General features: G+C 62.9%; 198 protein-coding genes, 21 tRNA genes and 6 pseudogenes (2 of these 225 cut by a window edge). 141 read left to right on the top strand and 84 right to left on the bottom strand.

Annotated elements, in window-relative coordinates; genetic code table 11:
- The 5 genes from FPB55_RS19190 to FPB55_RS19170 all read right to left on the bottom strand — a co-directional run.
- Positions 1-133, bottom strand: the 5' end (the start) of a protein-coding gene (locus FPB55_RS19190; protein ID WP_115294577.1) for an AcvB/VirJ family lysyl-phosphatidylglycerol hydrolase. Its footprint begins 1160 nt before the window's first position; only the first 133 of its 1293 coding nucleotides appear in the window; the start codon lies at positions 131-133; the stop codon falls past the left edge of the window.
- On the bottom strand, positions 133-2775 hold the full coding sequence (mprF, locus tag FPB55_RS19185) for a bifunctional lysylphosphatidylglycerol flippase/synthetase MprF (protein ID WP_144189044.1): 2643 nt from the start codon (positions 2773-2775) through the stop codon (positions 133-135). The genes FPB55_RS19190 and mprF overlap by 1 nt, the downstream gene beginning before the upstream one ends.
- A gap of 253 nt (positions 2776-3028) precedes the next feature.
- Positions 3029-3105 (bottom strand) — tRNA-Met (locus tag FPB55_RS19180).
- A 121-nt stretch (positions 3106-3226) separates the two neighbouring features.
- A tRNA-Met gene (locus FPB55_RS19175) sits at positions 3227-3303 on the bottom strand.
- 135 nt (positions 3304-3438) lie between these two features.
- Positions 3439-3515 (bottom strand) — tRNA-Met (locus tag FPB55_RS19170).
- Positions 3516-3736: 221 nt separating this feature from the next.
- Here FPB55_RS19170 and dinB point away from each other — a divergent pair.
- Complete coding sequence (gene dinB / locus FPB55_RS19165) at positions 3737-4795, top strand: DNA polymerase IV (RefSeq protein WP_178097542.1); 1059 nt, start codon at positions 3737-3739, stop codon at positions 4793-4795.
- A 135-nt stretch (positions 4796-4930) separates the two neighbouring features.
- On the opposite strand, the gene FPB55_RS19160 is transcribed toward dinB, so the two are convergent.
- The 3 genes from FPB55_RS19160 to FPB55_RS19150 form a co-directional block, all read right to left on the bottom strand.
- A complete protein-coding gene (locus tag FPB55_RS19160) occupies positions 4931-5884 on the bottom strand; it encodes a hypothetical protein (RefSeq protein WP_125854582.1) in 954 nt (317 codons plus the stop codon).
- Between the two features lie 20 nt (positions 5885-5904).
- On the bottom strand, positions 5905-7620 hold the full coding sequence (locus FPB55_RS19155; RefSeq protein WP_009684040.1) for a proline--tRNA ligase: 1716 nt from the start codon (positions 7618-7620) through the stop codon (positions 5905-5907).
- Between the two features lie 159 nt (positions 7621-7779).
- Positions 7780-9063 (bottom strand): OprD family porin, encoded by a 1284-nt coding sequence (locus FPB55_RS19150; RefSeq protein WP_009684041.1) that lies wholly within the window; start codon positions 9061-9063, stop codon positions 7780-7782.
- Between the two features lie 690 nt (positions 9064-9753).
- On the opposite strand from FPB55_RS19150, the gene FPB55_RS19145 reads away from it, so the two are divergent.
- Positions 9754-10173, top strand: coding sequence for an HIT domain-containing protein (locus FPB55_RS19145; RefSeq protein WP_054905825.1), 420 nt, complete (start codon positions 9754-9756; stop codon positions 10171-10173).
- Position 10174: 1 nt separating this feature from the next.
- A complete protein-coding gene (locus FPB55_RS19140) occupies positions 10175-10381 on the top strand; it encodes a SlyX family protein (protein ID WP_009684043.1) in 207 nt (68 codons plus the stop codon).
- An 88-nt stretch (positions 10382-10469) separates the two neighbouring features.
- On the opposite strand, the gene FPB55_RS26865 is transcribed toward FPB55_RS19140, so the two are convergent.
- Positions 10470-11063, bottom strand: coding sequence for a cold-shock protein (locus FPB55_RS26865; RefSeq protein WP_009684044.1), 594 nt, complete (start codon positions 11061-11063; stop codon positions 10470-10472).
- 281 nt (positions 11064-11344) lie between these two features.
- On the opposite strand from FPB55_RS26865, the gene FPB55_RS19130 reads away from it, so the two are divergent.
- From FPB55_RS19130 to FPB55_RS19040, 18 genes are all read left to right on the top strand, one after another.
- Positions 11345-11818, top strand: coding sequence for a Dps family protein (locus tag FPB55_RS19130; protein ID WP_009684045.1), 474 nt, complete (start codon positions 11345-11347; stop codon positions 11816-11818).
- A gap of 297 nt (positions 11819-12115) precedes the next feature.
- Positions 12116-12445, top strand: coding sequence for a ribbon-helix-helix domain-containing protein (locus FPB55_RS19120; RefSeq protein ID WP_009684046.1), 330 nt, complete (start codon positions 12116-12118; stop codon positions 12443-12445).
- Positions 12446-12537: 92 nt separating this feature from the next.
- On the top strand, positions 12538-12759 hold the full coding sequence (locus FPB55_RS19115; RefSeq protein WP_009684047.1) for a zinc ribbon domain-containing protein: 222 nt from the start codon (positions 12538-12540) through the stop codon (positions 12757-12759).
- Positions 12760-12852: 93 nt separating this feature from the next.
- A complete protein-coding gene (gene aspS, locus FPB55_RS19110; protein ID WP_029888030.1) occupies positions 12853-14628 on the top strand; it encodes an aspartate--tRNA ligase in 1776 nt (591 codons plus the stop codon).
- Positions 14629-14741: 113 nt separating this feature from the next.
- Positions 14742-15488, top strand: a complete 747-nt coding sequence (locus FPB55_RS19105; protein ID WP_054905829.1) for a YebC/PmpR family DNA-binding transcriptional regulator — start codon at positions 14742-14744, stop codon at positions 15486-15488.
- 188 nt (positions 15489-15676) lie between these two features.
- Complete coding sequence (gene ruvC, locus FPB55_RS19100; RefSeq protein ID WP_029888028.1) at positions 15677-16201, top strand: crossover junction endodeoxyribonuclease RuvC; 525 nt, start codon at positions 15677-15679, stop codon at positions 16199-16201.
- A 109-nt stretch (positions 16202-16310) separates the two neighbouring features.
- Complete coding sequence (gene ruvA, locus FPB55_RS19095) at positions 16311-16928, top strand: Holliday junction branch migration protein RuvA (protein WP_009684051.1); 618 nt, start codon at positions 16311-16313, stop codon at positions 16926-16928.
- A complete protein-coding gene (gene ruvB, locus FPB55_RS19090; RefSeq protein ID WP_115294572.1) occupies positions 16925-17971 on the top strand; it encodes a Holliday junction branch migration DNA helicase RuvB in 1047 nt (348 codons plus the stop codon). The genes ruvA and ruvB overlap by 4 nt, the downstream gene beginning before the upstream one ends.
- A gap of 125 nt (positions 17972-18096) precedes the next feature.
- On the top strand, positions 18097-18549 hold the full coding sequence (gene ybgC, locus FPB55_RS19085) for a tol-pal system-associated acyl-CoA thioesterase (protein WP_009684053.1): 453 nt from the start codon (positions 18097-18099) through the stop codon (positions 18547-18549).
- Positions 18550-18551: 2 nt separating this feature from the next.
- A complete protein-coding gene (gene tolQ, locus FPB55_RS19080) occupies positions 18552-19247 on the top strand; it encodes a protein TolQ (RefSeq protein WP_009684054.1) in 696 nt (231 codons plus the stop codon).
- A 14-nt stretch (positions 19248-19261) separates the two neighbouring features.
- Positions 19262-19714, top strand: coding sequence for a protein TolR (tolR, locus tag FPB55_RS19075; RefSeq protein ID WP_003254760.1), 453 nt, complete (start codon positions 19262-19264; stop codon positions 19712-19714).
- Positions 19714-20823, top strand: a complete 1110-nt coding sequence (gene tolA, locus FPB55_RS19070) for a cell envelope integrity protein TolA (RefSeq protein WP_047149754.1) — start codon at positions 19714-19716, stop codon at positions 20821-20823. The genes tolR and tolA overlap by 1 nt, the downstream gene beginning before the upstream one ends.
- On the top strand, positions 20820-22121 hold the full coding sequence (gene tolB / locus FPB55_RS19065) for a Tol-Pal system beta propeller repeat protein TolB (protein WP_009684057.1): 1302 nt from the start codon (positions 20820-20822) through the stop codon (positions 22119-22121). The genes tolA and tolB overlap by 4 nt, the downstream gene beginning before the upstream one ends.
- Positions 22122-22175: 54 nt before the next feature.
- Positions 22176-22676: a peptidoglycan-associated lipoprotein Pal gene (gene pal / locus FPB55_RS19060; protein WP_029887416.1), complete on the top strand. Its 501-nt coding sequence runs from the start codon at positions 22176-22178 to the stop codon at positions 22674-22676.
- Positions 22677-22682: 6 nt separating this feature from the next.
- A complete protein-coding gene (ybgF, locus tag FPB55_RS19055; RefSeq protein WP_029887417.1) occupies positions 22683-23486 on the top strand; it encodes a tol-pal system protein YbgF in 804 nt (267 codons plus the stop codon).
- Positions 23487-23654: 168 nt separating this feature from the next.
- Complete coding sequence (gene queE, locus FPB55_RS19050; protein WP_009684060.1) at positions 23655-24302, top strand: 7-carboxy-7-deazaguanine synthase QueE; 648 nt, start codon at positions 23655-23657, stop codon at positions 24300-24302.
- A 17-nt stretch (positions 24303-24319) separates the two neighbouring features.
- On the top strand, positions 24320-24994 hold the full coding sequence (queC, locus tag FPB55_RS19045) for a 7-cyano-7-deazaguanine synthase QueC (RefSeq protein ID WP_009684061.1): 675 nt from the start codon (positions 24320-24322) through the stop codon (positions 24992-24994).
- Between the two features lie 57 nt (positions 24995-25051).
- Positions 25052-25127: transfer RNA gene (locus FPB55_RS19040), tRNA-Lys, on the top strand.
- Between the two features lie 307 nt (positions 25128-25434).
- Here FPB55_RS19040 and FPB55_RS19035 read toward each other — a convergent pair.
- A complete protein-coding gene (locus FPB55_RS19035) occupies positions 25435-26325 on the bottom strand; it encodes a LysR substrate-binding domain-containing protein (protein WP_009684062.1) in 891 nt (296 codons plus the stop codon).
- A gap of 221 nt (positions 26326-26546) precedes the next feature.
- On the opposite strand from FPB55_RS19035, the gene FPB55_RS19030 reads away from it, so the two are divergent.
- From FPB55_RS19030 to FPB55_RS19010, 5 genes are all read left to right on the top strand, one after another.
- The gene (locus tag FPB55_RS19030; protein WP_009684063.1) at positions 26547-27665 is read left to right on the top strand and encodes an ABC transporter ATP-binding protein; all 1119 of its coding nucleotides are present in this window, start codon (positions 26547-26549) and stop codon (positions 27663-27665) included.
- A gap of 15 nt (positions 27666-27680) precedes the next feature.
- Positions 27681-28601 (top strand): ABC transporter permease, encoded by a 921-nt coding sequence (locus tag FPB55_RS19025; protein WP_009684064.1) that lies wholly within the window; start codon positions 27681-27683, stop codon positions 28599-28601.
- Positions 28601-29407: an ABC transporter permease gene (locus FPB55_RS19020; RefSeq protein ID WP_009684065.1), complete on the top strand. Its 807-nt coding sequence runs from the start codon at positions 28601-28603 to the stop codon at positions 29405-29407. The genes FPB55_RS19025 and FPB55_RS19020 overlap by 1 nt, the downstream gene beginning before the upstream one ends.
- 27 nt (positions 29408-29434) lie before the next feature.
- Positions 29435-30481 carry an extracellular solute-binding protein gene (locus tag FPB55_RS19015; RefSeq protein ID WP_009684066.1) on the top strand — a complete coding sequence of 349 codons (1047 nt, stop codon included), beginning with the start codon at positions 29435-29437 and terminating at the stop codon, positions 30479-30481.
- A gap of 61 nt (positions 30482-30542) precedes the next feature.
- A complete protein-coding gene (locus tag FPB55_RS19010) occupies positions 30543-32006 on the top strand; it encodes an amidase (RefSeq protein WP_047149755.1) in 1464 nt (487 codons plus the stop codon).
- A gap of 67 nt (positions 32007-32073) precedes the next feature.
- Here the strand turns inward: FPB55_RS19010 and FPB55_RS19005 are convergent.
- From FPB55_RS19005 to FPB55_RS18990, 4 genes and pseudogenes are all read right to left on the bottom strand, one after another.
- Positions 32074-32487: pseudogene (locus FPB55_RS19005) on the bottom strand (cytochrome c); the annotation flags it as partial.
- A 9-nt stretch (positions 32488-32496) separates the two neighbouring features.
- Positions 32497-33612, bottom strand: a complete 1116-nt coding sequence (locus FPB55_RS19000; protein WP_009684068.1) for a copper resistance protein B — start codon at positions 33610-33612, stop codon at positions 32497-32499.
- On the bottom strand, positions 33602-33862 hold the full coding sequence (locus tag FPB55_RS18995; protein WP_009684069.1) for a hypothetical protein: 261 nt from the start codon (positions 33860-33862) through the stop codon (positions 33602-33604). Before FPB55_RS18995 ends, FPB55_RS19000 begins: the two co-directional genes overlap by 11 nt.
- A gap of 14 nt (positions 33863-33876) precedes the next feature.
- On the bottom strand, positions 33877-35643 hold the full coding sequence (locus FPB55_RS18990) for a copper resistance system multicopper oxidase (protein WP_144189040.1): 1767 nt from the start codon (positions 35641-35643) through the stop codon (positions 33877-33879).
- 353 nt (positions 35644-35996) lie between these two features.
- Here FPB55_RS18990 and FPB55_RS18985 point away from each other — a divergent pair.
- A pseudogene (locus FPB55_RS18985) lies at positions 35997-36143 on the top strand (DNA-binding response regulator); the annotation flags it as partial.
- A gap of 302 nt (positions 36144-36445) precedes the next feature.
- Here FPB55_RS18985 and FPB55_RS18980 read toward each other — a convergent pair.
- The 4 genes and pseudogenes from FPB55_RS18980 to FPB55_RS18965 form a co-directional block, all read right to left on the bottom strand.
- Entirely contained in the window at positions 36446-36811 is a 366-nt protein-coding gene (locus FPB55_RS18980; protein ID WP_115294565.1) for a hypothetical protein, read from the bottom strand.
- Positions 36808-37780: pseudogene (locus tag FPB55_RS18975) on the bottom strand (hypothetical protein). Before FPB55_RS18975 ends, FPB55_RS18980 begins: the two are co-directional and overlap by 4 nt.
- Before the next feature lie 32 nt (positions 37781-37812).
- A complete protein-coding gene (locus FPB55_RS18970; protein ID WP_009684073.1) occupies positions 37813-37980 on the bottom strand; it encodes a methylated-DNA--[protein]-cysteine S-methyltransferase in 168 nt (55 codons plus the stop codon).
- 458 nt (positions 37981-38438) lie between these two features.
- Positions 38439-38855 (bottom strand): annotated as a pseudogene (locus FPB55_RS18965) (TonB-dependent receptor); the annotation flags it as partial.
- 383 nt (positions 38856-39238) lie between these two features.
- Here FPB55_RS18965 and FPB55_RS18955 point away from each other — a divergent pair.
- Complete coding sequence (locus FPB55_RS18955) at positions 39239-40516, top strand: DUF2254 domain-containing protein (RefSeq protein WP_144189038.1); 1278 nt, start codon at positions 39239-39241, stop codon at positions 40514-40516.
- Positions 40517-40569: 53 nt separating this feature from the next.
- Here the strand turns inward: FPB55_RS18955 and FPB55_RS18950 are convergent, their stop codons facing one another.
- Positions 40570-41268 carry a CatB-related O-acetyltransferase gene (locus FPB55_RS18950; RefSeq protein WP_009684076.1) on the bottom strand — a complete coding sequence of 233 codons (699 nt, stop codon included), beginning with the start codon at positions 41266-41268 and terminating at the stop codon, positions 40570-40572.
- Positions 41269-41524: 256 nt separating this feature from the next.
- Here FPB55_RS18950 and FPB55_RS18945 point away from each other — a divergent pair, with 256 nt between their 5' ends.
- Positions 41525-42538 carry an alpha/beta hydrolase gene (locus FPB55_RS18945; protein WP_178097528.1) on the top strand — a complete coding sequence of 338 codons (1014 nt, stop codon included), beginning with the start codon at positions 41525-41527 and terminating at the stop codon, positions 42536-42538.
- A gap of 65 nt (positions 42539-42603) precedes the next feature.
- Here the strand turns inward: FPB55_RS18945 and FPB55_RS18940 are convergent, their stop codons facing one another.
- Both FPB55_RS18940 and argE read right to left on the bottom strand, forming a co-directional pair.
- Complete coding sequence (locus tag FPB55_RS18940; protein ID WP_144189036.1) at positions 42604-43881, bottom strand: MFS transporter; 1278 nt, start codon at positions 43879-43881, stop codon at positions 42604-42606.
- 46 nt (positions 43882-43927) lie between these two features.
- Positions 43928-45235 carry an acetylornithine deacetylase gene (gene argE, locus FPB55_RS18935; RefSeq protein ID WP_225785996.1) on the bottom strand — a complete coding sequence of 436 codons (1308 nt, stop codon included), beginning with the start codon at positions 45233-45235 and terminating at the stop codon, positions 43928-43930.
- A 105-nt stretch (positions 45236-45340) separates the two neighbouring features.
- On the opposite strand from argE, the gene FPB55_RS18930 reads away from it, so the two are divergent.
- The 3 genes from FPB55_RS18930 to betB all read left to right on the top strand — a co-directional run bounded on the left by FPB55_RS18930 (position 45341) and on the right by betB (position 49569).
- Entirely contained in the window at positions 45341-46252 is a 912-nt protein-coding gene (locus FPB55_RS18930; RefSeq protein WP_054913438.1) for a LysR family transcriptional regulator, read from the top strand.
- Positions 46253-46330: 78 nt separating this feature from the next.
- Positions 46331-48082 carry an amidohydrolase family protein gene (locus tag FPB55_RS18925; RefSeq protein WP_054913439.1) on the top strand — a complete coding sequence of 584 codons (1752 nt, stop codon included), beginning with the start codon at positions 46331-46333 and terminating at the stop codon, positions 48080-48082.
- A gap of 17 nt (positions 48083-48099) precedes the next feature.
- Positions 48100-49569: a betaine-aldehyde dehydrogenase gene (betB, locus tag FPB55_RS18920; RefSeq protein WP_047149757.1), complete on the top strand. Its 1470-nt coding sequence runs from the start codon at positions 48100-48102 to the stop codon at positions 49567-49569.
- Here betB and FPB55_RS18915 read toward each other — a convergent pair.
- Positions 49545-50213, bottom strand: coding sequence for a TetR/AcrR family transcriptional regulator (locus FPB55_RS18915; RefSeq protein WP_115294561.1), 669 nt, complete (start codon positions 50211-50213; stop codon positions 49545-49547). The genes betB and FPB55_RS18915 overlap by 25 nt on opposite strands.
- A gap of 291 nt (positions 50214-50504) precedes the next feature.
- Here FPB55_RS18915 and FPB55_RS18910 point away from each other — a divergent pair, with 291 nt between their 5' ends.
- The gene (locus FPB55_RS18910) at positions 50505-52421 is read left to right on the top strand and encodes a DUF1302 domain-containing protein (RefSeq protein ID WP_178097527.1); all 1917 of its coding nucleotides are present in this window, start codon (positions 50505-50507) and stop codon (positions 52419-52421) included.
- Between the two features lie 32 nt (positions 52422-52453).
- Positions 52454-53836 carry a DUF1329 domain-containing protein gene (locus FPB55_RS18905; RefSeq protein WP_144189034.1) on the top strand — a complete coding sequence of 461 codons (1383 nt, stop codon included), beginning with the start codon at positions 52454-52456 and terminating at the stop codon, positions 53834-53836.
- 96 nt (positions 53837-53932) lie between these two features.
- On the opposite strand, the gene FPB55_RS18900 is transcribed toward FPB55_RS18905, so the two are convergent.
- The 3 genes from FPB55_RS18900 to FPB55_RS18890 all read right to left on the bottom strand — a co-directional run bounded on the left by FPB55_RS18900 (position 53933) and on the right by FPB55_RS18890 (position 58521).
- The gene (locus FPB55_RS18900) at positions 53933-54892 is read right to left on the bottom strand and encodes a cation transporter (protein WP_009684086.1); all 960 of its coding nucleotides are present in this window, start codon (positions 54890-54892) and stop codon (positions 53933-53935) included.
- 145 nt (positions 54893-55037) lie between these two features.
- A complete protein-coding gene (locus tag FPB55_RS18895; RefSeq protein WP_144189032.1) occupies positions 55038-57104 on the bottom strand; it encodes a methyl-accepting chemotaxis protein in 2067 nt (688 codons plus the stop codon).
- Positions 57105-57168: 64 nt separating this feature from the next.
- Positions 57169-58521 (bottom strand): APC family permease, encoded by a 1353-nt coding sequence (locus FPB55_RS18890; protein WP_009684088.1) that lies wholly within the window; start codon positions 58519-58521, stop codon positions 57169-57171.
- 446 nt (positions 58522-58967) lie between these two features.
- Here FPB55_RS18890 and FPB55_RS18885 point away from each other — a divergent pair, with 446 nt between their 5' ends.
- Complete coding sequence (locus FPB55_RS18885) at positions 58968-60476, top strand: YdgA family protein (RefSeq protein ID WP_115294557.1); 1509 nt, start codon at positions 58968-58970, stop codon at positions 60474-60476.
- A 231-nt stretch (positions 60477-60707) separates the two neighbouring features.
- Entirely contained in the window at positions 60708-61766 is a 1059-nt protein-coding gene (gene nadA, locus FPB55_RS18880) for a quinolinate synthase NadA (RefSeq protein WP_009684090.1), read from the top strand.
- 202 nt (positions 61767-61968) lie between these two features.
- Here the strand turns inward: nadA and FPB55_RS18875 are convergent, their stop codons facing one another.
- The 3 genes from FPB55_RS18875 to FPB55_RS18865 form a co-directional block, all read right to left on the bottom strand.
- Entirely contained in the window at positions 61969-62940 is a 972-nt protein-coding gene (locus tag FPB55_RS18875) for a magnesium and cobalt transport protein CorA (protein ID WP_009684091.1), read from the bottom strand.
- A 64-nt stretch (positions 62941-63004) separates the two neighbouring features.
- Positions 63005-63724, bottom strand: coding sequence for a 1-acylglycerol-3-phosphate O-acyltransferase (locus tag FPB55_RS18870; RefSeq protein WP_115294556.1), 720 nt, complete (start codon positions 63722-63724; stop codon positions 63005-63007).
- Positions 63725-63874: 150 nt separating this feature from the next.
- Positions 63875-64564, bottom strand: a complete 690-nt coding sequence (locus FPB55_RS18865; protein ID WP_144189030.1) for a crotonase/enoyl-CoA hydratase family protein — start codon at positions 64562-64564, stop codon at positions 63875-63877.
- A gap of 198 nt (positions 64565-64762) precedes the next feature.
- Here FPB55_RS18865 and FPB55_RS18860 point away from each other — a divergent pair.
- Positions 64763-64852, top strand: a tRNA-Ser gene (locus FPB55_RS18860).
- 124 nt (positions 64853-64976) lie between these two features.
- Here the strand turns inward: FPB55_RS18860 and FPB55_RS18855 are convergent.
- The 3 genes from FPB55_RS18855 to FPB55_RS18845 all read right to left on the bottom strand — a co-directional run bounded on the left by FPB55_RS18855 (position 64977) and on the right by FPB55_RS18845 (position 69348).
- Positions 64977-67109, bottom strand: a complete 2133-nt coding sequence (locus tag FPB55_RS18855) for a TonB-dependent siderophore receptor (protein ID WP_115294555.1) — start codon at positions 67107-67109, stop codon at positions 64977-64979.
- 173 nt (positions 67110-67282) lie between these two features.
- Entirely contained in the window at positions 67283-68476 is a 1194-nt protein-coding gene (locus FPB55_RS18850; RefSeq protein ID WP_009685216.1) for an MFS transporter, read from the bottom strand.
- Positions 68477-68598: 122 nt separating this feature from the next.
- Positions 68599-69348: a 3-oxoacyl-ACP reductase family protein gene (locus tag FPB55_RS18845; protein ID WP_144189028.1), complete on the bottom strand. Its 750-nt coding sequence runs from the start codon at positions 69346-69348 to the stop codon at positions 68599-68601.
- 118 nt (positions 69349-69466) lie between these two features.
- On the opposite strand from FPB55_RS18845, the gene FPB55_RS18840 reads away from it, so the two are divergent.
- Complete coding sequence (locus FPB55_RS18840) at positions 69467-70405, top strand: LysR family transcriptional regulator (RefSeq protein WP_115294553.1); 939 nt, start codon at positions 69467-69469, stop codon at positions 70403-70405.
- 15 nt (positions 70406-70420) lie between these two features.
- Here FPB55_RS18840 and FPB55_RS18835 read toward each other — a convergent pair whose 3' ends face one another.
- Positions 70421-70897, bottom strand: a complete 477-nt coding sequence (locus FPB55_RS18835) for a GreA/GreB family elongation factor (protein ID WP_144189026.1) — start codon at positions 70895-70897, stop codon at positions 70421-70423.
- On the bottom strand, positions 70894-71277 hold the full coding sequence (locus FPB55_RS18830; RefSeq protein WP_144189024.1) for a hypothetical protein: 384 nt from the start codon (positions 71275-71277) through the stop codon (positions 70894-70896). Before FPB55_RS18830 ends, FPB55_RS18835 begins: the two co-directional genes overlap by 4 nt.
- 89 nt (positions 71278-71366) lie before the next feature.
- On the opposite strand from FPB55_RS18830, the gene earP reads away from it, so the two are divergent.
- Together earP and efp are read left to right on the top strand one after the other, a co-directional pair.
- Positions 71367-72500 carry an elongation factor P maturation arginine rhamnosyltransferase EarP gene (gene earP / locus FPB55_RS18825; RefSeq protein ID WP_144189022.1) on the top strand — a complete coding sequence of 378 codons (1134 nt, stop codon included), beginning with the start codon at positions 71367-71369 and terminating at the stop codon, positions 72498-72500.
- Between the two features lie 48 nt (positions 72501-72548).
- Positions 72549-73118, top strand: coding sequence for an elongation factor P (efp, locus tag FPB55_RS18820; protein ID WP_023535349.1), 570 nt, complete (start codon positions 72549-72551; stop codon positions 73116-73118).
- Positions 73119-73555: 437 nt separating this feature from the next.
- Here efp and FPB55_RS18815 read toward each other — a convergent pair whose 3' ends face one another.
- The 3 genes from FPB55_RS18815 to FPB55_RS18805 all read right to left on the bottom strand — a co-directional run bounded on the left by FPB55_RS18815 (position 73556) and on the right by FPB55_RS18805 (position 75592).
- Positions 73556-73984, bottom strand: a complete 429-nt coding sequence (locus FPB55_RS18815) for an organic hydroperoxide resistance protein (RefSeq protein WP_009685224.1) — start codon at positions 73982-73984, stop codon at positions 73556-73558.
- A 140-nt stretch (positions 73985-74124) separates the two neighbouring features.
- A complete protein-coding gene (locus FPB55_RS18810; protein WP_009685225.1) occupies positions 74125-74580 on the bottom strand; it encodes a MarR family transcriptional regulator in 456 nt (151 codons plus the stop codon).
- 58 nt (positions 74581-74638) lie between these two features.
- Entirely contained in the window at positions 74639-75592 is a 954-nt protein-coding gene (locus tag FPB55_RS18805) for a LysR family transcriptional regulator (RefSeq protein ID WP_115294549.1), read from the bottom strand.
- A 113-nt stretch (positions 75593-75705) separates the two neighbouring features.
- Here FPB55_RS18805 and FPB55_RS18800 point away from each other — a divergent pair, with 113 nt between their 5' ends.
- Complete coding sequence (locus FPB55_RS18800) at positions 75706-76455, top strand: sulfite exporter TauE/SafE family protein (protein WP_144189020.1); 750 nt, start codon at positions 75706-75708, stop codon at positions 76453-76455.
- An 81-nt stretch (positions 76456-76536) separates the two neighbouring features.
- Here FPB55_RS18800 and FPB55_RS18795 read toward each other — a convergent pair whose 3' ends face one another.
- The gene (locus FPB55_RS18795) at positions 76537-77883 is read right to left on the bottom strand and encodes a 3-deoxy-7-phosphoheptulonate synthase class II (protein ID WP_009685228.1); all 1347 of its coding nucleotides are present in this window, start codon (positions 77881-77883) and stop codon (positions 76537-76539) included.
- A 115-nt stretch (positions 77884-77998) separates the two neighbouring features.
- On the opposite strand from FPB55_RS18795, the gene FPB55_RS18790 reads away from it, so the two are divergent.
- Together FPB55_RS18790 and FPB55_RS18785 are read left to right on the top strand one after the other, a co-directional pair.
- Positions 77999-78754, top strand: a complete 756-nt coding sequence (locus FPB55_RS18790; RefSeq protein ID WP_029885626.1) for a spermidine synthase — start codon at positions 77999-78001, stop codon at positions 78752-78754.
- A 408-nt stretch (positions 78755-79162) separates the two neighbouring features.
- Positions 79163-80876 (top strand): annotated as a pseudogene (locus FPB55_RS18785) (DEAD/DEAH box helicase).
- 87 nt (positions 80877-80963) lie between these two features.
- Here FPB55_RS18785 and FPB55_RS18780 read toward each other — a convergent pair.
- Entirely contained in the window at positions 80964-81731 is a 768-nt protein-coding gene (locus FPB55_RS18780) for a class III extradiol ring-cleavage dioxygenase (RefSeq protein WP_144189018.1), read from the bottom strand.
- Between the two features lie 101 nt (positions 81732-81832).
- On the opposite strand from FPB55_RS18780, the gene FPB55_RS18775 reads away from it, so the two are divergent.
- Positions 81833-82486, top strand: a complete 654-nt coding sequence (locus tag FPB55_RS18775; RefSeq protein ID WP_009683622.1) for a thiopurine S-methyltransferase — start codon at positions 81833-81835, stop codon at positions 82484-82486.
- A gap of 67 nt (positions 82487-82553) precedes the next feature.
- On the opposite strand, the gene htpX is transcribed toward FPB55_RS18775, so the two are convergent.
- Together htpX and FPB55_RS18765 are read right to left on the bottom strand one after the other, a co-directional pair.
- Positions 82554-83441 (bottom strand): protease HtpX, encoded by an 888-nt coding sequence (gene htpX, locus FPB55_RS18770; RefSeq protein WP_047150248.1) that lies wholly within the window; start codon positions 83439-83441, stop codon positions 82554-82556.
- A gap of 675 nt (positions 83442-84116) precedes the next feature.
- Entirely contained in the window at positions 84117-85328 is a 1212-nt protein-coding gene (locus FPB55_RS18765) for a pyridoxal phosphate-dependent aminotransferase (protein ID WP_009682838.1), read from the bottom strand.
- Positions 85329-85495: 167 nt separating this feature from the next.
- Between FPB55_RS18765 and msrB the strand changes: the two genes are divergently transcribed.
- Together msrB and FPB55_RS18755 are read left to right on the top strand one after the other, a co-directional pair.
- Positions 85496-85897 carry a peptide-methionine (R)-S-oxide reductase MsrB gene (gene msrB / locus FPB55_RS18760; protein WP_115294548.1) on the top strand — a complete coding sequence of 134 codons (402 nt, stop codon included), beginning with the start codon at positions 85496-85498 and terminating at the stop codon, positions 85895-85897.
- Between the two features lie 13 nt (positions 85898-85910).
- Positions 85911-86399: a glutathione peroxidase gene (locus FPB55_RS18755; RefSeq protein ID WP_009682840.1), complete on the top strand. Its 489-nt coding sequence runs from the start codon at positions 85911-85913 to the stop codon at positions 86397-86399.
- Here FPB55_RS18755 and FPB55_RS18750 read toward each other — a convergent pair.
- Positions 86389-88746 (bottom strand): response regulator, encoded by a 2358-nt coding sequence (locus FPB55_RS18750; protein WP_047149783.1) that lies wholly within the window; start codon positions 88744-88746, stop codon positions 86389-86391. The two genes, FPB55_RS18755 and FPB55_RS18750, sit on opposite strands and share 11 nt — an antisense overlap.
- Before the next feature lie 176 nt (positions 88747-88922).
- Between FPB55_RS18750 and FPB55_RS18745 the strand changes: the two genes are divergently transcribed.
- Positions 88923-89810, top strand: a complete 888-nt coding sequence (locus tag FPB55_RS18745) for an ATP-binding protein (protein ID WP_029887959.1) — start codon at positions 88923-88925, stop codon at positions 89808-89810.
- Entirely contained in the window at positions 89811-90293 is a 483-nt protein-coding gene (locus FPB55_RS18740) for a GAF domain-containing protein (RefSeq protein ID WP_047149784.1), read from the top strand.
- Between the two features lie 138 nt (positions 90294-90431).
- Here FPB55_RS18740 and FPB55_RS18735 read toward each other — a convergent pair whose 3' ends face one another.
- Positions 90432-91199: a hypothetical protein gene (locus FPB55_RS18735; protein WP_009683625.1), complete on the bottom strand. Its 768-nt coding sequence runs from the start codon at positions 91197-91199 to the stop codon at positions 90432-90434.
- Positions 91200-91466: 267 nt separating this feature from the next.
- Here FPB55_RS18735 and FPB55_RS18730 point away from each other — a divergent pair.
- The 5 genes from FPB55_RS18730 to FPB55_RS18710 all read left to right on the top strand — a co-directional run bounded on the left by FPB55_RS18730 (position 91467) and on the right by FPB55_RS18710 (position 91998).
- A tRNA-Glu gene (locus tag FPB55_RS18730) sits at positions 91467-91542 on the top strand.
- A gap of 4 nt (positions 91543-91546) precedes the next feature.
- Positions 91547-91622: transfer RNA gene (locus FPB55_RS18725), tRNA-Gly, on the top strand.
- A gap of 91 nt (positions 91623-91713) precedes the next feature.
- Positions 91714-91789: transfer RNA gene (locus tag FPB55_RS18720), tRNA-Glu, on the top strand.
- Positions 91790-91792: 3 nt separating this feature from the next.
- Positions 91793-91868 (top strand) — tRNA-Gly (locus tag FPB55_RS18715).
- 54 nt (positions 91869-91922) lie between these two features.
- Positions 91923-91998 (top strand) — tRNA-Gly (locus tag FPB55_RS18710).
- Positions 91999-92095: 97 nt separating this feature from the next.
- Here FPB55_RS18710 and FPB55_RS18705 read toward each other — a convergent pair.
- Entirely contained in the window at positions 92096-93175 is a 1080-nt protein-coding gene (locus tag FPB55_RS18705; protein WP_009683626.1) for a fimbrial protein, read from the bottom strand.
- A gap of 44 nt (positions 93176-93219) precedes the next feature.
- A complete protein-coding gene (locus FPB55_RS18700; protein WP_238706602.1) occupies positions 93220-94821 on the bottom strand; it encodes a fimbria/pilus outer membrane usher protein in 1602 nt (533 codons plus the stop codon).
- Positions 94822-94828: 7 nt separating this feature from the next.
- On the opposite strand from FPB55_RS18700, the gene FPB55_RS18695 reads away from it, so the two are divergent.
- On the top strand, positions 94829-95221 hold the full coding sequence (locus FPB55_RS18695) for a hypothetical protein (protein WP_178097488.1): 393 nt from the start codon (positions 94829-94831) through the stop codon (positions 95219-95221).
- Positions 95222-95843: 622 nt separating this feature from the next.
- Here FPB55_RS18695 and FPB55_RS18690 read toward each other — a convergent pair.
- From FPB55_RS18690 to FPB55_RS18680, 3 genes are all read right to left on the bottom strand, one after another.
- Entirely contained in the window at positions 95844-96383 is a 540-nt protein-coding gene (locus FPB55_RS18690) for a fimbrial protein (protein WP_144189014.1), read from the bottom strand.
- Between the two features lie 76 nt (positions 96384-96459).
- Entirely contained in the window at positions 96460-97185 is a 726-nt protein-coding gene (locus tag FPB55_RS18685; RefSeq protein ID WP_009681876.1) for a molecular chaperone, read from the bottom strand.
- A gap of 65 nt (positions 97186-97250) precedes the next feature.
- The gene (locus tag FPB55_RS18680) at positions 97251-97796 is read right to left on the bottom strand and encodes a fimbrial protein (protein ID WP_009681877.1); all 546 of its coding nucleotides are present in this window, start codon (positions 97794-97796) and stop codon (positions 97251-97253) included.
- A gap of 267 nt (positions 97797-98063) precedes the next feature.
- Between FPB55_RS18680 and FPB55_RS18675 the strand changes: the two genes are divergently transcribed.
- Together FPB55_RS18675 and FPB55_RS18670 are read left to right on the top strand one after the other, a co-directional pair.
- Positions 98064-99251, top strand: coding sequence for a hypothetical protein (locus FPB55_RS18675; protein ID WP_144189012.1), 1188 nt, complete (start codon positions 98064-98066; stop codon positions 99249-99251).
- Positions 99252-99283: 32 nt separating this feature from the next.
- Positions 99284-99598 carry a hypothetical protein gene (locus tag FPB55_RS18670; RefSeq protein WP_144189010.1) on the top strand — a complete coding sequence of 105 codons (315 nt, stop codon included), beginning with the start codon at positions 99284-99286 and terminating at the stop codon, positions 99596-99598.
- 12 nt (positions 99599-99610) lie between these two features.
- On the opposite strand, the gene FPB55_RS18665 is transcribed toward FPB55_RS18670, so the two are convergent.
- On the bottom strand, positions 99611-100021 hold the full coding sequence (locus tag FPB55_RS18665) for a PA2817 family protein (protein WP_115294539.1): 411 nt from the start codon (positions 100019-100021) through the stop codon (positions 99611-99613).
- Between the two features lie 78 nt (positions 100022-100099).
- Positions 100100-102547, bottom strand: a complete 2448-nt coding sequence (locus tag FPB55_RS18660) for an acyl-CoA dehydrogenase (protein ID WP_144189008.1) — start codon at positions 102545-102547, stop codon at positions 100100-100102.
- 286 nt (positions 102548-102833) lie between these two features.
- Between FPB55_RS18660 and FPB55_RS18650 the strand changes: the two genes are divergently transcribed.
- The 3 genes from FPB55_RS18650 to FPB55_RS18640 all read left to right on the top strand — a co-directional run bounded on the left by FPB55_RS18650 (position 102834) and on the right by FPB55_RS18640 (position 105312).
- Positions 102834-103457: a glutathione S-transferase gene (locus FPB55_RS18650; RefSeq protein ID WP_054913968.1), complete on the top strand. Its 624-nt coding sequence runs from the start codon at positions 102834-102836 to the stop codon at positions 103455-103457.
- A gap of 146 nt (positions 103458-103603) precedes the next feature.
- Complete coding sequence (locus FPB55_RS18645) at positions 103604-104536, top strand: ABC transporter ATP-binding protein (protein WP_144189004.1); 933 nt, start codon at positions 103604-103606, stop codon at positions 104534-104536.
- Entirely contained in the window at positions 104533-105312 is a 780-nt protein-coding gene (locus tag FPB55_RS18640; protein WP_009681883.1) for an ABC transporter permease, read from the top strand. The genes FPB55_RS18645 and FPB55_RS18640 overlap by 4 nt, the downstream gene beginning before the upstream one ends.
- A 3-nt stretch (positions 105313-105315) precedes the next feature.
- Here FPB55_RS18640 and FPB55_RS18635 read toward each other — a convergent pair.
- Positions 105316-105828 (bottom strand): annotated as a pseudogene (locus tag FPB55_RS18635) (DUF2062 domain-containing protein); the annotation flags it as partial.
- Positions 105829-105970: 142 nt separating this feature from the next.
- Here FPB55_RS18635 and FPB55_RS18630 point away from each other — a divergent pair.
- The 8 genes from FPB55_RS18630 (at position 105971) to murB (ending at position 112951) form a co-directional block, all read left to right on the top strand.
- Positions 105971-108184, top strand: coding sequence for a DNA internalization-related competence protein ComEC/Rec2 (locus FPB55_RS18630; RefSeq protein WP_144189000.1), 2214 nt, complete (start codon positions 105971-105973; stop codon positions 108182-108184).
- A 229-nt stretch (positions 108185-108413) separates the two neighbouring features.
- On the top strand, positions 108414-109049 hold the full coding sequence (locus tag FPB55_RS18625; RefSeq protein ID WP_009685211.1) for a MotA/TolQ/ExbB proton channel family protein: 636 nt from the start codon (positions 108414-108416) through the stop codon (positions 109047-109049).
- Positions 109046-109480: a biopolymer transporter ExbD gene (locus FPB55_RS18620; RefSeq protein WP_144188998.1), complete on the top strand. Its 435-nt coding sequence runs from the start codon at positions 109046-109048 to the stop codon at positions 109478-109480. The genes FPB55_RS18625 and FPB55_RS18620 overlap by 4 nt, the downstream gene beginning before the upstream one ends.
- Positions 109480-110481: a tetraacyldisaccharide 4'-kinase gene (gene lpxK, locus FPB55_RS18615; RefSeq protein WP_144188996.1), complete on the top strand. Its 1002-nt coding sequence runs from the start codon at positions 109480-109482 to the stop codon at positions 110479-110481. Before FPB55_RS18620 ends, lpxK begins: the two co-directional genes overlap by 1 nt.
- A 43-nt stretch (positions 110482-110524) precedes the next feature.
- Positions 110525-110710 carry a Trm112 family protein gene (locus FPB55_RS18610; RefSeq protein ID WP_003247142.1) on the top strand — a complete coding sequence of 62 codons (186 nt, stop codon included), beginning with the start codon at positions 110525-110527 and terminating at the stop codon, positions 110708-110710.
- The gene (gene kdsB / locus FPB55_RS18605) at positions 110707-111471 is read left to right on the top strand and encodes a 3-deoxy-manno-octulosonate cytidylyltransferase (protein ID WP_009685206.1); all 765 of its coding nucleotides are present in this window, start codon (positions 110707-110709) and stop codon (positions 111469-111471) included. The genes FPB55_RS18610 and kdsB overlap by 4 nt, the downstream gene beginning before the upstream one ends.
- Positions 111471-111935, top strand: a complete 465-nt coding sequence (locus FPB55_RS18600) for a low molecular weight protein-tyrosine-phosphatase (protein WP_009685205.1) — start codon at positions 111471-111473, stop codon at positions 111933-111935. The genes kdsB and FPB55_RS18600 overlap by 1 nt, the downstream gene beginning before the upstream one ends.
- A complete protein-coding gene (gene murB, locus FPB55_RS18595) occupies positions 111932-112951 on the top strand; it encodes a UDP-N-acetylmuramate dehydrogenase (RefSeq protein ID WP_009685204.1) in 1020 nt (339 codons plus the stop codon). Before FPB55_RS18600 ends, murB begins: the two co-directional genes overlap by 4 nt.
- A gap of 226 nt (positions 112952-113177) precedes the next feature.
- Here murB and rne read toward each other — a convergent pair whose 3' ends face one another.
- Positions 113178-116444: a ribonuclease E gene (gene rne, locus FPB55_RS18590; protein ID WP_178097526.1), complete on the bottom strand. Its 3267-nt coding sequence runs from the start codon at positions 116442-116444 to the stop codon at positions 113178-113180.
- A 799-nt stretch (positions 116445-117243) separates the two neighbouring features.
- Between rne and rluC the strand changes: the two genes are divergently transcribed.
- Genes rluC through FPB55_RS18570 form a run of 3 tightly spaced genes read left to right on the top strand, consistent with a single transcriptional unit; the run spans position 117244 to position 119874 of the window.
- Positions 117244-118200: a 23S rRNA pseudouridine(955/2504/2580) synthase RluC gene (gene rluC / locus FPB55_RS18580; protein WP_009685075.1), complete on the top strand. Its 957-nt coding sequence runs from the start codon at positions 117244-117246 to the stop codon at positions 118198-118200.
- A 3-nt stretch (positions 118201-118203) separates the two neighbouring features.
- Positions 118204-118878, top strand: coding sequence for an HAD family hydrolase (locus tag FPB55_RS18575; RefSeq protein WP_115294529.1), 675 nt, complete (start codon positions 118204-118206; stop codon positions 118876-118878).
- A 6-nt stretch (positions 118879-118884) separates the two neighbouring features.
- Positions 118885-119874 carry a S49 family peptidase gene (locus tag FPB55_RS18570; RefSeq protein WP_009685073.1) on the top strand — a complete coding sequence of 330 codons (990 nt, stop codon included), beginning with the start codon at positions 118885-118887 and terminating at the stop codon, positions 119872-119874.
- A 61-nt stretch (positions 119875-119935) separates the two neighbouring features.
- Here the strand turns inward: FPB55_RS18570 and FPB55_RS18565 are convergent, their stop codons facing one another.
- A complete protein-coding gene (locus FPB55_RS18565) occupies positions 119936-120514 on the bottom strand; it encodes a nucleoside triphosphate pyrophosphatase (RefSeq protein WP_009685072.1) in 579 nt (192 codons plus the stop codon).
- Positions 120515-120610: 96 nt separating this feature from the next.
- Between FPB55_RS18565 and FPB55_RS18560 the strand changes: the two genes are divergently transcribed.
- From FPB55_RS18560 to FPB55_RS18485, 16 genes are all read left to right on the top strand, one after another.
- Complete coding sequence (locus FPB55_RS18560; RefSeq protein WP_080709253.1) at positions 120611-121138, top strand: YceD family protein; 528 nt, start codon at positions 120611-120613, stop codon at positions 121136-121138.
- 13 nt (positions 121139-121151) lie between these two features.
- Positions 121152-121334 (top strand): 50S ribosomal protein L32, encoded by a 183-nt coding sequence (gene rpmF / locus FPB55_RS18555; RefSeq protein WP_029887079.1) that lies wholly within the window; start codon positions 121152-121154, stop codon positions 121332-121334.
- Positions 121335-121337: 3 nt separating this feature from the next.
- The gene (gene plsX, locus FPB55_RS18550; RefSeq protein WP_144188992.1) at positions 121338-122348 is read left to right on the top strand and encodes a phosphate acyltransferase PlsX; all 1011 of its coding nucleotides are present in this window, start codon (positions 121338-121340) and stop codon (positions 122346-122348) included.
- Positions 122349-122513: 165 nt separating this feature from the next.
- On the top strand, positions 122514-123452 hold the full coding sequence (gene fabD / locus FPB55_RS18545) for an ACP S-malonyltransferase (protein WP_029887081.1): 939 nt from the start codon (positions 122514-122516) through the stop codon (positions 123450-123452).
- A gap of 15 nt (positions 123453-123467) precedes the next feature.
- A complete protein-coding gene (fabG, locus tag FPB55_RS18540) occupies positions 123468-124208 on the top strand; it encodes a 3-oxoacyl-ACP reductase FabG (RefSeq protein ID WP_009685066.1) in 741 nt (246 codons plus the stop codon).
- 202 nt (positions 124209-124410) lie between these two features.
- Positions 124411-124647: an acyl carrier protein gene (acpP, locus tag FPB55_RS18535; RefSeq protein ID WP_009685065.1), complete on the top strand. Its 237-nt coding sequence runs from the start codon at positions 124411-124413 to the stop codon at positions 124645-124647.
- Positions 124648-124834: 187 nt separating this feature from the next.
- Positions 124835-126079, top strand: coding sequence for a beta-ketoacyl-ACP synthase II (gene fabF, locus FPB55_RS18530; protein WP_009685064.1), 1245 nt, complete (start codon positions 124835-124837; stop codon positions 126077-126079).
- Complete coding sequence (gene pabC / locus FPB55_RS18525) at positions 126079-126894, top strand: aminodeoxychorismate lyase (protein ID WP_029887082.1); 816 nt, start codon at positions 126079-126081, stop codon at positions 126892-126894. The genes fabF and pabC overlap by 1 nt, the downstream gene beginning before the upstream one ends.
- A 4-nt stretch (positions 126895-126898) precedes the next feature.
- Positions 126899-128083, top strand: a complete 1185-nt coding sequence (gene mltG, locus FPB55_RS18520; RefSeq protein ID WP_047149967.1) for an endolytic transglycosylase MltG — start codon at positions 126899-126901, stop codon at positions 128081-128083.
- Between the two features lie 9 nt (positions 128084-128092).
- Positions 128093-128725, top strand: a complete 633-nt coding sequence (gene tmk / locus FPB55_RS18515) for a dTMP kinase (RefSeq protein ID WP_009685060.1) — start codon at positions 128093-128095, stop codon at positions 128723-128725.
- Positions 128718-129704, top strand: a complete 987-nt coding sequence (locus FPB55_RS18510) for a DNA polymerase III subunit delta' (RefSeq protein ID WP_029887100.1) — start codon at positions 128718-128720, stop codon at positions 129702-129704. The genes tmk and FPB55_RS18510 overlap by 8 nt, the downstream gene beginning before the upstream one ends.
- A gap of 30 nt (positions 129705-129734) precedes the next feature.
- Positions 129735-130517, top strand: a complete 783-nt coding sequence (locus FPB55_RS18505) for a TatD family hydrolase (protein ID WP_009685057.1) — start codon at positions 129735-129737, stop codon at positions 130515-130517.
- Positions 130518-130972: 455 nt separating this feature from the next.
- Positions 130973-131608 (top strand): TetR/AcrR family transcriptional regulator, encoded by a 636-nt coding sequence (locus tag FPB55_RS18500; RefSeq protein WP_144188990.1) that lies wholly within the window; start codon positions 130973-130975, stop codon positions 131606-131608.
- A gap of 92 nt (positions 131609-131700) precedes the next feature.
- Positions 131701-132669: a radical SAM protein gene (locus tag FPB55_RS18495; RefSeq protein ID WP_144188988.1), complete on the top strand. Its 969-nt coding sequence runs from the start codon at positions 131701-131703 to the stop codon at positions 132667-132669.
- A 66-nt stretch (positions 132670-132735) separates the two neighbouring features.
- Positions 132736-133341 carry a DUF4823 domain-containing protein gene (locus FPB55_RS18490; protein ID WP_009685054.1) on the top strand — a complete coding sequence of 202 codons (606 nt, stop codon included), beginning with the start codon at positions 132736-132738 and terminating at the stop codon, positions 133339-133341.
- Positions 133342-133351: 10 nt separating this feature from the next.
- A complete protein-coding gene (locus tag FPB55_RS18485; protein WP_144188986.1) occupies positions 133352-133912 on the top strand; it encodes a DUF1285 domain-containing protein in 561 nt (186 codons plus the stop codon).
- Between the two features lie 82 nt (positions 133913-133994).
- Here FPB55_RS18485 and FPB55_RS18480 read toward each other — a convergent pair.
- Positions 133995-134070: transfer RNA gene (locus FPB55_RS18480), tRNA-Asn, on the bottom strand.
- A gap of 62 nt (positions 134071-134132) precedes the next feature.
- A complete protein-coding gene (locus tag FPB55_RS18475; RefSeq protein WP_029887102.1) occupies positions 134133-135329 on the bottom strand; it encodes an amino acid aminotransferase in 1197 nt (398 codons plus the stop codon).
- A 287-nt stretch (positions 135330-135616) separates the two neighbouring features.
- Between FPB55_RS18475 and uvrB the strand changes: the two genes are divergently transcribed.
- Entirely contained in the window at positions 135617-137632 is a 2016-nt protein-coding gene (uvrB, locus tag FPB55_RS18470) for an excinuclease ABC subunit UvrB (RefSeq protein ID WP_009685051.1), read from the top strand.
- Positions 137633-137669: 37 nt separating this feature from the next.
- Here the strand turns inward: uvrB and FPB55_RS18465 are convergent, their stop codons facing one another.
- Both FPB55_RS18465 and FPB55_RS18460 read right to left on the bottom strand, forming a co-directional pair.
- Positions 137670-139160 (bottom strand): MDR family MFS transporter, encoded by a 1491-nt coding sequence (locus tag FPB55_RS18465; RefSeq protein WP_172828417.1) that lies wholly within the window; start codon positions 139158-139160, stop codon positions 137670-137672.
- Positions 139161-139209: 49 nt separating this feature from the next.
- Entirely contained in the window at positions 139210-140265 is a 1056-nt protein-coding gene (locus tag FPB55_RS18460; RefSeq protein ID WP_009685049.1) for an HlyD family secretion protein, read from the bottom strand.
- Positions 140266-140409: 144 nt separating this feature from the next.
- Here FPB55_RS18460 and gltX point away from each other — a divergent pair, with 144 nt between their 5' ends.
- The 10 genes from gltX to FPB55_RS18410 all read left to right on the top strand — a co-directional run bounded on the left by gltX (position 140410) and on the right by FPB55_RS18410 (position 145177).
- The gene (gene gltX, locus FPB55_RS18455) at positions 140410-141891 is read left to right on the top strand and encodes a glutamate--tRNA ligase (protein ID WP_029887104.1); all 1482 of its coding nucleotides are present in this window, start codon (positions 140410-140412) and stop codon (positions 141889-141891) included.
- A 280-nt stretch (positions 141892-142171) separates the two neighbouring features.
- Positions 142172-142247: transfer RNA gene (locus tag FPB55_RS18450), tRNA-Ala, on the top strand.
- A 72-nt stretch (positions 142248-142319) separates the two neighbouring features.
- Positions 142320-142395: transfer RNA gene (locus FPB55_RS18445), tRNA-Glu, on the top strand.
- A 52-nt stretch (positions 142396-142447) separates the two neighbouring features.
- Positions 142448-142523 (top strand) — tRNA-Ala (locus tag FPB55_RS18440).
- A 42-nt stretch (positions 142524-142565) separates the two neighbouring features.
- A tRNA-Glu gene (locus FPB55_RS18435) sits at positions 142566-142641 on the top strand.
- Positions 142642-142702: 61 nt separating this feature from the next.
- Positions 142703-142778: transfer RNA gene (locus FPB55_RS18430), tRNA-Ala, on the top strand.
- 42 nt (positions 142779-142820) lie between these two features.
- A tRNA-Glu gene (locus FPB55_RS18425) sits at positions 142821-142896 on the top strand.
- A 239-nt stretch (positions 142897-143135) separates the two neighbouring features.
- Complete coding sequence (locus tag FPB55_RS18420) at positions 143136-143570, top strand: thioesterase family protein (protein ID WP_009685047.1); 435 nt, start codon at positions 143136-143138, stop codon at positions 143568-143570.
- Positions 143571-143621: 51 nt separating this feature from the next.
- A complete protein-coding gene (locus FPB55_RS18415; RefSeq protein WP_009685046.1) occupies positions 143622-144590 on the top strand; it encodes a tRNA-dihydrouridine synthase in 969 nt (322 codons plus the stop codon).
- A 143-nt stretch (positions 144591-144733) separates the two neighbouring features.
- The gene (locus FPB55_RS18410; protein ID WP_009685045.1) at positions 144734-145177 is read left to right on the top strand and encodes an Hsp20 family protein; all 444 of its coding nucleotides are present in this window, start codon (positions 144734-144736) and stop codon (positions 145175-145177) included.
- A gap of 235 nt (positions 145178-145412) precedes the next feature.
- Here FPB55_RS18410 and FPB55_RS18405 read toward each other — a convergent pair whose 3' ends face one another.
- Together FPB55_RS18405 and FPB55_RS18400 are read right to left on the bottom strand one after the other, a co-directional pair.
- Complete coding sequence (locus tag FPB55_RS18405; protein WP_125855450.1) at positions 145413-148709, bottom strand: PAS domain S-box protein; 3297 nt, start codon at positions 148707-148709, stop codon at positions 145413-145415.
- Between the two features lie 62 nt (positions 148710-148771).
- Positions 148772-149650, bottom strand: coding sequence for a LysR family transcriptional regulator (locus FPB55_RS18400; protein WP_125855449.1), 879 nt, complete (start codon positions 149648-149650; stop codon positions 148772-148774).
- A gap of 131 nt (positions 149651-149781) precedes the next feature.
- Between FPB55_RS18400 and leuC the strand changes: the two genes are divergently transcribed.
- The 21 genes from leuC (at position 149782) to FPB55_RS18295 (ending at position 170331) form a co-directional block, all read left to right on the top strand.
- Positions 149782-151215, top strand: a complete 1434-nt coding sequence (gene leuC / locus FPB55_RS18395; RefSeq protein WP_009681665.1) for a 3-isopropylmalate dehydratase large subunit — start codon at positions 149782-149784, stop codon at positions 151213-151215.
- Positions 151212-151856: a 3-isopropylmalate dehydratase small subunit gene (leuD, locus tag FPB55_RS18390; RefSeq protein ID WP_009681664.1), complete on the top strand. Its 645-nt coding sequence runs from the start codon at positions 151212-151214 to the stop codon at positions 151854-151856. Before leuC ends, leuD begins: the two co-directional genes overlap by 4 nt.
- A gap of 65 nt (positions 151857-151921) precedes the next feature.
- Entirely contained in the window at positions 151922-152686 is a 765-nt protein-coding gene (locus tag FPB55_RS18385) for a class I SAM-dependent methyltransferase (RefSeq protein WP_009681663.1), read from the top strand.
- Between the two features lie 54 nt (positions 152687-152740).
- On the top strand, positions 152741-153823 hold the full coding sequence (leuB, locus tag FPB55_RS18380) for a 3-isopropylmalate dehydrogenase (RefSeq protein WP_009681662.1): 1083 nt from the start codon (positions 152741-152743) through the stop codon (positions 153821-153823).
- 63 nt (positions 153824-153886) lie between these two features.
- The gene (gene asd / locus FPB55_RS18375; RefSeq protein WP_029887368.1) at positions 153887-154999 is read left to right on the top strand and encodes an aspartate-semialdehyde dehydrogenase; all 1113 of its coding nucleotides are present in this window, start codon (positions 153887-153889) and stop codon (positions 154997-154999) included.
- A 207-nt stretch (positions 155000-155206) separates the two neighbouring features.
- A complete protein-coding gene (locus FPB55_RS18370) occupies positions 155207-156211 on the top strand; it encodes an aspartate-semialdehyde dehydrogenase (RefSeq protein WP_009681660.1) in 1005 nt (334 codons plus the stop codon).
- 71 nt (positions 156212-156282) lie between these two features.
- Positions 156283-159057 carry a FimV/HubP family polar landmark protein gene (locus FPB55_RS18365; RefSeq protein ID WP_144188984.1) on the top strand — a complete coding sequence of 925 codons (2775 nt, stop codon included), beginning with the start codon at positions 156283-156285 and terminating at the stop codon, positions 159055-159057.
- A 109-nt stretch (positions 159058-159166) separates the two neighbouring features.
- Positions 159167-160021, top strand: a complete 855-nt coding sequence (gene truA, locus FPB55_RS18360; RefSeq protein ID WP_197879652.1) for a tRNA pseudouridine(38-40) synthase TruA — start codon at positions 159167-159169, stop codon at positions 160019-160021.
- A 61-nt stretch (positions 160022-160082) separates the two neighbouring features.
- A complete protein-coding gene (locus tag FPB55_RS18355) occupies positions 160083-160703 on the top strand; it encodes a phosphoribosylanthranilate isomerase (RefSeq protein ID WP_029887583.1) in 621 nt (206 codons plus the stop codon).
- Between the two features lie 219 nt (positions 160704-160922).
- The gene (gene accD / locus FPB55_RS18350; protein ID WP_009686024.1) at positions 160923-161816 is read left to right on the top strand and encodes an acetyl-CoA carboxylase, carboxyltransferase subunit beta; all 894 of its coding nucleotides are present in this window, start codon (positions 160923-160925) and stop codon (positions 161814-161816) included.
- On the top strand, positions 161816-163102 hold the full coding sequence (folC, locus tag FPB55_RS18345; RefSeq protein ID WP_144188982.1) for a bifunctional tetrahydrofolate synthase/dihydrofolate synthase: 1287 nt from the start codon (positions 161816-161818) through the stop codon (positions 163100-163102). The genes accD and folC overlap by 1 nt, the downstream gene beginning before the upstream one ends.
- A 4-nt stretch (positions 163103-163106) precedes the next feature.
- The gene (locus tag FPB55_RS18340; RefSeq protein ID WP_009686027.1) at positions 163107-163757 is read left to right on the top strand and encodes an SPOR domain-containing protein; all 651 of its coding nucleotides are present in this window, start codon (positions 163107-163109) and stop codon (positions 163755-163757) included.
- Positions 163758-164253: 496 nt separating this feature from the next.
- A complete protein-coding gene (locus FPB55_RS18335; protein WP_029886425.1) occupies positions 164254-164811 on the top strand; it encodes a CvpA family protein in 558 nt (185 codons plus the stop codon).
- Positions 164812-164853: 42 nt separating this feature from the next.
- On the top strand, positions 164854-166359 hold the full coding sequence (purF, locus tag FPB55_RS18330) for an amidophosphoribosyltransferase (protein WP_009683775.1): 1506 nt from the start codon (positions 164854-164856) through the stop codon (positions 166357-166359).
- Between the two features lie 16 nt (positions 166360-166375).
- The gene (locus FPB55_RS18325) at positions 166376-167587 is read left to right on the top strand and encodes an O-succinylhomoserine sulfhydrylase (RefSeq protein ID WP_009683774.1); all 1212 of its coding nucleotides are present in this window, start codon (positions 166376-166378) and stop codon (positions 167585-167587) included.
- On the top strand, positions 167587-168357 hold the full coding sequence (locus FPB55_RS18320; RefSeq protein WP_178097541.1) for an SDR family oxidoreductase: 771 nt from the start codon (positions 167587-167589) through the stop codon (positions 168355-168357). Before FPB55_RS18325 ends, FPB55_RS18320 begins: the two co-directional genes overlap by 1 nt.
- Before the next feature lie 299 nt (positions 168358-168656).
- A tRNA-Val gene (locus FPB55_RS18315) sits at positions 168657-168732 on the top strand.
- A gap of 66 nt (positions 168733-168798) precedes the next feature.
- Positions 168799-168875: transfer RNA gene (locus FPB55_RS18310), tRNA-Asp, on the top strand.
- 99 nt (positions 168876-168974) lie between these two features.
- A tRNA-Asp gene (locus FPB55_RS18305) sits at positions 168975-169051 on the top strand.
- A gap of 139 nt (positions 169052-169190) precedes the next feature.
- Positions 169191-169267, top strand: a tRNA-Asp gene (locus tag FPB55_RS18300).
- Between the two features lie 200 nt (positions 169268-169467).
- Positions 169468-170331 (top strand): DUF2242 domain-containing protein, encoded by an 864-nt coding sequence (locus FPB55_RS18295; RefSeq protein ID WP_009683772.1) that lies wholly within the window; start codon positions 169468-169470, stop codon positions 170329-170331.
- A gap of 33 nt (positions 170332-170364) precedes the next feature.
- On the opposite strand, the gene FPB55_RS18290 is transcribed toward FPB55_RS18295, so the two are convergent.
- Positions 170365-171618, bottom strand: coding sequence for an arsenic transporter (locus FPB55_RS18290; RefSeq protein ID WP_144188978.1), 1254 nt, complete (start codon positions 171616-171618; stop codon positions 170365-170367).
- A gap of 7 nt (positions 171619-171625) precedes the next feature.
- Positions 171626-172870 (bottom strand): MFS transporter, encoded by a 1245-nt coding sequence (locus FPB55_RS18285; RefSeq protein WP_144188976.1) that lies wholly within the window; start codon positions 172868-172870, stop codon positions 171626-171628.
- A gap of 232 nt (positions 172871-173102) precedes the next feature.
- Between FPB55_RS18285 and FPB55_RS18280 the strand changes: the two genes are divergently transcribed.
- The 4 genes from FPB55_RS18280 (at position 173103) to tcuB (ending at position 177655) form a co-directional block, all read left to right on the top strand.
- A complete protein-coding gene (locus FPB55_RS18280; RefSeq protein ID WP_144188974.1) occupies positions 173103-173897 on the top strand; it encodes a substrate-binding domain-containing protein in 795 nt (264 codons plus the stop codon).
- A 78-nt stretch (positions 173898-173975) separates the two neighbouring features.
- Complete coding sequence (locus FPB55_RS18275) at positions 173976-174896, top strand: LysR family transcriptional regulator (RefSeq protein WP_144188972.1); 921 nt, start codon at positions 173976-173978, stop codon at positions 174894-174896.
- 142 nt (positions 174897-175038) lie between these two features.
- Complete coding sequence (tcuA, locus tag FPB55_RS18270) at positions 175039-176493, top strand: FAD-dependent tricarballylate dehydrogenase TcuA (RefSeq protein ID WP_125854885.1); 1455 nt, start codon at positions 175039-175041, stop codon at positions 176491-176493.
- A complete protein-coding gene (tcuB, locus tag FPB55_RS18265) occupies positions 176474-177655 on the top strand; it encodes a tricarballylate utilization 4Fe-4S protein TcuB (RefSeq protein WP_009683765.1) in 1182 nt (393 codons plus the stop codon). Before tcuA ends, tcuB begins: the two co-directional genes overlap by 20 nt.
- 59 nt (positions 177656-177714) lie before the next feature.
- Here tcuB and FPB55_RS18260 read toward each other — a convergent pair whose 3' ends face one another.
- Complete coding sequence (locus FPB55_RS18260; protein ID WP_009683764.1) at positions 177715-178608, bottom strand: LysR family transcriptional regulator; 894 nt, start codon at positions 178606-178608, stop codon at positions 177715-177717.
- A gap of 147 nt (positions 178609-178755) precedes the next feature.
- On the opposite strand from FPB55_RS18260, the gene FPB55_RS18255 reads away from it, so the two are divergent.
- The 4 genes from FPB55_RS18255 to FPB55_RS18240 all read left to right on the top strand — a co-directional run bounded on the left by FPB55_RS18255 (position 178756) and on the right by FPB55_RS18240 (position 183961).
- On the top strand, positions 178756-179835 hold the full coding sequence (locus tag FPB55_RS18255) for a 4-oxalomesaconate tautomerase (RefSeq protein WP_082416152.1): 1080 nt from the start codon (positions 178756-178758) through the stop codon (positions 179833-179835).
- A gap of 72 nt (positions 179836-179907) precedes the next feature.
- Positions 179908-181221, top strand: a complete 1314-nt coding sequence (locus FPB55_RS18250; RefSeq protein WP_029886337.1) for a dicarboxylate/amino acid:cation symporter — start codon at positions 179908-179910, stop codon at positions 181219-181221.
- Positions 181222-181343: 122 nt separating this feature from the next.
- Positions 181344-182648, top strand: coding sequence for a citrate:proton symporter (locus tag FPB55_RS18245; RefSeq protein WP_125854883.1), 1305 nt, complete (start codon positions 181344-181346; stop codon positions 182646-182648).
- 59 nt (positions 182649-182707) lie between these two features.
- A complete protein-coding gene (locus FPB55_RS18240) occupies positions 182708-183961 on the top strand; it encodes an OprD family porin (protein ID WP_009683760.1) in 1254 nt (417 codons plus the stop codon).
- Between the two features lie 92 nt (positions 183962-184053).
- Here FPB55_RS18240 and FPB55_RS18235 read toward each other — a convergent pair whose 3' ends face one another.
- Entirely contained in the window at positions 184054-185154 is a 1101-nt protein-coding gene (locus FPB55_RS18235; RefSeq protein WP_144188970.1) for an SDR family oxidoreductase, read from the bottom strand.
- Positions 185155-185228: 74 nt separating this feature from the next.
- Here FPB55_RS18235 and FPB55_RS18230 point away from each other — a divergent pair, with 74 nt between their 5' ends.
- Positions 185229-185621: a MerR family transcriptional regulator gene (locus tag FPB55_RS18230; protein ID WP_125854881.1), complete on the top strand. Its 393-nt coding sequence runs from the start codon at positions 185229-185231 to the stop codon at positions 185619-185621.
- Positions 185622-185832: 211 nt separating this feature from the next.
- On the opposite strand, the gene FPB55_RS18225 is transcribed toward FPB55_RS18230, so the two are convergent.
- Together FPB55_RS18225 and FPB55_RS18220 are read right to left on the bottom strand one after the other, a co-directional pair.
- Entirely contained in the window at positions 185833-186918 is a 1086-nt protein-coding gene (locus FPB55_RS18225) for an AraC family transcriptional regulator (protein ID WP_125854880.1), read from the bottom strand.
- 4 nt (positions 186919-186922) lie between these two features.
- On the bottom strand, positions 186923-188041 hold the full coding sequence (locus tag FPB55_RS18220) for a carbon-nitrogen hydrolase family protein (protein ID WP_125854879.1): 1119 nt from the start codon (positions 188039-188041) through the stop codon (positions 186923-186925).
- 193 nt (positions 188042-188234) lie between these two features.
- Here FPB55_RS18220 and FPB55_RS18215 point away from each other — a divergent pair, with 193 nt between their 5' ends.
- Together FPB55_RS18215 and FPB55_RS18210 are read left to right on the top strand one after the other, a co-directional pair.
- Positions 188235-190271, top strand: coding sequence for an NADPH-dependent 2,4-dienoyl-CoA reductase (locus FPB55_RS18215; RefSeq protein ID WP_144189666.1), 2037 nt, complete (start codon positions 188235-188237; stop codon positions 190269-190271).
- Between the two features lie 58 nt (positions 190272-190329).
- The gene (locus FPB55_RS18210; RefSeq protein WP_125854878.1) at positions 190330-191223 is read left to right on the top strand and encodes a pyridoxal-phosphate dependent enzyme; all 894 of its coding nucleotides are present in this window, start codon (positions 190330-190332) and stop codon (positions 191221-191223) included.
- On the opposite strand, the gene FPB55_RS18205 is transcribed toward FPB55_RS18210, so the two are convergent.
- Entirely contained in the window at positions 191214-191759 is a 546-nt protein-coding gene (locus FPB55_RS18205; RefSeq protein ID WP_009683752.1) for a cytochrome b, read from the bottom strand. The two genes, FPB55_RS18210 and FPB55_RS18205, sit on opposite strands and share 10 nt — an antisense overlap.
- A 157-nt stretch (positions 191760-191916) precedes the next feature.
- Positions 191917-192939 carry a DUF1853 family protein gene (locus tag FPB55_RS18200; RefSeq protein ID WP_125854877.1) on the bottom strand — a complete coding sequence of 341 codons (1023 nt, stop codon included), beginning with the start codon at positions 192937-192939 and terminating at the stop codon, positions 191917-191919.
- On the opposite strand from FPB55_RS18200, the gene FPB55_RS18195 reads away from it, so the two are divergent.
- The 10 genes from FPB55_RS18195 to FPB55_RS18150 all read left to right on the top strand — a co-directional run bounded on the left by FPB55_RS18195 (position 192938) and on the right by FPB55_RS18150 (position 204787).
- Positions 192938-193828, top strand: coding sequence for an NAD(+) kinase (locus FPB55_RS18195; RefSeq protein WP_009683749.1), 891 nt, complete (start codon positions 192938-192940; stop codon positions 193826-193828). The genes FPB55_RS18200 and FPB55_RS18195 overlap by 2 nt on opposite strands.
- Positions 193825-194799: a metallophosphoesterase gene (locus FPB55_RS18190; protein ID WP_178097540.1), complete on the top strand. Its 975-nt coding sequence runs from the start codon at positions 193825-193827 to the stop codon at positions 194797-194799. The genes FPB55_RS18195 and FPB55_RS18190 overlap by 4 nt, the downstream gene beginning before the upstream one ends.
- Positions 194796-195674, top strand: coding sequence for a rhomboid family intramembrane serine protease (locus FPB55_RS18185; RefSeq protein ID WP_144188966.1), 879 nt, complete (start codon positions 194796-194798; stop codon positions 195672-195674). Before FPB55_RS18190 ends, FPB55_RS18185 begins: the two co-directional genes overlap by 4 nt.
- Before the next feature lie 13 nt (positions 195675-195687).
- Positions 195688-195948: a DUF1315 family protein gene (locus tag FPB55_RS18180; protein WP_003260154.1), complete on the top strand. Its 261-nt coding sequence runs from the start codon at positions 195688-195690 to the stop codon at positions 195946-195948.
- Positions 195945-196775, top strand: a complete 831-nt coding sequence (locus FPB55_RS18175; RefSeq protein WP_144188964.1) for a DUF2797 domain-containing protein — start codon at positions 195945-195947, stop codon at positions 196773-196775. Before FPB55_RS18180 ends, FPB55_RS18175 begins: the two co-directional genes overlap by 4 nt.
- 13 nt (positions 196776-196788) lie before the next feature.
- Positions 196789-199458 (top strand): aminopeptidase N, encoded by a 2670-nt coding sequence (gene pepN / locus FPB55_RS18170; RefSeq protein WP_110679557.1) that lies wholly within the window; start codon positions 196789-196791, stop codon positions 199456-199458.
- 267 nt (positions 199459-199725) lie between these two features.
- On the top strand, positions 199726-200754 hold the full coding sequence (locus tag FPB55_RS18165) for a YCF48-related protein (protein WP_144188962.1): 1029 nt from the start codon (positions 199726-199728) through the stop codon (positions 200752-200754).
- 20 nt (positions 200755-200774) lie between these two features.
- The gene (locus FPB55_RS18160; RefSeq protein ID WP_033690558.1) at positions 200775-203150 is read left to right on the top strand and encodes an RND family transporter; all 2376 of its coding nucleotides are present in this window, start codon (positions 200775-200777) and stop codon (positions 203148-203150) included.
- 253 nt (positions 203151-203403) lie between these two features.
- Positions 203404-203694: a DUF5629 family protein gene (locus FPB55_RS18155; RefSeq protein WP_054905310.1), complete on the top strand. Its 291-nt coding sequence runs from the start codon at positions 203404-203406 to the stop codon at positions 203692-203694.
- Complete coding sequence (locus tag FPB55_RS18150; RefSeq protein WP_238706601.1) at positions 203660-204787, top strand: lactonase family protein; 1128 nt, start codon at positions 203660-203662, stop codon at positions 204785-204787. The genes FPB55_RS18155 and FPB55_RS18150 overlap by 35 nt, the downstream gene beginning before the upstream one ends.
- 147 nt (positions 204788-204934) lie before the next feature.
- Here the strand turns inward: FPB55_RS18150 and FPB55_RS18145 are convergent, their stop codons facing one another.
- The 9 genes from FPB55_RS18145 to FPB55_RS18105 all read right to left on the bottom strand — a co-directional run bounded on the left by FPB55_RS18145 (position 204935) and on the right by FPB55_RS18105 (position 217462).
- Positions 204935-205528, bottom strand: a complete 594-nt coding sequence (locus FPB55_RS18145; protein ID WP_009683738.1) for a glutathione S-transferase — start codon at positions 205526-205528, stop codon at positions 204935-204937.
- Positions 205525-209169 (bottom strand): AAA family ATPase, encoded by a 3645-nt coding sequence (locus tag FPB55_RS18140; RefSeq protein WP_144188958.1) that lies wholly within the window; start codon positions 209167-209169, stop codon positions 205525-205527. The genes FPB55_RS18145 and FPB55_RS18140 overlap by 4 nt, the downstream gene beginning before the upstream one ends.
- The gene (locus FPB55_RS18135; protein WP_115294502.1) at positions 209166-210404 is read right to left on the bottom strand and encodes an exonuclease SbcCD subunit D C-terminal domain-containing protein; all 1239 of its coding nucleotides are present in this window, start codon (positions 210402-210404) and stop codon (positions 209166-209168) included. Before FPB55_RS18135 ends, FPB55_RS18140 begins: the two co-directional genes overlap by 4 nt.
- 246 nt (positions 210405-210650) lie before the next feature.
- Positions 210651-212282, bottom strand: a complete 1632-nt coding sequence (locus FPB55_RS18130) for a BatD family protein (protein ID WP_047149560.1) — start codon at positions 212280-212282, stop codon at positions 210651-210653.
- Positions 212279-213997, bottom strand: coding sequence for a VWA domain-containing protein (locus FPB55_RS18125; RefSeq protein ID WP_144188956.1), 1719 nt, complete (start codon positions 213995-213997; stop codon positions 212279-212281). Before FPB55_RS18125 ends, FPB55_RS18130 begins: the two co-directional genes overlap by 4 nt.
- Positions 213994-215070 (bottom strand): VWA domain-containing protein, encoded by a 1077-nt coding sequence (locus tag FPB55_RS18120; RefSeq protein ID WP_144188954.1) that lies wholly within the window; start codon positions 215068-215070, stop codon positions 213994-213996. Before FPB55_RS18120 ends, FPB55_RS18125 begins: the two co-directional genes overlap by 4 nt.
- Complete coding sequence (locus FPB55_RS18115) at positions 215063-215557, bottom strand: DUF4381 domain-containing protein (protein WP_009683483.1); 495 nt, start codon at positions 215555-215557, stop codon at positions 215063-215065. The genes FPB55_RS18120 and FPB55_RS18115 overlap by 8 nt, the downstream gene beginning before the upstream one ends.
- A complete protein-coding gene (locus FPB55_RS18110) occupies positions 215554-216498 on the bottom strand; it encodes a DUF58 domain-containing protein (RefSeq protein ID WP_029886675.1) in 945 nt (314 codons plus the stop codon). Before FPB55_RS18110 ends, FPB55_RS18115 begins: the two co-directional genes overlap by 4 nt.
- 4 nt (positions 216499-216502) lie before the next feature.
- On the bottom strand, positions 216503-217462 hold the full coding sequence (locus FPB55_RS18105) for a MoxR family ATPase (protein WP_009683481.1): 960 nt from the start codon (positions 217460-217462) through the stop codon (positions 216503-216505).
- A gap of 229 nt (positions 217463-217691) precedes the next feature.
- On the opposite strand from FPB55_RS18105, the gene FPB55_RS18100 reads away from it, so the two are divergent.
- Positions 217692-218990, top strand: a complete 1299-nt coding sequence (locus FPB55_RS18100) for a DUF2235 domain-containing protein (RefSeq protein WP_115294499.1) — start codon at positions 217692-217694, stop codon at positions 218988-218990.
- Positions 218991-219028: 38 nt separating this feature from the next.
- Here FPB55_RS18100 and FPB55_RS18095 read toward each other — a convergent pair whose 3' ends face one another.
- From FPB55_RS18095 to FPB55_RS18080, 4 genes are all read right to left on the bottom strand, one after another.
- The gene (locus FPB55_RS18095) at positions 219029-220237 is read right to left on the bottom strand and encodes an MFS transporter (RefSeq protein ID WP_009683479.1); all 1209 of its coding nucleotides are present in this window, start codon (positions 220235-220237) and stop codon (positions 219029-219031) included.
- 179 nt (positions 220238-220416) lie between these two features.
- Positions 220417-221304: a dihydrodipicolinate synthase family protein gene (locus tag FPB55_RS18090; protein WP_047149558.1), complete on the bottom strand. Its 888-nt coding sequence runs from the start codon at positions 221302-221304 to the stop codon at positions 220417-220419.
- 45 nt (positions 221305-221349) lie between these two features.
- Positions 221350-222132: an aldolase gene (locus tag FPB55_RS18085; protein WP_009683476.1), complete on the bottom strand. Its 783-nt coding sequence runs from the start codon at positions 222130-222132 to the stop codon at positions 221350-221352.
- A gap of 253 nt (positions 222133-222385) precedes the next feature.
- Positions 222386-224530, bottom strand: a complete 2145-nt coding sequence (locus tag FPB55_RS18080) for an HAD family hydrolase (RefSeq protein WP_115294497.1) — start codon at positions 224528-224530, stop codon at positions 222386-222388.
- Positions 224531-224927: 397 nt separating this feature from the next.
- On the opposite strand from FPB55_RS18080, the gene FPB55_RS18075 reads away from it, so the two are divergent.
- Entirely contained in the window at positions 224928-225224 is a 297-nt protein-coding gene (locus tag FPB55_RS18075) for a DUF3144 domain-containing protein (RefSeq protein WP_009683473.1), read from the top strand.
- 246 nt (positions 225225-225470) lie between these two features.
- Here FPB55_RS18075 and FPB55_RS18065 read toward each other — a convergent pair whose 3' ends face one another.
- From FPB55_RS18065 to FPB55_RS18045, 5 genes are all read right to left on the bottom strand, one after another.
- Entirely contained in the window at positions 225471-225719 is a 249-nt protein-coding gene (locus tag FPB55_RS18065; protein WP_009683472.1) for a CsbD family protein, read from the bottom strand.
- Positions 225720-225861: 142 nt separating this feature from the next.
- Positions 225862-226317 carry a redox-sensitive transcriptional activator SoxR gene (gene soxR / locus FPB55_RS18060; protein ID WP_029886682.1) on the bottom strand — a complete coding sequence of 152 codons (456 nt, stop codon included), beginning with the start codon at positions 226315-226317 and terminating at the stop codon, positions 225862-225864.
- A gap of 58 nt (positions 226318-226375) precedes the next feature.
- A complete protein-coding gene (locus tag FPB55_RS18055; RefSeq protein WP_110679937.1) occupies positions 226376-227107 on the bottom strand; it encodes a GntR family transcriptional regulator in 732 nt (243 codons plus the stop codon).
- A gap of 122 nt (positions 227108-227229) precedes the next feature.
- Complete coding sequence (locus tag FPB55_RS18050; protein WP_144188952.1) at positions 227230-228744, bottom strand: DHA2 family efflux MFS transporter permease subunit; 1515 nt, start codon at positions 228742-228744, stop codon at positions 227230-227232.
- Positions 228734-229246 carry the final stretch of an HlyD family secretion protein gene (locus FPB55_RS18045; RefSeq protein ID WP_125854863.1) on the bottom strand. Its footprint extends 633 nt past the window's final position, so the window shows 513 of its 1146 coding nt (coding positions 634-1146); its start codon lies beyond the right edge, outside the window — the gene reads right to left on this strand; the stop codon is at positions 228734-228736. The genes FPB55_RS18050 and FPB55_RS18045 overlap by 11 nt, the downstream gene beginning before the upstream one ends.

Below are 229246 nucleotides of genomic sequence, written 5' to 3'. Positions count from 1 at the left end.
GGGTGTCATTGATGCTCATTTGTTCCAGGTGCGCCTCTGGGGCAGGGCGCGTCCACAGCCAGAACGCCAGCCCGCCACCCAGGGCAGCCAGCAACAGGGGAACCAGCAGGTACAGCCAATAGCGTCGGGTCATCAACGTTTCACCAATCCAGTCAGGCCGCCAGCAATGAGGGCGGCAGTGTCGGCCAGTGCCACCAGCGGGTCGAGCCCGGCTGGCACGGCCATGTAGCGGGGTTCCCAGTCCGGTTGGAACTTGTCCTTGAAGCGCCGGAGCCCCTGGAAGTTGTAAAGCTGCTCACCACGGCGGAACACCAGTGAGCCCAGGCGCTGGGTCAATGGCGCGCCACGCCGTGGCTGCAGGCCGGAGAGCGGCACCATACCCAGGCTGAAGCGCCCGTAGTCACGGCTTTTATAGTGCAAGATCAAGCCGATCATCATGTACTCCATGGTCAGCTTGGGGGCCTCGGGGTGGGCGCGCATCAGGTCCAGGCTGGCCAGTTCGTGGCTGTGGGTTTCCAGCAGGTTGGCAAAGGCCACCGGGCGGCCCTGGAAGCGAATCAGGGCAATCCGGAAGTGCTGCAAGTAGTCCGGGCTGAAGCGCCCCAGCGAGAAGCCTTTCTCGCGTACGTTCTTGCCGCCGAGCCAGGCATCGGAGATTTCCTTCAGTTCTGCCAGTGGGGCTTGGCCAGGCTCGTGGATTTCCAGGCTCAGGCCATCGCGTCCGCCGCGGTTCCAGGTATAACGCAGGTCTTTCATTTCCTTGCCCTTGGCTTCGAGGTCGAAGCGGCGCAAGTCGACCCGCGCCTCTTCACCCAGTTTCAGCGCGGTCAGGCCAATGTCCATGTAAAACGGCAGATTTTCCGCGCGTACCTGGTAGAACACCGGCCGCGCATGGTGCAGGTCGCACAGGTCGCGGAACTGCCAGATCATCTCGGCCCGTTCCTGGGGCGGGCCGATCGGATCGTACAGTGCCACCAGGCTACGGCCGCGCCGGGCATACATGAGGAAGGCATTGTCCCGTGGGTGGAACAGCAAGGCCTTGTCGCCGGTGAGTGCCAGGCCGCCGTCAGGCTGGTCGGACGCCAGCAGAATGCGGTTGGCACGCTGCAGTTCTTCTTCGTCAGGCAGGTGGATCACCGGTGGTGCGGTGCGCAGCAGCCAGGTCAGTGCCAGGGCCGCCAACAGCAAGGCGCTGCCCATGGCCGCGCGCAGGCCGCGGGGGGCGTCGGCGTCGAGGGTGAACTGCCACCACAGCTGATGGCTGTAGGGCACATCCTGGTAGGCGAACAGCAGCAGCCACACCGAGGCCCCGACAACACAGGCACTTGCGACCAGAAATACCGGCGAGAACGGCAGCTCCATCAACCGGCTGGGGCGGTAGAACGAGCGCCGGAACACGGCGAGCAAGGTGGCAGTAAAGGTCAGCAGGCTGGCCTCTTCCCAGTCGAAGCCTTTGAGCAACGACAGCAGGGCACCGACCAGCAACAATACGATTGTCAGCATCCAGGCGGCCGACAGGCGCCGACGCAGGCCTTGGGCCAGCAGCAGGCACAGCACGCCGATCAGGCTGGCGCCGAAGTGCGATGCATCGATCAGCCGGTGTGGCACCAGAAAGCCCATGTGCTCCAGGCGCGTGTCGATTTCCGGGGTGGCGCCGGAGAACAGCAACACCACACCGGACAGGAACACCAGGATCGACAGGATAGGCGCAGCCAGGCCCGAGGCGGCCTTCATGGCCTGCTGGGCGAACAGCAGGCGCCGGGCTTCGTTCGCCAACAGCAACACGCAGGCCAGCAGCAGCGGCACCACTACGTAGATCAACCGGTACAGCAGCAATGCGGCAGCCAGCGGCGCCGCACCCAGCTGGTTGGCAAAGGCCGCCAGCAGAATCGCCTCGAACACCCCGACCCCGCCCGGTACATGGCTGAGCACACCTGCCGCCAAGGCCAGCAGATATACCAGCACGAACGCGCCGAACGGGGGCGCTTCGGGCAGCAGCAGGTACAGCACGGTAGCGGCAGCTGCCACATCCAGTGCAGTGATCAGCAGTTGCAGGGCAGTCAGGCGGGCATCCGGCAGGCGCAAGGTGCGGCGCCCCAGTTGCACCAGCAGGTTATTGGCCAGTGGCTGTTCGGCAAGGCGCCGACGGTACAGGCCGATGACCAGCAGGGCAGAGGCGACCAGCACCGCACTGGCGATGCCTGCCAGCAGGCCCTGGGCCAGGCCAAGTGCGCTGGATGCAGCCCGCAGATCGCTCAAGGTCGCCAGGGCGGCCAGGGGCGGAAGCGCGCAGCCCAGCGAAAGGCTGGCAAAAACGGTCATGCGTGCGACCTCGCCAGCGCCCAGCCCATGGCGGGCGTACAAGCGGTAGCGCACCGAGCCGCCCGAGAGCATCGACAGGCCGATGGCGTTGCCGATGGCGAACGCACTGAAACCACCCAGCACCAGGGTAGGTGCCGGCAGCTTCACCCCGGCATAGCGGCTGGCCGACCACTCATAGCCCAGCAGGATCACGAAGCCGACCACCGTCGCGACAAAAGCGCCCAGCAACGACTGCGCCGGCACACTGAGCATGGCGTCGTGCAAGGCGTAGATGTCCAGCTCGCTGAGCAAGTGGCGGCAAGCGATCAGGGCCATGGTGAACAGCAGCAGGGTTACCGCAAGGCCGATGGGCTGGCGGTAGCGGCTCAGGCGTTCGAGCAACGGCAGGCGCTGTACCGCACCTGGCAGCACCGTGGCGAGCGGTACCTGGGGTTCGGGGTTGTGCGTAGTCATGAATTGCCCCGGGCTAGCAGCGCGAGGTGGAGGAGAGGTGCGGCCAAGTGAAAGTCCCTTTGGAAAACGTATCCGGATATTACTCCGGACAACATGACTTGCAGTCGTCCGGCAGCGTTAAAGATAGTTCATCCTGAGGATGAGCCCTCAACACCGCAGGTTGGGTCGGTAGACCCGGTCATACGAGTGGCAGGAGACAAACGCAACAAACCCCGCGCTGCTGTTACACAGGCGGGGTTTGTTCTGACGAATATGGTTGCGGGAGCCGGATTTGAACCGACGACCTTCGGGTTATGAGCCCGACGAGCTACCAGGCTGCTCCATCCCGCGTCAGAGGTGCGCATTCTACAGTTTGCCGGTCTGGTGTCAAGTGTTTTCACGCTCCGGCTCCAGACCTTTTTCAAGCGCAAAGAAAAAGGCCACTGTGTTAACAGTGGCCTTATCTTGAATCTGGTTGCGGGAGCCGGATTTGAACCGACGACCTTCGGGTTATGAGCCCGACGAGCTACCAGGCTGCTCCATCCCGCGTCAGTGGGGCGAATTCTACAGTTTGCAGCGTGTGTGTCAAGCGCTACTTTTTGATTTACCGAGACTTTTTGAAAAATCGCTTTTCCATGGGCAAAGAAAAAGGCCACTGCGTGAACAGTGGCCTTTTCTCGAAACTGGTTGCGGGAGCCGGATTTGAACCGACGACCTTCGGGTTATGAGCCCGACGAGCTACCAGGCTGCTCCATCCCGCGCCTGTGAGATCGAATTCTACGGATTTGCGCGCTGGTGTCAAGCAATTGTTTTGAAAAAACCTTTTTTGTTCAAACCCTTAGCGCATCACACCTGCATGCGGCTCAGGCGCGGCGGGCCTTTCAGGCCGATTATCGCGTGGGCATGCGGGTCAGCTGTTGAACGGGCGGCGCCATGCGATACTATCTGTATGAATTTACAGTGCTGACGGTCATCCATGTCTTTGCGCAAGATCATCCACGTTGACTGCGATTGCTTCTATGCCGCGATCGAGATGCGTGACGACCCGCGTCTGGCCGGGCGGCCCATGGCAGTGGGCGGCTCGGCAGAGCGCCGTGGCGTGATCGCCACCTGTAATTATGAAGCGCGTGCCTACGGTGTGCGCTCGGCCATGGCATCGCGCCACGCGCTGAAACTGTGCCCGGACTTGTTGATCGTCAAGCCGCGTTTCGAGGCCTATCGCGAAGCCTCGCGGGAAATTCATGCCATCTTTCGAGACTACACCGAGCTGATCGAGCCCTTGTCGTTGGACGAGGCCTACCTGGATGTCAGCGACAGCCTATGGTATTCGGGTAGCGCCACCCGTATTGCCGAGGATATTCGCCGGCGAGTCGCGCGTACCCTGCATATCACCGTGTCGGCGGGGGTGGCGCCAAACAAGTTCCTGGCCAAGATCGCCAGCGACTGGCGCAAGCCCAACGGGCTGTTCGTGATTACCCCCGATGAGGTCGAGGCATTCGTTGCGGCCTTGCCAGTGGCCAGGCTGCACGGCGTGGGCAAGGTCACTGCAGACAAACTGACGCGCCTGGGTATCGAAACCTGCCTGCAACTGCGTGACTGGTCGCGCCTGGCGCTGGTGCGCGAGTTCGGTAGTTTCGGTGAGCGGTTGTGGGGGCTGGCGCGAGGTATTGACGAGCGTGCGGTGCACAACGATAGCCGGCGCCAGTCGGTCAGCGTGGAAAATACCTACGACACCGACCTGCCGGACCTGGCCAGTTGCCTGGCGCGTTTGCCGGAACTGTTGGAAAGCCTGAACGAACGCATCGCCCGCATGGACAGCAGTTACCGGCCAGAGAAACCCTTCGTCAAGGTCAAGTTCCATGACTTCAGCCAAACCACGCTGGAACAGGCCGGGGCGGGCAGGGACCTGGAAAGTTACCGGCAATTGCTGGGGCAGGCGTTCGCCCGCGGTGGCAAGCCGGTGCGTTTGTTGGGGGTAGGGGTAAGGTTGCGCGATCTGCGCGGTGCGCATGAACAGCTGGAGCTGTTTGCGCCTATATAAAGAAGCGGCCTTGCGCCGCGGTGGTCGGCGCAGCAGCCCCGGCAATTCAAGCAGCAATGCCGAATGCCTGGGGCTACTGCGCAGCCCATCGCGACGCGAGGCCGCTCCTACAGGGTAATCGCGATAGAGGCCGGGTTATTGCGCCCCCGGGTCAGCCACTAATCGCCCGGTAGCCTTGGTCAGCGACTGCAGAAACTCCTGCTGCAGCTCCGGGTCGTTGCGGGTCAGCTCGATCAGGCTCTGTTCCATTTCGCTGGCTTCTTCTTCAAGGCCCAGCTCGGACAGGCGCTTGACCCGGTGTACCCACTGGCTGACATCGTCATCTTCGAGGTCATCGAAGATCAGCTCATGGGCCTCATGCAGCTTGTTGCGCAGGGTGGCGCTGACCAGCAGGCTGGCGTCGCCACGGACCCCGTTGTCCTCGTCGAGCACTTGCAGGTGCAGGGTGCCGACGTGGTTGAGGTTCTGCTCCGAAAACGGGCTGTCCAGCAGGTTCAGGCGCAGTACGCCGCTACGGTCGGTGGTCAGCTCGTGAGTCATTTTGCCAGCCTTGACCTCGACCAAGCGTTCGCTCCACGGCATGCTGGTGGATTCTTCACGCTGGCCTTTCTGCACTTCGCTGATTCCGGCCAGGTTCTGCTGGGCGCGGCCATTGGACGCTACGTTCATGAACGGGTTGAGCCCGTCCACCCCATAGCTGAGCCAGTCGTGGGTCATGCTTTGCGGCAGGTTGCCCAAAGCGAAGACATTGACCACGTTAGCGCCAACCCCCGCCACAACGGCCACCACACCCAGCGGGATCTCGTAGATCTCCCGCCAGGGCTGGTAAGGCGTGTAGCGATCATAGCGGCGGGTGACTTCGAACTCGGTCACTTCGAAACGCTTTTCCTCATGCACGCGCACACGCCGTTGCGGCAGCTCCATCACCTTCGGCTCGCCGACATCGATCTGCAGGGTGTGGGCGAGCAGTTTGCGCTCCACGCGCTCCTCATGGTCGCTGCGCTGGGACATCTGGTTGGCGCAGCCGCTGACGAGCAGGGCGCCGCACAGTGCGGCGCCCCCCCGGGTAAAGGTACTTCGCTTGAACATGATTACTCGTGCATTGGTTATCAGCGGCGAACGCGGGCCTGCAGGAAGGTCAGCACTTCATTGAGCGGCAACGGCTGGGCGTCCTGCTCGGTGCGGTGCTTGTACTCCAGGTTGCCTTCGGCCAGGCCGCGATCGCTGACCACGATGCGGTGCGGGATGCCGATCAGCTCCATGTCGGCGAACTTGATGCCGGGGCTGGTCTTCTTGTCACGGTCGTCCAGCAGTACTTCAAAGCCGGCGGCGGTCAGTTCGGCGTACAGCTTGTCGGTTGCCTCGCGAACCGCTTCGGTTTCGTAGCGCAGCGGTACCAGGGCAATCTGGAACGGGGCCAGGGCGTCGTTCCAGATGATGCCTTTGTCGTCGTAGCTCTGCTCGATGGCGGCTGCCACCACGCGCGATACACCGATGCCGTAGCAACCCATCGACAGCACGACCGGCTTGCCGTTCTCGCCCAGCACCTGGCACTTCAGCGCTTCGCTGTACTTGGTGCCCAGCTGGAAGATATGCCCGACTTCGATGCCACGCTTGATGATCAGGGTGCCTTGGCCGTCCGGGCTCGGGTCGCCTTCAACCACATTGCGCAGGTCGGCTACCTGTGGCACTGGCAGGTCGCGCTCCCAGTTCACGCCGAAATAGTGCTTGTCGTCGATGTTGGCACCAATACCGAAATCGCTCATCAGCGCCACCGAACGGTCGATGATGCATTCCAGCGGCAGGTTCAATGGGCCCAGCGAGCCGGCGCCGGCGCCGATTGCCTCGCGCAGTTCGGCTTCGGTGGCCATTACCAGCGGGTCGGCAACCTGTTCAAGCTTGGTGGCCTTGATTTCGTTCAGCTCGTGGTCGCCACGAACGATCAGGGCCACCAGCTTGCCCTCTTCGGCGCCGCGCACGATCAGGGTCTTGACGGTTTTCTCGATCGGCAGGCCGAAGTTTTCCACCAGCTGGGCAATGGTCTTGGCGTTTGGCGTATCGACCAGGCGCAGCTCTTCGGTAGGCGCAGGGCGCACGGTTTCCCGTGGGATGGCCTCGGCCTTTTCGATGTTGGCGGCGTAGTCGGAGCTGTCGCTGAAGATCACGTCGTCTTCGCCAGACTCGGCCAGTACGTGGAACTCATGCGAGTAGCTGCCGCCGATCGAGCCGGTGTCGGCCTGCACAGGGCGAAAGTCCAGGCCCAGGCGCGTGAATATGTTGCTGTAGGCCTGGTGCATGCGGTCATAGGTTTCCTGCAAGGAAGCCTGGTCGGCATGGAACGAGTAGGCGTCTTTCATGATGAACTCGCGGCCACGCATGAGGCCGAAGCGCGGGCGGATTTCATCGCGGAATTTGGTCTGGATCTGGTACATGTTGAGCGGCAGCTGTTTATAGCTGGACAGCTCGTTACGGGCCAGGTCGGTGATCACTTCTTCGTGGGTTGGGCCGACACAGAAGTCACGCTGATGGCGGTCTTTGAGGCGCAGCAGTTCCGGGCCGTATTGTTCCCAGCGGCCGGACTCCTGCCACAGCTCGGCGGGCTGGATGCTTGGCATCAGCACTTCGAGGGCACCGGCGGCGTTCATTTCCTCACGTACCACGGCCTCGACCTTGCGCATTACCCGCAGGCCCATCGGCAGCCAGGTGTACAGGCCGGAGGCCAGTTTGCGGATCATGCCGGCACGCAGCATGAGCTGATGGCTGATGACCACTGCATCGGCAGGGGTTTCTTTCTGGGTGGCGAGCAAATATTGACTGGTGCGCATGGTTAGCCGTGTCGATTGCCTAAGACGTTGAAATAGCCCCGCATTGTACGGGGGTGAAACGAAGGCGTACAGGATGCCCCAGGGCGTGACGCTTGTCAGCCAAGAAAAAGCCCGGCGAGGTCGCCGGGCTTTTCAGGTGCGGGGCACTGCAAGCCAGGCTTACAGGATGCTCAGCGGGTACTCCACGATCAGGCGCAGTTCGTCGATCGAAGGCGAACCGTAGTAAACGCCATCGGCCGAACGGTAGGTGGCTTGACGGACGCGGAAGCTCAGGTCCTTGGCCGGGCCGCTCTGCATCACGTACTTGACGTCGATGTCGCGTTCCCATTCCTTGCCGCTGTCGGTGGTGCGGGTGGTTGCACCGGTACCACGTACATAGCGGGTCATGAAGGTCAGGCCGGGTACGCCGAATTCAGCGAAGTTCAGGTCGTAGCGAGCCTGCCAGGATTTTTCGTCTTCGGCGTTGAAGTCGGAACGGGCCACGGAGTTGGCCAGGAAGACCGTGCCGCCACCGTCTACACCGTAGGCGTAGTCGCCGTCACCGGTGACCTTCTGGTAGGCCAGGGTGAAGGTGTGGGCGCCGACGTTGTACGCGGCCGACAGGCTGGCTGCGATGTTGTCCAGTTCGTTGCTGCCGTCGGACTTGCTGACGAATGCACCGGTCAGGTTGTTGCCGATGGACTTGGTGTCATAGATGTTGAAGTCGAACACCAGGCCTTGCTTGTCGCTGATCGGCAGCGCCCAGTTGATATTGCCGTACCACTTGCGGAAGTGGTCTTCGACACGCGAGTAGTAAACGCTGGTGCTGAGGTTGTCGGAGAGGGCATAGGTGCCACCAAAGACATTGGCCTCGGTCAGCCGCAGGCTGTCGTGGTAAGTCTGGGCCTGGGCGTTCAGCGCAGTGAAGTGACCAGCGTGCAGGGTCAGGCCGTCGATTTCGTTGCTGGTGATCAGGCCACCTTCGGCAACTTCTGGCAGCAAGCGGCTGTCGTCGGTTGCGAATACTGGCAGTGCGGTGAACTGGTCGCCCCACTTCAGTACGGTGTTGGAGATGCGCATTTTCACAGCGCCGCCCGCTTCCGAGTAATCATCTTGCGAGCGACCGTCCGAGCCAGTCGGGAACAGGCCGGTGCCGGCGCGGCCGCGGCCGCTGTCCAGCTTCAGGCCGAGCATGCCGATGGCGTCGACGCCGAAGCCTACGGTGCCTTGGGTGAAGCCGGATTCGAAGGTGCCCAGGAAGCCAAGGCCGGTTTCTTCCACGCGGCTCTGGCTGCCAGGCGCGTTGTTGCGGAAGTCACGGCTGAAATACAGCATGCGGGTCTTGACGTTCAGCTTGCTGTCTTCGATGAAACCTTTGGACTCATCTTGTGCGGAGGCCATTGCCAACTGCGAGGTCCCTGCCGTAACGGCCAGGGCGATCATGCTCCACTTCATCACGCGCATCGTGATTTGCTCCTTTGGTTTTTAGGAAGAGTACCGCTGCGTCCAAGTGTTTTAGTTATATGGAGCAGCTCTTTCTTGTTATGTCGGCGAAAATGTATAGCACGCTGACTGTTCTTGGCGATATGGCGATAGAGACTCTTTACGGAACTTTTCCACCATGTCGCGCTCAGGTATTTCCATGTCGCAAATCACGCCCCAATTTAGGGCCGTATAACCCCAGCGCTGCTTCTTTAGCCGCCATGAATCGGTAACTACCGACGCCAGCTGAAGAAACTCCCTGGTAACCAATGCCGCTGTTGTTATTTGTCGCGTACACCTGCCATTGCAGATGCCGTGCCGACTTGGCGTGAAAGGAATGCAACAAGCGTGCTCAAAATTAGCAACAGTTCATGAAATTTTCACAAAACCCCCTACCGAGGGTCGGAAAGTGCCGTAAACACGGGGTCGAGCGCCGTTTAGGTATTGTTGAGTTCGAGAATCATTAAAATTTAAAGCGCGCTCATAAAAGTCAATGTGTTACCGCCATTTGTTCATCCAGAGTCGTTTTTGGGGTGGCAGGTGCGGGAGGGGTGGGTAGATGGCCTCATTTTGGTGCGAAAAGTAGCGCTGTGTTACCGGGATTGTGCAGGGTATTCTTGCCACCCATGTTTTCCGCGCCATGCGGGTCGTTTTGTCTTAAGGAGATATGCCGTGTTCGTCCTCGATTCGCGTCTGCAGCAGGATTCCCTGGTGCTGGGGGAGCTTGCGCTGTGCCAGCTGCTGCTGAGCAAGGATGCCAATTACCCGTGGTTCATCCTGGTGCCCAAGCGTGCTGAGGTGAGTGAGTTGTTCGATTTGGATGTGCACGAGCAGCAGCAACTGTGGCAGGAGACCACCCTGTTGGCAGAAGCGTTGAAGGCCAGCTACGGCGCCGACAAGATGAACGTGGCAACCTTGGGCAATGTGGTAAGCCAGTTGCACATGCATGTGATCGTGCGCCGCCGTGACGACGCTGCCTGGCCCGCCCCGGTCTGGGGCAAGTGCCCGCCAGTGGCCTATACCGATGCCCAACTGCAGGCGGTACGCCAGCGTGTGCGCGACCTGGGGCTGGCCGGTTATCAGGAGGCCTGACATGTCACTGGAAATGCGCATGATCGAACTGGAAACCCGCCAGGCGTTCCAAGATGACACCCTCCAGGCATTGAATGATGTGGTGGTAGAGCAGGCGAAGGTGATCGAGCGCCTGCAGCTGCAGGTGACCGAGCTGATAAAGCGTCATGAAGAGATGGTGGGGCAATTCGGTAGCGAAGGGGACGAGGCGCCGCCGCCGCATTATTGATGCGCTGATCACTGTTCTGATCGGGTGCAGTGGCCCCCACAGGGCGGTAGTCAGGCCTGTGGGGGCATTGGTGCTGGGGCTGGCGGTATCAGCGGCGGGTCACGGCCACCACATCCTCGGCCTGCAGGCCTTTGTCGCGGTGCATCACCGAGAATTCCACGCGCTGGCCTTCGACGAGGATGCGGTGACCCTCCCCGCGAATGGCGCGAAAGTGCACGAAGATATCATCACCCGAATCACGGGAAATGAAGCCAAAGCCTTTGGACGTATTGAACCACTTCACGGTGCCGGTATCGCGGTTACCGGTATCTGGGGCGGTGTGCTGGCTGTTGCGTGGCTTGCGCGGGCTGCGCGCAAAGCCCACGGCCAGGTGCAGGGCGACGGCCAGCGTGGCGCAGACCAGTGCTGCCAGGTTGCCCATTTCCGGGCGGGCCAGCAGTGTCAGGGTCTGTAGCACCACGGCAACTACCAGCAAGGCGCAGGCCAGGTGCTGCAGTTGCTGGCGCGCGCCTCGGTAATACAGGGGCACGACTGGCGCCAGGACCAGGTTGAGCAGGCCAAGCAGTGCCAGGTAGACCGCGTCGGGTTGCAGGAGGAAGGGGGTTGCTTCGGTTTTCAGGCTGGGTATGAGCGATAGCAGCAAAGCTGCCACGCCCGTCACCAGATGGACGATCTTGAACATGGGGTTGGCTCACAGTTGATAAGGCCGATCACAGGAAGAGCGGGCAGCACGGTGCGCATGATGTGTAGAGCGCAAACACGTGGCAGGCCAGCCTATGCACCCGGCAATAACAGTCCGCACGGGTGGCACGCTGCCTATTTAACAGTAAAGCCGCAGGCTACTCAAACCGCAGGCCGCCCGGCGGGCGATGTGTTGCGCCATGTCACATGCGACAGGCGCCAAGTATTGCTACAGTGGTCGTCGCCCGCTTGAGTCTCAAGCCTTATGCAAAGGGGAACTTCATGGCAATCGATATCGGTATCAGTGAAGAAGATCGCAAATCCATCGTTGATGGGCTGTCCCGCTTGTTGTCGGATACCTACGTGCTGTATCTGAAAACCCATAACTTTCACTGGAACGTCACAGGGCCGTCGTTCCGCACCCTGCACCTGATGTTCGAAGAGCAGTACAACGAATTGGCACTGGCGGTGGATTCCATCGCCGAGCGCATCCGGGCCCTGGGTTTCCCGGCGCCGGGGTCGTACGCATTCTATGCCCGGCACTCGTCCATCAAGGAGGAGGAAGGGGTACCCGCTGCGGAAGAGATGATCCGCCAGTTGGTGCAAGGGCAGGAGGCTGTGGTGCGCACTGCGCGCAGTATTTTCCCGGTAGTCGACAAGGTCAGTGACGAGCCGACAGCCGACCTGCTGACCCAGCGCATGCAGGTGCACGAGAAGACCGCGTGGATGCTGCGGGTTTTGCTCGACGGCAAATAATTACCCAGGCTGTCACATAACCCTGTGGGAGATAACACAGCCCTACGGGCTGCGCTGTCGCGCAGAGAACTCGATTCATAAGCACGATGCGGACCCTGTGGGAGCGGGCGTGCCCGCGAAGAATCCAGCGCGGTGGCTGGCACCGGCTACGCCGGTGTTCGCGGGCTCGCCCGCTCCCACAGGGGCCGCGTCGTGCATGACAATCAGTGTTTGTGCAGGAACACTTTGCCGCTGCTTTAACCGCGCCCATCAGCGCTTCATAGGCCACCTGGTACCTGTGACGAGGAAGTGTGGCGCATGATGCAAGCGAGCAAGCGTGTAAATGGCCAGGGGCGTTGGCCGGGGAAACCGTGCATCGATCCGTTCAAGGCGGATTTCGACATGTTGCAGATCCAGCCGGTGTCGCGCTCCGTGCGCCTCAACGGCTTTTCCACGTGCCTGCGCCTGGAGGCCGTCTACTGGCAGATCCTCGAGCGCATTGCCGCCGCCAACCGTTGCTCGGTCAGCGCGGTGCTGTCCTACGTTGACCGCGAGATCCACCTGCGCCAGGGTGGCGTGCGCAACTTCAGCGGCCTGATCCGGGTCATCTGCGTGGCGTGGCTGCAGAACCCGCCAAGTGCGCGCTGATCGCCTGGCGGGCTGCGCAGTGCTTGCTAACCATATATAATCCCGCTTTTTGCTGCCCCCGCAGCCAGCGTTTTGGTTGACGAGAGACACCCATGCCCTTGTATGACTATCAATGTGGATCCTGCGAGCACCGTATGGAAGTGCTGCAGAAGATCAGCGCCGCGCCGCTGACCGATTGCCCGGCCTGCCAGGCGCCAGCGCTGAAGAAGCTGCTGTCGGTCCCAGGCTTCCGCCTGAGCGGTAATGGTTGGTACGAAACCGACTTCAAGACCGGGGCGAAAAAGAATCTGGCAGGCGGCGACAAGGCCGACTGAGTTGAATGCTGTGACCGGGTCTTGCAGTATTAGCCCTCCGGGCGGCCAAGGCCTCCACCGAATACACGAATCACGAGAAGCGAAACCACCATCATGATGCGCAGCCATTATTGCGGCCAACTGAACGAGAGCCTGGACGGCCAGGAAGTCACCCTTTGCGGCTGGGTCCATCGGCGCCGCGACCACGGCGGGGTGATCTTCCTCGACATCCGTGACCGCGAAGGCATGGCCCAGGTCGTGTTCGACCCGGATCGCGCCGAAACTTTCGCCGCTGCCGACCGCGTGCGCAGCGAATACGTCGTGCAGCTGACCGGTAAGGTTCGCAAGCGCCCTGAGGGTGCAGTGAATGCCAACATGGCGTCCGGTGCCATCGAAATCCTCGGCTACCAGCTGACCGTGCTCAACGAAGCAGAAACGCCACCGTTCCCGCTGAACGAGTACTCCGACGTCGGCGAAGAAACCCGCCTGCGCTACCGCTTCATCGACCTGCGTCGCCCGGAAATGGCCGACAAGCTGCGCCTGCGCTCGCGCATCACCAGCAGCATCCGTCGCTTCCTTGACGAAAATGGCTTCCTCGACGTCGAAACCCCAATCCTCACCCGTGCAACCCCGGAAGGCGCGCGCGACTACCTGGTGCCTAGCCGTACCCACGCCGGTAGCTTCTTCGCCCTGCCGCAGTCGCCACAGCTGTTCAAGCAGTTGCTGATGGTGGCCGGCTTCGACCGTTACTACCAGATCGCCAAGTGCTTCCGTGACGAAGACCTGCGTGCCGACCGCCAGCCGGAATTCACCCAGATCGACATCGAGACCAGCTTCCTCGATGAAAACGAGATCATGGGCCTGACCGAAAGCATGATCCGCAAGCTGTTCAAGGAAGTGCTCGACCTGGAATTCGGCGAATTCCCGCACATGACCTTCGAAGAAGCCATGCGCCGCTACGGTTCCGACAAGCCAGACCTGCGTAACCCGCTGGAACTGGTTGACGTTGCCGACCAGCTCAAGGATGTCGACTTCAAGGTGTTCGCCGGCCCGGCCAACGATCCGAAGTGCCGTGTAACCGCCCTGCGCCTGCCAGGCGGCGCCAGCATGCCGCGCAGCAAGATCGACGAGTACACCAAGTTCGTCGGCATCTACGGTGCCAAGGGCCTGGCCTACATCAAGGTCAACGAGCGCGCCAAGGGTGTCGAAGGCCTGCAGTCGCCGATCGTCAAGAACATCCCCGAGGCCAACCTCAACACCATCCTCGATCGCGTTGGCGCCGTAGACGGCGACATCGTGTTCTTCGGTGCCGACAAGTTCAAGGTGGTCAGCGAAGCGCTGGGCGCGCTGCGTATCCGCCTGGGCCACGACTTCGAGCTGCTGACATGCGAGTGGGCACCGATGTGGGTCGTCGACTTCCCGATGTTCGAAGAGAACGAAGACGGCAGCTTCACCGCGCTGCACCACCCGTTCACCGCGCCGAAGTGCACCCCGCAAGAGCTCGAGGCCAACCCGGCTACCGCGCTGTCGCGTGCCTACGACATGGTGCTGAACGGTACCGAGCTGGGTGGCGGTTCGATCCGTATCCATCGCAAAGAGATGCAGCAGGCCGTGTTCCGCCTGCTGGGTATCGAAGCCGAAGAACAGGAAGAGAAATTCGGCTTCCTGCTCGACGCCCTGAAGTTCGGTGCACCGCCTCACGGTGGCCTGGCCTTCGGCCTGGACCGCTTGGTCATGCTGATGACTGGCGCCCAGTCGATTCGTGAAGTGATTGCCTTCCCGAAAACCCAGAGCGCCGCGTGTGTCATGACCCAGGCCCCTGGCCTGGTCGACGCCAAGGCCCTGCGCGAGCTGCACATCCGACTGCGTGAACAGACCAAGGTCGAATAAGCAGTCCCGGGCGCATCCACATGGATGCGCCTTTGCGTTTCGGCGCAGGCATTTTCCCGTCCCGCCCCGTCATGGGGCGGGGCTGTTTGTGATTCAAGGAAAACGGAGTCGTTATGGCTGGTCATTCCAAGTGGGCGAACATCAAGCACCGCAAAGAGCGCCAGGATGCCAAGAGAGGCAAGGTCTTCACCAAGTGGATCCGCGAACTGACGGTTGCTGCCAAGCAGGGCGGCCCTGATCCGGCATCCAACCCGCGCCTGCGCCTGGCGCTGGACAAGGCCCTGGGCGCCAACATGAGCCGCGACATCATCGACCGCGCCGTGGCCCGTGGTGCGGGCACCAACGAAAGCGACAACGTTGAAGAGCTCAGCTACGAAGGTTACGGCCCGGGTGGCGTGGCGATCATGGTCGAAGCCATGACCGACAACCGCAACCGTACCGCCGCCGCCGTGCGCCATGCCTTTACCAAGTGTGGCGGCAACCTCGGTACCGATGGCTCGGTGGCCTACCTGTTCGAGCGCAAGGGGCAGCTCAGCTTTGCGCCGGGCGTGGACGAAGACGCGTTGATGGAAGCGGCGATGGAGGCCGATGCCGACGACGTGGTAGCCAACGAGGACGGTTCGTTCGAGGTATTCACCTCGTTCAACAGTTTCTATGCCGTGCGTAACGCCCTCGAAGAGGCCGGCTTCAAGGCCGCTGACGCGGAAATCGTGATGCAGCCGACCACCAGTGCCGAACTTGACCACGAGGGTGCCGAGAAGGTGCTCAAGCTGATCGACATGCTCGAAGACCTGGATGACGTGCAGAACGTCTACTCCAACGCCCAGATTTCCGACGAGATCATGGAAAACCTCGGCTAAGGTCTGCAGACTCGCCGAGTCAAGGCTGCTATTGGGGCTGCTGTGCAGCCCATCGCCGGCAAGCCAGCTCCCACAGGTACCGCGCTTTTCTTGAAGCTTGTGCTGTACCTGTGGGAGCTGGCTTGCCGGCGATGGGCCGCGCAGCGGCCCCTATGGTCTTGCAACGTTAGTTTTTTACGACAGGCACTATGACTCTGATTCTAGGTATCGACCCCGGCTCGCGAATCACCGGCTACGGCGTCGTCCGCCAGACCGCCCGTGGTTGCGAGTACGTGGCGTCGGGTTGTATCCGCACCGGCAGCGGCGAGCTGCACGAGCGGCTGCAGATCGTTTTTCGTGGTGTCAGTGAAATCATCACCCAGCACGGCCCGGTAACCATGGGCATCGAGCGGGTGTTCATGGCCCGCAACGCCGACTCGGCGCTGAAGCTCGGCCAGGCGCGCGGCGCTGCTATCGTTGCCGCTGCCGAAGCCGGCCTGGAAATCGCTGAATACAGCGCCACTCAGGTCAAGCAAGCCGTGGCCGGCACCGGTGGGGCCAACAAGGAACAGGTGATGATGATGGTCATGCACCTGCTGAAACTGACGCAAAAGCCGCAGATCGATGCCTCCGATGCGCTGGCCATTGCCCTGTGCCATGCCCATACCCGTTCCAGCCTGGTGCCCCATGGCCTGGCCACCGCACGCCGACGCGGCGGGCGCTTGCGTCTTTGAGCGCTTCATGCGCAGATACAAAATTTGTCCGGGTGAAGCATTCACCCGCCGCATTTGCTGATAGGGTTGAGCGGTCGTTGACCGGCTCCCCGAGAGGAAGGATCGGAACGTGATTGGACGTTTGCGCGGCACCCTGGCGGAAAAACAGCCGCCGCACCTGATTATCGACGTCAATGGCGTGGGCTACGAGCTCGAAGTGCCCATGACCACGCTGTACCGTCTGCCCAAAGTGGGCGAAACCGTCACTGTGCATACCCATCTGGTGGTGCGCGAAGACGCCCACCTGCTCTATGGTTTTGCCGAAAAGCGCGAGCGCGAGCTGTTCCGCGAGTTGATCCGCCTGAACGGCGTAGGGCCCAAGCTGGCCCTGGCGTTGATGTCCGGGCTGGAGGTCGACGAGCTGGTACGTTGCGTGCAGGCCCAGGATACTTCGGCCCTGGTACGCGTGCCGGGGGTCGGCAAGAAAACCGCCGAACGCCTGCTGGTCGAACTCAAGGACCGCTTCAAGGCCTGGGAAACCTCGCCGGCCATGTTTACCCTGGTGTCGGATGGGCCGTTGCCGGCCGCCAGCGCATCAAGCGCCGAGGCCGATGCAATCAGTGCCCTGGTCTCGCTGGGCTACAAGCCGCAGGAAGCCAGCAAGGCGATTGCCGCGATCAAGGACAAGGCCGGCTTGAGCAGTGAAGAACTGATCCGCCGCAGCCTGAAAGGGATGATTGCCAAGTGATCGAAGCCGACCGCCTGATCGCCGCCAGTGGCCGCGACCGTGAAGAAGTCCAGGACCGTGCGATCCGGCCGCTGAGCCTGAGCGAGTACATCGGTCAGCCGGTGGTGCGCGAGCAGATGTCGTTGTTCATCCAGGCTGCTCGCGGGCGCAGCGAGTCGCTCGACCACACGCTGATCTTCGGCCCCCCAGGCTTGGGCAAGACCACCCTGGCCAACATCATCGCCCATGAAATGGGCGTTTCGGTGAAGAGCACCTCTGGGCCGATTCTGGAGCGCCCGGGCGATCTGGCGGCCATGCTGACCAACCTCGAACCGCACGACGTGCTGTTCATCGACGAGATCCACCGGTTGTCGCCGGTTGTCGAAGAGGTGCTGTACCCGGCCATGGAAGACTTCCAGCTCGACATCATGATCGGCGAAGGGCCAGCGGCCCGTTCGATCAAGCTCGACCTGCCGCCGTTCACCCTCGTCGGTGCAACTACCCGTGCCGGGATGCTCACCAACCCGCTGCGTGACCGCTTCGGCATCGTCCAGCGCCTGGAGTTCTATAGCGACAAGGACCTGGCCACCATCGTCAGCCGCTCGGCCAATATTCTTGGCCTGGCCATCGAGGACCTGGGTGCCTACGAAATTGCCCGCCGTGCCCGTGGCACGCCACGAATCGCCAACCGCCTGCTGCGCCGCGTGCGTGACTACGCCGAGGTGCGCGGCAAGGGCCAGATCACCAAGGCCGTGGCTGACATGGCGTTGAACCTGCTGGACGTCGACGAGCGCGGTTTTGATCATTCCGACCGTCGCCTGTTGCTGACCATGATCGAGAAGTTCGATGGTGGCCCGGTGGGCGTCGACAACCTGGCGGCGGCCATCAGCGAAGAGCGCCATACCATCGAAGACGTACTCGAGCCCTACCTGATTCAGCAGGGTTACATCATGCGCACGCCGCGTGGCCGCGTCGTCACACGGCATGCCTACCTGCACTTCGGCCTGAATATTCCAGGGCGCCTGGGGGAGGGCGCAAATTATTCGGAGCCGGGCGATGAATGACAGATCGAAACCGACTTTTCGTGGTCCTACCGCAGGCACGCCGAATGGTTGCTGGCAATAAGACATTAATGACGAAAAAACAGTTGCCACAGCGGATTGGCAAGCCGAGGAGTAAGCACTAGAGTATGCGCGCGCAAAATGGCCTGGAACCGTTCGTACACCGTTGTCGCGTCTATTACGAGGATACCGATGCCGGTGGCGTGGTGTATTACGTCAACTACCTGAAATTCATGGAGCGCGCGCGCACCGAACGCCTGCGGCACCTGGGGTTCTCCCAGTCGCAACTGGCCGAAGACAATCTGCTGTTCGTGGTCCATTCCAGCGAAGCGCGCTACCACGCGCCGGCGCGGCTGGACGACCAACTGCGGGTCACCGCGCAAGTACTTGAACTCAATCGCGCCAGCCTGCGTTTCGTCCAGCAGGTTTGGCGCGAAAACGATGAAACGCTGCTCTGCGAGGGGCAGTTCCTGGTGGCCGCAGTGCGTGCTGACACTTTCAAACCCCGAGCCATACCCCCCCAGCTGCGCGACGCTTTTGCGGCGGACGGCTCGGGTAATCAATCGAACGCAGGAGAATAAGCGTGGAAGCTAACGTCGTCGACCATACCTCCATGTGGAGTCTGGTCAGCAATGCCAGCGTGGTGGTTCAGCTGGTAATGCTGACCCTGGTGGCCGCCTCGGTCACCTCATGGATCATGATCTTCCAGCGCAGCGCCATGCTGCGCGCCGGTCGTCGTGCGCTGGATGCCTTCGAAGAGCGCTTCTGGTCGGGCATCGACCTGTCCAAGCTGTACCGTCAGGCAGGCAGCAACCCAGACCCGGATTCAGGCGTGGAGCAAGTATTCCGTGCCGGCTTCAAAGAGTTCTCGCGCCTGCGCCAGCAGCCGGGTGTAGACCCGGATGCGGTCATGGAAGGCGTGGGCCGTGCCATGCGCGTGGCCATCTCGCGCGAAGAAGAAAAGCTCGAGCAGAGCCTGCCGTTCCTGGCCACCGTCGGTTCCACCAGCCCGTACATCGGCCTGTTCGGTACCGTATGGGGCATCATGAACTCCTTCCGCGGCCTGGCCAGCGCCCAGCAAGCGACCCTGGCCACCGTTGCCCCGGGTATCGCCGAAGCCCTGGTGGCTACGGCCATCGGCCTGTTCGCGGCAATTCCGGCGGTCATTGCCTACAACCGTTTTGCCGCGCGCAGCGAAGTGCTGATCGGCCGTTACTACACCTTCGCCGACGAGTTCCAGGCGATCCTGCACCGTAAAGTGCACACCAGCGAAGAGTAATCAGGTAGAAGCCCATGGCCCGAGTTCGCCACAAACGCAAGCCCGTCGCCGAGATGAACGTGGTGCCCTACATCGATGTGATGCTGGTGCTGCTGGTCATCTTCATGGTGACGGCGCCCATGCTCAACCAGGGCGTGAAGGTAGACCTGCCCAAGGTTTCCAGCGAAGCCTTGCCGCAGGACAACAACGTCCAGATCCTCACCATCTCCATCAAGGCCGACAAGACCTATTACTGGAACCTCGGCAGCGAAGTCGATACCGACAAGCAGATGGACAAGGCCATGACCCTGCCGGCCATGACCGATGCCGTGACCAAGATCATTGCCGCCGGCCGTGACCAGGGCAAGCAGACCCAGGTATTCATTCGGGGTGACAAGGCGGTCGACTATGGCGCGGTCATGGGTGCCATGGGCGGGTTGCAGAAGGCCGGTGTCGGTAACGTTGGCCTGATTACCGAGGCGCCCTGATGCAACAGCGAGAGCCATCCGCCTCGGAAAGCTACTTCTGGCCCAGTGTCTGGGCCATCGGTCTGCATGTGCTGGTGTTCGGCTTGCTGTTCGTCAGTTTTGCCATGACGCCTGAGCTGCCGCCTTCCAAGCCAATCGTCCAGGCTACCCTGTACCAGCTCAAGTCCAAGAGCCAGGCGACCACCCAGACCAACCAGAAGATTGCCGGGGAAGCGAAGAAAACCGCGTCGCGTCAGACTGAAGTCGAGCAGCTGGAGCAGAAGAAGGTCGAGCAGGAGGCCATCAAGGCTGCGGAACAAAAGAAAGCCGACGCCGCTCAAAAGGCCGAAGAGGCTCGCGAAGCCGCCGAAGCGAAAAAAGCCGAGGACGCGGCCAAGGCCGCCGAAGCCGCCAAGGCCAAGCAAGCCGCCGAAGCCAAGAAGGCCGAGGAGGCGAAGAAAGCCGCCGAGAAGCAACAGGCTGACATCGCCAAGAAGAAGGCCGAGGACGAAGCGAAGAAAAAAGCCGAAGAAGAGGCCAAGAAAGCGGCCGCTGAAGAGGCGAAGAAACAAGCCGCCGAGGACGCCAAGAAAAAGGCAGCCGAAGAGGCCAAGAAGAAAGCAGCCGAGGACGCCAAGAAGAAAGCGGCGGCCGAGGACGCGAAGAAAAAGGCAGCTGAAGAGGCCAAGAAGAAGGCCGCTGCAGACGCCCAGAAGAAAAAGGCACAGGAAGCGGCTCGCAAGGCGGCAGAAGACAAGAAAGCCCAGGCCCTGGCCGAGCTGTTGTCCGATACCACCGAGCGGCAGCAGGCCCTGGCTGACGAGCAAGGTGACCAGGTGGCCGGCGATTTCGACGACCTGATCCGCATGCGCGCGGCCGAGGGTTGGGCGCGTCCGCCTTCCGCGCGTAAGGGCATGACGGTGACCCTGCAGGTAAGCATGTTGCCGGACGGTACCGTTACCAGTGTCAGCGTGGTCCGTTCCAGTGGTGACGGCCCGTTCGACAGTTCGGCGGTGGCTGCGGTCAAGAACATTGGTCGTTTGACCGAGATGCAGGGTATGAAGCCGAGCGATTTCAACCGTTATCGTTCGTTCAAGATGACATTTACACCTGAGGATCTAGCGTTGTGATTAAACGTCTGAGAGGACTGCTGGTCTTGCTCTGCTGCGTGGCAGGCTTGGCGGTGGCAGAGGAAAAGAACATCCTGGTCACCAGCGGCAGCGACCGGGCCACGCCCATTGCGGTAGTACCGTTCGGTATGCAGGGCGGTAGCGTGTTGCCTGAAGACATTGCCGACATCATCGGCAACGACCTGCGCAACTCTGGCTACTATTCACCGATTCCGCGGCAGAACATGATCAGCCAGCCGTCGCAGGCCAGCGAAGTGATTTTCCGTGACTGGAAAGCCCTGGGCGCCCAGTATGTGATGGTCGGTAGCATCGTGCCGTCGGGTGGTCGCCTGCAGGTGCAGTACGCGCTGTTCAACGTCGCCACCGAGCAGCAAGTGCTGACCGGTAGCGTGGCGGGCAGCACCGACCAGTTGCGCGACATGGCGCACTACATTGCAGACCAGTCGTTCGAGAAGCTCACCGGCATCAAGGGTGCGTTCTCGACCCGCATGCTGTACGTGACTGCCGAGCGCTTCTCCACCAACAATACCCGCTACACCCTGCAGCGCTCGGACTACGACGGTGCACGTGCGGTCACCCTGCTGCAATCGCGCGAGCCTATCCTGTCGCCGCGGTTCGCACCGGATGGCAAGCGTATTGCCTACGTATCGTTCGAACAGAAGCGCCCGCGCATCTTCGTGCAGAACATCGATACCGGCCGCCGCGAACAGGTGACCAACTTCGAGGGCCTGAACGGCGCGCCAGCCTGGTCGCCTGACGGTTCGCGCCTGGCCTTCGTGCTGTCCAAGGACGGCAACCCGGACATCTACGTGATGAACATGGCCTCTCGCCAGATCAGCCGCGTAACCGCCGGCCCTGGTATCAACACCGAGCCGTTCTGGGGTAAAGACGGCAACACCATTTACTTCACCTCCGACCGGGGCGGCAAACCGCAGATCTATAAACAGTCGGTCAGTGGGGGTGGTGCCGAGCGCGTAACCTTCGTGGGTAACTACAACGCCAACCCGAAACTTTCGGCAGACGAGAAAACCCTGGTGATGATTCATCGCCAACAGGGCTTTACCAACTTCAAAGTGGCGGCACAGGACTTGCAGCGCGGAAGTGTAAAGATTCTCTCGGAAACAAGTCTTGATGAGTCTCCCACTGTTGCGCCAAACGGCACCATGCTAATCTACGCCACCCGCCAGCAGGGCCGGGGAGTCTTGATGCTCGTGTCGCTTAATGGCCGCGTGAGGCTCCCACTTCCTACCGCTCAAGGCGAAGTCAGAGAACCGTCCTGGTCCCCTTACCTGAACTGATTGCGGCGTAATACGTTTTGCTTAACACACTGGGGTTTCATTAGGAGTTTCACGATGGAAATGCTGAAGTTTGGTAAATTTGCTGCGCTGGCTCTGGCCATGGCCGTAGCTGTAGGTTGCTCCTCGAAGGGCGGTGACAACGCAGGCGAAGGCGCTGCTGTAGATCCTAACGCTGGCTACGGTGCCAACACTGGCGCTGTCGACGGCTCCCTGAGCGAAGAAGCCGCCCTGCGCGCAATCACCACCTTCTACTTCGAATACGACAGCTCGGACCTGAAGCCAGAAGCCATGCGCGCTCTGGACGTTCACGCCAAGGACCTGAAAGCCAACGGCAACCGCGTTGTTCTGGAAGGTAACACCGACGAGCGCGGCACCCGCGAGTACAACATGGCTCTGGGTGAGCGTCGTGCGAAAGCCGTTCAGCGCTACCTGGTTCTGCAGGGTGTTTCCCCTGCTCAGCTGGAAGTGGTTTCCTACGGCGAAGAGCGTCCAGTTGCTACCGGCAACGACGAGCAGTCCTGGGCTCAGAACCGTCGCGTAGAACTGCGTAAGTAAGTTCTTATGCGTATGTGCCGCCGTGTAGTAACCGTCCTCGCACTCAGCCTGCCGCTCGCGGCCTGGGCTGAGGTCCCTGTAGTAGATGACAACGCAGGCAGTTATCCGCCCGCGGGTTATGGCACGAGCGGCGCCTATGCCGGGTCGGGGGCTTCGGCCCCTGCCTCTGCACAGGGCCAGCTGTTCATGCAGCTGCAACAGATGCAGGACCAGCTTTCCCGCCAGCAAGGCATCATCGAAGAGCTGCAAAACGATGTGTCGCGCATGAAGCAGGAAAACCTGGAGCGGTACCAGGATTTGGACCGTCGCATCAACAGTGGTGCTGCACCTGCCGCAACCCCTGACAATTCCTCCGGTGGTGCATCCAATGCCGCCTCCGGTGCAGCAGCCGGTGCTGCTGCGCAACAACCGGCCGCCAGTAGCGAGCCCGGTGATCCGGCGAAAGAGAAGCTCTACTACGATGCAGCTTTCGACCTGATCAAGCAAAAAGACTTCGACAAGGCCAGCCAGGCGTTCACCGCCTTCCTGCGCAAATACCCGAACAGCCAGTACGCCGGCAATGCCCAGTACTGGTTGGGTGAGGTGAACCTGGCCAAGGGTGACTTGCAAGGCGCCAGCCAGGCGTTTGCCCAGGTCAGCCAAAAGTACCCCAAGCACAGCAAGGTGCCAGACTCGCTTTACAAACTGGCCGACGTCGAGCGCCGCATGGGCCACACCGACAAGGTCAAGAGCATCCTGCAACAGGTCATCACCCAGTATCCCGGCACCTCTGCCGCGCAATTGGCACAGCGTGACCTGCAAAAGCTCTAAGGCCCTTTGCAGTAGCGTTTGAAATAAACCCGCGCCAGTCGCGGGTTTTTTCGTTAGAATCACGGCCCTTTTTTCGTAAACACGCTGCTGCGGATAACGCGATGTCGAGTCCGCGGCAGTGCCTGACGGAGGCGGGCAGCCTGTTTAGCTGTCACGCCCGTGGCGAGCATGCAAGACACATTACGCATCACCGAAGTCTTTTACTCTTTGCAGGGTGAAACACGAACGGCTGGGCTGCCCACGGTATTCGTGCGGCTCACCGGTTGCCCCCTGCGCTGCCAGTACTGCGACAGTGCCTACGCATTCAGTGGCGGTACCGTTCGTACCCTCGATTCGATCCTTGAGCAAGTGGCCGGCTTCAGGCCGCGCTACGTGTGTGTCACCGGTGGCGAACCGCTGGCCCAACCGAATGCGCTGCCGCTGCTGCAGCGGCTGTGCGATGCGGGCTACGAGGTGTCGCTGGAGACCAGTGGCGCGTTGGATATCGCCGGCACCGACACCCGGGTCAGTCGTGTGGTAGACCTGAAGACCCCAGGTTCCGAAGAGTCGCATCGTAACCTCTATTCGAACATCGACCAGCTGACCCGCAACGACCAGGTCAAGTTCGTCATCTGTTCCCGCGAGGATTACGACTGGGCAGTTTCCAAGCTGATCCAATACAACCTGGCCGAGCGTGCCGGTGAAGTGCTGTTTTCACCCAGCCATCATCAGGTGAGCGCCAGCGACCTGGCAGACTGGATCGTCGCCGACAACCTGCCCGTGCGCTTCCAGCTGCAGTTGCACAAGCTGCTGTGGAACGACGAACCCGGGCGTTGATTGAGGAGTAAATACACATGACAGAAAAACGCGCAGTCATCCTGTTGTCCGGTGGCCTGGACTCGGCCACGGTGGTCGCCATGGCCAAGGCCGACGGCTACAGCTGCTATACCATGAGCTTCGATTACGGCCAGCGCCATCGCGCCGAGCTGAACGCCGCCGCCCGCGTGGCCCGCGACTTGGGCGTGGTCGAGCACAAGGTCATTGGCTTGAACCTGGACGGTATTGGTGGTTCGGCCTTGACCGACAGCAGCATCGACGTGCCGGAAACCCCCGGTGAAGGTATTCCGGTGACCTATGTGCCAGCGCGCAATACCGTGTTCCTGTCGCTGGCGCTGGGTTGGGCTGAAGTGCTGGAGGCGCGTGATATCTTCATTGGCGTGAACGCCGTGGACTACTCCGGCTACCCGGATTGCCGCCCTGAGTTCGTCGAAGCGTTCGAGCGCATGGCCAACCTGGCGACCAAGGCCGGGGTCGAAGGGCAGGGCTTCAGGATCCAGGCGCCGCTGCAGAACATGAGCAAGGCGCAAATCGTGCAGGCCGGTATGGCCCGCGGCGTGGACTATAGCCTGACTGTTTCCTGCTACCAGGCCGACGATGAAGGGCGTGCCTGCGGCAAGTGCGACAGTTGCCGCCTGCGTGCCGATGGCTTCAGGGCTGCCGGTGTCGACGACCCGACGCGCTACGCTTGAACTGATCAGAGGGTATTGATTTCCCGTTAGAAATCAGTATTATACGCGCCATCCAACGGGTCGTTAGCTCAGTTGGTAGAGCAGTTGGCTTTTAACCAATTGGTCGTAGGTTCGAATCCTACACGACCCACCATATTCACAGCGGTTCGTGAGTGCTTGAGAGGGGGCTTGCCAGCCAGTTTCTAGTCTTGCAGCCGTCTGGAGCGAACCTCGAGGCGCTTCAGTGTGACATCAATGTGAATTAGCCCGCAGCCTGCACAGGTTCGCGGGCTTTTTCTTTGGTTCATTCAGCGTAAGTACCTGCCTTCACGCCTGACCAACCTGCACCCAGTGCTCAAAGAAAAATCATGTAAGACAGGCTCTTAGCGGAGGCAGATCATGGTTTTTCGCCCAGGCATATCACGTATTGCCCAAACGTACGCTCGCCAGGCTGAATTCACCTAGCTTCCAAATTCATTGTTCAGTTCCGTCTGGAGCCAGTCTATGAACCAGTTGGCGTCCTCGGAAAGCTCGCCAGATGGCGTCAGTACCCTGTAACTCTCGAGCCTCACTTCAGTATTCACCGCCTTTACCAGCCTGCCTGCATCGAGCTCGTTTCTCACCAGTACTTCGTTAGCCAGCGCAATACCCTGACCGCTTTCAGCCACGGATAAGGCATGGTCATTGTTGACGTAGAGAATATCTGAATCGAGGTGAAACTCTAAACCGTGAGCGGTAAACCAGAGATTCCACCACTCACCGTTATCGACGTGGATAAGGTTATGTTTCACAAGGTCCACTGGCGCTGAAAGAGGCCCGACACTGGCGAGGTAGGCCGGGGTGCAGATTGGGAAAACCCTCGGGCAGACCAGGGTGGCGCGGCAGTTCGCATACTCGTTCTCCATGCCATAGACAATACCAAGGTCGGTCGTTTTTTTGTCTACCTCGGTGAATGTCGAATTGGGTTCAATTGCGAACTTCAAACCCGGCCGTAACTGGCGCATGCGTTCAATACGAGGCATCAGCCAGCGCTTGGCAAACCCCGGTACCACCATGATCCGCAGCCAGCGTTCGGCCTCTTTGGGTTGCGCTTCCTTGCCGGCTTCCATGATCAACTGCAGGGCGGCAGCGATCTTGCGGTGGTACTTCTCCCCAGCCGGGGTAAGGTTGACACCGCGAGAGGTACGCTCAAACAGTTGAATGCCTAGCCAGTCTTCAAGCAACTTTACGTGTCGGCCAATCGCCGGCTGGGTCACGTGCAGAGCTTTGGAGGCCTCCACATAACTGCCCAGACGGGCGGCTGCATCAAATGCACGCACCGCATTGAGCGGCGGCAGGCGGTGGGCTGACATGTTACTGGCACCTTTGCTATTAAATTAACTAACAGCCGCCATGTTTAAATTGAAGTATCGCCCCGCGCAAGCCCTAACTGATAATCGAGCCACAGCAGAACAAAAAAACTGTTTTCACCCCGTTCGCATTTTCGATCCTGCCAAAAAAATAACATCCATGGCCCGACTGATTGCCTGATCCGCAGCGCAACCGTAGGCGATGGGGGAATCGGAGGTTACGCATGAATGCCCTGCATTCGCTGCAAACGCTGGCGGTGTCGATCCGCTCGGTCCGCAAGGTCTACGGTGATCCGAACACCGGCCCGGTGGCATTGAAAAACGTCGAGTTGGACATTCACGATAACGAATTCTTTACCCTGCTCGGCCCTTCTGGCTGCGGCAAAACCACCCTGCTGCGGATGATCGCTGGCTTCGAGTTCCCTACCGAAGGCCAGATCATGCTTTACGGCGAGAACATCGCCGATCTTCCGCCGTTCCAGCGCCCGGTCAACACAGTGTTCCAGCATTATGCACTGTTCCCGCACATGACCATCGCCGAGAACCTGGCGTTCGGCCTTGAATCACACCCCATGGGCAAAATGTTCAATAAAGCACAGGTCGCCGACCGGGTTGACGAGATGCTCGCGCTGGTGCAGATGCAACGCTTTGCCAATCGCAAGCCTGCTCAGTTGTCTGGCGGTCAGCAGCAACGTGTGGCGCTGGCCCGTGCACTGGCACCGCATCCAAAAGTTCTGCTGCTCGATGAGCCGCTGTCGGCACTCGACCTAAAGCTGCGCCAAGCCATGCGCGAAGAGCTTAAAAGCATTCAGGCCAAGACCGGTATCACCTTCATCTTCGTCACGCACGACCAAGAGGAGGCGCTGACCATGTCCGACCGTATCGCCGTATTGTCCGAAGGCGAAGTCCAGCAGGTTGGCAGACCGGAGGACATCTACGAGCGGCCGCGCAATCGCTTTGTCGCCGACTTCATTGGTGAAACCAACTTCATCGAAGGCACTGTCACCCATGCACAGGCGGGCCAGGCATGGTTTACCGGCCCAGCCGGTCATCCGTTACCGGCGCAAGCGTGCGCAGACGTAACCGTCGGGGCCCGGGTGACCCTCTCGGTGCGCCCTGAGCGGCTCCACCTGGTGCCTGCCGATACTGAAGCGGCACTGCCGTGCCGGATCGAAGCGCAGATTTATCTGGGTACCGACCTGCAATATCAGGTCAGCCTCAGCGACGGGGCGCGCCTCACCGTACGCACCCCCAACAGCGTCGACCAGAGCCTGCGCTTTGTCGTCGGCAGTCAGGCCGGTCTGCTGTTCGATCAGGGAAGCGCCAGCGTCCTGCACGATTGAGCCCGAGGAGTTGTCATGCACGCCTTACCGATTGCCAACACGCTGGAACGCCGCAAGCGTTTGCACAGTTTACTCGGGGTCAGCCCGGCACTGCTCGCCATCGGCCTGTTTCTGATCGTGCCGATTCTGATCGTCGTCGGCTATTCCCTGATGGAAGCCAACCCCTACGGCGGGGTGAACAAGGCATTCAGCGTCGATGCTTACATTTCGCTGCTGTTTGAACGGCAAATGGACGACAGCCTGGTCTTCGCCGACTCCTACCTGGTCATTGCCCTGCGCTCGGTCGGCATCGCCGGCCTGACCACGGTCATCACGCTATTGATCGGTTTTCCGGTGGCGGTGTGGCTGGCTATGCAGCCGGCCCATCGGCGTGGCCTGCTGATCTTCCTGATCACCGTACCGTTCTGGGCCAACCTGTTGATTCGCACGTATGCGTGGATTCTGCTGCTGCGCAACACCGGGGTGGTGAATAACAGTTTGATGGGAATGGGCGTTATCCATGAGCCGTTGCAGTTGCTGTACACCGACGGTGCCGTGCTGCTGGGGCTGGTCTACACCTATGCACCGTTCGTGGTGTTGCCGATCTACGCGACGCTGGAAAAGATGGATGTTCGCTTGCTCGAAGCTGCTCAAGACCTGTACGCAGGGCGCGTACGCACCCTGCGCAAAGTGGTTTTGCCAATCGCCAAACCGGGCATTCTCGCTGGGGCCATCCTTACTTTCGTGCCTTGCCTAGGTGCGATGATCGCCCCGGAACTGCTCGGCGGTGGTACGCGGATGATGCTCGGCAACTTGATATTCCGGCAATTCAGTGATGCGCGTAACTGGCCGTTTGGCGCCGCACTCTCGCTGGTGTTGATGGCTGCCGTGATGCTGGTACTGACCATCTATGCCCTGCGCGCCGAGCGCCAGCGCATCGCCAAAGGAGGTGCGTAATGCTTGCTCTGTTCAATCGCCAAGGGTTGTGCATACGAGACTTTCCCGGGTTTGGTGGCTTCAGTCTCCTGTTCTACCTGTACCTTTATGCACCGATCGTGGTGCTGGTGGTGTTCTCGTTCAACGCTAATCAGTCGGCGACTGTCTGGACCGGTTTCAGCCTTGACTGGTATCGCGCTGCTTTCGCCAACCAGGCCTTGCGCCAGGCTGCCGGCAACAGTTTGCTGATCGCCGTGTGCGCGAGCATGATCGCCACGGCGCTTGCCACCCTTGCCGCCCTTGGTACTTCACGGGGCGCCAAGTTCAAAGGGCTGCAACTGTCGATGGGCGCGATCATGCTGCCGTTGGTACTTCCGGAAATTGTCGTGGGGGTGGCAACGCTGGCGCTGTTTTCCACCATCGGCCTGTCGCTCGGCTACGGCAACTTGATCATCGCCCATACGGTGTTCTGCATTCCTTTCGCCTACCTGCCCATTCGTGCGCGGCTCAACGACATGGACCTGTCCCTGGAACAGGCTGCCGGGGACCTCTACGCCGGGCCGTGGCGAACCTTCCGCAAGGTCACCTTACCGCTGCTGATGCCGGGGATTTTCTCCGGGCTGATGCTGGCCTTCATCGTCTCGCTCGATAACTTCGTGATCTCGATGATGGTCTCGCAGGCGGGCACGACCACCTTGCCGATTTTCATCTTCGGCCTGTTGCGCATGGGCGTGACACCCGACGTCAATGCCGTGTCGACCCTGATCCTGGGGGTCTCGGTGCTGTTTGTCTGCCTCTCTTACCTGCTGGGCAAAAAGAACGTCTGAACTTTTTAGGAGCTGTGGGGAAATAGCATGAACAAGTGGATAAAAAGCGTTGGTACTTATTTGTTCGTTAGTGTGCCGCTGGTCATGGCCGGCAGTGTGCAGGCCGCGGAAAAACTCAACGTGGTCAGCTGGAGCGGTTATTTCTCGCCAGAGATTCTCGCCAAATTCCAGAAGCAGACTGGGATTGAGGTCACGGTCGATTCCTATGACTCCAACGAAACCCTGCTGGCAAAGTTGAAGCAAGGCGGTGCGGGGTATGACGTGGCGATTCCGTCGCACCAGTTCATCCCGATCCTGATCAAGGAAAACCTGCTGGAGCGCTTCGACCCGGTGAAACAGCCCTATTACGCCAGCGTAGTGGATAACCTGAAAAATCCGGGTTGGGACCCGGACGGTGCATATTCGATGCCGTTCATCTGGGGCACTACCAGCATCGTGCTGGACACCGCACGTTATAAAGGCCCTGCCGACAGCTACAAGGTTCTATATGAGCCGCCCGCCGAGTTGCAGGGGCGGATCAACATGTTCGATTCGGTCAGTGACATGGTCGACATGGCCAGCCTGTACCTGAACATTCCGTTGTGCAGCGAAGACTCGAAGCAGATGCAGCAGGTTCTGAGCTTGCTCAAGGCACAAAAGCCGTTCGTGAAGACGTACAGTTCAAAGGCGGGGTCGATTCGTGAAAACCTTGCCTCGGGTGAAATCGATATGTCGATGTTCTGGGGGGGCTCATCCATGCGTGCGCGGGAGATGAAGCCGACGCTGAAGTATCTCTACCCGAAAGAAGGCGTACTGGCATGGGTCGACAATATGGTCATCCCCGCCGGTGCCAAGCACCCGGAGAATGCCAAGGCATTCATCGCTTTCCTCAGCCAGCCGGAAAACTCGGCGATGACGCAGCGTTTCCTCAAGCACCAAAGCCCGATCAAAGGCGTTGAACCGTTTCTCGATGCGTCGCTTAAGGAAGCACCGGAATTGCACATTCCCGAGGGCACCCACGTGGTGTTCAGCAAGACCTGTGGCGAGGGCGCGATCCGTCTGGCCGATCGTCTCTGGACCAGCCTGATGCGTTGATCACTGCCGCCCCGGCACGAGGCCGGGGTGTTTCTCCAGCCGTCTGAAAGGCGCCGTAGTCATGAATTCCAATCACATCAGCGAACTGGTCCTGCTGCAGGCCCATGAGCTCGCCGAACGTATTCGCCTGCGCCAGGTGTCTTGCCGAGAAGTCATGCAGACTTACCTCGCCCATATCGAACGTTTCAACCCACTGGTGAATGCGCTGATCAGCCTGCAATCACCTGAAAGCCTGTTGGCTCAAGCCGATGCGCGCGACGCCGAACTGGCCCGTGGTGCATACCGCGGCTGGATGCATGGCCTGCCTCATGCGATCAAGGACTTGTCACTGACGCAAGGGATACGTACCACCTTCGGTTCACCGTTGTTCAAGGATTACCTGCCAGAGCGCGACGGCATCATGGTCGAGCGGATCAAGGCTGCTGGCGCGATCATAATTGGCAAAACCAACACCCCGGAGTTCGGGCTTGGTTCGCAAAGCTATAACCCGTTGTTCGGCCCTACCGCTTGCGCGTATGACCTGAGCAAAACGGCGGGAGGCAGCAGCGGCGGCGCGGCGGCAGCACTGGCGATGCATCTGGTACCCGTGGCCGATGGCAGCGATATGATGGGTTCGCTGCGTAACCCGGCGGCGTTCAATAACATCTTCGGGTTCAGACCTTCCCAGGGGCGTGTGCCGTTCGATGACAGTGCGGATCTGTTTTTCGACCAGCTTGGTTACGAAGGCCCGATGGCGCGCAGTGTGAAGGATGCGGCGTTGCTGCTATCGGTGCAGGCCGGTGGGGATGCGCGAGCACCGTTGTCGATCAGCGAATCCGGTACAGTCTTCGCCATGCCTCTAGAGCGCGAATTCAAAGGTACGCGCATTGGCTGGCTTGGCGACTTCAACGGTTACCTGCCGATGGAACGGGGCATTCTTGAGCTGTGCGAGAAAACCTTTGCTGACTTTGAAGGTTTAGGCTGCCATATCGAAGCCGTACAACCAGACTTCGCCCCCCAGAAGCTTTGGGGCAGTTGGCGCACGTTGCGCCACTGGATGGTGGCCGGCTCGTTGGGCGCGGCCTATGCCGACCCGCAAAAGCGCGCTCAGCTCAAGCCGGAAGCCTGCTGGGAGGTAGAAAATGGCCTGAAACTGTCAGCCAGTGAAGTGTTCGCCGCATCGGTAGCGCGCAGCGACTGGTATCGGTCCATCTCGCGGCTTTTCGAGCAGTACGACTACTTGCTATTACCCAGTGCCCAGGTTTTCCCGTTTGACAAAACGCTGCCATGGCCGACGGCTATCAACGACATCACCATGGACACCTATCATCGCTGGATGGAGGTCGTCATCCCTGGCACATTGTCTGGCTGCCCGGTAGCAAATGTACAAGCAGGTTTCAGTGAAAGCGGGCTTCCAATGGGCCTGCAAATTATCGGCCGGTATCAGGCCGACCTTTCGGTCCTGCAACTCGCACACGCTTATGAGCGGGCTAGCGATTGGTACAAGCGTCATCCTTCTCCATTGCTTCAGGATGTTCAGCGTTGATTCAGACCCATCGCCCTTGATGCTGGTGTTCGGAAGGTGAGTTCGCCGGACGCTGACTGCGAGCTGCCATGCTGTTGCCCCAAGCAGTCATCCTGTGGCTTCGATACCGCGCTTGATGGTCCAGAATGCAGCTGCAGGATCGCCATTTACGCCGATCTCGGTGAGGTTTGGTGGAGAGGGGTAGAGGGCTTGGCTGAGTTCTGTTTTCTGCACCCCAGGAGCGAGGTGGCATCCGATACACATGGCGTTGTTATTGCCTGCCCCTGCTTGGATATGAGTAGGGCCTTCAAGATCTGGGACGTCTATGTCGCGTGCACGGACTTCAAATGAGCGATCACGCGCCATGGCCAAAAACGCTTGTACAGCGGGGGACGCGCGGGACATCCGCACCAACGTTCACGAGACCGAAGCAAGCAGCGCCAAGCATTGCAGCGCTACCTACAGCATCCGCCGTCACCCGTGTTGTAATTGTCCTTTTCATAGTGAGTTCTCAAAACCACATCCGAATACCGGCAACAAACCGAGCTTCGTCCACATCCCCACCTTCATCCCGGATGAAGTCGGCGGTTTTGCCGTAGGAACGGCTCCAGGTGACGCCTATGTACGGTGCGAACTGGCGGACAATTTCGTACCGCAACCGTAGCCCAACTTCCGTATTTGCCAGGCCAGAACCGAAGCCGCGTTCCGGATCGTTCTTGCCATAGAAATTGGCCTCAGCGGTTGGCTGAAGGATCAAACGATTAGTCAGCAGGATGTCGTACTCACCTTCCAGGCGGGCAGCGGTTTGACCGTTCTCACCGATAAACGCCGTGACTTGCGCTTCGAAGTCATACAGCGCCATACCCTGAATACCGAACGCGGCCCAGGTCTGGGGATCTTCCGGTTTGAAGTCCTGTCGGACGCCGGTGACAACATCCCACCAAGGGCTTATGGAGCGGCCATAGAGGAGCTGTAGCTCGGCATCTTCAGTAACCCCATTGGTACGCTCGCCCTCCGAGCGAATCCAGAGCCTGTTGATGTCACCGCCCACCCAACCGGATGCGTCCCAGGCAAGCGTGCTACCGGCGTCAGCATCCTGGTATTCCAGCTGGTCAACCAAGAAAAAGCTGTTGGTACCGCTGTCATCCATTTTGTGCCCCTCAAGCGGGGGGAAGGCAGCCTGGCGGTCGGCATCAGTGAGTACCGGGATTGGCGTACGGCTGGTTGTGCTCGGTGAATCAACCTTGCCGTGTCCCATCTTGGAATGATCCATCGCGCCATGATCCATGCCTTTCATGGACCCGTGGTCCATGCCGTTCATGCTTCCATGGTCCATGTTGCCGTGAATCATCGAGGCCGCATTCGTTTTGGGCTGCGCATGGCCCATTTTGCTGTGATCAGCGGAGGCGGGCTGCGTAGGTTGCTTGCTCGCGTCCATCTGGCTGTGGTCCATGCCTGGCAGGGTATTTTGTGATGAGACGTCGTCCATCTGCATCGCACCGTGCTCCATTGCCGAGTGATCTATCCCGGAATGATCCATTTCAGCGGCGAAGCTGGGCGAAACGCCCAGCACGCCTAGCGAAGCGGCCAATACCAGCAGCGATGGTCGTGGAACGCTATTGGCCATTTTTTCCTGCCTCAGCTTTTTCGCTGCCATGCGCTTCCATCATTTTGCCGTGATCCATGCCTTCCATGGAGTCATGGTCCATGCCCTGAGCTTGCTTGCTCTTCGAACCGTGCGATTGTGTTGCGTCGGACGACTTTTGAGAGTGCTGGTCATGGTTTTCATTGGCCCAGGAAGCCGGGGCGTAGGCTGCCAGCAGGCCAACCATCGCAGTAGACAGGAAAAAGGCGCTTCGTTTCATTGGTTTGCTCATCTCGTATCTCCAGTTCATTCGTCCACGCGGACTTCTCGGAACATGCCCATCTCCATGTGGTACATGAGGTGGCAGTGATAGGCCCAGCGCCCGAGCGCATCTGCAGTAACGCGATAGCTTCGTTTCGAGCCAGGCGGCATATCGATCGTATGCTTTCGGACCATGAAGTTGCCTTCTTCATCCTCCAAGTCACTCCACATTCCGTGCAGGTGGATGGGGTGAGTCATCATGGTGTCATTCACCAAGGTAATTCGCAGACGCTCCCCATACTTGAGCCGCAGCGGTTCTGCGTCAGAGAACTTGATGCCATCGAAAGACCAAGCGAACTTCTCCATATGGCCGGTAAGGTGCAGCTCGATGGTCCGGCCCGGTTCACGGCCGTCAGGATCAATGAAGGTGCTACGCAAATCCAAATACGTGAGAACCCGACGCCCGTTATTGCGAAGCCCGATTCCCGGATCGTTCAGCTTCGGCGTTGGCGTCATGGTCTGCATATCGACCAGGGGGTTGTTTGATTCGGAGGCGGGATGGCTTTGCATCGCACCGCTAGCGGCCCTATTGGCGTGGTCCATACCAGCCATCTTGCCATGGTCCATTCCGGCCATGCTGCCGTGGTCCATGCCGCCCATGCTGCCGTGGTCCATGCCGCCCATGCTGCCATGATCCATCCCCATGTCGCCCATGGAGATCAGGGGACGTGGGTCTACCGTCGGTACCGGGGCCTGCAGGCCCTCACGGACAGCCAAAGTACCCCTTGAATAGCCGGTGCGATCCATGGACTGAGCAAAGATGGTGTAAGCCTGCTCGTTTTCAGGCTCGACAATGACATCGTAGGTTTCAGCAACGGCAATCCGGAATTCATCGATCGACACAGGCTGTACGTACTGTCCGTCCGCTGCGACAACGGTCATCTTCAAACCGGGAATTCGCACATCGAAATACGTCATCGCCGAGCCGTTGATAAAGCGAAGCCGGATTTTCTCGCCTGGTTTAAAGAGGCCCGTCCAGTTTCCGTCTGGCGCTTGGCCATTCATGAGATAGGTGTAGGTGTACCCGCTCACATCAGCGAGGTCGGTTGGGCTCATCTTCATCTCAGCCCATATCTTTCGATCGGCTAAGGTGGCAGACCAACCTTTTTCGCTCACGTCGTCGACGAAGTCGCCAACGGTACGCTTGTGAAAGTTGTAGTAATCCGACTGCTTTTTTAGCTTGGACATAACCCGTGCCGGGTCTTCGTCAGTCCAGTCACTCAGCATGACGACATAGTCACGGTCGTAGGTGAAAGGCTCGGGATCCATCGCATCGATTATGAGGGCACCGTAAACACCAACCTGCTCTTGGAAGCCCGAATGGCTGTGGTACCAGTAGGTGCCGTTCTGATGGACCTTGAACTTGTACTCGTACATGCCGTCCGGTGCGATGCCATGGAAGCTCAAGCCCGGCACGCCGTCCATGTTTGCCGGTAGAATGATGCCGTGCCAGTGGATAGACGTATCTTGCTTCAAGCGATTACGCACCCGCAGCGTGACTGTGTCGCCTTCTCGCCAACGGAGTACCGGTCCGGGTAGCGACCCGTTGATAGCCATTGCCGTTCGAGCTGCACCGGTAATGTTCACCGGGAGCTCCCCGATGTAGAGATCGAAGTCGGTGCCGGTCACTATGTTAGGCTGGCCAGGGCTAGTTACGGCCCAGACCGGCGCGCGCCACATACCTATCCCACCCAGTAGTCCGGTAGCAGCCAGGCCTTTGACGAATGAACGTCGAGTGGTTTTGCTTTGCATGCCGTTGCGTTCCAGTCAGGTAGATCGCTGATATCCAAGCTGCGAGATCCGCAACCATCTGATGAATTGAGCTCTCCCAAACTTCGCAGCTTTCGACAAAGCACCAGAATTGAGGGAGGACATACCCGCAAGCTGCCACAGTTCAGATTCCGGGGTGATTACAGTTCTGTAAGCTCAGCTCAGCAGCTCTCATGGCCGGGGTGCTTTGCGCTTTGGGCGGCAACCGGCCTTTCACAGTGCTAAAGCTAGCAACCCGGACTGTCAGCAAGCTGAGCCCGAGATTACTTTCCCGTCAGCTTCGAGTTGGGTGCCGCTTTTGCTGTAGACGAAGGGCATCCGAGGGGGCGCAACTGATGAAGTTACTCGCGGCCGAAGATAGGCCAAAAAACGGGGCATACCTGCAGCAAGGGCTGACAGAGGCAGGCTTTACAGTCCATCGTGTGGTCACTGGGAGCGATGCCTTGCAGCACGCGCTGAGCAAGGCATATGACCTGATGATCACCGCGTCCCGAACCATAGCTAACAGGAGCCTTGATTTTAGTAGTCAAGGAGCTCCAAGAAGCGCGCGGCAATTTTTGCCGGTTGTTTGTGTGGACACTAGACAGATGGGAGGGGCAGGTGAGATGGCGGCGAAGCTCAGTCCTTACCACCAGAGGTATCACGAGCGATGCCTTAAAAGTGTAGACAGCTCATCTAAAAGGAATTTTTACGCTTCTAACTAGGACTGAAAATGATTGGAGTTGGCCAGCTGGGACGAGGCCATCTATCTGGCCATCGTCCCGGTAATGCCAGTCAATTATTTTCAGCGATCTGCATAATGGGAAATGGTAAGCGCAATGACCAGCACGATTTGGATGGCTAACATGCTCACCAATAATCGTTTCATTTTGGGCGGGAAACGTTTAACTTCATTTAAGTCAATTAAGCCTCTGCGCAAAAAGATTGTCGGTATCGCCAGCACCAGAGCGATCGATCCCGTGCGCATGACTTTGCCAAGTAAGCCTGCATGCTGGAATGTTTTTTTATTGCCGGTCACGTACGTACAGTTCGGAAGAAACGACTCAAAGTACTCAGTGTGCTTATGTGCGATGTAACACAGCACGATCATAAACAGAATTATGGGTGCAAGGATAAACAGCGCAATCAATCCAGGGTCTACTGCATTCACTTCGATACCTCACGATATAAGAATTCACCTACCTTTTCGCCTCTATCGCTCCCGAAGTCACCGGCGATTTTACCGCCTACTGCACCGCCTATTACAGCACAAGCCAGCGCTCCTGGGCCGCCTGTACTAACCCCCAGAACGACTACACAAGCACCAGTTCCTACCATACCTCCCGCAGCCCCCCCCGATGCTGCCGCCTCCCAGGCCACCTATCAACGCCGAGCTTTCAACATATTTGGCGCGGCGGCACTGCTCTTCCCGGCCCATTGTGCAGGCTTTATGAATCGACAAGCCTGTGGCGGCCACATCCAGCGCAGTGCCGATGTACGTGCCTTTCTTAACTAGGTTGGAGGCTCTGGCAACGCCAGATACCTTATCGGCATAGCCGGCAATCTCACCTGTGTGGAGATAGCTGCGGGTCGAGATATTCAATGCTTGTTTGATCTTTCCCTGATTACGTAACCCTGAACCGTACGCGGCCAGGCTCCCCAAATGCTTTTCGAGCTTCATGAACAAAGCGGTGCGCTTGGCATAAAACGCGTCGCGGGCACTCAAGATGCCAGAGCCGAGGTAAACGCGATGGAGTTTTTCGATCTCCTCAAGTGTGTCCTTGATATTTTGCAGATGCCTGCTCCAGCCGTCACCGACTGCACCAACTCCCATTGAAGCGCTGGCAAGCACACTTTGCAGTAAGTCGAAGTGTTCCAGGAAGAAATCATCCGCATCCACCCCACTGGTAAGTAGTCCAGCGTGGATCTGAGCAGCCTGGGCCATCAGAGACGCTTCGTGGCTGGTACATGAGGGTGTGTTGGAATCGCCCACGATCACCAGCTCACCGCCCAGGACAGCGCTGTTGACAATGTGCGCATTCAGGATATCGAATTTGCCTAGGGTGTGCCCAGATAGCGGAGTGCTGGCTTTCAAAGACTGGTAGGACCCACGAGCGGCGCCTGCAAAATTGCCTGCTATGCTGCGGCCAGTTAGGTCTCCCGGAAAGCGCCTCAGCTAAATGCGGCCTGAAGAAGGTCCACGCGGGTATGCTCGGCTTCGAGGGGCAGCAGGTCCCGTTTCTTGTCCAAACCGCCGCTGTAGCCGCTTAGCTTTCCGTTGGCGGCGATCACGCGGTGGCAGGGCACGATGATCGAAATCGGGTTGACCGCATTGGCCATGCCGATGGCTCTGGCAGCGTCAGTTTGCCCATGCTCTTGGCCAGTTGACCGTAGCTGGTGACGGTGCCGTAGCGAACCATGGCAAGCATTGCCCATGCCTGCTCGAGAAAGTGGCTGCCACGAGGTGCCAGGTTTAGCGAGAAATCACGACGGGCCCCGCCGAGGTACTCAAGCAACTTTTGGATGATAGCTCCGAGGCCAACTTTCCAGCGTTCACGCTCGTTCGGCAGTTGATAGGTGGTCCTTCACCACGAGAGCTATTGACCAATAGCTGTCGATCGGTAGCTGCATAATCGCCCCCTCTGTCTGGATCAAACCGCCGAGAAACCATTAGTCGAGCGCCACAGAGGCGCGCTCCCGAGCCACCGATTCCCAGCAGAGCCGATTGCCCTTGGATTTGCGGGCGTCAATACTGGATTGAAACCGACAGCGCGGGATCAGCACGAAGTGCGCGAGCGTCAGACGTTGCACTTGAACCCCGTCATGATATTTCTTGGAGCGCTGTACATACCGTGGTCGCCGGCATAGCTCAGGTATTCACGGTCGAACACGTTGTTTAGATTGACTGACGCACTCAGATGCTGGTTGAAGTCGTAGCGAGCCAGGAGGTTGGTCACGGCATAGCTACTTTGGGTGAAGGTGTGCAGGTCGGCACCGGTTTTGCTCTGCCAGTTCACACCGCCGCCAACGGTGAGCTTGTCCAGAATCCCCGGCAGGCAATAGCTGGTGAAGGTCTTGAGACTGTGACGAGGCAGGTTGGTAACGATACGCTGGTTGTCAGCATCGGTGCTGACCGCATAGGCATAACCGGCAGATGCCTGCCAGCCTTCTGCCAGCTCTCCGTCCAGGGTGAACTCAGCGCCTTTGGTAGTGGTACGAGGGATTCTGTCGCGTGCGGGCGCAATTCAATGCACCGTCCCATCTGGCCATCCTGAATACGCAAGCGCTCATGGAACCGCTCGCACAGGCCAATGAACTGACATTGAAAGCAGCGGAAAATCAGTGCCGGGCCATGCTGGATCGCTATGCGCGATGAGGTGCGATATGCGCTGGCCAGGGAGTTCTTGCGCGAATATGTGCTATCGGTGGAACAGATTTCTGCCCGCCTTGGGTACATTGATCCGACCAGTTTCATCAAAGCCTTCAAGCGATGGACGGGTGAGACGCCGTTGTCGTATCGAAAGCGGCCTCGCGTGAATCGTTAGTTCGGGCACAGCATTCGGCCCGGGAAGCGTTGACCACCATAAGGATAGAAACAATGATCACTCGGTTGAGCTGGGTCCTGCGTCAAGTGACAAAACGCCTGTGGTTTCGGACAACGCTGTTTTCGCTTGCTGGCGTTGTCACGGCCTTGCTCGCCATCGCCTTGCGCGACTTCGTACCGCCATCGCTGCCTGCGAAGATCGGTGCAGACTCGGTCGACAAGATACTCGGCATCATCGCCTCCAGCATGCTGGCGGTGACCACGTTTTCCTTGAGTATCATCGTTTCTGCCTACGGTGCTGCCAGTAATGGCGTGACACCCAGGGCGACCACCTTGGTGATGGAAGATTCGACAACGCAGAATGCACTGGCCACGTTCATTGGCTCGTTTCTGTTCAGCCTGGTCGGCATCATCGCGCTGAGTACCGGTGCTTATGGGGCTCAGGGGCGGGTGGTGCTTTTTGCAGTGACCCTGTTGATGATCGTCCTGATCGTGTACACGCTGTTACGCTGGATCGGTCACCTATCCACGCTTGGAAGAGTCGGCGAGACAATTGATCGGGTCGAGGCCGCGACACTGGCTGCCCTGGAGCATCGCGCCCGCTGGCCCTATCTGGGTGGTGCCCCTTACCCCGAATCCTGCGTGCTGCCCTCTAGCGCGCTCACGATTGCCAGTACCGACACCGGCTACGTTCAGCACATCGATATCAGCGGCCTGGCGGCAGTGGCCGAGAAGCACCAGCTCAAGATCTACCTGGAAGTACTGCCAGGCACCTTTGTTCACATTGGCGCGCCCATAGCGCGGCTGCTACCCACAGCTTCGCCCCCTCCACAGGGCTCGGCGCTGGCGGCTGAAATCCTGCGCGCGGTCACGGTGGGTGTACGCCGCTCATTTGACCAGGATCCACGCTTCGGCCTTGCGGTTCTAACCGAAATCGCCTCGCGCGCCTTGTCTCCGGCGACCAATGATTCCGGGACCGTGATCGATGTGATCGGCCGTGGAGTCAGGTGTTTTTCCAAGTGGTCGATGCAATCCCCGGCCTCTGATGACGTCGATGAGAAGTGTCTGCGCGTTCATGTTCGGTGCATCGAAGTGCACGATTTATTCGATGACTTCTTTACATTGATCGCACGGGACGGGGCAGGGCTGTTGGAAATCGATATCCGGCTGATCAAGGCATTGATCAGTCTGGCTGAACTCGATCCACAGCGGTATGGCAAGCATTGCCGACACCATGCCGCTTTACTGGTCAAACGTGCGCAGACATCGTTGCACCTGGATGAAGAAAAGCAGCGGCTCCGGGATGTAGCCGCGCCGTTGCTTGGTCAGTAGCTTCGAGGCGCAAACGCAAAGGCCATCGACAAAGTTTGATAAAGCTGAACCCACTACGGCGCTTCTTGCACCCTACGCTTGGCGATGGAGAGTTTTGAGTAGTGTACTGGGGCGGCGGGTGCACCATTTTCAATCGCCTTGAGAAATGCCTCGGCGTCGTTCATGGGCAAGCGTTTGAGGTACTCGACATCCAGGTTCCACCATTGGCTTGCAAGCAGCCGCTCAATGATTTCAGGGCTATGCCGGTACTTGATGAACTTGGCTGGGTTTCCGCCAACGATCGCATAGGGGGGCACGTTTTTTGTCACTACTGCCCGTGTGGCAATGATTGCCCCCGTGCCAACCTCTACACCTTCCAAAATGGTCGCGCCATGCCCGACCCAGACATCGTGTCCCATGGTGACCCAGGAAAGCGCTGGAGAATAGGACAAGCCTCCCGTTTCATACTGGAAGGGGTGCGTGCTTACCCAATCGGTAGGGTGGGTATGCTTTTCCTGGCCCAGTGTGCAGTCGGATCCGATCGAGCAAAAACGGCCGATCGCAGAAATCACGGATAACGTGCTGCCACTCCTGATGTAGGTGTGGGCTCCGATGGTTACCGATGGCGACTCTACCCTGACGTGTCCAAGGCTTACACCTTGCTCAATGGTTGCGCAGGCACGGGCGCTGAAGGAACCAGAACCTCCGGCGACTTTGCCGCCCAGTTTTCGGAACGCTTTCTTGAATTGTTGTTCTCTGAGGATTCTGAGCATCTTTCCGATCGCACCACGACTGTTGAGCGTGGATGGTAGCAAGCACCCTCCGATCAAAAAAGGCTTCGCCCGGGGCCGACTGCCGATTTGCCCGCCGCGCTCTATTAATTAGAACGCATCTCTGCAGCCCTCTGCTTGTAGCCCTTTAGGGTGCCTCATAAGATTAGCCAGTTTCGCCTGTATTTATCGAGGCGTTGATTCTGGGAGTGGGGAATCCATGAAGAGGCCAGTCAGCCAGGTCGGCATGAAGTGGGTCGTGGAGGCGTTGGGCAGGCTGCCCCATCGCTTGCAATCTGCCATTGGCGGGTCTCGTCTCAACCAGCCGGGTCACGTGTTAAGCGCCGAAGTGGCGATGTTTCTCAGGCTGATGGGGGATCGCGAGCTTGCCCGCCCGCAGCACCAGCCCCTGGATAAAGTGCGCGAACAGACCGACCATGACGCCTGGGTGTTTGGCGGCTGTGATGCACCTGTCGACCTGGAGCGAAGCTTCACGATCGACGGGCAGGGCGGGCCTGTTCCAGTCAAGACGTTCGTAACGAACGACTGCGCGCAGGGCGTACTCATTTACTTCCACGGTGGCGCCTGGGTATCCGGAAGCCTGGCAAGCTGTGAAAGTATCTGCCGGTATCTGGCGCGCGAAGCCAGGCTGCACGTACTGTCGGTGGACTACAGGCTGGCACCCGAGCATCCATTTCCTGCCGCCATCGATGACGCACTGGCAGCCTATGAGCATGTGCTGAAGGACATGCAGGCGGCCAATACGCCTGGCGCATTCATTGCCGTGGCGGGCGACAGCGCGGGTGGCAATATTGCTGCCGCGTTGTGCTACACGCTCAGAGAGCAGAAACGGCGCTTGCCCGACTTCCAACTGCTGTTCTACCCGGTCCTGGACAACGAAAACAGGTCGACGTCCTATTCGCTGTTCGAAACAGGCTATGTGTTGACTGCGGACCAGATGAACTGGGCGCGTGAGCTGTATGTGCCCAGCCGGGCCTACAGCGACCCGGCTGTGTCGCCGTTGCTGGCCGACAGTTTTGAAGGGCTGCCACCAACGTATATTGCCACCGCCGAGTTCGACGTACTTCGCGATGAAGGTGAGGCGTATGCGCACCTGTTATCGGCCGCTGGGGTGAACGTGACCCTGCGCAGGGCGGCTGGGCTCATTCATGGGTTTGCGAACATGATGGGCGTCAGTCGCGTGGCCAGGCAGGAAATGCAGCAGGCAGTAGCAGCGCTGGTACGTAGCCGACAAGCGCACGGTGGGAAATGAGGGGTTGTCAGGCCTCTGGTGCCTGACAACCGCCAAGTGTGCATGACCCGATGCGCCCTGTTGCGTCAGGGGACACTTTTGATTTTCAGCACCAGCAGCCCGCCCATCAAGCCTGCCAGGCCTGCAAACATGTAGAGGGCAGGGTAGCCTCCGAACTGGGTCACCAGCATGGCGCACAGGGCAGGGGCGAGGATCTGTGGCCCGACGATGGCAACGTTGATGATCCCCAGGTCCTTGGCATGGTCCGCCGAACTGGGCAGCACCTGGCTGATGAGCGCTTGATCGACGGCGACGTAGGCACCATAGCCAACACCGAGTATCGCTGAGGAAACCATAGCCATCGGCCAGTTCTGCCAGAAGGCCAACAACAGCGAAGCCACTCCCATGATCATCCCCGACACCGTCACGATGGCTTTGCGCCGGCCGGTCCGATCCGATATGGCCCCGCAGGCGAAAGCGGTGACCACCACGGCAGCGGTATAGATCAGCACCAGCTTCAGCAAGCCGTCTTCGGCCCGCTCACCCGGGTAAAGCGCCTCATAGCGCAGGCCGTCGCGAAGAAAGTACAGAAAGAACAGGGTACCCGTGGCGCTGCTGAGGCCGACCAGAAAGCGCGTCGACCATGCCCAGGCAAAATCCGGATGCTTTCTGGGGCTGATCCAGAAGGCCGAAAACAACGCCTTCCAACGCCATTCACCGGTGTGCACCTGCTGCCCCAGCGGATCATCGGTAAACAACACAAATGGCATTGAAAGCACCACGAATATGGCCGCGACGACGGTGTAGCTTTGCGCTATGCCGACACCCAGCGTGGTGGTGATGACGGCGCCCAGTACAACTGCCACGGACAACATCACGCCATTCCAGGCGCTGACAATGGCCCGTTGCTCAACTGGCACGCGGTCCGGTATTGCAGCGGTGATTGCACACAACACCCCGCTGGTGCCCACTTGTACCAAGGCCCAATAAACGACGATGCCCGTCCAGGTCGTTTGCTTGCCCAGCATGTAAAGTGCCAGCGCGCCGACGACAATGCCGAGAAAGTTCCACGGGTGACGGCGGCCGAACACTGAGCGGGTTCTGTCTGACAGAAAGCCGATGACAGGCTGTGCGACCAGTGCGATGGCCGAGCCAATGCCCATCACCATGCCCAGCGCGCTTTCTTTCGAGTTGGGCGCCAATATTTCCATCTGCTGGGCAAGCAGTACTTGGATGGGGGCGAATACCGCCAGCCAGACGCCAAGCAGTGACAGTGCCATGGCTAGAATGAAACCCCTGCCTACCCGGGTGCCACGCCCGTGGTCACAGCGCTGCATTTTCAAATCCATGCGCAACTCACCCATCGTGTTTTCCTTGTTGTTATTGATCGGTCAAGGCCGCCAGCCAGTGTCAAACCTGCTGGCTGAGCACCAGCTTGTTCAGGAAGCTATTGCAAAGGTCCAGTTGCTCGAGCGACACGTATTCATTGGCCTTGTGTGCCTGCTCGATGTAGCCGGGCCCACAAACGATGGTGGGCACGCCAACTTCCTGAAATAAGCCTGCCTCGGTGGCATAGGAAACCCGGCGTACACGGGTGTCTTGCCGCAAGCCGGCAATCAGCGTGCAGATTGCTTCTTTTTCGCTGGGGCTCAACGCGGGTGCCCTGGAGATTTTTTCGAAGACGATTCCTGCGGTATGCACGCGTGACTTCATCTCCGGCTGAAGCACCTCTTCGGCGTAGCGGGTTATTTTTGCGTATATCGATTCGGGGTCGACGCCTGGCAGGTTGCGGAACTCGAACTGAAACTCGCAGTGTTCCGGGATCGTATTGATTGCTATGCCGCCACTGATCGTGCCTGTTTGCGCGGTACTGAACGGTACGTCGAAACCCTCATCGAACGGGCCGTGATGTGAAGACTGCCGTGCGAGGTCGCTGATGAAGGTAATCAGCCGCGCGGCATACTCGATGGCGTTCACCCCGGCCGGTTGCAGCGACGAGTGCGCAGCATGCCCTTTGACCTTGCAGCGGTAGGCATTGATGCCCTTGTGGGCAACGACGATGCCCATGCCGGTGGGCTCGCCAACGATGCAACCCTGCGGTGCAACGCCGCGCTTGACCAGGTCTTGCACCATTGAGGGGGCACCGGCACAGCCGATCTCTTCATCATATGACAGCGCAAAATGCAGCGGCGCTTTCAACGCGGTGCGCAGCATATTCGGCAGCTGTTCCAGAGCGACTCCAATGAAGCCCTTCATGTCGCATGCGCCACGTCCGTACAGCTTGTTGTCGCGTACGGTCGGTGAGAAAGGGTCGGACGCCCAGGCCTGGCTGGTGACCGGAACCACATCGGTATGGCCGGACAAGACCAACCCGCCGGTCGTGGACCCGTCACACGCAGGGACCGTGGCGAACAAGTTGGCCTTGCGCCCGTCACGGTCGTAGATGAGGGTGCTGTCGATACCGTAAGACTTGAAGTAGTCGCGCACCACTTCTATCAACCCCAAGTTCGACAGTGCGCTCGTTGTATCCATGCTGATGAGCCGCTCGACCCATGGGTAGGCAGTGCAAAAATTAGCAGAAGTCATCTTATGGTCTTCATTCAAAGTACATCGGCATTGGGTGGGCGCGGCGGTGGATGGCGCGAGTTTGCCGAGCACCAATGCCCACGTTTGAATCATCGCGTGCGGCCAACCGCCTGCATTATTGAAGTTCTGCAAGGCTGCAGGTACACCTGCCGGGTTGATGCTATGACGCCTAGAAAGTGACTACAATCAATGTCAGCTTGTTTTTTGTTCTGATTGTTAGATCAACGAGGGCGCGGCATGAGTCGACTGATCAACCTTTCACGCATTGCCTATTTCCACGAAGCTGCCCGTTGCGGCAGCATTCGCGCGGCTGCCGACCTGCTGAACGTCGCCCCATCGGCGGTCACCCGGCAGATCCAGCTGCTGGAGGCCGAACTGGCGACGGTATTGCTCGAGCGGCGTGGCCGGGGCGTGGCGCTGACGGAGGCGGGCAAGCAGGTCATCGAGTTTCACCGCGAACAGGAGGCGCATCTCGGTGACCTTCTGGGCCGGCTTCAGTCGCTTCGGGAGATGAAAACCGGCCACGTGAGCCTGGTTCTGGGTGAGGGGTTCGTCAACGACATCCTCAACGGTCCCTTGCCGCGGTTCTGCAAAGCCTACCCAGGCGTGAAAATCAGCCTCGACTCGGCGGGTACCAACGAGCTGATTCGCAAGGTGCTGGAAGACGACGCCGAGATCGGGCTGGTCTACAACCCGCCGACCCACCCCAAATTGGTCTCTCGCGCCTGCCGTGTGCAGCCGATGAAAGTGATCTTCAGCCCCGACTCGCCGCTGCGCAAGGGCGACGGGCCCCTGCGTGCCCGTGAGTTGCTGGACTATCCGCTGGCGGTCACCTATTCCACGCATGGCGTCAGGCAACTGGTGGATGTGCTGGAGCTGGCCGAGAAAGTCAGGTTCGACCCGGTGATGACCACCAACTCGATCGCCACGCTCACCCAGTTCGCCAAGACAGGGCTGGGTATCGCCTTCCTGCCGGCATTCGCCATAAAAGCAGAGCTGGACGCTGGGGAACTGCTGTGCCGGGATGTGGGCCATCCACTTTTCCTGACGGCCGAAGCCCACGTGGTAACGCGTGTTGGGCGCCGGTTGTCCTCGGCGGCTGCGCGTATGCTGCAAGTGCTGACAACGCAGATGCAGGCTTTCAAGTAAACGCAAGTATGGCACTTGACAGGGCAAGTCGCGTCTGTATTCTGATGACAAGCGTAGTCAAAATGTGAGAACAATAATATGCATTATGACCTGATCATCAAGAACGGCCTGGTCTTCGATGGCGTCAGCCACAATGGCGTCGCGGCGGATGTTGGCATCCAGGACGGGCGTGTTGTTGCCGTCAGTGCATCAGCACTTGACCCGGCAGTGGCGGCAGCGGTACTGGATGCGAAAGGTTGCTGGGTGATGCCCGGTTTTCTGGAAATGCACTCGCACTACGATGCGGAGATATTGAGTTCTGCTGCATTGAAAGAATCCATCCGCCACGGTGTCACCACCGTGGCGACGGGTCTTTGTTCGCTGAGCATGGTTTCAGCTTCGGCGCAGGATTGCGCGGATCTGTTCAGCCGTGTGGAGTCCATCCCGCATGACCATGTACTGGACCTGCTGACCACACATAAGCGTTGGTCATCGCCGGCCCAGTACCGCACCTTCCTCGAAGGGTTGCCGTTAGGGCCGAACGTGGCGTGCTACATCGGCCACTCCGATATCAGGGCTGCCGCCATGGGGTTGCTCGAGGCCACCACGCCGCGGCCACCGACCGAGCAGGAACTGCGCAGCATGGAGGCCCTGCTCGATGAAGCTTTGGACCAGGGGTTCCTTGGCCTGTCGGTCATGAAAACCAAGATCGACCGGGTGGCCGGCGAACGTGCATGGTCGCGCCCACTGCCCTCGACCTTTGCCAGCTGGGCCGAAATGGCCCGGCTGTTCAAACGGCTGCGCGCTCGCGGGGCGATCCTGCAGGGCGCCCCGGATGTGGCCGAGCCCTCCAGTGCGGTACGCCTGATGTTCGCTGCCTCGGGCTGGTTCCGGCCAAAGCTGAAAACCACGTTGCTCACGGCGCTGGACCTGAAGGTGAAGCCCAGCCTGCAGAAGATGGTTCGCCTGAGTGGCTGGGTTACCCAAAAGCTGCTGCGCGGCAACCTCAAATGGCAGTTTCTACCGGCGCCACTGCGGGTCTACAGCGCGGGGCTGAATTTCAACAATTTCGACGAATTTGCCGGCGGCCTGGTGCTGCGCAACCTGAAGAACGAAGAGGACCAGTACGCAGAAGCCACCAAGCCCGAGTTCCGTGAATTATTCAAACAGGGTTTGGGCAGCGTATTGAAAGTAGGGCTCTGGCAACGCGACTTTTCCGACGCTTATGTCACAGCCTGCCCGGACCCAAACCTGGTTGGCCGCAATTTCGGCGAAATCGCCAGGTCGCGCGAGCAGGACCCTATCGACTGCTTCCTCGATCTGGCGGTGCAGTACAAATCCGAGCTTGTCTGGACCACGCTTATGGGCAACAGCCGGGTCGAGGTCATGCACAAACTCATGCGCAGCCGCAGCGTCCATGTCGGCTTCGCTGATTCCGGGGCGCATATTCGTGGCCTGGCTTTCTACAATTTCCCGTTGCGCTTCCTGAAATATATCCGCGATGCCCACCTGGAAGGTAACCACTTCATGAGCGTGGGCGAGGGGGTGGCGCGTGTCACTTCCGAACTGGCCGACTGGTACGGGCTGGACGCAGGCAGGCTGAGGCCTGGCGCCCGGGCAGATATCGCCATCGTTGACCCCCAGGGCTTGAACAGTGACCTGGACGCGGTCAGCGAAGACCTCATCGAAAATACCCCGCTCAGGCGGTTGGTCAACCGCAACGACCAGGCAGTGCTGGCCACGTTGGTCAATGGGCGAGTGGCCTATGCCAGGGACGGTGGGTTCGCCAAGGACCTTGGCGTAGCGCACCACTATGGCAAATTCCTGCCGGCCCGTACTCAGCCTGCCTGAGCAAGAGGATCACCAACATGCACAGAACCATAGGGCAGTTCATCGATGGCAGGCAGGTCTACGCCAGCGGTTGCAGCACATTCGACTCGATCAACCCAGCCAACGGCCAGCTGTTGGCCACTGTCGAGCAAGCCAGCGCAGGGCAGGTCGACGACGCCGTGCTGTCGGCCAGCGCGGCGCAACGCGAGTGGGTCAAGCTTCCGGTGGCTGAGCGCACTGCGATAATGCTGGATGCAGCCAAGCTGATCTTGCTGCGCAATGACGAACTGGCGCAGCTGGAAACCCTCGATACCGGCAAGCCAATCTTCGATACCTCCAGGGTCGACATCAAAGGCGGGGTAGCGGTCATGCGCTACTTTGCCGGCTTGATGGCGGCTATCGAAGGCCGGCAGTCACCTGTGGGCGAAACAGCGTTCACCTATACCCGACGAGAACCGCTGGGTGTGGTGGCCGGGGTAGGCGCCTGGAACTACCCCCTTCAGATCGCCATGTGGAAGCTGGCGCCCGCGCTTGCGGCTGGCAATGCCATGGTGTTCAAGCCCAGCGAGTTGACACCCTTGTCCACCCTGCGCCTGGCCGAACTGCTGGTCGAGGCTGGCGTACCCGCAGGGTTGTTCAATGTGCTGCAAGGCAATCAGGCCGTGGGCAAGGCGCTCAGCGAGCACCCAGGTATCGCCAAGATTTCGTTCACCGGGAGCGTCGCGACCGGCATGAAAGTGATGACCAGCGCCGCCGGCACACTGAAGAAGGTCACCATGGAACTGGGTGGCAAATCACCGTTGATCATTCTGCCCGACGCCGATATCGAGCGAGCGGCAGATATTGCGGTAATGGCTAACTTCTTCAGCAGCGGCCAGGTGTGCACCAGTGGTACGCGGGTGTTCGTGCACCGCGCTATCCAGGCCAGGCTGCAGCGCGCAATCCTGAAACGGGTTGAAAATATTGCGATTGGCGACCCCAGTGACCCGCGCACGCGGTTCGGCCCTTTGGTCAGCCAGGCGCACCGCGAAAAAGTGCTGGCCTACATTCAAAGCGGTCGCGACGCCGGCGCGACATTGCTGTGTGGCGGGCACCTGCCGGCAGGGCAGGCGTTCGCGGCAGGCAGTTACTTGCTTCCGACTGTGTTTACGGACTGCAGCGACGACATGCAGATTGTTCAGGAAGAGATATTCGGGCCGGTGATGAGCCTGTTGACCTTCGACAGCGAGCAAGAGGTGATCGCGCGTGCCAATGCCTCGGTACTAGGCCTGGCGGGCGGCGTGGTAACCCAGAACATCTCCCAGGCGCACCGTATCGTGCACGCGCTGGAGGCGGGTATCTGCTGGGTCAATACCTGGGGCCAGGTGCCGCCTCAAATGCCCGTTTCCGGCAGCAAGCTGTCCGGTATCGGCCAGGAGAACGGCATCGAGGCACTGCTCGAGCACACGCGGACCAAATCGGTATTCATTGAACTGGGCAGCTATCAGTCCGTTTTCCCACCCTGCTGATCGTACAGGGCTGCGCCAGGCACCTTGGCGCAGCCTTCGATCAGGGCAAGCCCTGTGTCGATCAGCACGTTCACAGGGTCCCGGTATTGGCTCAAGGTCCAGTAAACGGCAATCTGGTTTATTGCCCCGAGTATGCCCATGCACATGTACAGTTCCGAGGCGACCGGCTTGAAGCCACCGTAGGTGCGGTTGATCGCGGACAACAGGAAGTTGCAGAAGCGCAAGTTGTTCTGCTGGTAGAGGTTGTCGACGCGTTGGCTTACCCCGAGCACTTCGACCAATACGATTTTCGCCACCAGCGGGTCCTGCATGGCCTCGAAAAACGTGGCGAGGAACTTGCGGCCTGCGTGCTGTTGTACCTGGTCGTGGTCCTGGTAGAGCTGGTTCAGGCGTTGTTCCAGGTCGTCCATGATCGATACGTACACCGCGCACAGCAGCTCTTCCGTGCCCTCGAAGGACTCGTAGAAGTACCGATCGGTGAGTTTCGCCTCGCTGCACAGGTCGCGCACGGTCGTGGCGCGGTAGCCCTGGGTGCCGAACAGCTGCATCCCCGCCTTCATGAAGGCCTCCCGGCGGGCCTTGATGCGCTGCTCTTGGCTGACGCCACGGTAGGAGCGCTCGGCACCCCCGGAGGTTTTGCTCATTGTGGCCACCCTTCTAATAAACTGAATTCCATTGTAGTCAAAATTTTTAAATCACGACAAGCGCGGCTCTTTCGCACAGCGCTGTGCCGTTCAGTCACGGAAAAAGGCACTGATTTAAGCAACAAAGCCGCGTACGAAACTGAATGGTCAGCGCCGCTAGACGATTGACAGCAGCCAGCCTTGGACGCATCTTGATGACATGCATCGTCAGATAATTCGAGTTTGGACCTTGCTCTGGTCGCGTCACTCCGGTGCGTAAAAAAACAAAAAGACATCCCAGGAGCAGTACTGATGAAACCTTTCCGTTTTGCTGACCCTTGTGGGTCGAAAAGCAGGGTTGCATGGCTCGGCTTTGCGTCAGCTATCACCTTCACCCAGCCCGCTGCAGCGCTCGAATTTGCCCTCGCCGATGGCGATATCACCGGCACCCTGGATAATACCGTGTCTTTCGGCCAGGTATGGCGAGTTCAAGGCCAGGCGAAAAACAACGATGCGCTCAATGGCAACGACGGCAACCGCAACTTCGATACCGGGCTTGTTTCGCAGGTGTTCAAACTGACCTCGGAGCTTGAGGCCAAGTACCAGAATTATGGGCTGTTCGTTCGTGGGTCGGCGTTCTATGACACGCAGATAATGGATAAACGCAGTGACTACTACAACAACCCGGCGGTGGTAGAGCCTAGCCAGAATTATCCAAAGGATGACAGCTTTACCCGCAGTACCCGACACCTCGCCGGCCGCTCTGCCGACATTCTGGATGCCTACGTATACGGGGCATGGGACGTGGCCGATCACCCCCTGACGGTGCGTTTCGGCAGGCAGGTGTTCAACTGGGGTGAGTCCTTGTTCTATCGAGGCGTGAGCGTTTCGAACCCCGTGGATGCGGTCAAGTACCGCTTGCCTGGCTCTCAGGTCAGGGAAGTGCTTGTGCCGGTTGAGGCGCTGAGCCTGAATTTCGGCCTGACCGACAACCTGTCCATGGACGCTTACTACCAGTTGAAATGGAAAGAAACGGCGCTTGACCCGGTTGGCAGCTACTACTCCACCACCGATATCTTCGGGCCGGGTGGCAACACTGCGTACGCCCAGGTCCCTGCATTGATTCCGGCAATGGCAGCGTACGGCATGGCCACCCAGATCCCGGGCGGCCTTGGCCAAGGCCCCTACAATGCCAGCCGCTACCTCGACCCCGCCACGGGCATCTTCAAGGTCAGCAATGTGCAGTCGGACGACAAGGCTCGGGCCAGCGGGCAATACGGTATTAGCCTGCACTATATTGCCGAGGCCTTGAATGCCACCGACTTCGGCTTCTACTTTGCCAATTACCACACCAAGGAGCCCGTACAGCAGATCGACACCGGCGCCTACCGTGGCGTCGATCTGACCACGCTTGATTCGCTAATCGGCCCCAGCGCCGCCCGGGCATTGGCAACCCTGGACCTGTCACAGAATGCCAATGTGCGCCGTGAGTATGTCGAGGACGTTCGCATGTACGGCCTCAGCTTCAATACCACGATAAACAATGCGTCGGTTTTCGGTGAAATTTCCTATCGGCCGAATCTGCCGATTGCAATCAGTGCAACCAACGACCTGGTGGGTGACCTTCTCGCGCAAGGCGTGGCGGGTACGTCGGGGCTGTACGACGCCAACCTCGGCGGCGCGCAGGCGTGTGCCTCGCTGGGCGGTAAGCCGTTCTGCCGGGGCGGGGTCTATTCCAACTACGAGCGTGTCGAGTCGATCAACGCCTCGCTGGGCACCATCTACAACTTTGGCCCGTCGTTGGGCTTCAACTCGTTGGTCGGCATTGCCGAAATCGCGACCCAGTCCTACCACGGCAGCGACTTGAGTTATACCGGGTACAACCCCACCCCGGTAAAGCGCAAGTTCGCCGGCACCCCAGACACCACCGACAACCCCATGACCCGCGAGGCGTATGGCTACACGCTCAGCATGCAGGGCACCTGGACCAACGTATACGCTGGCGTGAACCTCTCGCCGTTCTTCGTCCACACCAACAACTTCAAAGGCAACTCCGACCTGACCGGGAGTTTCATGGAAGGCCGAAAAGGCTACACCTTCGGCGTCAAGGCTGATTACCTGAGCCGCTTTGAAGCCGGCCTGCAATACACCCTGTTTACCGGTGCGGGGCAAAGCAACCTGATCCGTGACAGGGACAACGTCAGCATGGACGTGAAGTACTCGTTCTAACGAGGTATTCATTCTTTCAAGCAGGGCTAACCATGAAATACTACGTCAAGCATGCCAAGTGTCTTTCTCTCGTCGTTGGCACCGCTATGCTGTTCGCCTTCGGCGCAGCACACGCCGCTGTGTCCGAACAACAGGCAAGCCGGCTGGGTAAAGACCTTACCCCCCTGGGCGGCGAAACCGCGGGCAACGCCGATGGCAGCATCCCCGCCTGGACCGGCGGCCTGAGCAAACCCCCGGCCGGTTACGTGCCAGGCCAGCATTACGTTGATCCGTACCCGGACGACAAACCGTTGTTCACCATCACCGCGGAAAATGTCGAGCAGTACAAAAGCAAACTGAGCCCCGGGCAGATCGCCCTGCTCAAAGCCTACCCGCAAACCATGTCTTACCCGGTCTATACCACTCGCCGCAGTGCTGCCGAGCCACAGTGGGTGTACGACAACACCCGGCAAAACGCGACCACGGCGGAGCTGGCCGAAGGCGGCAACGGCTTCATCCACGCATTTGGCGGTATCCCGTTCCCGATCCCGCAAAGCGGCGTGGAGGCCCTGTGGAACCATATCGCTCGCTACCGCGGTACCTATGTGGTCCGCAAACTCTCGGAAGCCACCGTTCAAGCCAATGGGCAGTACAGCCTGGCCACTTATGACCAGGACGTCCTGTTCAAGTACTACGTCAAAGGCGGCAGTTACTCGACGCTGAACAACATCCTCTTCTATTACCTCAGTGCCGCCCGTAGCCCGGCCCGTATGGCGGGTGAGGCGTCGCTGGTATACGAAACGCTGAACCAGGTGGCGGAGCCACGCATGGCCTGGGGCTACGTGCCAGGGCTGCGGCGGGTGCGTCGCGCCCCTACCATCTCCTACGACACGCCGGACAGCGGTTCCGATGGCCTGATCACCGTTGATGACCGTGATATGTTCAACGGCTCCCCCGATCGCTATGACTGGAAGCTGGTCGGCAAGAAAGAAATCTACATTCCCTACAACAACTATCGAATCGCCAGCCCGCAGTACAAGTACGATGACATCATCAAGCCCGGCCACCTGCTCAGTGCGCCGACCCGCTTCGAGTTGCACCGGGTGTGGGTGGTAGAGGGCACGTTGCGGCCAACGGCGCGGCATATCTACTCGAAACGGGTGTTCTACCTCGACGAAGACAACTGGCAAATCGCGCTTGCCGACCGCTATGACAGCCACGGCGAACTGTGGCGGGTATCGATAGGCTACATGAGCAATTTCTACAACGTGCCCACCACCTGGACCACCGTCGACGCATTCTATGATTTGCAGGCGCGCCGCTACATGGTTCAGAAGTTGGAAAACGAGGAAAGCAAAACGCTCGACTTCAGCCAGCCAGTGCCCTCCGAAGACCGCTACAAGCCTGCAACCCTGCAGCGCATGGGCAACCGCTGACACGTGCCGCCAGGCGGCTCTGCCCGTGGCGGGCGGTGCCGCAGGGTTTCAGATGCAGGGCTGGCCGTGCCATGCCAGCCCGGCATTCTCGAAAGCTCATTCCGCCCATTCCGGGTCGCCCGTGAACACCACCGTCAACCAGCGGTTCGGCCCTTCACCGCCCACGGCTTCACCAATCTCGTTGCGCCACGCGTCCCATTCATCGATGGTCTTCGCTGCCATGGCCTTGGGTACGATGAAGTACAGCTCGATCTCGCGTGAGCGCCCGACCTTGGCAACATAGGCACGGTAGGACTGCAACCCGTGGCGGGCGACAAAGGCCTTGGCCACTTCGTCCACGTGCAGCTTGAGGTCGCCTGGGGTGACCAGGAAAATGTCCGCCAGGGCCTGGCGCACCACCGCCATCGGCAGCGGCACAATCACCAGGCACACCAGCGCCAGTACCGCCGGGTCGATGTACGGTGATACCCACTCCCATGAGGTTCCCTGAACCGCGTAACCAAAGCAGAAGGCGATCAGCAGCGCAGCGGTGATGCTGGCCGACATCACCCAGCCCTTGACGTCCATGGCCACGAAGTCCGACTTCAGCTGGCGGTTGGCGCGGGCCTCGACCAGGGCGATGGTCACGCAGCAGATCACGGTCACTACCGCGTAGACCATGGCAATGCCGAACTCCAGGTGTCGGCCGCCCTGCAGCAGGCTGCTGACGGCGTTGATCAGGGCATAGACCGCCACGCCGCTGAGCAGGATGCCATTGAGTGCCAGCACCATCGGCTCCAGGTGCCAGAAGCCCATGGTGAAACGCTCGCGCAGCTTGCGCGACATCTGCACGCTGGTGGTATGCGAGGTGATCAGCTTGACCACCACCAGCGACAGGCCGCTCATGCTGGCGTCGACCAGTGAGTAAACGCCATCGAACATGATCGAGAACGACCCGGAGGCCACGCCGAAAGCGATGCCGATGCTGGCGATGAACAGGGTGACGGCGATCGAGGTGCGCAGCAGGCCCTGTTCGCTGGCGATGTCGAAGAACGAGGATCGGGGGGCGGTTTGCATAAGGTGTGCTCGGCAAAAACGATGATGCTGTGGTGCCTGTGAGGGCCTCTTCGCGGGTGAACCCGCTCCTACAGAGGGGCATGGCTTCAAAGGCCAGTGCGGGTCCCTGTGGGGGCGGGTTTACCCGCGAAGAAGCCCTTACAGATTAGACGCGGAACTGCTCCATGAGCGCTTGTTGCTGGTTGGCCAGCCGGTTCAAGGCCTGGCTGATGCGAGCCGCCTCGTCTGCCTGGCCTGCCAGCGATTGGGTAACGTCGCGAATGCCGGCTACGTTGCGGTTCACCTCTTCGGCCACTGCGCTCTGTTCCTCCGCGGCCGAGGCAATCTGCAGGTTCATGTCGCTGATCACCGCCACCGCCTCGCCAATGCGTTGCAGTGCCGGCAGGGCCTGCTCCATGCGTGCAGCACTGGCCTGCGCCTGGCGTTGGCCCTCGTGCATGGCGCCCACGACATCCTGGGTGCCTTGCTGCAAACCTTCGATGACCTGGCGAATTTCCTCCACCGACACCTGCGTGCGCTGTGCCAGCCCGCGCACCTCGTCGGCGACTACGGCAAAGCCACGGCCGGCTTCCCCGGCACGGGCTGCTTCAATGGCCGCATTCAGTGCCAGCAGGTTGGTCTGCTCGGCGATGGTACGGATGACTTCCAGTACCGTGCCGATCTGAGTGCTGCGGCCCTCCAGGGCGCGTGCGTCGGCCATGGCCGTGTCCATGTCCAGTGCCAGCCGGTCGATGCCCTGGCGGGTGCTGTCGATCAACTGCAGGCCTTCCTGGCTGGCCTGGTCGGCGGCACGTGCCGCCTGGGCCGCCTGCGCGGCGTTATGGGCGACATCCAGCGCGGTGGCGCTCATTTCGTTGGCCGCGGTGGCCACTTGCTCGATTTCACGGTGTTGCTGCTGCATGCCGGCGCTGGTCTGGCTGGCGATGGCTGCCGACTGGTCGGCGGTGCCTCGGGCCTCCTGCAGCGAGCCTTTGACCTGGGCGATGACCGGCTGCAGTTTGTCGAGGAAGCGGTTGAACCACGCGCTGAGCTGGCCCAGTTCGTCCTGGCGGGCGTAGTCCAGGCGGCGGGTAAGGTCGCCTTCGCCGCTGGCGATGTCTTCAAGCCGGGCAGCCACCGCCAGGATCGGGCGGGTTACCCCGCGGGCCGTGAGCCACACCAGCAGCAAGCCCAGCACTGCCGCGCCCAGGCCGATCAGCAGGCTGGTCAGGTTGGCACGCTGGTTGTGCGCATCCAGGCGCTGATTGAGGGCTACCGCGGGCGCCTGCAGCACGCTTTCCGGCACTTCCAGCAATACCTGCCACGGGGCGGCGTCGGGAATGGGCGTGAAGGGGTGCGCAACCCGTAACTGGCCAGCGGCAACTGCAGGCTCAACGGGTTTGCCGAGCATGCTGGCGTCGCGGCTATTGCCTGCCAGCAGGCCGGCCGCGCTGGCGATGCTCACCTGGCCCTGACCCTCGAACAGCTCGCGGCGGCCGTTTGTGCTCAGTTGCTGCAGGTTGTCCAGGCTGATATCCAGGCCGACCACGCCCACCACTTTGCCATGTTCCAGCAAGGGCAGGGCGATGCTGGTCATCAGTACCTGGCTGCCGTTGACCTCGTCCAGATACGGTTCCAGCAGGCAGGTTTTGCCGGTCTCCAGTGGGCAGGTCAGCCAGCGGTTTTTCGCCGCGCCGTTGCTGCCGATGCTGGCGTCGCCGAGCAGCGCTTCTGGCATGGCTTCGCGCTCCAGGGTGCCCGGGCGCGGCTGCGACCAGTACAGCGAAAAGCGCCCGCTCTCGTTGCTGCCCACCGCGTCCTGGCCGCGGTACTGGCTGTCTTGCTGGTCCAGTGCATCGGGTTGGAACACCAGGTACAGGCCGATCATGTCAGGTTTGCCGGCCAGGCTGGCTCGCGCCTGGCGGGTGAGTTCGGCGCGCAGGTCGTTGCCACCTCGGGCTTGCAGCACTTGCACCAGGCGGGCAAAGCCATTGCCGTATTGATAAGCGTCCATGAAGTAGCGCTGAATGCGCAGGGCCTGGGTTTCGGCATGGGCCTCCAGGCGCTGCCGCGCGCTGCTGTCGAGCATGGCGGTGTTGGCTTGGTTGACCAGCGTGGCACTGCGCTGTGCCTGAGTCAGCGAGGTGGCCACCAGCAAGGCGACGATGGCCAGCAGGCAAAGGCCGGCCAGCAAGGTGATCTTCCATTGGATGGAGAGGCGGCGCAGCAGCATGGAGCTTTCCTTTTCGAACACTGCAACGCCCGCGGCCAGGCGCGGGCGTTGTGGGTAGCGTGGGTCATTCAGGCACGTAGTTGGGGGGCGCCGAGCGGAACGCCTTGGTCAGCCAGCCCAGGTACAGCAGGCCGAGCGCAGCCCAGATACCGCCAAAGATCAGCGAGTGGGCATTCAGGTCCAGCCACAGCGAAACGATGATGCAGAAGCCGATGGTGGGCAGTACCAGGTACTTCAGCTGGTTGGCCAGGCCCTTGCGGTTGCCCTCGCGCAGGTAGCAATGGTTGATCACCGACAGGTTGACGAAACTGAACGCCACCAGCGCGCCGAAGTTGATGATCGAGGTGGCAGTCACCAGGTCGAAGAAGATCGCCGACAGCGAAATGATGCCGACCACGGCAATGTTCAGTACCGGTGTCTTGTAGCGTGCGTGCAGGCGGGCGAAAACGCGGGCCGGGATCACGTTGTCGCGGCCCATCACGTACAGCAGGCGCGACACGCTGGTCTGCGAGGCCAGGCCCGAGGCGATGGTGTTGATCACCGTGCAGGCAATGAACACCGACTGGAACAGTTTGCCCCCGACATACAGGGCGATTTCCGGCAGGGCCGCCTCGTGGTCATGGAAACGCGCCATGGTCGGGAAGTAGGCCTGGATGAAGTACGACACGGTGATGAACACCACGCCACCGATCAGGGCGGTGAGGAAGATCGCCCGCGGGATGGTCTTGCCCGGGTCGCGGGTTTCTTCGGACAGGCAAGTGACGGCGTCAAAGCCCAGGAACGAGAAGCACAGGATGGTCGCGCCGGCGGCCAGTGCGCTGAACTGGGTCTGACCGTCGGCGAACGGGATCAGGCTCCAGGCCGTGCCAAGCCCTTCACCGTGGTGCAGGCCACGCACGCACAGGTAGATGAACACGGCGATGATCGCCACCTGCACGCCCACGAACAGCAGGTTGAAGTGCGCCACCAGGTTCACGCTGCGCATGTTGATCAGGCTGATGAGGGTCACGAAAGCGGCTACCCACACCCATGCGGGTACTTCCGGGAACATCGCCGAGAGGTACAGCTTGGCCAGCAGGGCATTGACCATTGGCAGCAGCAGGTAATCCAGTAACGACGACCAGCCGACTAGGAAACCCACGTGCGGGTTGATCGCGCGCTGGGTGTAGGTGTAGGCCGAACCCGACTGCGGGAAGCGTTTCACCAGGGTGCCATAGCTGACTGCGGTGAACAGGATGCCGGCCAGCGCCAGGATGTACGCGCTGGGCACGTGGCCGGCGGTTATCCCGCTGACGATGCCGAAGGTGTCGAATACCGTCATCGGTGTCAGGTAGGCCAGGCCAATGATGATCACGTGCCACAGGCGCAGGGTTTTGCGAAGTTGGCCGTTGCTGGCAGCGCTAGGGTCATGCTGCATGCTGGCATGGCTCCTGTTGCTGGGCGCGAACGGCGGGCACGGGGTATGGCGCATGCGGCAAGGGCGAGCGGGTGGGCTCCATGTTGTTCACCTTTTATGTTGGAGCAGCGGAAGGCGCGAGGGGGCGCGCAAAGTGGTGAAAATAAAAAACGATGGGTAGGTGGGTGTCAAGTTAAACATGACAAGACGTTACAACATTGAAATATTTATCGATATTAAGTGGATTTTATTCGGTTTTTACGCGGTTTTTTGCGGTTCTGATCAATTTGTGTGTTCGAAAAAATCAACGATTCGGTCATGTGGTCAATCGGTTTGTTAGATGCTTCCGAAAGGCAGGATTTCGGCACTTTGGCCTGCGTCCCGTGCCTGCGGGGGTGATATTCTTCGTACTCTGTGTGGCCCGTGGCCGCCTACCCAGCCCTTACGGACAGCAATCGGTTCAATTCATGAAGAAATCAGTTGGCATTCTTTCCGGCCTGGCGGTTGCCATCGCCGTCGCAACCACCGCTGGCGCCTGGTACACCGGCAAGCAGTTGCCAGCCGAGCTGGACAACGCGCTTGCCCGCAGCAACGCCGAGCTGCAAAAGGCCCTGGTCACCACCGGTGGCAGCCTGCGTATCGAGCGGGTGTCGCTGGAGCAGCACTTCTTCAGCAGTACTGCCCAGTACCGGCTCAAGGCCCGCGACATCAACGTGGGTGAAGGCGAGGTGATCAACTTCGACGTGGGCGTGACCGACCACATCGAGCACGGCCCATTCCCCTGGTCGCGGGTCAAGGCGCTGAAGCTGGTGCCGGTGATGGCCGTCAGCAACAGCACGTTGCAGAAGGACGATGCCGTCGCGCCTTGGTTCGACGCTGCTGGCGGCAAGGTGCCGCTCAGCGCGCAGACCAGCCTGGGTTACGGGGGGGATGTGGTCAGCCGGATTCAACTGGCGCCGCTCAAGCTCGACAAGGCAGACGGCAACCGCCTCGATTTTTCGGGGATGCAACTGGAGGTCAGTGGCGACAAGGACGGCAAGGCCTCCAAGTTCCACGGCCATGCCGACCGTTTGCTGATGAAGCTGGTGAACGACGACCAGCCACCGGCCACATTCGAGCTTCAGGGCCTCAAGCTTGGTGGCAACCTGGCGGCCACGCCGTACGACAATATCTACGTGGGCAACGTCGACCTGTTGTTGGCCGAGGCCAAGGTCACGCTAGGGCCAAAACAGCAGGTCCTGCTGGTCAAGGGCGTGGAGCAGTATGCCCTGCAGAGTCTTGAAACCCCCGACACCGTGGGCGGCCGCGTGGAGTACAAGGTCGGGGACATCAGTTGGGACGGCCGCGCGGTGGGCAAGGCGCAAATGGCGGTCAGCATCACCTCGGTCAATGCCCCGGCGCTGCAGGCCTTGTCGAAGTGGTACCAGTCGCACCTGCCGGAGTTCGAAGCTGCCGCTGCTGCCGGCCAGCCGGTGCCGCAAATCCAGATGGACGACGCTGAAAAGGCCCGCTTCCAGGGCGACCTGCGGCAACTGCTGGCGGCCAAGCCCAAGGTGGCGGTGGAAAACCTGTCGTTCAAGACCGCCAACGGCGAGAGCCGCTTCAACCTGGCGATGGACTTCGCCGCGCCGGCCAGCTTCGACCTGCCGCCGGACCAACTGAGCAAACAGGTCGTCACCGAGGTGAAGAGCAAGCTCTCGCTGTCCAAACCCATGATTGGCGACCTGGCGACACTGCAAGCGCTGCTCGATGGCCAAACCGATGCCCAGGCGATCGCCATGCAGTCGGGGCAGGCCGGGGAGATGGTCGGCATGATGGCCGTGCAGAGCGGCCTGGCCACCGTGCAGGGCGATGATGTGGTCAGCAGCCTGCACTATGCCGATGGCATGGTCGATTTCAATGGGCAGAAGATGACCGTGGAAGAATTCGCCATGCTGATGGCCGCGCACCTCGCAGCGCTGTCGCCGCGGGGGTGATCGTTATCCGGCGCTGGTCTCCTGGTGGCTTCACCCGCGAACAGGCCAGCGCCGGCAACACAAAAACCCCTTTAGTAATCGCTGGATTCTCTGTAGCCTTCGGCCTCCGATAATAATCCGCGCCCGCAGAGGGCCGTGGCGGCCTGCGCCGTCCGGCACCCTTAGCCGATCTGTCAGGGCCGGGTGATACACTCGATTTGATGCGCACGCGCGCCTGCAGGTCCAGCGATCATGACCCAGATTTCCGAACGCCTGTTGGTTCAGGCCCACCTCGACGCCAAGCAGCCCAACCCGCTGACAGCCGAGCAGGAGGCCGAATACCGTGCGGCCATCGCTGCCGAGCTCAAGGCCCAGAACGCTGTGCTGGTCGCCCATTATTACTGCGACCCGGTCATTCAGGCGCTGGCCGAAGAAACCGGCGGCTGCGTGTCCGACTCGCTGGAAATGGCCCGCTTTGGCAAGAACCACCCAGCCGAAACGGTGATCGTGGCCGGTGTGCGCTTCATGGGCGAAACGGCAAAAATCCTCACCCCGGAAAAGCGCGTGCTGATGCCGACCCTGGAGGCCACCTGTTCGCTCGACCTGGGCTGCCCGGTCGAAGCGTTTTCGGCGTTCTGCGACCAGCACCCGGAGCGTACCGTGGTGGTGTATGCCAATACCTCCGCTGCGGTGAAGGCCCGTGCCGACTGGGTAGTGACCTCCAGCTGCGCACTGGAAATCGTCGAGAGCCTGATGGACAACGGCGAAACCATCATCTGGGGCCCGGACCAGCACTTGGGCCGTTACATCCAGAAGCAGACCGGTGCCGACATGCTGTTGTGGGACGGTGCCTGTATCGTCCATGAAGAATTCAAGTCGCGCCAGTTGGCCGACATGAAGGCGTTGTACCCGGACGCCGCCATCCTCGTGCACCCCGAATCACCGGAAGCGGTGATCGAGTTGGCGGATGCGGTGGGGTCCACCAGCCAGTTGATCAAGGCCGCGCAGACCTTGCCGAACAAGACCTTCATCGTTGCTACCGACCGCGGCATCTTCTACAAGATGCAGCAGTTGTGCCCGGACAAGGTATTCGTCGAAGCGCCTACTGCCGGCAACGGCGCCGCCTGCCGCAGCTGCGCGCACTGCCCGTGGATGGCCATGAACACCCTCGAGCGCGTGCTGCACTGCCTGCGCAATGGGGGGGATGAGATTTTTGTCGACCCCGCGTTGGTGCCCAAGGCGATCAAGCCATTGAACCGCATGCTGGACTTCACCCAGGCGGCGCGGCTCAAGCTTTCCGGTAACGCCTGAGATTGCCGGAAGCCGCTCGGCGGCCCCAGCACAGCCACTGCGTCGCCTGCTTCTTAAAGCTCACGCTACCGATGTAGGCGCAACTGTCTTTCTGAAAAATTGAAAAGCCTGCGCGATTCATTGTGGGAGCGGGCACGCCCGCTCCCACGCCGGCAACGCCGGTGCCCGTAGCGGCATTGTGTCGCGATGGACCTCAAGCGGCTTATAGCCAGCCCGACCTCTTGAAACTGGCATACAACCCGGTACACCCCGCAGCAATCACCCCCAACACCGCAAAATAGCCGTAATGCCAGCTCAGCTCCGGCATATTCTGGAAGTTCATCCCATACACCCCGGCGATCGCCGTGGGGAACGCCAGGATCGCCGCCCACGCGGCAAACTTGCGTTGCACGATGCTTTGCCGTGACGACTCCAGGAACATGCCGATCTCGATGGTCTGGCTGGCAATGTCGCGAATGCCCGACAAGTCCTCCATCTGCCGTGTGACGTGGATTTGCACATCACGAAAATACGGGCGCATGTTCTTGTCGATAAACGGGAAGCTCAGGCGCTGCAGCTCTTCGCTGACCTCAACCATGGGCGCCACGTAGCGGCGCAGGCGCAGGATATCGCGGCGCAGGCTGTGCAGGCGGCGAATGTCGTCCTCTTGCAGTGAGCCACCCAGCACGCTCTGCTCCAGCGCTTCGATCTCGCCATGGATGGCTTCGCTGACTGGCTGGTAGTTTTCGGTGACGAAGTCGAGCAGGGCGTACAGCACGAAGTCCTCACCGTGCTCCAGCAGCAAGGGCCGAGCCTCGCAGCGCTGGCGCACCATGGCATAGGATTTGGAGTGGCCGTTGCGGCAGGTGATGATGTAGCCGTTGCCGGCGAAGATGTGGGTTTCGATGAACTCCAGCTTGCCTTCGTGACGTACCGGCGAGTATGTGACGATGAACAGCGCGTCGCCGAATGTCTCGAGCTTGGGCCGGCTGTGCTTTTCCAGGGCATCCTCAATGGCCAGTTCGTGCAGGTTGAACTGGCATTGCAGGGTGGCCAGTTCCTCGGCGTTGGGCTCTTCCAGGCCGATCCAGACAAAATGCCCAGGCTTGCGTGCCCACTCGCTGCCCTCGTCGATGCTGATGTTGGTGACCTTCCGGCCGGCGCTGTACACCGCTGACGCCACTACTCGACCCATGGTTGCCCGCTTATTCCGGTTGAACACGGTTCATAGCTTGGGCTGTAGACGGCTGAAGAGCAACCTAGCCCTTGCCCAGTTCCCCTTCCATGCGCTCGATGCACTGTTGCATCTGCACACGGCACTGCTCCATCAGTGCTGGCAGGTCCTGCTGGGTCAGGCCCGCGGTGGCAATGGGCGGCAGCGAGCGCACGATCACGGTGCGGCGGCGCCAGCTGTTCAGGCTCAGGCGCCGGGCATAGCGGCTGACGCACACTGGCACGATCGGCACGCCGGCCTCGATGGCCATGTGAAACGCGCCTTTCTTGAACGCCAGCAACTGCTCGCCGGCATTGCGTGTGCCTTCGGGGAAAATCCAGATAGAGGTGTCGTTCTGCAGCACCCGGGTGGTCTTCTGCAGGGCCTTGCGCGCCTGGTAGGCATTGTTGCGGTCGACCAACACGTTGCCGCCCAGCCAGAACAGCTGACCGAACAACGGTATCCAGCCCAGGCTTTTCTTGCCGATGGCGACCGTGCGCTGCGGCACCACCTGGCCCAGCACGAACAGATCGAAGTTGGACTGGTGGTTGGCCACGATCACGCAACCGGGCGGTTGGTCCCACAGCGGGCCGACCTCGGCCTTGACCTTGATGCGCAGCAGCCAGGTGGCCGGCCGGCTGTAAAGGCGGGCGAACAGGCGGCTGTTGTCGGGGTTGAAGGGGCGGCACAAGCCAATGGCCAGGCCCAGGACGCCAACAGCGAGAAAGTGCAGCGCCAGCAGGAGCATGCGCAATGAATAAAGCATGGTACGACTCACACCAGACAGTCGCTGGGCAGTGTACGGCTGTGCACTGGTTGGGGCAAATACCGGTATCAGCCTGTGCTGGCCACTTCGCGGGTGAGCCCGCCCCTGCGCGGGATCAGGTACGCCCGACCCGCGTAGCGGCCAGCAGGGTCAACCCATAGGCTGCTGGTCCAGTTGTATGGCGGTGTCCAAGGCCTCGAGCAGCCCTTTGCGCACCTTCAGCTTGGTGTTCTTGTGCGCCAGCATGTTCAGTTTCTTCAATTCCCGCGCCACGTTCAGCGCCGCTTCCTGCAGTTGTTCGGCGGGCACCACCTTGTCGAGGAAGCCGGCATCCACCGCCGCATGCGGGTCAAACACTTCGGCGTTGATCACCGACCGGTGGAAGGCCGAGCGGCGCAGACGGTCGCGGGCCAGTTCGATGCCAGCGTGGTGCATGGTCATGCCGATCTGCACTTCGTTCAGGCAGATCTTGTACGGCCCTTCGACGCCAATGCGGTAGTCGGCCGACAGCAGCAGGAAGGCGCCCTTGGCCACGGCATTGCCCGGGCAGGCGACCACCACCGGGAAGGGGTGAGCCAGCAGGCGGCGGGCGAGGGTGGACCCGGCGGTGACCAGGCTGACGGCTTCCTGTGGGCCGCGGGTCATCACCTTGAGGTCGTAGCCGCCCGACAGAATGCCCGGCTGCCCGGTGATGATCACCACTGCGCGGGCCTCGGCGGCGCGGTCCAGCGCGGCATTGAACGCGCTGACTACCTCCGGCGAGATGGCATTGACCTTGCCGTTGTTCAGGGTCAGGGTGGCGATGCCGTCTTCGGCGTGGTAGGTAATCAGCTCGCTCATGGCAGAGTCCTTTTGTTGGCGTGGCACCGACGTTACCCAGCGCGATGGGCAAGGTAAAGCAGCAAGGCTGACTGGTCGGTCAGCGCCCAGCCGGGCTCTGGTGCAAATACATGAAAAAACTGAAAAAAATGCTTGCCAAAGGGGAGCGCTTTCACTAAATTAGCGCACCTCGACGGGCCGCAAGGCTTGAAGAGAAACGGTGAAGTGTCCGAGTGGTCGAAGGAGCACGCCTGGAAAGTGTGTATACGAGAAATCGTATCAAGGGTTCAAATCCCTTCTTCACCGCCACATTCTACGAAAAGCCCCCGTGCTGAACAGCCCGGGGGCTTTTTGTTTCAAGGCCCACAGGGCCGGCTGCACAGCCCCTGTGGCAGCGGGCATGCCGGCGATGGGCCGCAAGCGGCCCTGAATATCAGAAACTGACCGAAGCTGACAGCCGGGCAGTGCGCGGCGCGCCCTGGAACAGGTAGTTGTCCCCCAGGTAGTCGCCCACATCACGCCAGTAACGCTTGTCGAACAGGTTGTCCACCGTCAGCCGCAGGACAGTGTCATACCCGCCGACCCGCGTGCGGTAGCGGCTGCCTACATCGAATACCGTGTACCCACCAACCGCCACATTCCCCGCCTGGCTCGCATACTTGCTGGCGCTGTAGCGTGCGCCGCCCAGCAGCGCCAAGCCTGCGACCGGCAGGGTGTATTCGGCGTGCAGGGCTGCGCGCAAGCGTGGCACGTTGATCGCCTGGTGCCCTTCATAGTCGGGCGTGCCGCTGTCCTGCACCCGCGCCCGAATGGCCGCTGCGCTGGCTTGCACCTGCAGCCTGCGGGTCAGCCAGCCGCTGGCACCCAGTTCCAGGCCGATGTTCTTCTGCTGGCCTTGCTGCACGTAAGTGAAGCTGCCGGCGCCGTCGGGGCGCGCATACTGGTAGGCCTGGCGAATCTGAAACAGCGCGGCGCTGAGGCTCAGCGCCTGCCAGTCGTGCTTGAGGCCCAGCTCCAGCTGGTGTGACGTTGTCGGCGCGAGGATTTCGGCGGCGTTGCTGGCGAACCAGGGCGCCGTCCCGCCAGCGGACAACCCCTTGGCGTAGCTGGCATACACGGTGGTCTCCGGCTGCGGCTTGTAGATGAGCGCAGCATTGGGCAGCAGCTGGTATTGGCGGGTATGGCGCCCGGCAACGCCGGTCTCGTCCCAGGTCTGTTCGTCCAGGCGTACCTCACGGGCACCCAGCACGGTTTGCCATTGGTCGTTGAAACGGATGCTGTCGTTGACGAACAGGCCGTACTGGCGGCTGTCCAGGCGGCGCTGGCTGGCGCCAAGCGGCTGGTCGGACGGCTCGAAAGCCGGGGCCCCGGTGTCGATGTTGCCGGTACCCAGCCACGCGTTGTAATACGGGCGCTGGTCCAGCGTACGCCGCTGGGCGCTGCTGCCCACGGTCAGTTCGTGGCCCACCCCCAAGCCATCGAAGCGCCCGGTGAGCAAGGCCTGGGCCTCGTCGGTGCGGCGGGTGTCGTCTGGGCTGCGGTAGTCGTAGATGTCGTAATCACCCGTGCTGCCGAAGTACGCGCCTTCACTCGAGCCCCAGGCAAACGCGCTGTAGTCATCGATCACCACCTTGCTGCGCGAAGCGCTGAGGGTGCCGGTCCAGCTGTCGTTGAAGCGGTATTCGAAGCGCCCGCCCAGGTTCAGCGAGTCGTTCTGCACCGGCTTTGCCCAGTGCTGGTAGGCCAGCCGGTCATCCGGGTCGATGCCGTGCGGCACTACGCTGCCGCCGAGCAACTGGTAACCGGGCACCGAGCGCTGTTCGCGGTGCTGGTATTCAGCGTCCAGCTGCAGGGTGGCGTCGGGGCTGATCTGCCAGTCGAAGGCCAGCGAGGCGAAGTTGCGCTGGCCATCGGCATGGTCGACGTACGAGCGCAGGTCTTCATGGGCCAGGTTGGCGCGCAGGCCGAACTGCTGTTCGCTGCCAAACCAGCCGCCAAGGTCGGTGGCCAGGTAGCGCTCGCCCTGTTCGTTGGTCGACAGCGTAAGGCTGCGCACCGCTTCAGCGCGCTTGGTCACGTAGTTGATCAAGCCGCCGGGGGCCGCTACGCCGCTCTGAAGCCCGGACAGCCCCTTGAGCAGTTCCACCTGCTGCTTGTTCTCCAGGGCCACGCTCTGTTCGCCGGCGATGGTCTGGCCGTTGATGCGGTAGCTGCTGGCCGCGTTCAGCGCAAAGCCCCGCACATTGAAGTTTTCGTAGTAACCGATGGGGGCATAGCTTTCGCCAACCGACGCGTCGCTTTGCAGCACCTGGCTGAGCATGCGCACCTGGCGGTCTTCCAGCAGTGGCTGGCTGAACACACTGATCGAAGCCGGGGTGTCGAGCAGAGGGGCGGGCTGGAAGCCACCCACTGCAGCCTCGCTGGCCTGGTAGCCGTCGTTGGCGTAGGTATCGACGACCTGCACCGGGGCCAGCAGCACGCTGCCCTGGGCGAGCACGACAGGGCACTGCAAGGCCAGGCCCAGGCCGAGCAGGCTCAGGGGCAGGCGGGGAGGACGCGGGGGCATGCGGGGGCTCCTGAAGGCGCGACAGGCCGGCAAAAAGGCGGCATCTTACCAGCCGCCTTGACCCCAAGACGATTCACGCGTTGCGCCACGCTGTCAGGCAGATGCGCCTGGCCGTTGTGCTGGCGCCAGTTGCCGTCGATTGTCGACCAGGTATCGCTGCCTGTAACAGGCGCCTAGGCCGCCCCGGCGGAGGTGCGAGCTTCGGTTTTACGCGCGGCAAGCAGCCATGCCAGCAATGCCAGGGCGCCGATGACCAACCCTGCCGCGACGATGCCCAGCCAGCCTTGGCGCTGGTACAGCTGCGTGCCTAACAAAGAGCCTAGCGCCCCGCCAATGAAGTAGCAGGTGATATACCCGGCGTTGAGCCGGGTACGCGCTTCGGGCCGCAGGGCGATCACGGCGTTCTGGTTGCTCACGTGGACCAGTTGCACCGCCAGGTCGAGCATCAGCACGCCCAGCAGCAAGGCCAGCAGTGACTGTTGGGCAAACCCCAGCGGTACCCACGACAGCAGCAGTACCACCAGGCCCACGGTGGTGCCCAACTGGCCCTTGCCCCGGTCGGCCAGGCGCCCGGCCCAGTTGGCCGACAGTGCACCGGCTGCACCCGCCAGGCCGAACAGGCCGATCACCGCATCTGAATAATGGTAAGGAGGGTTTGCCAGCAGGAATGCCAACGGTGTCCAGAACAGGGCGAACAAGCTGAATGCCAGCAGGCCCAGCAGCGAGCGCAGGCGCAGTACCGGCTCTTCCAGGAACAGGCGGAACACCGAGCCGATCAGCGCCGGGTACTTCAGCCCGGCATGGCTGTGGTGTTGCGGCAGGCTGCGGTACAGCGCCACGGCGGTGATCGCCATCAGCACGGCGGCCAGCACATAGATGCTGCGCCAGCCGCCCAGTTCGGCCATGAAGCCGGCCGCGGTGCGCGCCAGCAGAATGCCCAGCAGCAGCCCGCTCATCAGTGTGCCGACCGCACGGCCGCGCTGCTGCGGCTCGCTCAGCGAGGCAGCCATGGGCACCAGAATTTGTGCCACTACCGAGAACAGGCCGGTCAACGCCGTACCGAGGATCAGCCATGGCAGGCCAGGGGCACAGGCGCTGATGACCAGGCCGAGGGTGGCGATGACGGTCATCACGGTAATCAGCCGACGCTGCTCGAACAGGTCGCCTAGCGGTGCCAGCAGCAACAGGCCGGCGCCATAGCTGAGCTGCGCGGCAATCACAATGCTGCCGGCGCTGACGGTGCTCAGGCCGAATTGCTGGGCAATGCTGTGCAACAGCGGCTGGGCATAGTAGTTGCTGGCCACGGCCAGGCCGGTGGCGGTGGCCATCAGCAGGATCAGGGTGCGGCTGAGAGTAGGGGCGGGCATGTGTTTCTCGTAGCGGGCAGGAGCAAGAGGGGGATTATCGGCAAGCTCAGGGCACGGCACCAATGCATTTGCGGGGGCGGGTGGCGCTCGATCTACAGGGTGCCGCCACACCAACAGCGCAATCAGGCGGCAAAGCCACCGTCCACCGTCAAGCTGGCCCCCGTGATATACCCCGCTTCAGGCCCGGCCAGGTAGGCCACGAAGCTGGCAATCTCGTCCGCTTCGCCATACCGCCCGATTGCCATCAGCGGGATCAGGCTTTCGGCGAATTCGCCGCTGGCCGGGTTCATGTCGGTGTCCACCGGCCCTGGTTGCACGTTGTTCACGGTAATGCCCTGCGGCCCCAGGTCGCGCGCCATGCCGCGGGTCAGGCCGACCAGCGCCGACTTGCTCATGGCATAAGGCGCGCCGCCGGCAAATGGCATGCGCTCGGCATTGGTGCTGCCAATGTTGATGATGCGCCCGCCCTGGCCCATGTACCGCGCCGCAGCCTGGCTGGCGACAAAGACACTGCGTACGTTCACCGCCAACGTGCGGTCGAAATCGGCGAGGTCGAATTCGGTCAGCGGCGCGACCGTCAGTACCCCGGCATTGTTGACCAGGATATCCAGCCGGCCGAAGGCCTTCACGGTGTCATCCACGGCCAGCTGCACGGCAGCGGCATCGGCGCTGTCGGCGCGCAGGGCCAGGGCCTTGCCGCCGTTTTCGCCGATTTCCCGTGCCAGGTCTTGTGCCGGCCCGGCAGAGCTGACGTAGGTGAAGGCCACCTGCGCACCCTCGCGGGCCAGGCGCCGCACGATAGCCGCGCCTATACCCCGGGAACCGCCCTGTACCAGGGCCACCTTGCCTTCGAGTGTAAGTTGCTTGGACATGCTGATCTCCTGCTGGAAGCCAGGCTGGAATGCCTTGGATAGGCGCAGTATCGGCGCTTGATTACCTGCTGATAAGATGGCAATCACTATAAGCAGAGTAAACCTTTGGTTGCCAATCATGGCCATGGAATCGTTCAACGCGTTGGAATGCTTCATCCGCAGTGCCGAGGTGGGCAGCTTTGCCGAAGCGGCCAGGCGCTTGCGTATCACGCCCGCTGCCGTGGGCAAGCACGTTGCGCAGTTGGAGGCGCGCCTGGGGGTGCGGTTGTTCCAGCGTAGTACCCGCAAGCTGACCTTGACCGAAGCAGGGCAGCGTTTTCTTGGCGAGGTGAGCGACAGCTTTCGCACTATCCAGTATGCGGTGGCCAACCTGGCCAGTGCCGAAGGGCAACCGGCCGGGCTGCTGCGGGTCAGCATGGGCACGGTGTTCGGGCGTTTGTACGTGCTGCCCTTGCTGGGCGAGTTTCTGCGCCGCTACCCCGCCATTACCCCGGACTGGCATTTCGATAACCGCCAGGTCGACCTGATCGGCCAGGGCTTCGACGCGGCCATTGGCGGTGGTTTTGAACTGCCGCCGGGGGTGGTGGCGCGCAAGTTGACCCCGGCGCACCGGGTGCTGGTGGCCGCGCCGGCGTACCTGCAGCGGCATGCGCAGATTGCTGAGCCGCCCGTGTTGCAGCGCCATGACGGCATTCTTATCCGCTCGCCGCAGACCGGGCGGGTGCGCTCGTGGCCGTTGACCAGCCGCTGGCAGGCACAGCAGCCATTGCTGTTGCGCCAGGCCATGACCATGAGCGATTCGGACGCTGCCTGCGCGGTGGCCGAGCAGGGGCTGGGGATTGCGCTGGTGAGTTTGCCGTTCGCGGTGCCCTACCTGCAGGCCGGTCGGTTGCAGCGGGTGTTGCCGGACTGGTATGTGGACGATGGGCATATCAGCCTGTATTTCGCCGAGCACAAGCTGTTGCCGGGCAAGACCCGTGCATTCGTCGATTTCATCGTCGAGCAGTTCACTGAGCAGGGTCTTGCCGGGCGTTTCGATGCCCTGCACCGTTTGTAGGCGTGCGGGGCGTGTTCAGGCAACATCAACGATGAACAGTACCTGCGCCCCCAGGCTCACCTCATCATCCACCCGCTTACCCAGCAATACTTGCCCCAGCGGCGAGCGCGGCGTGATCACTGTCACCAGCCCGTCTGCTGCGGCAATCTTCAGGCCGGCAGCCTCAGGCCCCAGAAACACCCGGCGTTGTTCGCCAGTTTCATCCTCCAGGGTCACCAGGTTGCTCATCTGCACCCCGCGCGCTGGGTCGTAGTCGCGCAGCAGCAGTTGCTGGTAGATCAGCAGCGCCTGGCGGATTTGCGCACTGCGTCGGGCTTGCCCGGTGGCCAGGTACGAGGCCTCCAGGCCCAGGGTGTCGTACTTGTTCTCGGCGATGTTCTCTTCCGCCGTGGCGGCTTCATAGGCGGTTTGGGCCGCACGGGTCAGCACGTCTAGGTCATGTTCCAGGGTGGCGACGATCTGTGCCAGCAGGTGGTGCTTGCGCGTGGTCAATAACAGAACTCCAGCACGTTGGCCTGGCTTTTGTCGGTAGGTGCAGTGCGATTCTGTTGCAGCCAGAACTGGCACTTGGGGCTGTTCAGGTTGCGCGGGTTACCCTGCGCAGCCTCAGCGGCCTGTTGTTGTTCCTGTTGCTGCAGCATGTGCTTGTAGCGCTCGAACATTTCAGCTTGCGCGTCGGCCGGTTGCACCGGTGCCGGTGCTGGTGCCACGGCCGGGGCCGCGGCTTGCCGCTCGGGCGGGAGCGGCCACAGTTGATGGGCCAGCAGCAGGCTAAGGGCAATCGCCATTGCGCCAAGCCATAGGCCCAAAGCCACGCACAGTATCAACTGCAACGGCTTCAGGGTGATGGTCAGTTCACGGTGGCGGGGCATGGCAGCCTCCTTGGCAAAGTGGGCGGGGTGCATTGTCGCATGCTGTCGGGCAGAATCCGCGTTTTTACGCAAGTTAAAGGGAACGGCGCATGAAAGCCACCTGGGACATCTTCTGCAGCGTGGTCGACAACTACGGCGATATTGGCGTGACCTGGCGCCTGGCCCGGCAGTTGGTGGCCGAGCATGGCCTGGCGGTGCGCCTGTGGGTGGATGATCTCAACGCCTTCACGCCGATGTGCCCCGGCGCCGACGCCAACGCGGCGCAGCAGTGGCAGCAGGGTGTGGAGGTACGCCAGTGGCCGGCGGCCTGGTTGCCGGTAGCGCCTGCCGATGTGGTGATCGGTGCCTTCGCCTGCCAGTTGCCAGCGGCTTATGTCGAGGCCATGCGGGTCTGCCCCCGGCCACCCCTGTGGTTGAACCTTGAATACCTCAGTGCCGAGGATTGGGTAGCGGGTTGCCATGGTCTGCCGTCGCCGCAGGCAAATGGCTTGCGCAAAGTGTTCTTCTTCCCCGGCTTCACCGAAAACACCGGTGGCCTGCTGCGCGAGGCTGAGCTGCTGGCCCGGCGCGACGCGTTGCAACAGTCGGCTGCTGCCCGGCAGGCGTTCCTGCAGGGGTTGGCTGTAAGCCCAGCGCCCGGGGCTCTGCTGATCAGCCTGTTCGCCTATGAAAACCCGCAACTGGGCAACTGGCTCGAGGCCTTGGCTGCCGGTGACCAAGCCTGCCACCTGCTGGTGCCGCAAGGCCGTGTGGTCGCCGGCCTCAGCCACTGGCTCGGCGAGGCGCCGCTGCAGGTCGGGCAGGTGCGCACGCGTGGTGCGCTGACCGTGCAGGTGTTGCCGTTCGTCAGCCAGGATGATTTCGATCGGCTGCTGTGGTGCTGCGACTTCAATGCGGTGCGGGGCGAGGATTCGTTCGTGCGGGCGCAGTGGGCCGGGCAGCCCATGTTGTGGCACATCTACGTGCAGGACGAGAATGCTCACTGGGAAAAGCTCGAAGCGTTCCTGGCGCTTTATCGACGCGGCTTGTCAGCCGATGCCGGCGCCGCGTTGCTGGGCCTGTGGCGGGCCTGGAACATGGACCAGGACATGGGCCAGGCCTGGCAGGAAGCCCGCCAGTATTGGCCGGAACTGCAGCAGCACGCCCGGTGCTGGGCGGCGCAACAGGCCGCTCAGCCGGACCTTGCCACGGCGCTAGTACACTTTTATGGAAATTCGCTATGATATGCGGCCTCGATTTTTATAAATCCATCCAGATTCGGATACTTCGTAATGAAAACTGGTAAAGAACTGAAACCCGGTACCGTGCTGCGCATCGACAACGACCCGTGGCTGGTTCAAAAAGCTGAGTTCACCAAGTCGGGCCGTAACAGCGCGATCATGAAAACCAAGCTGAAGAACCTGCTGACCGGCTACAAGACCGAAACCGTATACGGTGCAGACGACAAGCTGGACGACGTCATCCTGGACCGCAAAGAAGCGACCCTGTCGTTCATCAACGGTGACGAGTACACCTTCATGGACACCAGCGACTACACCATGTACGAGCTGAACGCCGAAGACATCGAAGCTGTTCTGCCTTACATCGAAGAAGGCATGGAAGACGTCTGCGAAGCCGTGTTCTTCGAAGGCCGCCTGGTATCGGTTGAACTGCCGACCACCATCAGCCGTCAGGTTGTCTACACCGAGAACGCTGCGCGCGGCGACACCTCGGGCAAGGTCATGAAGCCTGCCAAATTGAAGAACGGTACCGAGATTTCGGTTGCCGACTTCATCCAGATCGACGAGTGGATCGACATCGACACCCGCGACAACAGCTTCAAGGGCCGTTCCAAGAAGTAATGCTTCTTGTGAAAGGCAAAAAACCCGGCTTCGGCCGGGTTTTTTTGTGTCTGCCAGTTGTGCATCACTGCACCTGCAGGGCAGGCTTAAACGGCTACGTGCAGCCGCACATCCACATTGCCGCGGGTGGCATTGGTTTCCACCAGCGCTTCGGCCGTTCCAACGAAGTAATGCTTTTTGTGAAAGGCAAAAAAAACCGGCTTCGGCCTGATGCCTGTCAGTTAAGCGTTAGTGGGGCTGCTTTGCAGCCCTTCGCGGGCACGCCCGCTCCCACACGTTTGGCGCTGAACTCAAGAGATGCGCTATCCCCCTGTGGGAGCGGGCGTGCCCGCGAAGGGTCGCAAAGCGGCCCCAAATTGCTTAACTGACTGGCATTAGGCTTCGGCCGGGTTTTTTTGTGTCTGCCAAGTGTGCATCACTGCACCTGCAGGGCAGGTTTAGACGGCTACGTGCAGCCGTACATCCACATTACCGCGGGTGGCGTTGGAGTACGGGCACACCTTGTGCGCCTTTTCCACCAGCGCTTCGGCGTCGGCCTGGGCCAGGCCGGGCAGGTTGATGTGCAGATCGATGTCCAGGCCGAAACCGCCCGGAATCTGGCCAATCCCCACCTTGGCGGTGATCGAAGCATCGGCCGGCAAAGCTTTTTTCTCTTGCCCTGCCACGAACTTCAAGGCGCCGATGAAGCACGCCGAGTAGCCGGCGGCAAACATCTGCTCAGGGTTGGTGCCGTCACCGCCAGCCCCACCCAGCTCTTTCGGGGTGCTCAGCTTGACGTCCAGCTTGCCGTCGCTGGAACGGGATTTACCGTCGCGCCCACCGGTGGAGGTAGCTTCTGCGATGTACAGCGGAGTGACCTTTTGCATCTTGAGCCTCGCTAATGCGCTGTGCGCTCCCGTTAGCGGGAGGACGCGGGTTGGTGTGGAATTTAAATTAGCGCGCAATTGGTTAGCGCGCAAGATAAATATTCACCGCTCAGCCGAATGGCCATTGCCCAGCATAGCCGCTAAAGGTTTTTCTGCAGGTTCTCGCGCAGGTCCAGCAACTCGGCCTGCAACTGCTGCAACTGCTCAAGGCTGCGACCGCTGGCCTTGAGGATGCACTGCGGCACTTCCTTTGCCCGCTGCTGCAGGGCGCGGCCTTTGTCGGTGAGTTGCACCAGTACCACCCGTTCGTCCTCGCGGCTGCGGTTGCGCTGTAACAGGCCTTCGCTTTCCAGGCGCTTGAGCAGCGGGGTCAGTGAGCCCGGGTCGGTCAGCAGGTGCTGGCTGATTTCACCCACGGTCAGGCCGTCATGCTCCCACAGCACGAGCATGGCCAGGTATTGCGGGTAGGTCAGACCCAGGGCCTGCAGCAGCGGTTTATAGACCTTGGTCATCAGCAACGAGGTGGAATGCAGGGCGAAACAGACCTGGTTGTCCAGCAGCAGCTCGTCACAGGAAGCTTGGGTGTCGGCGTTCATGCACGTCCTTGAAGGTAATCAATGGGAAATCCTGGCACGTTGAGCGTCACTGCACGCATCACTCGCGCAGTCCGCTGCGCAGGGCCAGGTCCCAGGGTGGAATCGGACTGAAGCGGCTCTTGAGAAATTCGAGCAGCAAACGGCTGCGAGAGTTCGTTTCATGTTCCAGGCGTAGCGCGTAAATGCCGCTGCTTTCAGCCTGGGGCAGGCCTGCGTCACAAAACAGTGGCACCAGTTCGCCGCGCAGCAGGTACTCGCTGATCAGCCAGGTGGGCAAATGGGCGATGCCCAGGCCCGCCAGCGCACCGAACAACAGGGTTTCGGCGTTGTTGGCGGCCATGCGCATGCGGGCCGGGCGGTAAAGGCGGGTTTGCCCGGCGACCTCGAAACGCCACGCGTACGGGGGTGCCAGGCCGTCCCAATCCAGGCCATCATGGCCGGGCAGTTCGCTGGGGCAGCTGGGCATGCCGCGGCTGGCCAGGTAGGTGGGGCTGGCGCAGGCAATGCGCACCATGTAGGCCAGTGGCGTGGCGACCAGGCGGGTATCGGCCAACGGGCCGGCACGCAACACCAGGTCCACTTCGCCCAGGTGGCTGCCATGCAGGTCGACAAAGCTGTCGATCAGGCGCAGCTGCACGTCCAGGCCCGGGTAGGCCAGCAGGAAGTCGGCAATGGCCGGGGCCAGGTGGCGGCGGCCGAACGCGGCGGGGGCGTCGATGCGGATCAGCCCTTCCGGAGCATTGCTCAGCGACACTGCCTCGGCACGGGCCAGGCGCAGTTCCTCGATGATGCGCTTGGCCCGCTCGGCAAAGGCGTGGCCCGCCGGGGTGGCGCGCACGGCATGGGTGCTGCGGGTAAACAGGCGGCTGCCCACGGCGGCTTCGAGGGCGTCAATGCGCCGCGCCACCGCAGACGGGGTCAGCGGGTAGCGGCGGGCGGCGGCAGAAAAACTGCCGCTTTGCAGCACGTCCAGGAACAGGCTTAGCTGCTCGGTGAGAGTATCGGGGCTCATGGTTGCCTTGCTTTTGCACAATACGCACAGCCATTGTGCGCTGCTGTGCGTTTCCCCGCCAGCGCACACTGGTTAGCATGCCGCTATCAACTTTGCTGGCGAACGAGGCCCTGATGATCGAGTGGTTGCTGTATATCGTGCTGGGCGCTGCCCTGGGCATCATGGGGGGCCTGTTCGGCATAGGCGGTGGGCTGATCGCGATCCCGGCGCTGGGCGTGCTGTTCGGCCTGGATCAGCAACTGGCACAGGGCACTGCACTGGTCATGGTGGTGCCGAATGTGTTGCTGGCGTTGTGGCGTTATCACCAGCGCAACCGCATCGAGTTGCGCCACGCCGTGCCGCTGTCGTTGTGCAGTTTCGTGTTCGCCTGGCTGGGTTCGATCTGGGCCGTGGGGCTGGATGCGCATTCCATGCGCCTGGGCTTTGTCGGCTTTTTGGTGGCGCTGGCGGTGTGGAACGTGGCGCGGATGTTCATGAAAGTGGCGCCAGCCAGTGCCGAACTGCGTTATGCCTGGCCTTGGCTGGGGGGGCTGGGCAGCTTTGCCGGTACCATGGGCGGGCTGTTCGGGGTGGGTGGCGCCGTGGTAGCCACACCGATCCTGACCAGTGTGTTCGGCACTACCCAGGTGGTGGCCCAAGGGCTGTCGCTGGCATTGGCGGCGCCGAGCACCCTGGTGACTCTGGTGACCTATGGCGTGCATCACAGTGTTGACTGGGGGGTAGGGTTGCCGTTGGCGGTGGGCGGCCTGCTCAGTATCAGCTGGGGGGTGAAGCTGGCCCATGCGCTGCCAGAGAAGGTGCTACGGGCGATGTTCTGCGTGTTCCTGGTGGTGTGTGCGGTGATGCTCGGGTTCGAGCTTTGAGCGTTTGACCGCGCCGGTGGGGGCGAGCGCCGCGCAGGCGGCGCTTCGCGGCACCAGGCCGAGGGGGTATGGCGCCGAGGGTCAGCGCCGCACTTGCTTCAGTGTTTCGGCAATCAGGAACGCCAGCTCCAGCGACTGGTCGGCATTCATCCGTGGGTCGCAGTGAGTGTGGTAGCGGTCTGACAGGGCATCTTCGGTGATCGGCCGTGCGCCACCGATGCACTCGGTCACATTCTGCCCGGTCATCTCGATATGAATGCCGCCGGCATGACTGCCTTCGGCCTGGTGCACCTGGAAGAACTGCTTCACCTCGTCGAGGATCTGCGCAAAATCCCGGGTCTTGTAGCCACTGCTGGCCTTGATGGTATTGCCGTGCATGGGGTCGGAGCTCCACAGCACCTTGCGCCCCTCGCGCTCTACGCAGCGGATCAGCCCTGGCAGGTGGTCGCCGACCTTGCCCGCGCCCATGCGTACGATCAGGTTCAGGCGCCCTGGGTCGTTGGCCGGGTTGAGGGTGTCGATCAGGCGGAGCAGTTCCTCGGGGTTCATGCTGGGGCCGACCTTGACCCCGATCGGGTTGTGCACCCCACGCAGGAACTCGACATGGGCGCCGTCCAGCTGGCGAGTGCGGTCGCCGATCCACAGCATGTGCGCCGAGCAGTCGTAGTAGTCGCCGGTCAGGCTGTCCTGGCGCACGAAGGCCTCTTCATAGTTCAGCAGCAGCGCTTCGTGGGCGGTGAAGAAGCTGGTTTCACGCAGCTGCGGCGCGCTGTCCAGGCCACAGGCACGCATGAACGCCAGGGTTTCGTCGATGCGGTTGGCCAACTGGTGGTACTTGTCGGCCAGCGCCGAGTTGGCGATGAAGTCCAGGTTCCACTTGTGCACCTGGTGCAGGTCGGCAAAACCGCCCTGGGCGAAGGCCCGCAGCAGGTTGAGGCTGGCGGTGGCCTGATGGTAGGCCTGCAGCAGGCGCTCCGGGTCGGGGATGCGGCTCTTGGCGTCGAAGCCGATGCCGTTGACGATGTCGCCCCGGTAAGCGGGCAGGGTGACGGTGCCGATGGTTTCATCGCCCGCCGAGCGTGGCTTGGCGAACTGCCCGGCCATGCGCCCGACCTTGACCACCGGGCAGCCCGCGGCAAATGTCATGACGATGGCCATTTGCAGCAGCACCTTGAAGGTGTCGCGGATTTTTGCCGCTGAAAACTCGGCGAAGCTCTCGGCGCAGTCGCCGCCTTGCAGCAGGAACGCGCGGCCTTCGGTCACTTCGGCAAACTGCCGGCGCAGTTCGCGCGCTTCCCCGGCGAACACCAGCGGCGGGTAGCTGGCCAGGGTCTGTTCGACCTTCAGCAGGTGCGCGGCATCGGGATAGGTCGGTTGCTGCTGGATCGGCAGGGCGCGCCAGCTGTCGGGGCTCCACGGTTGGTTCATGTCAGGCTCGGTCTGGTCGGTTGTCGGCTGGCGGCCATGGTAACAGTTGGCGCTGCGCTTGTTGCATCGGGGGCGTTGGCGGACAATGCGCGTTTTTGTGCGGGCGGGTGCAGGCATGGCGACGGAACGGCAAGAGCGGCTACTGGCGCGGGTGGAGGATGCCTTTGGCGTCATCAGCGTGTACGAAGTGGACGACTACCGCTTTCTGGAATTCGGCGATGCCATCGAGCAAAGCTGTGTGTTCACTGCCGACCCCAGCTGGTTGGAGTACGACTACACCCGCGCCATGCTGGTTGGCGCGTTGTGCCATGAACAGCCGGAAAGCGCGCTGTTCCTGGGCCTTGGCGCGGGCACGCTGACCCAGGCCTGCATGAAGTTCCTGCCACTGGACGATATCGAAGCCATCGAGCTGCGCCCGGACGTCCCGCGCCTGGCCATGCAGTACCTGGGCCTGGACGACGACCCGCGGCTGTACGTGCGCATTGGCGATGCGCTGGAGCTGCTGCCCAGCGCAGAAAAGGCCGACCTGTTGTTCGTTGACCTGTACACCGACCATGGGCCGGGGGTAGGGCACCTGGCGTGGAACTTCCTGGCGAGCTGCCAGCAGCAACTCAACCCGGGCGGCTGGCTGGTGATCAACCAGTGGGCCACCGATGATGGCAAGCCGCTGGGTGCAGCGTTGCTGCGTGGCTTGTACCACCGCCATTACTGGGAACTGCCGGTGAAGGAGGGCAATGTGATTCTGCTGGTGCCGGCGGATCTGGAGCAGACCCTGGACATGGAAGGCTTGCGGGCCCGGGCGCAGGCGCTGGCGCCACGATTGGGCTACAGCCTCGAGGGTTTGATCCGCGAGATTCGGCCGGCTACCTGAATGGCAGGTGCGGCCGTAGCCGTCGCGATCCCTGTAGGAGCGGCCTTGTGTCGCGAAAGGGGCGCGCAGCGGCCCACATTTTCAGCTTCGCAGCGGATATTGCCGGGGCCGCTGCGCGCCCCTTTCGCGACACAAGGCCGCTCCTACGGGGATCGTGGCAGCGTCAGGGATTATCGTTTCAGCCCCTGAAAATATTCCTCACCTAACCGTACATTTCAGGTATAGTACGCGCCGGTCTTTTAGCGGACCTCAAAATCAGGTGGTGCAAATCCTCCGAGTCCAGCTTCGGCTGCACGTCCGCTAGGCGGACCTTCCCAAGTTTTCTTTTTCAATCGTTTTCGCAAATCCCCGCCGCCAAAGCTGCCTGGGTGACCTGACGGTCTTTCAAGGCATGTGCAGCTTTGGAGCATGGGTCTTTGCGGATGCACCTAGAGGCAGACCCATGACCCAGGAAACCGGCGGCTTCGCCGCTCTCGATCTCAACCCGAATATCGTTGCTGCCGTAGTGGCTACCGGCTATGAAGAGCCGTCCGCCATTCAGCAGCAATCTATCCCGATCATCCTCGCCGGTCATGACATGATCGGCCAGGCGCAGACTGGCACCGGCAAGACCGCTGCCTTCGCCCTGCCGATCCTCAACAAGATCGATGTGAGCAAGCGCGAACCGCAAGCCCTGATCCTGGCGCCAACCCGTGAGTTGGCGCTGCAAGTTGCTACCGCTTTCGAAACCTACGCCAAGCAGATGCCAGGCGTGAACGTGGTTGCTGTGTACGGTGGTGCCCCAATGGGCCCACAGCTGCGCGCCATCCGCAACGGCGCGCAAATCGTCGTCGCCACCCCGGGCCGTCTGTGCGACCACCTGCGTCGCGACGAAAAAGTCCTGTCGACCGTGCAGTACCTGGTACTGGACGAAGCCGACGAGATGCTCAAGCTGGGCTTCATGGACGACCTCGAAGTGATCTTCGACGCCATCCCTGCTACCCGCCAGACCGTGCTGTTCTCCGCCACCCTGCCGTCGTCGATCCGTTCGATCGCCGAGCGCCACCTGCGCGAGCCCAAGCACGTCAAGATCCAGAGCAAGACCCAGACCGTTACCGCGATCGATCAGGCCCACCTGATGGTCCACGCCGACCAGAAGATCCCGGCTGTACTGCGTCTGCTGGAAGTGGAAGAGTTCGACGCGCTGATCGCCTTCGTGCGCACCAAGCAAGCTACCCTGGACCTGGCCGCCGCGCTGGAAGCCAAGGGCTACAAGGCTGCTGCGCTGAACGGCGACATCGCCCAGAACCAGCGTGAGCGCGTGATCGACTCGCTCAAGGATGGCCGCCTGGACATCGTTGTCGCCACCGACGTGGCGGCCCGTGGCCTGGACGTACCGCGCATCACTCACGTATTCAACGTTGACATGCCGTACGACCCGGAGTCCTACGTGCACCGTATCGGCCGTACCGGCCGTGCCGGTCGCGAAGGCCGTGCGCTGCTGCTGGTCACGCCACGTGAGCGCCGCATGCTGCAGGTAATCGAGCGTGTAACCGGGCAGAAGGTTGCCGAAGCGCGCCTGCCGAACGCCCAGGCGGTGCTCGATGCGCGCATCAAGAAGCTGACCAACAGCCTGGCGCCACTGGTTGCCGAGGCTGAAGCCACCCATGGTGACCTGTTCGACCGCCTGACCAACGACCTGGGTTGCAGCGCCCGTGCCCTGGCCTCGGCCCTGCTGCGCAAGGCCACCAACGGCCAGGCGCTGGACCTGGCGGCGGTAGAGCGTGAGCAGCCGCTGGTGCCGAGCTTCGCCCCGCGTGGTGAGCGTACCGAACGTGGTGAGCGCAGCGAGCGCCCTGACCGCGGCGACCGCGAGCGTCGTGCGCCGCTGCCGCTGGCCGAAGGCCGCGTGCGTTGCCGTACCGCCCTGGGTGCCCGTGACGGCATCGCCGCCAAGAACCTGCTGGGCGCGATCCTCAACGAGGGTGGCCTGGCGCGTGACGCGATCGGTCGTATCCAGGTGCGCGACAGCTTCAGCCTGGTCGAGCTGCCGGAAGATGGCCTCGAGAAGCTGCTGTCCAAGCTCAAGGACACCCGCGTGGCCGGCAAGCAGCTGAAGCTGCGCCGCTACCGCGAGGATTGATCCTGGCGCAATGAAAAATCCCCGGCCTTGGCTGGGGATTTTTTTGCCTGTGCCATGGTGGGGTTGCGCGGCAGCCCCCCGCAATCGTCAGTCGAACCGGTAGATGTCCATCCCCAGCGCCCCCAAGGTGAAGCCTTGGTGCACAACGCCAAACTGCCCCCCCGCCCCAAGGGCAAAAAACAGCGGCAACAAATGCTCATCGCTCGGGTGGTTGCGCACTGCAAACGGCGCCTGTTGCCGATAAGCCAGCAACCCCTCCCGGTCATCAGTCCGCAGTTTTTCCACTACCCAATCTCGAAACGCCAACGCCCACGGCTCGATCACGTCGGGCCCGGCATGCCAGTCCAGCTCGCCAAGGTTATGGGTAATGCTGCCCGAACCCACCAGCAGCACGCCCTCCTGGCGTAGCCCCGCCAGTGCCTGGCCAACCTTCACTTGCAGCGCCGGGCCCATCTGGGTGGGCAGCGAAACCTGCACCACTGGGATGCTCGCATCGGGGTACATCAACGACAACGGCACCCAGGCGCCATGGTCGAACGGCCGCTGCGGGTCGAGGCGCGCGGCCAGCCCGGCGCCCTGCAGCAGCTCGCCGACCCGGCCGGCGAGGGCAGGGTCACCGGGCGCAGGGTACTGCACCGCATACAAGGCCGGTGGGAAGCCGTAGAAGTCATGCCAGGTTTCTGGGTGTGCGCCACCGGTGATCAGCAGCTCGCGGCTTTCCCAGTGCGCCGACACCACCACAATGGCTTGCGGCCGCGGCAGTGCGTTGGCGAGCCCTGCCAGCGCCGGGCCGCTGGCGCCAGGTTGCAGGGCAAGCATGGGGGAGCCGTGGGAAATGAACAGGCTGGGCAGCATGGCGGGGTCCTGAAGGTTAAGATGCACTCATCTTCGATCAACTAAAGATCGAAATCCAAACCAACTTTTACTGGCAAACCATCTAAAAATCGGGAGTGTTCATGGAACCAGCGTTCTGGCAGCAACGGTGGGCCGACAACCAGATCGGCTTCCACCAGGCGCAGGTGAACCCGTATCTGCAGCGGTACTGGCCAACATTGCAGCAGGTGCCCGGCAGCCGCGTGCTGGTGCCACTGTGCGGCAAAAGCCTCGATCTGGCCTGGTTGGCCGGGCAGGGGCACCGGGTATTGGGCGTGGAGCTTTCGCGGCGGGCCGTGGAGGGTTTCTTCCGCGAGCATGGGCTTGAGGCCGAGGTGCGGCAGCGTGGCGACTTTGAAGTATGGCGCAGTGGCGACGTGGAGCTGTGGTGTGGGGACTTCTTTGCCCTGCAGGCAGAAGATGTCGGCGACTGCGCGGGCCTGTACGACCGCGCGGCGCTGATTGCCCTGCCGCCGCCCATGCGTGCGCGCTACGCGCAGGCCCTGTCGGCGTTGTTGCCAGCCGGGTGCCTTGGCGTGGTGGTGACGTTGGATTACGACCAGTCGCTGCTGGCCGGGCCGCCGTTTTCGGTGGCGGATCAGGAGCTGAGGCAGGGCTTTGCGGGCTGGCAGGTGGATGAACTGGAGCAGGCGCAGGTGCTCGGGGAAAGTCCGAAGTTTCTGCAGGCCGGGGCATCCAGTGTGTTGGAGCGGGTCTACCGGGTCTGCCGGCGCTAGCGCGGGTAAGCCTGCACAGGCAGGCACAAAAAAGGGCGACCGAAGTCGCCCTTGCTTGCCTGTTGGATCAACCGCGACGGCGCAGGGCCTCGATACGGTCTTCCAGCGGCGGGTGGCTCATCAGCAAGCCGGCCAGGCCATGCTTGAGGCCGCCGTTGATGCCGAAGGCCTTGAGCGTGTCCGGCATGTGCACCGGCAGGCCTTGTTCCACCCGCAGGCGCTGCAGAGCGCCGATCATCGCCGAAGTGCCGGCCAGTTGTGCACCGGCTTCGTCGGCGCGGTATTCGCGGCGGCGCGAGAACCACATGACGATCATGCTGGCCAGGATGCCCAATACCAACTCGGCAACGATGGTTGCCACGTAGTAGGCGATGCCCTGGCCTTCTTCGTTCTTGAAGATGACCTTGTCGACGAAATTACCGATGATCCGGGCGAAGAACATCACGAAGGTGTTCACCACGCCTTGAACCAGCGCCAGGGTAACCATGTCGCCGTTGGCCACGTGGCCGATTTCGTGGGCCAGTACCGCACGCACTTCGTCGGGCGAGAAACGCTCCAGCAAGCCCTGGGACACCGCTACCAGTGCGTCGTTACGGTTCCAGCCGGTGGCGAAGGCGTTTGCCTCGTAGGCCGGGAAAATGCCCACTTCAGGCATTTTGATGCCCGCTTCCCGGGACAGCTCCTCGACCGTTTGCAACAGCCACTGCTCGTGGCGGGTGCGCGGCTGGGTGATGATCTGGGTGCCGGTGGTCATCTTCGCCATCCACTTGGAGATGAACAGCGAGACGAGGGAGCCGGCGAAGCCGAACACGGCGCAGAACACCAGCAGGCTGCTGAGGTTCAGGTCGACCCCGTTGGCGGCCATGAACCCGTTGAAACCGAACAGGCTCAGGGTAATGCTTGCAACCAGCACCACCGCGAGGTTGGTGGCTACAAACAACAGAATGCGCATCATGGTTGTTACGTTCTCCTGACGGATGAATTGTCGCTTACTGCGGGGTATATAAGGGGCCTGGGGTGCCGTTTCAATCGGGGGACTATTTCAAACTGTGTACGGCGGAGTATGGCAGAGGATGACGCGTGGGCAGTGGGATAGAGCGTTGCAGGATGTAAGAAACAGGTGGCGCAGATAACCGGGCTGCTTTGCAGCCCATCGCCGGCAAGCCAGCTCCCACAGGGACCTCACAAAATTCAGGCCTGTGATAACCCTGTGGCTGGCTCCCATAAGCACTCCTCAATCCTCAGGCCTGTGGTGATCCTGTGGGAGATTCTATGGTTCCTGGCAAGGGTAGCCGGAGCATCTTCAGCGCCTGTGAGATCGAGCGCCGCCCGCGCGGCGCAATCGCGAGCTGCGCTCGCTCCTACGTTTGTTTCGGGCCAGTAACGCCTGTGACAGGCGCGCGCGGCCGCCTTGTTTGTACGGCGCGATATTGAGGCATGCACCAAGGCGTTCGCGCGCAAATCCCACAGGAATAATTGGCCCGAAACAAACGTAGGAGCGAGCGCAGCTCGCGATTGCGCCGCGCGGGCGGCGCTCGCTCTAACAGGCGCTGCCATACCTTGTGGCAAACACCTGTCAGCCCTAAGGCGATCCCTGTGGGAGCTGGCTTGCCGGCGATGAGGCCGTTACTTACTGCGAGTAAGTGCGCAGGAAATTGCCGATCCGGCCAATCGCCGCTTCCAGGTCATCGACCCGCGGCAAGGTCACCACGCGGAAGTGGTCCGGCCACGGCCAGTTGAACGCGGTACCCTGAACGATCAGCAGCTTCTCCGACAGCAGCAGGTCAAGGGCGAACTTCTCGTCATTGAGGATCGGGCACACCTTCGGGTCGATCCGCGGGAACGCATACAGCGCACCCATCGGCTTCACGCAGCTTACCCCAGGGATGTCATTCAGCAGTTCATAGGTGCGGTTGCGCTGCTCCAGCAGGCGCCCAGGTGGCAGCACCAGGTCATTGATGCTCTGGTAACCGCCCAGCGCGGTCTGGATGGCATGCTGCGCCGGCACGTTGGCACACAGGCGCATGTTGGCCAGCATGTCGATGCCTTCGATGTAGCTTTGCGCATGGTGCTTGGGCCCGGAAATGATCAGCCAGCCAGAGCGGAAGCCCGCCACCCGGTACGACTTGGACAGGCCGTTGAAGGTCAGGCACAGCAGGTCTGGCGCCAGCGAAGCGGTGCTGATGTGCACGGCTTCGTCGTACAGGATCTTGTCGTAGATCTCGTCGGAGAACACCACCAGGTTGTGCTGGCGGGCCAGCGCCAGCATGCCCAGCAGCAACTCCCTGGAATACACCGCGCCCGTCGGGTTGTTCGGGTTGATGATCACCAGGGCCTTGGTGTTCGGGGTGATCTTGGCCTTGATGTCCTCCAGGTCGGGGAACCAGTCGGCCTGCTCGTCGCACAGGTAGTGCACCGGCTTGCCGCCGGCCAGGCTCACGGCAGCGGTCCACAGTGGGTAATCGGGCGCCGGGATCAGCACCTCGTCACCGTTGTTGAGCAACGCCTGCATCGACATCACGATCAGCTCGGAGACACCGTTGCCGAGGTAGATGTCCTCGATGGTGACGCCTTCGATCTCTTTCTGCTGGCAGTACTGCATCACCGCCTTGCGTGCACTGAACAGGCCCTTGGAGTCGCTGTAGCCCTGCGCGGTGGGCAGGTTGCGGATCACATCCTGGAGAATTTCGTCGGGCGCCTCGAAGCCGAAGGGCGCTGGGTTGCCGATGTTCAGCTTGAGGATGCGGTGGCCTTCCTCTTCCAGGCGCTTGGCGTGCTTGAGCACTGGGCCGCGAATGTCATAGCAGACATTGGCGAGCTTGTTCGATTTGCTGAACTGCATGATGGGATCCCGATTGAGAATACGCGCTACGCCCCGCCGAAAGGTTTGAAAGGGCAGGAAGCGGGTGACAGACTGAACGCCTGGCACACGAAGCCACCTAATATACGTGCCGCCCGCGCCCTGGAAAAGACGGCGTGGGGTGAATTTCAGCCTGCCGAGGTTCCTGCATGAAAAAGATCGAGAAAACCCTGGAAGAATGGCGGTCGATGCTCGACCCCGAGCAGTACCAGGTTTGCCGCCTGAAGGGCACCGAACGGCCGTTCAGCGGCAAGTACAACAGCGAGCGCCGCGACGGCATTTACCATTGCATCTGCTGCAGCCTGCCGTTGTTCGACGCCCAGACCAAGTTCGATTCCGGCTGTGGCTGGCCGAGCTTCTACGCGCCGATCGAAGACAGCGCGATGATCGAGATCCGCGACACCTCCCATGGCATGATCCGTACCGAAGTCACCTGTGCCCGCTGCGATGCGCACCTGGGCCACGTGTTCCCCGACGGCCCGCCACCGACCGGCCTGCGCTACTGCATCAACTCGGTGTGCATCGACTTGCGCCCGCGCCCGCGCGACTGACCGGAGCCCGACCATGGCTGGATCGATACTGGACATCCCCTGCGTGACCCTGGGCGGCGAGCACAAGACCCTCGGCGACTACCCCGGCAAGGCGTTGCTGGTGGTCAATACCGCCAGCCAGTGCGGCTTTACCCCCCAGTACAAGGGGCTGGAGCAACTGTGGCAGGCCTACCGCGGGCGTGGCCTGGTAGTGCTGGGCTTTCCGTGCAACCAGTTCGGCCAGCAGGAGCCGGGCGAGGCGCGGGAAATTGCGCAGTTCTGCGAACGCAATTTCGGCGTGAGCTTCCCGCTGTTCCGCAAGGTGGACGTCAACGGCCCCGGCACCCACCCGTTGTATGTCGAACTGAAGCAGCGTGCCCCAGGCTTGCTTGGCTCGCAGAAGGTCAAGTGGAACTTCACCAAGTTCCTGCTCGACCCGGCCAGTGGCCAGGTCACGCGTTATGCGCCTTTCACCAAGCCGCAGGCACTGGAAGCGGACATCGAGCGCCTGCTCAGCCGCTGAGCGGCACCCAGTGGTCGACCAGCGCCAGCAGCTCTTCGCGGCGGAACGGTTTGGCCAGGTAGTCGTTCATGCCCGCGGCCCGGCAGCGCTCGCGCTCTTCGGGCATGGCGTTGGCGGTGAGGGCGACGATGGGCAGGTGCGGCCAGCGGCCGCTCTGGCGAATGCGCCGGCTGGCCTCGTAGCCGTCCATCACCGGCATGTTGCAGTCCATCAGCACCAGGTCGAAGGGTTGCCGTTCCAGCGCCGCCAGGGCCTCGGCGCCCTGGGTTGCCAGTTCGACCTGGCAACCGAGCTTGGCCAGCATCCCCTTGGCCACCAGCTGGTTCACCGGGTTGTCTTCTACCAACAAGATGCGCGCGCGGCCTTCGCCCTGGGTCACGGGCGGCGTGGCCAGCGGGTGTTCCGGCTCATGGCCTTGCAAGGTTCGGCGCAGGGTCTGGTACAAGGCGTTGCGCGCCAGCGGGCGGGCCAGCTGGTGCAGCGGTGCCAAAGCCAGCGACTGCTCTTGGGAAAGGAAGTTGCCGTAGGCGGTAACCAGCAGGATCGGCGCTTGCAGGGCCGGGCGCAGTTCGAATAGATGGTCCACGTCATCGGTTATCAACAGGTCGAACGCGGTGGCCTGCAGGGCCATGCGGCTGTCGTGCCGCTGGTAGCTCAAGCCCCAGGCGGGCAACACGCGCTGCAGGAGCTCGTGCAGCCCGCTGCCCGCCGCACTGAGGGCGGCCACGCGGCCTTGCAGGGGCTGTGGCGGGATGGCTTCAGTGTGCGCAGCCAGCGGCAGCTCGGCGGTGAAGCAGCTGCCAAAGCCCGCTTCGGAGCTTATCTGCAGGTGCCCCTGCATGGCTTTGCACAGGTTGCGGGTCAGGGCCAGGCCAAGGCCGGTGCCGCCGTACTGGCGGGTGATGCCGGCGCCGGCCTGGGTGAAGGGCTGGAAGATGCGCACCTGGGCCTCTTCAGGGATGCCGATGCCCGTGTCACGCACTTGCAGGCGCACGCCGCCGGCAATGCGCTCAAGGCGCATATCGACGCGGCCGAAGCGGGTGAACTTCAAGGCATTGGACAGCAGGTTGCTGACGATCTGCCGCACCCGCGTGGGGTCGCCCAACACGCTGCTGGGGAAGTCGCCGGCGATCAGGCAGGTCAGCTCCACGCTCTGTGCGGTGTTCTGCGACAGCAGGTTGGCGGTGTCTTCGACCATCGAGCCCATGTCGAAGGCAATGCGCTCCAGTTCCAGCTGGCCGGCGTCGAACTTGGACAGGTCGAGAATATCGTTCAGCAGTTCGACCAGTACCTTGCCCGAGTCGTGGGCAATCGCCAGCTGCTGGCGTTGCTCGCTGGGCAACGGGTTATCCAGCGCCAGGGCGATCATGCCGAGCATGCCGTTGAGCGGGGTGCGGATTTCGTGGCTCATGTTGGCAAGGAAGGCGGCGCGGGCCTGGGCCATGTCCAGCGCCCGCCGGCGGGCCTGTTCCAGCTCCTGGTTGGTCAGGCTCAGGCTGCTGTTGCTGGCCTTCAGCTCGTTGGTGCGTGCCGAGACGATGTCTTCCAGCTCGTTGAGGTACTGGGTCAGGCGGTTTTCCGCGGTGCGCCGCTGCTCGATTTCGGTGGCCATGCTGACGAACTGCTGGTTGGCCACTTTCACCAGCACGCCGATTTCATCAAGTTCGTGGCCGTGCGGGCATTCCAGGCGGGTTTGCCGGGGTTTGCGCGGGTCGCTGCCGCTGAGCGCACTGATAACGGTGACCAGTGGCTTGGTCAGCATCAGGTAGAACAGTGCCAGCAGCAGGCCTGTCAGCACCAGGCTGCGGGCAAAACCGTTGAGCAGGGTGATGCCGGCACGGTCGAGAAAGCGGCTGCCGAAGGCGAAGGTGTCGACGTCCAGGTACAGGGTGCCAAGGTATTCCTCGGGCATATGGGTAAGGTACAGGCTTTCGCTCAACTGGCGCTGTTCGCCGAACAGGAAGTCGCTCAGCGGCCGCAGACGGTCTTGCAGGCGTGGGCGCTCGACATCGGCCAGGACCGTCTGGTTGTTGTCGATCAGCCGTGCGCGGATCACCGCCGGCGACTGCAGCAGGCCGCGGGTCAGTTCCAGGGCCAGTTCCGAGTCGATGTTGTAGGCGATACGCGAGGCCGGGTTGTGGCTGATTTGCAGCAAGGCCCGCACTTCACGGTTGATGGATGCGTCTACGCTGGCATAATCGATGCCGATCTGGATGAGACTGAGCAATGTTCCCAGGATGAAGCCGACCAGGACTGTCAACCGGGCTTGCTTGTATGACAGGCGATTGGTGAACTTGATATCCATGAGTTCCGAGCTGGTTTCCCATTCCTTGCGCTGCGCAAGCATAGCCGATCATCCCCGGCTGCTGGTGGGTCTGTCTGTTCATTTCAGTTGATCGCCAAGCGGGGGCCGCTTTGCGCCCCTTCGCGGGCCCCCAGGCCTAACACAATCCCTGTAGGAGCGGGCAAGCCCGCGAAGGGGCGCGCAGCGGCCCCAAAAAACTGAAATTGCTAGGAGTCGTCATGGACGCTCGCTTGATCGCTTTCCTGGACCGCGCCGAATCGGTACTGGCGCGCCTCGAACCCCTGCTGCCGGCCCCGCGCCCGCACATCGACTGGGCCACCACCCTGGCTGCCCGCTGGCAGCGCGATGGCCGCAGCGGCTACCTGCTGCCGCTGGAAGTCAGCCTGGACATCCGCCTGACCGACCTGATTGGCGTCGACAAACAGCGTGACCAGCTGGGCCGCAACACCCACCAGTTCATCAAGGGCATGCCCGCTAACCACGCCTTGCTGTGGGGTTCGCGCGGCACCGGCAAGTCGTCGCTGGTGCGTGCGCTGCTGGCCGAGCACGCCAGCGCCGGTTTGCGCCTGATCGAAATCGAACGCGACCACCTGGCCGACCTGCCGCGCGTGGTCGAGCAACTGCAGAAGCTGCCGCAGCGTTTCATCCTGTTCTGCGACGACTTGTCGTTCGAGGCCGGTGAGGGCGACTACCGTGTGCTCAAGAGCGTGCTCGATGGCTCGCTGGAGCAGGCACCGGACAATGTCCTGCTGTACGCCACTTCCAACCGCCGCCACCTGGTGCCGGAAAAGGAGAGCGACAACGAAAACTGGAAAAGGGTCGACGGCGAGCTGCACCCCAGTGAAGCGGTGGAGGACAAGATCGCGCTGTCCGACCGCTTTGGCCTGTGGCTGTCGTTCTACCCGTTCACCCAGGCGCACTTCCTTGACGTGGTCGAGCACTGGATCGGCCAGCTGGCGGCCCCGGCCGGGCTGGCCTGGCAGCGTGACGAAGCGCTGGAAATTCTCGCCGTGCGCTGGGCTACCGGCCGCGGTAACCGTAATGGCCGTTGTGCCTATCAGTTCGCTCGCTACTGGGTCGGGCTGCAATTGCTGGAGCAAAAGTAAATGATCGACCTCAATGCCAGTGGCGTCGGCCTCGACGGCTACCACCTGCTGGCGGCGCAAGTGCAGGCGCTGTTTGCCGACGAACGTGATTTCATCGCCAATGCCGCGCAGTTTTCGGCATTTCTCTACCACCAGGTAGGCGACCTGAACTGGGCGGGCTTCTACCTCAACCGTAACGGGCAACTGGTGCTGGGCCCGTTCCAGGGCCAGGTGGCGTGCGTGCGCATTCCGTTCGGCAAAGGCGTGTGCGGCGCGGCGGCTGCCACCGGCAAGACCCAGCGGGTCGAGGACGTGCATGCGTTCCCGGGGCACATTGCCTGCGACAGTGCGTCGAACAGCGAGCTGGTGATACCGCTGGTGAAGGAGGGCAGGCTGATTGGTGTGCTGGACCTGGACAGCCCGAAGCTGGCGCGATTCAGCGAGGCGGACCAGGTGGGGCTGGAGCGCCTGGCGGCGATCTTCCTGGAGCTGACTGACTGCTGATTGTCGTGTTGCCCGGGCTGGCCCTATCGCCGGCAAGCCAGCTCCCACAAGGTAACCGCAGGCTCGAAGACCTGTGCAGTAACCTGTGGGAGCTGGCTTGCCGGCGATAGGGCCATCAAATCCACAACAAATTCCGGATCAGTCGTACATCACCTTCTTCTTCCAGGTCTCGTCCTCATCGGTCTTGAGGCCCTGGGTCAGTTCGTTGTGTTCGTCCTCGGCCGGTTCCATCTGGTCCAGCACCTGGGCGTTGGCCCGGCCCAGCAGTTTCTCCAGGTACGTCAGCTGCTCTTCATACACCTTCGGCTCCGGCTGCTTGCGCAGGTACTGCACCCCCCGTTCGAATGCCAGGCGGGCTTGGCCTGGCTGGCCTTTCTGCAGGGCCTGCTGGCCGAGGTTGTTGAAGAACTCGATATGCAGCAGCACCAGAATGTGGCGGATCTCCTTGACCCAGTGCTTGGCCTCCGGCGCAGGCAGGAAGCCCTCATGCGCGGCCCGGGTCACCTGGTTGTGCAGTGCTTCCAGCAAGAAGCGCACATCCTTGGCCTTGACCTCGGTCTGGATCGGGTTGGGCGGGTTGTTCACCGGGATCTTTTCACCCAGGGCGATCAGCCCTTCCAGTTCGGCCATGCGTGCCTTCAACTGGGCATTGTGCTTGTCCACCGCCAGCTGGCGCTGGTTGAGGTTGAGCTCCAGGCGGGTCAGCAGCAGCTTCAGCGCCGGGGTCATGAACTGGCCTGGGAAGGTCTCGGTGATTTCGCCGCAGCGGCGCAGGCGGTCGGCCAGTTCGATCTTCAGGCGGGCGCGCTCCAGCTTGCCGTTCTCGACCACATTGTTGAGGTAGCCGATCACGATCAGCAACGCGATACCCGCTACGATGAGCAGGGTGATCAGAAGTGGTGTCACCGTTAATGCCTCATTGAAGAAGAATTACAGCGTTGAGTGTAGTGAGTTTGCCTCGGAGCGAATAGCGGCACAGGCAAACCCGTTCTCTATATCGACAAGCCAGCCCGCATCTGCACCCCGACCCACCCGGAAGTCATTGATTTAAATAAATTTCTACAAAGGGGTTGACGCCTGTATCAAGCATCCATAGAATGCGCGCCACTTGCAGCGTAAAGCACACAGTGAAACGCGGCAGGGAGTGAAAGCAGGCAGCGATGCCAGCAGCGTGTCCCCTTCGTCTAGTGGCCTAGGACACCGCCCTTTCACGGCGGTAACAGGGGTTCGAGTCCCCTAGGGGACGCCAAATTGCGGGAATAGCTCAGTTGGTAGAGCACGACCTTGCCAAGGTCGGGGTCGCGAGTTCGAGTCTCGTTTCCCGCTCCAGTTTCTCCGGCAACGCTGATGGCGGGGCAGGAAAAGAAAATCCAGGCTGAATCGTGAGGTTCATGTTCTGGTGCACTGAAAAGTGTCGTGTGTCCCCTTCGTCTAGTGGCCTAGGACACCGCCCTTTCACGGCGGTAACAGGGGTTCGAGTCCCCTAGGGGACGCCATTTGCGGGAATAGCTCAGTTGGTAGAGCACGACCTTGCCAAGGTCGGGGTCGCGAGTTCGAGTCTCGTTTCCCGCTCCAGTTTCCAAAACTATGGCGTTCATGACGGTGTAGTAGGTTGTAAAAGTATCAAACGCGGGAATAGCTCAGTTGGTAGAGCACGACCTTGCCAAGGTCGGGGTCGCGAGTTCGAGTCTCGTTTCCCGCTCCAATATGAAACGCACCAAGGAATTTTAACGTTCCTTTGGTGCGTTTTTTTTTACCTGATCAAAACCCTGGCCATGGCGATCAAGCCATGGCAGGGCCGGCTAGCGATATTCGATGGTGAAGTTCAATGCGCCCTTGGCCTCGCCTGGGGTAACCGTTGCTGCGGTCTGGTAATACCGGGCGCGAAGGTCCAGGCGCGTGATGCCGGGGGTAAGGCCCACCATATCCACGTACTCTTCCAGCTTAACTGGCGTGTTGTCACTACGCAGTACTTGAATGCCAATGCCAGCGGCGGTCGAGTCGGTGGTCAGGGTGAACAGGCCCAGGTCCCGGTCCACCGGCACTGAACCGTCTACGCCGTCCAGGCGCATGAACGCGCGGGCAACGCTGCCGGCCGGGTCGTCCTCGCAGTCGCTGAGTGTGATGAAGAAATCCACTGGGTTGGTTGTGCTGCCCTGGCCTGTGAAGTCGGCGATGTCGTGAGTACCGAGTTGTACCGGATTGGCGCTGACCGCGTCAGCCTTGACCGTGCACTGGGCCAGCTGGACTTGCCCGCCCAATGTAAGCCTTACGGCATCCCCGACATCACTGACCACGCCCCTGACGACTTCCTGACTGAATGAGCTGATGCCAGCCGGGATGGGGCCTGTCTTGATCAAGGCCATGTACTTGATGATGAGATTCCTCATCACCAGCGGTGTAGGTGCCATATTTCTCTGGTTTTCACCCACATAAGGAACAGCGCCAATACCTCCGTCGTTTGCCTGGAACGTATTGCTGGCCGTGCCGTTGAGGAAACCGCCCAGTTCCAGGTACAGACCTACACCCGGGATACTGGTTTGCAGCACTTTGCCCGTCACATCCTTCCCGTCAACGGGAGGGAAGGTCCCCGGGGCTACAGGGAGTGGCGTGCCCATGTTCGCCGTCAGTGCCAAACTCCCGTCGTTGTCGCAGTTCAACGCAAAACCGGGGCCTGCTATCCCGGTGCTTGTCGCGGAGTAGATCTTGCTACCCACCGGGGCATCACGGGCCACCCACCTCATGCCAGAGATGTTGTGCGTGAACTGCATCGGGCCTGTGGTCGTTGGCCATTCGCATCCCAGGGCATGGGCCTGGCTTGGCAGTGTCAGCATCGTCGCAGCAGCGGCGATGCCAATGAACAAACGCGAAACAAGGGGCATGGTCGGTTCCTGTTGCAAGCGTGCGGCAGCGCGCACGGGCTGGATCATGGAGTGGGGCAGCGCAAAGTCTGCAGGCGATAGCCTTGCTCTTCTGGCATGGTTGCAGGGTCGATGCTGAACAAGCAGCGCTGTCCGGCGCGCTCGCCCCAGCGCGCTTCCAGGGTTTGCGCCTGGGCATCTGTTGCAATCAGCGCCTGGCCCGCCTGGCCCACTACGGCCAGGTGCTTGCCCTGCTTGTCATTGAGTTGGGTGCCGAAGGGCAACGGGCGGCCGTCGGCATGCTGCAGGGTCAGGATCAGGCGGTTTACCTGCTGCGCCTTGAATGCCGCCAGGGCGACCGCCCCTCGGCGGGGCACAACCTGCGTAACGCCGTTTTCGATTTCAACACCAGGGCCGAGCTGGTCGGTTTGCAAGGTGACTTGGTTGACCCTGTAGGGGCGCATGTGGGTGGCAAGAATGTAGCCACTGCTGTCGGTGCTGCCGCCAGGCACATTGTCGACACCTACGCCGGGCACATCGGGTACATGCACCAACGCCGTGGTCTCGCCCAGGTATTGCCCCAGCACGATGCCGCCGGCATGTGCCAGCACCGCGCCACTGGCATTGACCGAAACACTGCGGAAGTCGTCCGCTTCGGTGTAGCCGGCACCTACGTTCACCTTTTGCGTCTGGTAACCCATCGATACCGACGCCGTCTTGCGCTGCTGTTCGTCGTTGGCCAGCGATGCCAGGTAGCTCAGGCGGTTGTCCTGCGAGCCGCCGTTCAAGCTGGCGCGTTCGCTGAAGTGGCCGTTGCTTTCCTGCACGTCGAAACTGGCAGTCGTTGACGTGCTCCAGTCCAGCGGGATGGTGACCCCCAAGCCTACGATGCGGTCGCTGCCGTTGTCGTCGCTCAACGACTGCGAGGCATACAGGTTGATGCTGACCCGGCGATACTGAGTATTGAACTGGAACTGGTACTGGCGTCGCTGGCGGTTGGTGTGCCAGTAATCGTCCTGCGACAAGGTCAGGCTCAGCGAGTTGCGGTTGTTGAACGACTGGTAGATCGAGCTTTCCAGGCGGCTGCGGCGGTTGCCCTGGTAGCGGCTGGAGGCGTTGCGCTGCTGCACGGCTTCGTCGAACTCACGATAGCCTTCTGTGGAGTAGCGGTAACCGGCAAAGCGCAGGCTGGTGCCGGTCTGGAAGGCTTTACCATAGCGCACTGAATAACTCTGCCCCTGTACCTGGCCGCCTTGCTCGCCAAGATCGGTACGGGCCTGAGTCACGTCCAGCGATACTGCGCCAAAGGTACCAAAGTCGCGGGCGATGCCAAGGTTGGCAGCGTCGTAGTACTCGCTGCCCAGTAGCCCACCATACAGGGTGGTGCCCCACTGGCCGCCACGGGCCAGGGTGGCTTGCCAGAGTGCGGGGTTGTCGATGCCGTCGGCGCCGTCATAGCGCCCGGCCACCAGGTTGTAGCGCCACACGCCTTCGCGCAGCAGGTTGCTGAGGGTGGAATAGGGCTGGATGAAGCGGCGCACCTGGCCGTCGGCTTCGGTGAGGACGATTTCCAGGTCGCCGCTGCTGCCACCAATGCCCAGATCGTTGATTTCGTATGGGCCGGGGGCAACGTAAGTGGAATAGATCGGGTAGCCGTTCTGCAGCACTTCGAGCTTGGCCCGGGTCGAGGAGTATGCCTGTGACGGATTGCTTTCCCACAGCCCGAAAGACCCGGCTGGTAAAACCATTCGTCAGCAGTACTTCAATTTTGATGCGCTCGACAATATCACCTGGGTACTGACTGATTTCGAAGAAGAGGACGGTAGTAAAGACTCAAATGAGGCCACGTACCTGTTTGAAAATGACGACCCTGCCCAGCTGACGGGTGTGACTAACACGCATGCAGACTATGCCGACTTCACCCTGGAATATGATGAGGACGGCAACATGAAGGTCGATGACAGGGGCAAGGTGTTGACATATGACGCCTTGGGGCGTCTGAGCAGCTACGATGGTGGCGGTTACAGCTACGACCCTCTGGACAGGCTGTCAGGCCAGGAGGCATGAAGCAGCTGCTGTGAAGATCGGGGTGTAAAGCTAATGTCGAGCACTCAAACGCTTGAGACCCCTTTGCAGCCGATCGCCGGCAAGCCGGGCTTCCACAGGAGCAGGGCAGACCTCAGTTTTGCCCGGCCCCTGTGGGAGATTCTATGGTTTCTGGCAAGGATAGCTGCAGCATCTTCAGCGCCTGTCAGCCCTGATGCGATCCCTGTGGGAGATTCTATGGTTCCTGGCAAGGGTAGCCGGAGCATCTTCAGCGCCTGTGAGATCGAGCGCCGCCCGCGCGGCGCAATCGCGAGCTGCGCTCGCTCCTACGTTTGTTTCGGGCCAGTAACGCCTGTGACAGGCGCGCGCGGCCGCCTTGTTTGTACGGCGCGATATTGAGGCATGCACCAAGGCGTTCGCGCGCGAATCGCACAGGAATAATTGGCCCGAAACAAACGTAGGAGCGAGCGCAGCTCGCGATTGCGCCGCGCGGGCGGCGCTCGCTCTAACAGGCGCTGCCATACCTTGTGGCAAACACCTGTCAGCCCTAAGGCGATCCCTGTGGGAGCTGGCTTGCCGGCGATGGGCTGCCACCAAGGCTTAGCTGACCGGCATCGGGCCGTGAGGCCCGATTTTTCAACCCTTACGGTATGGCCACCGCGAACTGCACATCACTGTTGGCGGAACCAGCGGTTACCTGTGTATCGATCGCTTTGTAAGCCGCAGAAAACAACATGTCAGTAGGTTTGCTGTCATGCAGGGGATATTGCTTGGAGGCGATTCCATTGTCTACCGGTGTACCCACATTGTCCTTGATGATCAAGGCCAACCCCGTGGCGCCACCTGGCTCCAGGGCGTACAACGTGCCGCTGGCGCCGGCGCCGCCGTAACTTCCGGTGAAGGTTACGCTGGCATTGGCACCGGGGAGCAGTATGCAGCCGCCTCCGGGGGTAAGGCGCAAACCGAAGGCGCGGTTTGCGGCCTCATCATCTGGCTGCTTGAACTGGGCAGTGGATACTTCGCCCATGTAGATCCTGCTGGCGGGCAGGCCGGTTGAAGGGTCGATGATTTCAACTGCACAGGTCCCGCTGTAGACCTGACCAAAGAAGTTGATTGAACCCGTGTTTGCAAGCGCTTGTTGGCTGGATATTGCCAGTCCAAAGGCTACGACTAAGGGCTTCATATAAGCTGTCCTGTTACAGGTAAGTCGGAATAGCAAACGAGCCCAAAGGGCTCGATTGGAGGTGACACAAGGGGGCTCAGGGCAGGCTCGACAGTGCTTTTTGCATCGGCGTGGTGGCGACCCCGTAGTCATTGATGGTGGTAAAGGTCAGTTGCAAGCCAGTGAGCGTTTTGATTTGGGTCAGGTCATAAACCTGCAGATCAAATGGCCGCGCCATGGCCATGGCCTGGATTGCCTCTGTTTTGCCTGCACTGCTGACTTCCAGGCGGCCGAATGTGTAATGGTAGGGCGTTGGGTTGTGTACCACGAGTTCGACACGCCCAGCGCGTTGGCGCACGGACCACTCCAGCTCACCGATGCGCTCTGCGGGCCGGTCTTTCAATTCCTTGGGGCGATAGAAAAGCTTCAGGCGCGTGCGCAGTGCAATATTGAGTACGTTGACATCCCCCGGCGTTGCTTCGGGGATCTCCTGAACATTGAGGTAGAACAGCGTTTCCCGATCCTTGGGCAACTTGTTGGGCAGGCGGCTGATCTGCACCATTTGCTCCTTGCCGGGGTCCAGGCGGAACAACCCGGGCGAAGTCGCCAGAGGGACGGCTGTATCGGTGTCGTCCTTCGCGGTGTTGACCCAGGTTTGCACCGCATAGGGGCGGGGGCTGGGGTTGGCGATCACTACAGAGGTGCTGCTGTTGTCGCTGTCGAACACGATTCGCGTGGTATTGACGGTTAGCGCTGCCTGAGCGGTCTGCATCATGCTCGCGAAGCAAATACCCAAGGCAAGGCGGCGCAGGTGAATCTTCATCTGGCGATACCTTTTGAATGGTATGAAGACACCTCAGGCGACGTCAGTTCGCCTGAGGTGCTTTCTCATGGGATGTCGACAAGAAATTGCACATCGGTATTGGCGGTGCCGGCGGTGACCCCGGTGCCAATGGACTTATAGGCCGCAGAGAAAATCATCGTGGTGGGGTTCGTGTCGTCCAATGGGTAATCCTTGGAAGGCGAGCCGTTGTTTATCGGTGTACCGGCGTTGTCCTTGATGATCAAGGCTAGGTCGGCTGCCCCGCCTGGCTCCAGTGCATACAGCGCACCACCAGTACCGGCACCGCCATAGGCGGCAGTGAAGGTCACCTGGGCACTGGTGCTAGGGGTTACGACGCAGCCATTACCTGGGGTGACGCGCATGCCGAAGGCCCGCGATGCAGCTTCATCGCCTATGGCTGCGAACTGCGAAACGCTGACGTTGCCCATGTTGATACGCGATAGCGGCAGGCCGGTCGACGGGTCGATGAGTTCGATCGGACAAGTACCGGCGTGCACCTGGCCGTAGAAATTGATCGAGCCGGTATTGGCGAATGCTGCATTGCTGGCAAGGCCAAGCAAGATGGCAAGCGGGATAAGCTTCTTCTTCATGTTGTACTCCACTGTGGACCCGTTGTAGGCAGGGCATTTCGGCCTCTGGATTTCTGCCGAACAACTTGACGGCAGGGGGAGAAGAGATTAGGTCGTTTGATAATGGTCGCATGTAGGAAAATACTGATTGGCGCCTGGTAAAAGCCTAATGCGTGATTCTGCTTCAAGATTGGGTCGCTTCTTACCGCACGACAACTGGTAAAAATGCCAGTTTTCAATGCTGCGTGATTATGGGCATATCAATGCTTTGTTGATGGGAGTGGGAACATGAGCACCCAGAAAGACAAAGATGGCAATAAGCTTGTGGCAAAAGCAGCCTCGGACCCATCGGCTGCCGCAGAGCCTGCGATATTGCTCCTCTATGCCCTTAACGATGAAACGCAGCTGAACGGTTTATGGGCAAAGCGCCATACACTCATTGGTCACGATGTGGACGGGGGTGAGTTGGTGGTTTCCGAGCGCGAGATGAACAGAACGACTTGGGAGCTGACCTTGGTGCATCTGGGTTACCCAAAGTTGCAGTTCGATACGTCAAGGCGAACATTGAAACTGGACAAGAACCTGCTGACCGACCTGCGGCTATCGTTGAATACACCTATTGGCATGAATGCGCGCCAGGCTGTGAGAATCGAGCAGTCGGACGGCAGCGCGGGCAAGGTACTTGAGGTGACCCTCGGTCTCAACAGCAGCCATATCGAATACCATAAATGGAAAGGCAGTGAGGCGGTGGTGCACTGGGAGCAACCTGCCACTTACGTGATAGCAAATGACCGATTGAGCGCCGACCGGTTCAAGCAGCACTTCGAGCCCTTGAAGCGCATGAAGATCGCGTCCTTGTCAAAGCCAGTTTCTGTTGCGCTTGACGACGTATGGGTTTATTTCGAATATGGCGAGTCACCAATGCGGATCAACGTCTTCAACGGGCCGGGTCAGGTAGCCGCCCGATCAGATCCGATTCTGGTGCCAGCATCCGAAGACGTCGCTATCGCCTTTGAGGTCGGGGCATTCCCAATCACCCTGACTCAGCTGCCGCCAGTGGACAAAGACTGGGTAGTTGGCCTGTTCGCGCCCAGCTGGTCAATGAAGTGGACCATGGGAGGGTACATACCGCCGGGAAATTTTTATTTTGGCGTATACGCTCTTTCTGGCTCTGAGACGGCGCAAACCAAAGTAACTACCCAGGCGCAGGCGCTGAAATGCTCTCCGCTGATTAGTCTTTGCGACTATGGAGGCGATCTGGAAGAGATCCAGCTGATGTCAGCGGGAGCGCAGCCAGTCTGGGGCGCGGAGGGCACGCTGCATGGCGAGTTGCTCCTGCAGAACGGCAAGCACTACTACAAACCGCCGCAATCACTGCCAGCGGCGGTGCGTTTCAATACGGGGGGAGACACATTCATACCTGCCGCCTGCCGCGCGTCCTGGTTACTCCGACCGAGACAGATATCATTAAAGTAACAGACACGTGGCAGGAGGCCTATGCTACGTTTGTGATTCGTTGGGTACATCCCACGCACTTTATCCGGGTTGCCCGGCACGCCCTGGGCCTTAAACTTTCACTGTTTTACTTAAACGGACGTCAAGAGGAAAAAGCGGTTGCGGACTCGCAGGTATCGTGGCGGGTTCTTGCGGGTAATGGCTCGGTTATTGCTGGCGTTTTCAGGCCAGATGTGAGCAACCCGAGCCCTTACTCTGTCGTCATGGGGGAGGACACCTTCGCTGTGGATGAATGGCGCTGGGGGCTGACGATCATTGCGATGCCGATGCTCGATATTGACACGCTGGTCGACTACTACTCGCGTTGAGCAATGGCCCGTTCAGTGGTGGGTCGATGGAGGCGTCTGGGCGAGCAACTGCTTTTCCTGGTGCCAGTCGAACGGCTCGTCGTTGCGCTCGGCTTCGTAGCGACGCTCCTCGAGTTGCTGGTACAGGTCCAACTCTTCGTCAGGCATGAAATGCAGGCAGTCACCACCGAAGAACCACAGCAAATCGCGGGGTACCAGATGAGCGATCTGTGGGTAGCGCTGGATCACCTGACAGGTCAGGTCCTGGCCCAGATACTGGCTTTGCAGTGGGTCCTGCGGCAGTAGGGTCAGGAGTTCGTCGAAGCGCTCCAGGAACAGGGCGTGGCTTTCCTCCGATACCTGCTCGGCGTCACCCAGGGCCACCAAGATGGTGCGCAGGTGGTTCAGCAGTTGCAGGTGGTATTGCAGGTGGGGGGTGGCCATGGGCATGGTCCTCGAGGTAGGTCAAACGGGCGCGGAGTATACGCCGGTAGGGAGGGGGCCGCAAAACGGCCCCTGGTTTCAGCGTACCTTGCCGTGCTCGGGCAGCAACTGCGCTTTGTCGAACGCGTCCACATCAATCACGGTTCTGCGGGCTTTTTCAGCCTCATGCAGCTGTAGGCCTTCACCTGGCTGAAGCGCACCGGCCTGTACCGCTGCATCAATTGCCGATTGCCCAGGGGTCGGCTGTACCTTGCCACCCTTGATCGCCTGATGCAGCGCCTTGTGCAAGGGTGCAGCTTCCTCCAGCAACTCGCAGGCCCGTTGCAGCGCCGCCACTGGATCTCCATCGGTTTTGGGCCTGAAGCAACCGGAAAGCAGCTCTTCCAGCGCCGGGTCACCTTTGCTACGCCCAATCAGCGCTGCCACTTCGGCGTCCAGTTCATCGCTGGGCCCGGTGTGACGACGGCCAAAGGGGAACACAAGCACGCGCAGGGCGCAGCCAATGAAGCGGTTGGGGAAATTGTCCAGCAGCCGATCCAGGGCTGTTTCCGCCTGGCCCAGGCTTTCTTCCATGGCCCAGCGCAGCAGCGGCTGCATGTGCTTGGGTGAGCCGAGGTCGTGATAGCGCTTGAGCGCGGCGCTGGCCAAGTACAGGTAGCTCAGGACGTCGCCCAGCCGCGCGCTCAGGCGTTCGCGACGTTTGAGCGCGCCGCCCAGTAGCATCATCGACAGGTCGGCCAGCAGAGCAAAGGCTGATGCCTGGCGGTTGAGGGCGCGGAAGTAGCCTTGGCTCAAGGCATCACCGGGCACATTCTCCAATCGACCCAGCCCAAGGTTGAATACGAGTGTGCTTGCCGCGTTGCCGGCAGCGAACATGATGTGCTTCATCAGCAGGTCGTCGAATTCCTTCAGGGCCTGGTCGCGGTCTTCACGGCTTGCCAGGGCCATCTCCTTGAGCACGAACGGGTGACAGCGGATGGCGCCCTGGCCGAAGATCATCAGGTTGCGCGAGAGGATATTGGCGCCTTCGACCGTGATGAAGATCGGCGCCCCTTGCCAGTTGCGGCCCAGGTAGTTGTTCGGCCCCATGATGATGGCCTTGCCGCCGTGCACGTCCATGGCATGCTGGATGCATTCACGGCCGCGCTCGGTGAGGTGGTACTTGAGAATCGCCGACAGCACCGAGGGCTTCTCGCCCAGGTCCACGGCCTTGGCGGTGAGCAGGCGGGCGCTGTCCATCAGCCAGGCATTGCCGCCGATGCGCGCCAGGGATTCCTGGATGCCTTCGAATGCCGCCAGCGGCACGTTGAACTGTTCGCGGATATTGGCGTACTGGCCGGTGACCAGGCTGGTGTACTTGGCGGCCCCCGTGCCGACGGCGGGCAGGGAAATGGAGCGGCCCACCGACAGGCAGTTCATCAGCATCATCCAGCCTTTGCCAAGCATGTCCTGGCCACCGATCAGGAAGCTTAGCGGCACGAACACGTCCTTGCCGCTATTGGGGCCGTTCATGAAGGCAGCGCCCAGCGGCAGGTGGCGCTTGCCGATTTCGACGCCGGGGGTGTCGGTAGGGATCAGGGCCAGGCTGATGCCCAGTGCTTCCTGCTCGCCCAGCAAATGGTCCGGGTCGTAGGCCTTGAAGGCCAGGCCCAGCAGGGTCGCCACCGGGCCGAGGGTGATATAGCGCTTTTCCCAGTTCAGGCGCAGGCCGAGGACTTCTTCGCCTTGCCATTGGCCTTTGCAGATGACACCAGTGTCGGGCATGGCGCCAGCGTCGGAGCCGGCCAATGGGCCGGTCAGGGCGAAGCAGGGGATTTCCTCGCCACGGGCCAGGCGCGGCAGGTAGTGGTTGCGTTGTTCATCGGTGCCGTAGTGCAGCAGCAATTCGGCCGGCCCCAGGGAATTGGGTACCATCACCGTCGAGGCCAGGTCGCCGCTGCGGGTGGCCAGTTTCATCGCTACCTGGGAGTGGGCGTAGGCGGAGAAGCCTTTGCCGCCGTATTCCTTGGGGATGATCAGGGCAAAGAAGCCGTTTTCCTTGATGTGTGCCCAGGCTTCAGGTGGCAGGTCCAGGTCCTGGCCGATCTGCCAGTCGCTGACCATGGCGCACAGCGCTTCTGTCGGGCCATCGATGAAGGCCTGTTCTTCCTCGGTCAGCTTCGGTGCCGGGTAGGCGAGCAGGGTGCGCCAGTCGGGGCGGCCGCTGAACAGTTCGCCGTCCCACCAGACGGTGCCTGCGTCGATCGCCTCGCGCTCGGTCTGCGACATGGGCGGCAGGGTGCGCTGGAACCAGTTGAACACCCGGCCGGTGAACACCTTGCGGCGCCAGTCGGGCAGCGCCACCACGGCCACCTTGAACGCCAGCACGATCCAGATCAGCGCCAGCAGCCAGCCGGGGGCGCTGCTGAAAATGCTCATCAGCAGGACATAGGCCGCCACGCTGCCGAGAATCTGCAGGGGCGCCAGGCGCCGGTGCGTGAGGTATGCCGCGCCGATCACCAGCACTACCAACCATAACAGCCACATAATCGGTCCTCCTTGGAACCAGGGGAGCTTGAACCGTCCCAGACAGCTTAGACGTAACGCCGTGAACGGCAGGGGTCAGAACAGTGACAGGGTGTGGCGGTGGGAGTTTCAGGATATTTTCAGCCTGTGCCGGCCTCTTCGCGGGCACGCCCGCTCCCACAGGGATATCACAGGGTTCGAGACGGGTGAGACACCTGTGGGAGCGGGCGCGCCCGCGAAGAGGCCAGTACAGGCGACAAAACTCTGGAGTAGACTGTCCAACCTCCGCATTCATAAGGACGTTGCCATGCTGAAGATCTGGGGCCGCAAGAATTCGAGCAATGTGCGCAAGGCGCTGTGGATTGCCCACGAACTGGGCCTGGACTTCGAGTCCATCGACGCCGGCGGCGCTTTCGGCGTGGTCAACGAGCCGCACTACCGCGCGCGCAATCCCAATGGCCTGGTGCCCCTGCTGGAGGACGGCGACCTGGTCCTGTGGGAATCCAACGCCATCGTCCGCTACCTGTGCGCCGAGTACGGCGCCGAGCAAGGCTGGTACCTGGAAGACCCGCGCCAGCGCGCCCTGGCCGACAAGTGGATGGACTGGACCACCTCAGCCTTGGCAACCCCCTTCCGCCCACTGTTCTGGGGCCTGCTGCGTACCCCGGAAGACCAGCGCGACTGGGTGGCGATCAACGCTGCGCACAAGCGCTGTGCCGAGCTGCTGGCGATGGCCGATGCTGCCCTGGCCCAGCAGCCGTATCTTTCCGGTGACCAGATCGGCATGGGCGACATCCCACTGGGGTGCTTCGCCTACGCCTGGTTCGAGCTGCCCATCGAGCGCCCGGCCATGCAGCATCTGGAAGCCTGGTACGCACGCCTCAAGGCACGCCCGGCCTACCAGGCTGCGGTGATGACGGCGCTGACCTGAATCGAACACCACGGCTGTTTCGATAGTCACTATCAATACACATGACTGTACTTGTGCGGCCAGGCCTTGCACCATTGGCCGCACTCACTGCGCCAGTGACGTTATCTGGCGTGTCCTGCACCTTATTCTTCGGTAAGTGACCCGCTATGAGTTCTGCCCTGTCCATCCGACAGCTCACCAAAACCTACGGCAACGGCTTCCAGGCCCTCAAGGGCATCGACCTGGACGTTGCCGAAGGTGATTTCTTCGCCTTGCTCGGCCCCAACGGCGCCGGCAAGTCCACCACCATCGGCATCCTGTCCACGCTGGTGAACAAGACCAGCGGCACGGTCAACGTGTTCGGCCATGACCTGGACCGCGAGCCCGCCGCGCTCAAGCGCTGCCTGGGCGTGGTGCCGCAGGAATTCAACTTCAACCAGTTCGAGAAAACCTTCGATATCGTGGTGACCCAGGCCGGCTACTACGGTATCCCGCCCAAACTGGCCAAGGAGCGCGCCGAGCAATATCTGACCCAGCTGGGCCTGTGGGACAAGCGCGACGTGCAGTCGCGTTCGTTGTCTGGTGGCATGAAGCGCCGCCTGATGATTGCCCGCGCGCTGATTCACGAGCCGCGCCTGCTGATCCTGGACGAACCTACCGCCGGGGTGGACATCGAGCTGCGCCGGTCGATGTGGAGCTTTCTCACCGAGCTGAACCAGAAGGGCATCACCATCATCCTCACCACCCATTACCTGGAAGAGGCTGAGCAGCTGTGCCGTAACATCGGCATCATCGACCACGGCACCATCGTCGAGAACACCAGCATGCGCCAGTTGCTGGGCAAGCTGCATGTCGAAACCTTCGTCCTCGACCTCAAGCAGGACCTGGCCACGGCGCCGGTGTTGCAAGGCTACCCTTGCCGGCTGCTGACCCCGCACACGCTGGAAGTGCAGGTGGACAAGGACATCGGCATTACCGCGCTGTTCGGCCAGCTGGCCCTGCAGAGCATCGAAGTGCAAAGCCTGCGCAACAAGACCAACCGACTCGAGGAGCTGTTCGTGTCCCTGGTGGAAAAAAACCTGTCGAAGGTGGCCGTATGAGTGTGGAACTGCGTACCAACTGGGTCGCCCTGAACACCATCGTCTACCGTGAAGTGCGGCGTTTTCTGCGCATCTGGCCGCAGACCCTGCTGCCGCCCGCGATCACCATGGTCCTGTACTTCGTGATTTTCGGTAACCTGATCGGCCGGCAGATCGGTGACATGGGTGGTTTCACCTACATGCAGTACATCGTGCCCGGGCTGATCATGATGTCGGTGATCACCAACTCTTATGGCAACGTGGTGTCGAGCTTCTTCGGCAGCAAGTTCCAGCGCTCGATCGAAGAACTGATGGTGTCGCCGGTATCGCCGCACATCATTCTCGTCGGCTATGTGCTGGGCGGCGTGTTGCGTGGCCTGGCGGTGGGGGTGATCGTGACCATCCTGTCGATGTTCTTCACCGACCTGCAGGTGCACCACCTGGGCGTGACCGTGGCCGTGGTGCTGCTGACCGCGACCATCTTCTCGCTGCTGGGCTTCGTCAACGCGGTGTTCGCGCGCAACTTCGATGACATTTCGATCATCCCGACCTTCGTGCTGACGCCACTGACTTACCTGGGTGGGGTGTTCTATTCGATCAACCTGCTGCCGCCATTCTGGCAGACCGTGTCGCTGGCCAACCCGGTGCTGCACATGGTCAACTCGTTCCGCTACGGCATCCTAGGGGTGTCGGATATCAGCATTGGTACGGCCATCACCTTCATGCTGGTGGCCACCGCGGTGCTCTACCTGCTGTGTGTGCGCCTGCTGGTCAGCGGCCGCGGCATGCGCGCCTGAGGCCTTGCACCGGCATTGGCGCCGCCGCCACTGCCGGCCCACCCACCAGCGCCAGTACAGCATGGTGCCGAAGTAGCCAAGGATGCCCAGCACCACGCCGCACACCACCGAGCCGAGCAGGAAGGGTTGCCACAGCGTCGACAGCTGGTCGGTGATCCACTCGAAGGTCAGTTCGTCAGGCAATGTGCGCGGTGGTACCTGCATCAGCCAGGCGCCGGTCATATAGGTGACGAAGAACACCGGCGGCATGGTCAGTGGGTTGGTCAACCACACCAGGCTGACCGCGATCGGCAGGTTGCCGCGTACCGGAATGGCCAGCGCGGCGGCCAGCAGCATCTGCGCCGGCATCGGAATCAGCGCCGCGAACAGGCCAACGCCCATGGCCCGCGCCACCGAATGGCGGTTCAGGTGCCAGAGGTTCGGGTCGTGCAGCAACTTGCCGAAAAAGCGTAAGGACTTGTGTTCCCGAATACTGGTCGGGTCCGGCATGTAGCGTTTGAAAAGTCGGCGCGGCATGTAGGCTCCCGGAGCGTTGACCCGGGCAGTATGCCCTTAATCCCGCTCAGCCTCGTTCAGAGTTTGTGACAATTGTTGAGCAAGCCGTGCCGGCAATTGGGCTATGCCTCAGAAGGTGATTTGGCTTCTGGAGCTCTACCTCATGCGCACAGGGATGTTGGCGCTTGCGCTCGGGCTGCTGTGCCTGGGCTTTCTTCCTGCATTGCCACCGGACGGGTGGTTGTGGGTGCTGGCGGCTTGCGCTGGCGTCTGCCTGTTCAGCCGCGGGTGGCCATTGGGCTGTTTTCTGTTGGGGCTGTGCTGGGCCAGCTGGTCTGCCCAGCAGGCCCTGGATGACCGGCTGGCGGCCGCTTTGGATGGCCGCACCTTGTGGCTGGAGGGGCGGGTGGTCGGCTTGCCGGCGCGGACTGCGCACGGTGTGCGTTTCGAGCTGGAGGCCGCCCGTTCGCGCCGTGCCGAATTGCCACAACGCCTGCAAGTCAGCTGGTTCGACGGGCCGCCGGTACGGGCCGGCGAGCAGTGGCGGCTGGCGGTGACCTTGCAGCGCCCGGCCGGGTTGTTGAACCCGCATGGGCCGGACCGTGAAGCGCAGTTGCTGGCCCGGCGGGTCGGCGCTACCGGTACGGTGAAGGCGGGGCAGCTGCTGGCGCCGGCCAGCTATGGTTGGCGGGATTCGCTGCGCCAGCGCTTGCTGGCGGTCGATGCCAACGGCCGGCAGGCCGCGCTGGTGGCCCTGGTGCTCGGCGACGGGGCCGGCCTGGCGCGGGAAGATTGGCAGACGTTGCAGGCCACCGGCACGGTGCACTTGTTGGTCATTTCCGGCCAGCACATTGGCCTGGTTGCCGGTTTGCTCTACGGCCTGGTCGCCGGGTTGGCCCGCTGGGGGCTGTGGCCCGCACGGCTGCCGTGGCTGCCCTCGGCGTGCGCGCTGGCCATGGGTGCGGCACTGGCCTACGGCTGGCTGGCCGGCGCGGGGGTGCCGGTGCAGCGTGCCTGCCTGATGCTGGCCGTGGTGTTGCTCTGGCGGCTGCGTTTTCGGCACCTGGGGGCGTTCCTGCCACTGTTGCTGGCGCTGGTGGCCGTGTTGCTGGTCGAGCCGCTGGCGGTGCTGCTTCCGGGCTTCTGGCTGTCGTTCGGCGCCGTGGCCACGCTGGTGTTTTGCTTCAGTGCCCGCCTGGGGGCATGGCGGCCATGGCAGGCCTGGACGCGGGCGCAGTGGGTGATTGCCATCGGTTTGTTGCCGGTGCTGCTGGCCGTGGGCTTGCCGGTGAGCCTGAGTGCGCCGCTGGCCAACCTGGTGGCGGTGCCATGGGTGAGCCTGGCGGTACTGCCGTTGGCCTTGCTGGGCACCTTGCTGTTGCCGTTGGGTGAGGCTGGGGAGGCCTTGTTGTGGCTGGCAGGTGGCTTGCTGGACGTGCTGTTTCGGGTGTTGGCGCTGGTTGCGCAGCAACGCCCGGCATGGGTGCCGCCAGCCCTGCCGCTATGGGCCTGGCTGCTGGTCTGCCTGGGGGCTTTGCTGGTGCTGCTGCCCCGTGGTGTGCCGCTGCGAGGGTTGGGCGGGGTGATGCTGTTGGCCCTCTGGGTGCCGCGCGAGCCGGTGCCTTTCGGGCAGGTGGAGGTCTGGCAACTGGACGTCGGCCAAGGCTTGGCGGTGCTGTTGCGCACCCGGCATCACAATCTGCTGTATGACGCCGGGCCGGCGAGGGGCGACTACGACTTGGGGGAGCGGGTGGTGTTGCCGACCTTGCGCAAGTTGGGGGTGAGTCACCTGGACGTGATGCTGATCAGCCATGCCCACGCCGATCATGCCGGCGGTGCTGGGGCGATACAGCGGGGTTTGCCGGTCGAGCGGGTTATCGGTGGGGAAGCGCTGGATGATGTTCAGTTGCAACCCTGTGCCAGTGGCGAGCAATGGGAATGGGATGGTGTGCGCTTCTCGCTGTGGCGCTGGGCGCAAGGGCGCAGCAGTAATGACCGCTCCTGTGTGTTGCTGGTCGAGGCGCAGGGCGAGCGGTTGTTGCTGGCCGGCGACATGGAGGCAGGGGCGGAGCGTGCCTGGCTGGCGGCAACCGACGCGCCACGCATCGACTGGCTGCAGTCGCCGCACCATGGCAGCCGCAGTTCTTCCAGCGAGGGGTTCATGCGTGCCACGGCGCCGCGTGGGGTGCTGATATCGCGGGGGCGCAATAATAGCTTTGGGCACCCGCATGCGCAGGTGGTGGAGCGGTACCGGCGGCATGGGGTGGTGGTGCATGACACGGCGGTGCAGGGGGCTTTGCGGTTGGTGCTGGGCGGGTGGGGGGAGGTTGAGGGTATGCGGGGGCAGCGGCGGTTCTGGCGGGCTCGGGGGGAGTGAGGGGAGGGGCTTGCAGGTGCTTGCCACAAGATCTTCAGCGCGTGTGAGATCGAGCACCGAAGCGTTCGCCTCGACACATTCAGCGCTCGATCTCACAGGCGCTGGAAAACCCAAGGCATGCCCCTGTCAGCCCTGATACCCATCCAAGGCATGCTCCCTGACCTCCGGCAGATGAGCCTCCGCCGTGCCTATGGTAGAGTGGCGGCCTTTATCCGAAGGGGCGTTTACTGTGTGGGAATTGGTCAAGTCCGGTGGTTGGATGATGCTGCCGATCATTCTGAGCTCCATCGCTGCCATGGCTATCGTCATCGAGCGCCTGTGGACCCTGCGCGCCAGCCGCGTCACCCCGCCACACTTGCTCGGCCAGGTCTGGATATGGATCAAGGACAAGCAACTCACCAGTGACAAGCTCAAGGCGCTGCGCGCCGATTCGCCACTGGGTGAGATCCTCGCCGCGGGCCTGGCCAATTCGCGCCATGGCCGCGAAATCATGAAAGAGTGCATCGAAGAGGCAGCTTCGCGCGTCATTCACGAGCTGGAGCGCTACATCAGCACCCTCGGCACCATCGCCGCCATGGCCCCGCTGCTGGGCCTGCTGGGCACCGTGCTGGGCATGATCGACATCTTCAGTGCCTTCATGGGCACGCAGATGACCGCCAACGCCGCGGTACTGGCCGGTGGTATTTCCAAGGCCCTGGTCACCACGGCGGCGGGCCTGATGGTCGGTATTCCGGCGGTGTTCTTCCACCGTTTCCTGCTGCGCCGCATCGATGAACTGGTGGTGGGCATGGAGCAGGAGGCGATCAAGCTGGTGGAAGTGCTGCAGGGCGACCGCGAAGTGGAAGTGGCCGGAGGCAAGGCGTGAAGTTCCGGCGCAATCGCCAGCGGGAGAACGTCGACATCAACCTGGCGTCGCTGATCGACGTGGTATTCGTGCTGCTGCTGTTCTTCGTGGTCACCACCACCTTCACCCGTGAAACGCAGCTGCGGGTCGAGCTGCCGGAGGCCGCCAGTGCCGAGCAGGCGCCGGCCGACCAGGGCAAGCTGGTGGAAATCACCATCAGCGCCGAAGGCGTGTACTCGGTTAACAACCACCTGCTGCCCAAGAGCGACCTGGCCACCCTGAGCGAGGCCATCAAGCGTGAGTCGGGTGGTGACAACAAGCTGCCGCTGGCCATCAGTGCCGATGGCAAGACCCCGCACCAGGCTGTGGTCACTGCGATGGATGCTGCCGGCAAGCTCGGCTTCAGCCAATTGCGCATGACCACCGTCGAGGCGGCCCAGGGCACGCCCTGATGGCTATCGCCGACCGCCTGCTCGCCGCCTGGTACGCCGGGCACCCGGCGCTGGCGCTACTGCGCCCGCTGGAGGTGTTGTACCGCCGCGTGGTCACGCGCAAGCGCGCGCGCTTTCTAAAGGGTGAAAGTGCCAGCTACCGCGCACCGGTGCCGGTCATCGTGGTGGGCAATATCACCGTGGGTGGCACCGGCAAGACACCGATGATTCTCTGGCTGATCGAGCATTGCCGCCAGCAGGGGCTGAACGTCGGCGTGGTCAGCCGTGGCTATGGCGCCAAACCGCCGCAGTTGCCGTGGCGGGTGCTGGCCGACCAGTCGGCCGAACAGGCCGGGGACGAACCGCTGCTGATCGTGCAGCGCAGTGGGGTACCGCTGATGATCGACCCAGATCGCGCCAGGGCCGTGCAGGCCCTGCTGGCCAGTGAACCGTTGGACCTGATCCTGTGTGATGACGGCATGCAGCACTACCGCCTGGCACGTGACCTGGAGCTGGTCCTGATCGATGCCGCGCGTGGCCTGGGCAACGGCCGCTGCCTGCCGGCCGGCCCGCTGCGCGAGCCTGCCGAACGCCTGCAGGGCGCCGACGCGGTGCTGTTCAATGGTGCCGACGAAGACCGTGCCGGTGGCTTTGGCCTGCGCCTGCAGCCATCCGCACTGGTCAACCTGCGCAGCGGCGAGCGCCGCGCACTCGACCATTTTCCCGCCGGCCAGCGCCTGCACGCGGTGGCCGGTATCGGCAACCCGCAACGTTTCTTCAATACCCTGCTGGGGCTAAACTGGCAGCCGCTGCCGCACCCTTTTGCCGACCATGCACACTTCAGCGCCCGGAGCCTGGCCTTCAGCCCACCGCTACCGCTGGTCATGACCGAGAAAGACGCCGTGAAATGCCGCGCCTTCGCCGCCGACGACTGGTGGTACCTGGCTGTCGAAGCACAGCCCACGCCGGCATTCAGCGCCTGGTTCGACAGCCAGCTGCAGCGTTTGCTGCACAAGCCCTGAGCCCGTTTTCATTTCTGGCCATCTGGCCTAAAGGAAGCCTTCAATGGACACCAAACTGCTCGATATCCTCGCCTGCCCGATCACCAAGGGCCCGCTCAAGCTCAGCGCCGACAAGACCGAGCTGATCAGCAAGGGTGCCGGCCTGGCCTACCCGATTCGCGACGGTATCCCGGTCATGCTGGAGAGCGAGGCACGTACCCTGACCGACGACGAGCGCCTGGACAAATGAGCCTTGACTACACCGTGGTGATTCCTGCCCGCCTGCGTTCCACGCGCTTGCCAGGCAAGCCGCTGCTGGCCATCGCCGGCAAGCCGATGGTGCAACATGTATGGGAGCAGGCGCGCAAGAGCGCGGCCAGCCGCGTGGTCATTGCTACCGACGATGCCAGCATCTTCGAAGCTTGCCAGGCATTTGGCGCCGAAGTGCTGATGACCCGTGTCGACCATGAGTCGGGTACCGACCGCCTGGCTGAAGTGGCGACCCAACTGGGCCTGGCGGCCGATGCCATCGTGGTCAACGTGCAGGGTGACGAGCCGCTGATCCCGCCGGTGATCATCGACCAGGTAGCTGCCAACCTGGCTGCCCACCCGCAAGCGGCCATCGCCACCCTGGCCGAGCAGATCCATGAGCCGGAAACCGTGTTCAACCCCAATGCGGTGAAGGTGGTCAGCGACAAGCACGGCCTTGCCCTGAGCTTCAGCCGGGCGCCGCTGCCGTGGGCGCGTGACACCTTCGCCAAAGGCCAGGACCAGTTGCCAGCCGGCGTGCCTTACCGCCGCCATATCGGCATGTACGCCTACCGCGTGGGCTTCCTCCACGACTTCGTCAGCTGGGGCCCCTGCTGGCTGGAGCAGACCGAAGCCCTGGAGCAGTTGCGTGCCCTGTGGCACGGTGTGCGCATCCACGTCGAGGACGCGATCGAGGCGCCTGCCGTGGGTGTAGACACCCCAGAAGACCTGGAGCGCGTACGGCGCTTGCTGGAGGCCTGATGCGCGTACTGTTCGTGTGCCTGGGCAACATTTGCCGCTCGCCCACTGCCGAAGGCGTGCTGCGCCACCAGCTACAGGCTGCCGGGCTCGCCGACCGCGTGCAGGTGGCCTCCGCGGGTACGGGCGACTGGCACGTTGGCAAACCACCCGACAGCCGCACCTGCAAGGCGGCGCTGGCGCGTGGCTATGACTTGTCCAGGCAACGCGCGCAGCAGGTCAAGCAGCGGCACTTCGCCGAATACGATCTGGTGCTGGCCATGGACGAGAGCAACCTTCGCGACCTGCGTGCCCTGCGCCCGCCAACGGCGACGGGCGAGCTTGACCTGTTCCTGCGCCGCTATGGTGCGGCATTGGATGAAGTGCCTGACCCGTACTACGGCGGCGCCGATGGCTTTGAGCAGGTACTCGACCTGATCGAATCGGCCTGCCAGGCGCTGGTGCTGGAAATCAAGGGGCGGTTATGACCGGGCAATGGCAGGAGCAGGTATCGCTCAAGCCTTACAACACCTTCGGCATCGACGTGAAGGCGCGTTATTTCAGCCAGGCCCGCAATGACCTGCATGTGCGCCAGGCGCTGAGCCAGGCTCAGCGCCTGGCGTTGCCAGTGCTGGTGATCGGGGGCGGCAGCAACTTGCTGCTGACGCGCGATATCGATGCGCTGGTCTTGCACATGGCCAGCCAGGGCCGCCGGGTGCTCAGTGATGACGGCGAGCATGTGGTGGTCGAAGCCGAGGCCGGCGAGCCCTGGCACCCGTTCGTGCAGTGGACCCTGGCGCAGGGTTTTTGCGGCTTGGAGAACCTCAGCCTGATCCCTGGCACCGTGGGCGCTGCACCCATGCAGAACGTGGGTGCCTACGGGGTGGAGATCAAGGACGTGTTCGTCGGCCTTACGGCCCTGGACCGCGAGACGGGCGAGCTGCGCGACTTCGCGCTGGCGGACTGTGCCTTCGGTTACCGCGACAGCGTATTCAAGCGTAACCCAGGCCGGTGGTTGATCCTGCGGGTGCGGTTTGCCTTGAGCCGTACCCTGCACGCGCACCTGGACTACGGCCCGGTCCGCCAGCGCCTGGCAGAGCAGGGCGTGACCGAACCGACGGCGCAGGCGATCAGCGATGCGATCTGCAGCATTCGCCGCGAAAAGCTGCCAGACCCGGCCGAGCTGGGTAATGCCGGAAGCTTCTTCAAGAACCCGGTAGTTTCGGCCGAATGCGTGGCGCGCATCCGTGCGCAGTACCCCGGCGTGGTCGCCTATCCGCAGGCTGACGGTCAGGTAAAGCTGGCCGCAGGCTGGTTGATCGAGCAGGCAGGCTGGAAGGGCTATCGCGAGGGTGATGCCGGGGTGCATCGCTTGCAGTCGCTGGTGCTGGTCAACTATGGCCAGGCGAGCGGGGCGCAGATGCATGCGCTGGCGCGACGGATCCAGGCCGATATCCTCGAACGGTTCGGGGTTGAGCTGGAGATGGAGCCTAACCTGTACTGAATTAGAGGTCGGTGCAGAACCTGTAGGAGCGGCCTTGTGTCGCGATGGGGCGCGTAGCGGCCCCAGATTTCAGCGTCAATGCAAATATTCCTGGGGCCGCTTTGCGCCCCATCGCGACACAAGGCCGCTCCTACAAAGGGCAGCGCCGGCGCTGACATAAAGTGATAGGCCAAGAAAAAGCCCCGCCAGTTCGCACTGGCGGGGCTTTTTCATTCAGCCTTGGCTATCAACCATGATGAGGCTTTTGCTCATCGGCGGTTTCCAGGGCTGGCTCTCCGGCGGCTGCAGCAGCTTCCTGCGCGGCTTTGGCAGCAGCCTCGGCCTCACGTTTGCGGCGGCGAACTTCACGCGGGTCATTCGGCGCACGGCCGTTGGCCAGCATGACAGTGGCAGGCTCTACCACAGCTGGGGCCGCGACCGGCGCAGGCTCGACAACCACAGGTGCAGGCTCGGCCACTACTTCTGGCTGGGCTTCGGCAACCGGGGCAGGCTGTTCGGCAGCCGGCGCAGCCTCGACCACGGTCGGGGCCTGCTCGATTTCACCGGCTTCGACAGCTGGCGCTTCTACCGGGGCTTCGACAGCCACGGCCGGCTCGGCAACAGGCGCTTCTTCGACGACCGGTTGTGGCGCGACTTCGACCACTGGCTCGGCAGTTGCCTCGACCACGGCCACAGGCTCGCTGACCGGCTGCTCGACCACTGGGGCCACGGCCACTTCTTCAACCTTGGTGACAACTTCGACTTGCTCGAGCTTTTCAGCCTGCTCAACCGGCTGGGCGGCTTCGCTGTTGTCGGTTGCTGCAGCGGCAACGACGTCAGCGGTGGCGCGCTCGGCCTGCTGGTTGGCCTGGGCTTCGGCGTCGCTGCTGATGTTGCTGGTAGCAACCGCTGCAGTTACAGCCAGGCCGGCCGCCAGTTCAGCACCCAGCTCGGTGGCCTGGTGCTGCTGTGGCTGTTCGTCGCTGCCTTCTTCTTCGCCGTCGATCAGCTCGCCATTGGCATTGCGCTGACGTTCACGACGGTTGCTGCGGCGACGCTGGCCACGCGAGCGGCGGCGCGGACGCTCGCCATCGGTGCCTTCCTGCTCGTCTTGCAGTTGTTCTTCATTCGGCAGTTGCTCTTCGGCCAGCTCGGCAGCCTGTTCGGCCGCTTCTTCGGCCGCGCGTGGCTGACGCTCTTCACGGGGTGGGCGCGGGGCGCGCTCTTCACGCGGAGCACGTTCTTCACGCGGAGCACGTTCTTCACGCGGGGCGCGTTCTTCACGTGGTGCACGCTCTTCACGCGGGGCGCGTTCTTCACGTGGTGCACGCTCTTCACGAGGGGCGCGTTCTTCACGTGGGGCACGCTCTTCGCGAGGGGCCCGCTCTTCACGCGGTGCACGCTCTTCACGTGGGGCGCGTTCTTCACGGGCTACACGTTCTTCACGTGGCTGGCGCTCTTCGCGTTCGGCCGGTGGGGTAGCGTCCAGCGGCTCGCGCAGTTCGCGTACGCGCTCTTCGCCACGGTTGCCGCGGCGGTCTTCGCGTGGCTGGCGTGGTGCGCGTTCTTCCCGCGGTGCCCGCTCTTCGCGTGGGGCACGTTCTTCACGTGGTGCACGTTCTTCGCGTGGCTGGCGCTCGGCACGCTCTTCACGCGGCTTGCGCTCTTCGTCGCGGCGGCCATTGCGGTTGCGGCTTTGCTGGCGGCCGTTGCGGCGTTCTTCGTTGCGTGGGCTGCGCTCGGCGGCCGGTTTTTCGGCGGCAGGGGCGACCGGGGCAGCGGCAGGCTCGTCCTTGCCGGCGAACAGGCTGACCAGCGACTTGACCAGGCCCTTGAACAGGCTTGGCTCCGGCGCGCTCGGCGCGGCGGCGGCCGGTGCAGGCTGGTGCTCTTCGGCGGCGGCCGGTACCGGTGCATTGGCGCGGGCCGGGGCAGTTTTCACGGCCGCTTCCTGGCGAACCAGGGTACGGGTGGCAGTCGGTTGTGGTGCTTCTTCGGTTTCGCTGGCGGCGATTTCGTAGCTGGACTGGTTGTTCAGCACTTCCGGGTTGTCGTCGCGCAGGCGCTGGACTTCGAAGTGCGGGGTTTCCAGGTGATCGTTCGGCAGGATGATGATGCGCGCACGGGTGCGCAGCTCGATCTTGGTGATGGAATTACGCTTTTCGTTGAGCAGGAACGCTGCTACCGGGATTGGCACCTGGGCACGCACTTCGGCGGTGCGGTCTTTCAGGGCTTCTTCTTCGATCAGGCGCAGGATGGCCAGCGACAGCGACTCGACGTCACGGATGATGCCGGTGCCGGAGCAACGTGGGCAGACGATGCCGCTGCTTTCACCCAGCGATGGGCGCAGGCGCTGACGGGACATTTCCAGCAGGCCAAAGCGCGAGATGCGCCCAACCTGCACGCGGGCGCGGTCGGCTTCCAGGCACTCACGCACGCGCTCTTCGACGGCGCGCTGGTTCTTGGCCGGGGTCATGTCGATGAAGTCGATGACGATCAGGCCGCCGATGTCACGCAGGCGCAACTGGCGGGCGATTTCCTCGGCCGCTTCCAGGTTGGTCTGCAGGGCGGTTTCTTCGATGTCGCTGCCTTTGGTGGCGCGCGCCGAGTTGATGTCGATGGACACCAGGGCTTCGGTCGGGTCGATCACGATCGAGCCACCGGACGGCAGGTCGACCACGCGCTGGAAGGCGGTTTCGATCTGGCTTTCGATCTGGAAGCGGTTGAACAGCGGCACGCTGTCTTCGTAGAGCTTGACCTTGCTGGCGTACTGCGGCATCACCTGGCGGATGAAGGTCAGGGCTTCTTCCTGGGCGTCGATGCTGTCGATCAATACTTCGCCGATGTCCTGGCGCAGGTAGTCGCGGATGGCGCGGATGATGACGTTGCTTTCCTGGTAGATCAGGAACGGCGCGGCGCGGTCCAGGGACGCTTCCTTGATGGCGGTCCACAATTGCAGCAGGTAGTCCAGGTCCCACTGCATTTCTTCGCTGCTGCGGCCCAGGCCGGCGGTGCGCACGATCAGGCCCATGTCGCCCGGTACGGTCAGGCCGTTCAGGGCTTCGCGCAGTTCGTTGCGCTCTTCGCCTTCGATGCGGCGCGAGATGCCACCGGCGCGCGGGTTGTTGGGCATCAGTACCAGGTAGCGGCCGGCCAGGCTGATGAAGGTGGTGAGGGCGGCACCTTTGTTGCCACGCTCTTCCTTCTCGACCTGAACGATGACTTCCTGGCCTTCGCTGAGCACTTCCTTGATGTTCACCCGGCCTTCCGGGGTTTTCTTGAAGTATTCGCGGGAGATTTCTTTCAGCGGCAGGAAGCCGTGACGTTCGGAACCGAAGTCGACGAAAGCGGCTTCGAGGCTGGGTTCGATGCGGGTGATCTTGCCTTTGTAGATGTTGGCCTTTTTCTGCTCACGCGCGCCGGACTCGATGTCCAGGTCGTAGAGACGTTGGCCGTCCACCAGGGCTACACGCAACTCTTCGGGTTGAGTTGCGTTAATCAGCATTCTTTTCATGTTGTACCGTCGGTTTCCGGGCTGCCGGAAACGGCGTTCGGCACACACGACGTCTCATGGTCGGTGCCAAGGTGCGCAAAGGGTGGCCGGGCCACCCCCGTGTCGAGCAACGTTCGGCACCAGCCGGTTGCCCAGCCTGCCGTTGTCGCGACGACGCGTCCTGTTTGCTGCGGTGCCAACAAGGCCCCGGTGGCTTCGAATGGGTATCCGAATCAACCAAGCGGGCCTTGTGCACTCAGTCAGGAGGAGGAATCAACCGTCAGCCGTGGACGCCCGGGGGCATCTGTTCAGGACCTTATCCGCTCACCAGCCTTCAATCGGCTGCTGGCCGGACGCGGTGCTACACGGTCCGAGGGCTGTGCATCTCCACCCTGCACGTATCCCTGATAATTCGGGTGCTGCCGCGCGCTGAATCCGCAACGGGTTGCATTTTTCGCCAGCTTCGAATGGGAAGCTGACGCCATTACATGTCCAAGGCTGTTGTTTCCGGAGCATTCGCCTTGCGTTGCGTGGAAGCGACGGGGCGGGCAGAGCTACAACGAAAAGAATCGGGTAAGCAGGTGAACAACCACACTTGTCGTTTTTTTCGGTCTTCTCTACACAGCGCTGGTGGCGATTCCAGGCAATTCGGTAAACTGGCGAAAACCCCGTAGGACGGCCTCGCGTCCTGGAGAATTGCGTAGGTCAGCAACCGGCTCAGGGCCTGGTTTTGCTGGCCTGCCACTTTTGGCGGCGTTCGCGACTATAGCAGCAATGATTAAGTGCTTCAATTCCATAAAAAATTGTTATGATTCCCGCCATGACGACCAATACCCCTCCGACTTCCGGCGTACAGCTGATCGAAGTCGCGCCGGAGCTTGCCGGCCAACGCATCGACAATTTCCTCATCACGGCGCTCAAGGGCGTGCCCAAGACCCTGGTCTACCGCATCCTGCGCAAGGGTGAGGTGCGGGTCAACAAGGGCCGCGTGAAACCCGAGTACAAGATCCAGGCCGGCGATATCGTGCGGGTGCCGCCCGTCCGCCTGCCGGAGCGCGACGAGCCGGCACCGGTCGCCCAGGGGCTGTTGCAGCGCCTGGAGGCGGCCATCGTCTATGAAGACAAGGCGCTGATCGTGATGAACAAGCCGGCCGGCATCGCCGTGCATGGCGGTAGTGGCCTGAGCTTCGGCGTGATCGAGGCGCTGCGCCAGCTGCGCCCTGACGCCAAGGAGCTGGAGCTGGTGCACCGCCTGGACCGCGACACCTCCGGCCTGCTGATGATCGCCAAGAAGCGCAGCATGTTGCGCCACCTGCATGCGGCGCTGCGCGGTGATGGCGTGGACAAGCGCTACATGGCATTGGTGCGGGGCCACTGGCCCACGGCCAAGAAACAGGTCAACGCGCCCCTGCTCAAAAGCAACCTGCGCTCGGGCGAGCGTATGGTCGAGGTGAACGATGAGGGCAAGGAGGCGCTGACCCTGTTCCGCGTGCTGCGTCGCTTCGGCGATTTCGCCACCATTGTCGAGGCGCGGCCGATCACCGGGCGTACCCACCAGATTCGCGTGCATACCCTGCATGCCGGGCACATGATCGCCGGCGACAACAAATACGGCGACGAAGATTTCAGCCGCGAAATTCGCGAGTTGGGTGGCAAGCGCCTGTTCCTGCACGCCTACGCGCTGACCGTGCCGCTGCCGGACGGTGGCGAGCTCAAGCTTGAAGCACCGGTGGACGAAGTCTGGGCCAAGACGGTGGAGCGGCTGAGTGCGCCGTGACCTATGAAAAAAGCTTATGAACTGCTGATCTTCGACTGGGACGGCACGCTGGCCGACTCCGTAGGGCGCATCGTCGAGTCCATGAACGCGGCTGCCGTGCGTGCCGGTGAGGCGCAAAGCAGTGATGATGCGATCAAGGGCATCATCGGCCTGGCCCTGGACGAGGCCATCCATACCCTGTACCCGCACCTGGAGCCCGTTCAGGTCGAAAGCTTCCGTCAGCACTACGCTGATATCTACACCGCCCTGGATCAGCAGCCTTCGCCGCTGTTCGAGGGGGTGAGCGAGTCGCTGGACGCCTTCCGCGCCGAGGGTTACCGCCTGGCGGTGGCCACCGGCAAGGCCCGTCGCGGCCTCGATCGGGTGCTCAAGGCCAACGGCTGGCAGGCGTTTTTCGACATTACCCGCGCCGCTGATGAAACCCGTGGCAAGCCACACCCGCTGATGCTCGAGGAAATTCTCGGCCATTGTGGTGTAGAACCGCAGCGTGCGCTGATGGTCGGAGATTCGGCATTCGACCTGCAAATGGCCAGCAATGCCGGCATGCATTCGGTGGCCGTGGGCTATGGTGCCATGTCGTTACAGGCGCTGGCCGAGTTCGGCCCGCAGGTGTGCATCGAGCATTTTTCCCAGCTGCGCGAGTGGTTGGCTGGGGCCGCAATTCCACTTCCAAGGTAGGTGAGCATGGCAGACGAATGGAAAGCCCCCGAGGCCGAGCCCGGGGAGCGCGAAGAGCGCAAGAGCTGGCAACTGCTGGAAAAGACCCTGTTGGCCAGTGTGCAGGAGCAGCGCCGCTCACGGCGCTGGGGTATTTTTTTCAAGCTGCTGACCTTCGTTTACCTGTTCGGCATCCTGGCGCTGTTCTCGCCGCTGATGGATATGGACAAGGCGGCCTCGCGCGGTGCCAGCCATACCGCACTGGTCGAGGTGCGTGGCGTGATTGCCGACCAGGAGGCGGCGAGCGCAGACAATATCGTCAAGAGCCTGCGTGAGGCCTTCAAAGACAGCAAGACCAAGGCGGTGGTAATGCGCATCAACAGCCCGGGTGGCAGCCCGGTGCAGGCCGGTTACGTGTACGACGAAATCCGCCGCCTGCGTGCCGAATACCCGGCCATCAAGCTGTACGCGGTAATTGCCGACCTGGGGGCGTCCGGTGCCTACTACATTGCCAGTGCGGCAGACGAGATCTACGCCGACAAGGCCAGCCTGGTGGGGTCCATCGGGGTAACGGCGGCCGGCTATGGCTTCGTCGGCACCATGGAAAAGCTGGGTGTCGAGCGCCGCGCCTACACCTCGGGTGAGCACAAGGCGTTCCTTGACCCGTTCTCGCCGGAAAAGCCCGAGGAGACGCGGTTCTGGCAAGGGGTGCTGGACACCACGCACAACCAGTTCATCGCCATGGTCAAGCAGGGCCGCGGCGAGCGCCTGAAAGACAAGGAGCACCCGGAGCTGTTCAGTGGCCTGGTGTGGTCGGGTGAACAAGCCAAGGCGCTGGGGCTGGTGGATGGGCTGGGCAGTGCCAGCTATGTGGCGCGTGAGATCGTGGGTGAGAAGGAGTTGGTGGACTTCACCGTGCAGGAATCGCCGTTTGACCGCTTCTCCAAGCGGGTCGGGGCCAGTGTGGCTGAGCACCTGGCCATGTGGATGGGCTTCCAGGGGCCACAGCTGCGCTGATAGCCTGTTCTGGCCCCATCGCCGGCTTGCCGGCGATGGGCCGCAAAGCGGCCCCAGGCCCTCAAGGAATCACCACCCCTTCCTTGGTCAGCATGTCCACCAGCCGAATCAACGGTAGCCCGATCAGGCTGGTGGCGTCGCAGCCATGGGTGCTCTGAAACAAACTCACCCCCAACCCCTCCGCCTTGAAGCTGCCAGCGCAGTCCAGCGGCTGCTCCGCCGCGACATAGCGCTCCACCTGCTCGCGGCTCAGTTCGCGCAAGGTCACGGTAAACGGTATGCAATCGACCTGGCATTGCCCGGTGGCGCTGTTGAGCAGCGCCAGCCCGGTCAGGAAGCACACCTGCTGCCCGCTGCACGCCAGCAGTTGTTCGCAGGCGCGCTCGAAGGTCTTCGGCTTGCCCAGCACCTGTTCGCCCAGCACCGCCACCTGGTCCGAGCCGATGATCAGGTGCCCGGGGTGGTTGCCCGCCAGTGCCTCGGCCTTCTGCCTGGCCAGGCGCTGCACCAGCTCTGGCGCTGGCTCGCCGGCCTGGCGCTGCTCGTCTATGTCGGGGCTCGCCCAGGTGAAAGGCAGTTGCAGGCGGGCGAGCAGTTCGCGGCGATAGGCAGAGCTGGAAGCCAGTAACAGAGGAAGCATGGTAGACTCCTGATTCAGTTGAACAAATTCTATCACGCACGATGCCGCCTAATTTCCTTTGACAGGGGCGGGGGGCATCCCTATTATGCTGCGCCTATGTTGAATGACCCGATTCCACCTCACGTTGACCCGCGCAAATTAGCCGATCGTGGCGTAACCCTTAACGGTTCGCTGCCGCTCGCTGATTTGGAAAGACTCTGCGACCCGCTTTCCGACAATGTCGGTACGGTGCAGGCGAAGTTCGATTTTGAACGAGATGAACAGCACGTGGTGGTTATCCACAGCGAGCTGGACGTCGAAGTCAAAATGGTTTGCCAGCGTTGTCTTGAGCTGGTCACCCTGCCGATCCATAGCGAATGCACTTACGCTGTGGTGAAGGAGGGTGCGAATACCCAGTCGTTGCCGAAAGGCTATGACGTGCTGGAACTGGGCGAAGATCCTTTGGATCTGCAGGCATTGATCGAGGAGGAGCTTCTGCTCGCCCTGCCAATCGTGCCTGCTCATCATCCGGAAGAATGCCAGCAGCCGGCGGGCGCAGACGAGCCCGAATCGAGCAAGGACGAGGTATCGCGGTCCAACCCGTTCAGTGTTTTGGCGCAGTTAAAGCGTGACCCAAACGTTTAGGAGTTAATCAATTATGGCTGTTCAGCAGAACAAAAAATCCCGCTCTGCCCGTGACATGCGCCGTTCGCACGACGCTCTGTCGGAAAACGCGCTGTCGGTAGACAAGTCCACCGGTGAAGTCCACCTGCGCCACCACGTTTCGCCAGAAGGCGTATACCGTGGTCGCAAAGTGGTCGACAAGGGCGCTGACGAGTAATCCTTGTCCGCTCAGGTCATCGCGATCGACGCAATGGGCGGGGACTTCGGTCCCCGCAGCATTGTTCAGGCTAGCATTGCCTGCCTTTCCGCTACCCCCTCGTTGCACCTGACCCTCGTCGGTCAACCCTCCCTCCTGGAAGATCTTGTCAGCGGCCTTGCGGCTGCGGATCGCGCGCGCCTGCAAATCGTCGCCGCCAGTGAAGTGGTCGGCATGGACGAGCGGCCATCCCAGGTGCTGCGTGGCAAGCCGGACTCGTCCATGCGCATCGCCCTGGAACTGGTGCGTGATGGCAAGGCCCAGGCCTGCGTCAGTGCCGGCAACACCGGCGCGCTGATGGCGTTGTCACGCTTCGTGCTCAAGACCCTGCCGGGTATCGACCGCCCGGCCATGGTGGCGGCGATCCCGACCCAGGCCGGTTACTGCCAGTTGCTCGACCTGGGTGCCAATGTCGATTGCAGTGCCGAAAACCTGTACCAGTTCGCCGTGATGGGGTCGGTGGCCGCCCAGGCCCTGGGTGTTCACCGCCCGCGCGTGGCGTTGCTGAACATCGGTACCGAGGACATCAAGGGCAACCAGCAGGTCAAGCTGGCGGCAAGCCTGTTGCACAATGCCCGCGGGCTCAACTATGTGGGCTTTGTCGAAGGTGACGGGCTGTACCGTGGCGAGGCGGATGTGGTGGTGTGCGACGGCTTTGTTGGCAATATCCTGCTCAAGTCCAGCGAGGGGCTGGCCACCATGATCGGTGCGCGGATCGAGCAATTGTTCAAGGGCGGTTTGCTGGCGCGGGCTGCTGGAGCGGTGGCCATGCCCCTGCTCAAGCGTCTGCAGGCCGACCTGGCGCCGGCGCGGCACAATGGCGCGAGTTTCCTGGGTTTGCAGGGTATCGTCATCAAGAGCCATGGCTCCGCGGGCGTTCAGGGGTTCCAGAGTGCCATCCAGCGGGCGTTGATCGGGATTCAGGAGAATCTGCCGCAGCGTTTGCACGGGCGTTTGGAGGACCTGCTGCTTTAGCCTGCGACGGGGCCCGGGCAGGCAAACAAAGACCTTAGGCATATCCCCGATGAAGTGCTTAAATGTGACCGCTTGGTCTGCGTCTTCATCCAAGCTTTCAGATTCCGCGCCTGGCCCAAGGCCTGGCGTACCCTATCCGACGACAAGATCATAAGGGCTTGTTCAATGTCTGCATCTCTCGCATTCGTCTTTCCCGGTCAAGGTTCCCAGTCGCTGGGCATGCTCGCCGAGCTCGGCGCCGAGAAGCCAGTGATCATCGAAACCTTCAAGGAAGCTTCTGCAGCACTCGGTTACGACCTGTGGAAGCTGGTTCAGGAAGGTCCGGAAGAGCAACTCAACCAGACTGACAAGACGCAGCCGGCGATCCTCACCGCGTCCATCGCGTTGTGGCGTCTGTGGCTGGAAGAGGGCGGTGCCACGCCAGCTTTCGTGTCCGGTCATAGCCTGGGTGAATACAGCGCCCTGGTCGCTGCCGGCAGCATCAGCCTGAAAGACGCTGTGCGCCTGGTCGAGCGCCGTGGCCAGCTGATGCAGGAAGCGGTACCTGCCGGGCACGGGGCCATGGCCGCCATTCTCGGCCTGGACGACGCTGTGGTCGTGGAGCTCTGCGCCGAAGCGGCTGAAGATGAAGTGGTCAGTGCCGTCAACTTCAACTCGCCAGGGCAGGTGGTCATCGCCGGCAACAAGGCGGCGGTCGACCGCGCCATGGAGCTGTGCAAGGCCAAAGGCGCCAAGCGCGCCCTGCCGCTGGCCGTCAGCGTGCCTTCGCACTGCGCCCTGATGAAGCCGGCTGCCGAGCGCTTTGCCGATGCGGTCAACGCCATCGAGTGGAAGGCCCCGCAGATCCCGGTGGTGCAGAACGTCACCGCCGCCATCGCGGCCGACCTCGATGCCCTCAAGCAGGACCTGCTGGCGCAGCTGTACCAGCCGGTACGCTGGGTTGAGTGTGTGCAGGCCCTGGCGGCCAATGGTGCAGTCAATCTGGTCGAGTGCGGCCCGGGCAAAGTCCTGGCTGGCCTGAACAAGCGTTGCGCCGATGGCGTGACCACTTACAACCTCAATACCCCTGACGCCGTTGCCGCCACCCGCGCGGCACTGGCCTGAATTGGAGAAGCTTGCATGAGCCTGCAAGGTAAAGTTGCACTGGTCACTGGCGCCAGCCGTGGCATTGGCCAGGCCATCGCCCTGGAACTGGGCCGCCAGGGCGCAACCGTGATTGGTACCGCCACTTCGGCCTCCGGCGCCGAGCGTATCGCCGCCACCCTCAAAGAGCACGGTATCACCGGCACCGGCATGGAACTGAACGTGACCAGCGCCGAGTCGGTTGACGCGGTACTGGCTGCCATTGGTGAGCAGTTCGGCGCCCCGGCCATTCTGGTCAACAACGCCGGCATCACCCGGGACAACCTCATGCTGCGCATGAAAGACGACGAATGGTTCGACGTGATCGACACCAACCTGAACAGCCTCTACCGTCTGTCCAAGGGTGTGCTGCGTGGCATGACCAAGGCTCGTTGGGGTCGTATCATCAGCATCGGCTCGGTCGTCGGTGCCATGGGTAACGCTGGCCAGGCCAACTATGCGGCTGCCAAGGCCGGGCTGGAAGGCTTCAGCCGCGCCCTGGCGCGTGAAGTCGGTTCGCGTGGCATTACCGTCAACTCGGTGACCCCTGGTTTCATCGATACCGACATGACCCGCGAACTGCCTGAAGCGCAGCGCGAAGCCCTGCAAACCCAGATTCCACTGGGCCGCCTGGGGCAGGCCGACGAAATTGCCAAGGTGGTTTCGTTCCTGGCTTCGGACGGTGCAGCCTATGTAACCGGCGCAACCGTGCCGGTCAACGGCGGGATGTACATGTAACCCTGCAACTCAATGTGACGGATTTCGTAAAAAAAGAGTCATACTGCGAGCCTAAAATCCGTTATAAAGCTGCAATCAGATTCCAGACAGCGGGTGCGATGACTAGCCTGAAGGCAGGTTCAGCTTGAAAAGCGAACGTCTTTCTATAAAATTAGCCACCGGCCAGCTGCCTGCATATATCCATTAGGAGTGAAAACTAGGTATGAGCACCATCGAAGAACGCGTCAAGAAAATCGTCGCCGAGCAACTGGGCGTCAAGGAAGAAGAAGTGACTGCTGAGAAGTCCTTCGTCGATGACCTGGGTGCCGATTCGCTTGACACCGTTGAACTGGTGATGGCTCTGGAAGAGGAATTCGAGACCGAAATCCCTGACGAAGAAGCCGAGAAGATCACTACCGTTCAAGCTGCTATCGACTACGTCAAGAACCACCAGGCTTAAGACGTTACAGTCGACGCTACTTGTCGGGGAAAACCGCACTGCCTTCGCTGGCGTGCGGTTTTTTCTTTGCGAGCGCCGCGTATTGCCCGGGCCGCCTCGTTCACCGCGCACCAAGAGCCTGTTGCCATTTCATTCCAGCGCTTGAATGCAATGCCAAGAGACTCTGTTATTAGAAAAGGAGAGTACTGTGTCGCGTAGACGCGTCGTGGTCACCGGTATGGGTATGCTGTCGCCACTGGGTACCGATGTACCGAGCACCTGGCAGGGCATTCTGGCTGGCCGCAGTGGCATTGGTCCGATCGAACACACGGACCTGTCTGCCTACTCCACCCGTTTTGGCGGCTCGGTGAAAGGCTTCGAGGTGGAGCAGTACCTGTCGGCCAAAGAGGCCCGCAAGCTCGACCTGTTCATCCAGTACGGCCTGGCGGCCGGGTTCCAGGCGGTGCGTAATGCCGGCCTGGAGGTCACCGACGCCAACCGCGAGCGCATCGGCGTGGCCATGGGGTCGGGGATCGGTGGCCTGACCAACATCGAAGAAACCAGCCGCACCCTGCATGACTCGGGGCCGCGTCGCATTTCGCCATTCTTCGTGCCGGGCTCGATCATCAACATGATCTCGGGTTTCCTGTCGATCCACCTGGGCCTGCAGGGCCCCAACTACGCCATTGCCACTGCCTGCACCACGGGCACCCATTGCATCGGCATGGCCGCGCGCAATATCGCCTACGGTGAAGCCGACGTAATGATTGCCGGCGGCGCCGAAATGGCCGCGTGCGGGCTGGGCATGGGTGGCTTCGGTGCATCGCGCGCGCTGTCCACCCGCAACGACGAGCCTGCCCGCGCCAGCCGCCCTTGGGACAAAGGTCGCGACGGTTTCGTGCTGTCCGACGGTGCCGGTGCCTTGGTGCTCGAAGAACTGGAGCATGCCCAGGCCCGTGGGGCGACCATCTATGCCGAGTTGATCGGTTTTGGCATGAGCGGCGACGCCTACCACATGACCTCGCCACCAGACTCCGGTGAAGGCGCTGCGCGCTGCATGGCCAACGCCCTGCGCGATGCTGGCATCCAGCCGGAACACGTGAGCTACATCAACGCCCATGGCACTTCGACCCCCGCGGGCGACATTGCCGAGGTGGCGGCGATCAAGCGCGTATTCGGCGACCACGCCTACAAGCTGGCAGTCAGCTCGACCAAGTCGATGACCGGCCACCTGCTGGGGGCGGCTGGCGCGGTAGAAGCGATCTTCAGTGTGCTGGCGATCAACAGCCAGATGGCGCCCCCGACCATCAACCTGGACGAACCGGACGAAGGTTGCGACCTGGACTTCGTGCCGCACCAGGCGCGCAGCATGCCGATCGATGTGGTGTTGTCCAACTCGTTCGGCTTTGGTGGCACCAACGGCTCGCTGGTGTTCCGCCGGTTCGCCGGTTGATGCTCAGCTGGATCGACGGCCAGCCCGCGACTGCGCTCAATCTGCAGAACCGCGGGCTGGCTTACGGCGATGGTCTTTTCGAAACCATCGCCGTTCGGCATGGCCGGCCCAGCCTCCTGGATGGCCATCTCGCTCGCCTGGCGCTGGGTTGCCAGCGGCTGGCGATTGGCGCCGACCTGGCGCAGGTGCGTGAGGAATTGCTGCGCTACGCCAGCCAGCTCGGCGACGGGGTAGCCAAACTCATCCTCACCCGTGGCGACAGCCAGCGTGGTTACGCGCCGGTTGCCGATGCCGTGCCCCGGCGTATCCTGCAGGGCGGCCCATTACCCAGCTATCCTGTTGCCCATGCCGAGCAGGGCGTACGCTTGTTCCCCTGCCAGACACGGCTTGGGGAACAACCGTTGCTGGCCGGGCTCAAACACCTCAACCGTCTGGAGCAGGTGCTGGCCCGTGCCGAATGGCAGGACAGTGACCATGCCGAGGGCCTGATGTGTGACGGGCAAGGCCGGGTGATCGAAGGGGTATACAGCAATCTGTTCCTGGTGCGCGACGGCGTGCTTTTTACTGCCGACCTCAGCCGTTGTGGCGTGGCCGGGGTCATGCGCGGTGCCTTGCTCGAACAGGCGCGCTTGCAGGGTATTACGGCCAACGTCTGCGACCTGCCGTATGGTGCGCTGGAGCAGGCCGATGAAGTATTTGTTTGCAACAGCGTCTATGGCGTCTGGCCCGTGCGCGGCCTGGCCGCGTTAAACTGGTCGCCGGGCCCGCTTACCCGAAAACTGCAGGCCGTTGCCCGTACGTTACTGGAAACCTGAATTCGTGAGACGTAAATTCCTGCTGCTGCTGGAAATGGGTCTGATCCTCGCCGGTCTGGCGCTAGGCTGGTCGGCCTGGAAAATCAACTCGGTTCTGGAGCAGCCACTGCATGTCACGCAGGAACGCCTGCTCGACGTGCCCAATGGCACCACCCCCAATCGCATGTTCTACCGCATGCAAACCGAAGGGCTGCTCGACGACGCCGTCTGGTTGCGCCTGTACTGGCGCTTCAACATGGCCGGTACCCCGTTGCACACCGGCGAATATCGCCTCACCCCTGGCATGACCGTCGAGCAGCTGTTCGACGCCTGGCGCCGGGGCGACGTAGTTCAATACAACCTGACCCTGGTCGAGGGCTGGACCTTCCGCCAGCTGCGCGCGGCCGTGGCCAAGCATGAAAAGCTCAAGCACACCCTGGATGGCCTGTCGGACGCCGAGGTCATGGACAAACTCGGCCATACCGGTGTGTTCCCTGAGGGCAGGTTCTTCCCCGATACCTACCGCTTCGTGCGCGGCATGAGCGACGTCGAATTGCTGCAGCAGGCCTACATGCGTCTGGAAGAAGTGCTGGCCAAGGAATGGGCCGAGCGCGCCACCGACCTGCCGTACCGCGATCCCTACCAGGCGCTGATCATGGCTTCGCTGGTGGAGAAGGAAACCGGCATCCCCCAAGAGCGCGGTCAGATCGCCGGGGTGTTCGTGCGGCGTTTGCGCCTGGGCATGATGCTGCAGACCGATCCGACGGTTATCTACGGGATGGGTGAGCGCTATAACGGCAAGATCACCCGTGCCGACCTGCGTGAGCCTACGCCCTACAATACCTACACCATCACTGGCCTGCCGCCCACGCCGATTGCCATGGTCGGCCGCGAGGCGATTCACGCGGCGCTTAACCCGGCCGATGGCACCAGCCTGTACTTCGTCGCCCGTGGCGACGGCAGCCATGTGTTCTCCGACGACCTCAACGATCACAACTCGGCGGTGCGGGAGTTTCAGCTCAAGCGGCGGGCAGACTATCGCTCCAGCCCCGCGCCGCAGCAGCCGGCAAAGCCGGGCGCCGATGACGCTGCGCCAGCCGCCGGCGAAGAGCAGCCGGTACCCGATGAGCCGGCTGCGCAGCCGGCGCCGGCCGCTCCCGCCGGTGATGCCCAGGCGGCCGAGCCGGCAACGCCTGACGAACAACATTAAGGACTGCCTGTGAGCGGCTTGTTTATTACTTTGGAAGGCCCCGAAGGCGCGGGCAAAAGCACCAACCGCGACTACCTGGCGGCGCGCTTGCGCGAGCATGGCCTGGATGTGGTGCTGACCCGTGAGCCTGGTGGCACGCCGCTGGCCGAGAAGGTGCGTGAGCTGCTACTGGCCCCCAGCGATGAACCCATGGCCGCCGACACCGAACTGCTGCTGGTGTTCGCTGCCCGCGCCCAGCACCTGGCCCAGGTGATCCGCCCGGCGCTGGCCCGTGGCGCTGTGGTGTTGTGCGACCGGTTTACCGATGCCACATATGCCTACCAGGGCGGCGGCCGCGGCCTGTCGGTCGAGCGTATCGCCACCCTGGAGCAATTCGTCCAGGGCGACCTTCGCCCGCAGCTGACCCTGGTGTTCGACCTGCCGGTCGAAGTCGGTTTGGCCCGTGCCGCTGCGCGCGGCCGCCTCGACCGCTTCGAGCAGGAAGGCCAGGCGTTTTTCCAGGCTGTGCGCCAGGCCTACCTGCAGCGCGCCCAGCGCGAACCGCAGCGTTACAGCCTGCTGGATGCCGCACAGCCGCTCCCGGCCGTGCAGCGTGCTATCGATGCGCTGTTGCCGGCCATCGTGGAGCGTTGCCGTGGCTGAGGCCTACCCATGGCAGCAGGCGCTCTGGCAGCAATTGGCCGGGCGCAGTCAGCATGCCCATGCCTACCTGCTGCACGGGCCGCAGGGCATTGGCAAGCGGGCCATGGCCGAGCGCCTGATGGCCCGCCTGTTGTGCCAGCAGCCGCAAGGCCTCGATGCCTGCGGCACCTGCAAGTCCTGCCTGCTGCTGAAGGCCGGTAGCCACCCTGACAACTACATCCTTGAGCCCGAAGAGGCCGATAAGCCGATCAAGGTCGACCAGGTCCGTGAGCTGGTGGCCTTCGTGGTGCAGACGGCGCAGCTGGGTGGGCGCAAGGTGGTGTTGATCGAGCCGGTCGAAGCCATGAACGTCAATGCTTCCAACGCACTGTTGAAAAGCCTTGAGGAGCCTTCCGGCGACACCGTGTTGCTGCTGGTCACGCACCAGCCCAGCCGGCTGCTGCCGACCATCAAGAGCCGTTGTCAGCAGGTAGCCTGCCCCCAGCCAAACCTGGCCCAGAGCCAGGCCTGGTTGGCCGCGGCGTTGCCTGATATGGACGAGGCCGAGCGCGACGAATTGCTGAGTTTGGCCGCCGGCTCGCCGCTGATGGCGATCAGCCTGCAGGCGCAGGGTGTGCGCGAGCAGCGTGCGCTGGTTACTGACGGGGTGAAGAAGTTGCTCAAGCAACAGCAATCGCCCAGCCAGCTGGCCGAAGCCTGGAAGGCTGTGCCGATGTTGAGGGTATTCGACTGGTTCTGCGATTGGGCGCACCTCATTCTGCGCTACCAGTTGACCCAGGACGAGGAGGGGTTAGGCTTGGCCGATATGCGCAAGGTGGTGCAGTACCTGGCGCAGAAAAGCCGCCAGGCCAAGGTGCTGGAGGTGCAGGCGTGGATCCTCGAACAGCGCCAGAAGGTGCTGGGTAAGGCCAACCTCAATCAAACCCTGTTGCTCGAATCGCTGCTGGCTCATTGGCTGCAACTGCCGGGCGCCCGCTGATTTCCCATTTTCCATGTGTGCCGCTATCCCATGCTCGTAGACTCCCATTGCCACCTTGACCGTCTTGACCTCAGTGCCCATCAGGGCTCGCTCGATGCTGCGCTGCAGGCGGCGCGTGATCGCGGGGTGGGGCATTTCCTGTGCATCGGCGTCAGTGCCGAAAACGCCGGCGCGGTAAAGGCGTTGAGCGAGCAGTACGCGGATGTCGACTGCTCGGTCGGTGTACACCCGCTGGACCTGGCGCCGGGCGAAACCCCGGCGCTGGAATGGCTACTGCGCGAACTGGCCCACCCGCATGTGGTGGCCATTGGCGAAACCGGGCTGGATTACCACTACGAGCCGGAAGCCGCTGAATTGCAGCAGGCCTCGTTCCGCCTGCACCTGGAGGCTTCGCGGCAGACCGGCAAGCCAGTGATCGTGCATACCCGGGCGGCGCGTGCCGATACCCTGGCACTGCTGCGCGAGGCCAATCTGCCGCAGGCTGGCGTGCTGCACTGCTTTACCGAAGACTGGGACATGGCCAAGGCGGCGCTGGACCTGGGCTATTACATATCGCTGTCTGGCATCGTTACCTTCCGCAATGCCGATGCCCTGCGGGAAGTGGCGCGGCAAGTGCCGGTCGACCGCTTGTTGGTGGAAACCGATTCGCCGTACCTGGCGCCGATTCCGTATCGCGGCAAGCCGAACTTGCCGCAATATGTGCGGGAAGTGGCGGAGTATGTGGCTTCGCTGCGCGGGGCCAGTTATGGGCAATTGGCTGAGCAGACAACGGCTAACTTCAAGCGGTTGTTTCCGTTGGCGCGGGTGGGTTGATTCATTGGAGTTGAAGGTTGTGTGAGGGCCATGAGGTGCCTGCCACAACAAATTCAGCGCCTGTGAGCTCGAGCACCTTCGCCCCTCATACCATCCCCAAAACCCCACCTCCAACGCATATCCCCCGCAAACACGCAAAAAAAACCCGGGTTCTGGGGGAGGAATCCGGGTTAAGACCATTAGGAGTAAAACAAAGGTACGCGGTCCCTGAGCACCTTTATCGGCGCGCCGCTAGGGGGGATGCGCCGCGCCAACACTTCTAGTATTGGCCAGGTTTGGCGGCCTGCCAGTGGATATTGGTCGTTTTTTAAACAGATTTGGAATACGCCCGCGTCTGGTTCCTCCCGCAGCGTATGGTCGAGAGCATCCTGAAACACAGCCATGCTCGGAAGATCCGTGCAATTTCCCGCAAGTTAGGCATAATAAACCGCTTCGATTGTCATCCAGTCCTTCCCATGCAGAAAGAACCTCGTAAGGTCCGTGAGTTTCGCCGTCGCGAACAGGAAATCCTCGATACCGCGCTCAAGCTGTTTCTCGAGCAAGGTGAAGACAGCGTAACCGTCGAGATGATCGCCGACGCCGTGGGCATCGGCAAAGGCACGATCTACAAGCACTTCAAGTCCAAGGCCGAGATCTACCTGCGCCTGATGCTCGACTACGAGCGCGACCTGAACGGGTTGCTGCACTCGGCCGACGTCGACCGTGACAAAGAGGCCCTGTCGCGTGCCTATTTCGAATTCCGCATGCGTGACCCTCAGCGTTACCGGCTGTTCGACCGCCTGGAAGAGAAGGTGGTCAAGGGCAACCAGGTGCCGGAAATGGTCGAACAGTTGCACAGCATCCGTGCCTCCAACTTCGACCGCCTCACCCAGCTGATCAAGGGCCGCATCAGCGAAGGCAAGCTCGAAGACGTGCCTCCTTACTACCATTACTGCGCCGCCTGGGCACTGGTGCATGGCGCTGTTGCGCTGTACCACTCACCGTTCTGGAGCAATGTGCTGGAAGATCAGGAAGGCTTCTTCCAGTTCCTGATGGACATCGGCGTGCGCATGGGCAACAAGCGCAAGCGCGACCCGGAACCGTCCCACTGAGCTACGCCCCACCGGCTATGTGTACAGGGCTTGCAAAAACCTGATTTATGAGTCAGCTTTTGCCGGCCCCTTTACCCATGCCGGAGTCATCCATGATCGTCGATCGTCAAGGCAGGCGGTTTCGCAACCTGCGTGTCAGCCTGACGGCTGCCTGCAATTACGCCTGTACCTATTGCGTGCCAGACGGCAAGCGCCTGGTGGCGGCGCAGGATGAGCTTTCGGCAGACGCACTGGCGCGTGGCGTGGCCTACCTGATTGAAGCAGCCGGCATCGAGCGCTTGCGTATCACCGGTGGGGAACCGCTGGTCAGTCCGCGCCTGGATGCCTTTCTCGCCGCGGTGGCCAAACTCGGCCTCGAGGATATTTCGCTGACCACCAATGGTCAGCTGCTGGGCCGTAAGTTGCCGCAATTGCAGGCAGCCGGAATTCGCCGGCTGAATGTTTCGCTCGACACCCTGGACCCGTTGGCGTTTCGCCAGATCGCCCGCGGCGGCGATCTGGCCACGGTGCTGGCGGCGATGGAGCGGGCCCGCGCCATGGGCATGCAGATCAAAGTGAACATGGTGCCGATGCGCGGGCAAAACCTCGACCAGGTGCTGCCGTTGCTGGATTACTGCATGGCGCGTGGCTTTGAGTTGCGTTTCATCGAACTGATGCGCATGGGCCACCTGGCGCGTGATCACTCTGCTTTCCTGCGGCAATTTGTCAGCCTCGATGACCTGCTCACGCTGATCGGCGGTCAGCACGCCTTCGCCCGTGTCGCTGCGCCGGTGGACGCCACCGCCATGCGCTATCAGATCCCCGGCAAGGGGCACTTCGGCGTGATCGCCAATGAGAGCGTGCCGTTCTGCCGGACGTGCTCGCGGCTACGGCTGTCGTCCACAGGTTGGCTGCATGGCTGCCTGTCGTCGGGTAATCGTCATTTCGTTGGCGACCTTCTGGAGAAACCACGTCACGAAGCCTTGCCGGCGCTTCAGCGGTTACTGGTCAAGGCGCTGGCAGACAAACAGGCATTGGCGTTTTCCGGCGGCGTGACGGTGATGAAGGTAATCGGCGGCTGAAGCTGGCGCAAAAGCTGCATCCGCCGGCTATTCGCCGGTTTTTCGTCGCCGGTCACTGGAGGAAAGATGCGTAGCCTGGTCTTGCTGCTGGCGCTGATGGCGTTGGGCGGTTGCATGAATGTCAGCGATATGGGCGAGGGCGTCCGCTATCACATGAGCGACGCAGGGCTGCTGGACCATAGCGAAACCCGGCGCACGCTGTCGATTCGCCTGCAGCCCGACTCGTTCATCTTCATAGGGCAGGGCGCATTCGTGCCGCCTGGCAAGGGCCCGGTACCCCGGCAGAATGCAGTGGCCGAGCAGGCGTTCAAGAGTTTCGTCGAGTATTTCCCGCTGGTGCGCCGCGCCCAAGGCCCGCTGGGCCTGGAAGAGGCCATTGCGCAGGCCCGTTCGGTCGGTGCCGACTATGTGCTGTATACCCGCTTTGCCCGGACCGACGACCGTATCGGCAATGGTGACGAGTGGTACGACGAGCAAGCCGTCGACCGCCTGGGCTGGGACAGCGGTGTGGTGCAGATGATGCTGATCGAAACCAATACCCGCTACCTGATCGATACCGCTCGCATCAAGAGCCGTGGCGGTTTGTTGACGTTCCACGATAAAACCCCCGAGGATTTGCTTGCCGCACCGATGCGCGAGTACGCTCGTAGCCTTCTGGGCATGAGTGAGTGAGGCGAGTGTGATGAGCGACACCGGTAAGGCCAACGACCTGCTGGCGCAGATCCCCAAGGCCAAGGGCCTGCCACCGGTCCACCTGTGGAACCCCGATTTCTGCGGTGACATCGACATGCGTATCGCCCGCGATGGCACCTGGTATTACCTGGGCACGCCCATCGGCCGCAAACCGATGGTGCGGCTGTTCTCGACCATCCTGCGCCGCGATGGTGACGATTACTTCCTGATTACCCCGGTGGAAAAGGTGGGCATCCAGGTAGACGATGCGCCGTTCGTGGCAGTGGCGCTGGAGGTGCAAGGGCAGGGCGAGCAGCAGGTGCTGCGCTTTACCAGCAATGTCGAGGATCAGGTCGAGGCCGGCCCGGCCAATCCGCTACGGGTAGTCACCGATCCGGTGACGCAAGCGCCGTCGCCGTACGTGCTGATACGCAGTAATCTCGAGGCATTGATACACCGCAATGTGTTCTACCAGATGGTGGAGTTGGCGGTGCCGCGCGAGATCGATGGTGAGCAATGGCTGGGCGTTTGGAGCGGTGGCGAGTTCTACCTGATTGGACGCAGCAGTTGATTGCATTGTGCGTGCGTCGCCGGCTTCGCAGTAAACGAAAAAGCCCCCGGCTGCTTTCACAGCCGGGGGCTTTTTCAATGTTTGGCTCCGCGACCTGGACTCGAACCAGGGACCCAATGATTAACAGTCATTTGCTCTACCGACTGAGCTATCGCGGAATCTGCGCACATCATACCGATCGCCAGGGGGAAGTCAAGCCACCCCCTGGCAAATCAAGCAGTTACAACACTTGCACGATCGCCTTGGTGACGACATGGATGTTGCTCTGGTTCAGCGCCGCCACAGCGATGCGGCCAGTGTCCAGCGCATAGATGCCAAAGTCGTTCTTCAACCGGGCCACCTGCTCTACGCTCAGGCCCGAGTAGGAGAACATGCCGACCTGGCGACCGACGAAGCTGAAATCGCGGTTGGCACCGTATTCGGCCAACAGCGCGACCATCTGCTTGCGCATCCCGTGGATGCGTTCGCGCATTTCGGCCAGTTCGGTTTCCCACATCTGGCGCAGCTCGGCGCTGTTCAGCACGGTAGCGACGATGGTTGCGCCGTGGGTGGGCGGGTTGGAGTAGGTGGTGCGGATCACGCGCTTGACCTGCGACAGCACGCGGGTGCTCTCGTCTTTGGAGGCGGTAACCACCGACAGCGCACCCACGCGCTCGCCGTACAGCGAGAACGACTTGGAGAACGAGCTGGACACGAAGAACTCCAGGCCCGACTCGGCGAACAGGCGGACCGCGAAGGCGTCTTCGGCAATGCCGTCGCCAAAGCCTTGGTAGGCCATGTCGAGGAACGGCACGTGGCCTTTGGCCTTGACCACTTCCAGCACGTTTTTCCAGTCGTCCAGGCTCAGGTCAACGCCCGTCGGGTTGTGGCAGCAGGCGTGCAGCACCACGATCGAGCCAGAGGGCAGGGCGTTGAGGTCTTCGAGCATGCCGGCGCGGTTGACGTCGTTGCTCGGGGCGTCGTAGTAGCGGTAGGTCTGCACCGGGAAACCGGCCGACTCGAACAGGGCGCGGTGGTTTTCCCAGCTCGGGTCGCTGATGGCCACCACGGCGTTTGGCGAGATCCGCTTGAGGAAGTCGGCACCGATTTTCAGTGCGCCAGTACCACCGACGGCCTGCACGGTGACCACGCGGCCGGCGGCCAGCAGTGGCGATTCGGCACCGAACAGCAGCTTTTGCACGGCCTGGTCGTAGGTGGCGATACCATCGATCGGCAGGTAGCCGCGCGAGGCATGCTGGGCTGCACGCTGGGTCTCGGCTTCGATCACGGCGCGCAGCAGCGGAATGCGGCCTTCCTCATTGCAGTACACGCCAACACCCAGGTTGACCTTGTCGGTACGTGGGTCGGCATTGAATGCTTCGTTGAGGCCCAGGATAGGGTCGCGGGGTGCCAGCTCGACAGCGGAAAACAGGCTCATTGTTACTTCGGCTCTGATTGGAGAGTGATAGGGCGTACACGCTCCAGCCGAATGCACTGAAGCGGTGCACAAACGGGGAGTCAGTATAGTGATACCGACCGGTGACCGCGACACTCTGGCGCGGCTTTTCCGGGTATTTGCGCAAATATTTTTTGACCATCGGTCTGATTGCCCGGTCAACCGTAATACCTGGTTGTGGCTGTGCCTTGAAAGCCGCCCCTTGCGGGCGCATTTGGGTATAGACTACTGGCTAAATTTACAGTTGCTGCAGCACCGCGAGGTCCGTCATGTCCGAGTTCCAGCTCGTTACCCGTTTCCAGCCTGCCGGCGACCAGCCCGAGGCGATCCGCCAGATGGTCGAGGGCATCGAGGCCGGGCTGTCGCACCAGACGCTGCTGGGGGTGACCGGTTCGGGCAAGACGTTCAGCATTGCCAACGTGATTCAGCAGGTTCAGCGCCCGACCCTGGTGCTGGCGCCGAACAAGACCCTGGCCGCGCAGCTGTACGGTGAGTTCAAGGCGTTTTTCCCCAATAACGCGGTGGAGTACTTCGTCTCCTACTACGACTATTACCAGCCGGAAGCCTATGTACCGTCGTCGGACACCTTCATCGAGAAGGATGCATCGATCAACGACCATATCGAGCAGATGCGTCTCTCGGCGACCAAGGCGCTGCTGGAGCGCCGCGATGCGATCATCGTCACCACCGTGTCGTGCATCTACGGCCTCGGCAGCCCCGAGACCTACCTGAAAATGGTCCTGCACGTGGACCGCGGCGACAAGCTCGACCAGCGCGCGCTGCTGCGCCGCCTGGCCGACCTGCAGTACACCCGCAACGAGATGGACTTCGCCCGCGCCACCTTCCGTGTAAGGGGGGATGTGATCGACATTTTCCCCGCAGAATCGGACCTGGAGGCCATCCGCGTCGAGCTGTTCGACGACGAGGTGGAGAACATCGCGGCGTTCGACCCGCTGACCGGCGAGGTCTTCCGCAAGCTGCCGCGGTTCACCTTCTACCCCAAAAGCCACTACGTCACCCCGCGGGAAACCCTGCTGGACGCCGTGGAGGGCATCAAGGCAGAGCTCAAGGACCGCCTGGAGTACCTGCACAAGGCCAACAAGCTGGTCGAAGCCCAGCGCCTGGAGCAGCGCACCCGGTTCGACCTGGAGATGATCCTGGAGCTGGGCTACTGCAATGGCATCGAAAACTACTCGCGTTACTTGTCTGGCCGCCCGGCGGGTGCACCGCCGCCAACGCTGTACGACTACCTGCCGCCCGATGCGCTGCTGGTGATCGACGAATCCCATGTCAGCGTGCCGCAGGTGGGGGCCATGTACAAAGGCGACCGTTCGCGCAAGGAAACCCTGGTCGAGTATGGCTTCCGCCTGCCGTCGGCACTGGACAACCGGCCCATGCGCTTCGATGAATGGGAGAGTGTCAGCCCACAGACCATCTTCGTTTCCGCCACCCCGGGGCCTTATGAGGCCGAGCATGCCGGGCGGGTGGTGGAGCAGGTGGTGCGCCCCACCGGGCTGGTCGACCCGCAGGTCGAAATTCGCCCGGCGCTGACCCAGGTCGACGACCTGCTGTCGGAGATCCGCAAGCGGGTGGCTGCCGGCGAACGGGTGCTGGCCACCACCTTGACCAAGCGCATGGCAGAAGACCTCAGCGACTACCTGGCCGATCACGATGTGCGGGTGCGCTACCTGCACTCGGATATCGACACGGTGGAGCGGGTGGAGATCATCCGTGACTTGCGCCTGGGTACCTTTGACGTGCTGGTAGGGATCAACCTGCTGCGTGAGGGCCTGGACATGCCCGAGGTGTCCCTGGTGGCGATCCTCGATGCCGACAAGGAAGGCTTCCTGCGCTCGGAGCGCTCGCTGATCCAGACCATCGGCCGTGCGGCGCGTAACCTCAATGGCCGGGCCATCCTGTACGCCGACAACATCACCGGCTCGATGCAGCGGGCGATCGATGAAACCGAGCGCCGCCGCGAGAAGCAGATCGCCTTCAACGAAGCCAACGGCATCGTGCCCAAGGGCGTGATCAAGGACATTACCGACATCATGGAGGGCGCCACCGTCCCGGGTGCGCGCAGCAAGAAGCGCAAGGGCATGGCCAAGGCCGCGGAGGAAAGCGCCCGTTACGAGGCCGAACTGCGCACGCCTGGGGAGATCACCAAGCGTATCAAGCAGTTGGAGGAGAAAATGATGCAGTTCGCCCGCGACCTGGAGTTCGAAGCCGCGGCGCAGTTGCGTGACGAGATCACCAAGCTGCGTGAGCGGTTGATCACCAGCTGAAGGCTGGCGCCGGCCCTGTGGGTGCATCGTAACAAGCTCAATGGGCCTCGCCAGCTTTCAAGCCCTGGGGCAATTTTCGGGTCAGCAGCACCGCCACCATGCTTACCGCCAAACCAATACCGACGAAGTGGAAGGCGTCGTTGTAAGCCATGATCAGCGCCTGCTGGTGGGTGATCTCGCTCAGCTTGCCCAGCGCCGCATTGTCACTCCCCAGGCGCTCCGTCAGTTGCGCCAGGCGCTCGGCCACTTGGGGGTTGGTGGGCACCACGGCCTCACGCAGGTAATCGAAATACACCTTGGTGCGCGCGTCCAGCAGTGTAGCCAGCAAGGCAATGCCAATGGCGCCGCCGAGGTTGCGCAGGATATTGAACAGGCTCGACGCAGACCCTGCGTCCTGCGGCTGAATATAGGCGGTGGCGATCAGCGAGATGGTGACCATGATCATCGGCTGGCCCAGTGCGCGAATGATCTGCACATGGTTGAACTGCGGCCCGGCAAAGTCAGGGTTCAGTACCCCCGAGCCGAAACTGGCAGCGCCGAACAGGCAGAAGCCCAGCGCACACAGCACCTTGGGCGATACCACCTTCATCAGCTGCGGCACCAGCGGAATCAGGAACAGCTGCGGAATGCCCATCCACATGATCACTTCGCCAATCTGCAGGGCGTTGTAGCCCTGCACCTGGGTCAGGTACAGCGGCAGCAGGTAGATCGAGCCGTACAACCCGACGCCCATGCCCAGGCTGGCGATGCTCGACAGGCCGAAGTTACGGTTGCCGAGTATGCGCAGGTTGATCAGTGGGTGCGGCCTGGAAAACTGCAGGATGACGAAGGTGATGAGGCTGACCAGGGCGACGCTGCCCAGGGCCACGATCAAGTGCGATTCCAGCCAGTCCTTGCGGTGGCCTTCTTCGAGAAATACCTGCAGGCAGCCCAGGCCCAGGCCGAGTGTGAGGATGCCGGCATAGTCGGTGCTTTTCAGCAGGTCCCAGTGCGCCTCCTTTTTCTCCAGCCCGTACAGCAGGCCAGCGATCATCACCAGGCCCGGCGGGATGTTGATGTAGAAGATGTATTCCCAGCCCCAGTTCTCGGTCAGCCAGCCGCCCAGGGTGGGGCCGATCGACGGCGCGAAGGTGGCGGTCATGGCGAACATGGCCATGCCCTTGGCACGGTGGTGCTCCGGCAGTTTGGTCAAGGTCAGGGTGAATGCCAGCGGGATCAGCGCGCCGCCGGTAAAGCCTTGCAGGGCGCGGAACAGGATCATGCTTTCCAGGTTCCAGGCCATCGAGCACAGTAACGAAGACAGCAGGAACCCGGCCGAAACCCACACCGCCAGGCGCCGCGCCGACAGCAGCTGCACCAGCCAGGCCGTCAGCGGGATCATGATGATTTCCGCGACCAGGTACGAGGTGGAAATCCACGAGCCTTCTTCCAGGGTGGCCGACAGCGCGCCCTGGATGTCCTTGAGCGAAGAGTTGGTGATCTGGATGTCCAGCACCGCCATGAAGGCGCCGAGCATCACGCTCATCACGGCGATCCAGTCGCGGCGGCTGGGTTCCCCCGTTGGGCGCAGCAGTTGTTCAGCGGCCATCGTGGCCTTCGTCTTCGTTGCGCAGGTCCACGGTGGCAGTGACCGACATGCCCGGGCGAATACGCCCGTGCAGAGGGTTGTCGGCGCGGAAGGTGAGTTTTACCGGGATGCGCTGGACCACCTTGGTGAAGTTGCCGGTGGCGTTGTCCGGTGGGAGCAGGCTGAATTGCGCTCCCGAGGCTGCGAACAGGCTGTCGACCCGGCCTTCGATCGGCGTATCGGGGTAGCTGTCGAACAGCAGTTCGGCGCGCTGGCCTGGCTGCATATGGCCGATCTGGGTTTCCTTGAAGTTGGCCTGCACCCAGATGTCTTCGTCAGGCACGATCGACAGCAAGTAAGCACCGGCCTGCACCACCTGGCCATTACGGGCACTGCGCTGGCCGATGGTGCCGCTGATGGGCGCGCGGATCTCGCAGCGGGTGAGGTTCAACTCGGCCTGGGCCAGGTCGGCGCGGGCATTGGCGATCTGCGCATCGAGGCGCTTGAGCTCGGCATTCAGTGCGCTGACCTGCTGGCGCTGGCTTTGCAGGTCGGCACGGGCCTTGTCCACTTGCGACCCGGCAACATGGCTGTCGGCCGACAGCGTGGTGACCCGTTCTTCCGACACAAACCCTGGCTTGCGCAGCTTCTCGGCGCGGCTCAGGTCCAGCCGCGAGCGGTCGAACGTGGCCTGGTTGGCGGCCACCTGGGCCTGGCCGGCGGCAATCAGGCTGCTTTGCTGGGTAAGGCGGCTTTGCGCCTGGGCGTACTCGGCTTCGCGGGTGGCCAGGGCCGCACGGGCGCGCTCAAGGGCCAGCTCGAAATCAGCCGCCTCCAGGCGCACCAGCAGGTCGCCCTGGTTGACATGCTGGTTGTCTTCGACCGGCACGCTGTCGATGCGCGCGCCCAACTGGCTGGAGACACGGGTGATCTCGCCCTGTACGTAGGCGTTGTCGGTGCTTTCGTAGAAGCGCCCCTTGAAATACCAATGGGCCAGGAAAGCCAGGGCAATGATGGCCACCAGGGTGAAGAATATCGCCAGGCGGCGTTTGAGTTGGGCAGGCATGGGGGATTGTCGTTGCAGAAATGTAAATAAATTTAACAGCGGCAGATGGCCACTCGGCAAGTGACGTTCGCGCCATTGCTGGAGCCCGGTGCCCGCCACCTGCTAACATCCCGCCTTTGTTTCATCTTTCGTTCGAGACTCTCCATGACCACCGTACGCACGCGTATCGCGCCATCGCCTACCGGCGACCCTCATGTTGGCACTGCCTACATCGCCCTGTTCAACTACTGCTTCGCCAAGCAGCACGGCGGTGAGTTCATCCTGCGCATCGAAGACACCGACCAGTTGCGCTCCACGCGCGAGTCGGAGCAGCAGATCTTCGATGCCCTGCGCTGGCTCGGCATCGAATGGAACGAAGGCCCGGACGTTGGCGGCCCGCACGGCCCGTACCGGCAGAGCGAGCGTGGCGAGATCTACGCCCAGTACGCCAAGCAACTGGTCGACGCCGGCCACGCTTTCTACTGCTTCTGCACCGCCGAAGAGCTGGAACAGATGCGTGCCGAACAGCAAGCCCGCGGCGAAACCCCGCGCTATGACGGCCGTGCCTTGCTGCTGAGCGACGAGGAAGTGCAGCGCCGCCTGGCCGCTGGCGAACCGCACGTGATCCGCATGAAGGTGCCCAGCGAAGGCGTGTGCGTGGTGCCGGACATGCTGCGTGGCGATGTCGAAATCCCGTGGGATCGCATGGACATGCAGGTGCTGATGAAGAACGACGGTCTGCCCACGTACTTCCTGGCCAACGTGGTGGACGACCACCTGATGGGCATTACCCACGTGCTGCGCGGCGAAGAATGGCTGCCATCGGCACCCAAGCTGATCAAACTGTACGAGTATTTCGGCTGGGAGCAGCCCAAGCTGTGCTACATGCCGCTGCTGCGTAACCCCGACAAGTCCAAGTTGTCCAAGCGCAAGAACCCGACTTCGGTCACCTTCTACGAGCGCATGGGCTTCATGCCCGAAGCCATGCTCAACTACCTGGGCCGCATGGGCTGGTCGATGCCGGACGAGCGCGAGAAGTTCTCGCTGGCCGAGATGGTCGAGCACTTCGACCTGTCGCGCATCTCGCTGGGCGGCCCGATCTTCGATATCGAGAAGCTGTCCTGGCTCAACGGCCAGTGGCTGCGCGAGCTGCCCGTCGAGGAGTTCGCGGCGCGCCTGCAGAAGTGGGCGTTCAACAGCGATTACATGATGAAGATCGCCCCGCATGTGCAGGGCCGGGTGGAAACCTTCAGTCAGGTCGCCCCGCTGGGCGGTTTCTTCTTCGAAGGCGCGTTGAAGCTGGACGCCAAACTGTTCGAAAGCAAGAAGTTGTCGGCCGACCAGGTGCGCCAGGTCATCCAGCTGATCCTGTGGAAGCTCGAAAGCCTGCGCCAGTGGGAAAAAGAGCGTATCACCGGCTGTATCCAGGCTGTGGTCGAGGCGCTGGAGCTGAAACTGCGCGATGCCATGCCGCTGATGTTCGCGGCCATCACCGGCCAGGCCAGCTCGGTGTCGGTGCTGGACGCCATGGAAATCCTTGGCCCGGACCTGACCCGCTACCGCCTGCGCCAGGCCCTGGACCTGCTGGGTGGTGTGTCGAAGAAGGAAAACAAAGAGTGGGAAAAGCTGCTGGCTTCCATCGCCTGATTCAGTATTACACCTAACCTGTGGGAGCGGGCGCGCCCGCGAATGCGGTGTTTGATCTACGATCGCATTCGCGGGCACGCCCGCTCCCACAAGACCAGCTGAAGCCCAAAAACTGGGGCAGGGCGGTAAGTGATTGTTATCTGTGAAAAAATTTTTGGTTATTTTTGAAAATTCGTTTGACAGCCCTCCAATCCGATCTTAATATGCGCCCCGTCCACAGCGATGAACGTAAACGAAGCGCCAGGCACCCAGCCAGCGGTTCGGTTCAAAGCGACATTGTGGGGCTATAGCTCAGCTGGGAGAGCGCCTGCATGGCATGCAGGAGGTCAGCGGTTCGATCCCGCTTAGCTCCACCAAATTCCGCTTAACAGCCCAGGCTGGTAAGCAAGACCGGGTCCAGCAACCGGGTCTTGAAGGTAAGAAGGTTCGTCCCCTTCGTCTAGTGGCCTAGGACACCGCCCTTTCACGGCGGTAACAGGGGTTCGAGTCCCCTAGGGGACGCCAGTTTTGCACAAGCGATGTTGTAGATGTCGCTGGGCCGCGAGGCTAAAAATCCGGGGCTATAGCTCAGCTGGGAGAGCGCCTGCATGGCATGCAGGAGGTCAGCGGTTCGATCCCGCTTAGCTCCACCAATTCTGCCAGGGTTCACGCGAGTGAATCTTTGCGAAGGTTACGTCCCCTTCGTCTAGTGGCCTAGGACACCGCCCTTTCACGGCGGTAACAGGGGTTCGAGTCCCCTAGGGGACGCCACTTTTCCTGCGTTTTGCAGGGCTTAAAAAGGCTCGTCGATTATTGATGAGCCTTTTGTTTCGGGGCTATAGCTCAGCTGGGAGAGCGCCTGCATGGCATGCAGGAGGTCAGCGGTTCGATCCCGCTTAGCTCCACCATTTATGCCAGGGTTCATGCAAATGAATCTTTGCGAAGGTTATGTCCCCTTCGTCTAGTGGCCTAGGACACCGCCCTTTCACGGCGGTAACAGGGGTTCGAGTCCCCTAGGGGACGCCAATTTTTCTACCCGCGTTTTGCGGGACTTTGAAGGCTCATTCGATTATTGAATGAGCCTTTTGTTTTTCCCCTTCCCCCGTTTTCCCTGTCATACCTGCTCTGGAATAGGGCCATGGCTTTTGCCTGGCTAACGCATTCTGCGGGCTGCGCAGGGTGCATTGACCCTGGAGCATGGCGATGTCGCTGGACATTGTCCCGCTCGCCGCTGCTAAATCGGCTTTTGCGCCAAGGAAGCGAACATGAGTTGGGACCTGCCAACACCCTTCGTCATCGACCTGCGCGTCGGCAGCGAGGACATCGATGGCCTCGGCCACGCCAACAATGCCGTCTACGTCACCTGGCTGGAGCGCTGTGCCTGGCGTCACTCCCAGCGCCTGGGCCTGGACCTTGCCGCGTATCGCCGGCTGGACCGTGCAATGGCTGTAGTGCGCCACGAAATCGATTACCTGGCGGCCGCCTACGAAGACGACGAATTGCAACTGGCCACCTGGATCATCGACTGGGATCAGCGCCTGCGCATGACCCGGCGTTTCCAACTCCAACGCCCGCGTGACGGTGTGACCCTGCTGCGAGCGCAGACCACCTTCGCCTGCATCGAGCTTTCCAGCGGCAAGCCCAGGCGCATGCCGGCAGAATTTCTCGACGGTTACGGGCCGGCGCTGATCGGTGCCTGAAACGCCGGTTTTTTTTGTTAGACTGCCGCCTTTTTCCGCCGAGACCCCGACATGCAAATTGCTCTGGCCCCCATGGAGGGGCTGGTCGACAACATCCTGCGCGACGTGCTGACCCGTGTGGGCGGCATAGACTGGTGCGTCACCGAGTTCATTCGGGTGTGCGACCGCCTGTTGCCGCCGGCTTCGTTCCACAAGCTGGCGCCCGAGCTGCGCCAGGGGGCGCTGACGGCTGCCGGGGTGCCCATGCGTGTGCAACTGCTGGGGTCGGACCCGCTATGCCTGGCGGAAAACGCCGCACTGGCCTGTGAACTGGGCGCGCCGGTCATCGACCTGAACTTTGGCTGCCCGGCCAAGACAGTGAACAAGTCCCGCGGTGGCGCCGTGCTGCTCAAGGAGCCGGAGTTGCTCCATGCCATCGTGCATGCCGTGCGCCGCGCGGTGCCTGCGCATATCCCGGTAACCGCGAAGATGCGCCTGGGCTTCGATAGCCCGGCCGGCGCGCTGGATTGTGCCATGGCGCTGGCTGACGGTGGCTCGGCGCACCTCGTGGTGCATGCGCGGACCAAGGTCGAGGGCTACAAGCCACCCGCCCATTGGGAGTGGGTGGCGCGGGTGCAGGACGTGGTCAAGGTGCCCGTGTTTGCCAATGGCGAGATCTGGACCGTGGACGACTGGCGGCGTTGCCGTGAGGTCAGTGGTGCCGAGGACATCATGCTTGGCCGTGGGCTGGTTTCGCGCCCTGACCTTGGCCTGCAGATAGCCGCGGCGCGGGATGGGCGTGATTACCAGCCGCTGGGCTGGCAGGACCTGCAGCCGCTGCTGCGCGAGTTCTGGCGCCAGGCCCAGGCCAAGCTGTCACCGCGTTATGCGCCTGGCCGACTGAAGCAGTGGCTGGCCATGCTGACCCGTAGTTACCCGGAGGCGGTGCTGCTGTTTGCCGAGTTGCGCCGCGAGGATGATTGTGCGCGGATCAGCCGGTTGCTGGGCTGTGAGGCGGTGGCCGAGGCCTGTGTTGCCTGAACGGCCATCGGCCCGTTTCCCCCCAGCAGATTTTTTCAATTTACCCCCTTGAAAGCCTTTGTCTTGGCCCTATCTCTTGAGTACGCGATGCCGAATTCGGGTCGCGCAATGACTTACTTGCTGATACTCAGGAGTTTATGACCATGACTACCGCTTTCTCTCTTGCTCCACTGTTCCGTCATTCCGTTGGCTTCGACCGCTTCAATGACCTGTTCGAATCCGCGGCCCGTAATGAGGCTGGTAGCAGCTACCCGCCCTACAACGTGGAAAAGCATGGCGATGACCAATACCGTATCGTGGTTGCCGCAGCCGGTTTCCAGGAGCAGGACCTCGACCTGCAGGTCGAAAAGGGTGTCCTGACCGTTATCGGTGGCAAGCGTGACAATGGTGATGCTGAAGTGACCTACCTGCACCAGGGTATCGCGCAGCGCGCCTTCAAGCTGTCGTTCCGCTTGGCCGACCACATTGAAGTCAAGGCTGCCGGCCTGGCCAATGGTCTGCTCAGCATCGACCTGCTGCGCATCGTGCCTGAAGAAGCCAAGGCCAAGCGCATCCCGATCAACGGCGACAAGCCAGCGCTGAATTGATGGGATCGTTGTAAACAAGGGCATCTATGGGTTAATGCCTGCGTTACTGGGGCTGCTTTGCAGCCCTTCGCGGGCACGCCCGCTCCCACAGGTCTAGCGCTGAACTCAAGATGTGGGAGCGGGCGTGCCCGCGAAGGGTCGCAAAGCGGCCCCAAATGACTTAACTGACTGGCATTGACCTACGGGTGCCCTTTTTATGCCTGGCCCTGCGAAAGCGGCCACACCGGGGTTCCAGTCAGTAATCCGCCGGTGCTTCCAGCAGCATCTGCCGGAACTCCGCCAACGGCAACGGCCGGCTATGCAGGTAGCCCTGGTACAGGTAGCACCCCAGCTGCTCGAGAAACTCCAGCTGCTCTGTCAGTTCTACCCCTTCGGCAATCACCGCCAGGTCCAGGCTGCGGGCCATGGCGACGATGGCACGGACGATTTCCGCATCGTTCGGGTCGACCGTCGCATCGCGCACGAAGCTCTGGTCGATCTTCAGTGCATCGACCGGTAAGCGCTTCAGGTACGTCAGCGACGAGTAGCCCGTGCCGAAGTCATCCATGGCGAAACTCACCCCATAGCGCTTGAGCTCGCGCATCTTGCTGATGGTGTCCTCCAGGTTCTGGATGACGATGCCCTCGGTGATTTCCAGCTTCAGCATCTTGCGGGGCAGACGGTAGTCGTCGAGGCTGCGCAATACCCGCCCCACGAAGTCGGCCTGGCGGAACTGCCGCGGGCTGATGTTCACGCACAGGCTGAAGTCGTCGGCGTCGATCAGGCCGTCCGTCAGCATGCGCCCGCAGGCGTCGCAGGCCTCGTCCAGGATCCAGCTCCCCACTTCCAGAATTAGCCCGCTTTCCTCCAGTACCTGGATGAACTGCGCGGGTGGCTGCTGGCCAAGTTGCGGGTGGTGCCAGCGCAGCAGCACCTCGGCACCGACGATGCGGTTGTCACGGGCATCCACCTGCGGTTGGAAGTGCAACGCCAGTTCGCCGCGGGCCAGGGCCAGGCGCAGGTCGTTCTCCATGCGCAGGCGTTCGCTGGCGGCCTTTTGCATGGTGGTGTGAAACAGCTGGGTAGTGTTGCGACCGGAATCCTTGGCCCGGTACAGGGCGATATCGGCACGTTTGAGCAGGTCGGCCGGGGTGGCACCATGGTCGGGGATCAGCGCCACGCCGATGCTTGGCGTGACCTGCAGGCGCTGGCCATCCAGCGACATGGGCTCGGCCAGCAGCTCGCGTAGGGTGTCGGCCAGTTCGCGCACTTGTGCTTCCACCAATTCTCGGCTGCCTTCCAGACCACTGAGCAGCACCACGAACTCGTCGCCGCCCAGGCGCGCTACGGTGTCTTCCAGGCGCACGCTGGCTTCCAGGCGCGCGGTAATGATCTTCAGCACCGCGTCGCCCACCGGGTGGCCCAGCGAGTCGTTGATGTGCTTGAAGTGGTCAAGGTCGAGGAACAGCAGCGCGCCGCGCAGGTTGTGGCGCTTGAGCAGGGCGATCTGCTGGCTGAGGCGGTCCATCAGCAGGGCGCGGTTGGGCAGGTTGGTCAGCGGGTCGTGGTAGGCCAGGTGCCGGATCTGCGCCTGGGCGTTCTTCAGCTGGCTGACGTCGCGGGCGGTCAGCAACAGGCAGTCCACTTCATTGAGGGTGATCCGCTCGACCGACACCTCCACGGTCAGGATATCGCCGCGCTTGTTGCGCCCGAGCATCTCGCGGTGATGAACCCGGCCGCGCTCGCGTAGCTCGGCGAGCAAGGCGCCGCGTTGCTTGTCATCGGCCCAGATGCCGATTTCGTACACCGTCTGGCCCACTACTTCCGCAGCGCTATAGCCGGTCAGGCGGCAGAAGCCATCGTTGATTTCCAGGTAACGGCCACTGTTGCATTCGGTGATGGTGATGGCGTCAGGGCTGGAGTGGAAGGCCTTGGCGAACTTTTCCTCGCTGGATTTCAGGGCCGCTTCGGCGCGTTGCTGTTGGGTGATGTCGCGCAGGGTGGTCACGCTGCAGGGCTGGTCGTCGACAGTAATCAGGCGGCTGGAGATCACGCACGTCAGGGGCGCCCCACTGCGGTGGTTGACGACCACGGCGACATTGCTCAGCGCCTGTTCGCGAATTACCCGTTCGATGCGTTGCGCACGCTCGATGGATTCGGCCCACAAGCCGATCTCCTCGGCAGTGCGGCCAAGCACTTGCTCGCTGCTCCAGCCGAAGTTCTGGGTGAAGGCCGGGTTGATCTCGATGAACTGGCCAGTGTCCTGGCGGGTAACGCAGATGGGGTCGGGGCTGACCTGGAACAGGCTGGCGAACTTCTCCTCGGAGGCGCTCAGGCGCTGCTCGCGTTCGACCTGGTCGGTAATGTCGAGCAACGTGCCGGCCATGCGCAGCGGGTTGCCCTGGTCGTCCCGGTAAAGCCGGGCGCGGCTCTCGATGTAGCGCGAAACGCCGTTTTCCAGCTGCACCCGGTAGGTGATCTGGTAGTTGCCGGCAGGGCCTTCGCGCAGGCTTCGGTAGGCCTGGCGCATCGAGTTGCGCTCTTGTTCCGGTACACCCTCGAAGAAGGCGTCGAACGACTCGTGGAAAGGAATCGGCGGCAGGCCGTGCAACTGCGCGGCGCGGGCCGAGCCATAGAGCATGCCGCTGGGGATATGCCAGTCCCAGGTGCCCAGCTGCGCCGAGTCCAGGGCCAGGTCCAGGCGCTCCTGGCTGTCTTTCAGGGCCTGCTCGGCGCGCTTGCGCTCGCTGGTATCGACGAAGGTGCTGATCAGGAAGGTCACGCCTTCCAGTTCGATGCCCTGGGTGCAGAGAATGCCGTCGTGCACCTTGCCGCTGATGGCCCGGAACTGGACCTCCATGATCTGCGGGTCGCCGTTGGCACGGGTCGATTCGATCACCTGCTGACGCTGCTCGGGGTTGACCCACAGGCCCAGCTCCAGGCTGGTCTTGCCGATGACCTGGCTGCCAGGCCAGCCGAACATGTCTTCGAAATGCTGGTTGACCTCGAAGATCATGCCGTCGTGGCGGCGGGAGAGCAAAATGGCGTTGGGGCTGAGGTGGAACAGCGTGGCGAAGCGCTTCTCCGAGTTGATCAATGCCGCTTCCCGCTCGCGCTGGCGGGTGATTTCACGCACCACCCCGATCATCTGTGGCCGGCCATGCTGGTCGTGGGTCAGGCTGCCGTTGATCTCCAGCCAGTGCAGGCTGCCGTCCGGCCAGCGGATGCGGTGGCGCATGGCGCGCTCCACCGGCTCGCCGTTGAAAATCGCCTGGAACACCTGGCGGGTACGGGCGCGGTCCTCTTCGGGCAGCAGGTCGAGGTAGTCGGCATCGGCGGGCAGCGGGCGCTGGGGGTCGAAGCCGAACAGCGCCTGGGTGCCGCGTGACCAGCTGACCCGGCCGCTTTCGATATCCCATAGCCAGGCACCCAGGCGAGCGCCGTTGAGCGCGGCCAGCAGTTGTGGGGCGTTCTGCCAGGCCTGCTCGGATTCCTGCGGGTCGGCCGCAGGTATTCGCGGCAGGCGCAAAAAGCGGTTCACTGTTTTGGGCATCGGTACCAGACCTTTGGCGTAAGACGCGTCCTTGGAGTTGGAAATGCCGGGCTGACGGCCGGTCAGGCGGACCCCGCGTGGCTGTCGAGCAACGCCATGAACGCCCTGGCCGCGTTCGACAGCGTACGCTCCGTGTGCAAAATGTAGCCTAGCTGGCGCGACAGCTGTATGCCGGGCAAGGCGATGGGTGCAACCTGTTCATCGAGCATGGTGCGCGGCAGCACGCTCCAGGCCAGGCCGATCGATACCATCATCTTGATGGTTTCCAGGTAGTTGGTGCTCATGGCGATGTTCGGCGTCAGGCCCTGGCTTTCGAACAGGCGCTGGACGATATGGTGGGTAAACGTGTTGCCACCGGGGAACACCGCCGGGTGGCGGGCGACATCGGCCAGGCTCACTGCCTGGTTGTTGGCCAGCGGGTGCTCGGGCGCCGCGACGAAATCCAGGGCGTCGTCCCATACTGGTACCGCCTTGACCAGGTGGTGCGGTTCGGGCGCCAGGGTGATCACGGCAATTTCGGCGCGGCCATGCAGAATCTCGTCGTAGGCCTGTTCTGAATCCATGAACTGAATATCCAGTGCTACCGCTGGGTATTCGCGGGTGAACGCCCGTAAAAGCGGGGGCAGGCGGTGCAGACCGATATGGTGGCTGGTGGCCAGGGTCAGCCGACCACTCACTGCCCCGTTCAGGTTGGTCAGCGCCCGTCGGGTATCATCAAGGACGTTGAGGATCTGGTAAGCGCGGGGCAGCAGTGCCCGCCCGGCCTCGGTCAACGTCACTTCGCGCCCCAAACGGTCGAACAGGCGTACGTCCAGCTGCTGCTCCAGGCCCGCGATGCGCTTGCTGATGGCGGGCTGGGTCAGGAACAGGCGCTCCGCTGCCCCGGAAAAGCTGCCGCTTTCCGCAATGGCGATAAAGGCACTAAGGTTGGCCAGGTCCATGGTTTGGTATTCCTTTTGGCTATCCAAAGCATAAAAATTATGAATTTGAGTTATTCAATCTAACCCCATAGCATCGTCCATACAAGCCAAGGGGTTTTTGGCACAGAAAGACGCTGATGAGGAACAGTCTGATGGCTGGCAAAACGCTCTACGACAAACTCTGGGAAGCCCATGAGGTCAAGCGCCGTGATGACGGCTCGTCCCTGATCTACATCGATCGCCACATCATCCACGAAGTGACATCGCCCCAGGCCTTCGAAGGCCTGCGCCTGGCCAACCGCAAACCGTGGCGCATCGACGCCAACATCGCGACGCCGGATCACAACGTGCCAACCACGCCAGAGCGCAAGGGCGGCATCGAGGCCATCGTCGACCAGGTGTCGCGCCTGCAGGTGCAGACCCTCGACGAGAACTGCGACGAATACGGCATCGTCGAATTCAAGATGAACGACGAGCGCCAGGGCATCGTCCACGTCATCAGCCCGGAGCAAGGCGCCACCTTGCCGGGCATGACCGTGGTCTGCGGCGACTCGCACACCTCGACCCACGGCGCGTTCGGGGCCCTTGCCCACGGTATCGGCACCTCCGAGGTCGAGCACGTGCTCGCCACCCAGTGCCTGGTCGCCAAGAAAATGAAGAACATGCTGGTCCGGGTGGAAGGCGAGCTGCCGGCCGGCGTCACCGCCAAGGACATCGTCCTGGCCGTGATCGGCAAGATCGGCACCGCCGGTGGCAACGGCCACGCCATGGAATTCGCCGGCAGCGCCATTCGTGCGCTGTCGATGGAAGGCCGCATGACCATCTGCAACATGTCCATCGAAGCCGGTGCCCGCGTGGGCCTGGTGGCCACCGACGCCACTACCGTTGCCTACGTCGAAGGGCGCCCCTACGCGCCGAAGGGCGAGCAGTGGAAGCAGGCGGTCGAGGCGTGGAAAGACCTGGTGTCGGATGACGATGCGGTGTTCGACACCGTGGTCGAGCTGGATGCCAGCCAGATCAAGCCGCAGGTCAGCTGGGGCACTTCGCCCGAGATGGTCCTGGCCGTCGACCAGCGCGTACCGGACCCGGCCGCCGAAGCCGACCTGGTCAAGCGTGGCTCGATCGAGCGTGCCTTGAAGTACATGGGGCTGACGGCCAACCAGGCCATCACCGACATCAAGCTGGACCGCGTATTCATCGGCTCGTGCACCAACTCGCGCATCGAAGACCTGCGCGCGGCGGCGGAAATCGCCAAGGGCCGCAAGGTGGCCGCCAGCGTCAAGCAAGCCATCGTCGTGCCGGGTTCGGGCCTGGTCAAAGCGCAGGCCGAACGTGAAGGCCTGGACAAGATCTTCCTCGAAGCCGGTTTCGAATGGCGTGAACCAGGCTGCTCGATGTGCCTGGCGATGAACCCGGACCGCCTGGAGAGCGGCGAGCATTGCGCGTCCACCTCCAACCGCAACTTCGAAGGCCGTCAGGGTGCCGGTGGGCGTACCCACCTGGTCAGCCCGGCCATGGCCGCCGCTGCCGCGGTAGCCGGTCATTTCATCGATGTTCGCGAGTTGATCCAAGGGAGCGCAGCATGAAAGCCTTTACCCAGCACACTGGCCTCGTCGCGCCGTTGGACCGTGCCAACGTCGACACCGACCAGATCATCCCCAAGCAGTTCCTCAAGTCGATCAAGCGCACCGGCTTTGGTCCGAACCTGTTCGACGAGTGGCGTTACCTGGACGTGGGCCAGCCTTACCAGGACAACAGCAAGCGCCCGGTCAACCAGGAGTTCGTGCTCAACTACCCACGCTACCAGGGTGCCAGTGTGTTGCTGGCGCGGGAAAACTTCGGTTGCGGCTCCAGCCGCGAGCACGCCCCCTGGGCGCTGGACGAGTATGGCTTCCGCAGCATCATTGCGCCGAGCTTCGCTGACATCTTCTTCAACAACAGCTTCAAGAACGGCTTGCTGCCAATCATCCTCAGCGATGAGGAAGTGGACGAGTTGTTCAAGCAGGTGGAAGCCAACCCGGGCTACCAGCTGACCATCGACTTGCAGGCCCAGGCGGTGACCCGCCCAGACGGCAAGGTGCTGCACTTCGAGATCGATGCCTTCCGCAAGCACTGCCTGCTCAACGGCCTGGACGATATCGGCCTGACCCTGCAGGACAGCGATGCGATCAAGGCCTTCGAGGGCAAGCACCGTGCTGCGCAGCCTTGGCTGTTCCGGGATGCCTGAATGATGTAGCCGGGTTCGCTGGCCTCATCGCCGGCAAGCCAACCCAGAACCAAAAGGATCGAGACATGACCAGCAGCCAACACACCGACGTGGTCCAACGCCAGTTCGGCGAACAAGCCAGTGCCTACCTCAGCAGCGCCGTACACGCCCAGGGCAGTGAATTTGCCTTGCTCCAGGCCGAACTGGCAGGGCAGGGCGCCGCCCGTGTGCTGGACCTGGGCTGCGGTGCCGGGCATGTCAGCTTCCACGTTGCGCCGCTGGTCGCCGAAGTGGTCGCCTACGACCTGTCGCAGGCCATGCTCGATGTGGTCGCCAGCGCCGCTGCCGAGCGCGGCCTGGGCAATATCATCACCGAACGCGGCGCGGCCGAACGCCTGCCGTTCGCCGATGCATCGTTCGATTTCGTTTTCAGCCGCTACTCGGCCCACCACTGGAGCGACCTGGGCCTGGCCTTGCGCGAAGTGCGCCGGGTGCTCAAGCCAGGCGGCGTGGCGGCGTTCATCGATGTGATGTCACCGGGCAGCCCGCTGCTCGACACCTACCTGCAAACGGTCGAAGTGCTGCGCGACACCAGCCACGTGCGCGATTATTCCGCCGCCGAATGGCAGCGCCAGGTTAGCGAAGCCGGTTTGCACGTGCGCAGCCACACCCGCCAGCCGCTGCGCCTGGAGTTTTCCAGCTGGGTCGAGCGCATGCGTACCCCCGAGCCGATGCGCGTGGCTATCCGCCAATTGCAGCAAGCCATGGGCGAAGAAGTACGGCAGTATTATCAGATCGACAGCGATGGCTCGTTCAGCAGCGATGTACTGGTGCTGTGGGCAGAGCGATAAGTTTTTTTCGGTGGGGCCCGCTTGGCCACGCCGTGTGAATGGATAGAGGAAAGCATGAGCAAGCAGATTCTGATTCTCCCAGGTGACGGTATCGGGCCGGAAATCATGGCCGAAGCGGTCAAGGTGCTGGAGCTGGCCAACGACAAGTTCCAGCTCGGTTTCAGCCTGGCCCACGATGTGATCGGTGGCGCTGCCATCGACAAGCACGGCGTGCCCCTGGCCGACGAAACCCTGGAGCGTGCGCGCAAGGCCGACGCGGTCTTGCTGGGCGCGGTGGGCGGGCCGAAGTGGGACAAGATCGAGCGTGATATCCGCCCGGAGCGCGGCCTGCTGAAAATCCGTTCGCAACTGGGCCTGTTCGCCAACCTGCGCCCGGCCATCCTCTACCCGCAACTGGCCGACGCGTCTTCGCTCAAGCCCGAGATCGTTTCCGGCCTGGACATTCTCATCGTTCGTGAGCTGACCGGCGGTATCTACTTCGGTGCCCCACGCGGCCAGCGTGAACTGGAAGGTGGCGAGCGCCAGGCCTACGACACCCTGCCGTACAGCGAAAGCGAAGTGCGCCGCATTGCCCGTGTCGGTTTCGACATGGCCCGCGTGCGCGGCAAGAAACTGTGCTCGGTGGACAAGGCCAACGTGCTCGCTTCCAGCCAGCTGTGGCGCGAAGTGGTCGAAGACGTGGCCAAGGACTACCCGGATGTGGAACTGAGCCACATGTACGTGGACAACGCCGCCATGCAACTGGTGCGCGCCCCCAAGCAGTTCGACGTGATGGTGACCGACAACATGTTTGGTGACATTCTGTCGGACGAAGCTTCCATGCTGACCGGGTCCATCGGCATGCTGCCTTCGGCCTCGCTGGATGCCGACAACAAGGGCATGTACGAGCCTTGCCACGGCTCGGCCCCGGACATCGCCGGCCTGGGTATCGCCAACCCACTGGCGACCATTCTGTCGGTGTCGATGATGCTGCGTTACAGCTTCAATCAGTCGGCCGCCGCCGAGGCGATCGAGAAGGCCGTGAGCCTGGTTCTGGACCAGGGGCTGCGCACGGGCGACATCTTCTCGGAAGGCTGCACCAAAGTTGGTACGCAGGAAATGGGCGACGCAGTAGTCGCAGCCCTGCGGAATCTGTAATCTCTCTGGCCCGCCACCCCACATTCCTGGTGGCGGCCCACTTTTAGCAAAGGTGTAGTTGCGATGAAACGTGTAGGTCTGATCGGTTGGCGCGGTATGGTCGGTTCCGTGCTCATGCAGCGGATGCTGGAGGAGCAGGACTTCGACCTTATCGAGCCGGTGTTCTTCACCACCTCCAACGTGGGTGGCCAAGGCCCGAACGTGGGCAAGGATACAGCGCCGCTCAAGGACGCTTATTCGATTGAAGAACTCAAGACCCTCGACGTTATCCTGACCTGCCAGGGCGGCGACTACACCAACGAGGTCTTCCCCAAGCTGCGTGAAGCCGGCTGGCAGGGTTACTGGATCGACGCCGCCTCGTCCCTGCGCATGCAGGACGACGCGGTCATCATCCTCGACCCGGTCAACCGCAAGGTCATCGACCAGCAGCTGGACGCCGGTACCAAGAACTACATCGGCGGCAACTGCACTGTCAGCCTGATGCTGATGGGCCTGGGTGGCCTGTTCGAAGCTGGCCTGGTCGAGTGGATGAGCGCCATGACCTACCAGGCAGCCTCGGGCGCTGGCGCACAGAACATGCGTGAGCTGATCAAGCAGATGGGTGCTACCCACGCGGCCGTCGCCGACGACCTGGCCAACCCGGCCAGCGCCATTCTCGACATCGACCGCAAGGTCGCCGAGGCCATGCGCAGCGAAGCGTTCCCGACCGAGAACTTCGGCGTACCGCTGGCTGGCAGCCTGATCCCGTGGATCGACAAGGAACTGCCGAACGGCCAAAGCCGTGAAGAGTGGAAGGCCCAGGCCGAGACCAACAAGATCCTCGGCCGCTTCAAGAGCCCGATCCCGGTCGATGGTATCTGCGTGCGCATCGGCGCCATGCGTTGCCACAGCCAGGCGTTGACCATCAAGCTGAACAAGGATGTGCCGATTGCCGATATCGAAGGCATGATCAGCCAGCACAACCCTTGGGTGAAACTGGTGCCTAACCAGCGTGAAATCAGCATGCAGGAGTTGTCGCCGACCAAGGTCACCGGCACCCTGAACATTCCGGTTGGCCGCCTGCGCAAGCTGAACATGGGCTCGCAGTACCTGGGCGCTTTCACCGTGGGTGACCAGCTGCTGTGGGGCGCTGCCGAGCCGCTGCGCCGCATGCTGCGGATTCTGCTGGAGCGTTGATCGTTCTGGTTCGTCCGAAAACCCGTGCTGGCAACAGCACGGGTTTTTTGTTTGGCGCCAGCTGCTGCAGCCTCCGCGAACCACCGCTGGCCCCGCCAAGCAGTCTGCTACCGCAGCTGGCCCAACCAAGCTGAAGCCGTCACAGACAAAACCCTGCAATCCGAGTAAAGTGCCGCCCCCGCCGTTTTCTGCAAGAGGATCCCTACCATGACACACCCATTGGACATCGCCGTCGTCGGCGCCACCGGCAGCGTCGGTGAAGCCTTGGTACAGATCCTCGAAGAACTGGATTTCCCCGTGGCAACCCTGCACCTGCTGGCCAGCATGGAGTCGGCCGGCAGCAGCGTGATGTTCGCCGGGAAGAAACTGAAGGTTCGCGAAGTCGACAGCTTCGACTTCGGCCAGGTCAAGCTGGCGTTCTTCGCCACTGGCGCTGCGGTTAGCCGCAGCTTTGCCGGCAAGGCGCTGCAAGCCGGTTGCACGGTGATCGACCTGTCCGGTGACCTGGACGAGGCCCTGGCGCTGGTGCCCGAGGCCAACGCCGAGCGCATCGCCGGCCTGGCGCTGCCCGCGCGAATTGTCAGCCCGTGCTCGGCCGCTGTCGCCTTGGCCGTCGCCCTGGCGCCGCTCAAGGGCCTGCTGGAGATCGAGCGTATCCAGGTGATGGCCGCACTGGCCGTTTCGGCACAAGGCCGCGAGGGTGTCAGCGAACTGGCCAGGCAAACTGCCGAACTGCTCAATGCCCGGCCGCTGGAGCCACGCTTCTTCGACCGCCAGGTAGCGTTCAACCTGTTGGCCCAGGTCGGTGCCGCCGACGATCAGGGCCATACCGCGTTGGAGCGCCGCCTGGTCACTGAGCTGCGTGTGCTGCTGGGCCTGCCTGAGCTGAAGATTTCCGTGAGCTGCATTCAAGTACCGGTGTTTTTCGGCGATAGCTTCAGTGTGGCCGTGCAAAGCCGTCACCCAGTCGATCTGGCCGCGGTCAACCAGGCCCTGGAGGCTGCCGACAGTATCGAACGGGTGGAAAATGATAACTATCCAACCCCGGTTGGTGACGCAGTCGGGCAAGACGTGGTCTATGTTGGTCGTGTACGGCACGGTATTGATGAACAGCAGCAGCTCAACCTCTGGCTGACCACCGACAACGTGCGCAAAGGTGCCGCGCTCAACGCTGTGCAAGTGGCGCAATTGTTGATTAAACACAGGCTGTAAAAGATACTGGCGAGCACTTTTGTCCTGCTCCGCATGCAGGTTTCGGGACGATTCATACAAGGGAAGAGGTCATGCTTCGAATTCGCAAACTGGTTCTGGCCATGGCTGCAGCTTCAGCGCTGTCGTCTGGCATGGCGAATGCGCTGGGCCTGGGGGAGCTGACCCTGAAGTCGGCACAGAATCAGCCGCTGGACGCCGAGATCGAATTGCTCGACGTGCGCGACCTCAAGGCCGCCGAAGTGGCACCCAGCCTGGCGCCTGCGCAAGAGTTCAGCAAGGCCGGGGTGCCATTCGCGGCCTACCTCGAAGACCTCACCTTCACGCCGGTCATCAACCCCAACGGCAAAAGCGTGCTGCGGGTGACCTCCAGCCAGCCGCTGCCTGGGCCAGTGGTCAAGTTCCTGGTCCAGGTGATGTGGCCGCAGGGCCGCCTGCTGCGTGACTACAGCGTGTTGCTCGACCAGGCCCAGGCCCAGGGCGACAAACCGGCTGCTGGCAATCTCAACCCGGCCAGTACCGCTGCCAGCAGCTACACCACCCAGCGTCGCGACACGTTGTGGCAAATTGCCGCGCGCAACACCCAGGGCGGTTCGATCCAGCAGACCATGATCGCCATCCAGGCCCTGAACCCGGATGCCTTCATCGGCAATAACATCAACCAGCTGAAGGTTGGCCAGGTGCTGCGCCTGCCCGACCAGCAGCAGGTTCAGAGCATCGCCCAGGCCGAGGCCAACCGTGAGGTGGCCGAGCAGTACGCGGCCTGGCGTGAGGGCCGTCGGTTGGGTCCGCGGGCCCGTCAGCTGGACGCCACTCGCCGTGGTGCCGCCGACGCCGCCCCGGCGCGTGTTGCCCAGGGCGACAACCTGCGCCTGGTCAGCCCGGGCAACCAGGCGGGGGCCGACCAGGCCAAAGCGCTAAGCGACAAGCTGGCGGTGGCGCAGGAAAGTCTCGATACCAGCCGCCGCGACAACGACGAACTCAAGAGCCGCATGAGTGACCTGCAGAGCCAGCTGGACAAGCTGCAGCGTCTGATCGACCTGAAAAACGACCAGTTGGCGCGTCTTCAGGCGCAGGGTGCCGCCACGCCGTCCCCGGCAGGCGTCGCCCCGGCGCCCGCACCGCAAGCCGCGTCAGCGCCTGCGGCAGGTGCCGAGGCGAGCGGCGAGCCAGCCCCCACCCAGGCTGCACCTGCCAGCAAGCCGGCGGCAGAGCCTGCCCCGGCGCCGGCCAGCCAGGCGAACGGCGCGTTCGAGCAGATTCTCGGTAACCCTTGGCTGCTGTGGCTGATCGCCGGGTCTGCCATTCTTGTCCTGGCTCTGCTGTTGTGGTTGCTAGCGCGCAAGCGCAAGGCTCAACAAGAGGCGGAAAAGCACCTGCGCATGGCGCGGGCGCTGGAAGAAGAGCAGGGCACCGGTTTCGATACCGACACCGAAAGCTTCGACGGCGTCGAAGTGGCCGAGCCGAGCGTCACCTTGTCGCCTGCAGTGGTCGCCGCATCGGCCGCCGCTGCCGTGGCTGCGGAAAAAGTGGCCGAACCGGCTGCCGCAGAGCCATCGGCAGACCCTCACGCCGTGCTGCTGGCGGAGGTCGACCAGTGCCTGGACGAGGGGCGCCTGAACCGTGCCGCCGATCTGCTGGAGCCTGCCGTGGCCGCTGCCCCGGCCCGTGATGACCTGCGCCTGAAGCTGATGGACGTGTATGCGCGCCAGGGTGATCAGACGGCCTTCGCCGAACAGGAGCGCCAGCTGCAAGCCGGCGAGCACAATGGCGCCGCTGTGGCCGAGTTGAAAGAACGCTACCCAGCCATGCTGGGCCTGGCAGCTGCCGGCCTGGGCGCGGCAGCTTTGGCTGCCGAAATGGACGAGCAGTACGTGCAGGAGTTGTTGCACGACGACGCCGCGGCGCCGGTGGTTGCCGATGGGGTGCCTGAGCAGGTGCCAGCGCTTGAACCGCAGGCAGTGGCTGAGCCGGAGGTTGGCGCTGAACCTGATGCCGGGCTGGACCCTCTCGATGAGGTGCCTATCCTGGACGTCGCCGGCCTGGAGGATCAGGGGCTGGGCGAGCCGGACCTGGACCATGCCTTTGACCTTGACCTTGGCCTTGGGGAAGACCTGCCCGAGGACGATCCGCTGGCCGCGGCGATGCTCGACGAGCCCGCGGCGCAGGCGCCAGTGCCTGATGAGCTGGTGATCGCCGAACCGGTGCTGGACGAGCCGGTGCAGCCAGGTGCGCCGCCAGAAGAACAGCCGTTCGCCCTGGATGAGGACCTGCAAGCCGACGCCGATGCGGATTTCGAAGCCATGCTGGCCCAGGCCGAGCCGCAACCCGCGGTCGACCTGTCGGATTTCGACCTCGATGTCACCGAACCCGTCACCCCCGCTGCTGCGCCAGCAGCCGACACCGCCGCGGGCGATGTGGCTGCCGAGCTGGCGGCCTTCGACAGCGTGCCAGAGTTCGATCCGGTCTCCGAGTTCGATCTGCCCTCGGACTTCGACTTGTCACTGTCGCTGGAAGACGACTCGCCGGCAGACAAAAGCTTTGCCTCGGAACTCGATGACGTGAACGCCGAGCTGGACAAGCTGTCGCAGAGCCTGGAGGCGCCCTCGCTGGAACCGCACTTCACCAGCGAAGATGCAGCCGCGCAGCCAGAGCCGGAGCCGCTGGACGATCTCGACTTCGACTTCTTCTCCGGCAGTGATGAAGTGGCCACCAAGCTGGACCTGGCTCGCGCCTATATCGACATGGGCGACAGCCAGGGCGCACGCGATATCCTCGACGAGGTGGTCAAGGACGGCGACGACACTCAGCGCCAGGAAGCCAAGGACATGCTGTCCCGGTTGGTCTGACGCCGGCGAGGCAGCCATCGGTTACAGTGGACAAGCAACGGCAGCCCTACGCGGCTGCCGTTGTCGTTATAATCCCCGCCATTTCGTACACCCCACAGGTTTCATGCTCTTGGACATCATCGACACCGCCGCCACCGAATCTGCGGCCGAAGGCTACTCCCGCATCGCCCTGGGTGTGGAATACAAGGGCGCACGCTACCGCGGCTGGCAGCGCCAGGCCAGCGGCGTGCCCAGTGTCCAGCAAGCCTTGGAGCAAGCGCTGTCCAAGGTCGCCAACGAGCCGATCGCCGTGGTTTGCGCCGGCCGCACCGATGCCGGTGTTCATGGCTGTGGGCAGGTTGTGCATTTCGACACCCGTGCCGTGCGCGACGAACGTGCCTGGACCATGGGCACCAACTTCAACCTGCCGCACGACATCAGTGTGGTCTGGTCGCAGCCGATGCCGGCTGATTTCCATGCTCGCTTCAAGGCATGCGCCCGGCGCTACCGCTATGTCATCTACAACGACCCGATCCGCCCGGCGCACCTGGCCGAGGAGGTGACCTGGAACCACCGCCCGCTCGACGTCGAGCGAATGGCCCAGGCGGCACAGTCGCTGCTCGGCACGCACGATTTCAGCGCCTTCCGCGCCAGCCAGTGCCAGGCCAAGTCGCCGATCAAGCATATCTACCACCTGCGGGTTACCCGCCATGGCCAGATGATCGTGCTGGACGTGCGCGCCACCGCCTTCCTGCACCACATGGTGCGCAACATTGCCGGCGTGTTGATGGCCATCGGTAGCGGCGAACGCCCGGTGAGCTGGGCGCGTGAGGTGCTGGAAGGGCGTGACCGCCGCGAAGGCGGGGTAACCGCCCATCCCTATGGGCTGTACCTGGTGCAGGTGGAGTACCCCGACACATTCACCCTGCCCAGGCGTTACATTGGCCCACACTTTTTAAGCGGTTATGAAGGGTTGGCGGACTGACGGGCGAAAAGCCATTTGCTAACATCCGGCCTTTGACCGTTATCATCAGGGTTCGCGTTTCATGAGCTATGTTCGCAGCAAGATCTGCGGGATTACCCGCATCGAAGACGCGTTGGCTGCTGTCGAGGCCGGGGCCGATGCCATCGGTTTCGTCTTTTATGCCAAAAGCCCACGCGCAGTGGACGTGCGCCAGGCGCGGGCAATCATTGCTGAACTGCCGCCGTTCGTGACCACGGTGGGGCTGTTCGTCAATGCCTCGCGGTGCGAATTGAACGAGATCCTCGAAGTGGTTCCACTGGACCTGCTACAGTTCCACGGCGATGAAGCCCCGGAGGACTGCGAGGGCTACCACCGCCCCTGGATCAAAGCCCTGCGGGTGCGCCCGGGCGATGACCTCGAGGCAGCCTGCCAGCGCTATGCAGGCGCTCGCGGCATTCTGCTCGATACCTATGTGGCGGGTGTGCCTGGGGGAACCGGCGAGGCGTTCGACTGGTCCCTGGTACCGGCGCGGCTGAGCAAACCGATCATTCTTGCCGGTGGGCTTTCGGCGGCCAACGTCGGCCAGGCCATCGCCCAGGTACGGCCCTATGCGGTGGATGTCAGCGGTGGGGTGGAGCAGGCCAAGGGCATCAAGGACGCCGCGAAGATCGAAGCCTTCATGCAGGCGGTGAGGCAGGCGTGATGGCAGATGTGACGGCTGGCTGCGCGCCATCGTCCATAGCATTCGCAGCCCTGCCGGGCAGCCGCACCCATGGTGGCGGCAACACAACGCATTAGCGGTGGAGTGGCGCGCTGGAAGCCCCGGCGGCCGGTCCATCATCGTTTCGTAACAGATTTTGAGCTCAAGGGCAGGGCAGGCCGACGATAACGGCCGCGCCTGCCAATACTGGAGAAAAAAAGCATGAGCAACTGGTTAGTCGACAAACTGATCCCTTCGATCATGCGTTCCGAGGTGAAAAAGAGCTCGGTGCCTGAAGGCCTGTGGCACAAGTGCCCGTCCTGCGAGGCCGTGCTGTATCGCCCGGAGCTGGAAAAAACCCTCGATGTCTGCCCCAAGTGCAACCATCACATGCGCATCGGCGCACGCGCGCGCATCGACATCTTCCTCGACGCCGAAGGCCGTGCCGAACTGGGTGCCGACCTCGAGCCGGTCGACCGCCTGAAATTCCGCGATGGCAAGAAGTACAAGGACCGCCTCACCGGCGCGCAGAAGCAGACCGGCGAAAAAGACGCGCTGATCTCCATGAGCGGTACCCTGATGGGCATGCCGATCGTGGTCAGTGCCTTCGAGTTCTCGTTCATGGGCGGTTCCATGGGCGCCATCGTCGGTGAGCGCTTCGTCCGCGCTGCCAACTACGCCCTGGAGCACCGTTGCCCAATGGTCTGCTTCTCCGCTTCCGGCGGTGCGCGCATGCAAGAGGCGCTGATCTCGCTGATGCAGATGGCCAAGACCTCGGCGGTGCTGGCGCGCCTGCGCGAAGAAGGCATTCCGTTCATCTCGGTGCTGACCGACCCGGTCTACGGCGGTGTATCCGCCAGCCTGGCCATGCTCGGCGACGTCATCGTCGGCGAACCGAAGGCGCTGATCGGCTTCGCCGGCCCGCGCGTGATCGAACAGACCGTACGCGAAAAGCTGCCGGAAGGCTTCCAGCGTAGCGAGTTCCTGCTGGAGCACGGCGCCATCGACCTGATCATCTCCCGTGGCGAACTGCGCCCGCGCCTGGCTCGCCTGCTGGCGCAGATGACTGGCCAGGAAACCCCCGAGCAAGCGCGTGAGGCGGCTGCCGTCGCGTGATGAAACAACGATCCCTGGGCGAATGGCTCGCCTACCTCGAGCAGTTGCACCCCTCGGCCATCGACATGGGCCTGGAGCGGTCGCAGCAGGTACTTGCCCGGCTGACGCTGGGTAAGCTGGCGCCCCGTGTGGTGACCGTGACCGGCACCAACGGCAAGGGTTCGACCTGTGCCTTCGTGGCCTCGTTGCTGCGCGCCCAGGGGCTCAAGGTCGGCGTGTACAGCTCGCCGCACTTGTTGCGCTACAACGAGCGGGTGCTGATCGATGGCCTGGAGGCCAGCGATGAGCGCCTGTGCGAAGCCTTTGCCGCCGTGGAGGCGGCGCGGGGCGATATTTCCCTGACCTACTTCGAGATGGGCACGCTGGCTGCGTTCTGGTTGTTCTACCAGTCGCAGCTCGATGCCGTGGTGCTGGAAGTGGGTCTTGGCGGGCGCCTGGACACCGTGAACGTGGTGGATGCCGACCTGGCCCTGGTGACCAGTATCGGCGTCGACCATGTCGATTACCTGGGCGACACCCGTGAGCAGGTGGCCTTTGAAAAGGCCGGTATCTTCCGCCCGGGCAAACCGGCCCTGTGCGGCGATCTCGACCCGCCACAACCGCTGCTGGACAAAGCCGCCGAACTGGCAGCGCCATTGTTCCTGCGCGGCCGTGACTTTGACCTGGCAAGCGCGGAAAACGGCTGGAACTGGCGTGGCACTGCAGCCGATGGCGCGCCCGTTGAGCTGAACGGCCTGCCGTTGCTCGACCTGCCGATGGAAAACGCCGCGCTGGCCCTGCAGGCGTACCTGTTGATGAGCCTGCCGTGGGATGCCGCGCAGGTGCGCCAGGCGTTGCTGGATACCCGGATTACCGGGCGTCTAGACCGTCGCCAGCTGGTCTGGCAGGGCCGGCCGGTGGAGCTGCTGCTGGATGTCGGGCACAACCCGCATGCGGCGCAGTACCTGGCCCGTCGCCTGGCGAGCCGGCCGCTGAAGGGGCGCCGGCTGGCGGTATTCGGCCTGCTCGCCGACAAGGACCTGGCAGGCGTGGTCGCGCCGCTGCACGGGCTGATCGATGACTGGGCCGTGGCCCCGCTGGACACCCCGCGCAGCCGGCCGGCTGCCGAGTTGGCCGACGCCTTGGCGAACCTTGGCGCGGCGGTGAAGTCTTATGCCGGAGTCGACGCGGCCCTCGAAGGGCAATGCGCGCAGGCAACGGCAGATGACCAGATCGTGCTGTTCGGTTCGTTTTTCTGTGTCGCCCAGGCCCTGGCGTGGCTGGAGCGGCATGCCCAGGAGGGTTGAGTAGATGGCAGTGCTGGATAAAGGGATGAAACAGCGCATGGTCGGTGCGCTGGTGCTGGTGGCACTGGCGGTGATCTTCCTGCCGATGCTGTTCACCCGCGAGGACGAGATGCGCCAGGTGCGCGTCGAAGCCCCGCAGGCACCTGCCATGCCCAGCCTGCCGGAAGTGAAGGTAGACCCGGTGACCGTGCCGCAGCCGCAGGAAGTTCCTGAAGCACCGCAGTCGGCGCCGGTGGTGGTCGACGAGTCGACTGCCCCTGCCAGCACGCCCAGCCAGCCGATCACGGCCTCACCACAGACCCAGGCACAGGCTCAGCCGGCCAAGCCGCAGGCCGCCGCACCGGCGGCCAAGGTCGAAACCAAACCTGCAGCGACGCCGGCCCAGGCTGCGCCATCGAAGATCGACGTCAACGGGCTGCCGGTCAGCTGGTCGATCCAGCTGGCCAGCCTGTCCAACCGCGCCGGTGCCGAGAAGCTGCAGCAAACCTTGCGTAGCCAGGGTTACAACGCCTATATCCGTTCGGCCGGCGGCATGAACCGGGTGTATGTGGGGCCATTGATCGAGCGCGCCGAGGCCGAGCGCGTGCGCGATGCGGTCAACCGCCAGAACAGCCTGAAGGGCTTTGTGGTGCGCTTCCAGCCTGAGCGCGGCTGATATCGCCGGGGCGGCTTTGCCGCCCATCGCCGGCAAGCCACACACACAGAGATCGCATCAGGGCTGGCAGGTGTTTGTCAGAAGATATGCAGCGCCTGTGAGATCGAGCGCCGCCCGCGCGGCGCAATCGCGAGCTGCGCTCGCTCCTACGTTTGTTTCGGGCCAGTAACGCCTGTGACAGGCGCGCGCGGCCGCCTTGTTTGTACGGCGCGATATCGAGGCATGCACCAAGGCGTTCGCGCGCGAATCCCACAGGAATAATTGGCCCGAAACAAACGTAGGAGCGAGCGCAGCTCGCGATTGCGCCGCGCGGGCGGCGCTCGCTCTAACAGGCGCTGCCATACCTTGCGGCAAACACCTGTCAGCCCTAAAGGCGATCCCTGTGGGAGCTGGCTCGCTGGCGATGAAGCAAACACCAATCCACCTGACATTCCGCTTACCCAAGCCCCCACCGCTCTGGTAAAATGCGCCGCCTCAAACGTCTGCAGGCAGCACCGTGGCATTTACCCTGGTTGATTGGGCGATCATCGCGATCATCGCCGTCTCCACACTGATCAGTCTCAAGCGCGGCTTCGTCAAGGAAGCCTTGTCCTTGCTCATCTGGATCATTGCCGGTGCGGTTGCCTGGATGTTCGGCGGTTCGCTCTCGGTGTATCTTGAAAGCTACATCCAGACGCCATCGATGCGCGTCATCGCAGGCTGCGCCATTCTTTTCGTCGCCACCTTGCTGGTGGGGGCCATGGTCAACTTCCTGGTCGGCGAGCTGATCCGCGTGACCGGGCTGTCCGGCACCGATCGCTTCCTGGGCATGGCCTTCGGCGCCGCGCGCGGGGCCTTGCTGGTAGTGGTGGCCATCGGCCTGATCAGCCTGGGGCCGGTTCAACAGGACACCTGGTGGCAGGAATCGCGCCTGATACCACAATTTCTTCTGGTCGCCGACTGGTCGAAAAACCTGATTCTGGGTTTCGCCGGCCAGTGGTCGCCCGGTGGTCTGATCAGCGCTCCGGCTGATCTTCCGTTCAAGGAACAGTTGCTCGGGCCAGCTAAGCCCTGAGCGCTATTCACTCAAGTTTCATCAAAGTAGGGGTTGCGTCGCATGTGTGGCATCGTCGGTATCGTCGGTAAGTCGAACGTCAATCAGGCGCTGTATGACGCGCTTACGGTCCTCCAGCACCGCGGCCAGGACGCTGCCGGTATCGTGACCAGCCATGACGGCCGGTTGTTCCTGCGCAAGGATAATGGCCTGGTGCGCGACGTGTTCCAGCAGCGCCACATGCAGCGCCTGGTGGGCAACATCGGCATCGGCCATGTGCGCTACCCGACCGCGGGCAGCTCGACCTCGGCCGAGGCCCAGCCGTTCTACGTCAACTCCCCGTATGGCATCACCCTGGCGCATAACGGCAACCTGACCAACGTAGAACAGTTGGCCAAGGAGATCTACGAGTCCGACCTGCGCCATGTCAACACCAACTCCGACTCGGAAGTGCTGCTCAACGTGTTCGCCCACGAGCTGGCGGTGCGCGGCAAGCTGCAGCCGACCGAAGAAGACGTGTTCGCTGCCGTTTCCCATGTGCACAGCCGCTGTGTGGGTGGCTACGCCGTGGTGGCAATGATCACCGGCTACGGTATCGTCGGCTTCCGTGACCCGCACGGCATTCGCCCGGTGGTGTTCGGCCAGCGTCACACCGACGAAGGCGTGGAATACATGATCGCCTCCGAAAGCGTCGCCCTGGACGTGCTCGGTTTCACCCTGATCCGCGACCTGGCACCTGGCGAAGCGGTGTACATCACCGAAGAAGGCCAGCTGTTCACCAAGCAGTGCGCCGAAGCGCCGAAGCTGCAGCCATGCATCTTCGAGCATGTCTACCTGGCCCGCCCAGACTCGATCATCGACGGTGTGTCGGTGTACAAGGCGCGCCTGCGCATGGGTGAAAAGCTCGCCGACAAGATCATGCGCGAGCGCCCCGATCACGACATCGACGTGGTCATCCCGATTCCGGACACCAGCCGCACCGCCGCCCTGGAGCTGGCCAACCGCCTGGGTGTCAAGTTCCGCGAAGGCTTCGTCAAGAACCGTTACATCGGCCGTACCTTCATCATGCCTGGCCAGGCGGCGCGCAAGAAGTCGGTGCGCCAGAAGCTCAACGCCATCGAACTGGAATTCCGTGGCAAGAACGTGATGCTGGTGGACGATTCGATCGTGCGCGGTACCACGTGCAAGCAGATCATCCAGATGGCCCGCGAAGCCGGCGCCAAGAATGTCTACTTCTGCTCGGCAGCCCCGGCAGTGCGCTTCCCCAACGTCTACGGCATCGACATGCCGAGCGTGCACGAACTGATCGCCCACAACCGCACCACCGAACAGGTGGGTGAGTTGATTGGCGCCGACTGGCTGGTCTATCAGGACCTGCCGGACCTGATCGACTCGGTCGGCGGCGGCAAGATCAAGATCGAGCACTTCGACTGCGCGGTGTTCAACGGTGAGTATGTCACCGGCGATATCGACGAAGCCTACCTCGACCGCATCGAGCAGGCCCGTAACGACCTGGCCAAGGTCAAGAACCAGGCGGTCAGCGCGATCATCGACCTCTACAACAACTGATTCAGGGAGCGACGGCATGACGGATCAATGGGATGCCGGGCGACTGGACAGCGACCTCGAGGGTGTCGGTTTCGACACCCTGGCGGTGCGCGCTGGCCAAAGCCGTACACCGGAAGGCGAGCACAGCGAAGCGCTGTTCCTGACCTCCAGCTATGTGTTCCGCACGGCGGCAGACGCCGCTGCGCGTTTCGCCGGCGAAACGCCAGGCAACGTCTATTCGCGTTACACCAACCCGTCGGTGCGTGTCTTCGAAGAGCGGCTGGCAGCGATGGAAGGCGCCGAGCAGGCCGTGGGCACCTCCACCGGCATGGCGGCGCTGCTTGCGGTGGTCATGTCGTTGTGCAGTGGCGGTGACCATGTGCTGGTGTCGCAGAGCGTATTTGGCTCGACCATCAGCCTGTTCGAGAAGTACTTCAAGCGCTTCGGCCTGCAGGTGGACTACGTGCCGCTGGCCGACCTCGCGGGCTGGGAAAAGGCCATCAAGGCCAATACCAAGCTGCTGATCGTCGAATCGCCGTCCAACCCGCTGGCCGAACTGGTCGATATCACTGCCCTCAGTGAAATCGCCCATGCCCATGGCGCCATGCTGGTCGTCGACAACTGCTTCAGCACCCCGGCACTGCAGCAACCGTTGAAGCTGGGTGCCGATATCGTGTTCCACTCGGCGACCAAGTTCATCGACGGCCAGGGGCGTTGCATGGGCGGCGCAGTGGCCGGCCGAGCCGAGCAGATGAAAGAGGTGGTGGGCTTCCTGCGTACCGCAGGCCCGACCCTCAGCCCGTTCAATGCCTGGATCTTCACCAAGGGCCTGGAAACCTTGCGGTTGCGCATGCGTGCGCATTGCGAAAGTGCCCAGGCCCTGGCTGAGTGGCTGGAGCGACAGGACGGCGTGGAGAAGGTGCATTACGCCGGCTTGCCAAGCCACCCCCAGCACGCCCTGGCCAAGCGCCAGATGAGTGGCTTTGGTGCAGTGGTCAGCTTCGAGGTCAAGGGCGGCAAAGAGGGCGCCTGGCGCTTCATCGACGCCACTCGGGTGATTTCCATCACCACCAACCTGGGCGACAGCAAGACCACCATCGCCCACCCGGCCACCACGTCCCACGGCCGCCTGTCGCCGCAGGAGCGTGAGGCTGCAGGTATTCGCGACAGCCTGATCCGCGTTGCGGTGGGCCTGGAAGACGTGGCAGACCTGCAGGCCGACCTGGCGCGTGGGTTGGCCGCGCTGTGATGCAGATTGGCGGCAGCACCCCGGGCCACAACGGCCGGGTAGCACTGGTGACCGGTGCCGCGCGCGGCATCGGCCTGGGCATTGCCGCCTGGTTGATCTGCGAGGGTTGGCAGGTGGTGCTCAGCGACCTAGACCGGCAGCGGGGGGCCAAGGTGGCCAAGGCCCTGGGTGACAATGCCTGGTTCATCACCATGGACGTTGCCGACGAAGCCCAGGTCAGTGCCGGGGTGTCCGAGGTGCTCGGGCAATTTGGCCGCCTGGATGCACTGGTGTGCAATGCAGCGATCGCCAACCCGCACAACCAGACCCTGGAAAGCCTGAGCCTGGCGCAGTGGAACCGGGTGCTGGCGGTGAACCTGAATGGCCCGATGCTGCTGGCCAAGCATTGTGCGCCGTACCTGCGTGCGCACAACGGGGCGATCGTCAACCTCACCTCCACCCAGGCGCGGCAGTCCGAGCCTGATACCGAGGCCTACGCGGCGAGCAAGGGCGGCCTGGTGGCCTTGACCCATGCGCTGGCGATAAGTTTGGGCCCGGAGATCCGCGTCAACGCGGTGAGCCCTGGCTGGATCGATGCCCGTGACCCGGCGCAGCGCCGTGCCGAGCCATTGAGCGAAGCCGACCACGCCCAGCACCCGACGGGCAGGGTAGGGACCGTGGAGGATGTGGCTGCCATGGTTGCCTGGTTGCTGTCACGGCAGGCGGCGTTCGTCACTGGCCAGGAGTTCGTGGTCGATGGCGGCATGACCCGCAAGATGATCTACACCTGAGCTGCAAGCTTCAAGCTTCAAGCTTCAAGCTGCAAGAGGGGACCGCAAGGTTCCTTCGTCATTTGTAGGGTTCAGAAATTCATCAAGCGACCCCAAGCTTCTTCTTGCCACTTGCCACTTGCCACTTGCCACTTGCCACTTGCCACTTGCCACTTGCCACTTGCCACTTGCCACTTGCCACTTGCCACTTGCCACTTGCCACTTCTTCGAAAAAAATCCAACGGGGCTATTGACTTAGCTTCGCCACCTGCGTAAATTTCGCGGCCTCAGCGAAGCAAACGCAACAAGTAACATCGCGAGGGTGATTAGCTCAGCCGGGAGAGCATCTGCCTTACAAGCAGAGGGTCGGCGGTTCGATCCCGTCATCACCCACCACTTCCTGAGATGTTCCTGCCGCTTCAGGTTTCGCAAGAAGCCCAAAGCCAGAGAGGAACGCACTGCGCAGCGGTAGTTCAGTCGGTTAGAATACCGGCCTGTCACGCCGGGGGTCGCGGGTTCGAGTCCCGTCCGCTGCGCCATTTTTCAGTAACAGATGGGTGCCTGGCACCGGTCTGAAGCCACAAGGCCAACGCCTTGGGCTGATCCCAGTTTCAATCGGGCGCAAGCCTGAACGATACGCAGCGGTAGTTCAGTCGGTTAGAATACCGGCCTGTCACGCCGGGGGTCGCGGGTTCGAGTCCCGTCCGCTGCGCCATCTTCGTTTCAAGGTCCCTAGAACGCCTTGAAACAAACACGAGAGAAGCGATGATCCAATCGCTTTTTTTGTGCCTGCCTCGCGGCCCTCGTGCCCAAGGTCAGACCCAGTTTCAATCGGGCGCAAGCCTGAATGATACGCAGCGGTAGTTCAGTCGGTTAGAATACCGGCCTGTCACGCCGGGGGTCGCGGGTTCGAGTCCCGTCCGCTGCGCCATCTTCGCCCCAAGGCCCCGTGAACGCCTTGAGGCAACGTCAAAGCGACCTTCGGGTCGCTTTTTTCGTTCTGGTACCTGGCTGTTATTGGCCTGGGCCCACATTTACACCAACCTTACAGGTTCTTCACCGACCAGTGGGTGGTGTGCTTGCCTGCTGTGTTGCACAATAGGCACCCTCTCGACATACCCGGAATACGCAATGACCAGATCTTCCGTCTTTGGTGCGCTCGGGCTGGCCCTGGTGCTGGCGGGCGTGAGCGGTTGTTCTTCGAAAAAAGCGGCCGTCTACGAGCACGAGAACTTCGCTGACTCGGGTACGTTCTCGCGCAGTTTCCCGGTAAGCGATGCCGGCTCTTGCGAGGCGGCGCGGCGCGCCTTGCTCAGCCAGGGCTACATCATCACCAGCAGCGGTGCCAACCAGGTAGTGGGCAACAAGAGCTTCCAGCAGAACAGCGAAAACCACCTGCAGATCAGCTTCAACGTTACCTGCGCGCCAGACGCGAGTGACGACCAGCACTCGACCATGTTCGCCAACGCCCTGCAGGACCGCTACGCGCTGAAAAAATCCAACACCTCGGCCAGCCTGGGCGTGGGTGTGCTGGGGTCGGTGTCGATGCCGATTGGCTCCAGCGACGACTCGATGGTCAAGGTCGCGAGCGAGACGGTAACGGCGGCGCAATTCTACGATCGCTATTTTGCCTTGGTGGAAAGTTACCTGCCCAAGCCGAAGAAGGTCAGCAAAGCCAAGGTCGAAGCGCCAAAAGTGGAAAAGCCGGCGGTTACCCTGGGGCTGCCGGAGCAAGCGGCGGCGAACCCGCTGGCACCGACCCCGGCGGCAGCAGCGCCGGCACCCGCTGCTGAAACTACGCCCGCCGCGCAGGCCGCGCCTGTCACCGAAACGCAGCCCGCGCCAGCAGCGGCTGCCCCAGCCACGGAGGCGCCAGTGGCACCCGTGGTGGATGACAGCCAAGGTTCGCAGCCGCTGGCACCGCCGCCCGAAGCAGCGCCGATTCAGGTGCAGCAGGAAGCGCAGCCGGCCGAGGCAGCCACGGCCACGCCTTGATGCTTTAGCAGTGCTGGCCGCTGGCGGGCCCTGTCATACCCACAAGGCCAGCAGCGCGGCGGCCAACGCAGGTGGCATCACCAGCGCACCCAGGCACAGAAAACGCCATGCGCTGACATGCTCCCCCTCCCTGCGGATCGCCACCAGCCACAACAGGGTGGCCAGGGAGCCGGTAATCGACAGGTTCGGCCCCAGGTCGACGCCGATCAGCAAGGCTGCAGTGGTTTGCTGGGGCAGCGCCATCAGCGAGCCCATGGACCCGGCGATCAACCCGGTGGGCAGGTTGTTCATCAGGTTGCTGGCGATCGCTACACCCACGCCGCCGACCCAGCTGGCGGTAACCGGTGTTTGTGCGGACAGGCTGGCCAGTGCCTGGGCGAGGCGTTCGATCAGCCCGGTCTGTGCAACGGCTTCGACCAGTATGAACAGGCCTGCCACCAAGGGCAGCACGCCCCAGGCCACGTGGCGCAGCACCGGCAGTGGGCTGCGCCGCTGCCACAGGTGGATCAGTGCCGTGGTCGCCACCCCGGCACAGAATGTTGGCAGCCCCAGCGCCCGGTCCAGTGCCGAGGCGCCCAGCAGCAACGCGCCGGTGACCACGATGCCCATTGCACACAGGCGGGCGCCAGTCGTCAGGGGCGCGCCGCTCACGCTCAGCGCCAGCGGTTGGCGGATCTGCCGGCGCTGAGTCACCCGCAGCACCCCATAGGTCAGGCAGATTGCGGCCAGGGAAGGCAGGCTGAACTGGCGTAGCCAGTCCAGCAGTGGCGGCATATGGCTGCCGAATACCACCAGGTTGGCAGGGTTGGAGATAGGCAGTACGAAACTCGCGGCGTTGGCGATGAAGGCGCAGATGAACAGGTAGGGCAGTGGGTCGGCCTTGGCGGCCTTGCACGCGGCATAGACTGCCGGGGTCAGGACCACGGCCGTGGCGTCGTTGGACAGGAACACCGTAACCAGCGTGCCCACCAGGAATACCAGGTCGAACAGCCGTTGCCCGGAACCCCGCGCATGCTGCACGGCATACCGTGCCAGCCAGTCGAACAGGCCTTCCTGACGAGCGAGTTCGGCCAGTACCATCATGCCGACCAGAAACAGGTAGACGTCACCGCCTTCGGCCACCGCGGCCAGGGCCCGCCGAGGCGTCATCAGGCCAAGGCCGACCAGCAGCACCGCCCCGCCCATGGCCCAGACGTACTCCGGAACGCGCCATGGGCGCAAAATGACGCCGCAGGTCGCCAGTGCGGCGACCGCCCAGATGATCAATGCACTTTCACTGACAGGCATAAGGCGCTCAGTTTCCGACCGGGGTGGGCAGTGGCGCTGGCAGGCTGCGCGGGTGCGTTTCTGGCAGCGCCAGCACTACCAGGATGAAGGCGACCCCGGCGATACCGGCCAGGGTCAGGAACGCCGCATCGTAGCCCGCAGCCTGCACCACCAGCCCGGCGATGCCAGGGCTGAGCGCAGCGCCCAGCCCGAACACCGCGGTCAGCGCGCCAAGGCTCACATTGAATCGGCCGGTGCCTTCGGTCAGGTCCTTGACCACAATCGGGAACAGCGCACCGAAGATCCCGGCGCCGATGCCATCGAGCAGTTGCACGCCCACCAGCCAGAACGGGTTGTCAGACACCACATAGAGCGCCCCGCGAAGCGGCAGTATCAGGAAACCGATCAGCAGGAACGGCTTGCGGCCCCAGTGTTCGGCCTTGGCGCCTACCAGCAGCGCCATGGGCACCATCACCAGTTGCGCGGCAACGATGCAGGCGGAGGTCAGCGGGGTGGCCAGCTGCAGGTCGACCTGCGAGAGCTTCTGGCTGACCAGTGGCAGCATGGCCGCGTTGGCCAGGTGAAACAGCGCGCAACACGCGGCGAATACCAGCAGGGTCCGGTTGTGCAGCAGTACACGCAGCCCTGCAGGGGCGTCATCACCGCCAGGGCCATGCGCCAGGCCGCGAGCCAGTTGGTGATCGATGGCCGTGGCAGGCACGCAGCTCACCGCCACCACACTGGCCACGGTCAAGACGGCCATCAGGTAGAACACCACCACCGGGCCGAACAGGTAGGCCAGGCCGCCGGCCAGCAGCGCCGAACAGGCGTTGCCAGCATGGTTGAAGGTTTCGTTGCGGCCTACTCGGCGGGTAAAGGCCTTGGGGCCGCTGATGCCCAAGGATATGGCGGCAATCGCTGGCGCAAAGATCGAGCCCGCCAGGGCACTGATGGTCTGGGTCAGGGCTACCCCGCTGAACGAGGAAATCCACGGCAACAGCAGGCAGCTGCCAGTCACCAGCAGCGCAGCGATCACCACCACGGCACGCTTGGCTTTGGTACGGTCGATCAATGCCCCTGCCGGGGTTTGCGCCAACAGTGCAGCAATGCCTGCCAAGCTCATCACCAGGCCGATGCTTGCCGGTTGCCATTGATGCACCGCCAGCAGGTAGATGGCCAAGTATGGCCCAAGCCCGTCGCGCACATCTGCCAAAAAGAAGTTCAGCCAGTCGAGGGCGCTGTCGGGGGAAGCGGGAGAGCGTGGTTTGGCCAAGATGCAATCTCGAAATGGATCATGGGGGGAGCGCACCCGCGGTGGGCGCCGGCCGTAACGGACAGGCACACGGCTTCGCCCAGGCCATGCTCGGTGGTCGTTATTCAACTGACAACTGGGTGTAGAAAAGCGCTCCGAAAACCGTAAGTGAAACATTCTTAATGGCTGCTTCACGCCGCAGGCGCTTCCCGCTTCGCTAGCATGCCGTGCTTTTACTGCGGAGAAAACTCCAGTGTTTCGAATGTTGTCCTGTGCTGCTGTATTGGCATCTTCATTGACCTGCTCGCTCGCCCAGGCTGCGCCTGCCGAACCGCCAACCCTCACGGTCCTGAGCTCCGGTGGCATCATGGGCGCAATCCGGGAAGTGGCGCCTGCCTACGAGAAGAAATTCGGGGTCAAGCTGCAGGTGCTGGCCGCGCCTTCCATGGGCGAAACGCCACAGGCCATTCCCAACAGGCTTGCCCGTGCCGAGCCGGCGGACGTTGTGCTGATGGTGGGTGCTGCCCTGGACAAGCTGGTGGCGGGTGGCCAGGCTGACAAGAGCAGCCGGGTCGACCTGGGCCAATCATTCATCGCCATGGCCGTGCGCCAAGGCCAGCCCAAGCCGGATATCAGCACCTTGCAGGGCTTGCGCGCCGTACTGCTCAACAGCAAATCCGTGGCGTACTCCGACAGCGCCAGCGGCGTCTACCTGTCCAAGACCCTATTCCCCGGCATGCACCTGGGTGCTGGCTTCGCGGCCAAGGCCCACATGATTCCTGCCGAGCCGGTAGGCGCTGTGATCGCTCGCGGCCAGGCTGAAATCGGCTTCCAGCAGTTGAGCGAGCTCAAACCCGTCAAGGGCATCGATATCGTTGGCCTGATCCCGGCCGAAGTCCAGAAAATGACCCTGTATTCGGGCGCGGTGGTCAGCAACAGCCAGCACCATGCCGCCGCGCAGGCGCTGCTCGACTACCTGGCATCGCCACAAGCCGACGCAGCGATCGAGGACAGCGGCCTGAAGCCACTGCCCCATTCGCGCGGTTAGCGGCAGGGGGCGGCGCCATCGGGCCTGCTAAAGGCTAAGATGCGCAAGGATAGCCCCCTATCGTTGAAAGAGAGCTGTATGGAGTTACGTCAACTTCGCTATTTCCTGAGTGTCCTGGAGCACGGCAGCCTTGGCAGGGCTGCGGTCGAGCTTGGCGTCGGTGCTTCGGCACTGAGCCAGCAATTGTCAAAGCTGGAAAGCGAGGTCTGTACCCGGTTGCTGACGCGCTCGAGCACCGGCGTGTCGCCGACTGCTGCGGGCCTGGCCTTCGAGTACCACGCGCGCCTGGCCCTGCGCCAGGCAGAGCACGCTGTGTTGGCCGCGCAAAGCGGCCGCATGAGCGGCTATGTCAGCGTGGGCCTGGCGCCGACTACAGCGTCGGTGCTGGGCCTGACGCTGATCGACAAGATGCGTGAACGCTACCCCGACATCCGCCTGCACCTGGTGGAGATGCTGTCGGGCTACCTGGTGAACCAACTCAACGCCAGGCACCTTGACCTTGCGGTGTTGTTCCAGGCAGAAGCGGGGCCGCGGCTGGATGTTCGGCCGCTGCTGACCGAGCGGCTGTTTGCACTCATCCCCGCCGCGCTGGTGCGCCCCGAATGGGGTGAATCGCTTACGTTGCAGCAGATCGCCACGCTGCCCCTGGTGATGCCCAGCACACAGCACGGCTTGCGCGCGACCCTACGCGCGATCTTCGAGCGTGCCGGGCTGGAGGCCAACATTGTCATGGAAGTCGATGGCCTGTCGCTGCTGATGGATTGCGTTTGTGCGGGCCATGCCGCCACCCTGCAGCCAGGCGCCACGGTGGCCCGGGCGCACCAGGCGGGGTTGCGGGTCTATGCCATTGATGATGCCCAGGCGCAGCGCCGCAATGTGATGGTCAGCCTGGCCGACGACGAGCTGTCACCGGCTGCACTGGCGACCCGGATCGTGCTGCAGGAAGTGGCGCGGGCGCTGGTGGAGCAGGGGCGGTGGCCTGGCGCCCGGCTGCTCTGACGGTGGCCCGCTGCTTGCCCACCCTTTAGAAAAACTGAAGGCCCCCCCGGTGTCATCGCGTTTCGCCCCGCCCGGGCACTGATTAAAGTCCCTGGCCACGAGGAGCAGCCGACCATTCGGCGCTTCGTGATCTGGAGGCAAAATGATCGATGTGCTAGTCATCGGAGGGGGTAATGCCGCCCTCTGTGCCGCGCTGATGGCGCGCGAGGCCGGAGCCAGCGTGCTGCTGCTCGAAGCCGCACCCCGCGCCTGGCGTGGTGGCAATTCCCAACACACGCGCAACCTGCGCTGCATGCATGACGCCCCGCAGGATGTGCTGGTCGAAGCATACCCCGAAGAGGAGTTCTGGCAGGACCTGCTCAAGGTCACCGGGGGCCAGACCAACGAAAAGCTCGCGCGCCTGGTGATCCGTGCCTCTGCCAGTTGCCGGGGCTGGATGCGCCGGCATGGCGTGCATTTTCAGCCTTCCTTGTCCGGTGCGCTGCACACTGCCCGCACCAACGCGTTTTTCATGGGGGGTGGCAAGGCGCTGGTCAATGCCTATTTCCGCAGCGCCGAAGCGCTGGGCGTGCAGATACGCTACGACACGCCTGTGGCCGACATCGAGCTGGACAACGGCCGCTTCGTTGCCGCCCATGTGCCGGCGCGCCAGGTTCAGGGGCGCACCCTGCCGGGCGAACGTATCGAGGCGCGCAGTTGTGTGCTGGCGGCCGGTGGCTTCGAGTCCAACCGCCAGTGGTTGCGCGATGCCTGGGGGCAGAACGAGCGGGGTGAATGGCCTGCGGACAACTTCCTGATTCGTGGTACGCGGTTCAACGAAGGGGTGCTGTTGCGCCGCATGATCGAACAGGGTGCCGACACCATCGGCGACCCCACGCAAGCGCACATGGTGGCGATCGACGCCCGGGCGCCGCTTTACGACGGCGGCATCTGCACGCGTATCGACTGTGTGTCGCTGGGGGTGGTGGTCAACCGCGACGGCCAGCGCTTTTACGATGAAGGCGAGGATTTCTGGCCCAAGCGCTATGCCATCTGGGGCCGGCTGGTGGCTCAGCAGCCAGGGCAGGTGGGCTTCTCGATCATTGACCAGAAAGCCCTAGGTCGTTTCATGCCGCCAGTGTTCCCGGGCGCGCGCGCCGACACCCTGGAGGGGCTGGCGGCGTTGCTCGGTTTGCCCGTGCCGGCCTTCGTCGAGACGGTGCAGGCCTACAACCGCGCCTGCCGGGTCGGCAGCTTCGATCACACCCGCCTGGACGACTGCCACACCCAAGGCCTGCAACCGGTGAAAAGCCACTGGGCTCGGCCGCTCGACACGCCGCCTTACTACGGCTACCCGCTGCGCCCCGGCGTGACCTTCACCTACCTGGGGCTGCGCACCGATGAAACGGCGGCCGTGCATTTTGCCGGTCGGCCCAGTCCCAACCTGTTCGTCGCCGGCGAAATGATGGCGGGCAATGTGCTGGGCAAGGGCTACACGGCAGGTGTCGGCATGTCCATCGGCACTGCCTTCGGCCGCATCGCCGGCACCAGCGCCGCTGCCGCAACCGGCCACGACCATCCAGAACACGAGAACGACCATGACCGCGCAACTGCCTGAAGCACGCCAGCCCGTCGCCCAACCCGCAGCACTCGAACTGATACCTGCGCTGAACCTGGAAGAGCAGGAAGTCGACCGGCAAATGCGTATCTGCAATGCCTGCCGCTACTGCGAGGGCTTTTGTGCCGTATTCCCGGCAATGACCCGTCGGCTTGAGTTCGGCAAGGCCGACATCCACTACCTGGCCAACCTGTGCCACAACTGTGGGGCCTGCCTGCATGCCTGCCAGTACGCCGACCCCCACGAATTTGCCGTGAACGTGCCCCAGGCCATGGCCAAGGTGCGTGGCCAGACCTACGCCGAGTATGCCTGGCCGGCCCGCTTCGGCCGGCTGTATCAGCACAACGGCACCTACGTCGCCGTTGCCCTGTCGCTGGCCCTATCGCTGTTCCTGCTGCTGACCTTGTGGCTCAACGGCACGTTGTTGCCGGGGCGGCTGGCCGGAAACTTCTACGCGGTTTTCCCGCACAATACCCTGGCATTGATGTTCGGTGGGGTATTCGCGGCGGCGGGCCTGGCGCTTGGGGTGGCGGTACGTCGCTTCTGGCGTGCTGTAACGCCTGCAAACGCCCAGGCGCAACCCGCCCAAGGCGCTGTGCTGGAGGCAACCAGCGCGGTGTTGACCTTGAAGTACCTGGACGGTGGCCACGGCCAGGGCTGCAACAATGCCGATGACCGCTACACGCTGTGGCGCCGGCGCTTCCATCACATGACCTTCTACGGCTTCATGCTGTGCTTTGCCGCCACGGTCGTCGCTACCGGTTACCACTACCTGCTGGGCCAGCAGGCGCCATACCCGCTGCTCAGCGCGCCGGTGCTGCTTGGTACCTTGGGGGGTATCGGCCTGATCGTCGGCCCGCTCGGGTTGCTGGCGCTGAACCTGCGCCGGGCCCCGGAGCAGGGCGACGTCGCCCAGCGCCCCATGGACCGTGCCTTCATTCTGCTCCTGCTGCTGGTCAGCGCCAGTGGCCTTGCCTTGCTGGGCCTGCGTGATACCGCAGCAATGGCGATCGTGCTGGCGCTGCACCTGGGTACGGTCATGGCGCTGTTCATCACGTTGCCCTATGGCAAGTTCGCCCATGGGCTGTTCCGCTCGGCGGCCCTGCTCAAGTTCGCCATCGAGAAGCGCCGCCCCAACACCCTCGGCCTGGGCGGGGAATGACGATGAGTGCTGCCGCCCTGCACCCCTCGCTGCACCCAGGCCAACGAGAGGCTGACCGGTCAGCGGTTGGGCCACTTCTCCAGCAGGATCGAGACGAATTTTTCCGCCGCCGGCGACAGCGAGGCGCCACGCCGGTAGACCAGGCCCAGGGTGCGCGTGACCTCGGGTTCGGTCAGCGGCACGCTGACCAGCGTCGGGTGGTCGGCGTTGGGCATGGCCAGGCTGGGCATGGCCGACACGCCCAGCCCGGCTTCGACCATGCCCAGCGAGGTGGACAGGTGCTGCACTTCATAAAACCACTTGGGCCGCAGGTTGAGCCCGGACAGGGCGTGGTCCAGCAGCATTCGGTTGCCGCTCAGCCGGCCCACGCCAATCAGGCGGTAGTCGGCCAGTTCCGTCCAGGTCACGCATTCCCGGTTTGCCAGCTTGTGGTCGCGACGGCAAGCCAGCACGAAATGCTCCTGTACCAGCGAGACGAACTCGATGTCCGGGTGCTGGCCGCTCATCATGTTGATGCCGAAGTCGGCTTCACCGCGCAGCACGGCTTCAAGCCCGTCGTTGGCACTGAGGTCAAGCAGGCGGATACGGATCTTCGGGTATTGCTCGTTGTAGTCGCGAATCACCGACGGCAGGAAATAGAACGCGGCGGTGGGGATGCAGGCCAGGGTCACCTGGCCGGTCTGGCGCTCGGCCAGCTCGCGAATGCTCAGGATCGAGTCTTCGAAGTCATCCAGCAGGCGCCTGGCCTTGGGCAGGAAGTCGCGCCCGACACTGGTCAGGCTGACGCGACGGGTGGTGCGCTCAAGCAGGGACGTGCCCAACCCTTCTTCCAGCTTCTTGATCCGCCGGCTGAGCGCCGGCTGGGACAAATGCAGCGCTTCCGCAGCCTCGTGGAAACTGCCGAGTTCGGCGATTTTCACGAAAGATCGGATGTCTTGGAGTTCATATTCCATCTCGAATCGCTCTCTGGCCCCGGTGTTTAATTGATGCCTGGATCGGAATAATAACTACGATATTTGCATTGGATTGATTTATCCATCCCTGTCAATCTTGTGTCCACAACATCAATGATGTCCATTGATCAACAAGAGTGCGAAATCATGCAACGAATTCCTTGCGTACTCATGCGCGGTGGCACCTCCAAGGGGCCGTTTTTCCACGCCTGGGACCTGCCTGCCAACGTGGTCGAGCGCGACGAATTACTGATCAACCTGATGGGCTCCGGGCATGAACTGGAGATCGACGGGATCGGTGGCGGTAGCCCGCAGACCAGCAAGGTGGCGATTGTAAGCCCTTCGCTGCATGCCGACGCTGACGTAGATTACCTGTTCGTGCAGGTCATGGTCGCGCAGCGCAGGGTCGACACCGCCCCTAACTGCGGCAACATGCTGTGCGCCGTTGGCCCGTTCGCTATCGAGCAAGGGTTGGTCAAGGGCCAGGAAGGCAAGACCCTGGTGCGCATCCGCAACCTCAACACCGGAACGTTCGTCAACTCGCTGGTGGAAACCCCCGGCGGGATCGTGCGTTACGAAGGCCGCACGGCGATCGATGGCGTTCCGGGCACTGCCGCCCCGGTGCAGCTGACGTTCCTCGATGCGGTTGGCAGCAAGACCGGCAAGCTGTTCCCGACCGGCCAGGCCACCGACGTGATCGACGGCGTACCGGTCACCTGCATCGACATGGCCATGCCGATGATGGTGGTCGAGGCCAGCCAGCTCGGTGTCACCGGTTCGGAAACGCCTGCCGAACTCGATGCCAACGAAGACCTGCTCAAGCGCCTGGAAGCGCTGCGCCTGAAGGCCGGCAAGGCCATGGGCCTGGGCGATGTCAGCGGGATGGTCATCCCCAAGCCGGTGTTGGTTTCCAAACCGCGCTATGACGGCACCCTGCAGGTTCGCTACTTCATGCCGCACAGCTGCCACCGCGCGCTGGCCATTACAGGTTCGATCGGGTTGGCCACTGCCTGTGTCAGCCCTGGCACCGTGATCGGTGAACTGCTGGGCGAGGGCGCCGAGCAATTGACCGAAGTGCGCCTGGAACACCCAAGCGGTGGCATCGATGTGGCATTGTCGCGCACCGGCGCCGATGGCAAGACCATCCAGGCCTCGGTGGTGCGAACTGCCCGACGGTTGTTCTCAGGTTTCGTTTACGCCCCTACATTCCGCAGATTGGCCGGGTAGCTCTGGCAGCCGTTCAGCTCCAAACAATTGCAACAAGCGCATCCGCACAATTTCAACAATGGGTGATGCCTCATGAGACTCGCCAAATCGCTGTACTTTCAGATCCTCTGCGCCGTCCTGCTGGGCGTAGTGGTCGGCCACTTCTGGGCGCAACAGGCTGTTGCGCTCAAGCCGCTGGGTGATGCTTTCATCAAGCTGATCAAGATGATGATTGCCCCGGTGGTGTTCTGCACCATCGTCACCGGCATCGCCGGCATGACCGACAAGCGCTCCCTGGGGCGCTTGATGAGCAAGACATTGCTGTTGTTCCTGGGCCTGACCGTGGTCAGCCTGATGATCGGCCTGGCGGCGGTGTACCTGTTCCGCCCGGGCGTCGGGATGAACATCGACCCTGCGACCCTCAGCACTGCCGGGCTGAGCCAGTACGCTGCGTCGGCGGCCAAGCTCAGCGTGGTCGACTTCTTCATGCACATCATCCCGGACACCTTCATCGGTGCGTTCAACAAGGGTGAGGTGCTGCCGGTGCTGTTCATCGCCGTGCTCAGCGGTTTTGCCCTGTCGTCCATGGGCGAGAAGGGCAAGCCGGTACTGAATGTGCTGGAATCGGCCTCGACCATGGTGTTCCGCATCTTCGGCTACCTGATGCGCTTCGCCCCCATCGGCGCCTTCGGTGCACTGGCGTTCACGGTCGGCCAGTACGGCGTGACCTCGCTGGGTGCCTTGGCCAAGCTGGTCGGTACGCTGTACATCGCCTGTGCGTTCTTCGTGCTGGTGGTGCTCGGCGGCATCTGCCGTGCGTATGGCTTCAGCCTGTGGAAGCTGCTGCGCTACTTCCGCGAGGAATTCCTGGTAGTACTCGGCACGTCCTCCACCGAGCCGGTGCTGCCGCGCATGCTGGAGAAGCTGGAGAAACTGGGCTGCAAGAAGGGCGTGGTCGGGCTGGTGCTGCCGACTGGCTATTCCTTCAACCTCGACGGCACGGCCATCTACCTGTCGCTGGCCGCGGTGTTCATCGCCCAGGCCTGCAACATCGACCTGACCCTCGGCCAGACGGTGACCATGCTGGCGATCATGCTGCTGTCGTCCAAAGGGGCAGCAGGCGTGACCGGCAGTGGTTTCGTGGCCCTGGCCTCGACCCTCACCGTGATCCACGACATCCCGCTGGCCGGGCTTGCCTTGCTGATCGGTATCGATCGCTTCATGTCCGAAGCGCGCGCCCTGACCAGCCTGGCCAGCAACGCCGTCGCGACCGTGGTCATTTCCTTGTCGGAGAATGCCTGTGACCGGAAAACGCTGCTGCGCCGCCTGAACGGAATCCCGGCCGCTGCAGACGAAGCCGATACGGCACAGGCCGACTGGGCTGCGGAGCCTCGGCACCACGGCTGAACACCTTTTCCATCTGTCCTCGCTGACTTGAAATCCCACCCAGCACCCTGACGGTGCGGGTGGGGTAGGGGGCCGTCTGCCCTGCTGGCGGCCGCAACACAATAAAAACAAGAGAAAAAACCATGCTCGCACTCCTGGGCCTGATCATGGTGGTGACCTTCACCTACCTGATCATGAGTAAACGCCTGTCACCCATCGTGGCACTCACCGTCGTACCGATTGTCTTCGCAGTGATCGGTGGCTTTGCCCCCGACCTGGGCAAGATGATGCTCGATGGCTTGAAAATGGTGGCACCGTCAGCCGCACTGTTGTTGTTCGCCATCCTGTTCTTCGGCCTGATGATCGATGCCGGCCTGTTCGACCCGCTGATCCGCAAGATCCTCAAGCGCGTCAATGGCGACCCGGTCAAGATCGCCATCGGCACCGCGCTGCTGTCGCTGGTGGTGGCGCTGGACGGTGACGGCACCACCACGTACATGATCACCTGCGCGGCCATGCTGCCGTTGTACAAGCGCATCGGCATGAACCCGATGATCCTGGCCACGGTGTCTATGCTGTCGCTGAGCATCATGAGTGGCATGAGCCCCTGGGGCGGGCCGGCTACCCGGGCCATCGCCGCGTTGGGCCTGGACGCCACCGAATACTTCATCCCGATGTTGCCGACCGTGATCGGTGGCGCTGCCTGGGTGGTGTTCACCGCCTTCCTGCTGGGCCGTGCCGAGCGTCGCCGCATCGGGAACACCGCCCTGGAGTCGGGTGGTGGCAATTGCTACATCAAGGAAATCCTTGGCGACGCTCCCTACAAGCGCCCACGCCTGGCCTATGTGAACCTGGCCCTGGTGATCGCCGTGATGACCGCGTTGGTCTTCGGGGTAATGCACGCGGCGATCCTCTTCATGATCGGGTTCGTCGCCGCGCTGATGATCAACTACCCGCAACTGGACCTGCAGAAAGAACGCATCCTCGCCCATTCGGGCAATGCCATGACCGTGGTATTGCTGGTATTTGCCGCGGGCATCTTCGCCGGTATCTTCTCGGGCACCAAGATGGTCGACGCCCTGGCGCAGACCCTGGTCGACTGGATTCCTGCCGCCTGGAGCCACTGGTTCCCACTGGTGGTGGCCCTGACCAGCATGCCATTGACCTTCGTGCTGTCGAACGACGCCTACTACTTTGGCGTGGTACCGATCCTGGCCAATGCCGCGACCGCCTATGGCATCGACCCGATTGAAATCGCCCGCGCCTCGGTGCTGGGCCAGCCGGTGCACCTGATGAGCCCACTGGTGGCCTCGACCCTGCTGTTGGTGGGGATGGTCGACCGCGACATCGGTGATTTCCAGAAAGCCACGGTGAAATGGGCGGTGCTCACATCGTTGGTGATCACTGCGCTGGCGCTGGCCACCGGTGCCTTGTCCTTCTTCGTCTGAACTGCTTCGGGCGCCGACCGGCGCCCCGCTCACCCAAAAACAACAATAGAGTATCAATCATGTCCCGAGCTGTTTTCCGTGGGGCCACCTGTGGCCTGCTGTGCGGCTGGCTGCCTGTGGCCGGCGCCGCCGGTTTCGTCGACGATAGCAAGCTGAAGCTGCAACTGCGCAATGTGTACTTCAACGAAAACTTCCGCGACGAACAGGGCATGAGCCCGCGCGCCGCTGCCACCGCCAAGAGCGAGCGGGTGGAATGGGCGCAGGGCTTCCTGCTCGACTATCAGTCCGGCTTCACCCAGGGCCCCCTGGGGCTGGGGCTCGACGCCATGGGGCTGCTCGGCGTGCGGCTCGATTCGGGCCGCGGCCGCAGCGGTACCGGTTTGCTGCCGACGCATGACGATGGCCGCGCCGCTGACGAGTTTGCCAGTGCCGGCGTGACGGCCAAGGCGCGCCTGGGGCAGACCGTGGTCAAGCATGGCACCTTGCTGCCGAAAACCCCGGTGCTGATCTACAACGATGCCCGCTTGTTGCCGCAAACCTACCAGGGCACCCAGCTGACCAGCACCGACATCGACAACCTGACCCTGACTGCCGGGCACCTGACCCGCTTCAAGCTGCGCGACTCCTCTGACAGCACTGGCCTGTACCTGGACGGCTACAGCGGTGACGAGTCTGGCGATTTCAACTTTGCCGGTGCCGACTACGCCGTCAACAAGCAGTTGAAGTTGAGCTATTTCCACGGCCAGCTGGAACATTTCTACCGCCAGGACTTTGCCGGCCTGATCTACGACCTGCCTTTGGCCGGCGGCGTGCTCACCACCGACTTGCGCTATTTCAACAGCCGCGACAGCGGCGCTGCCCGGGGCGGCGAAATCGACAATGACATGTTCAGCGGGCAACTGTCGTACACCCATTCCGGGCACACATTCGGGGGTGGCTACCAGGTGCTCGACGGCAAGGCCGGGCTGCCCTACATCAGCGGCGCCACGGTGTACTCGTTCAGTAACGTGGGTATCGGCAAGTTCATCGAGGAAGAAGAGAAAACCTGGATGGCCAGCTATGCCTACAACTTCGCTGCGGCGGGCATCCCAGGGCTTACCTTCATGACCCGCTACCTCAGCGGGGATAACGGGCGCTCGGCTGACGCCGGGCTGAGCGAGTGGGAGCGCGACATGGAGCTTGCCTACGTGGTGCAATCCGGGCCGGTCAAGGGCCTTGGGGTGAAGCTGCGCAACTACGTGTACCGCTCCGACTTCTCCCGCGGGCGTGACAGCAACCGCATCTACCTGACATACGACATCGCCCTCTGGTAAGGGCTGAGCGCCGCAGTCAGCCCTGGCGGCTCAGCCTGAGTGGCCGGCCGCGCCGGGGCGACGTGCAGGCGCTTGCGGGCGGCCATGTGGGTTCAGGTGTTGGTCGGTATGTTTACCCCAGGCATGCTGCCGTGGCCCAGGTTGCGTTCGACGTGGCGCACGGTTTTTGCCAATGTGTGTTTGATGTTCGGGTGAGTGAGCTGATACCTGCGTTCCAGTTGTTCGCTGAAACTCAGGTCGAAGCGCTGCGGCTGGATGAAGTTCAGCGACTCGGGGCTGATTGCCAGGCGGGTCGCTAACCCGGGAATTGCCAACAACCACTTCAGCACGCCTATCGGCACATGGTGGCGCGGGGCTTTTACCTGCAGGGTGGCGGCGATGTCCTCCAGCAAGCCTTGCAGGTTAGGGGTGTGCGGGTCGAGTGCAAGCACTTGGCGGTTGGCCATTGAAGGGTCGAATGCCACGCAGGCCATCATGGTAACCAGGTAGTCGACGCTGACCAGTGGCAGCCAATGGTTGGGCGAGCCCGGAATGGCCTTGAACCGGCCCAACGCCAGGCCGCTAATCAGCGCTGCCAACGGCTGCCCGTCGAGGATGTGCCCGCGCACACTGTCGCCGCAGACCGTGGCAGGGTGAACGATCGAGTACGCTGCGCCCGCACCCTGCATGTAGCGGATGACGGCGAAATGCGCTTCCAGCTTGCTCGCCTCATAACCGCCTACGCGGCGGTAAACCGCGGGCCAGTCGGTCTGTTCCGGGTGCTCGTGATCCACTCCGATGCTGGCCAGGTGGCTGAAATTCTGCAGCATGTAGCCGCCCACCATCAGCAGGCGGGTGCCCTGGCTAGCCGCCAGCTGCGCGACCCGCAGCGCACCTTGCACATTCACTGCACGGGCGTGTTCCTGGGGCAGCCCCCAAGTGAAGTGCGCCGCGAGGTGGAACACCACTGCGGCAGCCGACACGCGTTGGCGGTCGGCTTCGCTGAGCCCAAGGCCTTCTGTGCCGATATCGCCGGCAACTGCCTGTACGCATTTAGGCTTGCCCCCCAGGCGGCCTACCTGTTCACGGAGCCGGGCGAGGTTTTCCGGGTGGCGCATCAGCACCCGCACGGTGTGCCCGGTGGCGGTGAGGCGCGCCAGTAGATGCTGGCCGATAAAACCACTGCCGCCGGTAACGAAGCATTCCACGCTCATGTCAGTTTCCTTGTCTGCAAGATGGGCGCAGGTTAGGGTGTAGAGCGCACTCTAAGGTCAAGGGGTTTTGTGCCATGAACATCGGGGAGCTGGAGCGCCGCAGCGGCGTCGGCCGCCATGCGTTGCGCTATTACGAGCAGCTCGGGCTGATCGTGGCCCAGCGGCAAGCCAACAATTATCGCAGCTACAGCGAGCAGGCCGTCGCTGACCTGAACTTCGTGCAAACTGCCCAGCGGGGCGGTTTCACGCTTGCCGAAATAGGGGAGATACTGGCTGCCAGGCGCGGCAATACCCTCGATTGCGTGCAGGGAGCACTGCTGGTCACTGGCAAAATGGCTGAAATCCAGGCCAAGATTCAGACGCTGCAGGCCGCATATGAGGTGCTTGATAGCGAGCGTGCCAAGCTCGTCGCCAGTGCTGTTGCGACTGGGCTGACAATTCCTGAAAACATTTCCGCTGGCGCCTGAACGCCTGTTCTCCTAAAAAGGACCTTGTGGTACTCGATCGGTGTTGCATCGCGTTTTCACTGGAACGATGGCCGCGTTGCCCGATCATAAGCTTGTCATCATTGCGTCATGCCACTGGCTTAGCATGACGGCGATAACTACGAAGATGAAATGAGTAAAGAGGGAGCAGGACCATGGATGAATACCAGGAAGAACTACTCGAATCCCAAGCCTACGAGCTGGACACCCCGGAACCGGCCGACGACGCCACCGAGCTTTGACCTGCCCGCCGCTGGCTGCGGCGAAACTCTCCCGGCGTAAGGCCCGTCCAGCGCTTGAACGCGCGCTGGAAGGCCTCGGCCGAAGCGAACCCCAATAAATAAGCAATCTCGCCGAACGCCAGTTCCGTATCACGGATGTAGGTCTCGGCCAGGTCGCGTCGTGTTTCATTGAGCAGGTCACGAAACCGCGTGCCTTCTTCGGCCAGCTTGCGCCGCAGTGTCCAGGTGGGCAACTGCAAGTGCAGGGCTACCTCGACCAGGTCCGGTTCGCGGCCACCGTTGAGTAATGGGCCAAGCAGGTGGGTGATGCGCTCACCCAGGCTGCGCACCCGCGTGCGCTGCAGCATGTCTGCTTCACACAACTGCAGCAGGTGCTGCCAGGTGCTGGGGCAGTGCCTGGGGTTGGCCAACTGCAAGGTGGCGCGGCTCAGGCGCAATTGATTACCGTCGGCAGCGAACTGCACCGGGGTGCTGCACAGCGCCTGGTACTGCGCGGCGTGGGCGGGTGCGGCAAATTCGATTTCGAGGCGCTCGGCCTGCAGCGCAACGCCCGCCAGGTCGGCCAGTTGAGCCAGCCAGCCTGCCAGCACCGAGTCCACCACAAAGCGGTTGTAGGCGTTGTAGGGGCTGATGGAGTAGAAACGCAGCCAGGCACCTTCGGCGTCTTCATGAAAGCTGGACTGGCCGCGGTAGTTGGCGGCGTACAGCGGTTCGAAGCGCAGCAAGGTGCGCGCGGCTTCCCCCACGGTAGGCGCCTGGGCCGCAGTGACTCCCGCCAGGCCCGCCTGGGCCAGTCGGCTCAGGCGGCCCATGTGCAAGCCCAGCGCGGCTTCGCCACATTGCTCGATGGCCGCATGGCCCAGGTGCATGTAGCGCGGGATTGAAAGGCGCGCATTGGCTTCGCTCAGGCGCGGTGCCTCCAGCCCATAGCGGCGCAGCAGCGGTTCGGGGGCGTGGCCCAGTTCGCGCAGGGCTTCGGTCAGCGGCTGAACAAAGCCGACCGACAGCTCGCCCAGGCGTACGCGGGGGCGGGCCATGGCCTTACAACCACAGGTTCAGCAGGCGGGCGCCGGGGCTCGGCGTGCCTGCCAGCAACTCACCGGCCTGGCGGGCGAAGCCTTGGCCGTCACTGCCGTGTTCCCAGAACTGCCCCCGCATGAATACGCTCATGCTGCTGACCCTGGCCCCGGCCGCCTCGGTCAGGCGTTGCCAGGCCGTTTGTTCACTGACCTGGCCGCGCTGCACGGCCAGCCCGGCACTGGCCGCCTGGTGGCGGTTGCCACGCCAGGGGGCTTGCCAGCTGCCTTTGCCGCTGAGAAACACCGGGTTGGCTACCAGCTGCACGCCCTGGCTGGCCAGTTGCTGATGGTTCTGCGGGTACCAGCTGTCACTGCCCACCAGCACGCCCAGGCGCCCGGCGGGGGTTTGCACGACCTGCAGCGGATAATCGCGGCCCTCCTGCACATAACGGCGCATGTCACTGTCGGGGTATTGCTGGCGTTGCGGTTGGCCGAGCAGGGAACCGTCACCGGCGAACACCACGCTGCTGTTGAACAGTGCGCCACGCCCGGCATGCAGCACGCCTTGTTGCACATAGGGGGCGGGCAGCACGATGGAGCCGGCCACCAGGGTCACGCCAAATTCCTTGGCCAGGCCACCGAACAGCTGTTGATAGTCGGCAGCCATCTGCTCGGCCTTCATGCGCAGGTGGGCGTCGGCACGCCGGTCGTCGCCCTCGGCCGCTACCATGGCCAGCGCGTAGCGCAGCGGGTTGCTCAGTTCCAGCCATTGCTGGGCCTCGCGGCTCTGGGTGACCTGGTACAGCTCGTTCTTTTCGCCGCGTGCCCACAGCCAGGTACCGATGTGTTCCGGCAGCACGACCACGGTGCGCGGGCCGACCAGGCCCTGGGCGCGCGCCTGCTCCAGGTAGGCGGCCAGCTTGCGGTGCAGGCGTTGCAGGTTCTGGTAGTCGCTGGGGAACAGCAATGGCTCGATACCCAGCAGGTTGCCGCGGTCGCCCGGCACGCCATGGTTCAACGCCAGTTCGATGCGCAGGTCGGACAGGTAGTGGCCTTCCGGGCGCTGCTGGCTCCAGAAACCGTAGCCGCAGAGCGCGGCGATCACTACCAGCGCCAGGGCGCTTGCCAGAAGTTTTCGCATGAAACAGAACGGCACATTGGCTGAGGAAGGCTCTCTAGGGTAAGCGCCCTGTTTGCCAGGATCAATAACTTGTCAGTTTCGATCATTGAGCCAATTCAAACGGCTGTTTAATGTCGCTGACAGACAAACGACGGAGGCCCGCCATTCGGTGAGGCGCCCGCATCCCGTGAATCACGCCACCTGGGACCTTTCCATGGCCGCCGAACGTTACCCGCACCTGCTTGCCCCGCTGGACCTTGGCTTCACCACCTTGCGCAACCGCACCCTGATGGGCTCGATGCACACCGGCCTCGAGGAGCGTCCCGGGGGGGGCGAGCGCATGGCGGCCTACTTTGCCGAGCGTGCCCGGGGCGGCGTTGGCCTGATGGTCACGGGCGGTATTGCGCCCAATGATGAAGGCGGGGTGTATTCCGGCGCGGCCAAACTCAGCACCGAGGCGGAGGCCGACCAGCACCGCATCGTCACCGAGGCGGTGCACGCCGCCGGTGGCAAGATCTGCCTGCAGATCCTGCATGCCGGGCGCTATGCCTATAGCCCACGGCAGGTGGCACCCAGCGCGATACAGGCGCCGATCAACCCGTTCAAGCCCAAGGAGCTGGACGAGCAAGGCATCGAGAAGCAGATCGCCGACTTCGTCAATTGCGCGGTGCTGGCCCAGCGTGCCGGTTACGACGGCGTCGAAATCATGGGTTCGGAAGGTTACTTCATCAACCAGTTTCTCGCCGCCCACACCAACCAGCGCACCGACCGTTGGGGCGGCAGCTACGAAAACCGCATGCGCCTGGCTGTGGAAATCGTCAGCCGGGTACGCGCGGCAGTAGGGCCGAACTTCATCATCATCTTCCGCCTGTCGATGCTTGACCTGGTCGAGGGCGGCAGCGACTGGGCGGAAATCGAGCAGTTGGCCAAGGCCATCGAGCAGGCCGGCGCTACCCTGATCAACACCGGGATCGGCTGGCATGAGGCGCGGATCCCGACCATCGCCACCAAGGTCCCGCGTGCGGCGTTCAGCAAGGTCACGGCCAAGCTGCGGGGTGTGGTGAGCATTCCGCTGATTACCACCAACCGCATCAACACCCCGGAAGTGGCCGAGGCGGTGCTGGCCGAAGGGGATGCCGACATGGTTTCGATGGCTCGGCCGTTCCTGGCCGACCCGGATTTCGTCAACAAGGCTGCTGCCGGTCGCGCCGACGAAATCAATACCTGCATCGGTTGCAACCAGGCCTGCCTGGACCACACCTTCGGCGGCAAGCTGACCAGTTGCCTGGTCAACCCGCGGGCCTGCCACGAAACCGAGCTCAACTACCTGCCTGCGCCAGCGCCGAAGCGCATTGCCGTGGTCGGCGCCGGCCCGGCGGGCCTGGCCGCCGCCACCGTTGCCGCCGAGCGCGGGCATCACGTGACGCTGTTCGACGCTGCCAGCGAAATTGGCGGCCAGTTCAATGTCGCCAAGCGCGTCCCGGGCAAGGAAGAGTTCTTCGAAACGCTGCGCTACTTCCGCAACAAGTTGCAAAGCACTGGCGTCGACCTGCACCTCAATACCCGCGTGGATGTGCAGGCGCTGGTGCAGGGCGGCTATGACGAGATCATCCTGGCCACCGGCATTGCCCCGCGTACCCCGGCCATCCCCGGGGTCGAGCATGCCAAGGTGCTCAGCTACCTGGATGTACTGCTTGAGCGCAAGCCGGTGGGCAAGGCGGTCGCCGTGATCGGGGCCGGCGGTATCGGTTTTGATGTATCCGAATACCTGGTGCAGGAAGGGCGGGCCAGCAGCCTGGACCGTGATGCGTTCTGGAAGGAGTGGGGCATCGATACCCGGCTTGAGGCACGCGGCGGCGTTGCCGGCATCAAGGCCGAGCCGCATGCGCCGGCGCGTCAGGTGTTCCTGCTGCAGCGCAAGGCATCGAAGGTGGGGGACGGGTTGGGCAAGACCACCGGCTGGATCCATCGCACCGGCTTGAAGAACAAGCGCGTGCAGATGCTCAACAGTGTCGAGTACCTGGGCATAGACGATGCCGGTTTGCACATTCGCGTGGCGGGCGGTGAGCCGCAGGTGTTGGCCGTGGACAACGTCGTGATCTGCGCCGGGCAGGAGCCGCTGCGCGAACTGCAGGATGGGTTGGTGGCTGCGGGGCAATCGGTGCATTTGATCGGCGGCGCCGACGTGGCGGCCGAGCTGGATGCCAAGCGGGCGATCAACCAAGGGTCGCGGCTGGCGGCGCAGCTCTGAGATCGGCCCGGGGCAGCCCACGGGCGCTGCCCCGGGCTTTGCCTGTAAACTGCGATCCATGCATGCATTCGACCTTCCTCAAGCCCCACTGCAACGCTTGAACCTGCCGTGGTTGCAACACGCCCAGGTGCAGGTTGCCATTCTGCGCCTGGACCTGATCGATCCGCTGATCAGCGGCAACAAGTGGTTCAAGCTCCGCCACCACCTGCAGCAGGCCGCCACAGGCAATGCCCCCGGGCTGATCAGCCTGGGTGGCAACCACTCCAACCACCTGCATGCGCTGGCTGCGGCCGGCAAGCGGTTTGGCTTCGCCACTGCCGGCCTGCTACGCGGCCATGCCCAGGACACGCCCACCGTACGTGACCTGCAAGCGTTGGGCATGCACCTGCACTGGCTGGGTTATGGCGGCTACCGCGCACGCCACCAGCCCGGCTTCTGGAAACCTTGGCAAGCGCGCTATCCGGGCTGGCAGTGCATTCCCGAAGGCGGCGGTGGGCTGGCTGGCGCGCAGGGCTGCGCGCTGATCGTGCAGCAGGCGCAGGCGCAGATCTCGGCCCTGGGCTGGCCGGACTACGATGGCTGGTGGTTGGCTGCCGGAACAGGCACTACCGTGGCTGGCCTGGCCATGGCCGAGGCGGGTGCGCGTACCGTGCATGGCGCCTTGGCGGTACCTGCAGACCACGGTGTGGCGCAAGGGGTGGCAGCACTGGCGGGCGCACATGGCTACCAGCTACACGAGGCCTGCCGAGGTGGGTTTGCCCGGTTCGACGACGAACTGCTGGCCTTCATCGCCGACTGCGAGCAGCACACGGGGGTGCCGCTGGAAGCGCTCTACACCGGCAAGGCCCTGTTGGCCCTGCGCGATCATGTCGCCGCCGGGCTGTTGGCGCCCGGCAGCCGCATGATCTTCGTGCATACCGGCGGCCTGCAAGGCCGACGTGGTTATTTGTAGGGCAGCATGCGCAACAGCGTGTTGTCGCGCACCACATAGTGGTGGTAAAGCCCGGCCAGCGCATGCAGGCCGATCAGCCAGTAGCCCCAACTGCCGACGCGCTCATGCCAGCCCTTGATGAACTTGGCCTGGTCCGGGTTCGGGCCGATCAGGTGCGGCAGCTCCAGGCCGAAGAACGGTACCGGTTTGTCGGCGGCGCTGAGGATCAGCCAGCCGGCCAGCGGCATGCCGATCATCAGCAGGTACAGTGCCAGGTGCATCAGGTGGGCAAGGCCGGTCTGCCAGGCGGGCGGCTTGGGCAGGATCGGCGGGGTAGGCCGGCTCAGGCGCATCGCCAGGCGCAACCAGACCAGCACGAAGACACTGAGGCCAAGCATGAAGTGCAGGTCTTTCATCAGGTTGCGCTCGGCGCTGTCCTTGGGGAACAGGCCACGCAGTTCGATAAGGGCGTAGACAGCGGCCAGCAGCACTAGCATCAGCCAGTGCAGGGCGATGGACAGGCGTGCGTAATGCGGTGCTGGGGTGGATGAAACCATGATCAGTCCTCGTCATCAGGTTTGAATAGCGCTCTTGTTGGCGCTCAGGTGTCACTTTAATGGCTACCGGCAGCAGATAGTTGCGCCAGGCCTGTGAAAATTGTGTTGCCTGCACGGGCTTTTGTGCGGACCAGCCTTGACCTGCGTCAGGCCTGCATCAATCACTGCGTAGCTGCGGCCAATTGTCAGCCACCAGAAACACCCGTTCGGCTTCCTGCCAGGCGCCATCGGCCTCCTGCTCAAGCCTTACCAGCAGTTGCGCCGGGGCCTGCGGGTCCAGCACATGCAGCCACGCTGCAAACTGCTCTGCCTGCCAGCATTGCGCCGCTTCGACCCGCGCTGGCGCCAGCCACGCGCTGCGCGGCAGCGGTTGCCAGCGCTCGCCAACCGCCATGGCCCAATCCCGCCGCCTGACCCAGCGCCCGCGCAGGTGCTGCGGGTTGGCGCCTTCCGGTTCCTCGGCATGCCCAGGCCGCGGATAGAACAGATAGCCCCCCAGCCACATATGCGCCTGCACCTGCTGCGCCCCAAGCCGGGCCAGCGCCTGCTGGCTGTGCGCCCCCCGCGACATCGGCAACTGGTGCTGCGCCAGGTGGGCCAGCTTGGCCCCTAGCCGGTCATGACAGCCTGGCCCCAGCCAGGCCTGGGTATCGTGCCCGCCACCGGGCGGGCCCAGGTACAGCTTGATCGCCAATTCCAGGTGGTGGACCCCGTCTGCATCACGCAGCAGTACATCCAGCTCGCCCAAGGTCAGGCCGCCCTCGCGAATGGCCAGGTTGGCGGCCAGCAGTTCAATGCCCGGTGCGTGGCGCAGGGCGAATTGCCACAGGCGTTCGTAGTAAAGCCCCAGGCGCCGGCTGCCCAGTTTCGCCAGCCAGTCGCGCAGCGGATGGTCATCCTTATCCAGCGCCCGCAGCCACTGCTCCAGGCGGTGCGGCTGCTGTGCCCACAGGCTGCCCGCCAGCGGGTGGCGCTGAGGGCAGGGCGTGCCAGCGAGCAAGGGCGGCGACAGCACTGCCCAGGCCAGGTCGCGTACGGCCGGGCGCTGCAGTTGCCGGGGCAGATCGTGGAGTTGGCTGAAGGGTGTCATCCTGCGAGCATAGCCGGTTTGCCGCTGCCCGGTGGTTTCGCCCATAATCGGCGCATCGTCACCCGCCGCAGAGCCTTGCAGGAGCCCCATGGAGCAATTTCGCAATATCGGTATCATCGGTCGCCTCGGTAGCTCGCAGGTGCTCGACACCATCCGCCGACTGAAAAAATTCCTCCTCGACCGCCACCTGCACGTGATTCTCGAGGACACCATTGCCGAAGTGCTGCCCGGGCATGGCTTGCAGACCTCCACGCGCAAGCTGCTGGGCGAAGTCTGCGACCTGGTCATCGTGGTGGGCGGCGACGGCAGCCTGCTCGGCGCCGCCCGGGCCCTGGCCCGTCACAACATTCCGGTGCTGGGCATCAACCGGGGCAACCTGGGCTTTCTCACCGACATCCGCCCCGACGAGCTGGAAGAGAAGGTCGCCGAGGTGCTCGACGGCCACTACCTGGTGGAAAACCGCTTCCTGCTGCAGGCCGAGGTCCGCCGCCATCACGAAGCCATTGGCCAGGGCGATGCGCTGAACGACGTGGTGCTGCACCCAGGCAAGTCCACGCGCATGATCGAGTTCGAAATCTATATCGACGGCCAGTTCGTCTGCAGCCAGAAGGCCGACGGCCTGATCGTTGCCACCCCCACCGGCTCCACCGCCTACGCGTTGTCGGCTGGCGGCCCGATCATGCACCCCAAGCTGGACGCCATCGTCATCGTGCCGATGTACCCGCACACCCTGTCGGGGCGGCCGATCGTGGTCGACGGCAACAGCGAGCTGAAGATCGTGGTGTCCAAGGACCTGCAGATCTACCCGCAGGTTTCCTGTGATGGCCAGAACCACTTCACCTGCGCCCCCGGCGACACCATCACGGTCAGCAAAAAACCGCAGAAGCTGCGCCTGATCCACCCGCTCGACCACAATTACTACGAGGTCTGCCGCACCAAGCTTGGTTGGGGCAGCCGCCTGGGGAGCAGTGACGACTGATGCTCGACCCGGCGCGCAGTTTCGACATCATCGGCGACGTGCACGGTTGTGCGCATACCCTTGAACGCCTGCTCGATACCCTCGGCTACAAGCGCGTGGCCGGCGTGTGGCGCCACCCGCGGCGCCAGGCGCTGTTCCTCGGCGACATCGTCGACCGTGGGCCACGCATCCGCGAGGCCCTGCACATCGTCCACGACATGGTCGAGGCTGGCCAGGCGTTCTGCATCATGGGCAACCACGAGTACAACGCCTTGGGCTGGGTCACGCCGGCGCTGCCCGGCAGCGGCAAGGCCTTCGTCCGCGAGCACACCCCGCGGCACGCCCGGCTGATCGACGAAACCCTGGCCCAGTTCGCCCAGCACCCCGCTGACTGGCACGACTTCGTCAACTGGTTCTACCAACTGCCGTTGTTCATCGATGCCGGGCGTTTCCGCCTGGTACACGCCTGCTGGGACCGGCAACTGATCGAGCCGCTGCGCCAGCAGTACCCCGACGGGCGCATCGATGAGCACTTCATCCAGGCTTCAGCCGTGAGCAACAGCTTCGCCGCCACCGTGTGCAACCGCCTGTTGCGCGGTACCGACATGCGCCTGCCCGACGGCCTGACCTTGACCGGCGGCGACGGCCTGACGCGCGCCTTCTTCCGCACCAAGTTCTGGGAGGAAGACCCGCAAACCTACGGCGACATCGTGTTCCAGCCTGATGCCCTGCCGGCCGAGGTGGCCAATGCGCCGCTCAGCCACAGCCAGAAAAATGCCTTGCTGCGTTATGCCGAAGACGAGCCGATGCTGTTCGTCGGCCACTACTGGCGCAGCGGCCACCCCGCGCCGATTCGCCCCAACCTGGCCTGCCTGGACTACAGCGCGGTGCTGTACGGCAAGCTGGCGGCCTACCGGCTGGATGAAGAAACCCGCATCGACCCGCACAAGTTCGTGTGGGTCGACGTAGACCGCCCACAGGCCAACCAATGAACATAATCGAAGTGATGCGCCTGCCGCTGTCGGTCGACCTCAGCGGCTTCATTCACATGCTGCAGCGCCTGCAGGTGCCGCATCGGGTCAGCGAAGAGGGGGACGTGCAGGTACTCTGGGCGCCCGACACCCTGGCCGAAGACGTCCGCGAACTTTACCAGCGCTACCCGCAAGGCAACGCCGAGCTGTCGGCTGCCCCCGAGCCGGTGGCAGCGGGCGTGTCTGCGAAAGTGCCGTCCCTGGCAGAACAGGCCCGAGCCTGCAAGGTCACCACGCTCACCCTGCTGGCGTGCTTCATCGTCGCCGGCCTGACCAGCCTGGGCGACAACTTCACCACCATCAGCTGGTTTACCTTCCTCGACTTCCGGGTGCAGGGCGACTACCTGTATTTCACCCCGCTGGCAGAAACCCTCGACCAAGGGCAATGGTGGCGGTTGGTATCACCCATGCTGCTGCACTTCGGCGTGCTGCATCTGGCCATGAACAGCCTGTGGTACTGGGAGCTGGGCAAGCGCATCGAGCTGCGCCAGGGCCCCTGGATGCTGCTGGGCCTGACCCTGCTGTACAGCCTGGTCTCCAACCTGGCGCAGCACTACACCAGCGGGCCGAGCCTGTTCGGCGGGCTGTCTGGCGTACTGTACGGCCTGCTGGGGCATGTATGGCTGTTCCAGTGGCTGGCACCGAACCGTTACTTCAACCTGCCCAAGGGTGTGCTGGTGATGATGCTGATCTGGCTGGTGGTGTGCCTGACCGGTGTGGTCGGCAGCCTCGGCCTTGGCCAGATCGCCAACGCCGCCCACGTTGGCGGGCTGCTCATCGGATGCCTGACCGGGCTCTTGGGTGGGGCGCTGGCCCGGCGTAAACTGTCGGCTTGAATCAGGAGACTGTATGTCCACTTTCGCGCAAATGATTGAAAACATCACCCCGGAAATCTACGAAAGCCTGAAACTGGCCGTGGAAATCGGCAAATGGTCGGATGGCCGCAAGCTCACCGCCGAGCAGAAAGAGCTGTCGCTGCAGGCCGTGATCGCCTGGGAGATGAAAAACCTGCCAGAAGACCAGCGCACCGGTTACATGGGCCCGCAGGAATGCGCGTCGAAGTCCGCGCCGATCGCCAACATTCTGTTCAAGTCGGACTCGGTACATTGATCGAACTCGCTCGTGGCTCGTTGAGCAAAATGGCGGTAAGCCTGCAGGCGCCGGTGGTGCAGTACAGCTTCCGCCTGGGTGACACGCAGGTGCCGGTCAACCCGCTGATCGGCCAGCGCCTGCGCCTGGAATACCTTGGCGCCATTCACTGCAGCCATTGCGGCAAGCGCACCAAGACCAGCTTCAGCCAAGGTTACTGCTACCCGTGCATGACCCGGCTGGCCCAGTGCGATGTGTGCATCATGGCCCCGGAAAAATGCCATTACGAGGCCGGCACCTGCCGTGAACCGGCCTGGGGCGAACAGTTCTGCATGACCGACCACGTGGTCTACCTGGCCAACTCGTCAGGGATCAAGGTCGGCATCACCCGCGCCAGCCAACTGCCCACCCGGTGGCTCGACCAAGGGGCCAGCCAGGCCCTGCCGATCATGCGCGTGGCTACCCGTCAGCAGTCTGGCCTGGTCGAAGACGTGCTGCGCAGCCAGGTGCCCGACCGCACCAACTGGCGTGCACTGCTCAAGGGCGATGCCGAGGTGCTCGACCTGGCGGCCATTCGTGAGCAGGTATTCGACGCGTGCGCCGAGCGCCTGGACGAGCTGCAGGGGCGTTTCGGGCTGCAGGCGATCCAGCCGCTGCCGGACGCCGAAGTGGTGCAGATCAACTACCCGGTCCAGGCCTACCCGCAAAAGATCGTCAGCTTCAACCTGGACAAGGACCCGGTCGCCGAAGGCACGCTGCTGGGCATCAAGGGCCAGTACCTGATCTTCGACACCGGTGTGATCAATATTCGCAAGTACACGGCCTACCAGTTGGCCGTGCTCCAGTAAAAAGGACCTGCACATGCGCACCGAACAACCGCAAGTGATCTACCTGAAGGATTACCAGGCGCCCGAGTACCTGATCGACGAGACGCACCTGACCTTCGAGCTGTTCGAGGACCACACCCTGGTTCACGCGCAGCTGGTGATGCGTCGCAACCCGGCACGCGGTGCCGGCTTGCCGCCGCTGGTGCTCGATGGCCAGCAGCTGGAGTTGCTGCGTGCCGCGCTGGATGACCGGGAATTGCAGGCCGCCGATTACCAGCTGGACGGTGACAGCCTGACCGTGCAGCCGCAAGCCGAGCACTTCACCCTCGACACCAGCGTGAAGATCCACCCGGAAAGCAACACTGCGCTCGAAGGTTTGTACAAATCCGGCAAGATGTTCTGCACCCAGTGCGAGGCCGAGGGGTTCCGCAAGATCACCTACTACCTCGACCGCCCGGACGTGATGAGCAGTTTCACCACCACGGTGATCGCCGAGCAGCATCGCTACCCGGTGCTGCTGTCCAACGGTAACCCCACCGGCAGCGGGCCGGCCGAGGACGGCCGCCACTGGGCCACCTGGGAAGACCCGTTCAAGAAGCCAGCCTACCTGTTCGCCTTGGTGGCCGGTGACCTGTGGTGCGTCGAAGACACCTTCACGCGCCAGTCGGGCCGTGATGTGCTGCTGCGCATCTATGTCGAGCCCGAGAACCTGGACAAGTGCGACCACGCCATGGTCAGCCTGAAGAAGTCGATGCGTTGGGACGAGGAAGTCTACGGCCGTGAATACGACCTGGACATCTTCATGATCGTTGCCGTCAACGACTTCAACATGGGCGCCATGGAAAACAAGGGTCTGAACATCTTCAACTCCAGCTGTGTGCTTGCCCGCGCCGAAACGGCCACCGATGCCGCGCACCAGCGTGTCGAAGGTGTGGTCGCCCACGAGTATTTCCACAACTGGTCGGGCAACCGCGTCACGTGCCGCGACTGGTTCCAGCTGTCGCTGAAGGAAGGGTTCACGGTGTTCCGCGATGCCGAGTTCAGTGCCGACATGAACTCGCGCACGGTCAAACGCATCGAGGACGTGGCCTACCTGCGTACTCACCAGTTTGCCGAAGATGCCGGCCCCATGGCCCACCCCGTGCGCCCGGACAGCTTCATCGAGATTTCCAACTTCTACACCCTGACAGTGTACGAGAAGGGCGCCGAAGTGGTGCGCATGGTCCGCACCTTGCTGGGTGCCGATGGTTTCCGCAAAGGCAGCGACCTGTATTTCGAGCGCCACGATGGCCAGGCGGTGACCACCGACGACTTCATCAAGGCCATGGAAGACGCCAACGGCGTGGACTTTACCCAGTTCAAGCGCTGGTACAGTCAGGCAGGCACCCCGCGCCTGGAAGTCAGCGAAGCGTACGACGCCGCCGCCCAGACCTACAGCCTGACGTTCCGCCAAAGCTGCCCGCCCACCCCGGACAAGGCCGAGAAGCTGCCGTTCGTGATCCCGGTGGAGTTGGGCCTGCTGGATGCTGCCGGCAACGACCTGCCGCTGCAACTGGCAGGTGAAGGCGCCGCCACGGCGGCCGAACCAGCCACCAGTCGGGTGCTGTCGGTGACCGAGGCCGAGCAGACCTTCACCTTCCAGGGTATCCAGGCCAAGCCGCTGCCGTCGCTGCTGCGTGGCTTCAGCGCCCCGGTCAAGCTCAGTTTCCCGTACGACCGCGACCAGTTGATGTTCCTGATGCAACATGACAGCGATGGTTTCAACCGCTGGGAAGCGGGCCAGCAGCTGGCGGTCCAGGTATTGCAGGAACTGATCGGCCAGCACCAGCGTGGCGAAGCCCTGAAACTGGACCAGCGCCTGATCACGGCCTTGGGCACGGTACTGGGCAACCCGTCGCTGGACCCGGCCATGGTTGCCGAAATGCTCTCGCTGCCGGGTGAGGCCTACCTCACCGAAATCAGCCAGGTGGCCGACGTGGACGCCATCCATGCCGCCCGCGAGTTCGCCCGCCAGCAGATCGCCGAGCAACTGTTCGACGCGTTGTGGGCGCGCTACCAGGCCCACCGCGAAGCGTCGCGCAGCACTGCCTATGTGGCCTCGGCGGAGCACTTCGCCCGCCGCAGCCTGCAGAACATCGCCCTGTCGTACCTGATGCTGAGCGGCAAGCCGCACGTGCTGGAAGCGACCCTGGAGCAGTTCGAGCACTGCGACAACATGACCGAGCGCCTGACCGCGCTGGCGGTGCTGGTCAACTCGCCATTCCAGGCCGAGCGGGCGAAAGCGCTGGAGGCGTTCGCCGAGCACTTCAAGGACAACCCGCTGGTGATGGACCAGTGGTTCAGCGTGCAGGCGGCCAGCACCTTGCCGGGCGGGCTGGCGCGGGTCAAGGCGTTGATGCAGCACCCGGCGTTCACCCTGAAGAACCCCAACAAGGTGCGTGCGCTGATCGGTGCGTTTGCCGGGCAGAACCTGGTCAACTTCCATGCCGCCGATGGTTCTGGCTACCGTTTCCTGGCTGACCTTGTGATCGAACTGAATGCGCTGAACCCGCAGATCGCTTCGCGTCAGCTGGCGCCGCTGACCCGCTGGCGCAAGTATGACGAGGCGCGCCAGGCGCTGATGAAGGGCGAGCTCGAACGGATTCTGGCTTCGGGTGAGCTGTCCAGTGATGTGTATGAAGTGGTGAGCAAGAGCCTGGCTTGAGGGCAATCGGGCTGCTTTGCAGCCCATCGCGACACAAGGCCGCTCCTACAGGGTGAGGTGCGATTGTAGGAGCGGCCTTGTGTCGCGATGGGCCGCACCGCGGCCTTGGCTTTTTCAGGCCGACAACAAAACATAACACCCCGCCCGTTGTAATCCCGCGAACATCCCCGCTACGATCCCTTCAAGCTGTTGCAGGCCTCTAGATCAGGCTTTTCGCAGTGCCTGCAATGCATTGACCCGCCGAATAAAAACACCAAGGGGACAGTCATGAGGGAACACAACAGGCGCCGCGCCTGGCCATTGGCAGCGGCAGCGGCATTGGCGCTGGCACTGGGCGCGTGGGCCGGCAGCGTGCAAGCCGCCAGTGCCGACCAGTACTCCACCGAATCGGCCAAGGCCAGCCAGAGCCTGTTGATCGGCGCCACCCACGCCGGCAAGCGCCTGGTGGTGGTCGGTGATCGCGGCCATATCCTGTTCTCCGACGACCAGGGCAACACCTGGACCCAGGCCCGGGTACCTACCCGGCAGTTGCTCACAGCGGTGTTCTTCATCGACGACAAGCGCGGCTGGGCCGTCGGCCATGACGCCCAGGTGCTCACCAGCAGCGACGGCGGCGCCACCTGGACCAAGCAGTTCGAAGACCTTGCCCGTGAAGCGCCGTTGCTGGATGTCACCTTCCTGGATGCCCGGCATGGCTTTGCCGTGGGCGCCTACGGGGCCTTCCTGGAAACCACTGACGGCGGCCAGCACTGGCAGGACGTGGCCGAGCGCCTGGACAACCCCGACCAGTTGCACCTCAACGGCATCACCCAGGTGCGCGATGCCGGCCTGTTCATCGTTGGCGAGCAGGGCGGCATGTTCCGCTCTGCAGACAACGGCCAGACCTGGGCCAAGCTGCAAGGCCCCTACGAGGGCTCGCTGTTTGGCGTGATCGGCACCCGTTCACCCCGCACCCTGCTGGCCTACGGCCTGCGCGGCAACCTGTTCCGTTCAGCCGACTTCGGTGACAGTTGGCAGCAGGTCGAACTGGAGGCTGCGCGCGGCAGCCTGGAATTCGGCCTGGCTGGCGCTGCGCTGCTGGCTGATGGCGCCCTGGTGCTGGTCGGCAACGGCGGCAGCGTGCTGCGCAGTACCGACGATGGCCAGACCTTCAGCGTGTACAACCGTGGCGACCGCATCGCCCTGGCCGGCGTCAGTGGTTTGGCCGATGGCGGCCTGCTGCTGGTGGGCCAGGGCGGTGTGCACCTGGCAACCGCGCAAGGTGCCGATCGCATTGCCGAGGAGCCGCGCCAATGACCAGCCGGGAGAGCATCACCATGCATCCGCATCACCAGGACAAGCCTACGCTGCTCGAACGGCTGATCTTCAACAACCGCCCCGTGGTCATCGCCCTGTGCGTGCTGATCAGTATTTTCCTGTTCTGGCAGGCGACGCAGATTCGCCCCTCCACCAGTTTCGAGAAGATGATCCCGCTGCAGCACCCGTTCATCGAGCAGATGATGGAGCACCGCAACGACCTGGCCAACCTCGGCAACACCGTGCGCATCTCGGTGGAGGCGGTCAAGGGTGACATTTTCGACAAGGATTACATGGAGACCCTGCGCCAGATCCATGACGAGGTGTTTTACCTGCCTGGCGTCGACCGTGCCGGGCTGAAGTCGCTGTGGAGCCCCAGCGTGCGCTGGAGCGAGGTCACGGAAGAGGGCTTTTCCGGTGGCGAGGTGATCCCCAACACCTACAACGGCTCCCAGGACAGCCTCGATACCCTGCGCGACAATGTGCTCAAGTCCGGCCAGGTCGGGCGGCTGGTCGGCAACAACTTCAAGTCCAGTATCATCGATGTGCCACTGCTGGAAAGCTACCCTGACCCGCAGGACCCCAGCCGGCTGCTGAAACTGGATTACCAGCAGTTCTCGCACCTGCTGGAAGAGAAGGTGCGTGACAAGTTCCAGGCGCAGAACCCCAATGTGAAAGTGCACATTGTCGGCTTTGCCAAGAAGGTCGGTGACCTGATCGACGGCCTGGTGATGGTGGCGATGTTCTTCGGCGTCGCCCTGGTGATCACCTGGGTGCTGTTGTACTGGTTCACCTGGTGTATCCGCAGCACCATCGCCGTGCTTATCACCACCCTGGTGGCGGTGGTCTGGCAACTGGGGCTGATGCACGCGGTGGGTTTCGGCCTGGACCCATACTCGATGCTGGTGCCGTTCCTGATCTTCGCCATTGGCATTTCCCACGGGGTGCAGAAAATCAACGGCATCGCCTTGCAGTCGAGTGACGCCGACAATGCGCTCACCGCTGCACGGCGAACGTTCCGGCAGTTGTTCCTGCCGGGCATGATCGCCATCCTGGCCGATGCGGTGGGCTTCATCACCCTGCTGATCATCGACATCGGGGTGATTCGCGAGCTGGCCATCGGCGCGTCCATCGGGGTGGCGGTGATCGTGTTCACCAACCTGATCCTGCTGCCGGTCGCCATCTCCTATGTCGGTATCAGCAAGAAGGCCATCGAACGCAGCAAGAAGGACGCCACCCGCGAACACCCGTTCTGGCGCCTGCTGTCGAACTTTGCCAGCGCCAGGGTGGCGCCGGTGTCGGTGGCGCTGGCGCTGCTCGCCTTCGGCGGGGGGCTGTGGTACAGCCAGAACCTGAAAATCGGCGACCTCGACCAGGGCGCGCCGGAACTGCGCCCCGACTCGCGCTACAACCAGGACAACAACTTCGTCATCAGCAACTACTCGACCAGTTCCGATGTGCTGGTGATCATGGTCAAGACGCCGGCCGAGCAGTGTTCCATCCACTCGACCATGACCCCGATCGACGAGCTGATGTGGACCATGGAAAACACCCCGGGGGTCCAGTCGGCGATCTCCCTCGTCACTGTGTCCAAGCAGGTGATCAAGGGCATGAACGAGGGCAGCCTGAAATGGGAAACCCTGTCGCGCAACCCCGACATCCTCAACAACTCCATCGCCCGTGCCGATGGGCTGTACAACGGTGACTGCTCGCTGGCGCCGGTACTGGTGTTCCTCAACGACCACAAGGCCGAAACCCTGGAGCGGGTCACGGCGGTAGCCCAGGCGTTTGCCGACAGCCACAACAAGGAGGGCCTGCAGTTCCTGCTGGCAGCAGGCAATGCCGGGATCGAGGCCGCGACCAACGAGGTGATCAAGTCGGCCGAACTGACCATCCTGATCCTGGTGTACATCTGTGTGGCAGTAATGTGCCTGATCACCTTCCGCTCGTTGGCCGCCACCCTGTGCATCGTTCTGCCGCTGGTGCTGACCTCGGTGCTGGGTAACGCGCTGATGGCCTACATGGGCATCGGTGTGAAGGTGGCCACCTTGCCGGTGGTGGCGCTGGGCGTGGGCATTGGCGTTGACTACGGCATCTACATCTACAGCCGCCTGGAAAGTTTCCTGCGCGCCGGGTTGCCGTTGCAGGAGGCGTATTACCAGACCCTGCGCTCGACCGGCAAGGCAGTGCTGTTCACCGGGCTGTGCCTGGCCATTGGTGTGTGCACCTGGATCTTCTCGGCGATCAAATTCCAGGCCGACATGGGCCTGATGCTGACCTTCATGTTGCTCTGGAACATGTTCGGGGCGTTGTGGCTGCTGCCGGCCCTGGCGCGGTTCCTGATCAAGCCGGAGAAAATGGTGGGCAAGCAAGGGGGGTCGATTTTCGCCCATTGAAGGCAGGGGGCCGCGTTGCGGCCCAATCGCCGGCAAGCCAGCTCCCACAGGGATCGCCTTAGGGCTGACAGGTGTTTGCCACAAGGTATGGCAGCGCCTGTTAGAGCGAGCGCAGCTCGCGATTGCGCCGCGCGGGCGGCGCTCGATCTCACAGGCGCTGAAGATGCTCTGGCTACCCTTGCCAGGAACCATAGAATCTCCCACAGGGATGTCACAGGGTTATACTGGCAGCACTTCCCTGACAGGTAACCCAATGTCCTCCCTCAGCCACGCCCTGCAGTCCTGCGACATGCTCCTGATCGACGGCCTGCACGCCTTCGAGTTCACCGCCGATACCACTGGCCTGCGCGTCGAGTGCATGGACGGCCGCCAACTGCGCCGCTGGTCGTTTACTCCCGAGCAGGTCGCGGCGGCGACCGCCATGGGTGACGAGTGGCAACTGGACGATGCCAACGGCGCGCATCGGCTAGTCTGCATGAGTGCCTTTCGCGCCCCGGATGAAGACCAAGATGAACCGCACCTGGACGACCCTGCTGACCGCTAGCCTGATGAGCCTGACTATCCCGAGCCACGCCGCGACCCTGCTGGTGGGCAGCTATACCGATGGTGCCAGCCAGGGTATCTACCGCTACCAGTTCGACGAACAACGGGGCCACATCGACCCTACCCCGCAGCAAGTGGTGAAAAGTGTCAGCCCGTCGTGGCTGGTGCTGTCGGCCGACCGCCGCCTGCTGTTCGCTGTCAATGAAACCCCGGGCGGCAATGCCAGCAGTTTCAGTGTCAGTGCAAAGGGCGACATCAAGCCGCTTAACCAGGTGGCCAGCCAAGGCGACGAGCCAACCCACGCCAGCCTCAGCCATGACCAGCGCTACCTGTTCGTGGCCAACTACGCGGTCAACCCTGACCCCGGCGGCAGCCTGGCAGTGATGCCGGTAGCCAGGGACGGTCAGCTCAAGCCGGTCGTGCAGCAACTGCGACACCGGCCCAGTGGCGTCAACCGCGAGCGCCAGGCGGGGGGGCATGTGCATTCACTGGTGTCGTCACCCAATGGGCAATATCTGTACGCCAGCGACCTCGGCGCCGACAAGGTATTCATCTACCGCTACGACGGCGCCAGCCCGGACCAGCCGTTGAGCCCGGCCACGCCGCCGTCGGTGGCGTTGCCGCCAGGCAGCGGACCACGCCACCTGCTGTTCGATGCCACGGGGCAGCATGCCTACCTCACGTTGGAAATGAGCGGGGAAGTGGTGATGTTCAATGTGAGCGGTGCGGACCTGCGCGTGGGCCAGCGCCTGGCACTGACCGAAGCCTCGGCGTCGACGGCCAAGGCGGCGGGCGGGTTGCACCTGTCGGCCGACGGGCACTTCCTGTACGTGAGCAACCGCGGTACAGCGAATGAAATCGTGGTGTTCGCGGTTGAGGGCGACGGCCAGCTGACGTTTGTGCAGCGCCGCGCCGTGGAAGGCGACCACCCCCGCGAGTTTGCCCTGGACCCCAGCAACCGCTTCCTGCTGGTGGCGAACCAGAAGAGCAACCAGATCGTGGTCATGCGCCGTGACGCCAAGACTGGCAAGCTGGGCGAAACGGTGCAGGTCCTGGCCCAGGACGCACCCTCGGACTTGAAGTTCATCGACTGATATCAACACCAGGCCTTGTAGGAGCGGCCTTGTGTCGCGAAAGGGCCGCAGCGCGGCCCCGGCAATGTCGGCGGTAACGCAAGAACCCGGGGCCGCTGCGCGACCCTTTCGCGACACAAGGCCGCTCCTACAGGGAGCCGGGTGAAGCTACCTGGCCATGATCGAGCGGAACAGGTCTGATGCCAACCACCCCTCTAGCCAGCTCCGCAGCCGCGGATAAGCGGCCTCGGCGAACCACTGCGGTTCCACCCCGGCAAACTGGCGCATCAGGGGCAGCAAGGCGGCGTCGGCGATGCTCGGCTGGTCAGCCAACAGGTACGGCCGGCTCTCCAGCAACCCTTCGAGCTCCGCCAGCCAGGCCTCGGCCTGCTGGCGGTAGTAGGCGCGAGGGTGCTGCGGGTAGCGCTCGGCATACTTGTACAGGTTCACCTGCGCCTTGAACGTGCTGTCATTACGCGCGATCAGGGCATGCGCCTGCTGCGCCGCCGCGGGATTCGCGCGCAGTTGCCAATCCTGCGGGTCGTTCTGCGCCAGCGCCCAGCGCATGATATCCAGGCTCTCTTCCAGCACCTGGCTGCCGGTGTCCAGCACCGGCACCGTGCCCTTGGGGGACAAGGCCAGCAGTTCTGCCGGCTTGTTCTTCAGCGCCACTTCGCACACCTCGACCTCACAGCCGGCATAGCGCAGGGCCAGGCGCGCGCGCATGGCCCAGGGGCAGCGACGGAACGAGTACAGGATCACCCGCACACCTGCACTTCGCTCAGGCCATTGCTTTGGCGGCGCACCTGAATTTGCACCGGGATGCGCTCGTGCATTTCCTGCACGTGGGAAATCACTGCCACCTTGCGCCCCTGGGCCTGCAAGCCGTCAAGGGCATCCATGGCCAGCTGCAGCGACTCGGGGTCCAGGCTGCCGAAACCTTCGTCGATGAACAGCGATTCGATGCGCAGGGTGCTGGAAGCCATCGAGGCCAGGCCAAGGGCCAACGCCAGCGACACCAGGAAGGTTTCGCCGCCGGACAGCGAGTGCACCGAGCGCAGCTCGTCGCCCATTTCGGTGTCCAGGACCAACAGGCCCAGGGCACTGCCGCCCCGCTTGAGGCGGTAGCGGCGGGCCAGTTGGCGCAGTTGGCTGTTGGCATGGTGCAACAGCAGGTCAAGGTTGTAACCCTGGGCGATCTTGCGGAACACATCGCCCGAGGCCGAGCCGATCAGAGCATTCAGGCGGGCCCAGCGCTGCCACTGCTGGCGGGCTTGCTCAATCTCGGCTGCCAGTGCCTGATGCGCCTGCTGGCGACGCTGGTCATCGGCCTGCTGCGCCCGCAGTTCGGCGCATTGCTGCTCGTGGCTGGCCATGCGCTCGCGCAGTTCCAGCAGAGCTTGCTCGAGGGCTTCGGCCGGGGTGTCCACGGTCATGTCGGCCACGTGCTGTTGCAGGCGCTGTTCGCGTTCCTGCAGCAACACGCGGCTTTGTTCGATGGCTTTTTCCGCGCCTTGCAAGCGCTGGCGCAATGCTGTGACCTGCGCATCCTCCATGGCCAGCAGGCGATCCAGCCCGGCGTCATCCAGCTCCGGGTGCTGGCTGCGCCACTGCGCGATCTGGCCCTGCAACTGCTGGCATTCGGCAACCAGCGCCTGTTGCTGCTGGCCGTCGGCCTTCAGCTCGCTGGCCAGTTGCACGGCTTGCGTGCGCAGTTCCTGCAGGCGCTGGGCGGTGTCGGCGTCCAGGGCGCGGGCTTGGTCCAGCGCGGCGTCCATGTGCTGTTGCCAGGCTTCGGCAGTGGCGTGTTCACCGAGCAGTTCGCCGAGGGCGGCCTGGGCCTGCTGGCGCTGCTCGTCCAGGGCGGCAAGTTGTTGCTGCAACTGCTGCAGGCCTTGCACGCGGGCCTGGTGCTGGTCGCGCAGCTTGTCGAGTTGGGTTTGCCGGGCCTGCTGTTCTTCCAGTTCGTCCTTGCGCTGTTCCAGTTGCTGCAAGCGCTGGGCGATCTGCTGGTCCAGGGCCAGGAAAGCATTGGCCGGGTCTTCGTCGAGTGCCTTCAGGGCCTGCTCGGGCAGCACCCCGGCCAGGTCGTGCAAGCCTTGCTGCAACTGCTGCTCGTCATTGGCCAGGGCCTGGTGCTGTTGTTCGAGGTGGCGCTGGGCCTGCTGTTGGGCGTCTTGGGCGGCCTGCAGTTGCTGGTTGAGGCGGGCAGCATCGCGTTGCAGCGTGAGCAGCGCGCTCTGGCGCTTCTCGTCCTGCGCAATTTCCGCCTCCAGGCGCTGCAGCTGGCTGGCCAGCCAGGTGCTACGGGCCTTGTCATCCTGCGGGGCCAGGGCCGGCCACAGGCTGTGCGCCTGCACTTGCGCCACCAGCGGTTGCAACTGATCGCCCAGTTGCTGCTGTTGCTGCTGGAAGTCCTTGAGCTGGGCGTTGACCACGCCCAATTGGGTGCGCAGCTCGACCAGCTTGGCGTTGAGGGTGTCGACCTGTCGCTGCGCGGCAGCTTCTTCAGCCTGGTCATGCCGGCCCAGGCTGTGCAGCAGTGCGTCAGGCTGGTGGAACGGGTGTTCGGCACTGCCGCAGACTGGGCAAGGTTCGCCATCGCGCAATTGGTCGCGCAGTGCCTCCACGCTGGTGGTGCGCGCCAGGCGTTGCCGCTCCAGCAACTGGCGGGTGAGGTTGAGCGCCTGTTCGGCCGCCTCCAGCTCGGCCTTCGCCGCGGTGCCTTCGCTGATCAACTGCTGGCGTTGCTGCATGGCCTGTTGCTGGCGTTCACGAACGCTGTCCAGTTGCTGGCGCAGTTCCAGTTCGCGGCCGTGCAGGCGCGACATTTCTTCAACGGCGCGCTGCTGCTTGCGGTTGTCCTGCAGCATGCCACCGAGCAGGTCGATCTGCTCGGCCAGGGCCTGGGGTTCGGCCTTGGCTTCGCGGAACAGCAGCTCGTAGGCATCGCGCTCGGCCTGCAGCTGCACATTGGCCTGGCTGGCCTGGGCCTGCAGGCCGGGCAGCTCTTCGCGGCCCTTGGCCAGGCGGCCGCCAATCAGCATCACCTGTTTGAGTTGCGGCAGGTAGGCGTGCCACGCATTGGCCAGGCCTGCCAGGTGCTCGCTGTCGGCAAGGGCACTGTCGATCTGCGCCAATTGCTGCAGGCTGCGCTGCTGGTTGGCCTCCAGCTGTTGCAACTGCTGCTGGCCATCGGCGACGTGTTGTTCAGCCTGTTGGCTGCTGCTGCGTTGCGCGGCCAGCGCTTCGTCCAGGCGCGCCAGGTTGTCCTGGGCGGCGAAGGCCTGGCGCAGGCGTGGGGCATTCTCGCCGTGTTGCGCCTGGCTGTCGGCGAGCGCCTGGCGTGCGGCGTTCAGTGCTTGCTCCAGGGTATTTGCGCGTGCCTGGAGTTCGTCCTGCTGCTGTTGCTGCTGCGCAATTCTTGCCGCCAGTGGGGCCAGTTGTGCGTTCAGCGCCTGCTGGCGGTGGAACTGGTGGCGCTGAGGTGCCAGGCGCTCCAGGCGCAGCAGGTCCAGGCGCGGTTCGGCCAACTGCTGCCAGTCCTGCTCGGCGGCCTGCAGCGCGCGGGCCGCCTCGGCGTGCTGGGCTTGCAGCCGGTTTTGCTCGTGCAGCCAGTTGCGTTGCTGTTCCAGCTGGCGCTCACCGGCCTGGTCAGCCTTCAGGTGCTGCTGCGCCTGCTCCAGTTGCTGGTCGAGCTGGGCGCGGGCTTCGGCATCCATCGGCAGCAGGTGGCTGGCGCGCGCGAGCAGGTCGTTGTGCACCTCACCGGCCTCGCGGGCCTTGCTGAACGCGCGCTGGCCCAAGCGGGTGTAGATGGCGGTGTTGGTCAGTTTTTCCAGCAGCTCGCTGCGCTCTCTGTCGTCGGCCTTGAGAAACGCGCCAAACTCGCTCTGGGCCAGCATCACCGCGCGGGTGAACTGCTCGAAGTTCAGGCCCAGGCGGGCTTCGACCAACTGTTTGTATTCGTTCTTGCCGCTGGCCAGGACCTGCTCGCTGTCCAGGTCGTAAAAGCTCTGGCGGCTGTGCTGCAACTTGCCGTTGGCCTTGTCGCGGGCGCGGTTGGATTCCCAGCGGGCACGGTAGCGGCGGCCGTCGACGCCGACGAAATCGACTTCGGCAAAGCCGCTGCCGGTGCCACGGCGTAGCAGGTTGCGCGGGTCGGATGTGGGGATGTCGCCGTCGGCATCCGGCACCTTGGCTTCCCGACCGATGTCATTGAGCCGCGGAACGGTGCCGAACAGGGCCAGGCACAGGGCGTCGAGCAGGGTACTCTTGCCGGCGCCGGTGGGCCCGGTAATGGCGAACAGGCCGGCGCTGGCCAGGGGCTCGGCAGTGAAGTCGATGTCGACGGGGCCGGCCAGCGATGCCAGGTTCTTCAGGCGGATGGCAAGAATCTTCATGGCTGCTCCTCATCCTGCTGCACGTCCTGCAACAGCAGGGCAAAGTCGGCCAGCGCCTGCTCGTCGACAGCGCTGCCGTAGGTTTGCTCCCAGGCCCGGCTGAACAGGTCTTGCGGGGTCATCTGGGCCAGTTCGACAAAGGCCAGGTCATCCTCTTCGGTACTGTTGCGCCCAGCATACTCGGCACTGATGCGCACCAGCCGCACTGCCTTGCCCGCCAGCGCGGTCTCGATCTGCTGGCGCAGGTCCGGTTGCGGCTCGTCGAGAATGACCCGCACCTCCAGCCAGGGTTGGCGATTGGGGTCTTCCAGCAGGTCGATTACCGGCAGGTCTGCCATTTGCTGTAACAGCTCACCCAGCGGTGCCGGGCCGATGCGTTGCAGGGCCACGGCGCGCGGTACCGGGCGCGGCTCGACGCTGACCAGGCCGCTGCCGTCCAGTTCCACCTCCAGCACCTGGTGCGGGTAGTTGATTTCGGCGAACGACAGTGGGATCGGTGAGCCGCTGTAGCGGATGCGTTCTTCGCGGTTGACCTTCTGTGGTTTGTGCAGGTGGCCGAGGGCGACATAGCTGATGGCCTTGTCGAACAGCTTGGCCGGCAGCGCCTCGGCGTTGCCGATGATCAGGCTGCGCTCGGAGTCTTCCGACACTGCGCCCCCGGCCATGTGCGCATGGCTGATGGCAATCAGCGCCTGGTCTTTCTTGCGTTTTTGCAGTGCTGCGGCGATCAGTTGCTGGTGCACCTGGGTGATGCCTTGCAGGTAGTCGTCGCCCAGGTGGGGGCCGGTGACTTCGGCCGGCCGCAGGAACGGCAGCGCCAGGCACCAGGCTGCGACCTTGCCACGGCCATTGGTCAGCGGAATCAGCAGCCGCTCGGCATCCAGTTGGCCCTCGTCCAGCCAGTGCACACGGCCCAGGGCGTGGGTGCGCAGGCGGCGCATGAGTGCGGCAGGCAGCTCGATGCGCGAGCCGGAATCGTGGTTGCCGGCGATCATCACGATGTCCAGCTTGGGCTGCTGCTCATGCGCCTGGACGATGAAGTCGTACAGACGCTCCTGGGCTTTGACCGGGGGGTTGACCGTGTCGAAGATATCGCCGGCGATCAGCAGCGCATCCGGCTGGCGCAGGCGAAGCTGGCCGAGCAGCCAGTCGAGGAAGCAGGCGTGTTCGAAATCGCGTTCCTGGCCGTGCAGGCTTTGGCCCAGGTGCCAGTCGGAGGTATGAAACAGACGCATGGATGACCTGTGGTGTCGAGTCGAGCAAGCCAGAGGGCTTGGCTTTGGGGATGGGCGTTGCGCGAGGGCGGTATGGTAACCCAAGCAGGGGGGTGGGGGGCAGGGCGGGGGATGGGGGGAGGGCTGGCACCGGCTGCGCCGGTGTTCGCGGGCGCGCCCGCTCCTACAGGTACCGCGTAACGCTCAGGCATACGTCGTACCTGTGGGAGCGGGCATGCCCGCGAAGAGGCCCTGGCAGGCAGCCGGCTACTTGGGATAAAGCGGCGGCAAGCTGCCGTTCTCCCCAGCCGGCAACAACACCTGCTCGGCCGGCGGTATCGTGCCGATTGCCCGCCACAAATCCTCACCCTGCCAATACTGCCCACTCTCGCTGTACAACGCGCCATTCAACCCATCCAGCGCATCCGACAACGGCACGAAGCGCGCCGCCATCTCGGCCAGGGTCTCCGGTTGCTGCCGGGCCCAGGCGTCCAGCGCCTGGCGGGTGGCCTGGGGGTCGTTCGCCAGGCAAGCGCGCTTGAGGTCATCCAGCAAGGTGCGCGGGCTCGGCCCGTTCTGCGCCGCACGCAGCACCGCCGGTTGCGAGCGGGCGCGCCACCACAGGGCGAAGCCCAGTACGGTGGAAAGGGCGAACAGCAGAGTCGCCAATTGCCAAGGCCACAGCGCGCTGCTGGCGCTGCTGTTATCGCCCACCGGGCTGTCGGCACTCAATGCCGGGTTGTCTTGCACGTTCAGCGTACGCGCCGGCAGGCTGCTGTGCTCCAGGTGATCTTCACGGGTGTTCCACCACGCCACTTCCAGCGCCGGCAGGGCCAACGTGCCGGCATGTGTGGGCACCAGTGCTTCGCGTTCCTCGCGGTTGGCGGTCATGCCGCGTTCGTTGATTTCGTTGCGCAGCAGCGGCTGGTCGGGGTAGCGGCGCAGGCCGGTGATCTCGGTGGCGGGTAACGGCGGCAACTGGGTGCTGGAAAGGCCTTCGGCGCGCAAGGTGATGTTGCGCGTCAGCGAGTCGCCAATCTGTACCTGCTGGTTGCCGGGGTCGGGGTTCCAGTGCTCTTCCAGTGTCAGGCTACGCGCCGGCAACCACGGCACACCCGCAGGCCAGGCGGCGGGAATCGGGCGTACCGCCAGCCGCAGCGGCAGCGAGCTGACCTGTACCTGGTGCCCGGCACGGGCCGTGCCATTGGCTTGCGGGGTTTCGTCGCTGCTGGCTGCGGCGGTGGCGCTGAACGTCAGTGGCGGGATCTCGAGCGTGCCACTTTGCTGGGGGTACACGGCATAGCGGGTTTCGATCACGCCGTGGCGCACGCCATTGATTTCCTTTTCATAGGTGCGCGATTCGCCGAGCGGTTCGACCTTGGCGCCTTCCAGCTGCAGCGGGCTCAAGCTGCTGTCGTCATAGAGCGCCACCGAGTGATAGATGCGCAAGGTGAGCACAGCCTGCGCCTGCACGTAGACGTCGGGGCTGTCGAGGGTGGCCTCGATGAACACCTGTGAAGTGTCCTGGCGGCTGGCATCGGCCTGCAGCACTTGCAGGTCGATGGCCTGACTGCGTGACTGACCCAGCTGCAGCTCGGGGATACGCAGGCTGCCGCTGCGCCGCGGCAGCAAGGTGATGATCCAGCGGGTGCTGGCGCGGGTTTCACCGTCGAGGGTATGCAGGCTGTTCAACTGGCGCGTGCCGCGCACCTCGAAGTCGCCTTCCAGGGCGCGCAGGTCGGGCTTGCCGAACTGGGTGACGTCCTGGCTTTCCAGGGTCAGTTCCAGGCTTTCGCCAGCCTGCAGGCGGGTGCGGTCGACGCTGGCCTGCAGCAGGGGTTCAGCCTGGGCCAGGGTGGCCCACAGCAGGGAGAGGAGCAAGACGCCGAAGCGACTCATCGTGGGGTTTCCTGTTGCAGTTGCTGTTCGTACCAGAATTTGCGCCGCAGCAGCTCCGCCGGGTTATCGGGGATCTCCCGCAGCCATTGTTCCAGGGCTTGGCGCTGTTCGGCGTCGAGGCTGGTCGACACCGGGCGCTGGGGCGGCTGGATGACGCCCTCATCGGCACCCGGCTGGTTACCCGGTGCGCCCTGGCTGTTGCTGCTGCTTTCGCCAGGCTGCTCGGCGCTGGCTTGTTCATCACCGCTGGGGGTGCCCTGGGCGGCGCTGCTGGCCGAACTGCTGTTGCCTTCGGTGTCGCTGCCGGGCGTGCTTTGGGCATCGTTACCGGGCGGTTGTTCCTCGGCCTTGGCCTGGCGCTGTTGCAGCAGCTGTTGCACCAATGCCTGGTTGTCCAGTGCCACTTGCAGATCGGGTTGGCGCTCCAGCGCCTGCTCGTAGGCGTCCAGGGCCGCTTCCAGCTCACCGGCACGGGCCAGTGCATTGCCTCGATTGTAGTGGTCGGCGGCCGCGTCGCCTTGGGAAAATGCCTCGGCCGCACCCGCGTAGTCGCCGGCCTGGTACAGCGCCAGGCCGCGCCACTGCGTGTCATGGAAGTGCCGAGCCGCGCTGGCTGGGCGGTTCAGCTCGAGCAGGCGTTGGCCTTGCTGGTCGGGGCGCAGCCACAGGTCATCGAGCTCGAAAGCCTGGCTGGGCTGGGGCAGGGCCAGCAGTAACGGCAGGCAGAACAGCCAACCGCGCCGGCCGGCACACGCGGCCAGCAGCAGCAGCGGAATCAGCAACCAGTAGCCTTGGTCGGCCCAGCTGTCCAGCTGCAGGGTCTGGCCGTCGTTGCGCCCGGCCCGCGGCTGGTCGAACAGGCCCAGGCCGCGCAGGTCCAGGTCGTCGATACGCGCATGCCGGTAGCGCCCGCCGGTGCCGTTGATGAAACCCTTGAGGCTGGCGTTGTCCAGGCGGGGCACCAGAATGCCGCCTTGGTCATCCTTGAGGTATTCGCCATTGGCCTGGCGCACCGGGGCACCGTCACGGCTACCGATACCCAGCATCAGCAGGCTTGGGCCCTGCCGGCCAAGGGCCTGGGCGATGCCCTGGCGCTCCGGGGCGCTGAGCGACGACCCGATCAGCAGCAGGCGGCCCTGGCCGAGCCCGCTCTGGGCCAGCAGTGCCAGGCCCTTCTGCACGGCCAGGTCGGCGCGCTGGCCGGGCTTGGGCATGATCGACGGGTCGATGGCCTCCAGCAGGTTGCGCGTGGTGGCCAGGTCATCGGACAGCGGCACCAGGGTGTGTGCGGAGCCGGCATAGACCACCAGCGCCGTCTGGCTGTCGCGGCGGTGCTCCAGCAGGTCGAGGATTTTGCGCCGGGCCTGTTCCAGGCGATTGGGCGGGCTGTCCTCGGCGAGCATCTGCGGGGTCAGCTCCAGCAATATCACCAGCGGGTCGGCCGGGCGCTGGCGGTTTTCTTCCACCCGCTGCCAACTGGGCCCGAGCAGGGCCAGGATCACCAATAGCCAGGCCAACCCCAGCGCCACCCACGGCAGTTTGCTGGTGTTGCCGTTGCCGCCGCCCAGCAGCACAGCGTGGAATGCCGGCGGCAGGATCAGCTGCCAGCGCCCGGCGCGTTTGCGCCGATGCCACAGCTTGTACAGCAGCCAGCCAAGCAAGGGCACGGCCAGCAGCCACAGCGGGCGCAACCATTGCGGCCACAGGTCGATCATCGCCGCCTCCTCAAGCGCAAGCGCTTCAGGCGTTGGCGCCATTCCGGGTGTGGCTGCAAGAAGCGCGGCTTGCGCAGCAGGCGCTGCATCAGGTTGTCGGGCCATTGCACGGCCACCACCAGCAGCACGCTCAGCAGCAGTGCCAGGGCCAACGGCCAGGCGTACAGGGCTTGGGCGGTGCGGGCCTGGGTCGGTTGCTGGGCCACCGGTTCGAGTTGGTCGAGGGTGTCGCCAATAGCATCCAGTTCGGCACCGTCATGCGCGCGGAAGTAGGCGCCGTGGGTGATTTCGCCGATTTCCCTGAGTGCGGCTTCGTCCAGGTCCAGGCTCGGGTTGAGGCCGAGCAGGCCTGGTGTGCCACTGGCGTCGGGGTTGGCGCCAATGCCGATGGTGTAGATGCGCACGCCTTCCTGGGCTGCCAGGCGGGCTGCCGTCAGCGGGTGGATCTGCCCGCCGTTGTTGGCACCGTCGGTAATCAGCACCAGTACCCGGCTTTGCGCCGGGCGCTGGCGCAGGCGTTTCACCGCCAGGCCAATGGCGTCGCCGATGGCCGTGTTCTTGCCGGCGATGCCGATTTGCGCTTCGTCGAGGAAGGTGCGCACGGTACGCCGGTCGAACGTGAGCGGGGCCTGCAGGTAGGCCTGGCTGCCGAACAGGATCAGGCCCACGCGATCGCCTTCTCGGTCCTGCAGGAAATCGCCGAGCAGGGCCTTGACCAGGTCGAGGCGGCTGATGTCTTCGTTTTTCCACTGCATGTCCGGGAAGTCCATCGACCCGGACACGTCCACCGCCACCAGCAGGTCGCGGCCGCTGGCCGCCACCGGCACCGGGTCACCGAGCCATTGCGGGCGCGCGGCAGCGCACAGCAGCAACAGCCAGATGACCACGAATGGCCCTTGCTGGCGCCAGGTGGGCAGGTTCAGCCGCGCGCGCCGCCCGGCCAGGCCTTCCAGTTCGTTGAGGAAGCCAACCTTGAGTACCGGTTCGCCGCTGTCAGCGGCGGGCAGCAGCAGGCGCGCCAGCCACGGCAGCGGCAACAGGGCAAAGACCCACGGCCAGGCCAGTTCAAACATGCTTGCGGATCCAGGTTTCGACGGCTTGGCTCAGCCCGGCGATGGCCTTGTCGTCGAGTTTGCACTCGGGTTTATAGGCGCCTTCGACCAGCACCATCCAGCGTGTGAGGCCGGCTGCGGGGCAGCGGTTGTCGAGAAATGCCAGCCACTGGCGGCCGTTTAGGGTATGGCTGTTGGCGCCCGGGTAGTGGCTGCGGCACAGGCGCTTGAGCAGGGCGTTGATCTGTTGCAGCCAGGCGCCGGCGGGGGCGCCGTCGTAGGGGCGTGGCAGGCGTGCCAGCTCGGCCAGCGCTTCTACCCGCACCGGGTCCAGCGGTTGCTCGGCGCGTACGACACGGCGCTTGCGCGGGCGCCAGTGCCGCAGCCGCCACAGGCCCCAGCCCAGCACTGGCAGGATGACCAGCAATGCCCACCAGCCGGGTGCCGGCGGCCACAGGCCGATGGGCGCCGGTTCGATCAGCGGTTGCAACTGATCGAGCGGGTTCATGACGCGCTCCGCGGGCGCTGTGCGCTCAGGTATTCGCGCAATTGCTCGATCATTTCACTTTGCGTGCTCAGCGGCATCAGCAGCACCCGCAGCTTTTGCGCCAGCAGCTCCCAGCGTTCGATGCGGGCTTCGGCCTGCTGGCGGTAGGCCTGGCGCAGGTTGGCGTCGAGGGTGTCGAGCTCCAACTGCGCGCTGCGTTGGGCAAAACGCAGCAGGCCAGCGGCCGGCAGGGCATGGTCGAGTGGGTCGGACACCGGCAGCAGCAGCAGGTCGCAATGCCGGGACAGCATGGCCAGGTGCTGCTCCACCTGGGCGCTGAGCGAACGCTCGTCGCAGATCACGATGGCCAGGCTGCCCGGGCGCAGCACTTCGCGGGCGCGGCGCAGCGCCAGGCCAAGGCTGTCGGCCCCGGCAACCGCCTCGGTGTGCAGTGCCTGGTTGACCTTGGCCATGCGGTTGAGCAACTGCAGCAGGCTCTGTTTGCTGCGCCGGGGCTTGATTTCGTGGTGCTCGTTGTCGCCGAACACCAGGCCGCCGATGCGGTCGTTATGGGCCAGCGCGGCCCAGCCGAACAAGGCGGCGGCCTGGGCGGCGAGCACCGACTTGAACATCAGGCCCGAGCCGAAGAACAGCCGCTGGCTCTGCTCGACCAGGATGAAGATAGGCCGTTCGCGTTCTTCGTGAAACAGCTTGGTGTGGGGCTCCTGGGTGCGTGCGGTCACCCGCCAGTCGATGTTGCGCACGTCGTCGCCGGCCTGGTACACGCGCACCTGGTCGAAGTCCACACCGCGCCCGCGCAGCTTGGAATGGTGCAGGCCGACCAGCGGGCTGCGTTGGCCGGGCTTGGAAAACAGCTGGATTTCGCGCACGCGGTGGCGCATGTCGATCAGCTCGGCGAGGCCGATGCGGATGCCGGGTTCGGCCAGGTGCGCAGTGGGCATGGGGTCAGGCAACGGCGACGACGTCGAGGATGCGCTGGACCACGCGGTCCTGGTCGATCCCCGCGGCCTCGGCTTCGAAGGAGAGGATGATGCGGTGGCGCAGTACGTCGAACAGCACCGCCTGGATGTCTTCGGGGCTGACGAAGTCGCGCCCGGCCAGCCAGGCGTGGGCACGTGCGCAGCGGTCCAGCGAAATGGAACCGCGCGGGCTGGCGCCGTAGGCGATCCAGTCGGCCAGCTCGGTATCGAATTTGGCCGGGGTGCGGGTGGCCATGACCAGCTGCACCAGGTACTCCTCGACGGCATCGGCCATGTACAGGTTGAGGATTTCCTTGCGCGCGGCAAAGATCGCCTGCTGGCTGACCCGCCGTTCGGGTTTCACTTCGCCGCCCAGCGCTTCGCCGCGGGCCTGTGCCAGGATACGCCGCTCGACCGCGGCGTCCGGGAAGCCGATTTTCACGTGCATCAGGAAGCGGTCGAGCTGGGCTTCGGGCAGCGGGTAGGTGCCTTCCTGCTCGATCGGGTTCTGCGTGGCCATGACCAGGAACAGGGGCGACAGGTCGTAGGTGCTGCGGCCCACACTGACCTGGCGTTCGGCCATGGCCTCGAGCAGTGCCGACTGGACCTTGGCCGGTGCACGGTTGATTTCGTCGGCCAGCACCAGGTTATGGAAGATCGGCCCCTGCTGGAACACGAAACTGCCGGTTTCCGGGCGGTAGATTTCCGTGCCGGTGATGTCGGCCGGAAGCAGGTCGGGGGTGAACTGGATGCGGTGGAACTGCGCTTCTATGCCCTCGGCCAACTCCTTGATGGCCTTGGTCTTGGCCAGCCCGGGCGCCCCTTCGACCAACATGTGGCCGTCTGCCAGCAGCACGATCAACAGCCGCTCGACCAGTTTCTCCTGGCCTAGGATCTGGGTTGAAAGAAAGGTGCGCAGCGCGATCAGCGCTTCACGGTGTTCCATCGGCGACGGTTCCTGGTAGGGGGCCGGAGGCGGCTGACGGCAGCTGCCCTGGCAAGGGCTGATACTTTAATCCATCCGGGGGGGCGGCGACTAATGGCACGGGGTAAATTTATCGCTGCAGCGGGCCTGGGGTATGGAAAACTCTCACGAAGGCTTGGCGATTGCCTGATGTTGCCTGACGGCGTACTGGCGCCTGCTTGTGCTTTTGGGTCAAGCACAAGGCACGAAGATGGTAGCGAGCAACGGCGGTACGCCGACCCCTCGACGGGTAACCCTGCGTTTCGGGGTGTTCTTCGATGGCACCGGTAACAATCAGCACAACGCCACGGCATTGGCGGGGCACGGCGGCAGTTATGCCAATGCGCTGAGCAACGTAGCCCTGCTGCATGCGTTGTACCCGGCGCAAGCGGCCGATGGCGAGGCGCGCCAGGTCTTTTTCAAATGCTACATGGAAGGCATCGGCACCTTGGCCGGTGAAACCGACCCGGTGTATGCCTCTGCCACCGGGCGTGGCCGCACGGGCGTGGAAGCCCGGGTGGCCGAGGCGTTGCAGGCGATTGCCGGGCAACTGCAGGGTTGGTGCCAGGCGCACCCGCAGTGGGTGCCGGCACGCCTGGAGTTCGACTTGTTCGGCTTCAGCCGTGGCGCGGCGGCGGTACGCCACCTGGCCAACCTGTTGCACGACGGTGCCGGGGGATTGTTGCCGGTGGCGTGTGACATCGCGATCAACTTCATGGGCTTGTTCGACACGGTGGCCGCGATCATCGCGCCGTTGCAGGGCGACTTCGACCCCGCCGATGAGCGCCACGGTGGCTTGCGCCTGGGCCTGGAGGCGGGTATTGCCCGGCAGGTGGTACAACTGGTCGCGCGGGATGAGCGGCGGCATAACTTCCCGCTGGTGAGCAGTGGCCACGACATAGTGCTGCCGGGTGTGCACTCGAATATCGGTGGCGGCTACCCGGAAACCACATGGGAACAGGTGCTGTTGTGCAAACCGCAATCCCAGCGCGTGCCGGTGGCGACCCCTGCCGGGCAGTGCCGCGTGCATGCCGTGATGCAGGGCCTGCTGGCGACGGATTTTGCCGACATGGGGGAACCCCGGCCACGGGTGATCACCTGGGAGGAGCCGATCGCTGGCGGCCACCCGCGTGAAGCAGAGAAGCAAGTCTACGCAGCGGTAGCCCGCGAGCGGGAGGTGGCCGGGCACCTGTCGCGTGTCTACCTGAGCGTGATGCGCGAGCTGGCGGTACGGGCTGGTGTGCCGTTTGCGCCGTTGGGCGGCCAGGCGGAGCACCGTTTGCCTGCTGAATTGCAGGTGATCAGCGCAAAATTGCATGGCTTCGCCTTGGGCGAAACCGGGCAATTGGCGCTGAGCGAGCAAGAGCAGCGCTTATTGCGCGACAAGTATGTGCACGCTTCGGCGAACTGGAACGCGCTGAAAGGGTTGCGTAACAGCGTGCTGGATGTGTTGTTTGTCAACCGGCCAGGGGTGGCGGGGCGGGTGGTGCATGGGAACCCGGTGGGGTGAATGTGTCTGGGGTGGCAGGGGTTCGCCACCCCATTCATTCATCGCTGCGCGTTCCTGCGTTTTCGAGCCATATACCCCTCCTGCGCCACGGTCAGCATCACCGTCAGCACCATGAACGCTACCGAAGCAACGAAAATGCCGTTTGGCAGCCCCCGGTCGAGCATCCAGCCGAACGCCACTGGCCCGACGGCGCCGCCGATGTTGAACCCGGTCGAGACCAGCCCGAAGGTCTTGCCTTCGGCACCCTTGGGCGCGGCCGCTTTTACCAGCATATCCCGCGACGGGGCGATCATTCCGGTCAGCAGGCCGATGCTGCCCAGTACCACCACCAATGCCCATTCGCGCAGCACACCCAAGGCCACCACGGCGGTCAGCACAGCGGCCAGGGCGAAAGCCAGCGCCGCCACCAGGCCATGCCGGCGGGTACGGTCGGCCAGGGCACCGCCACACAGCACCCCTGCGGCGCTGCAGAGCAAGAAGGCGGTAAGCGCGGTATTGGCCCAGGCCAAGGTCAGGCCTTGGCCTTGCACCAGTGCGGCAACGGAGAATTTCTCGATGGCACTGGTGCTCAGGTTGAGCAATATGAACAGCACTGTCAGCACGCCGATCATGGGGGTGAACAAGCGCACTCGTACGTTTGCCGGCGGCGCGCCGGCATTGCCCGGGTTGCCCATCTCCGTTACCCGGTACACCCCGCTGCCTGGCAGCGATATCAATAGCAGCGCAGCAGCGCCGAACACTGCGCCCGTCGCCAGGGCTGCCCGTGTGCCCAACACGGCAGCGATACCGAGGAATATTGCCGGGGTTACCGCCGAGCCCAGGAAGCCGGCGAAGGTATGAATGGAGAATGACCGCCCCAGCCGGTCTGGCTCGATACCCTTGGCCAGCAGCGCATAGTCGGCCGGGTGGTACACCCCATTGGCCAGGCCGGCCAGCGCCATGCTCACCAGCAACACCGCATGGCCGGGGCTGGCGGCCAGCAGCAGGAAACTGAGGCTGCCCAGCAGCAGCCCGGCCTTGAGCACCTTGCGCGCGCCAAAGTGGTCGACGGCGTGACCCAGTGGGGCCTGCACCAGGGCAGAGACGATATTGAACACCGCCAAGGCCACGCCGAGTTCGACGTAACCGACCCCCAGTAGGGAGGGCAGCACTGGCAGCAGTGCCGGGATCAGCATGATGTGCACATGGCTGACGAAATGTACGGCGGCAACCTGGGTCAGCAGCTTGGGGGCAGCAACGTAGCGCATGTCGGGACCTGTAGACAGCGTGCGCGCCTGGCGCACGGCAAGGGGATGGAATGCCCGCTTGGCGGGTGTCGCTGCGCAGCACCCGAAGGCGGCCATGCAAACGCCGGCAGCGATCCCGCCACCCAGCGCGTTGCCTGTTGCGCGGGTAACCCGCGCTTAAAGGGCTGCGCTGTCGAGGGTCAGGCAGCCAGTTCGGTCAGCAGGTTTTTCAGATAGTCGCTGCCTTGCGCATCCAGCGCCTGCAACGGCAGGCGGGGCGCGCCGACATCCTGGCCCAGCAGCTTCAGGCCGGCCTTGATGGTGGTGGGCAGGCCGCGGCGGGTGATGTATTCCAGCAGTTCGTACTGGCGGTAGAACAGCGTGCGGGCTTCGGCCAGTTGGCCTTGCTGCACGGCGTCCCACAATGCCAGGTTCAATGCCGGGATCAGGTTGGGCGCGGCGGTGCACCAGCCGCTCGCGCCTGCCACCAGGGCCTCCAGGGTCAGCGGGTTGCAACCGTTGTAGAACGCCACCTGGCCCTTGCTGGCCTGGAACAGGCGGTGCATGCGCTGAATGTCACCGGTGCTTTCCTTGACCATGGTCACATTCGGCACCTCGGCGAGGATGCGCAGGATCAGTTCCACCGACAGGTCGGTGCCGCTGGTGCCCGGGTTGTTGTAAAGCATGATCGGGATGTCGATGGCGGCGCCGACGGCCTTGTAGTGGGCCACCACTTCGGCTTCGGTGAGTTTCCAGTACGAAACGGGCAGCACCATGACCGCCGTGGCCCCGCATGCCTGCGCCAGGCGCGCACGCTCCACGGTGCGTGCGGTGGTCAGGTCGGAGACGCTGACCACGCTGGGTACGCGCCCGGCGATGCGCGCCTGGCTGAAGCGCACCACGCTTTCCCATTCGCTGTCGCTCAGGTAGGCGCCTTCGCCGGTGCTGCCCAGCGGCGCGATGGCGTGCACGCCGTGCTTGATCAATTGGTCGATGGACGTGCCCAAAGCCTCCAGGTCGAGTGTGCCGTCTGCCGAGAAGGGAGTGATGGTGTAGCCGATGACGCCGCGAATTACAGGTGTAGACATGACCAGGCACCTTTGCCGTTGTTGAGGGAAGAGTACAGCTTCGAGTCAGGCCAGGCAGTCGCCGTGGGCCCGCAAGGCACGCCGCGCGTAATAGCTGAACGCGGCGCCATGACGCTTAGGGGTGGAGATCCAGTCGTGGGCTTCCTTGCCCAGGGCTTCGGGGATGGGGCGGATGTCACCGGCCCCCATGGCCAGCAGCTGCATCCTGGCGGCCCGCTCGAACAGCAGGGCAAGCACGCAGGCTTCTTCGATCGAGCCGCCAGCGATCAGCAGGCCATGGTGTGAAAGCAGGATCGCGCGCTTGTCGCCGATGGCCGCCGCGATGATTTCGCCTTCTTCATTGCCTACCGGCACACCAGGCCAGTCCTTGAGGAAGGCGCAATCGTCGAACAGCGGGCACAGGTCCATGTGCGAGATGGCCAGCGGTACCTCCAGCATCGACAGGGCGGCGCTGTGCAGCGGGTGGGTGTGGATGATGCAGTTGACGTCAGGCCGGGCGCGGTAGAGCCAGCTGTGGAAACGGTTGGCCGGGTTGGCCATGCCACGGCCTTGCAGCACGGTCAGGTCTTCGTCCACCACCAGCAGGTTGGAGGCGGCGATTTCGTCGAAGCCCAGGCCCAGTTGCTGGGTGTAATAGGTGCCAGGCTCCTGGGCGCGGGCGGTGATCTGCCCGGCCAGCCCCGAGTCGTGGCCGCCGTCGAACAGGATGCGGCAGGTGAGGGCCAGCTTTTGCCGGGTACTGTAGGTGTTGTCGGCCAGGGCCGTCAGCATCTGCTGCTGGGCGTGCTTGACCAGTTGGTCCTTGGGGGCGTGCATGGTGGTCGTCATAGGCGGTACCTGCAGGAAAGGGCGGTGAATTGCTGAGCGACACAGGGAGGTCGCCAGGACACACGGCGATCATAATGACACCTTGTGTCATTATCAAGCAGGGAATGACACAATTAGCCTGCAGTGGGGCTCCAGAGGTGGCGGGCCGGGCGGCAAGGAGGTGCGCGAGGGGGCGTTGGCAAAGCGCGCGGCGCAGGCGCTTACACCGGCCGGGCCGGTGTTCGCAGCTGGCGCCGCGGCAAAAAGGCGCGCGTTACGCGCCTATGCAGCGCGAAGCGGGCAGCGGGGCCGGGTGCGCGTGCTGGTATTGCCGGAAGGCCTCGGCAATGGCATTGATCAGCGGCGCGTCGCTGAGCGGGTTCAAGGCCGGGAAGCGCTTGCCGTTGCAGATGCCCTGGTAGGTCAGCACAGCCTCGACGCTGTGATCATGGTCCAGGTACACCTGCCTGATCGCCTGGGCGTCCAGGTTCTTCGCATCGTCGCAGCGCAGGGCGTGGTGAATGGCCAATGCCGCGCCAAAGGCCAGGGCCGGGGTGTCGATGCCGTGCCTGCCGGCCAGCTCGATGCTGCTGAGGATACGTTCATTGCGCTGCAGTTTGCGCAGCGGGTCGCGGCCGACGCGGGCGCACGGGTCCTTGAACGAGGTTTTGCAGCGCGCCAGAAAGGCGTCGGCGAACCGGCTGATCACCTCGCTCATTTGCGGGTACTCCGCTTCCAGGGCGGGCGCCACTTCCTGGCGTATCAGCCGCTCGGCCAGGGCATTGACGCGGGCGTCGCCCATGCCCTGGCCCACCCAGGCATGGCCCAGCAGGCTGGCGTACCAGGCAATGATCGCGTGCGGGCCGTTCCACAGGCGGTTCTTGATGACCTGGATCTCGGTAATATCCGGCACCGTGTGCACTTGGCGCAGGCGTTCGAGCAGATCGCTGCCGCGCTCGACATACAACGGCATGTCGGCTTCGCTGTTGAACAGCACCAGGTGCAGTTGGCTCATGGCGCTGCTGGGCTGCGCAAAGGGCCTGAAATGCCCGAGCAATCGCTCGTATTCAGCCGGCGGCGCCGAGGCACTGCGGGGGGCGGCAGGCTCTTCTTCCAGGCTGTTGCGAAACATCTGCGACTTGATCCGCAATTGCCGCACCAGCGCATCGTTGCTCAGCTTGGAAACGATGCGGCTGACTACCGTTTCCGCGAAATGGGTCTTGAGCATTACCTGCTCGCAGATCGCTGGCGGGCACAAGGTCGCCAGCTCGGCTTGCACATGCCGGCGCACGAACGCGCCGCCACCCACCTTGTTCAGCACGATCAGCAACGTCAGTTCGCGGCCGCGGCGCTCGAAACGCTGCAGCAGGCCTTGGGCAATTACCCTGGCTTGGTTGCGAATGGCCTGTTCAGGCAGGCTCAGGCCGATGATCTCGGCGTCGTTGTACATGGCGATCACCGCCTGTTCGTCGTCCAGGTCGATCATGCGCACATTGTCGATGGTCTGGTCGAACGAGGTGCTGCCATAGCGCACGCTGTAGCTGCCGAAGGCACTCACGCTCTCGCGCAGCATGCGTGAGCGGGTAGCGGCGATGATTTCGCAGGGCCGGGTGTAGCCGTCCCAATGGGAAAACACCTGGGTCAGGTAGCCGCCGCCGATGGCGCCAAAGCCATGAATACCGACACGGAACTGGTTCAACGACGCCGGGAAGGGCTCGCTGAGCGCGGGCATGCCCAGCTCGGGCACGCATGCATTCAGGTCGGCGAGGAACTCCGGCATGCTGTGGTAAGCCTTGAGTGCGCCGGCCTTGATGTCGGCGGCAGGTGGCTTGATGTCTTCGATCAGAATCGCCTGGCCCTCGGCACGCATGGCCGACAGCATGCCGTTTTCCGAATCCTCGACCATGAAGCACTGCGCTGGCGGGCAGTTGAGTGCGCGGGCGGCCTTCAGGAAAATCTCCGGGTGGGGTTTGCCCTGGCTGACTTCATCGCCACACACGGTGATGTCGAAGTACTTCAGCACATTGGCGTTGATCAGGTATTCCTCGGCGATGGCGCGGCGGCTGGAGGTGGCCACGGCCATGGTCAAGCCGGCCTTGCGCAGGCGCTCCAGCACCTCCAGCAGGCCGGGCTTGATCGGCACACCGTGATTGCGCACGTACTCCAGCTCCAGTTCATCGGCGCGCTGGCGGATGGCGGCATAGGGGAAGTCTGCGCCGTTATGCGCCTTGGCCAAGGCTTCGGCTTTTTTCGCGCTCAGGCCCAGAGAGCCGAGCAGTGTGTGCTCGCCCAGCGGTTTGCCGAAGATTTCCAGCGACGCTTGCTTGAGGGTCTTGAAGCGCAGGCGTTCGGTGTCGAAGAGGGTGCCATCCATATCGAAGATAGCGCTGAAGATGCGTTTGCCGTGAAAGAAAAGCATGGGTTGTTGCCCCTTGTCGGTGGGTCGGACATCCCGCCTGCAACAGGCGAGCATGGCGTGCGAGCTGCAGCAATGGCAGTCAGGTAGGGGGCACGCGGTCGACAGGAGGGCGCTGGGGGGTAACGCAGATGTAGGGGGGGATGGAGCGGGGGGTACACAGCAGGTTGGCGAACCTGGAAGTGAGGCGGGCGGCACGTTTGGCCTTGAGGTCACGCCCACTGGCTGCAGTCGGTTTTGCAGGCAGTGGGCGCAAATAGCGATGGATACGTGTGATTCCGAGCATGAGGTACTGTGAGTCCTTTTTCGACTTTGGTAATCCTTTTTCAGCCTTGCACGTATGCGCCGCGACATGCAAGGCTTGGCCTTTCGCTCGTCTTGCACAACCAGGTGAACCGCCATGACCCAAGCTACCGACCAGGCCTTCTACGACCGTGCCGATGCGCACATAGAACTGGCCAACCAGCAGATCGACAGGGTCGAGGACCTGGGCAAGGTTAGCGCCTCGCTGACCTTCGGTGCCGCGCGCTTCAGCGCCTGGATGAGCGCCCGCAGTTTCAAGAGCGGCGCCGAACTGGGCGCTGCGCGGGACGAGATCCTGAAATACTTCTGCGAGCAGTACCGGATGATGCTCGAAGATAACCTGGACGAGCATATCAAGCATTTTGACCAGTACATGTTGGGCAAGAATGACTAACACCGCAGGTCGCTCGCCCCAGCCTCTTCAGCGCTCTCTGGCCAACAACTGCCAGCCCTGATGCGATCCCTGTGGGAGCGGGCAAGCCCGCGAAGAAGCCAGCGCGCTGCATGGCACAGGCTGAGCCGGTGTTCGCGGGCCCGCTCACACAGGTATTGCACCTTTGTCTTGCCTACAATATCGCCAGCCGGTAATGGCGTGGGCCGGACGCCATGTCCGGCCCTGAACCGCCTGTTGCGCCTTGGGTCAACGGCGCAGCAGGCGAGAAATCACCAGTGTGACGGCGGCGGTGATGGCCAGTGCGGCGATAGGCTTTTCCTTGACGAACGAAGTCACCGTGTCCACGGCATCACCATAGGTCTTGGTCACCTGGCCTGCCGCCTGACGCGCATCGCCTTCGGCTTCCAGCGCCGGGTCTTCGACCAGCCGGCCTACAGCGCTCTGCGCCTTGCCTGCAAGGTTCTCGGCAACACCTTCGATCTGTTCGCGTTTCATGATGGCTATATTCCTTCCTGTAAGCGGCTTTGGGTTGATAGCACAGGGTTAGGGAGGTGAAGGGCGGCAATGGTTCCAACTACTCATCACCTTCAAGCCACACGCCCCTGCAAGGAATCGCACGTGGCGTGAAAGGACGAGGCTAGCGCGCCTTCTTTTCCAGAATCCGCGCGCCGCTCCCTTCCTTGGCCAGCACATCCCCGGGGTTGCGCAGGGGGCAGTCCTGCAGTGACAGGCAGCCGCAGCCAATACAGTTGTCGAGGCTGTCGCGCAGCGCCTCCAGAGTACGGATGCGTGCATTCAGGTCTTCGCGCCAGGCGCTCGACATTTCGCCCCACTGCGCCGCGGTCAGCTTGCTGTTGGGCGCATAGCGGCTCAATGCCTGGCGGATTTCCTCCAGTGCGATACCGGTGCGCTGTGCCACCTTGATGATCGCCAGGGTGCGCAGTACCAGCGAAGGGTAGCGGCGCTGGTTGCCCGCCGTACGAACGCTGGCGATCAGCCCCTTGGCTTCATAAAAGTGCAGCGCTGACACTGCCACACCGCTGCGCTTGGCGACTTCGCCCACTGTAAGCATCCGCGTGTTGTCTGCTGCCATGCCTGTCGACCTTGCCTTGGGTTGAGCGCTGTAAGGGCGCCTTGAATTGTGAAACGGCTTACCCCGCTGCGCGATCCCGGCGCAACTGGGTAACCAGGGTAAAACGGTCATGCGGGTGGATCGTCTCGGCCACGGCCATCAGGTCGCCGTTCTCTTCGCGGTAGTGGCGAATGATCTGCAACCCCGCCGAACCCACCTGCGCCTTCAGCGCGTGGGCCAGCTCTGCCGTCAGCGCTACCGCCCGTACTTGCTGGTCGATCACCGCGATCGCGCGGCCGTAATGCTGCTCGATCAGCCTGGCAATCGGCTGTTCGGGCTGCTCGCGGGCGCGTTCGATGACTTCGCCGTAGTCCCGCTGTGCATAGACCTGGGTGCAGCATAGCGGCGGCGCAGCCTGCGCCACGGCGATGCTCGACAGGCAAAAGTAGTGCTCACCCGGCACCAGCCCCAGCCGTGCCGCCTGGCCCAGGTCGGCAACGAAGTGCTGCACATCGCGGATCTGCCAGCGCTGATCTGGCGCCAGCTGTGCCAGGTCGGCGACGCTGGCCAGCGACTGCGTGTAGCCCCCGCGGGGGCTGCTGGCCTCGACCCGGGTGCCGACGCGCTTGCGTCGCGATACCAGCCCCTGGCCGAGCAACTGGTCGATCGCGGCACGTACCGTGTGCCGGCTCACACCGTAAAGGTCGCACAGCTCGTGCTCGGTTGGCAGCAGGCTGCCCACCGGATACCGGCCATTGGCAATGCCTGCCATCAAGTCCTTGGCCACAGTGGCATAGCGCGTCGGGTTCATACCTGTGTTCTGTCTCGCACCTGTCGTCGGCCGAGAGTGTACCAGCGACGTGTGCCGGGTGGTCGGCGAGCAGGCTGCACCTTGCGGTGCAGCCCAGCACCCACGGTTCCCGCTGACGCTTTTCAGGTGTTCTGCCTGGCCCGCAACATCATCGCTGCCAGGGCGCACCCGAGCAAGGCCAGGCACGCCAGGTAGAATGCGTCGCTGTAGGCCATCAGGTACGCTTCGCGGCGAATGGTTGCCGCCAACCCCTCCAGCGCCTGTTGCTGCTGCGGCAACCAGCTCTGCACCGTGTGGTTGATGCGTTCCTGCATGCCCGGCTCGAACACGCTGACCTGCTCGTGGATGCGTTCGCTGTGGAAACGCTCGCGGGTGGCCACCAGCTGGGTCAACCCGGCCGTCCCTACCGCGCCCCCCAGGTTGCGCAGCATCGAGAACACGGCCGACGCCGACCCGGCTTCACGCTTGTCCAGCCCGGCCACCGCCAGCACCGACAACGCTACCATGATGAACGGCTGGCCGATGCCACGTACCACAGTGGACGGGATGATCACGTTGTCGGCACTGTCGGCGCTCAGGCTTGCCCCCAGCCAGCAACCGAGGGCCATGATCAGGAAACCGCTGGCGACCATGAACTTGGCGCTGGTCCAGCCCATCAGCCGCGGCATCATGGGCGCCAGCAGCAACTGCACCACGCCATAGGCGATCAGTGCTACACCCACGTCTTGGGCGCTGAAGCCCTGCAGTTGCGACAGGTAGTTGGGCACCAGGAACACCAGGCCGAAGGTTGCCGCGCCGAAGATGAACATGGCCACACTGGCGACGCCGAAGTTGTAACGCCCCAGCAAGCGCAAATTGATGAAGGCGCGCTGGCCGCGCAGTTGGGTAATCACGAACACCACCAGGGCAATTCCGGCGATCGCGCTCATGCCAACGATGAACGATGAGCCGAACCAGTCCAGCCTGCCGCCTTCTTCCAGCACGATCTGCAAGCCACCCAGGCCGATCACCATGGCCGCGATGCCCAGCCAGTCGCCTTTGCGCAGCAGCGCGAGTTGCATCGGCCTGGCGTCGATCGACCAGGCGATGGCGAACAGCAGGGCGATACCCGGGAACAGTTGCAGGTAGAAGATCCAGCGCCATGAATAGGCGTCGGTCAGCCAGCCGCCAATCGACGGCCCGGCCGCCTGTGCCACGCTGTTGGCCAGGCTGAACAGCGCCATGCCCATGGCCATCTTGCTGGCTGGCAGCTCGGTAATGATCAACTGGAACGACAGCGGGATCAGCACCGCGCCGGCCGCGCCCTGCACTACGCGCAGGGTGATCATCGTTTCCAGGTTGGGGGCCCACGAGCAGGCCACCGAGGCCAGCAGGAAGATCAGCGAGCCGGTCCACATCACCCGGCGCAGCGAAAACACTTCGACCAGCCACGCGGTCAGCGGGATCATGACGATTTCCGCCACCAGGTAGGCGGTTGAGATCCATGAGCCTTCCTCGAAGCTGGCGCCCAGCGAACCCCGGATTTCCGGCAGCGCGGCGCTGGTGACATGCACGTTCATGCCGGCCATGAAGCAGCCGAACAGGCCGCCGAGCACGGCGACCCAGGCGCGCAACGTGACGGGTTGCTCAGTGGCCATCGGCAACCTCGGCAGGACGGGTGTCGACGATGCTCACCACCGACATGCCCGGCAGCAGCTGCGGGCCTGCGGGCGCTGGGTCGAGCAGGATGCGCACCGGGAAGCGCTGGACGATCTTGGTGAAGTTGCCAGTGGCGTTGTCCGACGGCAGCAGGGCGAAGACATTGCCCGAGGCAGGGGAGAAACTGGCCACACGGCCGTGCAGTGGCTGGCCGGCAAAGCTGTCGACGCGGATTTCCACGGGTTGCCCGGGGCGCATGCGGGCCAGTTGGGTTTCCTTGTAGTTGGCGACCACGTAGGCCTGCTGTACCGGCACCACTGCCAGCAGCGGCTGGCCGGGCACCACGTACTGGCCAGCACGCACGCGGCGTTGGCCCACGATGCCAGCGAGCGGGGCGCGAATCACGGTGTCGTGCTGGTCCTGGCTGGCCAGTTGCCGGCGAGCCTGGGCGTGGGCCAAGGCGGCTGCGCGCTGTTGCAGCTCGGCGTCGGCCTGGGTAGA

The sequence above is a fragment of the Pseudomonas sp. BJP69 genome, from assembly GCF_007633355.1.
Taxonomy (GTDB): Bacteria; Pseudomonadota; Gammaproteobacteria; order Pseudomonadales; family Pseudomonadaceae; genus Aquipseudomonas; species Aquipseudomonas juntendi.
The sequence above is the reverse complement of the archived record's forward strand: the minus strand, read 5'-3'. Positions and strand labels throughout refer to the sequence as shown.

Coding starts and splice junctions, on each gene's coding strand:
- FPB55_RS18500 (WP_144188990.1), top strand. CDS start 130,973: ATGCAGAAAGAACCTCGTAAGGTCCGTGAGTTTCGCCGTCGCGAACAG.
- FPB55_RS18405 (WP_125855450.1), bottom strand. CDS start 148,709: ATGCCCAAAACAGTGAACCGCTTTTTGCGCCTGCCGCGAATACCTGCG.
- FPB55_RS18680 (WP_009681877.1), bottom strand. CDS start 97,796: ATGAAGAAGAAGCTTATCCCGCTTGCCATCTTGCTTGGCCTTGCCAGC.
- FPB55_RS18410 (WP_009685045.1), top strand. CDS start 144,734: ATGACTACCGCTTTCTCTCTTGCTCCACTGTTCCGTCATTCCGTTGGC.
- FPB55_RS18900 (WP_009684086.1), bottom strand. CDS start 54,892: ATGCAAACCGCCCCCCGATCCTCGTTCTTCGACATCGCCAGCGAACAG.
- FPB55_RS18870 (WP_115294556.1), bottom strand. CDS start 63,724: ATGCTTTATTCATTGCGCATGCTCCTGCTGGCGCTGCACTTTCTCGCT.
- FPB55_RS18775 (WP_009683622.1), top strand. CDS start 81,833: ATGGAACCAGCGTTCTGGCAGCAACGGTGGGCCGACAACCAGATCGGC.
- FPB55_RS18805 (WP_115294549.1), bottom strand. CDS start 75,592: ATGAGCCCCGATACTCTCACCGAGCAGCTAAGCCTGTTCCTGGACGTG.
- FPB55_RS18050 (WP_144188952.1), bottom strand. CDS start 228,744: ATGGCCACTGAGCAACCCGTCACGTTGCGCGCCTGGGTCGCCGTGCTC.
- FPB55_RS18885 (WP_115294557.1), top strand. CDS start 58,968: ATGAAGAAATCAGTTGGCATTCTTTCCGGCCTGGCGGTTGCCATCGCC.
- FPB55_RS18475 (WP_029887102.1), bottom strand. CDS start 135,329: ATGAGCCTGTTTTCCGCTGTCGAGCTGGCACCCCGCGACCCTATCCTG.
- FPB55_RS18990 (WP_144189040.1), bottom strand. CDS start 35,643: ATGCAAAGCAAAACCACTCGACGTTCATTCGTCAAAGGCCTGGCTGCT.
- FPB55_RS18090 (WP_047149558.1), bottom strand. CDS start 221,304: ATGTCTACACCTGTAATTCGCGGCGTCATCGGCTACACCATCACTCCC.
- pal (WP_029887416.1), top strand. CDS start 22,176: ATGGAAATGCTGAAGTTTGGTAAATTTGCTGCGCTGGCTCTGGCCATG.
- acpP (WP_009685065.1), top strand. CDS start 124,411: ATGAGCACCATCGAAGAACGCGTCAAGAAAATCGTCGCCGAGCAACTG.
- FPB55_RS18505 (WP_009685057.1), top strand. CDS start 129,735: ATGCTCGTAGACTCCCATTGCCACCTTGACCGTCTTGACCTCAGTGCC.
- ybgF (WP_029887417.1), top strand. CDS start 22,683: ATGCGTATGTGCCGCCGTGTAGTAACCGTCCTCGCACTCAGCCTGCCG.
- FPB55_RS18910 (WP_178097527.1), top strand. CDS start 50,505: ATGAAACCTTTCCGTTTTGCTGACCCTTGTGGGTCGAAAAGCAGGGTT.
- FPB55_RS18220 (WP_125854879.1), bottom strand. CDS start 188,041: ATGCGAAAACTTCTGGCAAGCGCCCTGGCGCTGGTAGTGATCGCCGCG.
- FPB55_RS18485 (WP_144188986.1), top strand. CDS start 133,352: ATGAGCGACACCGGTAAGGCCAACGACCTGCTGGCGCAGATCCCCAAG.
- FPB55_RS18210 (WP_125854878.1), top strand. CDS start 190,330: ATGCATGCATTCGACCTTCCTCAAGCCCCACTGCAACGCTTGAACCTG.
- FPB55_RS18640 (WP_009681883.1), top strand. CDS start 104,533: ATGAGTGTGGAACTGCGTACCAACTGGGTCGCCCTGAACACCATCGTC.
- FPB55_RS18420 (WP_009685047.1), top strand. CDS start 143,136: ATGAGTTGGGACCTGCCAACACCCTTCGTCATCGACCTGCGCGTCGGC.
- leuB (WP_009681662.1), top strand. CDS start 152,741: ATGAGCAAGCAGATTCTGATTCTCCCAGGTGACGGTATCGGGCCGGAA.
- FPB55_RS18690 (WP_144189014.1), bottom strand. CDS start 96,383: ATGAAGCCCTTAGTCGTAGCCTTTGGACTGGCAATATCCAGCCAACAA.
- FPB55_RS18250 (WP_029886337.1), top strand. CDS start 179,908: ATGAGACTCGCCAAATCGCTGTACTTTCAGATCCTCTGCGCCGTCCTG.
- leuC (WP_009681665.1), top strand. CDS start 149,782: ATGGCTGGCAAAACGCTCTACGACAAACTCTGGGAAGCCCATGAGGTC.
- earP (WP_144189022.1), top strand. CDS start 71,367: ATGAAAGCCACCTGGGACATCTTCTGCAGCGTGGTCGACAACTACGGC.
- FPB55_RS18560 (WP_080709253.1), top strand. CDS start 120,611: ATGTTGAATGACCCGATTCCACCTCACGTTGACCCGCGCAAATTAGCC.
- FPB55_RS18995 (WP_009684069.1), bottom strand. CDS start 33,862: ATGAGCAAACCAATGAAACGAAGCGCCTTTTTCCTGTCTACTGCGATG.
- FPB55_RS18795 (WP_009685228.1), bottom strand. CDS start 77,883: ATGAACCAACCGTGGAGCCCCGACAGCTGGCGCGCCCTGCCGATCCAG.
- FPB55_RS18340 (WP_009686027.1), top strand. CDS start 163,107: ATGGCAGTGCTGGATAAAGGGATGAAACAGCGCATGGTCGGTGCGCTG.
- msrB (WP_115294548.1), top strand. CDS start 85,496: ATGAAAAAGATCGAGAAAACCCTGGAAGAATGGCGGTCGATGCTCGAC.
- FPB55_RS18660 (WP_144189008.1), bottom strand. CDS start 102,547: ATGTGGCTGTTATGGTTGGTAGTGCTGGTGATCGGCGCGGCATACCTC.
- FPB55_RS18125 (WP_144188956.1), bottom strand. CDS start 213,997: ATGATCGACCTGTGGCCGCAATGGTTGCGCCCGCTGTGGCTGCTGGCC.
- FPB55_RS18570 (WP_009685073.1), top strand. CDS start 118,885: ATGGCAGACGAATGGAAAGCCCCCGAGGCCGAGCCCGGGGAGCGCGAA.
- FPB55_RS18790 (WP_029885626.1), top strand. CDS start 77,999: ATGGCGACGGAACGGCAAGAGCGGCTACTGGCGCGGGTGGAGGATGCC.
- tcuB (WP_009683765.1), top strand. CDS start 176,474: ATGACCGCGCAACTGCCTGAAGCACGCCAGCCCGTCGCCCAACCCGCA.
- queC (WP_009684061.1), top strand. CDS start 24,320: ATGACAGAAAAACGCGCAGTCATCCTGTTGTCCGGTGGCCTGGACTCG.
- ruvC (WP_029888028.1), top strand. CDS start 15,677: ATGACTCTGATTCTAGGTATCGACCCCGGCTCGCGAATCACCGGCTAC.
- FPB55_RS18215 (WP_144189666.1), top strand. CDS start 188,235: ATGGCCGCCGAACGTTACCCGCACCTGCTTGCCCCGCTGGACCTTGGC.
- FPB55_RS18320 (WP_178097541.1), top strand. CDS start 167,587: ATGCAGATTGGCGGCAGCACCCCGGGCCACAACGGCCGGGTAGCACTG.
- FPB55_RS18065 (WP_009683472.1), bottom strand. CDS start 225,719: ATGAAACGCGAACAGATCGAAGGTGTTGCCGAGAACCTTGCAGGCAAG.
- FPB55_RS19115 (WP_009684047.1), top strand. CDS start 12,538: ATGCCCTTGTATGACTATCAATGTGGATCCTGCGAGCACCGTATGGAA.
- FPB55_RS18665 (WP_115294539.1), bottom strand. CDS start 100,021: ATGGCCACCCCCCACCTGCAATACCACCTGCAACTGCTGAACCACCTG.
- rluC (WP_009685075.1), top strand. CDS start 117,244: ATGACGACCAATACCCCTCCGACTTCCGGCGTACAGCTGATCGAAGTC.
- purF (WP_009683775.1), top strand. CDS start 164,854: ATGTGTGGCATCGTCGGTATCGTCGGTAAGTCGAACGTCAATCAGGCG.
- FPB55_RS19140 (WP_009684043.1), top strand. CDS start 10,175: ATGTCACTGGAAATGCGCATGATCGAACTGGAAACCCGCCAGGCGTTC.
- FPB55_RS18295 (WP_009683772.1), top strand. CDS start 169,468: ATGACCAGATCTTCCGTCTTTGGTGCGCTCGGGCTGGCCCTGGTGCTG.
- FPB55_RS18675 (WP_144189012.1), top strand. CDS start 98,064: ATGAGCACCCAGAAAGACAAAGATGGCAATAAGCTTGTGGCAAAAGCA.
- FPB55_RS19155 (WP_009684040.1), bottom strand. CDS start 7,620: ATGCGCACCAGTCAATATTTGCTCGCCACCCAGAAAGAAACCCCTGCC.
- FPB55_RS18955 (WP_144189038.1), top strand. CDS start 39,239: ATGATCACTCGGTTGAGCTGGGTCCTGCGTCAAGTGACAAAACGCCTG.
- FPB55_RS18095 (WP_009683479.1), bottom strand. CDS start 220,237: ATGCGCTACGTTGCTGCCCCCAAGCTGCTGACCCAGGTTGCCGCCGTA.
- FPB55_RS18415 (WP_009685046.1), top strand. CDS start 143,622: ATGCAAATTGCTCTGGCCCCCATGGAGGGGCTGGTCGACAACATCCTG.
- FPB55_RS18565 (WP_009685072.1), bottom strand. CDS start 120,514: ATGCTTCCTCTGTTACTGGCTTCCAGCTCTGCCTATCGCCGCGAACTG.
- FPB55_RS18575 (WP_115294529.1), top strand. CDS start 118,204: ATGAAAAAAGCTTATGAACTGCTGATCTTCGACTGGGACGGCACGCTG.
- FPB55_RS19120 (WP_009684046.1), top strand. CDS start 12,116: ATGATGCAAGCGAGCAAGCGTGTAAATGGCCAGGGGCGTTGGCCGGGG.
- FPB55_RS19015 (WP_009684066.1), top strand. CDS start 29,435: ATGAACAAGTGGATAAAAAGCGTTGGTACTTATTTGTTCGTTAGTGTG.
- FPB55_RS18645 (WP_144189004.1), top strand. CDS start 103,604: ATGAGTTCTGCCCTGTCCATCCGACAGCTCACCAAAACCTACGGCAAC.
- uvrB (WP_009685051.1), top strand. CDS start 135,617: ATGTCCGAGTTCCAGCTCGTTACCCGTTTCCAGCCTGCCGGCGACCAG.
- FPB55_RS18925 (WP_054913439.1), top strand. CDS start 46,331: ATGCATTATGACCTGATCATCAAGAACGGCCTGGTCTTCGATGGCGTC.
- FPB55_RS19010 (WP_047149755.1), top strand. CDS start 30,543: ATGAATTCCAATCACATCAGCGAACTGGTCCTGCTGCAGGCCCATGAG.
- FPB55_RS18810 (WP_009685225.1), bottom strand. CDS start 74,580: ATGAACGCCGACACCCAAGCTTCCTGTGACGAGCTGCTGCTGGACAAC.
- FPB55_RS19025 (WP_009684064.1), top strand. CDS start 27,681: ATGCACGCCTTACCGATTGCCAACACGCTGGAACGCCGCAAGCGTTTG.
- FPB55_RS18490 (WP_009685054.1), top strand. CDS start 132,736: ATGCGTAGCCTGGTCTTGCTGCTGGCGCTGATGGCGTTGGGCGGTTGC.
- FPB55_RS18185 (WP_144188966.1), top strand. CDS start 194,796: ATGAACATAATCGAAGTGATGCGCCTGCCGCTGTCGGTCGACCTCAGC.
- FPB55_RS18495 (WP_144188988.1), top strand. CDS start 131,701: ATGATCGTCGATCGTCAAGGCAGGCGGTTTCGCAACCTGCGTGTCAGC.
- htpX (WP_047150248.1), bottom strand. CDS start 83,441: ATGATGCGCATTCTGTTGTTTGTAGCCACCAACCTCGCGGTGGTGCTG.
- rne (WP_178097526.1), bottom strand. CDS start 116,444: ATGAAAAGAATGCTGATTAACGCAACTCAACCCGAAGAGTTGCGTGTA.
- FPB55_RS18235 (WP_144188970.1), bottom strand. CDS start 185,154: ATGAGCGTGGAATGCTTCGTTACCGGCGGCAGTGGTTTTATCGGCCAG.
- FPB55_RS18855 (WP_115294555.1), bottom strand. CDS start 67,109: ATGCCCCCGCGTCCTCCCCGCCTGCCCCTGAGCCTGCTCGGCCTGGGC.
- aspS (WP_029888030.1), top strand. CDS start 12,853: ATGATGCGCAGCCATTATTGCGGCCAACTGAACGAGAGCCTGGACGGC.
- FPB55_RS18895 (WP_144189032.1), bottom strand. CDS start 57,104: ATGCTGCTGCGCCGCCTCTCCATCCAATGGAAGATCACCTTGCTGGCC.
- FPB55_RS18195 (WP_009683749.1), top strand. CDS start 192,938: ATGGAGCAATTTCGCAATATCGGTATCATCGGTCGCCTCGGTAGCTCG.
- FPB55_RS18600 (WP_009685205.1), top strand. CDS start 111,471: ATGCGCGTACTGTTCGTGTGCCTGGGCAACATTTGCCGCTCGCCCACT.
- asd (WP_029887368.1), top strand. CDS start 153,887: ATGAAACGTGTAGGTCTGATCGGTTGGCGCGGTATGGTCGGTTCCGTG.
- FPB55_RS18745 (WP_029887959.1), top strand. CDS start 88,923: ATGGACGCTCGCTTGATCGCTTTCCTGGACCGCGCCGAATCGGTACTG.
- FPB55_RS19150 (WP_009684041.1), bottom strand. CDS start 9,063: ATGCGCGTGATGAAGTGGAGCATGATCGCCCTGGCCGTTACGGCAGGG.
- FPB55_RS18275 (WP_144188972.1), top strand. CDS start 173,976: ATGGAGTTACGTCAACTTCGCTATTTCCTGAGTGTCCTGGAGCACGGC.
- tolA (WP_047149754.1), top strand. CDS start 19,714: ATGCAACAGCGAGAGCCATCCGCCTCGGAAAGCTACTTCTGGCCCAGT.
- FPB55_RS18140 (WP_144188958.1), bottom strand. CDS start 209,169: ATGAAGATTCTTGCCATCCGCCTGAAGAACCTGGCATCGCTGGCCGGC.
- FPB55_RS18240 (WP_009683760.1), top strand. CDS start 182,708: ATGTCCCGAGCTGTTTTCCGTGGGGCCACCTGTGGCCTGCTGTGCGGC.
- FPB55_RS18460 (WP_009685049.1), bottom strand. CDS start 140,265: ATGCCTGCCCAACTCAAACGCCGCCTGGCGATATTCTTCACCCTGGTG.
- FPB55_RS18400 (WP_125855449.1), bottom strand. CDS start 149,650: ATGGACCTGGCCAACCTTAGTGCCTTTATCGCCATTGCGGAAAGCGGC.
- FPB55_RS18610 (WP_003247142.1), top strand. CDS start 110,525: ATGGACACCAAACTGCTCGATATCCTCGCCTGCCCGATCACCAAGGGC.
- FPB55_RS18230 (WP_125854881.1), top strand. CDS start 185,229: ATGAACATCGGGGAGCTGGAGCGCCGCAGCGGCGTCGGCCGCCATGCG.
- pepN (WP_110679557.1), top strand. CDS start 196,789: ATGCGCACCGAACAACCGCAAGTGATCTACCTGAAGGATTACCAGGCG.
- FPB55_RS18875 (WP_009684091.1), bottom strand. CDS start 62,940: ATGGGTCGAGTAGTGGCGTCAGCGGTGTACAGCGCCGGCCGGAAGGTC.
- FPB55_RS18155 (WP_054905310.1), top strand. CDS start 203,404: ATGTCCTCCCTCAGCCACGCCCTGCAGTCCTGCGACATGCTCCTGATC.
- FPB55_RS18740 (WP_047149784.1), top strand. CDS start 89,811: ATGATCGACCTCAATGCCAGTGGCGTCGGCCTCGACGGCTACCACCTG.
- FPB55_RS18705 (WP_009683626.1), bottom strand. CDS start 93,175: ATGCCCCTTGTTTCGCGTTTGTTCATTGGCATCGCCGCTGCTGCGACG.
- FPB55_RS18365 (WP_144188984.1), top strand. CDS start 156,283: ATGCTTCGAATTCGCAAACTGGTTCTGGCCATGGCTGCAGCTTCAGCG.
- FPB55_RS19020 (WP_009684065.1), top strand. CDS start 28,601: ATGCTTGCTCTGTTCAATCGCCAAGGGTTGTGCATACGAGACTTTCCC.
- FPB55_RS18355 (WP_029887583.1), top strand. CDS start 160,083: ATGAGCTATGTTCGCAGCAAGATCTGCGGGATTACCCGCATCGAAGAC.
- FPB55_RS19160 (WP_125854582.1), bottom strand. CDS start 5,884: ATGTTCAAGCGAAGTACCTTTACCCGGGGGGGCGCCGCACTGTGCGGC.
- FPB55_RS18780 (WP_144189018.1), bottom strand. CDS start 81,731: ATGCTGCCCAGCCTGTTCATTTCCCACGGCTCCCCCATGCTTGCCCTG.
- FPB55_RS18815 (WP_009685224.1), bottom strand. CDS start 73,984: ATGCAAAAGGTCACTCCGCTGTACATCGCAGAAGCTACCTCCACCGGT.
- FPB55_RS19030 (WP_009684063.1), top strand. CDS start 26,547: ATGAATGCCCTGCATTCGCTGCAAACGCTGGCGGTGTCGATCCGCTCG.
- tcuA (WP_125854885.1), top strand. CDS start 175,039: ATGATCGATGTGCTAGTCATCGGAGGGGGTAATGCCGCCCTCTGTGCC.
- mprF (WP_144189044.1), bottom strand. CDS start 2,775: ATGACTACGCACAACCCCGAACCCCAGGTACCGCTCGCCACGGTGCTG.
- FPB55_RS18845 (WP_144189028.1), bottom strand. CDS start 69,348: ATGTCCAAGCAACTTACACTCGAAGGCAAGGTGGCCCTGGTACAGGGC.
- FPB55_RS18370 (WP_009681660.1), top strand. CDS start 155,207: ATGACACACCCATTGGACATCGCCGTCGTCGGCGCCACCGGCAGCGTC.
- queE (WP_009684060.1), top strand. CDS start 23,655: ATGCAAGACACATTACGCATCACCGAAGTCTTTTACTCTTTGCAGGGT.
- rpmF (WP_029887079.1), top strand. CDS start 121,152: ATGGCTGTTCAGCAGAACAAAAAATCCCGCTCTGCCCGTGACATGCGC.
- efp (WP_023535349.1), top strand. CDS start 72,549: ATGAAAACTGGTAAAGAACTGAAACCCGGTACCGTGCTGCGCATCGAC.
- folC (WP_144188982.1), top strand. CDS start 161,816: ATGAAACAACGATCCCTGGGCGAATGGCTCGCCTACCTCGAGCAGTTG.
- FPB55_RS18245 (WP_125854883.1), top strand. CDS start 181,344: ATGCTCGCACTCCTGGGCCTGATCATGGTGGTGACCTTCACCTACCTG.
- FPB55_RS18650 (WP_054913968.1), top strand. CDS start 102,834: ATGCTGAAGATCTGGGGCCGCAAGAATTCGAGCAATGTGCGCAAGGCG.
- FPB55_RS18130 (WP_047149560.1), bottom strand. CDS start 212,282: ATGAGTCGCTTCGGCGTCTTGCTCCTCTCCCTGCTGTGGGCCACCCTG.
- FPB55_RS18205 (WP_009683752.1), bottom strand. CDS start 191,759: ATGGTTTCATCCACCCCAGCACCGCATTACGCACGCCTGTCCATCGCC.
- FPB55_RS18750 (WP_047149783.1), bottom strand. CDS start 88,746: ATGCTTGCGCAGCGCAAGGAATGGGAAACCAGCTCGGAACTCATGGAT.
- accD (WP_009686024.1), top strand. CDS start 160,923: ATGAGCAACTGGTTAGTCGACAAACTGATCCCTTCGATCATGCGTTCC.
- FPB55_RS18055 (WP_110679937.1), bottom strand. CDS start 227,107: ATGAACCCGACGCGCTATGCCACTGTGGCCAAGGACTTGATGGCAGGC.
- FPB55_RS18075 (WP_009683473.1), top strand. CDS start 224,928: ATGACCCAAGCTACCGACCAGGCCTTCTACGACCGTGCCGATGCGCAC.
- FPB55_RS18325 (WP_009683774.1), top strand. CDS start 166,376: ATGACGGATCAATGGGATGCCGGGCGACTGGACAGCGACCTCGAGGGT.
- FPB55_RS18160 (WP_033690558.1), top strand. CDS start 200,775: ATGCATCCGCATCACCAGGACAAGCCTACGCTGCTCGAACGGCTGATC.
- FPB55_RS18940 (WP_144189036.1), bottom strand. CDS start 43,881: ATGGGTGAGTTGCGCATGGATTTGAAAATGCAGCGCTGTGACCACGGG.
- FPB55_RS18915 (WP_115294561.1), bottom strand. CDS start 50,213: ATGAGCAAAACCTCCGGGGGTGCCGAGCGCTCCTACCGTGGCGTCAGC.
- FPB55_RS19130 (WP_009684045.1), top strand. CDS start 11,345: ATGGCAATCGATATCGGTATCAGTGAAGAAGATCGCAAATCCATCGTT.
- FPB55_RS18085 (WP_009683476.1), bottom strand. CDS start 222,132: ATGACGACCACCATGCACGCCCCCAAGGACCAACTGGTCAAGCACGCC.
- FPB55_RS18120 (WP_144188954.1), bottom strand. CDS start 215,070: ATGTTTGAACTGGCCTGGCCGTGGGTCTTTGCCCTGTTGCCGCTGCCG.
- FPB55_RS18115 (WP_009683483.1), bottom strand. CDS start 215,557: ATGAACCCGCTCGATCAGTTGCAACCGCTGATCGAACCGGCGCCCATC.
- FPB55_RS18200 (WP_125854877.1), bottom strand. CDS start 192,939: ATGGGGCTCCTGCAAGGCTCTGCGGCGGGTGACGATGCGCCGATTATG.
- FPB55_RS18180 (WP_003260154.1), top strand. CDS start 195,688: ATGTCCACTTTCGCGCAAATGATTGAAAACATCACCCCGGAAATCTAC.
- nadA (WP_009684090.1), top strand. CDS start 60,708: ATGACCCAGATTTCCGAACGCCTGTTGGTTCAGGCCCACCTCGACGCC.
- FPB55_RS18830 (WP_144189024.1), bottom strand. CDS start 71,277: ATGCCCCGCCACCGTGAACTGACCATCACCCTGAAGCCGTTGCAGTTG.
- FPB55_RS18255 (WP_082416152.1), top strand. CDS start 178,756: ATGCAACGAATTCCTTGCGTACTCATGCGCGGTGGCACCTCCAAGGGG.
- FPB55_RS19000 (WP_009684068.1), bottom strand. CDS start 33,612: ATGGCCAATAGCGTTCCACGACCATCGCTGCTGGTATTGGCCGCTTCG.
- FPB55_RS18105 (WP_009683481.1), bottom strand. CDS start 217,462: ATGGAACACCGTGAAGCGCTGATCGCGCTGCGCACCTTTCTTTCAACC.
- murB (WP_009685204.1), top strand. CDS start 111,932: ATGACCGGGCAATGGCAGGAGCAGGTATCGCTCAAGCCTTACAACACC.
- FPB55_RS18225 (WP_125854880.1), bottom strand. CDS start 186,918: ATGGCCCGCCCCCGCGTACGCCTGGGCGAGCTGTCGGTCGGCTTTGTT.
- kdsB (WP_009685206.1), top strand. CDS start 110,707: ATGAGCCTTGACTACACCGTGGTGATTCCTGCCCGCCTGCGTTCCACG.
- FPB55_RS19035 (WP_009684062.1), bottom strand. CDS start 26,325: ATGTCAGCCCACCGCCTGCCGCCGCTCAATGCGGTGCGTGCATTTGAT.
- FPB55_RS18840 (WP_115294553.1), top strand. CDS start 69,467: ATGGCCATGGAATCGTTCAACGCGTTGGAATGCTTCATCCGCAGTGCC.
- betB (WP_047149757.1), top strand. CDS start 48,100: ATGCACAGAACCATAGGGCAGTTCATCGATGGCAGGCAGGTCTACGCC.
- FPB55_RS18950 (WP_009684076.1), bottom strand. CDS start 41,268: ATGCTCAGAATCCTCAGAGAACAACAATTCAAGAAAGCGTTCCGAAAA.
- FPB55_RS18930 (WP_054913438.1), top strand. CDS start 45,341: ATGAGTCGACTGATCAACCTTTCACGCATTGCCTATTTCCACGAAGCT.
- FPB55_RS18135 (WP_115294502.1), bottom strand. CDS start 210,404: ATGCGTCTGTTTCATACCTCCGACTGGCACCTGGGCCAAAGCCTGCAC.
- FPB55_RS18260 (WP_009683764.1), bottom strand. CDS start 178,608: ATGGAATATGAACTCCAAGACATCCGATCTTTCGTGAAAATCGCCGAA.
- FPB55_RS18905 (WP_144189034.1), top strand. CDS start 52,454: ATGAAATACTACGTCAAGCATGCCAAGTGTCTTTCTCTCGTCGTTGGC.
- FPB55_RS19105 (WP_054905829.1), top strand. CDS start 14,742: ATGGCTGGTCATTCCAAGTGGGCGAACATCAAGCACCGCAAAGAGCGC.
- FPB55_RS18765 (WP_009682838.1), bottom strand. CDS start 85,328: ATGCAGTTCAGCAAATCGAACAAGCTCGCCAATGTCTGCTATGACATT.
- FPB55_RS18850 (WP_009685216.1), bottom strand. CDS start 68,476: ATGCCCGCCCCTACTCTCAGCCGCACCCTGATCCTGCTGATGGCCACC.
- gltX (WP_029887104.1), top strand. CDS start 140,410: ATGACCACCGTACGCACGCGTATCGCGCCATCGCCTACCGGCGACCCT.
- leuD (WP_009681664.1), top strand. CDS start 151,212: ATGAAAGCCTTTACCCAGCACACTGGCCTCGTCGCGCCGTTGGACCGT.
- FPB55_RS26865 (WP_009684044.1), bottom strand. CDS start 11,063: ATGTTCAAGATCGTCCATCTGGTGACGGGCGTGGCAGCTTTGCTGCTA.
- FPB55_RS18865 (WP_144189030.1), bottom strand. CDS start 64,564: ATGAGCGAGCTGATTACCTACCACGCCGAAGACGGCATCGCCACCCTG.
- pabC (WP_029887082.1), top strand. CDS start 126,079: ATGCTCAGCTGGATCGACGGCCAGCCCGCGACTGCGCTCAATCTGCAG.
- ybgC (WP_009684053.1), top strand. CDS start 18,097: ATGCGCGCGCAAAATGGCCTGGAACCGTTCGTACACCGTTGTCGCGTC.
- FPB55_RS18800 (WP_144189020.1), top strand. CDS start 75,706: ATGATCGAGTGGTTGCTGTATATCGTGCTGGGCGCTGCCCTGGGCATC.
- FPB55_RS18755 (WP_009682840.1), top strand. CDS start 85,911: ATGGCTGGATCGATACTGGACATCCCCTGCGTGACCCTGGGCGGCGAG.
- FPB55_RS18110 (WP_029886675.1), bottom strand. CDS start 216,498: ATGCCCACTGCGCACCTGGCCGAACCCGGCATCCGCATCGGCCTCGCC.
- FPB55_RS18165 (WP_144188962.1), top strand. CDS start 199,726: ATGAGGGAACACAACAGGCGCCGCGCCTGGCCATTGGCAGCGGCAGCG.
- fabD (WP_029887081.1), top strand. CDS start 122,514: ATGTCTGCATCTCTCGCATTCGTCTTTCCCGGTCAAGGTTCCCAGTCG.
- FPB55_RS18385 (WP_009681663.1), top strand. CDS start 151,922: ATGACCAGCAGCCAACACACCGACGTGGTCCAACGCCAGTTCGGCGAA.
- fabG (WP_009685066.1), top strand. CDS start 123,468: ATGAGCCTGCAAGGTAAAGTTGCACTGGTCACTGGCGCCAGCCGTGGC.
- FPB55_RS18290 (WP_144188978.1), bottom strand. CDS start 171,618: ATGCCTGTCAGTGAAAGTGCATTGATCATCTGGGCGGTCGCCGCACTG.
- FPB55_RS18970 (WP_009684073.1), bottom strand. CDS start 37,980: ATGGCCAATGCGGTCAACCCGATTTCGATCATCGTGCCCTGCCACCGC.
- FPB55_RS18630 (WP_144189000.1), top strand. CDS start 105,971: ATGCGCACAGGGATGTTGGCGCTTGCGCTCGGGCTGCTGTGCCTGGGC.
- soxR (WP_029886682.1), bottom strand. CDS start 226,317: ATGGCAGCAGACAACACGCGGATGCTTACAGTGGGCGAAGTCGCCAAG.
- FPB55_RS18150 (WP_238706601.1), top strand. CDS start 203,660: ATGAACCGCACCTGGACGACCCTGCTGACCGCTAGCCTGATGAGCCTG.
- FPB55_RS18080 (WP_115294497.1), bottom strand. CDS start 224,530: ATGCTTTTCTTTCACGGCAAACGCATCTTCAGCGCTATCTTCGATATG.
- FPB55_RS18685 (WP_009681876.1), bottom strand. CDS start 97,185: ATGAAGATTCACCTGCGCCGCCTTGCCTTGGGTATTTGCTTCGCGAGC.
- lpxK (WP_144188996.1), top strand. CDS start 109,480: ATGGCTATCGCCGACCGCCTGCTCGCCGCCTGGTACGCCGGGCACCCG.
- FPB55_RS18100 (WP_115294499.1), top strand. CDS start 217,692: ATGGTAGCGAGCAACGGCGGTACGCCGACCCCTCGACGGGTAACCCTG.
- tolR (WP_003254760.1), top strand. CDS start 19,262: ATGGCCCGAGTTCGCCACAAACGCAAGCCCGTCGCCGAGATGAACGTG.
- FPB55_RS18890 (WP_009684088.1), bottom strand. CDS start 58,521: ATGCAGCATGACCCTAGCGCTGCCAGCAACGGCCAACTTCGCAAAACC.